This is a genomic window from Paenibacillus sp. FSL L8-0435 (assembly GCF_037965655.1).
Taxonomy (GTDB): domain Bacteria; phylum Bacillota; class Bacilli; order Paenibacillales; family Paenibacillaceae; genus Paenibacillus.
On sequence record NZ_CP150185.1, the window covers coordinates 2,710,557 to 2,941,242 of the forward strand.

Consider the following 230,686-nt stretch of genomic DNA (forward strand, 5'->3'; position numbering starts at 1 on the left):
GCTTGCCGGACCTCTAAGTGATGTACGTGGTCGGCGAACACCGCTCATTGCAGGGCTTGTGCTCTATACGATCGCCTCCATACTTTGCCTGGTTAGCCTGACGATGGGCTCTTTTGTTGTGCTGCGGTTCATTCAAGGAGTAGCTGGAGCGGCAGGGATTGTCATCTCGCGCGCAATCGTCAGAGACGTATATTCGGGCCCAGAACTGACACGGTTCTTCTCTCTGTTAATGCTGATTAACGGCGTAGCCCCGATTGCTGCACCAATCATTGGTGGACAATTGTTGACGTATACGTCGTGGCGCGGCGTATTTATTTTGCTTAGCCTCATCGGTATACTGACGTTGTTGGCTGTCATTTTCGGTCTCGGGGAGACACTGCCTTCCAACCGCAGATCAAGCGGGGGACTGAAGCAGACATTAATTACGTTTCGCCAAATCGCAGGGGATCGTCAGTTTATGGGTTATGCGTTGACCCAGGGTTTCGTAGCGGCTGGCATGTTTGCCTACATATCCGGTTCACCGTTTGTGCTTCAGAAGATATACGGGGTATCCCCGCAAATGTTCAGTGTCTGCTTCGCCATTAACGGACTTGGCATTATTCTGGCCAGTCAGGTTGCTGGCAGACTTGCAGGTAAGGTATCTGAAACCCGGCTGTTAATCGCGGGGCTGCTAATCGCGGCGCTCGGAGGAACTTCACTGCTCATCGCCATTCTGGCCGGAGGTAATCTGATCTCTGTGCTGATTCCGTTATTTCTGGTGGTATCCAGTGTTGGGTTGGTCAATACTGCGTCCTTTGCCTTGGCGATGGCCAATCAGGAGAAATCGGCAGGCAGTGCGTCTGCACTTATTGGTGTGATGACGTTCCTGTTCGGAGGTATTGTCGCTCCCCTCGTAGGTCTTGGGGGAGAAGGAACAGCTGTGCCAATGGGAATCGTTATTGCGTGTGCTGATCTCGGTGCCTTGGTGATTTATTTCCTAATGGTCAGTAGAGGTAGGAAGCGCCAGAACAATTAAGTATTGAGTTAAATGCACTGATTCTGCACAACCTTGCGTTTATGGAGTCTTAATAGTGTAAAGTGACTTTGGGTTAAAAGAACGAAAAAGAGCCTTATTTGGAAGGAATCATGCTTCCAAATGAGGCTCTTGCTGTAGGTAAGGACAGGTTTAACAGAGCGCAAACAAAATCTGTGTATTGGACAGTATACCTGGCGTGAGGAATGGATAGAAGTACCCCACCACAAAACCAAACAGATTAATCGCAGGCCACATCAGGTAGACATCATTGTATGTGAAGACAAGGGACCACCGGTTATAACAAAAGTTGGGCAGCGCACGTTCTTCGTTATCTCGTGGTGCCGCTGCACCAGTCTGTGCAAATTGCACAGCTTGAGTGAGGTTTTGCGGCTGTTGCTGGAGGAAGAGCGGAAGCAGACCCGGGCTGCTTTTGATCAGGTTATACAGAAAAAGCATCTCTGCCGGAGGCTGACCTACCGGACGAGGATAGGCACTAAGCAGGGTGGGCAGGTTTCCTTGAGTCAGTTGCGTAGGTACACCCGGTGCTGTACCCGGGATTGTACCTGGAATGCCTCCGGGGATATACGGACCGGGTACTCCGCCTGGAATGTATGGAGGATAGGAGCCTTGACCGCCAGGTATACCCGGAAACGTCGTACCACCCGGGGTGCCGCCACCGCCACCTCCTGGGAACAGTGGAGGCAATTGAAAGGAACGGTCTTCTCCATAACTTAGATAAGGGTTATATTCGTAATACATGTACAGAACATCCTTCCTGTCGTCGTATTCTGCATTCAGCATATGGCGGCATCTGCCTATATGTGAGTGCCGTCAGAAGATTTTATATGATCAACTCGTCGCATAATCGGATTGACAATTGAACTGATAACAATTATCATTGTCAATGAAATCGGACAAATGTACATACGGATATTATATGTATCAATATTTTTGAACATTAAAATCTGTCACAATAACGCCGAATAAGGTTTTTATAATGAAATGAGAGGGGTTAACAAATTGCTTAAGAAAAATAGAAAGATGATCATGCTTCTGATTACGGTGATGGTTATGTCCATCTGGTTGGCCGCGTGTGGTACAAAAACGGCAGAGAATGGAGCAGCAGGAGAGAGCGATACAACAACGGAGACAGAGACACAAACAGAATCCGCTACAGAGCGCACATTAACAGATGCAATGGGACACGAGGTTACCATCCCGGCTAATCCGGAGCGCATCATCGCCTCTTATCTGGAAGACCATCTTGTTACACTCGGTGTTAAGCCAGCAGCACAATGGGCCATCAACAACGGCAGTGGTTTGCAGGATTATCTGCAAACCGATCTGAATGGCATACCTGGTATTGCAAGTGATCTACCTTTTGAAGCCATGGCCAGTTTCTCACCAGACCTGATTATTATGGGTTCTGAAAGTACAGTTGAAGGGGAGAAATACGAACAGTACAACAAAATTGCCCCTACTTATGTACTCGGAGATGAGGTCAACAAGGACTCGCGTCAGGCTCTGCTCAAGATCGGCGAGCTTCTGAACAAATCGGATGTAGCGCAGAAGGCGCTTGACGATTATGATGCCAAGGCAAAGGAAATCAAAGAAAAAGTAACTGCTGTTACTGGAGGAACAAAGTCGGCCGCAGCGTTGTGGTTGTTCAATAACAAGTTTTATGTTGTAAGCAACAATGTTTCCAGTGGTGAAGTGATGTACAACGAACTTGGACTTGCAGAGCCTAATGTTGTGAAGGAAGCATCTGCGAAGGCAACGGGTAACTGGTCTGAGATTTCATTGGAGAAGATCGCGGAAATGGACGCAGACTATCTATTCCTGGTGAACAGTGACAAGGGAGCAGGCTCAGAAGCGCTGAAAGATGCCGTATGGCAGAGCATTCCTGCTGTAAAGACAGGTAATGTCTTTGAATTCACCCGGTCCAGTAGCTGGTTGTACAGCGGAGTTCAAGCGAACCTTCAAATTATGGAAGACATTCAGAACAGCATTGTTAAATAAGAAATAGTCGGTATGAAAAAACATGTTCCTACTTCCTGGTGCAATCGCACCAGGGAGTTTTTTTGTTAATTCAGCATTTTACGTTATATAATAAATATGAGTGTGTTATCGTGTCCTGAAGTGAAATTGACACTTGTTACACGAGCATGGAAGGGGATATTTACATATGTATACATTGGATCCACGTGAAATAACGGGAAGAGACAATTATAAACTGATGAGTGGTTCGGTGGTACCACGTCCAATTGCTTTTGTGACGACTCGTTCAGATGAGAATGGTGTAATTAATGCGGCGCCGTTTAGTTTCTTTAATGTGGTTAGTTCGGACCCGCCGCTGTTATCCATATCCATTGCACGTAAAGACGGTATCATGAAAGATACTGCACGTAATGTGCTTGCTCATCAAGAACTGGTCGTGCATATCTGTGATGAAGCAATCATAACAGAAGTCAATGAAACAGCAGCCATACTGGAACCCCACGAAAGTGAGCTTGAGCGGACAAAACTTACTACAGTGCCAAGTACCAAGGTTGCTGTGCCAGGAATTCAGGAAGCACTCATTCGGATGGAGTGTGAGCTGTATCAACACATTCCCATCACGAATGATGAGGGCAAACCCGCGAGCGACTTGCTGCTGGTACGTATTGTACAGTATCATTTCAGCGAACAAGTCTATAATCCTGATAAGGGCTATATCCTGATGGATCATTTGAAACCAGTCAGCCGACTGGCGGGTAATGATTATGCCAAGCTTGGGGAGAGATTCACGATAATTCGACCTGAATAGTTCTTACAGACCGAATTTGTAATATATGAATGGGTTCAATCCGGAAGCAAAGGCGGACAGCACGTGCGAAACTCGCATATGTTGTCCGCCTTTGCTTGTTAATATGAACATAAACAGGACAGGGAGTGAATAGACTTGTACTATATCCTGCATGTCATATGAACCTATTTTATATATAGGTTGTTTAAAAAGCCTGCTTTTGAACACGTACTATAAGGGGGTTAAGCCGATGAACCAGCTTGAGGCAAATACTGGGGCAAGTATTATGGGAATAGGAACGGCATGGCCTGCCCACCGTATTGAGCAAAAGGATGTGTCTGCCCGTCTCGCGCAAGCGCTGGAACATGAGCCGGATGCGAGAAGGTGGGCCAAACGGATCTTTAATCAGTGCGGTGTGGAGACTCGTTATACGTGTGAACCGAATCTGCTTGAGCCTGTTGATTCTTGTCGATATTTACCCTTTACCAATGCGGGTGAGGTTCCGACTACATCCGAGCGTATGGGCAAATACAAAGCCGCTGCTGTTCCACTTGGTCTCGCGGCGGCCGGACAGGCCCTTCAGGATGCAGACGTAATCTCCTCGGAAATTACACATCTCATTACGGTGAGTTGCACGGGGCAATTCCTGCCCGGACTTGATGTTCGGCTGATCCAGCAGCTTGAACTGTCACCGCAGATCAACCGGATTCCACTGGTGTTTCAAGGATGTGCAGCCGGTCTGAAGGCGATCCAACTGGCGAATTCAATCGTAACGACAGATCAGAAAGCTACGGTTCTCATCGTGTGTGTGGAACTATGCACACTTCACTTTCAGCCATCTGCCAAACGGGACGACCTGTATGCCGCATCGTTTTTCGGAGACGGAGCCTCTGCCTGTGTTATTGGTGCATCCGGAACAGACCGCCATGAATGTTTTCGATTAGGTCGTGGGCACTCAACGCTGCTCCCGGATTGTGCAGAAGAAATGATCTGGGAAGTGGGCAATACAGGCTTTGATCTCTACCTGTCACCACAGATTCCGAAGCTGCTTGGTTTGCATCTCGGCCCAGAGGTAGAACGGTTGCTGGAGGGGAGCGGTTTCCCGCAAATATGGGCAATCCATCCGGGAGGCAGAGGTATCGTGGATGCCGTTCAGAAGCTGTATCAGTTGACAGATGAGCAGGTCTCCTACAGCCGAAACATCCTGCGGGATTATGGCAACCTGTCGTCCGTGACGATTCTTTTTGTTCTTCAAGCCATCCGCGAGGATTACAGACAGAAGGAAGAGCATTCCAGTGGGATAGCGCTGGCCTTTGGCCCGGGACTGACAGCAGAGTTACTTCCTTTTACATACATCCCTGCCCCCATAGCGAACAGAACACCTGTGAATCATGGCATCCAAAGTTCACGAACCCGAGTGAAGGAGATATACACAGCAAGTGTATGAATGTACTTATGATCTTACCCTTACCGATGAATGTAATCGAATGACTAATCTGATCGCAGAGGAGCTTAGGTATGGGTTATCGCAGACTTGCTGCCTTCATCAGCCGATATCCGCGGTTCATTATTCTCTGCTGGGTATTTATCATCGGGATGTCAGCGGTCTGGGCGTGGAAGTTACCTGACATTGTTCAGGATCACGGATTAAAACGGGTTCACGGGGATGCGCAAGCAGTTGAAGCTGTTCTGGAGGACGAATTCGGATCTCCTGCTGATCCGGTTATTCTGGTGTTTGAGAAAAAGGAAAATACCTCGCCGTTACAGTTCCGGCAGTGGATCAAGGATCGTTTGACACAGGTTCAAGTGTTGCCTGCGGTAACCTCTATCACATCCCCTCTGGATGTTAGTGAAAGAGTGACGCTTCAAGACCATAGGGCATATGCCCTTGTGAAAATGGATGTGCCCGCGCATCAGATGGGTCCCCCACTGGAGCAGCTACGCGCCGTGCTGGCAACAGACGGTCCAGGTACGGTGCAATTGACGGGGAAGGCAGTCGTGCAGCAGGATGTCAATCATCTGAGCTTTCGTGATCTGGAACGGGCAGAGATGGTGGGCCTACCGATTGCCCTGATCGTTTTGTGTTTTGCATTCAGGGGGCTATATGCCGCGTTGATTGCTGTCATGATGGGGATCAGTGCTGTGATTACTGCGATGGGAGTCACGTCACTCCTTGGTCATCATCTGGAATTGTCCAACTTTATCATTAATGTGATTCCCATGGTGGGCATGGCACTGAGTATAGACTTTGCCCTGATCATCCTGAGCAGGTACAGGGAAGAAGTTCAGCGGGCTTATGAAGATGAAGGCGAAGCTAATTTTACGGGCAGTAGCCTGGATATGCAGAGCGAGGTTTTGCGGAGCGAGATTCTTCAGCGAACATTGCGTACAGCAGGCAGAGCAGTGTTGTTCTCGGCAGCTTGCGTGCTCCTTGGGCTATTGGGTCTGCTCTGGATCAGACTGCCAATGTTTCTAAGTGTATCATTGGGGGCCATTATTGTTCTGCTCCTGTCGCTACTGTTAAATGTTACGCTGCTGCCAGCTCTCCTATCACTGTCTGCGGATCGGGTATTCAGGCGAAAGTTAGTCCATTGGTTACCCAGACGCTCGGTATGGCATAGATGGTCAGCAATGGTCATGAAACGACCCGTCAGTATGGCCATTGGAGGTACGGTTGTGCTTCTCCTGTGTGTTTATCCAGTAACCCAGCTGGAACTGTCCGTCCCGGATGCCTCTTCACTGCCAGAGAGAATGGACTCCCGCCAGGCAGCAGAGCAGTTGCAACATGATTTGGGGCAAAAGAATACCTCCACCATCGAGATCGTGATTGGCGGACAGCGGGAACTGTTGACTGCCTCTCACTGGCATTTGGCCCACCACAAAGCCCGTCAACTACTGCAGGACTCAGGCGTATTGAGCATTGTTTCACCATGGGGCCTATTACAGCCGAATCAAACTGGCTCGCAAAGCCTTTTTCAAATTCCACCGTCGGCATTAACTCCTTCCATAGAAGGCAAGGAGTCAGCAAGGACGGCATGGCTGCGTTCAACGGTCTCTGATCACTCCATACGGTTGATAGCCAACGTGTACGGGGAGCCCGGGTCGGAGCAGGTCGCAGACTGGCTGGAACAAATGAGGAATAGCGATCATGCACCAGGTTCCAACAACGTAAAACTACGTTATGGTGGGGAAGCTGCCAAGCAGTATGAAATAATGCAGGAAGTCACAAGTCAACTGCCCAAAGTGCTGGTATTTGTAGTGGTCACCAATTATCTTGTGTTACTGGCGGCATTCCGATCGATGCTCATTCCAATCAAGGCAATTGTGATGAATCTGCTCAGCTTAGCCGCTTCATTTGGCATATTGGTGTGGGTGTTCAATGAAGGACATCTAGGTATGGAGCCGTCAGCTATTGCCATTATGATTCCTGTATTCATTGCAGGACTGGTGTTTGGCATATCCATGGATTATGGTGTGTTTATGCTGAGCCGTATTCAGGAAGTGTATAGACGAACCGGAGACAGTGATGTGGCTGTCCAACAGGGATTGGCTTCCACTGGCCGTCTGGTTACCTCCGCAGCGGCAATTCTGCTTGCGGTGACCGTGCCGTTTGCTTTTGCCGAAGTTGCAGGTGTGAGGCAGTTAGGGATCGGAATCACGGCAGCGGTGTTGATTGACGTTACATTAATCCGTCTAATACTGGTACCAGCATTGATGAAATTAATGGGCAGGTGGAACTGGTGGCTGCCAGGTCAGACGAAATGAAGGGTATTTCCGTAACCTGTCTTCAGGTTGGAGATATCCTTTTTTTGGCTAGAAATCATGTGATTCCATTCAAAACAGGCAAACATGTTCAATTCATGGGTGACCTAGATGTTCTATAATGGATGGGATTAATTCCATACAACAGTCTTTTATCTACGTTATCTTATGAAAAACAGGAGGGACACAGGCCCATGTCTGATATTGAAGCCTATCTACAACAACAAACGAATCTTCGTGGTCGTTCCGCGTATCATGCAGATCAACCCCTGGAGTTATGGTGCAGTCAGTTACGTACTCGTGTGAAAGAGCGGCTGGGCGGTTTTCCAACGATGGCGGCCACACTGAATCCTGTCTTACTGGAGCGCATTACATGTGACGGATATATTCGGGAGCGGATTGAAATCACGACCTATGCAGGACTTCGCATGCCTGTATATTTATTAATTCCGGGTGATGGAAGCGTTACTGATACAAAGAGACCTGCTATTGTTGCTTGTCATGGGCATGGCTACGGTAGCCGAGAGATATCGGGCATGGAACCGGATGGATCGCCACGGACAGGAGAGCCCGGATTACACAAGGACTTTGCAGTAGCTCTTGTGAAGCGTGGATATGTGGTTGCGGCTCCAGAGCTGCTCGGATTTGGTGATCGAAGATTGGAAGAGGACCGCGATGCGCCACCAGGGGTAAGCTCCTGCACGAAGATTGCTGCGCATCTGCTCATGGTGGGGAAGACCCTCGCCGGTCATAGGGTGTATGAAACAACACGTGTATTGGATTATGTATTGACCCGGCCAGAAGTGGATTCGGAGCGAATTGGAAGCATGGGTATCTCGGGTGGTGGGTTGGTGACCGCATTTACAGCCGCGTTGGATGAACGGTTCAGGGCAACTGTAGTAAGTGGTTATGCAAGTACATTCCAGGGCAGCATACTGGATCGGAACCATTGTCTGGACAACTATGTGCCAGGTATCCTGCGTGAAGCGGAGTTGCCGGATCTCATCGGCCTGATTGTGCCTAGGCCACTTTTTGTTGAAGCCGGAAGTGATGATCAGGTGTTCCCAATCCATGCAGCGAGAGAGGCGTATGCCCGTTTGACACACATATATGAGCAGGCGGGAGCATCAGAATCACTGGATGCGGATTTCTTTACAGGTGGACATGAGATTAGCGGTGCGAAGGCTTATGACTGGCTTGATCAAGTGCTGTGAAGCTGAGGCTTATTACCATCTATATAAGTTGAACTAATCATTTACACGATAACGGAGAAGATAGAAAAAACCTGAAAAAGCGAAGCGTTCGCCTTTATCACCGGATTTTCCCTTGAGAAAAGGAAATCGAAAAATCTGGGATAACAGCGATTGGAAGGTTATTCTGTCTTCGTAGTATATTCGAGAGGAGAATTCAGTGATGAAATGGTCAATATCAGTAAAGCTTCTGCTCTGTTTTGTTCTGTTTGCGAGTACAATGGGCATCGGTTTGGGAAGCAGTGGAGGGCAAGTCGCCGAAGCGGCAACGGACAATTACAGATTTGATTTTGGTTCGGGTGCTGTTGAGAGCGGTTACACAGGCGTGTCCGCAGGAGATGCCTATACGCCTACGAAAGGTTATGGCTTCAACACACCTGCACAGATGAGGAATGTGTCTGCCTCAGGAAGCGGGGTTAAGAGTGACGCTGTGCAGTTTCTGACTTACGGCACCAAGAGCACCAATACCTTCAATGTGAATCTGTCCAATGGCCTATATGAAGTTAAAGTGATCCTGGGTAACACCTCCAGAGCGAGTGTAGCTGCAGAAGGTGTGTACCAGATTATTAATATGACGGGCAACGGGGCAACGGACCAATTTCAAGTTCCGGTGACTGACGGGCAATTAAACCTCCTGGTTACGGAAGGAAAGACAGGCACCGCCTTCACACTTAGTGCACTCGAAATCCGAAAGTTATCCAATCAGACCGTTACCAACCGCACAATCTACATTGGTGGTGACTCAACAGTCTGCAATTACTATCCGCTGGGTAGCAGTGTACAAGGAGGTTGGGGACAGCTGTTTCCGTCCTATGTGAACAATTCCACCTTCCAGGTTCGAAATATGGCGGCAAGTGGTCAATTTGCGAGAGGTTTCCGCGATGATGGTCAGATGGAAGCGATTCTGAAGTATATCAAGCCGGGAGATTATTTTATTTTGCAATTCGGAATTAACGATACCAATGCCAAGAATAATACAACGGAGGCACAGTTCAAGGAAATTATGCGGGATATGGTGCGTCAGGCGAAGAACAAAGGAGCAACGGTGATCCTCTCCACGCCTCAGGGCCGGGCAACAGACTTTAATACAGCCAATGTACATCAAGCGGAGAACCGCTGGTACAATCAATCCACACGTGCACTTGCTCAGGAAGAGGGAGTCACCCTTGTTGAACTGAACAAGCTGAGTTCTGCCTATTTCACGTCTATTGGTCCTGCTGCAACACTTGCTCTGTATATGACAGGGGATAGTCTGCATCCGAATCGTCAAGGGGCTGCGGAGCTTGCACGTATTGTGGCTGCGGATCTGAGAAGACAGGGACTGAATGGATTCTGACTTTACTACTTAAACAGTCTGCATAATCACGGCTGATAGGATCCGTGTATGCAAAATAAAAAAAATAACCCCGAGAACAACCCGCGAAACGGGCGGCTGATCCTCGGGGTTATTTGTTATGCCCAGGCTGGGGATTACTCCATCATATCCTTGGCTTCATGGTTCACTTTTTTCCCTTTTAACAAGGGTTCCAATTCATCTTGTACGCTCTGCTCCCACAGGGGTACATCAGTGCGATAGGCGGCCCGTCCGTTCAGATGTCCGGCGACCGGAGCCGTGATGAATACAAACAGGATACCTAACAACAAGCGGGCACTGATATAGTTATCGAAATACCAGAAGTAGAAAAATGTAGCGCTTAATACACAGAACACTCCGAGTGTCATACTTTTGGTTGCGGCATGGGCACGTAGATATACATCAGGCAGACGAATAAGTCCAAATGCGCTGAGTGCACTGAGTAGTGCACCGAGCAGTACGAGTAGACCTATAGCGGTTTCAGTGGCTACTTTAACGATCTCCATCATTTTTGAATACCGCCCCCCGTTCGATATAACGTGCAAATGCCACTGTACTTAGAAAAGCCAAAATGCCAATCAGCAAGATAATATCCAGATAGGCTTGGGTTTGCAGCATCATCGACAGAACGGCAACGATGGCAATCACATTGATACCGATGGTATCCAGTGCCGTGATCCGGTCAGCCATGGATGGTCCCCGAAGCACCCTGTACAAGCAACCCAGAATGGCTAAGGAGAGAATGAGCAATGAGATGAACAACAGCGAGGATAACATTAACGCGTCACCTCCATAATTGCTTTTTCGAATGTATTTTGGATATCATCTCTCATTTTCTGTTCATCCTTGATATCCAGTGCATGAATAAACAGTTTGCGTTGGTTACCCGAGATCTCAAGCGGCAGAGAACCTGGTGTCAATGAGATGAGTAAGCAGAGCAGAGTAACTTCCCAATCCGAGGACAATTGAGTTTTATACGTAAAAATACCGGGCCTTATATCTAACTTTGGCTTGATAATCTGGCGTATAACCTCAATGCTGGCTCGCACCAGTTCCTTGAACAGCAGTGTAATCAGTTTGAAGATGGCCCAGACTCGAACAACATAGAAGCGCTGGGGGAAGAATCTGCGCATCCCCCCGATGAGAAGCAGTCCGAGCAGGTAACCTATGAGAAAACCAACACCATTCCAGGCATTGTTCAGAAACATCCATACAAAAGCAATGATAAGATTCAGTACAATCTGAAAGGCCATAGACATCTACTCCTTCAATACGGCATCAATATAAATATTGGGATGCAGTAGAATATCGCCTGCGCGGGAGGTCAATTGGAACATGCCTTCAGCCCCCACACCCATTACGATGATGAATACAAACAGAATTCCGGCAGGAATCAGAAGGCCGTTCACCGCGTAAGGGCGTCTTGTAACCCCGGCAGGTGGTTCGCCCCAGAACGCTTGTATGAAGATGCGTAGTACCGAATATAACATCAATAAGCTCGAAAGCACCGCAATGCCGGTAAGACCATACAGGCCTGCCTGCAAGCCTCCTTCAAAGAGAAGCAACTTCCCTGGAAATCCACTAAATGGCGGCAAACCTGCCAAGGCAAGTGCGCTGATGAAGAACATCCAGCCGAGCAGCGGATAGCGATGGATCAGCCCGCCCATGTTATCGAGTTTGGATGTTCCGGCAACAGCGATCAAGGCACCGCCGAGCAGGAAGAGCAATGTTTTGATCAACATATCATGCAGCATATAGAAGAGCAGACCTTCCAGTGCAGGGCGACTGGCCGAGGCCATACCAAAAGCGACAAACCCTACACCTGCGACCACGTTGTAGATGAGAATCTTGTTTACATCGCGGTATGAGATCGCACCGATGACACCAAGGACCATCGTTGCACCAGCCATCCATCCGATCAGTGCATGGAAGAAATCCGGATCATGATAGAAGATCAGTGTGAATGTTCGCACAATCGCGTACAAGCCAACCTTGGTTAGCAATCCTGCGAACAATGCAGTGACGACAGCAGGTGGTGCCGCATAAGAGCCCGACAGCCAGAAGAACAGGAACAGTCCGGCCTTGATGCTAAATACGATCAGAAAAAGTACGGCAATCAGGGTAATGACCCCACTTTGTCCCACTTCAGCAATCTTTACAGACAAGTCTGCCATGTTCAGTGTGCCAGTAATGGAGTAGAGGAAGCCGATGGAAGCGACAAACAGTGCTGAAGAAACGATGTTAATCAGGACATATTTGATCGTTTCCCGAAGCTGTCTTTCCGTACCTCCCAATACGATCAGTGCATAAGAAGAGATGAGCATCAGTTCAAAGCTGACAAACAAATTGAACAAATCTCCGGTTAAGAATGAACCGTTAACTCCTGCGATCAGAAAATGAAAGAACGGATAAAAGTGATGCTCTTCCCGCTCCTTGTTCACACTGCGGAACGCATACAGCAGACACGCCAGTGCAATGATGGAAGCGGCAACGACAAGTAGCGCCGAGACCATGTCTGCAACAAGCACAATACCATAGGGAGGTGCCCATCCACCCATATTAAGCGTTAGAACTCCAGTCTGAGCTACCCGCGTAATGAGTATCGTTGAGACCGCTGCTGTAAACAAAAGTCCAATGACACTAATGATCCGCTGGATATTTATTTTTCGGAAAAATAGCAGGGCCAGAACACCTGTAATCAAAGGCAACAGAATGGGCAGAACGACGAGATTATTCATATGGGCGCCCCCTTACTTCTTCCATATCGTCTGTTTTCAGCTTCAGATAAGAACGATAGGAGAGAACAAAGAAGAACGCAGTGAGTCCAAAATTAATAACAATCGAAGTGAGTATCAAAGCCTGAGGAAGAGGATCGACATAACGTTCAGCCATCTCCCCAAGCAGTGGTGGTGCCCCGGTTTTGAGACGTGACATGGTGATCAAGAGCAGATGCACGCCATGGGTTAGTATGGACATGCCTAGTACGATACGGAGCAGGCTCCGCGACAAGATTAAAAAGACGGCAACCGCAAACAGAATGCCAACGGCTACACACATCAATATTTCCATATCAGCGATCCTCCCCGATCTGTAGAATGATGGTCATGGTGACACCCAGGACAGCGAGATACACGCCAAGATCAAATAGCATGGCCGTGGCGAGTTCTGTCTCTCCCAGCAAAGGAAGTTCGAAATAGCCGAAGGTTTGACTTAGGAACGGGACTCCGAATATAAATGAACCCGCACCTGTAAGTAAGGCTATACCCAATCCGATTCCTGTTAGAATACGGAAGTCAACCGGTAACGCTTTGCGTATCGTATCTGTACTGAATGCCAGAGCAATCAATACGAGTGCTGCCGCTGTTACCAAGCCGCCGATGAAACCTCCGCCCGGATTGTGGTGACCTGCAAAGAAGAGGTGCATGGCAAACGTCAGTATGATGAACACAACGACTTTGGTGGTCGTTTGCAGCAATACATCATTACTCTGCAAGGGGACGGTATCCCACGAGGATGAGCTGCGTTCCCGGTTACCATACTTTTTCGTATTGTCCGCTTCATCATCCAGAGCAGGTTCGGAATCCTGTATCTCGTCCTTCTTACGGAACTTCAAGCGGGCTCCGAGGTCTTTCGCTTCGAGGTTCAGATTAATCATGGAGTAGATGGATAATGAAGCAACGCCAAGCACCATAATCTCCAATAACGTATCGAAGCCACGGAAATCTACCAGCAACACGTTCACGACATTTTTACCACCAGCCGAGTCATAAGCTTCCTGAAGGAAAAAGGTAGAAATGCTGTCCAGTGATGCTGTTCCGCTTGCGGCCAGTGCAACAAAAGTCATCACGATTCCGACTGCAATCGCTACGATCATATTTACCGTGAGATAACTGCGGCTTGATTTGCCACGTTGAAGCTCAGGCAGATGGTAGAAGCATAGCAGGAACAATGCAACGGACACCGTCTCAACAATCATCTGTGTCAACGCCAGATCCGGCGCCCGGAAAAGTACAAACAGCAGCGTTACGAGGTAACCAACTGCTCCGGTCATAATGACTGCCGACAGTCTGTTCTTGGCAAAAGGAATCGAAACTGCAGCACCGATGAGCGTGACTAGCAGTACCACCTCATAGAATGAGTAAGGTGCATTGCCCTGCAGATTCCAGGTAATATTTTCACCTGAACGGAAGAAGGCATAGACCAGCAACGCGACCGTGAATGAGAAAATGTAAACGAGATAATTACGAACCGAGCCATTCATATAGGCTTCCGTCCATTTGCGTGCATAATGCTGGAGATTATCCAGTACGACATGGTACATATTGTTAATCGTTAATCCTTGTGGATAGTGCTCATAAATATTCCTCCATCGTGGCAACAGCTTGTAGAGAGTGATTCCGAGAATCACAACTCCGATCGTCATAATCAGTTCCGGAGTCCATCCATGCCACAGGGAGAAATGTACATCGAAGCGCTCATTCCCATTCAAGAGGGATGGGAGCACAGCGGCCATTGCCGGTTCAATCAGTGAACCGGCCAGCAGATTCGGGAAGAGTCCGAATACAATGACAAGAACACCTAGAACAACAGGCGGAATGAGCATGCCAGCGGGCGCTTCGTGCAGCTTCTCGGCAGGGATCTCGCTTTGGCTACGACCGAGGAATGTTTTGAACACGATAATAAGCGCATAGATCAGGGTAAACACACTTGCAAGCCAAGCGAATACCGGCAATAGAATACTCCATGACCCAAGTCCAAAGATTCGTAGATGCGTGACTTCGACCATTGCCTGGAAGAATAACTCCTTGCTCAGGAATCCGTTGAACGGCGGAATACCCGCCATGGCAAGTGAACCGATCAATGCCACGGTGAATGTAATTGGCATGAATGAAGCAAGTCCACCGAGCTTTCGAATGTCACGTGTACCCGTTTCATGATCGACAATGCCTACGACCATAAACAGAGCGGCCTTGAAGGTCGCATGGTTAAACAGGTGAAGCAGCGCAGCGGTTATTGCCACGGTATACATCGCAGAGGATTCGCCATATCCGAAGTAGAGAGCAGCAGATCCAACCCCTAAGAGGGACATGATCAGACCAAGTTGAGAGATGGTTGAATAGGCGAGAATCGCTTTGAGATCGTTTTTTTTCACCGCCAGGAATGATCCATAACACAAAGTCAGAAGACCAACGCCGGTAACGAGCCAGAACCAGAGTCCCTGTCCACCGAAGATTGGTGTAAACCGGGCTACAACGTACAGTCCGGCCTTAACCATGGTGGCTGAGTGAAGATAGGCACTAACAGGTGTCGGAGCTTCCATGGCATCCGGCAGCCAGATATGAAATGGGAACTGAGCTGACTTGGTGAAAGCTCCAATCAGGATCAAGACAAGTGCGGGTAGAAATAATGCGCTCTCCTGAAACTGACCCAATCCTGTAATGGTTGCACGAATACTGAATGTTCCGGTAATGAGATACATCATCATGAATCCGGTAAGCATGGCGAAACCACCAAATACCGTAATCAGGAATGATTTTTGTGCTCCTGAAGTCGAGGCTTTACGTTTGTAATGGAATGCAATCAACAGGAATGACGTAATACTGGTCAATTCCCAGAATCCGTAGAGCACGATCATATTATCAGACAGCACCACGCCCAACATGGCTCCCATGAACATCAACAGATACAGGTAGAAACGGTTCAGCGCTTCTTTCATATCCATGTAGAAGATGGAGTAGAGAACAACGAGGACACCGATTCCGGTGATTAGCAGTGTCAACATGAGGCTCAGACCGTCCAGATACAGATTAAATCCAATGTCCAGTGAAGGAATCCACGGGATATTTCCAGATACGGTATTGCGCTGTGACACAGCGGGTATGAGACTCGCAAAGTATACAAATAATAGTGCCGGGACAAGGAGAACCGGCCATCCCAAATGTTTTTTACGGAAGAAACGATGCAGCATGGCAAGAAAAATGCCAGCGGCAAAAGGCAAAATAACAGCAACATGAAGCAGGCTCAACATTACACCCCCAATGTTTAGTATTTCGATTACTCTCTCTGTGACATACAGGCGCATGATCCTTTGAAGGATATGCTTGCTCTCTATATTCATAACCCAAGTATGTATATACAGAATCGTGTCTATTCTTTGAATGGAAGAAACACGGTGAAGATTTCAGTATAATATTATATGGGCATGTATAATAAAAAAACATACAAGTTCCGATAAATATGAAAACGATTAGGTGACATTCCGTGTACTCTTTGCAGCATAGTTATGTTGAAAGGCAAGATGGTTTCACCGTGTAATGGAGGAAGTAATGTCATTCAAAATTAGAACTGTGCTTACAGTCATCTTTGCTGTGTTATCCTTGCTTGTTACCCTGACGATTGGGTCTATTTTTAGCCAAAAGTCATTTGTTGCTGTAGAGACTGAGATTGGTCACTCGCTTACAGGCACGGCCTCACAGGCTTCGGACAAGCTGGATCGATTCATGTCCGCTCGCGCGGGTGAACTGGACCTGCTGGGCCAAATGGCTTCGTTGGAAGATGGATTCCAACCTGATGAGATTCAGATGCTGCTGGATCAGTTACAAGATAGCTTTCCCTCATTCTCATGGGTTGGATTCATGGACCCGAAGGGAAAAGTGTTAGCTGCCACGGATGGTATCTTGCTTGGGGAAAATTTATCAGAGCGACCTGTGTATCAGGAGGGAATAAAGGGTAAATTCATTGGAGATGTGCATAATGCAGTACTTCTTGCCAAGCTGCTTCCGAATCCAACGGGAGAGCCGCTGCAATTTGTCGATATCAGTTTTCCGCTGAAGGATAGCAAAGGAATGATTCAAGGTGTGCTCGCTGCACATTTAAGCTGGGAATGGGCGAAGGAAGTCGAGGAATCCGTACTTGCCCCATTGAAAAGGGAAGAAAAAGACATTGAGTTTTTTATCGTGAGCAAAAAGGAACATACCGTGTTGCTGGGGCCGAAGGAATGGGTCGGTAAACCGTTGGTATTGCCTGGTATCGAAGAGGCCCGGCACAACAAAAGCAGTTGGTCCATTGAAAAGTGGCCTGACGGTAATGAATATGTGACAGGGTTTGCCTACAGCCAGGGCCATCTGGATTATCCCGGATTAGGCTGGACCGTAGTCATTCGTCAAGTCAAGTCGTCTGCTTTTGCTTCTGTGTTTGATCTGATGTGGTTTAATGTGTGGACTGGACTCGCCGTTACTGTGCTGTTTGCACTGATTGGCTGGTTTGTCTCACGTCTGATCTCTGCCCCCCTTGTGCGTCTTACCAGAGTAGCCAATCGACTGCGTGCAGGGGAAGAGCTTGAGATTCCTGCGATTAAGGGAATTAAGGAGATTGAAGTGTTGTCCCGTTCGCTTCGGGATATGCTGACCTCTCTTATGAATAAAGACTCAGAGCTGGTCGTGATGCAGAATCTGGCGCATTTTGATCAGCTGACTAGACTGCCGAATCGGACTGCCCTTGAAGTGTATCTGGAGGAGTCTCTGGAGACCGAAAGTGAAAATCACACGTTGACTTTTCTCTATCTGGATCTCGATGGATTCAAACGGGTCAACGATACACTTGGACATCAGACTGGAGATGTGCTGCTACAGAAAGTGGCCCAGCGACTGTCTGCTCTTGGTCAAGTGAAGGGGATAACCGTCCGATTGGGCGGAGATGAATTCCTGATTGTACTTCAGTCTGTTGGAAGTCATCCGAGGGAAGAAGCCATGGCTTATGCAGAAGCCATCATTCAAAGTCTGAACAAGCCGTTTATTATCGAATACGAGCGAATTCGAATTGGATGTAGCATTGGAGGTGCTGAATATCCAACCAACAGCGACAACCCAAGTGAGATTATTCGGATGGCGGACGAAGCTCTGTATGAGTCCAAACGTTCAGGCAAGAACAGAATGACATTTTATTCCGAGTTGAAGCAGGACCATTAGCGTATAATAACATTAGCTGGGTTATCCCAATCATCTTTGTGCGAATGTACGTATAAACAAGGAGGGGTGAAATGTCTGGAAAATATACAACTGTACCTTATGGTTATGAGCCACCTGCGGCCAGCCGCAAAGGCACACTGACTTTTTATGACTCGTTTGAACATGTAACTAATGAGCAACTCGAGCGTGCCGCTTCAACAGTGGATACCCGTTCATTCGTACAACTTGTGCTGTATCCTTTACACGAGAGTACGTTTAAGCGCATGAGCAAGGAACCGATACGGGCATATTACAAAAGAGAAGACCGCCTGCATGATTGGCGGCGGGAACATCCAACTTCTCGTATACGTGTGGAGGGGCTTGAGGGCAAGAGAAAGAAATATACACCTGTGGATAGCGCGCTGCGCCATATCACTGCGGAATATCCAGCCCCTCACTTTCTTTATTTGACGATAGAGATGGCAAATATGTTTGCTTCATTTGATTCCTTCAAGGATTGGATCAAAGAGCTGCGTCTCATCATTGACGGATCGTCCGAATACCTGCATCCTGGACTGGAGCAAAATCGTCATCGCTGGGAATGGGCGGAATGAAAACATAGACGTATGAAGAAGATTGGCCTGCTGATCGTATTCAGACCCAAAAAAAGTTGTGTTGTACAAACCGGAACTTCGGTGTACAGCACAACTTTTTTATTTATAGTTTCTCTGACAAGGATGAAGTCAGATCAAGTGATGTTACGGTTTTGTTTTTACCTGTTCGTTTGGCTGCATACAGACAGGCATCCACTTCCTCGAACAGTTTGTCTTTGGTTAGATTAGGACTGTAGCTTTTGAGACCGATACTCACCGTGACGGAAGCTCCTTCAAGTTCAAGATGGCCCATCAGGGCAATCTTCTGACGAATCTGTTCCACCAAGGCATAGGCCTGCTTGAAAGATTGCTCAAATATCAATAAGGCGAACTCTTCGCCCCCGTACCGTGCTGCAATATCACTTGAGGTAATGGTTTCCTGAATGATCAGGGACACTTTCTCCAAAATGATGTCTCCAACCCGATGACCAAAGGTATCATTAATGGATTTGAAGTCATCAATATCGATCAGGGCCAGGTGCAGACTCATGCCACTGTTGGCATACTCAAATGCTTTTTCATAATAATCCTTGAATGAGCTTTGATTATAAAGGTTGGTTAAACCGTCTGTTTTGGACTGTTTGGTCATAATGGCATTTCGCACAATAAGGTCCTGCTTGGCAAGCATGCTGGCCTCAAGATCATCGAGCACCTCAACGCCGCTGGTTACGATAACCTGTGCTACATATGTGCCTAAGATTAGAAAAGCAGGAATGGATACCATGTCAAATGAAGAAAGGTAGGATCGGTAGGCAGGGTCGAACAGAACGAGAAGGTAACCAATCATCTGCATCAGGAAAACAATCCAGACTCTCTTTTTGCTGAAGAACAGAACTGAAGCGAAGATGGGCAACAGACAGATTGCTAATATAATCCGAATGTCATAATTGACATAAATAATCGTCCAAGCGATAACCGTGCTGGCTATAGACATGGTGTAAAAGGAATATGAGCTGGAGCGCCGATCAACCCAACTTGCGAACAAAATGCATGAACTGCTGACGGCCGTAGGCCAGAACAGGACATTTATCAAGAAATCTGTAGGTGTGCGATCATACTCCAGATACAGGAAACAGCCAATCTGAATGGCGAAATGTGCAATAATAACAACCCAGTAGGCATGGAGCATTTTTTGAATCCATTTGGAATGTTTGAACTCGTATTCTGTTGGAATATGACTATTGTGAGTATCGAAACCTTTCATATATCACCGCTGACTGCATCATAATGGTACGACAGAATTACTCTCGTATAAGATGATTATAAATCACAATGAACAAAACGCAAATGTATTTAACTGTTCTATGAAAACAAGACTCACAGAAGTTTCGCGTTGTCACAAACTTTTTATGGAGGACAAACAAAACTCAATGATACACTCATAGACTATATAACATGGCTCCGATCCATATGTAGGAAATCATTGATGAAGGGGAGGTGATCTTCATTCCTCTTGTCGTTCGTTCAACCGTTAATGCTACGGGAGCAATTACATTTACAGGAAATACGCTTGGACTGAGTCGTTCGGAAACAGCAGGGGTACCCGGAACACAGGACAGTATTGGAGGTTTTACCACAACCAACACCAGCCTCCAGTACGGCATCTATCCATTGGGAACGACAAGTCTGTATCAGAGCAACAGTTCAGCAGCCATTCTTACACTGCCTGCTGGAAGTACCGTTCTATATGCAGAATTGATCTGGGGCGGCAGTTACATCAATGGTACAGTCAATCTGAGTGCTGCCATCAACAATCCAGTTACGTTTATTACTCCCGCAGGGACAGCCAGTATTACTCCTGACCCAGCTACTTATAATCAGTTTGATCTGGGGAACGGCGCTGCCGGCTATGTGCGTTCAGCCAATGTTACTTCACTTGTACAAAATGGGGGAGCCGGTACATACACCACTGGAGCAGTGGTAGGGACTATTGTCATCACTAATGATTCTACAGCCAATCATGCAGGCTGGACACTTGGAGTCATTTATCAGAATCCCAGTCTGCCCTTTCGCAACATGTCCTTGCGTGCAGGTGGGGTACTGGTTCAAGCCAACTCTGGACCAGTTGTTACCACACTGACTGGATTTGCTACGCCAATCTCTGGTGCATTGGGAGGAAGAATACTGTTTAGTGCGCAGGAGGGCGACGCGAACCGGACCGGTGACCAGGCATTATTCGGGCCAACCTCAGCTACATCGGTTGCTTTGTCCGGGCCCAATAATCTAGCTGCGAACTTTTTTGCTTCTCAGATTAACGGAGATACCGGAGCGCTTAATACAACAGGAACGTTTGGGACACGAAATCAGATTAACGGAGCTCCAGGTACCAATATTATCGGTGGACGTCAAGGCTGGGATATTACCAATGTGGATGTTTCAGCAAGACTGATCAATAACCAGTCATCTGCGGTGTTGACATTAACGACCTCGGGGGATGCCTACATTGTCAACGCCAATGCGATTCAAGTTGATATTAATGCGCCCAAGATCACATTGGCTAAGGCAACGGTCGCCGCCGGTGCAGTTGCCGGGGATAGTATTCTATATTCGGTTACCGTTACCAATGCAGGCACTGCGAGTGCGGCCAGTGTTGTTTTATCCGATTCACTTCCTGCAGGTCTTACCTTTATTCCAGGCAGTGTCACGGTTGCAGGTATATCCCGTCCAACACTTGATGTGACGGCAGGCATTCCACTGGGTTCGTTAACTTTATCCAGCAGTGTCGTTGTAACCTATCGAGCACGCATCGGTCAGGATGCAAGTATCCTGCAACTGGTGAATTCGGCCAATGCAGCCTTTACATTTCAAAGTGTAGCAGGGGGGCCGGTCATTACCGGAGTTATTCCGTCCAATAACTCCACCCTTACTGTTTATTCGCCAAACCTGTCCATTGTGAAATCGGCGAGTACCACCAATGCCACGGTGGGTGACCAGGTAACCTATACACTCCAGGTGAACAACGGAGGGAATGTTGCGGCCAACGTTACATTGAGGGATAACATTCCAAGTGGCAGCTCATATGTAGCAGGTAGCTTTCGTCTGAATGGAAATGTGATTGCTGGCGCCAATCCGGTTACCGGGGTTAATCTGGGTAGCCTGGCGGCAGGAAGTACCAATACGGTGACGTTTCAGGTACTTGTAACAAGCTTGCCGACACCGCCGACTCTTGTGGATCAGGCGACGGCTTCTTATTCCTTCAATTCACCTGATGGTCGGACGGTCACGGGAAACATCGCCTCGAATACCTTAACAATCCCGGTAACATTGCCCAATGTGACCACGGTAAAATCAGCATCCGTTACCGATGTTGCTGTCGGGGAGACCTTCACGTACACCGTAGTTACTACCAACAGCGGTATTCAGGTGATTAACAATGTGGTACTTACAGATGCGCTCCCTGCCGGAGCAACATTTGTTTCCGGCAGTGCAACCGTAAGGGGAACTGTCGTACCGTCTGCGAATCCGAGCAGTGGCATCTCTATTGGGACATTGGATGCAGGAAGTTCTGCAACGGTGACATTTCAGGTGAATGTGCAGTCTCTGCCTGCTTCAGGTTCATTAGTCAATCGAGCGGTAGTGTCCTATAGCTCTGGTTCGTTCACGGGCATTTCCAACTCCAATACCATTACAACCCCTGTCTACCAAGCCGTTGTCGGTATCAACAAGTCGGCAAGCCAAACCAATGCGACACTGGGGGATCAGATTGCATACACACTTGCGGTCACGAACAGTGGAAACATAACGACTCAAGTGAATGTGACCGATACCATTCCAGCGGGGTTGACGTTTGTCCCGGATTCGGTAACCGTGAATGGTACTGCACGTCCTGGAGCCAGCCCGTTAACCGGAATAACACTGGGTAGCCTCCTGCCGGGAGTTACAGCTACGGTGGTGTTTCGCGTTACACTCACCACACTTCCGACTCCCCCAACACTGGAGAATCAAGGGACTGCAAGTTATATGTACCAGCTTCCAAGTGGACGGAATCTCTCCGGCAGCAGCTTATCCAATATCGTTCGTATACCTGCATCGGCTCCCAATGTTTCTATTAGTAAAACAGTAAACACACCGGATGCGACAGTAGGAGATGTGCTTACGTATACCGTTGTTGCAACAAACGCAGGAATTAGTGCAGTACAAAATCTGGTGATTTCGGATGCACCATCCGGCTCTGAATTTGTCCCGGGTAGTGTCACGATTAATGGATCTGCTGTTACCACCGCAAGTCCCGTTGCGGGAATCGCAGTGGGTACATTAAATAGCTCAAGCAGTGTAACTGTGACCTATCAGACCCGAGTGAGTTCTGTTCCATCCACGGGTTTGGTTAGTAACCGGGCCAATGCAGCATTTACATCAGGCAGTTTTAATGGTGTTTCTTCTTCCATATCAGTAAATACCCCCATATTTCTGCCAGTGATCCAAGTGGTGAAGTCAGCAAGTACAACAAGTTTGACGGTCGGCGATACGTTTAATTACACCATCCAAATTAACAATACAGGTAATATAGCTGCAACGGTTACCTTGACAGATCCCATTCCAGCTGGAGCAGTATTCAGCACAAATAGTGTCATTATTAATGGCGTACCTACACCTGGGGTCGGCCCGGAGTCGGGAATCAGTCTAGGGGAGATTGCTGCGGGTTCAGGTGCAACGGTCACCTTTGTTGCGACGGTTACCAGTTTGCCAGATGCAAGGCAGTTAATTAATCAGGCGGTTGCTTCATTTGCCTACACGCTTCCAAGTGGGAGAACGGTTGCCGGTCTCTCGTCATCAAACACCATCACTATTCCAGTGTCTCTGCCCAATGTTACGATTGTTAACAGTGACAATGTAGAGTACGGCGTAGTCGGGGATGTTATTCGATACACATCTGTTATTCGTAATAACGGCACAGTAGCTGTTAATAATGTGGTATATGTCAATCCTCTTCCTTCGAATACCCCATTTGTACCCGGAAGTGTCATTGTGAACGGGACTTCGTTCCCGCTCTCCAATCCGACCGCCGGCATTCCAATCGGTACGTTGGCTCCAGGAGCCGAGGTTACCGTAACTTTTGAGGTGACGATTACCATGCCGATTCCTTCGCAGATTAACAATCAGTCGACGGTCAGCTTCACATCCGGTTCATTTTCAGGGTCATCATCGTCCAATACCACTCAGACTCCGGTCATACAACCGCAGATTTCACTTGTCAAAACAGCAAATACCGTAAATGCAACTGTAGGTGATACAGTTGTATACACGGTAACGGTCAGCAATGCTGGCAATCTGGAAGCAAATGTTACTCTCACAGACAACATTCCTTCTGCGACTACTTTTGTACCCAACAGTGTGGTTGTATCCGGTGTGCCAGAGCCGGGAGTAACACCAGGAACAGGTATTCCAGTAGGTATTGTAGCAGCGGGGGCGACGGCTGTTGTCACGTTTGCCGTTGTTGTGGATTCACTTCCATCTCCGCAGCAACTTAGCAATTTTGCTACATCATCCTTTACATTTACACCCCCAGATGGGCGGACGTTAACTGGCTCAGCCACATCGAATACACTCACGTTCCCGGTCTCGTCACCAAACGTCGCTGTTGTCAAAAGCACAGCTTCCACTGCGGCAACTGTAGGCGATACGGTGACCTATTCCATTCTGGTGACCAACAGCGGAATTGCACCGGTGAACAATATTCAGTTTTCGGACCCGATTCCAGCCGGAGCCTCCTTTGTTACAGGGAGTGTCACAGTGAATGGGGTTGCGCAACCTGGAGCCAATCCGGCAGGTGGAGTATCCCTTGGGACATTGGGGCCCGGAACGTCCGCGACGGTCACGTTCAGTATCCGTGTCGACGTGATCCCGCCAAGTGATCAGTTGAGCAATCGCTCTACGGTCAGTTTTACCTCAGGTACGTTCTCAAGCACAACATTCTCTAATACCGTGGTCACTCCGGTGTACCAGCCTATTCTTTTAGCACAAAAAACAGCCAGTACACAAAATGCTACCGTTGGGGATACGGTCAGCTACACGATAACCTTGAGCAATCAGGGAAACTATGGAGCCCAGATTAACCTGACAGATAACCTTCCAGCCGGAACCATCCTTGTTCCAAATAGCGTTATTGTGAACGGTCAACCACTGCCAGCAGGAAATCCGGCAACGGGCATCCCCGCAGGCAATGTGGCTCCCGGAGCTACGACCACCATTACCTTTTCAGTGGTTGTTGATACGCTGCCAAGTCCGCAACAACTGGTGAATCAGGCTACGGTAGCTCTATCATATACATTGCCGGATGGGCGGAACATCACGGAGTCTGTTCTATCCAATGTGCTGACTATTACTGTATCGGCACCAGATGTCGATGTCGTCAAATCAACAACTTCGACGGCGGTATCTGTTGGTGATGTCGTAACGTATAGCATCGCGGTAACCAATAACGGAATCGCAACGGTGAACAATGTGGTTTTCACGGATGCAGTGCCGACAAGTACCGTTCTTGCGCCAACCGGCGTGTTTGTCGATGGTGTTCTGCGCCCTGGAGCCAATCCTTCTACGGGAATAACACTGGGTTCCATCGCACCTGGCGTTACGGTAACCGTTGTATTTAGTGTGCAGGTTACGGCGCTCCCGGCGAGTGCAGTGTTAAACAATCAGTCCACGGTCAGCTTTACATCAGGGGCTTTCTCAGCGACCACATTTTCCAACACAGTTACAACTCCGGTCTATCAACCTATTCTGGCTGCAGTCAAAACGGGAGATCAGACAGTAGCCACAGTGGGGGATACCGTTGTGTACAGCATCGCCATTTCCAATACCGGGAACTATGGGGCATCTGTCACTTTAACGGATACCATTCCGGCAGGAACAGAGCTTGTTCCAAATAGCGTTATTATTAACGGGGCTTCTGCGCCAGGTGCAGATCCAGCTTCGGGTATTCCGCTTGGGGTCGTTTCCACAACAACTCTAGTTACCTTCTCCGTGGTGATTGTGACTTTACCTTTGAGCCAGTCCATTACCAATCAGGCTTCTGCGACATTTTCGTATACCTTACCTGATGGAAGAACACTTGGAGGCACGATTACGTCCAACGCACTCAACATTCAAGTATCTGCTCCGAATGTGAGTGTAGTCAAGACGGCTTCGGTAGTTGATGCCGTGGTAGGCGACACGATTGTATATGAAATGGTTGTGACCAATGAAGGAATTGACCCGGTAAACAACATTGTGATCACCGATCCGATTAACCCAGCCACCACATTTGTTACAGGCAGTGTTCTGGTGGACGGCGTCCCACGTGCCTTGGCCAACCCTGCGCTGGGCATAGCCCTTGGTAGTTTAGCCCCTGGAGCATCGATAGCGGTATCGTATGCAGTGCGGGTCAATACACTGCCAACACCACCGGAAGTAAGCAGTCAGTCTTCCGTAAGTTTCACATCGGGTGTTTTCTCGGGAGCAGCGTATTCCAATACGGTTGTAACACCAATCTATCAGCCGATTATTGACTTAACCAAAACAGGGAGCACTTCCAATGCAACGATTGGTGACACCATCACGTATTCTTTTGCCATTATTAATAGTGGGAATCTTGCTGCTAATTTGACATTAATCGACAGTATACCGAACGGAGCGGTGCTGCTTCCCAACAGTGTTCTGATTGATGGTGTTCCACAGCCAGGTGCCAATCCGGAGACGGGCATCGTTGTGGGTACTATACCGTCCGGAGGTACGGTTACTGTAACGGTTACCCTCGAAGTGACTGTAGATTCGTTACCGCAGGATCAGCAACTGGTTAACCAGGCGGTGGCCAACTATACATTTAGCCCACCAGATGGCCGTCTGTTGACGGGGACCGTATCTTCGAATGTTCTGGTTATCCCTGTATCTGCACCAAATGTTGTTGTTGCCAAAAGCACAAGTGCCATTGATGCAGTTGTTGGTGATGTAATCACCTATACGGTTGTAGTAACCAATAGCGGCATTGAAGTGGTGAATAATGTGGTCATGGTTGACCCGGTACCTGTCGGTACAGTATTTGTGCCAGGAAGTGTTACGGTGGATGGTGTGCCAAGACCAACAGGCAATCCGAATACAGGCATCACGCTTGGTTCGATTGCTGCGGGTGCTTCCGTTACGGTTACATTCAGAGTAGAGGTTGTGGTGATATGAGCCAATCTCCCGGTCCGTTGTCCCATTGGCTAAAGAATCAGTCCCTGGTTCGATTCAGCTCGGGTGCGACTGAACTGGAACAGGTATCCTATTCGAATACAGTTGTAACACCGTGGATCGGCCCCAGGCTTGAAGTCAGAAAAGTCTGCAATGTCACAGAGGCTGCCTTGGGGCAGTCTCTTATCTACCTTGTTGAAATTGTTAACACCGGAAATCTTACGGCCCTAGTGCACCTATTGGATCAGCTATCTGCAGAGACGGCACTGCTTCCCAACAGTGTATTGCGTGATGGTATTCCATTACCGGGAGCATCACCGGAGAGAGGATTGCCTCCAGCTGAAATCGCGCCGGGAGCCACGTTGCGATACCACTTCCAAGTTGTAATCTTGCGTTTACCTGAGGCACTGAAGCTGCTGAATCAGGCACAGGTTAACTATGAGTTTTTGACACCGGAAGGCAGAACGGTTACGGGTATGGAACAATCCAATATCGTGGAGGTCAATCTGGTCTCATCCCGGCTGGAGATATCCTTGCAGGCGGATCGCATTTATACCTTCTCAGGGGATATTGTCATGTACACCGTCATCGTGAGCAATCCGGGTTTTATTGCAGCTACGAATGCCCAAGTAACGATTTCTTTGCCACGAGGTATTGTTTTTATACCTGCCAGTGTCATCGTAGATGAAATGTTTGCGCCACAAGTAACGCCTGATACGGGCATACAACTTGGAGAGATTTTGCCTGGAAGCTCAATTAGGATCCAATATCGGGTTCAGGTTATGGCGGGAAGCGATGCGAACGGAATATCAAGTGTAGCTGCACTGACGTATATCTCGGCAGGGCAGCAGGAAACGGTCTACTCCAATCAGGTTACCCTGGAAGTGATACAGCCCCAGGTCTCTGTGCTGAAAAGTGTACTCCCGCTAACGGCCACATTGGGTGATGCCGTCCAATATAATATTACCGTCTCCAATGCAAGCAGTTATGCGGTGGATGGAACTCTCCTCGATGTACTGCCAACAGGTGTGACATTTATCGAAGGCAGTCTGGGCTGGAATGGGGTTAAACGTCCCGGATCCAATTTGGCTAAAGGGCTTAATCTGGGGACGTTGACAGCACGGTCGGTTCTGAATATTCAGTTCGAAGCGAAACTTCCAGATCGAGATGAATCGATGCCTGATGACTACAGGTATGTGAATCATGCTAGCCTGATGTATACATTTCGGTTGCCGGATTCACGGTCAGTGCAGCGGATGATTACATCCAATGAAGCTGTGGTTGAATTAAAAGCCCCGATAATTCAGGCTTATGTTCAAGTGACACCCACTTTGGTCGAGCAGGGAGGTACGGTCACTTTTCAGGTACGTGTGGGGAATACGGGCAATTTGCCGGCACGTGTACAACTTGGGAGTATTCTACCTGAGGGTGCCAGATGGCTTGGGCAAGCTACGGGTGAGATCCAATTGAGCTTACCAGAGTATTCCACACCACGGGTTCTGCATGTGGGTGTGATTGAGCCTGGAACGGAAAAGAACATCTCCTATGTAGCGAAGTTAGCTTCTGAGAAGACGGGTACGCTCCAAGGAGCCTTGATTGCCAGGTACACGTATGAATGGAATGGACAAAAACGGGCTGGCGAAACCCGTTCGAATGAGTACAGCATCATTGTGGAGTATGGAGAAGAATAGGAGGTATCACGGTTAACGGTAACTTGCCTGAGGAATTTGCTCATTCTGGATGCCATGAGATTACACGAACGTAAATGAATGGTATACTAATTGAATATGAACTCGGCAATCAACCCGTGGAATCGGGACGTCGGAGTAGAGGAGGCAGCCACATTGGCAAAAGCAAAAGTAGCAAAAAGACCTACACGGGATGAGTTTGAACTTGAAGAGTTGGGAAACCAGCTGGTTGAAGCCTTTCGGGAACGTTCGGAAGTACTGTTGACGGTATGGGGCAAAGAAGATCAGGTGCAAGGAGTCATCGTCAAAATGGACTCCCGTACACGACTCGTGCATGTAGAGTATACCGAAGAAGAGTTCACGGCGAAGGTGCCTTTTCTGGATATCATGCGTGTGCAATCTCCCCGGTACTGAACGAAAAAAACAGCAAATTGAATAATTAGGGCATCCGCCCTGTCAAAGTCGTTCTTCCTGCATAAGATATCCCATACCTGTTGCAGAGGAGGTACGGTCAATGAGCGAAGTATTAGGTGGAGAAACAAGAGGCTACGGATACGGAGGTTTCACTTCTGTAGGTGCCATTCTGGTTCTGTTCATCCTGTTGGTTATCATCTCCAAAGCGTTCTTGGTATAATTGCATATCTCTTAAGAATGAAAGAAGCTCTGCCATCGCGGCAGAGCTTTTTTGTTCGTTCAGTCATTGGCGAATTTTGTAGAAAATCGGTGTAAGTCCTGCTTACGTTATGTTAGAATATAACCATCCCTAGAGAAAGAAAGAGGTGTTTTGATTATGAGCCAAGCGTTAACAGAATCTTTAAATGAACAGATGAATTTTGAGTTTTATTCCGCTCATGTATATCTGGCTATGGCAGCCTATTGTTCCAGCAAAAGTCTGGATGGATTTGCGAACTTCTTCATCGTGCAAGCGGAAGAAGAGCGATTCCATGGCATGAAAATATACAAATTCCTGAATGATCGTGGACAACGTGCCACACTTGAGGCTTTGCCAGAACCGAAGAATGAATATGCTTCGATGCTGGATGTATTTGAGCATGGTTATGCTCATGAACAGCAAAACACGAAAAAATTCTACAATCTGGCTGACATCGCTCTGAATGAACGTGAACATGCAACGATGTATTTCCTGAAATGGTTCATTGATGAGCAGGTTGAAGAGGAAGCATTGTTTGACAACATTATTCAGAAGCTGCGCCGCATTGAAAAAGACAGCAATGCCTTCTACATGCTGGATGCCGAGTTTGGCAAACGTTCGTTCACTGCTCCTGCTGAATAAATGCACGTAGGGAGTCGATAAGATTCCAGCGTCAAAACACCATTTACATACAGCATGAGGTAATGATCCTGAAAGCAATGGGGGCAATCTCCTTGCAAGGGATGATGGTTTGATGCCATATGCTGATTGAATACAAAGAAGCCTGCACTTGTGCAGGCTTTTTTGCATGCAACGATATGTAATGATTATATTGATTTGCTTGAAATGGAGTAAAGGTCTATCAAAATTCTGAATGTGGGTAATAGAGGATATGTCACAATTGATCTATCCTGACGGGATCTTATTTTGCGCAAATCTATCAAATTCGTATTAAATTTTAGGTTTATCTGACAAAAGTGTAACTCTACCGTAGCCTTTGGAGCGAGAACAGGAGCCACTATCTTTGATAGTATTAGGATTAATCGCCAAGGGATGAAGGTAAGAAAACATGGACACCCGGGGAAATATAACACATAAGGGAGACTTTAAATTATGCTACATATTCGTAAATCTATCATGGTCACACTTGCAATTCTATTGATCATTCCACTATTATTGCCGCAGTCGGTATCTGCCAAATCAGCTGTATCCAAAGATGGAGCAAGCAAAGCAAATTCCAAAATCATATACCTGACGTTTGATGATGGGCCAACCGCTCATACGGGTCAGTTACTGGATATTCTGGATCAATATCATGCGAAGGCAACGTTTTTCATGCTGGGACCTCAGATGGAGCAATTTCAGAAGGCTACCAAACGAATCGTAGCTGACGGGCATGGATTGGGTCTGCATGGTGTGACCCACGTTCCAGGCAAATTCTATAAATCTGCATATAGCGGATTAAAAGAGATGCAACAGGCCAATGTAAGTCTGAACAAGGTTGCCGGAGCTAAAACAAGTCTCGTGCGGACACCATATGGCAGTAAACCGTATCTCAAACCGGCATTCCGGAATGTACTGCTGGGCCAGGGGGGATTCCACCTATGGGATTGGAATGTGGATTCGGAAGACTGGAAATACAAGAAAGATCACCAGAAAGTCTATAACAGTGTAATGAAGCAGATCCACAATGTGCAAAAGAGCGGAACAACACCTGTTGTGCTTATGCACGACCAGGAAGCGACGCTGAAAGTATTACCGCAAGTATTAAAAACATTGAAGGCAGAAGGGTATCGTTTTGAAGTATTAAGCAAAAAAGTGCAGCCGGTTAACTTCTGGAACGACAAGCGTTAATCTTTTTAATTTTTCGATTGGCTACAACGAAGGAGGTACACATCATGAAGAAACAACGATTATGGATCACAATTCCAGTAACGACAGCCGTTTTACTTGCTCTGGCAGGATGTGGCGGACCGGATTCAAATGCAGCATCATCAGAGAATAGTTCTTCACCAATGACAACTGTGGGTGAGCAGACCGAGACTGGCAGTGGTGGTGCTGATTTCTCTAATGAAAATGAAACGGGAATCAAAGAGAATACGAGCACAGCCGATAATGAAAACACATCAGGATCCAAGGCAAACGACAACCAGGTTGCCACTGGTCAATCAGGTGTGAATGATGTGATCAAGCAAGTTCGCAACCAGTTGAAGATGAAGGATGCAGCGTTACCCACTTCATTCACATTGGACAAGGGTACGTCTTTGGGTGCGGCAATACTGTCCAATACTGCTGATGCATTTAAGGTAAACTTCTACGCTACCACTCAGTCTGTTGCCATTAATGATCAATCCTTAACTGCATCCGACAGTAAGATACCTGTACTGGCTTCCTATGAAGTGAAGACCTATAAGGACCCGAATCAGCCAGAAATTTTCCCTGAGAAGGACCTGAAAGATATTCCAGCAGATATGGCTGTGGATCTGGGACATGGCATCAAAGGTATGAGTGAAGGTGCCGCAGGCAGTCAATATCTGACTTGGCAGGAAGGTAGATGGACGCTGGAAATTCGTTCGGTTACCGAAGATGAAATGAATAATCCGGGCATAGCGAAGAAAATGGTGGAGTATCTGGAGTCACATACCTTGCCTGTACCTAAAGATAAAGGGTATATCAAGGTTGAATATCCAAGTGGTGGAAAGTCTGTTCATGTAACGATCTCATGGCAGGACGGTAACCAAACTCATCAGCTTAAGACCGATCAAGTGCCACTAGAGGCTCTTGGCATGGTTGTATCTGTAAAATAAATCTTGAGTGTTTACGGATATTCTGCAATGTAGAAGAGATGAGTGTTGGATTGTTACGATACACATAAAAAAGCTTGGACCAGGAAGAAATTACTGGGCCAAGCTTTTTATTTTGAGCATGTTATCGCAGCTTATGCAGTCGGGGTACATGCTTATTTTTGTTTCAATGGGTTAAAGCGGTTCTTTCATTTGAACCACCCTTTTTCCTTGGAGCGAGTGATGGCCTCAATTCGGTTACTGGCATTTAACTTGTTGAGAATAATGGAGATGTAGTTACGTACCGTGCCCGTTGTGATGAACAGATGCCCGGCGATTTCCTTGGTGTTCTTCCCATCTGCCATGAGGCCTAGTACGGCATTCTCCCTTTCTGTAAGAGGGTTTTCTTCTACATAAGCTTCATCTACCAAGTCCGGAGCGAAGATGCGTCTGCCATTCATAACTTGGCGGATCGACTCGGCAAGTTCTTCAATTGGACTGTCTTTGAGCAGGTAACCACGGACACCACCCTTTAGGGCACGTTCGAAATATCCGGTCCGGGCAAAAGTGGTCAGGATAATGACCTTACAGCTCATTCCTTTGAGTTCTTCTGCGGCTTCAAGGCCGCTTTTCACGGGCATTTCTATATCCATCAGACAGATGTCTGGTGCAAGCTCCTGGACAAGGGCAAGGGCTTCCTGGCCGTTGCTGGCACGTCCGACGACTTCCATATCTTCCTCCAGATTGAGGAGAGAAGACAAGGCGCCGAGCATCATGCGCTGATCTTCCGCGATTACAATTCTAATCATGATTCTGCCTCCTTTATCGGTTTGCGAACGAGTTTCGGAACATGAATAATGATCGCTGTGCCCTGGATGTCTGTTGCAGAGCGAATATCCAGACAACCATTCACAAATTCAAGTCGTTCCTTCATGCCCAAAATTCCTGTTCCGCGCCGATCCTGTTTGCGAGTTCGTTCTATTCCAACACCGTTATCTTGAACGGTTAATACATTATCCGCTAGTGTTTCTTTAATGATGATAGTACAGGTTGTTGCCTGACTGTGTTTGACGACATTGGTAACAGCTTCTTTCAAGCACATACCGAGCACATTTTCATTCAATTGTGACGTATCCTGTAACTTCGGATTACCTTCCAGCACAAATTCAATCGAAGCGGCCTTCAGAATCTGCTCCGCCCGGAACAGTTCATCAACCAATTGTGTACCACGCATGGTGGTGACCATTTCCCGGACTTCCTTCAGAGCTGTACTTGCCGTTTGCCTGAGGTCGTTCAATTCAATCTCGGCCTGATCGGGATTACTGCGGAGCAACCGTCTCGCCAGATCTGTTTTCAGACCGATCAGAGAGAGCTTCTGTCCAAGTGTATCGTGCAGATCACGAGCGATACGCTGGCGTTCTTCCATTTTTACGAGATCATCAAGTCGCTTGTTCGCATTCTCCAATTGGCCTTCCAAATGTTCAGTTTTGTTTTTGTTATACGTACTGATTGGGAGCAGGATGGAGGCCATTAAGCTGATGAATACAAACGGGAGTTGGCTCACCAACAGAGAACTCTGATTAATGAAACCGTAATTAATGGTTACGAAACTGGCTCCCAGGTTCACCGAGTAGAGGGTGAAGAATCCGGCTTTATTTTTAATATTCCCAATAAAAAAAGCAAGAAACAATGAGAAATACGCATAATCATAGGCGATCGTCATCGTAATGGATATGGCAATAAGCATTCCAATCCACATGTACACCTGCCAGCCCTTGGTGATGAAGGCGAGCAGGTAACAAACGAAGAAAACGAGGATAATGATGATGCCGGTTACCATCGTCCATAATTTAGAATATTGCGATATAAAATAGAATGGCAGGATGAAAAAGGCGAGCCATACATAAAGGTTCAACCCTGTTTTTTTATAAAAATTTTGCATCCACTTTTGAATGTAATTCTCCTCCTTGCACTTGTACTCAACTTTAGCATGACTGTAGCATGACTATGGCTTGAACACAAGAAAACGAATCCGACAGAGTTAAGGCTTCTCTGTCAGACCCGCTGGATTGGTTACTCGGATAGGCGGTTGAACATACGGCTTGCGGGATAAGTTTTTGAGCTGTCTGAAGCTAATAAACTGTTTGGAATCTTCATCCCACAGACGGAAGCGCAGGGCAACCAGACTGGAACGTAGTGTAATAGTTGTTGCTTTTTGCAAAGGTGGTGTTGCGTTATGTGCTTCTTCCAAGAAATAGTTAGGTACACGCGGGCTCAAGTGATGCACATGGTGGAACCCGATATTACCACTGATCCATTGCAATAATTTTGGCAATTTGTAATAAGAACTGCCTTCAACAGCTGCTTTTACATAACTCCACTCATCTTCATGTTCAAAATACGTCTCTTCGAACTGATGTTGAACGTAGAACAGCCAGATCCCAAAGAAACCGGAGAAGAAGAAGATAGGTGCCTGCACCATTACAAAAGCCTGCCATCCGACTAACCAGGACATGAATGCATAGAGCACTACGATCAATACGGTAGTCAGGTGTGTATTGATACGTTCTTTACGTCTAGCACCTTTACGGTTAAAACGGTAAGCCAACAGAAACACGTAAATGGGTCCGATACAAAACAATACAAACGGGTTACGATAAATCCGATAGAAGAGACGACCCCAAGGAGAAGCTGCTTTATATTCGTCAACCGTCATAACCCAGATATCACCTACACCACGTTTGTCAAGATTACTGCTTGTTGCGTGATGGATAGAATGCTCGTTTTTCCACTGCTGATAGGGTGTAACTGTTAATACACCAGTAATGGTACCGAGAATATCATTGGCGCGTTTGCTCTTGAAGAATGAACCATGACAGCAGTCATGGAAAATAATAAAGGTCCGCAGTACAAATCCGGATGCCACCAAGGCAATCGGGAAGGTCAGCCAGTAGGAAACCGATAAGCTAAAGTAAGCTGCAGCCCATAACAAGAAGAGCGGGAGCAATGTATTGATTAACTGGCGGATACTTAGTCTGAGATCATTTTTTTCGTAAGGGGTAACTTCTTTTTTTAAGGCCATTTCTTTTGATCTGTTCATAAAATTGTGTCCTCCTTCAATCGTTATAACTGTAATCAGCTACAACTTGGCGTTTCCCGCTAGACTTTCCTGTGGGAAGCGTTTTTATCATTGTAAAACAATCCGAACATGACAGTAAGTCATAAACGTCAGCCTTCTGTAATGATGAATATCAACGATGGACCATGACATTTGTCATGGGTGTTATGATACTCAATAGCTCTGCAGAAGACAGAAGAGCAGGTTTTACTAATTCCTTTGCACAAATTACGCAACAATTTGTATTATGTATACAAATTTTGTTGGGAGCATGGTAAAATCTATCCTTGAGTGGTTATGACAACTTATGAGACGGGTCGATTAGGTTGATTTCTGATGGATTGGATGGAATGCATAATGAAGAAACGAATTACGGATATCCTATTTATTATGGCAGGTGCATTTCTGTTTGCACTGGCGGTGAACCTGTTTGTCATCCCGAACGATTTGGCTGAAGGCGGCGTCACGGGTATCACGATTATTTTGTATTACCTGTTTGAATGGTCCCCTGGACTGATGAACTTGATCCTGAACGGTATTTTGTTAATTGTGGGATATCGGTTTCTTGATAAAACGACTACGGTATATACAATTATTGCAGTGGTATTCAACTCGTTGTTCCTGCATCTGACGGAGAGTTGGACGATTGCATCGGATGAACTCTGGATCAATACCATTTTTGCTGGATTATTTGCCGGTCTTGGTATTGGCTTGATTGTTAGAGTGGGAGGCACAACGGCGGGAACAGTGATCCTGGCCCGACTTGCCAACAAATATCTGGATTGGAATATCAGTTACGGACTTCTGTTCTTCGATCTGATTGTGGCTTTCTCCTCATACTTCATCATTGGACCACAAGGATTAATGTGTACAATTGTCTTGCTGTTTGTTGGAACAAAAACGATGGAGTTCATTATTGAAGGGCTCAATCCGAAAAAAGCCGTTATGATTATCTCTTCCAAACAGGATGAAATCGCAAAGCAAGTCATTGAGAAGATGGATCGCGGAGTAACCGTCCTGTCCGGTCATGGCTATTACACAAAAAATAAGAAAGAAATTCTATACATTGTGATTAGCAAGCAGGAAGTTTCTATGCTGAAGAAGATTGTACGAGCAGAAGATGAGATTGCTTTTATCACCATTCATGACGTGCGTGATGTTTTCGGTGAAGGATTTATTGAGCTCTCCAAAACTTGATGAATATATGTATATAAGGAAGAAAAAGTTGCGGTGAATATCACCGCAACTTTTTGATAGGTTAATGGTATGCGGTATTAATCTAGTTCGATAAGAAAGAACCCTTCTCCGAAGAGAAGGGCAAAAGAGTATTAATAATGTTTTCTTTTTTTGACTGGACAATATTCAACAGTGACATGACAGTGTTTTTTACACTTTGTAGGGACATATTTAACTTTGGTAACACAAGTTTTCGTAATTTTTTTGTAAAAACACTTTGGTCTTGGATGATGACATTTATGATGCTTTCTGTACATATTAAAACCTCCCTGATCGTGATAAGGTATTCTATGAACAGGTCACTGTTTCGGAAATGTATAAACGTCTATTATTGTATAATAATTCCTTTATTAGGCTTTTGTGTTACAGGTGAAGGTGTGATTCTTTCTAGTAAAAGAGTGCAATGACAAAAAGCTGTACACCTACCAAGCACGATGATATATTGAATTTAATTATTTTGTTAATAAACTTAACTAACTATAGGAGGAGGCGATAATATGGCTGGCACACCGCAATATATTCGCAATCTGAATGAAAATCTCATCATGGATGTTCTTATAACTCAGGGAACCATGTCGAGAGCGGATATCAGCCGTCAGACCGGACTTAGTAAACCAACGGTATCTTTGGCGGTCGAACATCTGATTGACCGTAATCTGGTGAAGGAAATGGGGCGAGCTGACAACGCTCAGGGTCGAAAAGCAACCCTCATTCGTTTCAATGAAACGGCTTATTATGTCTGTGGTATAGATATCGGTGCAACACGTATTCGGATTGCGTTATCCGATCTGAATGGAGAGATCATTGCCTATCGAACATATCCCATGGTTGTTCAAGGAGCTTATGAGCGAGCAGAAGCGACAATGCTGGAGCTTCTTCGAAGCCATATGAACGAACTGCTTGATGAGAATCATCTGAACTGGGATCAGATTCAGTGCATCGGGTTCGGTATACCAGGCGTAGTGCTGCCTGATTCAGGGCGTATCAATCGTATTGTGGACCCGTTAGCGGGTCTGGAAGAAGCTTTCTCTCTAGAGTCGTTGTCAGGAGCTTTTCCCTGTGAAGTAATACTGGAAAATGATGTGAATCTTGCGGCGCTTGGGGAGTATCGGAGTGGTGCAGCAGCAGGGTATCCCTTGTTTGTTTTTTTCTCCATCGGTACAGGGACGGGCGCTGGCATCATGGTACATGGCCAACTGCTTCGAGGTTTAGGTGGCTTAACTGGAGAGATCGCGGAGATGTTGGTGGACGATGGCCGACGTCTGGAGGAAGTGCTGTCCGCTGATGGTCTGATGCAACTGGCAAAAGATGATCTAGATCAGCATGATGAACTATTATTGGAGGCTGCTCATTCGGGTGCGGATGTTCTTCACAGACACCTGACTCCTGAGAAGTTATTCGAAGCTGCACGCAGTGGAGAAGTAGAGGCTGTAGAGATTCTACAACAATACAGCCAGAAGATTGCTTCCGCTCTGCGTCAGATTAGCGTTGTGCTTGCTCCGGATCTCATTGTGCTTGGCGGAGGTGTAGGAGGAAACGGTGATGTGTTATTGCCTTTACTGAGGCAGATCATCTCTGAGCAATTCCCGGTGCAACCACAGTTAATCTGTTCCAAGCTTGGTGAGCAGGCTGTTGTCACTGGTGCGGTACAAGTAGCCATACAACAAACGATGCTGAACCTTCAGCAGGAAGCCATGGAATAAGAGATTGGATAGACAACATGTGAGGAGGGAAAGGCATGACAGAATCCGTAAAAAACGTAAGTAATGATTATCAGTCCAATCAGAATGGTACGGTTGGAGGGGATCCATCCGGCTGGATTGCAGGTATTGACATTGGAGGCACCAAAACATTAATGCTCTTGTCATCACAACAGGCTGGAAATGAAGTTCATGAACGAATCTTGCCTACTCTTGCCAGTGATCAGCCGGATGTGTTTTTCCGATGGTTATTCGCTGAACTGGAAACGTTCTGCCGTGAGGTGGGGTGCAGTCTGAATCAACTTTCAGGTGCAGGTTTGGGATTTCCTGGTGTGATTCTGCAGGAGGAAGGAATACTGCGAAATGCTCCAGCTTTTCAGTGGCCTGAGCAAGATATTCGTCCTATTATTGCGAAGTATTACACCGGGAACATCATGTTGGATAACGATGTGAATATGGCCGCAATGGGAGAATATGATCAAGGGGCAGCGCAGGGACATCGCCATTGCGTGATGGTCACGGTTGGAACCGGCATTGGAGCTGCACTAGTTCTGAATGGACAGCTATACAGTGGTCAGCATGGAGCAGCCGGCGAGATTGGGCATTTTATTGCAGGAGACGAAGGGCTTCATTCAGGCTACGTTGCGGATGCTGATTCATTTGGTGTATTCGAGCAAGCGACTTCAGGTACCGGAATTACGGAACAGGCAAGGCGGTATTTTGCTGATGGAAAGGGAAGTTCCTTATCCGTGATCATGAGTCTGGCAGGAGGGGAATCGGAACAGATTGAAGCCAGGCATGTGTTCAAAGCAGCGGAATCGGGTGATCTTGCTGCCCTGGAAATTCTGGAACTGCCCATGCGTTATATGGCTAGAGGTCTGGCGAATATTACGGCTTTACTCAATCCTTCCATTATAGTGATCGGTGGTGGCGTGGCTGCATCCAACCCATCCTATTATCTAAATGAAGTGCATACACGCCTCCAACGTTATACTGTTCTGCCTACACTTTTAGCTGTAGCTGAACTGGGGAACAAAGCAGGAGCAATCGGGGCATTGGCTGCAATCAAGTCGAGTCTGACACGCACATAAAAATAGAGAATAGGCGAAGCAACTACAGACATAAAGGATGGAGATCCGGATGAGAAGTAGACATATGAAGGCTTACACAGAGAAAACAAAAGCCGATTCCAATGATGCAAAACGTGTTTTACTCCAATTGCAGGGGCTATATCTGTTTATGGGGCTTGCCGGGGGGATGTTTAATCCGTACATTAATCCCATATTGGTAGCACAAGGGTTTTCCAGTAAAGAAACCGGATTTATTATGGCGTTTGGCACACTTGTATCCATTATTCTTCAACCTATATGGGGAATTCTGGTAGACAAGTTTAAAAAGACACGGTTCGTACTGGTGATAAGCCTGCTTGTTCCTGCATCGTTAGCGTATTTCTACAATATTCAAGTGTACTTTATATTAATATTGATTTATACTTTATGCACTATATTCCAAGTGACTCAAATACCCGTTGCTGACTCCTATGCGGTTACAGCTGCGAGAGCCGCGAACACCTCATATGGCATGATCCGACTCTTCGGCAGCATAGGAACGGGAGTTGGGGGATTTGCCGCAGGGATGTATCTCTCCCAGTTTTCCATTCACATGTTATGGCTGCCATTTCTCCTGTTTAACATTCTGAGCGCTATACTGGCAAGTACACTTCCCCGGCAGACGAGCATATCCTCGTCCTCGGTAACCTTCTCCGTAGGTTTGGCAAGATTGCTCCGAAACCGGACATTCCTTCTATTTCTAACAGGTTGTTTCCTGATTAACCAAACGCTCACTGCGTTTAACTCCTTTTTTGTTATTTCATTTCAGATGGCTGGCGGTTCTGTGACCATGACAGGTACAGCACTGTTGCTGGCGTCAATTACTAATGTTCCATCCATGTTGGCAGCGGCATTCATACTCCGAAAATGGGGACATGAACGGACGATGCTGCTTGCAGCGGGGGCGTATATGTTACGTTGGGGAATACAATGGCTATGGCCATCGCCTGAGGTCATGATTGGCGTTCAGGTGCTGCATGGGTTATCCTTCGGATTCTTTTATATTGCAGCTGTGGAATATGTGGCTTCCGTTACGGGACGGGAGATGCAGGCCACAGGTCAAAGTTTATTTAACATGGTATTTGCTGGCCTGGGCGGAATTGTTGGTAATATGCTTAACGGATATTTGCTCGATTCCGGCGGTCCATCACTGATGTATCTGGCTTGCACGATCAGTGCAGCACTAGGATCAGTGATTCTGTATATCGTCAGCAGGCAGGCCAAAGAACAGAGAAGAGTATACTCATTAGAATAGAGATGGAAGGAGTTGGAGCCTATGAAAGTAAATCTGAAGCGGAATTGGCACACCAAGTTAATGTATTCGTATTTTCCTATTTTTCTGCTTACGATTTCCATTCTGATCTTTCTCTCCTTCCTGATTGTCAACGAACTCTCACGTAACGAAACTCAAAAAGCCGACATGATCTCCACCCGCTATATCGTGGATACACTGGAGCGCTCGCTAAGTGACATTGAACTTCGGTTGCTTGAAGACATTGGTGCAAACAAGACATATAGTCGCTTTCTGGAAGCTGGACAGGGACAATTATCGAGTCAGTTCATCTATGATGCGGCAAGTGGACTGGGACGTATGCTGGATCAGCAGGATATGATTCAATCCATTTATCTCTATCGTATGTCCGATTCCCAGATTCTTACGCCCAGAGGCATGATGCGTTTGGAAGATTTCGAAGATCGTGACTATATTGAGCAAGCCTTGAAAGATCGCGAGAACCTCGGTTGGAACTTGCCACGTGATTATAAGGAACGTTCCTTCGACGTACCTTCACAGGTGATTAGCATGAATAAATGGCTTCCTTTACCGTGGGGCGGGGAAGGACTACTCGTCATTACCATCCGCATGTATGCAGTGGAACGGCAGATTGATAACATGACCAATGAAAAGTTATCTGTTCTTCAGGTTCGGGATAAAAGCGACAATCTGATCTATACCGCCCATCAAATGGACCCTTCAGCAGGTGAAATCCTTAATCGTGTGACTGCGGACAAGCTTGGTCTGATCTTTGAGAGTGGTATTCAATCCGGACAGCTGTATTCATGGGTATCCCTTGTCTCTTATGTGTGGATCGGTATTGGATTATTAACGATTGTTGGTGCGGTGGCTGGACTAATCTACATTACTCGCAGAAATACACGCCCCATTCAGCTGATCATGAATCGAATTCAGGCGTTACAGCCACGTGCCGAGGAGGATGAAGCAACTCCATCCGTCAAAGATGAACTGGCACTCATCGATCGTGCGCTGGAACATCTGATTGCTCAGACGGTTGACTATGAGAAACAACATCATGAAAACTTGCTGATTCATCGCAGACAGTTGCTTGTTGATCTGATGGAAGGAGAGCGAATGGATTCGTTCCGTCAGCGACTTCGCCATCTGCAACCGCTAGAGGAACGATTCATGGAACCGAAGAGTGTTGCAGTCCTCATTGCGGAGATGAATGGTGACGATCTCTCGACCAATCAGAATATTCTGAAGATTGCGCTTATGAACGTAGTGGAAGAACTTGTGCAGAATGAGACCCAGTTCGGCGGTTGGGCTGAATGGTTTGGGAACCGCAGGCTTATTGTAGTGATTGCATCGGATGAGCAGGAAGGACTGGATCGTGAATTACTTATGGATCTGGCTAAGCAGATGCATATGTGGATTGCGGAAAACTTCCGCTTACGGTTTACGTTCGGGATTGGACGAACCGTACCGGGCTGGGAGGAGATTACTCGTTCCTATGCGAGTGCAGATGCGGGTTTGCAGCATAGACTTACGCTTGGTAAAGATGCCATCGTTCTCAGTGAGCAACTGCCGGATCGTATTGAGCTGCAATCGTACAAGTATTTGCAGATGCTCGCAGACTTTGTCCGTGAATTTAGACTAACCGGTGATGGTTGGCGAACGCAGCTGGACCAGATGTTTGTTGCGTTCAGCGAAGATCAGATTACAGATCACGATATTCGCATGTTGCTGCAGGCGTTAATCCAGATGTTGTCCCGTGAATTCGGGGAGCTGTCTGAGCGGTTGCAAAGCCAATTTGCCGAGGAAATCCTGACTCGTCTTCGCAGTGATATCCAGCAGGTGGAGACACTGGAGGGGATTCAAGAGATTTTGCAGGAGTGGCTTAAAGAGGTTTATCGCAATTATGTGTCTGTAAATGAAACGAAAAGTCATCGCGCGATGATCAACGAGCTGCGGATCTATATTGAAGAGCATTTTGATGATCCGGATCTGTCGCTGAAACATTTGAGTGATCGGTTCCAGATCTCGGGCAAATATGCGAGTTATCTGTTCAAGGAAGAGTTTGAAATGAAGTTTGTTGATTTTCTGGTAAAACTGAGGGTCGAAAAGGCCTGCCGTCTGTTGTCTGCATCCGATATGGCTGTTCAGGATATTGCTCTGCAAGTGGGTTATGCCAATGCCATCTCCTTTGGCAGAGTATTTAAACGGATTATGGGCGTGACACCAGGGGACTACCGCAAGCAGAGTGGAAAACAAGGAGATCAATAACGGAATTGCACGTGTTAGAACATCCGGGTATCGGGGGAAATCGAATAATCCTAGAGATATCCATGAAATCTCCTGTATGAGGGAATAAGGTCCTTAACCTTGTCTTCCTTTGCAGGAGATTTTTTACATGCGGGAAATGCCATCGATATTTTGTTTGGTCAAATGAAGTTTAATCTTCCGCCAAGGAATTAATACGTCGAATCGTTCTACTCGTGTTGCTAAACAAGGAGATCACATAAGATGTGGTCTCTTTTTCATTTTTTGAACAGATATTTAATGGAAAAAAGATTATTGCAAGTTGGGGGATGCCAGATTGGGTATGAGAAATCAAATAGAATACAACATTTTATGTTATTATAGTTAACATTAAAGGTGTGAAAATTGTATATTGTCAGGAATTATGTTTATATATCGCGGTATTTAACTTAAAAACCGTGAGTTTTACATTTTGAAAATAGTTTATTGTCTAAATATCAGATCGTATGTAATGATTAGTAACATTCACAGGTGCAACAAAATGGGATGAACAAAGTGGAGTGGCAATCATGTGAATTCATTCAGAGAGTGTGCGAAAGGGGAAAGGTCAAATGAGATTATTTCAAAGACGTAAGGCAGGCAAGGCAAGTTCAATCCTCGCAGTGGTAACAGCATTCACTCTATTATTATCTGCATGTTCATCAGGAAGCGAATCGACATCTTCATCAGGAGAGTCGGGTTCGGGGGAAAAAACAACTTTGAAAGTAGAAATCTTCGACCGGGGAAACACCCCGGCGGGCTACACCATTTCGGACAGTTATCTGACTCGCTTCATTCAAGAGAAGTTTGGTGATCCAAACAACATCGACGTTCAGTTTGTTCCGGTACCACGCTCGGAGGAAGTACAGAAGCTTAATGTTCTGATGGCGAGTGGCTCTGAAGTACCTGATATCGTCTTTACCTACGATTCGGGAACATTCAACCGGTATGCAGAACAAGGAGGTCTGACCGAACTTACGGATCTGATCAATCAAAGTGGTCCTAACCTGAAGAAGTTCCTGGGAGATGAAACGCTGGCCTACGGTCAATACGATGGACAACAGTTCGCGGTTCCAGGTAAACGTCTTGTACTTGGCAAGTACGCATCCTATGTCCGTCAGGACTGGCTGGACGCGCTCGGATTGCCTTCCCCTGAGACAGCTGAGGAGCTGCATACAACACTGAAGGCCTTTAAGGAAAAAGATCCGGGTAAAGTCGGTACAGGACTTATTCCGATGGGGATGTCGATTGCCTCGGCTCAATATGAACCACTGATCTGGTCATTCATTGAACCGCTGACGGAAGAACAGAAATATACATTAACGCAGCAACTGGGTTCCAATGACTATCCAACGTTGTTGCCTGGTTTCAAGGACGCCCTGAAATATATGAACACACTTTATAATGAAGGATTAATGAGCAAGGACTTTGGACTCGACAAAGACAAGAAAAAGCTGTGGGAAGATGTATCTAACGGGAAAGTTGGATTCTACACTGAGGATGCAGGGGAGATTTATATCTCTGGTACGTACAAAAACCTGCAAACCAATCAATCGGGTGCAGTGATTACACCCATTGATGCATTCAAAAACTCGGAAGGCAAATTCGCCAAACCAGCATATGCACCCAATGCGATGTATGTCATGATCCCGAAATCGAGCAAAAATGCGGAAGCAGCGATGAAGTATCTGGATTGGATGGCTTCGGGCAACAACCTGTTCGACCTGCAATTCGGTGTTGAAAACGAGAACTATGAACTTGTGGATGGGGTACCACTGATCAAAGATGATGCTTCTCCTGAAATTGCAGGCCGTATCTATAATTCCGGTGACATTGCCATTATCGTGAACGGTAAATACGTTGGGGATGACAAGAAAAATGAAGAGGCCTATGTCGTACAGGTAGAGTCGAAGTATCGGGATGATATGCGCAAGTCGGTAGCGATCTCTAACACGGACACCATTCAACCAGTACGTTTCTCCAAACCGATTGATGCAGAAGCACGTTACGGTAACGGTTTAAAAGACAAGTTCATGGAGTTTTTCGTCAAAACTACCATTTCCAAACCCGCTGATTTTGAAGCCACGTATGACAGCATGATGAAGGACTACATGGCGAGCGGTGGTCAAGCAATCCTGGATGAACGTACAGAAGCTTACAAAGCGATGAAATAAGTAGAGTAGAGATCACATCTAAATGTGTATGACAACAAAGAACAGGGATTTCATTAGGGCGATGGCAACATCGCCTTGATGAAGAATCCTGAATGACATGGGGGGAAGGTTTATGAAAACAAGCATCTATTTCCGCAGAAACTGGCAGCTATATGCGTTGCTCCTACTGCCCATGATCTACTTCATTATTTTCAAGTATGGGCCAATGTATGGCGTGCAGATTGCGTTCAAGGATTTTAACTTCTTTCAAGGGATCTCTGGTAGTGAGTGGATTGGTTTGGATGCATTCAGAGAAGTTTTTCAAAATCAGGGGTTCTACACGGCATTACGCAACACGTTAGTGCTAAACATGCTGGATTTACTGGTTTCCTTCCCGGCGCCGCTTATACTGGCCATCTTATTATTCGAGCTGAAGAAGGCCTGGTTCAAAAAGTTGGCACAGACCTTACTGTACATTCCTCACTTTATTTCGTGGGTCATTATTGGAGGAATCGTACTTCAGGTATTTGGTACGCAATCCGGTTTCATTAACAATATCTTAATGAGCATGGGGTTTGATCCATTGCCTTTCCTTTCAGACAAAAACTATTGGCTCTTTACGTATCTTGCGGTAGGTGTGTGGCAGAGTGCAGGCTGGGGTACGATTCTGTATCTGGCATCCCTGACGGGCATTAACCGGGAACTCTACGAAGCGGCTGAAGTGGATGGAGCAAGTCGGTTACGCAGAATCTGGCATATCTCCTTGCCAGGCATCAAAACAACGATTGTTACCTTATTGATCATCAATGTCGGCAACATGATCTCCATCGGTTTCGACCGACCGTTTATTATCGGAAACGTGGCTGTACGTGAATACTCGGATGTACTCAGCACGTTTGTCTATCGTGTCGGTTTACAATCTGGTCAGGTCACGCTCGCAACAGCTGTAGGTTTGTTCCAGGCATTAGTTGGACTTGTCTTCATACTGGGAGCGAATTACACGTCCAAGAAATTAACTGATGAGAGCATTATGTAGTGGATTAGATTCACATATGATCTGTAAGGAGTGAGTGAGATGTCTGAAAACACGGCGAATCGAATATTCAACACGGTAAACGTCATTCTTATTATCATTACGATGGTGCTGTGCCTTGCACCATTCATTCATATTATTGCGATCTCGCTCAGTTCAAACCGGGCGATCGGTTCAGGAGAAGTTTCCTTTTTCCCCAAAGAGTTGTCCTTTGAGGCGTACACCAAAGTATTTGCAGATGGATCAATGATTCGTTCCCTGATCTATACCATTTGGCTGACCGTCCTGAGTACGGTGCTAAGCATGGTGATGACTATCGCAGCAGCTTATCCACTGGCGAAGAGTAATCTGAAAGGGCGCAAGTGGTTCATGCTTGTCATTGTGGTGACGATGTTCTTCAGTGGCGGCATTATCCCCGAGTACATTCTGATCAAAAATCTACATTTACTCGATAGCACATGGGGACTTATTCTGCCTGGATTGATTAGTCCGTTCTACATGATTATCCTCATTACCTTCTTCCGAGGTATTCCTGAAAGTCTGGAAGAAGCAGCAGGCATTGATGGAAGCAGCCACTTCGGAACACTTATGCGCATTATCTTGCCGCTGTCCCTACCGGTTATGGCGACACTGAGCTTATTCTACGCGGTAGGACGGTGGAATGGTTTCCAGGATGCACTCATGTATATTACGAAGCCTGAGCTATATCCTTTGCAATTGAAGTTGTATCAGATGATTCAGCAAAACCAGATTACAGAATTGATGCAGAACGAAGGCATTGGTGCTGTTCAAGTACTGCCTGAGAGTCTGAAAGCAGCCAGCGTTATATTCTCAACGTTACCGATCCTGCTTGTGTACCCGTGGTTGCAGCGGTACTTTATCAGTGGCGTAATGGTAGGTGCTGTAAAAGGTTAACAGTCTCGGGAGGTCCATGACATGACACAACGAATGGTAGAGAAGATGTCGAAAGAGCAGCAGTATCTTATAAATCAGTCCATGTTGATGATGGATAGCTTTTATGACGAGGAATTGGATCTGCTTCGGAGTTTTGAAGAGGAGGATTCATCGCAGCACAGCACACGAGCGAGTGCACATTATGCACTCGGGTTGTTGATTCGAAATGAGCCTGGTGATGTGGAACGCGCGATAGGAGTGTTCCACAAGGTGCTCGATGTTCAATATGACGCTCCGGATGAGATCTATCACGGGACCTTCGCGACCCGACCCAATGATGTGCATCCACCAGCGGGTCACTACGCTTGGAAATCTTTTGCGCCAGGCACGGCCTATTTCCTGGAACGCACCTTTGAGAAGGTGTCTGCGCAGTTTATCCATAAACTACAGGAAGAGGGTTCTCTGCTAACAGAGGCAGCAGACCCCAAACAACTGAAAAACCTTTTTTATTCGGCAGTGAATCAGGTTCTGCCACCAGTCTGGATCAGCTATGATCCCAACTGGCGTGAGTTTATCGCTTGTGTCTGTGTGGTTGTAACTGCTGAATTCCCCGATCTACTGCCGGAGACACTCGTGAAACGGATGGATTATGCGATGGAACTGGCTGTTCAAGGATCAATAGAACGCAGGTTATCCGACGTAATCCCGATGAACACCAATATTGAGTTAATGCATATTTTCATCACCCACTACTACGGCCATCGTTTGAACCGAACAGATTGGATTCAGCATTCGGATGAACAGGCGGAGGGGTTGATGAAGGAGTTTGAACAATACGATGGTACATTCGCGGAGTTCAATACGACAACGTATTATGGGGTGGATCTGTCCGTGCTTGGCATGTATCGAAAGTATGGACTCACCGAACGTTTGATCGAAATTGGACACCGGATTGAACATGGGCTGTGGAATAACATTGCGCTATATTACAATGCCAACCTCGAAAATCTCTCCGGCCCGTTCTCTCGGGCGTACGACATGGAGATGCGAGAGCATAGTTCAATCGGCGTGTTTATCTATCTCTTGCTTGGAGAAGGGTATGAATATCTGGCAGGAATCAACTGTGAGTCAGGCCATGATCCACTGATTGCGCTCCTTGGGGTGGATGTGCCCGCTGAAGCCGTGCCGTATTTCAAGGCTCATCAAGAAGATCGGCTTGTGCAGAAACGGTTCATGGAACTGTGTGAGCGCAATGATCCAACGTCCAATCGGAATTTGTGTACAGCCAAAGCTTGGATCGGTGAGGATCGGATGATCGGGGCCATGTCGGGAAGTGTGAATACGAATGGACAGATGCATCCAGCCACGATCCACTGGCAGACACAGACGGGGGAGCGTTATTATCTTCGCTTGATCCGCCGTGAGGTGGGCGAGGGGTGGAACAGTCATCTGCGCGGAGTAACGTTCGATGCGGATCTCACACCTGATTCGTTAACCATTGATGTGGAGCTGGATACGGCGGAAGAGATCGATGTTTATTTTGAAATCAGTGGGCCATCCCTTCGTCAGCAGGATATTACACCAGTGTTATGGCAGTTCCCTGGACTTACGTGTACCGTGAAGGCTGAAGCACCTGAACCATCCGTGTTAATGTACGTGAATCATGCGGAGATCATCTATCGTTATGTGCCTGGGAAGACGGCAAACAAGATGAGATTTGAATTGACTCTCCGTGAAGACAACGGTTAGAGGGATGAATAGGTATATAAGATGAACTGAACATTTACACGAGAACGAAGAGTGCAGAACCGATCTGAAGAAGCGGAGCGTTCGCCTGAAAGCTTTCTGCAAGAAAGCTGCATCGGAAGCATAAGCTATCACCCGATTTCTCCCTTTGGAGAAGGGGATCAAAAAATCTGGGGATAACAGCGATCGGAAGATGGTACTGCAATTGGAGTGATCTAGTGTAAAGTTTATTGGTTCAACTTATATAGATAGAGATAAATGGAATATGAATGGGCGATAGAATGAGAGACAGGAGGAACCAATGATGTATACGGACAAACAGGAATATTCGTTCTCAACATGTTGGAATATCAAACGTCATACGAACGGACAAGGCATGATCGAAGAGATCAAGTCTCTTGGATTCAAACAAGTTGAACTGAATTATAACGTTACGGAAGAGATGCTGCAGACGATAGAACCAATGATTGAACGGGGTGAGATCGGTGTATCCAGTGTGCATAATACATTTCCGCATGTGGCTGATCCGGATTACGGGACGGATTCCGTCTTGCTTGGGTTCAATGATGAACCGCGCCGCAAACGGGCGATTGAGCTGTTACTTCGCTCAGCCGAGTACGCACATCGTTATGGTGCCAAGGCTGTCGTTGTACATCCCGGTGAAGTTCCGTTCGAATACAACATAGATGAAGCGTTGAAAAAGATATACCACGATCAGGGGCCGGACTCACCGGCATATCAATCTTTATGGCAAGAGATGCTGGAGATACGGGAAGATGGTAGCGCACATTATCTGAGCCGGATTCAGGATAGTCTGGAAGAGGTATGCGACTTGTCGGAACAGCGGGGATACGGTGTGAATTTCGGTATTGAAACCCGTTCACGCTGTTATCAGATGCCGACTTTGCATGAAGCCGGAACGATTATTGGACAAATGAAGGGCGCGCCGCTTGGTCTCTGGTATGATATTGGTCACGGTATGATGATGGATCGAATGGGCCTGTACGATAATGTACGTGAGGCTAACGCGTTGATTGATCACGTGGTTGGCGTGCATATTCATGAAACCGTAGGGTTGGCAGATCATTGGTGTCCATACATCCATAGTAAAGACATGACCTTTTTTGATTCGTTTTTGGATATTATCGACCGTTCTCCGGTGAAAGTATATGAGCTGAAAGCCGCGTGCACACCGGAAGAGATTGATGAGAGTCATGGAATAATCACGGCTCGTATTGCTGAACGTCAGCGCGGATAGGGAGCACACGCATCAAGCATGAATGCACTTTATAGAAAAGTTAACCAACAGATAGAGCGGTTCAGAACAAACCTCAGGTTGTATTACAGGGGGTTCTGCCGCTCTTTTGTTGTTCTTTTTAAAGTGATATATGTTTTTACCGTTTCTCTGGGAGTGTTACGTCACCGAGAATCCCTGCCTGATAGCCTTTGACTACAGCACCAATTCGAGATTTCACACCAAATTTCTGTGTAATGGAGGTTATATGATACTCCACTGTACGTTGACTGATCGCCAGATCCTGCGCAATCTCCTTATTGGTCATCTCCAGTGCAATGCGGTTAAGCACTTCCCGTTCAGTTGCTGTGAGTGATTCCTCCAGATTAGGGGATAACATGGTCTCTGGAATAAGAACATGACCCAACATACTTTGGTGAATGGCGTTGATAATCTGTCCATACGTTGCTTGTTTAGACAAGTAGGCATGGACGCCCAGATCATAAGCTTTTAACTGGAATTCGTGATAGTTGTATCCGGATAACAATATAATTTTGACGGATAACCCGTATTGATCTTTCAATCTTCTCACAACCTCGAACCCGTCAAGCTGGGGCATGCGGATATCCATCACAACGACATCTGGTCGCAACGCCTCTACTTCGGATAAAAAAAGTAATGGATCGCTGAATGTCTTTACTACCTGTATGCCGGGTTCACGATTCAAACGGTTGTTGAGACCTTCCATGACCAGGGGGTGATCATCAAGCAGTACGACTGTAATGGGTTCGCTCATTGTTCAGTTGCTCCTTTGGTTAAAGGCAAACGGATGTTGATTGAGGTTCCTTTGCCAAGGCTGGAATGTATGGTGAATTCTCCACCGAGATGTTGAATACTGCTTTGTATGGATATCAAACCGAAGTGCCCTGTTGCAGTATCAAATGTGGTATGAACATTAAACCCCAAGCCGTCATCCTCTACTTGGAGAATCAAGTCATTATCCCTTGTATGTACCTGAATGGAGCAGAACGACGCCTGTGCGTGCTTCATCACATTCATGATAAGTTCGCGGATTGTCCGAAAGACGGTGGACTTCAGAGGTTCGTGCTTCAACTCTTCAGAGAGGGCGTTGTAGTTTAGTTCCATTCTAATGCCACTTTGCATTTGAAGTGTACGGATGAGCCATTGCAACGCTTCCTCAAGATCACTTCGATCCATAATATGAGGGTAGAGATCATCACACAATTGGCGTATATCTCTCTGGGAAGCATACAGGCACTCCAGCCAAACAGCCGTTTGATCCTTATGCGTCTCTCCGGTATCGTGTAATTCCTCCAAATCACGAGACAGGAAAATCAGGTTTTGTAGCAGTTGATCATGAAGGAAATAAGAGGTTTTCATACGCTCTGCCTGTTGGGCTTCCATCATAATATCATTGAACTGCCGATGACGGCGTATCTGGTGTTCATGAAGAGCTGTCTGGTCTACACGGTATTCATAGCGCTTCTGCAGATCAGATAAGAGTCTGCCATTGACGAGCATTCGAATCGCTTCCAGTCTGCCTTGATCAATGATATCCTGCTCTTCTGCTGAAAAAAGGGTGCGATTTTCTTTGTGACCGATGCCCAGAAATCCTATCGTCTCCGTAGTGGGTTCACCTGAGAGCTCCCAAACCTGTGCCAAATCATATTTTTGTCGTAAAACTTCAATATCCAACGCCTGGTTATCTATATTCTGAATGGAAGCAAAAATCCCTGTGCCTTCCTGAGAATATCTGTGTTTATCATCAATCCATATGACAATTACACCTTCAATATCCAGCATCTTGTGGAACATCTCGGCAAACACGTGAATCATGTCCCGCATGTTTTGCTGCTCAGCCATTCGCACAGTCAACCGCAGTTGCTGGTGTTCCAACCAGTCTTTGTTAAGTTTGTTTTTCTTGCGTGAGCGGGTGATTATGTACTGATACACCCAAGTGATCAGCAAAAACGAGACAAACAGTAAGCTGATATGAATTAACGAATGCAGGTGAGAAGCAGCCAAAAACAGTAAAAATACGATTAAAACATATAGTCCATGAATTATCAATCTTGGCATAACCAGTTTGAAGTCAAGCATACTCCGTTGTACAAGTACATAAGTGAACATCCATGATAAAGGCAGAAATCCAATTAATGTGTACTCTACAGGCAATAATGGTTCACCTTGAAGCAGGGTTGGAATAGCAAAACAGATGATGAAGGGAATCAGGCTAAAAAGTATTCCTGTTAACATGAGCAATAGCTGGTTCTGCTCCTTGCGATTGTAGCTTTTACGATTAACCCATGTCATCCAGATTAAGATCAGAAGGGTTGCGCAAAGAATAAAGTTTAGCAGATTGGTTGGACCAGACGGTGCAGCAGGTGTGCTAATTAAAGTAATGCCTTGATTGATCTGAACATCGGTCATCATCCACTGCTTGATGTACAGAAAGGCAAGGCCAGTAGAGTAGGCAACGGCAACACCTCTGCTGATGAATAGTAACCACCGGAAACGATGCAGGTGGGTACGGAACACAAAAGACACATAAAAAGCAGTTAGACAGTAAGGTAACCATGCCGCACAAAAGGCCAGAATATAATTGGATAAAGGCAACTGGGATGTGTATATCGTCAGTATACATATGGCCATGGACAGGTTAAGGAGGTAGAACAGGCGCATCACTCGTGAACTGGGTTGGCTAAACAAGGCATAGGTTCCGGTCAACAACAGCAATAATTCTACAATGGATGAGAAGCCGATGTTGAACCATTCACGTGGTCCAGGCTTCATTGTATGTTCGGATGCCTGACCGTGAGAATTCTCAACGCCGATGGTGTAGGCTTCAGTCACTAAGAATACACCTTTTTGATGGAGTAACCGGACTTCTCCTTTGGATGCCAACGAGTTAACGGTGTCACCCGATCTAATTCCGGATGTATAAGCTAAACCTTGCGGATCTACATCATGTACTGCCCAAGAATTAGAGGCATTTGGCGTTAACGAAAGTCCGATATAAGGATTTGAAAATGAAGAGATATGGATATACGTGGCTGTCAGCATAAAGCACAACATCGTTACAAACCACACGAAATTAAATTTAGTTTTCATGAATCTATGTAATGAGAGTTTTAGCCGCATGGTAAAATCATCCGTTCTTATAAAATGCATCATTGGTAAAATGAAGTGGTAAAACAAGCCATGTAGCAATGACATGGCTTGCCGAGCATCACTCTATGTTAATGTAGCAGAGTGCCTAACATTTTGTACATCAAAACTGATGATTCCTGCCTGAGCATAGGTTGCTTCGATCTATAATCCACAGCACCGCTGCTGGATACGGATACTTCCGGACCGTAGAGACCTAGAGCAACCACAAACTGAACACCTTCTTCAGCCCAACGATCCTGTGAACCGATGAGATTGGCAGTTACGGCAGGTGCGCCAAGGAGTTGTTGTGCCGTTCTCGATATGATCACCGCTGCCTCTTGCCTTGTTATGGCTTGCTCGGGATGGAACAATCCATGGCTATTACCTTGCACAATACCCAGTTCAAGCGCTGTTTGAATGTAGGCGGCATAGGGACTTGATTGGGTATCTTTAAATGTTGGTGATTGAGCTGAAATGGACATCCCGCTTATGCCCACAACCTGTGCTACAAACTCCCCCCGACTAACAGGCTTCTCTGGTTCAAATAGGGAATGATCCTGTGGATACAGGCCAATCTGTGTTAAGCGATAGATGTATGGAGCATAGGGATGGTCTTCTGGCACATCTTCATAAGGTCTGGCTTCTGGCAATTTCTCGGACCAGCTATCTGACTTGTTGTAATAGAAATACGTGATTTCACCTGACTGATTTTTTTTGAAACCAGCGAGCTTGCCGTCCTCATCCTTGAACAGCGTGTCCTTAACGGGTGTTAAAGTGTGAGTGCCATAAGCATCTATAACCTGAAGACCTTTCTCTGTTGCTGAAATATCATACAACCATGCGGGCAGACGGATATCTCGATATAGTCCCTCGTAGGTAAGAAGTAAAGACTTGGGTACGCTATAATCACTATAATGCGTCTCGTTGTTTGGATAAAAATGATCCATAAATACTTGGAAAAGCGCTTCTCGCACATCTGGTCCATCACTGTTGGAGACGATAAATAGTCCAGTCTTCTCGTTAGGCAACAGCCACAGATTGGAGTGGAATCCGTCAAGATCGCCTGCTTTACTCACGACTTTCCGTCCATGATTATACTGCGAATAGGTGGATTCGAATCCGTAACCTGTGCCAGGTATATCCGGGTGTATGGACACATCCAACGTTTGCATCGCTTGGACGGATGACGGTTCGAGTATACGTGCACCCTGGTACGAACCTTGATTGAGCTGCGCAAGCATAAAGTGAGCCATATCCCGTCCAGTTGTAATTAATCCGCCCTCAGGGGAGCTGTCCGGTATATTGGGGTATTGCGGAAGCTCCTGTCCTTCAGCGCCATAAGGAGTTGCGAGTTTTCCCAGCGTGTCTTTGCTTAGGGTAAAATGGCTATCCGACATATGAAGAGGGTTAAATATATGTTGTTGTACATAAGTCTCAAACGGAAGTTTGGACTGTTTCTGAACGATGTAGCCCAAGAGTGCATAGCCGTAATTGTCGTAACGGAAAACTTCTCCTGGATTGCGAACAACGGACGGTTTGTTGTCTTGGATGAATTGCTTAAGCGGATAAGAACTTTCAAGTTCTCTGTCTGTAGCTGCTGCATCTGTGAAATCAAACCCGCTGGTGTGGGTCATCAGATGTTCCAATGTTAACGCTGTTCCGGTATGGTTGGTCAGATGCAAAGCGTCTGTGTATGCGCTGATATCCTGATCAAGCTTTACGTTACCTTGCTCGGCCAATTGCATAATGGCGGTTGCTGTCAGCGTTTTGGAGATGGAGGCTACACGGAATAGAGTGGAGTCGGCGTCGACGGGGATTTGTTTTGCCACATTGGCATAACCATATCCTTTATTCAACACGATCTGTTGATCGTGAACAACGGTGACTACCGCACCTTTCAGAGCAGACTTCACTTCAGGCTGGGCGAAGAATTGATTGATGAACGATTCAGTTTCCTGAGGGCTTACCTGAGGAAGAGGGGGTCTGCTCTCTGCGGATACACTGGTTATTGTGGTAAAACTCAGAGATGCAACCAGGAGGATGTTGGCTATGGCACGTTTCCACCTGTGATTTGATTTGTAGTTCTGTTCTTGTTGTTGTCGAGTTGGACATGTTGCTACGTGAGATTTCATGAAATTCTCCTTTGAGTTGAGATATGTTCGTTCTCTTACATCTAAGTACATCTATAATCTATCAGTTCAAATGTGATGGCGATTCCGTAGTACGCGCTTATTACGGCAGGACTTCCGCAAACCTTTTTGCGTGATCCCGCAATTATGGAGTATGAAGAGTGAGTTTTGAATGATCTTGAATATATGAAAAGAGGTATTTGTCATGATGGACCCAACAGGGACCTCGACAAATACCTCTTTTTGTTTCGTCTTTTATTTTCTATGCAAAGCGACATAGTGCAAAGTAATTGGGAAGTAGATTTTATAAAACTATTCGTACATCCGTCGTTCAAGTTCAGAATAGGCAATCGCAGGATCATCACTGGAATTATCAATATAAGCGACGGATGCAGAAGGGAGGGGCCAGGCTATTTCTTTACGGACGAGAGAAGCTGTGAAGGTATCCCAATTGGCTAACTTCCATTCATCTAGTGGGGATTGTCTTGCTGTGATCCGCTTGTGATACAACACTTCATTCTCTAGATAAATATAGGCAACACGCACATCCGTATCATCCAGGGTATGTCCAATTCGTGCAAGTTCCTGCTCGATCCAATCCGGGGTACCGATTTCCTTGGTAAATGGCCCCACAACGATCGTATCGATACCCAACTGAACGTTATCCAGAGCAGCGTCCATCGTGATGCGGTACCCAAGATCACGGCATAACCTTTTGTATTCAGGCGAATCTCGGTCGGATGGATCAAGTCCCTGAAGGGTCATGATCGCCTCAGCCGCGGGACGAAGCAGAATATCCATATCGAAGAAAGCAGCTTTATGTTTACGGGAAAGGGCTTTGGCTAGTGTGGTCTTGCCACTTCCGGCCCCACCGAGAAAGAAAATTAGTTTGCTCATGAATGTAATGCCTCCTTAGTATGGTGCAAGTGCGTGTAAGATGTAAGTTAGTATCATTTATTTTAGCACAATCCATAACAATCTCACTTCATCACCTGCGAAGGAAACCAGATATGACGCAGATTCGCCCAGCCCTGGCTGTTGAAAGATAGACCACGTACCGAAGGCAGATAAGCGGTTTCTACCGGTTTTTCGGATAAATGGAATAGTAAATTTTGATCAACCAAAAATTGCTCAATGCGATCTAATTCGAAAGTTCGATCTGCTGCGATGGGAGAGGCGACGATGGTTTGCAAGATCTCATGGATCGTTATACGAGCAGAATCTTCCAGATGCTCAGACAACGTGGAGTAGAGATCATATCTTCGCAGTTCTTCGTCCCTGTCCCGAATAAGTGAGAAGAGAATCAGATCAGACTCCAGCCGGAGATTTCCTTTGAACTGCTCCATCGTAGCAGTATGGACGGTACAGGAAAAACCGCACTGCTCCAGTATGGACGCCAGATGTTGAGCATCCCTGCGATATTGTGGAATGGTTGCAATGTGCAAGGAGATGGGACTGGAGGATACGAAACTCATCGATATATCGCTAAATCCCTCCGAGTGGACTTGGACTTTCTTGGTATTCACGGCACTAAAATCAGTCTCCACGACCTCAGAGGTATCTCCACGTCCGTCATCTCTATACATTCCAGCAAGGCATGACTCAAGGTGTGCTCTTACTTCCGGATCGTTTAACGGTCCGGTTTTTTGCGTATTACACGTGAGTAATTTATGAACCATCACCCCTGCACTAATCTGTGTCCAGTCTGCACCCGCAGACGAAGACGGATTATGAACAAGATGAAAGAACGGAGTTTCGATATCTTGGCTATCATCCATTTTTGCCGAGGCACTCCACGGAATTTGCAGGATATCTACCCGGTCCATATGGGCTCTACCCTGAAAATACGATGAAAAGGCTTCAAGTCTGCACAAGTGATCATCCCAGGCGGTGACCTTGAACGGTCCCGTCCCAACAGGTTTTTGCATCCCATGCACATCACTCGAATGCTTCATCTTATGTTCGTTTGTTCCTGGTGAGGGTACAATCGCCGCACGACTTGTTGTCAGGAAGGACAAAAACAATTCATGAGGATTTTTAAGCTGGAAACACACGGTTAAGGAATCGACCGCTTCAATAGATAGAATCTGTTTACTTACATCACGGTACAGTGTCCGGCGATCTGTAGATTGCAGTCGTTCAAACGTATGCACTATATCATGGGCCGTCAACAACTGACCATCGTGAAATGTAATACCTTTTCGCAAATAAAAGATCCAGGTCTTTCGGTCTGCACTGACATCCCAGGTATGAGCGAGACAGGGAAGAATCTCTCCCTGTTCGCCCCGCTGGACCAACCCATCAAAGACATGGCTGGTAACAAAGGATTCAGCTAATAGATTAATGTACAGCGGATCAAGCGCATGAAGCTGTTGGCGGAGGGGCAACCGAAGCGCATCAATCTGCTCATTATTGGTGCCGGCTTCCGTATGATGTCCTGAATATCCAAGCAACCACTGGTTTAGATGATCCTGCATGATTGTTGAACTGGAGAATGCGCTCACCTGCTCGGCAGCTTCCTGTAACTCCCGGCGATTCATGGCCTGCATCATATATTCTGCGGCGATTTGATCAGCCGGAACAAGCAAAGTCAGTGAAGAACGCCGACCCCGGCCACGCTGGGAAACCCAACGAATCCAATCATGGGCAACCATCTTTTTGACAATCGTTAACGTATTGCGGTGTGTACAATTTAGCAACTCAGCGAGATCGGCGAGTGTAAGTTCATGTTCTGTATGGTGACCGTAATGACGATGCAACAGCAGATATTGCTGATGTAGTTTCAAGTGTTGATTCCCTCCTGGAGGTGAACTTTGACGTATTCCTCTAAAATAAGAAGTTTTGTCGATTTTAATTTCTATTTATATTCCTATTTTATCATCTAGAATATAGCATAGAAAGGTTAATGGAGGTTTTTCCCATGATTGATAAAATAATGGCTTCACCGCAACGCGCTCTAATCACGCTACTGTCTGCTTGGATGCTGGCAATCATTCACCAGTATTTATTCTATGGTAATGAGATTGGCGTATCGTATCCTATCTTTGTAATTCTCTTTTATGTGTTCATGTATCTGTTTGCACGGGATCGCATGAGGTCTTTCAAGTTCATTGATGCTTTTGTAGCGGCTGTAGTGCTATTGTTGTCAATAACGTTCCTGTTATACGACAATGAACTGCTGTATGTTCTTAATTTTCTGGTCATACCTGGCGTAGTTATCTTACATATGACGTATCTGATGGGCAGAAAACGGAAGCAGTGGTGGGAGATTGGCTTGATTGGTACGGCTATTGACCACTTGCTGCCTCAAGCCATACGTCATTGGGGGACTGTTGCTGCTATTGCTGTGAGAGCAGGCGGGCGTGGCATGGGCAAATCCCAGAAAACAGTTGTTTTCAAAGTACTCATTGGTCTTGTGGCGTCCTTGCCTATCCTCATTGTAGTCGTTGCATTACTGTCCTCTGCTGACGGGGTCTTTGATCAGTATTTAGCCGGTTTTCCGGAGTGGCTGAATCAATTGGCTTTTACTCCAGGGATACCGAGAATCATCTGGATTGTCATCGCAGGTGTATTGCTGTTCGGTTATGTATGGGGATTTGTACAGCCAATGCAATATGAGGCAGAGAAGAGAGCGAACGCACATTGGAAAAATGGAGCAGCATCCACGGTTGATAAGCGTGATCACACCTATATATTCTCTCCTGTGGACCCGGCCACTGAAGGTCAGGTTACCAATAAGATTACATCCGAGCCCGAACGCACTCCGGTTCATAGGGAACCATTCAGTTTGGACCCCATCATTGTGGGGACGATGCTGATTGTCATTAACTGTGTGTACGTTTTGTTTGTTCTTGTACAGTTTTCGTATCTGTTTGGTGCAGGAGAGGGGCATCTTCCGGTAGATCTGTCTTACGCAGATTATGCGAGAAGTGGATTCGCAGAGTTAATTCTCGTCACAGGTATTAACTTCTTTATTCTTATTGTTGCTTTGCAGTATACCCGTTCGAGTGGCAAAGCGGGTTCCATCGTGCATCAGGTACTTCTCCTGATTCTGGTCAGTTGTTCAGCAATTATGTTGTATTCCGCGTTTATGCGCCTGAATCTGTATGAGCAGGCATATGGATATACGTACATCCGCTTCCTGGTACACGCATTCATGATCTTCCTCGCACTCCTGTTGCTGATTGCCGGCCTTCGTATACGGTACACATCAATACCGCTGATTCGCTGGTATATTGTGCTGGCGCTCACAGCTTATGTTGCAGTCAACTATGTGGGCATGGATAAACGGATTGCCGAGCTGAATATTGAACGTTATCATCAGACTGGCAATATTGATGCAACCTATCTGGCGAGTCTGTCAGCAGATGCAGTTCCGTTACTTCGTGAGTTTGCTCTGGAGGAGTTTCCGGATCTCAAGAGGGAAATGCTGGAACGTCAAGCATATCTGGATATGGATACATCAGATTGTTCCTGGCCTTCTTATAACGTGGCAAGACACCGAGCTGAGCTAGAGTTGTCCAAATTGAGAACGGAATAGCTGAATAGTAGTTGTTTTCACGTACGGATTTATGCAAAAACAATATGTAAGTGTTATAATATAAAAACTAACCTATAAAGGGGGTGAATCCCTTGTTTGAACTTCAGGAACTATTACCGTATTTATTCTCGATTGGACTCATCTTCACCGTCAGTTATGCCTATATCGCCCATCTTCACTGTGGCATGACAGAGTATTGGATGGAAGGTAGCGCCGGTGGTGGACTTGAACCAGTACTTCCCGCTTTGAGTTTGGACAGACAACACAGACAGGAAGTCTGGAGCCGCATGATCAGACGAAGAGAAGCGCCCGATGAAGATGATTCAGATTGTCATTCCTCGTTGAACGATTGGTCTACAAATCAACGAGGAGGATATATATGGAACATAAGACCAACAAGGGATTCACTTTTACTTCGGGCAAGGGACGGATCTATGGCCTGATTGCCATTTTGTTTGCAGTCATGCTGCTTGCCGGATGCAGCAACAACGTGTCGGAGATTACTTCATCGACACCGGGATTTTTTAATCACTATATCGTATTTCCACTGTCGTACCTGATTCAGCACATTGCCACCATATTTAACGGAAGCTACGGGGTCGCGATTATCGTGATTACGCTGGTCATTCGTTTAGCGCTGTTACCCTTGATGATGCGTCAAGCCAAGTCCCAGCAGGGAACACGAGTCATTATGAACGCCATGAAACCCGAGATGGATGCGCTCAAGAAAAAATATGAAGGCAAAGATGACCCTGTTGATAAGCAAAAGCTGTCTCAGGAAACGATGGAGCTGTACAAGAAACATAAGTTCAATCCACTGAACATTGGTTGCTTGCCGATGCTCATTCAATTGCCTATACTTTCAGGTATTTACACAGCCATCCGACTTACACCGGAGTTATCCTCCCACTCGTTCCTGTGGTTCAAACTGGGAGCGCCGGACTACGTACTCGCAGTGGTGGTCGCGGTCATATATCTGATTCAAGCCAAGGTATCACAAGCCAATATGGCGCCTGAGCAGCGAAAACAGTTCGCTATTATGGGTTATCTCTCCCCAGTGATGATGGCATTCTTTTCTCTTACAGCTCCGGCAGCGATGCCGCTCTACTGGACAGTTGGGGGGGCATTCCTTGTACTACAGACATTATTGTTCCGCAAAATGTACCCGGTGGAACATCCGCAGGAGCCTGCTACGATTGAGGTGAAAAAGATCAAGTCTGTGCAACATAACAAGTCCAGAAAACACGCCAAGTCACAGTGACTTGAGGCGACATCACAACTACGCTATTTCACCCTATGGAGCAGACACGTCGTCTACTTTATAGGGTGTTTTCGTGAGAGTGGAAACGAGTGATCAAAGAACAATTCTCATCACTCAACAGGTTTTAGTATATAAGGTAAGGGGTTGACATATTTATTCTATAAGGGGTTTTCAGGTCAAGTCCAGTTTGAACATGATGAGGTAGATTTATGGAATAAAAACAAATAAAATTTATTCATTGGATTTATTGACAAAATTTGATGCATCCATTACCATTTTGTTTAAGAGTTTTGGGGAGGAGCGAATCTAGTGTAAATGTTTATCAAAATATAACGATTTTTGTGAATTCATACCACGATAAATTTAATTCATTGGATCTGGAGGAAAATTAGTGGATATTATTATCGGGCTTATACTAGGTATAGTGGAAGGACTTACGGAGTTCGCCCCAGTGTCATCTACAGGTCATTTGATTTTGGTGGGACATTTGCTAGGTTTCGAGGGTACTGTGCGTGCTTCGACATTTGAGATTGTAATCCAACTCGGTTCAATCCTGGCTGTGGCTTTTCTGTTCTGGAAACGAATTCTCAGCATCCTCGGTATCCATGTTGGAGAAGATCGGAAAGCGACAAAGTCTACGGAAAAATTAACACTTATTCATATCATTATTGGTGTTATCCCTTTTGGTGTTGGGGGCGTATTTTTTTACGATTACATAAAAGAGGTTTTGTTCAGTGCTCAAACGGTTGTTGTAACGTTAATCCTTGGCGGGATTCTGATGATTGCAGCCGAAATATTTAAACCAAAAAAGCCGGCTGCAGAAACATTGGATCAAGTCACGTACCGGCAGGCTTTAATCGTAGGTCTGTTCCAGTGCTTTGCACTTGTTCCCGGTTTTTCGAGAATGGGTGCTACGCTATCGGGAGGTTTGCTAGCAGGCATGAGTCACAAAACAGCCTCGGAATTTACGTTTATAATGGCACTTCCTATTATGTTCGGAGCTTCACTGAAGGATTTATACGAGAGCTGGGATTATCTGTCGGTTGATGATCTTCCCTTATTTATTACGGGGTTTGTGACTGCTTTTATTGTAGCCATGATTGCAGTTAAATTTTTCCTGAAGTTGATTAACCGGATTAAACTGATTCCTTTTGCAATCTATCGTTTTGTATTGGCAGCCGCTTTTTGGATCTTTTTGCTAAACTAGAGCATTCTTATTATCTATTACATGTGAATAAATTAACCGTCGCCGGGAGTCTTATCCATGATCAGTGTTTTTATCAACTCACATTGAAAAGGAAAGATTCCCTTTTGCTTTTTTTTTGGAAATAGGTAGTTATCAAGGGAGATTCATCTACTGGGGTGGGAGCGCAAAATATGACACCATTCATCATAAAGCAAAGCATCATGTTTGTCATACTGTATGGAATCCAATTTTTGATCGGTACGATTGTACTCAAATATCAGTTGCGTGTGAATTACGCTCGTAAAATTGTTCATTTCATGTCTTTTATTACACCAATGGCTATTGAATTGATCGTGAGTTCCAGTACAGGATATACCGGGCCCATTTTTATCGTCGGAATGCTGATGAACTGCGTTATTATGCTCATTTATATTAAGCCAATTCGCGAGAAAAGTGTATTGGTTCAACGCATGTTTGCTTCTTTTGATCGTCCGGAAGATCGTCCTCATACTTTGCTGTGGATGAATACGCAATTAATTGCCGGCTACGTCGTTCTGGCACCCTGCTTTCTGTATTTTCAAAGCATAGGTTATGGTACGCTGGCCTTTATTCCCGTTATCATCAATGGACTAGGAGACGGGCTAGCCGAACCGATCGGTATTCGCTTTGGAAAACATAAATATCGTGTTCATGCCTTATTTTCGAAGAAAAAGTTTACGAGAAGTATCGAAGGCAGTTTATGTGTGTTCTTATCCGCAGTATTGATCCTTTTGGTGTTTGCAAGCAGTTTTACAGTTCCACAATTAGTTGTTGCACTGCTGGTTCTTCCTATAGCTGTAACTCTAGCTGAGGCATTCTCACCCCATACTGTAGATACACCGTTTATACTTATCGTTGGTTTTGCGTGTTTGTACATGATCATTTCATTTGTTTAACAAGGAGAACTTCATATGACAACCAGTGAATACAAGGTGATTTCTATTAAATCCAGTTATGAAGCATTCATTAATTATAGCTATATTGTCGTTGATGAAACGACCCGGGAGGCAGCGGTTATTGATCCTTCCTGGGACCTCGAAGCCATTCTGGATTCCCTGGAAGCTGAGCAGGCCAAACTCACACACATCCTGTTGACACATTCCCATACGGATCATGTACATCTTGTGGGGGCATTGCTCGACCGTTTTAATCCTCAGGTTTATATGGGGGGTGCCGAAATTGATTTTTTTAGGTACCACTGTAAGAATTTGAAGCCTGTAAAGGATCGAGATGCCGTTTTAATGGGCAATACACTAATATCCTGTATAAACACCCCAGGACATACGCCGGGCTCTATATGCTATTCATTAACAAATCATATTTTTACAGGAGATACTCTGTTTGCAGAGGGATGTGGCATATGCTCCGAACGCGGAGGGGATCCAGGTGCGATGTATCAGAGTTTGCAAAAAATACGGCAGCAAATACACCCTTCCGTCAGGGTATACCCTGCACATTCATTTGGCATTGAACCGGGTCAGACACTTCAGATGCTGCTTGAGAGAAACATATATTTTAATATTTTCGATGAAGAACAGTTTATTGCTTTCCGGATGAGAAGGAATCAGCCGGATGCCAAAAGCTTTGTGTGAAGGAACAAGAGGAGTGGCATATGAAAGAAAACATTGTTTTTATGTTCTCCGGTCAGGGTTCACAATATCTTCAAGCGGGAAAAGAATTATACCGGAGTTATTCGGTATTTCGCCGATGGATGCAGCAGATGGATCGTTGGGTTCAAGACATCGGCGGCAGATCCATTATACAGGAATTATATGATTCAAATCGGCCTTATTCTGATAGTTTCGAAGAAACTCTAATTACACATCCCGCCATTTATATGCTGGAATATGCGCTTGCAAGGACATTAATGGAGAACGGGGTTATACCCACAACCGTTGTTGGTACCAGTTTGGGGGAGTTCGCTGCAGCGGCTGTATCCAACGTAATAACTCCCAAGGCGGGACTGGAAGCAGTGTATAGACAAGCTGAAATTATACACAGGACTTGTATTCCGGGAGGCATGCTGGCTGTATTGCATAGTCGTGACATCTATGACACTAATCCGGAGCTACATGCGGAGTGTGAGCTTGTTGCTGTGAACTCGTCAAATCATCTAGTCATCTCGGGGGAGTTGAAAGGGCTTACAATAGCGGAGAATTGGCTAAAAGGCGAAGGGATTTCTCATGTCAGACTGTCTGTTACTCATGGCTTCCATTCAGCATGTATCAATCCTGCGGCCAAAGAGTATTTAGCCTATCTGGACAAGCTGTCTTACGATGCACCCCAGATTCCGCTTGTCTCTAGCTTGACCGGACAAGCTGTCACCAAGGTATCAACCGATCATTTTTGGCGAGTTGTCAAGGAACCGATTCTTTTCTCTCAGGCGATATCTCATATACGAGAAGAGAAACCGGATAGTATATTTCTGGATTTGGGGCCTTCGGGTACACTTTCCAGCCTCATAAATCAGATTAGCCACAGGAAGGAACGAACATATATAACCATGACTCCCTTCCATCAGGATGCAAAACATGTGGAAGAGATCATTAGTCGTTACGCCAATTCGAATGAAACTGGAGGGGATGAACCTTTGTGGGCATATGTATTTCCAGGGCAGGGATCACAGAAGTTGGGCATGGGTGAAGGATTATTTGAGCAGTTTCCAGAGTTGACCCGGCAAGCGGATGATATTCTTGGATTTTCCATTCAGGAACTGTGCTTGTACGATCGGTCTCAGCAATTGAGCCTGACAGAATATACGCAGCCGGCTTTGTTTGTTGTTAATGCCATGATGTATCTACATAAAATCAAGGAAACGGGCAGAAAGCCAAGTTTGGTTTCGGGCCACAGTTTGGGAGAATACAATGCGCTTTTTGCCGCAGACGTATTTGATTTTGCTACAGGATTGAAGCTTGTACATAAAAGAGGAGAAATCATGAGCATGGCCCCTAAAGGGGGGATGGCCGCGGTTATCGGTTTAACCGAGAGTGCATTGAAGACAATTCTTCAACGATTTGGACTGTATCAACTGGATATCGCCAATCTGAACTCCCCGACCCAAATTGTTTTGGCAGGGCCTCAAGAAATCATTGATCAGGCCAAACCAATTTTTGAACAAAACGGTGCACAGATGTATATCCCTCTCAGGGTCAGCGGCGCATTTCATTCGCGTTATATGGAAAAATCAGCCAAACAATTCGATCAGCATCTCCAGCGTTATACATTTTCCGCTCCTACGATGACCGTCATCTCAAATTATACAGCCCGACCCTATCGTACAAATGAAATTCATGCCAATTTGGTCCGCCAAATTACACATCCGGTTCGCTGGTCTGAAACGGTACGGGTTCTGATGGGCATGGGCGTAAACACAATAGAAGAGATCGGTCCAGGCAATGTGCTGACTAAGCTGGTTACCAAGATTCAGACAGAGTGCGAACCCATCGTATATCGTCCTGAAGACATGTCTGTCAAACCATTATCGTCAGCAGTCCACCCCGATACTCCAATATCATCCGTTGTACAGCCTGGCAACCAAGAAACTCGACTGGCCGAGTCTCTTGGCTCGAAACCCTTCAAAAAGGACTATAATCTGAAAATGGCCTATTTGACAGGTGCAATGTACAGAGGCATTGCTTCGGCGGAGATGGTTGTTAAAGTGGGGCAATCGGGAATGATGGGCTTTTTGGGCACAGGGGGGTTAAGCCTGAAGCAGATCGAAGAAGGAATCGATTATATACAACACCATTTGCAGGATGGACAGGCATATGGGTTAAATCTTCTTCATCAAATGACACATCCTGAACGTGAAGAAGAACAGGTTAACTTATTACTACGTAAAGGTGTAAATACAGTAGAGGCTTCTGCCTTCATGGGTGTTACTCCGGCATTAATCAAGTACCGTGCCCATGGACTGAAGCGTTCATCAGACGGGCGGGTATCCGCAACCAATCGCATTATTGCAAAAGTATCCAGACCTGAAGTGGCTGAAGCATTTTTAAGCCCCGCTCCGGAATTCATGGTTGAGAAGATGTTGAAGGAAAACAAGATTACATCTGTTCAGGCAGAACTCCTGAAAAAAGTACCCATTGCAGAGGATCTGTGCCTTGAGGCTGATTCGGGTGGACATACAGATGCGGGTGTGGCGTATGTCCTGCTGCCTGCCATGGTTCGTCTTCGCAATACAATGATGGAAAAGTACGGTTATTCGAAAGAAGTCCGCATTGGTGCTGCCGGTGGTATTGGTACACCTGAAGCAGCAGCAGCTGCTTTTTTGCTCGGAGCGGATTTTATCGTAACAGGTTCAATCAATCAATGCACGGTTGAAGCAGCTACTAGTGACGCTGTCAAAGATTTACTACAGGATATGAACATTCACGACACGGAATATGCTCCTGCTGGAGACATGTTTGAGATTGGAGCCAAGGTACAGGTTCTCCGCAAAGGTGTATTTTTCCCCGCCAGAGCGAACAAGCTCTATGATTTGTACCGGCAGCATGATTCTTTAAATGACATTAGTGAAAAAAACAAACAGCAGCTGGAAAACAAATATTTCAAAAAAACCTTTGAAGAAGTATATCGCCAGGTCGTTCAGTATAGATCTCCGGAGGAAATACAAAAAGCCGAACAGAATCCCAAATACAAAATGGCATTGGTATTCAAGTGGTATTTTGCCCACAGTACGATGCTTGCAATGGAAGGAACAGCAGGTCATCAGGTCGATTATCAAATCCACTGTGGTCCTGCCTTGGGAGCTTTTAATCAATGGGTGAAAGGCACACCGCTGGAGGACTGGAGAAACCGCCGCGTAGCTGAAGTGGGCATAAAGTTAATGGAAGATACGGTTTTGGTTATGCAAGAGCGCCTGAAACAATTGGCTATGGCCGTTGAGATGAACTAACTTTTAGCATTGTGGGGACAGGGGGGTGTGATGATGCGACAAAAGAAGAACATGGAGCCAACATCCGATATTGATCCAGGATTTCGCCTTACAGATATTGCAATTGTTGGTATGGCATGCAGGTTTCCGCAGGCTGATCATTATACGACGTTTTGGGATAATCTTGCGAATGGAGTGGATTCTGTCAAGGAGATTCCTCCAGATCGATGGGATGTATCGAAGTTCTATTCTCAAGATATTGACGCCCCGAATAAGAGCATTGGTAAATGGTGCGGTCTGCTTGATGATGTGTATTCTTTTGATCACCGCTTTTTCAGTATCTCTCCCCGAGAGGCCAAAAATATGGACCCACAGCAACGAATGATGCTTGAAGTTTCCTGGCAATGCATTGAAGATTCCGGGATTTCACTTCAAAGGTTACAGAATCAGATCACTTCCGTTTATGCCGGAGTAATGACGGTAGATCACCGCCAAATGGCGTGCCTTCCCGAATTGGAGATAGATAGCTACGCTTGTCTTGGAAATTATGAAAGTATTCTTGCCAATCGAATTTCTTACATTATGGACTTCAAGGGCGCGAGTATATCAGTAAATGCAGCTTGTGCATCTTCATTAGTAGCCGTCCATGAAGCCAAACAAGCCCTGCAACGAAAAGAGTGCAATTACGCCTTAGCTGCATGTGTAAATCTAAATTTGCATCCCTGGAAGTTTATCTCATTTTCCAAGTCAAGAATGTTAAGTCCGGATGGACGTTGTAAAACCTTTGATAAGGAAGCCAATGGTTATGTACCAGGGGATGGAGCAGGCGTGTTGTTGCTTCAAAGGCTTGAAGATGCGTTAGCAGAAGGTAATCATATCTACGGGGTTATCAAAGGATCTGCCTGCAATCATGGTGGAAGAAGCGCATCCATAACTGCTCCGAGCATGAGGGCACAACAAGACGTCATCTTGGCTGCTTATCAGGATGCAGATATTTCCCCGGAAATGGTCACGTATATTGAGGCACATGGAACGGGAACGTCATTGGGAGATCCGATTGAAATTGAAGCGCTTAAAAATGCATTTGCTGCCTATACTTCCCGAACCCAATTCTGTCGGATTGGCTCGGTAAAAACCAATATTGGCCACTTGGAGAGTGCTGCTGGCATGGCTGGTATTGTGAAAGTGATCATGATGATGAAACATGGTAAAATACCTGCCAACCTTCATTTTAACGATCCTAATCCGATCATAGATTTTAAGAATACTCCTTTTGAAGTGGCGGGGGCTCTAACTGATTGGAACAGTGCTGGCGAAGGTTTACCTTTAAGAGCGGGCATAAGCTCTTTCGGTTTTGGTGGAGTCAACGCACATCTGGTGATTGAACAGTGGTGCACTGCACCCTCGAACAAACAGAAGGATGCCGTCGCCGCCCGTTCTCAACTGTTCACGCTATCAGGCAAATCGAAATGGCATTTGGAAAAACAGCTTGAATCGTGGAGAGCATTCTCGCTAACATCCGAGTTTGATGAGTGTACGCTGCGTGATATTAGTGGAACATTGTCCACGGGAAGAGTGGCTTTTCCTTATCGTTATGCTGTGATGGTAGACAATTTACAGCAGTTGAAGGAAGAGTTGCATTCGGAATCAAGTCGTCCTTTCATGCCCAAGCAGCAAAAGTGGGCAATAAGAATGGGGCACTTTTCCTATATAAACTATGAGCAATTTAGCAAGTTAACCCGTGGTTTACCGCATGTGGAGGACATCATCCAATCCTTACTGAATCAAATTGCCGATAGTGATCGTCCACTTGCCGATCACTATCGGCAGATGTTCTACAATGGACCATGGGAGCAAGAGACACTTCCGTGCTGTCAGTTCATTGCTGGATATGCCGTACTTCGATGTTTACTTGATGCGGGCTTAAAAGTGGAATGGATGACAGGGGAGCATACAGGGATGTGGGCTGTTCTTGCCGTAAACCAAATGATCGCTCCCGAAGAAATCCTTTTGAGGCTTTCAGGAAAAAATGAAGCTGATTTCATTAAACTACATCGTCCGTGTCTGCCTTACTATGACCCAACAGTGCAAGATATTTTGTATCCGATGTCCTTTGGCGAGTCTTATCTCCGGCGTTTGTTGGGTAGCTCGCAAATTGAAAGTGTGGACTCTGGGAATAGCGAGCATGATCGATTCGAATATCCAATGGTAAGTGATCACGAACGGGTTAAATATTATCTGACTAAGGGTCAATCACTCATCGCTCATCAGTTCACCTTCAGAAAGTATGTAGATGAATGGTCGAATCTTCTAGGTAAAGTAAGTGGGGACGATTGGAATTTGGAGGAGTTGCTTGGAAAGCCTGTTGATGTCTTGATGTGTACGGAGCTTTCCACTCAGCAGTTGTTCATTATAGTTACCGTTGTGGCTTATTCCCTAAGGAAGTTGAACCGCAAATGGAATTTGACGATAATGACTGAGCCCGATCCACGATTCGAAGAAATGTTGGATCTGATGAACGATCACATCTTACTTCCTGAAATGGTCGCCCGGCTTGTTTTGGATTCCAATGTGGACTATAAGGTTGTTGCCGAATCCATGAACCTGAAACAGCGAGAAAGGGATATGGAGCCCAATGAGAACCGATTATGTGCTCGAATTGATAACGTGCCCGAAATTGTAAATGTTGAGCAATGGCTGCATCAAACACAAGAAAGCCAAGTTGATCTGGAGAAGATTTCGTCAGACATCAAGATCATTGACATCGGAGTAGTTCAATCGGCCGCACCTGATAAGCTGAAACTTGCTTTAAAAGAGGATGAAGCGGGATATGACTTCTGGAATATCCTCGGTCAGTTATGGCTCCATGGCGTGAATGTGAGGTGGGACCTATGGTTCCCTTCAGGAACATTTAACAAGCTTGCCCTGCCTACTCAGCGTTTCGAGTCTGTAATACATCGATTACATGACCATAATGATACGGTAGCTCATGAAGCTAATCAATCGGTTAGCGATGTATATATGCTTACAAGTGTATATGAGAACAGCTTGGATAGGGCGTTGCACCCGATGATCGGCCGGAATACCTCAACCTTGGATGAATTCAAGTATCAAACGTTGTTTACAGGCAAAGAATTTTTTCTGAATGATCACCGCGTAGACGGTAAACGAACATTACCAGGTGTTGCTTATTTGGAGATGGCATTAGCCGCTGTGCAGAATGCAGGCATCCAGGAGGTCATCGGTTTTGGTGATGTGGTGTGGTCAAGACCCCTAATAGTCATGGAGCAACCTGTTGAAGTAAACATTTCGTTGTCTAAAACCCAGGAAAAAATTCAGTTCCACGTATGGACCGGCGACGATGTGAACCCTAGAAAAGTTTATGGGCAAGGGACGTTGTATGGAATAAAGACAGATGGCAACAAACAGGACACACGACAAGGCAATCCTTATAGGGTTAAACGGGATATCGATGCGATTAGAGGAAGATGTGTTGACCCTATTTCAGGAGTATATCGCAAACTTGAAAAGAGTCATCTGGTCTACGGTCCTTCCTTCCAATCCATTATGGACTGTTGTATGGGTGAGAACGAAGCTATTGCCAGGTTTGTCCTTCCAATCCCTTGTTATGAACAGTTACACGCTTATACGCTTCATCCTGTAGTGATGGACAGCGCACTGCAGACAGCGATGTTACTTGCCCAAAAGGTGAGCTCTGCTCCTTGTATGCCCTATTCCATAGGTGCGGTCAAATGGTGGAAGCGGCTTCCAGACAAGGGGAGTGTATATGTCAGGCAGCAGGGTACGCAAGGGGAAAAAGCATTCAAGTTTGATATTGTACTGCTTGATGAGCAGGAACTAATATGCATGGAAATGAGCGACTTTACAGTAAGACAGGTTCAGGACAAAAAGAGTCATGCGAAGGACCCATTGAAAACACTTTTGCGAAAATTGGAAGCCGGAGAGGTTGAACCTATTGATGTCTTAACTTATATGGAGGAACGATGAGAAAAGATCAGATGTTATCACTGGATCAGATTCTTGAAATGGTGAAGGGACGACGTCTCTCATCAGAGACAGCCTACCAGCTTATACAGGAAATAGAGCGGCATGATACTTCGGCTTCCAATAAGAAAAACCTGCATCAGAATACGTACCTGTATCCATCCTGGGAAATTCAAGACCTTCAACGTACCGTATTCAAAAGTGAAAGGCTTCTGTTATTTGTTTCTGGTGAAGAACACATGCAGCAATGGAACCAGAGCACTTCCGTAATTCGTGTGTTACAGGGAAATCAATTCATTGAGCAGGATGTTAATACATTTATAGTCCGCCCGGGACAGGAAGAGGATGTTGACCGTTTGTTCAACAGGCTGTCCGAATTACAGTGGATTCCTGATACTGTCGTTCATGGATGGAGTGGTACGGTACTTCCAGAAAATGAAGGGACCCTATTGAACAAGTGGCTCGCCCAGGGTGTGTACACCTTATTTTATACATGCCGATGGCTGGCGAAATGTGCTGACAAAAAGAAAGTACATCTTTTATATGCTTATTCCAGCGATCGTAAAGAAGATCCGGCAAATGAAGCTGTAAGCAGTTTCATGCGCAGTGTGAAATGGGAACACCCGCAATGGACATGTCGTACATTGGACATGGGAAATGAACCAGTCGATATGTTTCACCTCATCCAACAGGAGATGGAAGCTCGGGACCAGGCGGTAGAGGTACGTTATCGGGGCAATCGACGTTATGTGAAGAGATTGCTATCGCTGCCGAAAACAGAATATTCACAAGTAGAGTGGAATAAACAAGGCGTTTATTTGATTACAGGTGGGATGGGTGGTATCGGCCTCCAGTTTGCCTCCTTGCTTGCCCAATCCGCTCGAGTCATTGTTTTGTCTGGACGTTCCATTCTGAGTAGGGATCAGGAACAACAATTGTGTGATCTAGGGAAGTTTGGAGCTGAAATAGTGTATATTGCGGCGGATGTATCGCAACGTGAGTCCGCTTTTAATCTCATCCGTGAGTGCAAAACCAGATTTGGGGGCATTCATGGTCTGATTCATTGCGCTGGCGTATTGAGAGACTCAATGCTTCAATCCAAAAATAAAGTGGACATGGATGCTGTTATCGCTCCTAAAGTATACGGAACGGTTTGGCTGGACGAAGCTTCTTGTCATGAACAGTTGGACTTTTTCATCGTTTGCTCTTCCGTCATGTCCATTCTGGGCAACGCTGGACAATGTGATTATGCTTTTGCCAATGGCTTTATGGACAGTTTTTGCCGTCAGCGGAATCGGTTGAACAAAGAGGGGATGCGTTCGGGTCAAACGCTCTCTCTGAATTGGCCTCTGTGGTTGGAAGGAGGGATGGGAGTAGATTCAACCCATCGTCTTTTTTTGGAAAATACGCTCGGGGTTTCATCGATATCCAGCGAACATGCTATACAGGCTTTTGAGGATGCTTTTCATTGTAAGGAAAGTCAGCTAGTGATTGTTGGCGGGGATGCAACCAAATTTCAGAAGGTACACGAGAAAACGTCGTTTGCGGATGAGGACTCGGTTCCAAAAGAAATGTTGTTAGAGAACAGCATAAATGAGGAGGTTTTACTAGAAAGGGCTTCAGAAATTATGTTGACCATATCCTCACAGATTCTCAGTGTTGATGTACATGAAATGGATCTGGATGCGGATAAAAGCGACTATGGGTTTGATTCCATTTCGACGACTGACTTTGTCAATCGACTCAACGCAACGTACAACATTGATCTAACGCCCCCTATTGTGTTTGAATATGCGACTTTAGGGGCCTTTGCAACCTACCTAATCGGAGCTTATGGCGAAGACATCGCCCGATATCATGGAATGAGTGGCGGGCACGTTGAACTCGAATTGCAGACTCCGCATATGGTCGGTGATGATGAAACACATGAGATTGCAAGTGAGCCTATCGAACTCCATAGGAGGAATAAAGAACCCATTGCCATTATTGGAATAGGCGCTCACATGCCTCAATCCGAGAGTATGGATGAACTATGGGAGAACTTGGTTTCCGGGAAAACATTCATTTCCGAAATCCCTCCTGAACGCTGGGATTGGCATCAATATTATGGGGACCCAATAAAAGAAGTCAACAAAACCAACATCAAATGGGGCGGATTTATGAAAGCCATTGATCAATTTGATGCTTCGTTTTTTGGAATTTCGCCTCATGAAGCTGGGTTGATGGACCCGAGACAGCGCATTTATTTGCAAACTGTATGGGAAGCCATTGAAGATGCCGGTTACAGGCCATCGGAGTTGTCCGGGAGTAAAACAGGTATGTTTGTCGGGGTGGTTAGTTCAGATTATTATGACCTGATTCACCAATCAGGCGTTCCAACTGAAGCACATACAGCTTTGGGCATATTTCATTCCATTCTGGCTAACCGAATTTCATATCTTCTAAATCTGCATGGACCTAGTGAACCCGTGGATACAGCCTGTTCCGGTTCACTGGTCGCCATTCATCGGGCAGTGGAATCGATACACAACGGAGAATGTGAACTGGCAGTTGCTGGAGGCATCAGTGTTATCGCAAGTCCACAGCTGATGATTGCCTTTAATCAGGCAGGCATGCTCAGTGTGGATGGTCGCTGTAAAACCTTTGATCAAGGTGCTGATGGGTACGTTCGTGGCGAAGGTAGTGGGGCATTGCTGCTCAAACCGTTGTCCAAAGCGGAAGCGGATGGAGACCATATCTATGGAGTAATTCAGGCAACGGCTATAAATCATGGGGGACATGCCAACACTTTGACATCTCCAAATCCTAATGCACAGGCAGAACTTATTGTTGAAGCATGGTCCAGATCCGGAATTGATCCGAGGACAGTAGATTATATTGAAGCACATGGTACGGGGACCCCATTGGGTGATCCGATCGAGATAAATGCGCTTAAAAAAGCTTTCTCTCAGCTGGTTCAAGACTGGGATGAGTTGCATGGTAAGCCGAGCGGTTCTGCCTCTGAGTCCTCCGTTCCGCACTGTGCAGTCGGAACGATAAAAACCTATATTGGACACTTGGAGGCAGCAGCAGGAGTGGCGGGAGTCCTCAACGTGGTACTCAGTATGAAGCATAACCGATTGTTGCCGAATTTGGAGCTAAATGAAGTTAACCCTTACATCCAGTTGGAGAACAGTCCGTTTTATATCGTAAAGGAAGGGCAGACCTGGAATCGTAAACATGATGCTGCCCCAAGAAGTGCAGGCGTAAGTTCATTTGGCTTTGGAGGTGTCAATGCTCATATTGTCATCAGCGAATACGTGACTAAGCATGACAGTTCCCTGATTATATTCAATCGCCCCCAGTTACTCATCGTTTCTGCAAAGAACAGAGATCGATTGAAAGCATATGCGAGGCGAATCGTTGAATTTCTGAGTCAAACGGATGGGATTACCCTGGCTGATGTTGCATTTACAATGCAAACGGGCAGGGAAGAGATGGAGGAAAGACTTGCATTGGTGAGTTCAAGCATCGATGACACCGTGGAAATGCTTAATCGGTTTATTGCAGATGAGACAGAAAATCTATCTCCATGTTGGCAAGGGAGCGTAACCAAGCGCAAGCCCTCACAAGATGAACAGGCTATAGCTTACCATCAGCCTTCCACAGATCAGGATTTCATGGTTGAAGCAGAGCTCCATAAACTTGCTCAGCTCTGGGTAACTGGCAACCGGATTGATTGGTCTTCAATGGATAAAGGAGAACGGAAACGGAAAATTTCCATCCCGACTTATCCGTTTGCAGAGACACGGCACTGGCTTCCTAATCCAGTCAAACGGATAGAAAGCCAAGAGATTCATCGGTCGGGAGTGGACAACAGATTCATGATGAAGCTGGAAAATAGATCGGATTTTCGCGCATACAGCTACGAATTTGCATTTACTGGACAAGAATCCTTTTTTCGGGATCACGAAATAAACGGATATAACGTATTGCCTGCCTCAGCTCATATTGAATTGATCAGAGCCGCTGTCATGATGGCTGCTCAACCAGGAGAGGGCGAACAAATCAGCCTTAAAAAGCTCGTATGGCTCAAACCTGTTGTCGCCAAAAAAGGCATGGGAAGGCTTCAAATACTTCTTAAACCATCTTCGAATGGATTTATTGAGGTCACCGTTCATTCTCCAACTAGTTCTCAGGGGGATGAGACAAACACCGTGGTTTTTAGCCAAGGGACTGCTGTGATAACCAAGCGTGAAGTACGTAAAACATACGAAATGGAGACTATCCTGAGCAGCTGTAGTCTGGGAAATTTTACATCAGAGCAATGTTATTCCTTTTTTTCAGCCAGGGGTATGCAGTATGGTCCAGACTTCCAGGGTCTGAAATCTGTAGCAGTGGGTCATGATCAAGCTCTGGCCAGAATTGCCTTGCCTCCGGGTATTATGGATGGATATCAGGACGGCACCATTCATCCCGGACTTCTGGATAACGCTTTTCAGGCTGCAATCGGGATCTGGCTAAGTACTTCGGGAAGTATTCAGGACGAGCAGCAAGATACGCCTTTGTTGCCCTTCTCTATACAACAAATTCAAATCATTGGCTCCTGTGAAGCTGAGATGTGGGCTCATGTCCGAGTCCATCAGGAGAGTGGCAGCGCTGCTGTGCACGCGGATACCGAATATGACATAGATTTGTTTAGTGTGAAGGGTGATGTACGGGTATCCGTTAGGGCAATGCGTTTTAGAAGACCTGAGTCGAAAGTTCCAGATCTTGAAGAAACTAAAGGTGTGGAGACTTACGAGTTACAAATGTTGGCCCCTGTATGGAAAGAGCAGACAATCGGCTTGTATGAACATGAACGTGTACTCAACGATCTCCCGGGAGAAATATGCTTGGTAGGTACGAAGAGCTCGTACTTGACCCAGCTGCTCAAACACCTGCCACATGCCGAGATGATCGTTTTGAATCCACAGGATTCGATCATGCGCATCTCTGAACAACTAAACCTAATCATGAACCTTCGTCATATGGTGTGGATATCTCCGATCACGGCTGGAAGCTCGCCTGATGTCAAGGGAATGGTTGAGGCTCAGGAAGATGGCGTGTTTCTTCTATACAGACTGATTAAGGCACTTTTTCAGAATGGATATGGGAATCGGAGCATGGAATGGACTGTAATCACGATGCGGGCAAACGCCATTCATACACTTGATTCCGTTGATCCCACTCATGCCGGGATACATGGTCTTATAGGAGTCCTGTGCAAAGAACGACCCGGATGGAAGGTTAGACAGGTGGATTTGGATCAGTTGAATGATAAGAATATGTACGAATTGTTTTCGCTGTCTGCTGATTCCTATGGATTCCCATATGTAAACCGACAAGGCGAATGGTTTCGTCAACAACTTGTGCCCGTTACATATTCTCCTGTGAGTTCCGGGCAGTCTCATTCCTATCGCCATGGGGGTGTATACGTTGTTATTGGAGGAGCAGGCGGAATCGGAGAGGCATGGAGTGAATATATGATCCGGCATTACAAAGCCCAGATCATCTGGCTGGGAAGAAGGGAAATGGATGCTGATATTCAGGCGAAATTGCAAAGGCTGGGCGAGCTTGGCCCCGCGCCCTGTTACATGGCTGTTAATGCAACGGATTCAGAAGCAATGCGTCAGGCATGTATAAATATTAGGCGGAATCATCAAGCCATTAATGGTTTTATTCATTCTGCCATCGTGTTGGAGGATCGCAGTCTGGAATATATGGACGAAGCTTCTTTTCGGAAAGCTTATTCCACCAAGGTAGACATCAGCATCAATATAGCCAAAGCGTGTATCGGAGAGTCGCCTGACTTTGTACTCTTTTTTTCGTCCATGAATTCCTTTTTGAATTCGGCCGGACAGGCGAATTACGTAGCCGGCTGTACGTTCAAAGATGTATTTGCCCAATTTTTGAGACAGTGCTGTGATTTTCCTATCAAAGTGATGAACTGGGGATATTGGGGAAGTGTGGGTTCGGTACGTTCTGAATATTATAAGACACGCATGGCGAAAGCAGGACAAGGTTCAATCGAAGCTCCTGAAGCGATGGAGGCTCTAGATGTACTGATGAATGGTGTGCTGGATCAGATTGCATTGATAAAGAAACAGTCTTTGGTAGATATACAGATCTTAGATGAAGAAGAATCCATTATGGTCTATCAGGGGGCTGTACCGTCTCAGGTTATATAACAGGGGTCTGAAGAGCGGGGATTATCAGACGGTGGGGGGAACGTGTAATGACAGAACTGAAAGAGTTGTTGGGTCAATTATTATGGGGCAGACTGCATGCTGCAGGACTTTTGAGTAATTTCCGGGGTGAAGATGCAGCTGTAGCAGAAATACCTGATTCATTGATCGAGCGTTACGAAAGATGGTGGCGGGAGAGTTTCCTTTATTTGCGAAAATACGGTTATTGCACCTCTACTGACGCTGTAAATCCCTTGATTCAGACCAACGATACGGACCTGGCTCATGCATGGAAGGAATGGGATAGGAAAAAATTGCTGTGGCTATCCGATCCAAATGTGTCTTCCTACATTCCACTGCTGGATGCCACGCTCCGAGCACTGCCGGACATTTTGACTGGTCAGAAGTCCGCAACCGACATTATTTTTCCGAATAGTTCCATGCATCTGGTGGAGAACATTTACATGAACAATCCTGCTGCCGATTATTTCAATGCCGTTTTGGCAGATCGGGTTGCAGCTATTATAAAACAGCAACTTGTGCGGGAGCCGAGTGCACATATTCGCCTTGTGGAGATCGGAGCTGGAACAGGAGGCACGAGCCAGGCAGTTTTTAACCGTCTGAATGATTTTTATCCCCATATTCTGGAATACTGTTATACGGATCTTTCCCAGGCTTTTTTAAGTCATGCCCAAAAGGTATATGGCCCGCGTTATCCGTACCTTACATACGGAACGTTTGATTTGTCCAAACCGGTGTCCACCCAATCTTTGCAAGCGGGGACCTATGATATAGCGATAGCAACTAATGTCATGCATGCTGCTCCTAATATTCGCCTTGCCTTAAGGAATGTTAAGGCATTGCTCCGTTGTAAGGGTGTCTTTTTGATTAATGAAATTACCGAAAATACGCTTATGAATCACCTTACGTTTGGGTTATTGGATGGGTGGTGGAGCTATGTGGACCCTGCTCTGCGTATTTCCGGAGGACCTTTGCTTGAACAGGAAACTTGGAAAAACGTATTGTTATCCGAGGGGTTCGGGGAAGTTCAGTTACTGGCTCACACTGACGAATTCAAGGGCCAGCAAGTGATAATGGGGACAAGCAATGGCGTGGTACGTCAGCAAACCTTGAAACATGAGCAAACGGTAAAACATCAGGTCCAAAGTCAAACGAGCCGTAATTCGCAGAATATGCAGGAAAAACCGTCAGAAATCCGGTTACCTGAATTGGAGAGTTCACGTTCATCCGAAGAAAAACTGAAGTACATAAAGGAAGTGCTTGTTCGGGCACTATGCGAATCTTTGAAAGTGGAGGCACAGCTTATCGACCATGAGGAGGCTTTTTCCGATTATGGGGTTGACTCCATAACGGGTGTTCGATTAATTCATTCGATTAATGAACGATTGGGAACGGAGCTGTTCACCACTGATATTTTTGATTTTCCTTGTGTCAACCTGCTTGCACAGTATATTGCCCCTATGTATCAGGAGAAACCGCTGGAGCCAGAACAACAAATGGAGTTTCATGGAGGTTGCAGTGCCGAGAAGCCCGACGTTCAACGAACTGAACGGATTAGTGAAGAGCGAGAGTTCACGTTGGATGATGCCATGGAGAGTCATTCCGATGGCGATATAACATCCCCCGGTTCCAACAACAGACACAAGGATATTGCGATCATTGGCTACAGCGGCAGATTCCCGCAATCGGATAATGTGGATGAATTATGGGAGCATTTGGCCGCAGGTCATGACTTGATTCAGCGTGGGGCGCGGTGGACTTCGGAACAGACAGGATCATCCGTAGAGAAAACGGAAAATAATCATGGAGCTTTTTTGGAAGATAGCGACTGTTTTGACCCCTTGTTTTTCAAAATTTCCAATGTTGAAGCAATGCATATGGACCCACAGCAGCGATTGTTTCTGGAGGAATCGTGGAAAACCCTTGAACACGCTGGATATGCAGGGGAACTGATTCATGGCCGCAAATGCGGAGTCTACACCGGATATTGCGGAGGAGACTATGAGAAGTTGGTCGGTGAACAGGCACCTGCACAAGCTTTTTGGGGTAATGCTGCATCCATCGTACCTGCCCGGGTATCCTATTTTCTGAATTTACAGGGGCCAGCAATCGCAGTGGATACCGCATGTTCTAGTTCGTTGGTTGCCATTCATCTGGCTTGTCAAGCTCTATGGTCAGGGGAAGTGGAGCTTGCTCTGGCAGGTGGAGTGTTTGTGCAATCGACGCCTGATTTTTATAATTCTGCTAGTCGGGCGGGCATGTTGTCCCCTGCTGGAAGGTGTCATAGCTTTGATGAACGTGCAGACGGTTTTGTACCGGGTGAAGGTGTTGGAGCCGTGTTGCTCAAACGGCTGGAGGATGCCATCCGAGATGGCGATCATGTACACGGGATCATCAAAGGCAGCTGTATCAATCAGGATGGGAGTACCAATGGTATCACAGCCCCTAGTAGAGCTTCGCAGGAAAGACTGGAACGCCAGTTATACGACCAGTTCGGTGTTAATCCGGAGCAGATCCAATTGGTTGAAGCACATGGTACTGGAACGAAGTTGGGTGATCCCATTGAATTCGATGCGCTGAATCGAAGTTTCCGGAAGTATACAAGTCGTTCACAATATGCTGCACTAGGTTCGATCAAGTCCAATATGGGACATTCGATTGCAGCAGCGGGCATAGCTGGTGTGATCAAATTATTATTGGCCTTGAAACATCAACAGATTCCGCCATCCATTCATTATTCCAAAGCGAATCCAGATATTGATTTTTCGAAAAGTCCATTCTATGTCAACACTCAATTAATTCCATGGCATACACCCCCCGGACAAAAAAGGGCTGCACTTGTAAGCTCATTTGGCTTTAGTGGAACCAATGCTCACCTTGCCATTGAGGAGCCTCCCGGAGAGTTGTCTCCTTTAATACATAAACCGGGTTATCTATTGGTGTGGTCTGCACAATCGACAGGACAGTTAAGGGAACAAGTGAGACGAATGGTGCAACATTACGGGAAAGTGGCTGCCCGGCTTGATTTTGCTAGTGCAAGCTTCACTTTGATGACGGGGAGAAGGCATTTGGAGCATCGGGCAGCCTGTGTAGTCCAGCATTCGGACGATCTGGCCTCCATTTTGGAACAATGGCTGGACACCGGAGGCTCATCACAGATCTACACGACGGATTTATCAGGCCAGCCTTCCCAAGAGCAATCCGTTCTTCGACGTTTTGGCAATGAATGTATCCAACAAATAGCTACCGAATCATTAGATGATTCGCGATATGTTGAAAACCTGCATACTATTGCAGAACTGTATGTACAAGGGTATGAATTGGATTATAACCGGCTTTATTTGACAGAAAAGTATAAAAGAATACCTCTGCCAACGTATCCTTTTGCACGGGAAAAATATTGGGTGAGGTCTGGGATAGCGACGAGGTCCGTTGAAACAGATGTAAAAAGTGAGATTTCGAATGTTGCTTCTGACAACAAAGAGGAGAGAATAGCAAAGCTTCTTTTGAAGCAATGGAAGCATTCGGCAGTTACAAATCCTGATCCTGGGCATGGAAAAGTTGTGGTTGGATCTACACTGGAAACCGTTGGGCTTGCCAATAAACTTTCACAAATGATACAGGGCAGCCAGGTTGTGCTTGTGAGTGAGGAGGAGCAGGACTCTGGACGTTTGCTCGATGTTTTGATGAATTGTGATGCTTTTATAGATCTGTCAGGCTGTGGGCGAAAGATGGAAGCAGAAGAAATGATGCTGGACAAACTGATCTACTGGTTAGCAAGGCTTCAACAAATGATTGATACCCGTGGTCACAAAGAATTAAAGCTGCTTGGAGTCACTATGGGGCTGGAGTCTTTCCAAAATAAATCGATTTATCTAGGTGGAGCAGAACGGGCTGGGCTCTACAGGATACTACAAAGTGAGTACAGACATATTATTTCGCGGCATATCGATGTGGACCCGGCTGACAGTGAGCTTGATGTCGCAGCACAAATCGTTCAGGAGTTAACTCATACGGGTAAGGAACAGGAAGTCTGTTATCGTGAAGGACAGCGGTACAGTGCTTATCTTGATACACTCGAAAACATCAATATACAGCAGTTGAATCAAAACCGACTCGCTTTTCCCTCCAATCACGTTCTTTGGGTCACTGGAGGGACACGGGGTCTAGGCATGCATTGTGCGCAGCATGCCGTCCGACACTACGGGGTCCGTAAACTTGTTCTGATGGGTCAGACCCCATTTCCATCTCGACATGAATGGGGGGCACGACGCGAGGACAAAGATGAGATCGGCAGTAAAGTTAGAAGTATCCTGGAATTGGAGAAGCAGGGCGTTCAGATTGAAGTACTGTCTTTTGATATAGGTGATAAAGAGAAACTTCTGGAGGCTGCAAAACACATACGTTCAACGATGGGCGTAGCCGGAGGAGTAATTCACGCAGCTGGCATAGCCGACATGGAAAATCCCGCCTTTATTCGTAAACCACTGGAGTCGATTCGGAACGTATTGTCTCCCAAAATATTAGGCACTGTAGCACTCTATGAATGCTTCCGTCACGATCCTTTGAAATTTTTTGTCCTGTTCTCTTCTGTGGCTGGAGCCATTTCGAAACTTGGTGTCGGACAAAGCGATTACGCTATGGCTAACACCTACATGGATTATTATGCCGAAGCGAATGCCCATACCAGTCCACTCATCAGTATCCAATGGCCGAACTGGAAGGAATCCGGGATGGGTGAGTTTCCAAGTCAAGCTTATAACGAAACCGGTCTGCTTAGCATCACGGATGAAGAAGGATTGAAGCTGCTGGACTGGGCACTAATCACTCAACCAGGTGCAGTTATGCTTCCGGCAATCGTGAGTAGCGAATTCATTGACACTGAGGGGAAATTGGGAATTTCCAGAGTGGTGAAAGCAGAAACGATGTCCGAAATACCTATGACAAGTGGTGTTCCTTTTTCTGATACATCCGAGATATTACAGATGAAATTAAGTTCCATATTCGCCGAGGAATTGTGTATTGAACCCGAGAAAATGAACCCGGACCGATCCTTCGAACATTTCGGGATGGATTCAATCTTGATTGCTCAGCTGGCACGCCGGATGGAACGCGAACTTCAAATTCCTGTGGTGGAACCTGGTCTTTTTTTGGACTATCCAACGATTGCAGGACTGACAGGGGCTTTGCTGCAAAAATACGCAACAAGTCCACGTACATCTCCCGAACAGATCAACAGACATGAGGCTCGACAGATTCTCCAGCCGCCCAAAGATCGTTCTCGATCCCGAGTGGCCATCATTGGAATGGCCTGTCATTTCCCGGATGCGGTGAACCCGGAACAATTTTGGAACAATCTAAAAACAGGCAAAAACAGTATACGTGAAATTCCGTCATCCCGGTGGGATTGGAGAACGTACTACCATCCTGATGGCAAAGCCGGGAAAAGCATGAGCAAATGGGGGGCTTTTCTCGATGAGCTGGAATGGTTTGATCCCGATTTTTTCGGAATGGATCATTCCCTGGCAACTCATCTGGACCCTTTGCAAAGGCAGTGGCTTGAGGTTAGCGCTGAAGCACTTGCAGATGCAGGATATGGAAAGAGTCAGCTTGAGTCGCTTGAGGTTGGTGTATTTGCAGGGGCAAGAACAGGTCATTTCATGAGCAAAATACGTCGGGACAACAAACAAACCATTATTGGCACAGGTCAAAATTTTATTACGGCACATTTGGCTCATTTATATAACCTCAGAGGTCCCAACATGGTCGTGGACACCGCTTGTTCCAGTTCCCTAACAGCCATCCATCTGGGTGCCCGGAGTTTGCAGAATGGGGAAGCAGATCTGGTGATCGCCGGTGGGGTTGAAGTTTTATTGGACGAGACCCCTTATCTTTCCCTGACTGCATCAAAGGTGCTGTCACCAGATGGACAATGTAAAACCTTTGATGCCTCCGCTAATGGAATTGGGGTTGGGGAGGGCTGTGGAGTAATCGTCATGAAACGATTGGAACAGGCCATAACGGACGGTGACAAAATCTACGGAGTGATTGATGGCTCTGCGATTAACAATGATGGTCATACAATGGGCGTCACCACACCGAATCCCCAGGCTCAGCAGTCGTTAATCGAACGTGCCATCAAGGATGCAAATATTGATCCGGCTTCAATCAATTATGTAGAAACACATGGAACAGGCACGGTCATTGGAGATCCCATTGAGCTTAAAGCGTTAACCCAAGTGCTGGGAACCAGTATGACAAAGGGGGATCTTTGCGGTGTGGGAAGTGTCAAAAGCAATGTGGGACATCTGTTGAGTGCAGCAGGGGCAGTTAGCATGATCAAGGTTTTGCTGAGTATGGTACATGGTCAGATCCCGCCCAGTTTAAATTGTCCGCATCCGAATCCGAGATTTCGGTTTGAAGAAAGTCCGTTATTCCTTGTTCAAGAACTTACACCTTGGACCAATAAAGTGTTGCGTGCGGGTGTCAGCGCGTTTGGACTCGGAGGAAATAACGCTCATATCCTTGTCAGCAATGAAGGTGTACCAGACCCAAATAAAGCAACACTGGAACCTCGTTTCAATCGCATTATCTGGAATAGAGCCCGGTTTTGGCCGGATGAGGTTGAGGAGAAAAACTTGGTGTTCGGATCGTCTTCAGGACAAACCCATCGTAAGCCTGAGCATATGCTGTCTTTCTTCACACCGAAAAAATTGCAGTAAGGGGGAACTGTCGTTGATAGGTCGCAATCAAGAAACATACGTGCAACGTTTAAGCCACAGCAACGCCATCGTTCAGGATCATCGTGTACACGGAATTTGTACGTTACCCGGGGTCACCCTACTGGATATGATCTATCGTTTGTCGGCTTTATATTTGGAGACACACTCTGTCGAATTGCGGCAGATTTTGTTTACAACGCCCATTGTGACATCAGAGCAATTTGATCGCGAGATTGCTGTGACGTTCTCACCTGTACCTTCAGAGTTGCAATGGAGGGTAACCATTACAAGCAACAAAGTGATGAATGGTACCATCGATCAGGGCAGTGAAGAACAACATATGCAATGTACGATGTTTCTTGTTGATCCTGAGTTTAATCCACCCGTGATCCATATTCAGGATCTGAAAACTCAATCCCGAGATCAGTGGAGCATGGATGAGGTTTATCAATTGGCGAGGCAGGTCAACATCGAGCATGGGCCATTTATGCAAACTTCAGGGGTCGTCTACCAATATGAGAATCAGGAGCTTATGTGTCTGAATCTCAGTGAGCAGGCTTCCGTTTACTCCAATGAATTTTATGCACATGCAGCTTTTTTGGATGGGGCAACTTTTGCGGGCTCCTCATTTCGTTTAAAGGAAAAAGCACAGGGGATGTTTGATGATCAGACTCCCTATATTCCTTTTATGATTGAACGCTTCTGTATTTATGGTCCGTTACCTGACACCATTGGTGTGTACTCGCTCGCTCGACCATTGATAAACGATAATTCTGTCTCATCACCAGATCTGATTTCTACAGATATTAGAGTGGTTGATTCTGCTGGCAAGTCCTTGGTTGAATTTGAGCGTTTAACCGCTAAACGTATTCGTAATCCTCATTTGATACAGCAATGGGCCGAAGTACATCAGAATCCAAATGGGGTAGCAGGCTCAGGTTCAGAGGATTCATCTGTACCAGAGCTGGCCACAAAGGTCAATATACAAGATTCACCTGTCATCATAGATGATACATCCGAACTATCGAATCAGCGAAGAGGTGTTCCAGAAGGGAACACGAAGCAGGTTGCGGACTATTTAAAGGTAGAGATAGGCAAAGTGCTTGGAACATCTGAAGCGAATTTGGACACAGAACTGGGATTTTATCAGATGGGACTGGATTCCTTGCAGCTTATCAACCTTTCAAGGACGCTGGAGAACAAAGTGAAGGAGCAGCTTTACCCCACGCTGTTATTTGAATATTCCAATATTAAGTCTCTTGCTGCATACCTGCACCAACATTGGCCTGAGGCATTTACTGAAAATCAGTACACGGAGAGCAAAGCTTCGGCCAGCAAGGCAAGCATCAAAACTTCAGAACTCAATCATGATCGGGGAAAGAGTGATGATTACTCATCTGTCATGCTCGAACCCTTCTGGGAAGAGGTCACGCTGCATATGCGTAACACCTCAAACACAGTGCGGAGCCACGTTGTTATTCTTTGCGAGCAGGCAATTGGACATGATCAAATGATCAAGGAATGTTTTCCGCAATCAGAGGTTGTCACACTAACCAGTGAACGTACCATGCCACAGTCATTTGAACAAATGTGCGAGCAAAGTATAGTCTGGCTTCAGAATTACATGCAGCAGTTTCCCAAAGCGGAGACCCATATTCAAATAATTGGTCCGTCAGGAACGGGCACTGATTTTTCAGGCGCGATGGGAGCCCTTTTAAGAACAGCTCATGCAGAGAACCCTCATCTACATGGACAGATCATCACGGTGAATGATATTCATAACGTTACAAGAACCCAATGGGCGGACTGGTTGGAGAAAGAGCGAGTAACACATTCCTCGGGAGTCAGTGAAGTGTGTTACACCGGAAAATCTCGTGTGCGGATGGTGAAAAAATACCGTGAGAAGCCGATACCGATGCTGCAGAAAAGCCAGTATGTTGCAAAAGATGGTGTTTATCTGATTACTGGTGGATTGGGTGGATTAGGCTTGATGGTAGGTCGCCATTTGGCTGAGCAAGGGAGGGTTACATTGGCGCTGGTGGGGCGTTCTTCTCTTGGCAAAAAAGAGTCCGATAAGATATCGGAGTTGAAGAGTCTGGGAGCGGATGTTCATTATTTTCAGGCAGATCTAACGCATAGCGAGCAGACGAGTCATGTCATCCAGCAGATTCGGACCAGTCTGGGAGTTATTCGGGGAATCATACATTGTGCAGGAGTTACCCGGGACCAATTCATTTTACAGAAAACAAAAGAGAATATTTCGGAAGTGCTAGGCCCTAAAGTGAGCGGACTTTGGTACCTGGATGAATATACTCGTGATCAACCACTGGACTTTTTTATTTTATTCTCTTCACTATCGGCTGTGCTCGGGAATATGGGACAAGCAGATTATGCTTGTGGTAACGCTTTTATGGATCGGTTTGCAGAGCGGCGTCAGCAACAGGTTGTGGCAGGACAGCGATCAGGCAGAACCCTTTCAATTAATTGGCCTCTATGGGCGAATGGAGGCATGTCGATCGATCCAGTTTACCAGCAGCAGTTGGAAGTCAAAACGGGATTGGCCCCGCTGCCTCAAGACGAAGGAATGCAACTGTTCGATTCGCTTATGATGAATGCATCAACGCAGACTGTTGTGATGTATGGTAAACCTTCGTTTATCCGAAGTTTTGCACAAACTACTATCCATGTGGAGGGCCCTTCTGCAGCAAAAGTTTTAAATCATGAGGTTTCTCGAAAAGAAAAGAGACCATCGGAAATGCATACAGAAGATATAGCCATTATTGGTGTGGCTGGCCGCTATCCGATGGCTCGGAATGTGGATGAATTTGCTGCCAATCTGTTATCAGGTAAGGATTGCATTACAGGTTTTCCCAGAGATCGTTGGGAACAGGGGCGGTTTTCGTATACGCCGGAATCATATTATCAGTTTGGGGGATTCATCGATAAGATTGATGAGTTCGATCCACTATTTTTTAATTTATCTCCCCGTCAGGCGGAGATGATGGACCCCCAGGCAAGACTTTTTCTGGAGACGGCATGGGAAGCCTGTGAAGATGCGGGATTTCGCGTTGAACGCAGTCAGCACCAGGATGCTTCAACAGGTACCCGGAGTGTAGGTGTATTTGCCGGCGTATTCTGGAATCATTATGAGCTGTTTGCATCGGAATTGACAGATCGCGGTGTACCTACATCCTTGGGGATCAGTGCAGCGTCCGTTGCAAACATGGTATCGTATTGCATGAATTTCCATGGTCCTTCTCTTGCGGTAGATACCATGTGTTCCTCCGCACTAACGGCCATTCATCTGGCCTGCGAAAGCATTCGAAATGAGGAATGTGAGTATGCTCTTGCTGGCGGAGTCAACGTCATTACGCATCCACATCGATACATGTTTTTGAAAGAGGCACAGCTATTATCATCCGATGGACGATGCCGCAGTTTCGGAGAGGGCGGAGACGGATATGTGCCGGGTGAGGGAGCAGGAACGGTGTTGCTGACCAGTCTGAGTCATGCCGAAGAGCAAGGTTATTCCATCTATGGTGTTATTAAAGGGTCTGCAATCAATCATGGAGGAAAAACATCAGGCCCAACGGTACCAGACTCAACAGCACAGTCGGAAGTTATTAAACATGCATTCAAACGTTCAGGGGTTGATCCTCGAACGGTCAGTTATTTTGAGACACACGGCACAGGAACGTCCCTCGGAGATCCGATCGAGGTACAGGGACTGAATAAAGCATTGGCGGACTGGTCACTGCCGGAACAGAGTTGTGCAATTGGTTCACTGAAGTCCAATATCGGGCATTTGGAAGCGGCTGCGGGTGTGGCTGCGTTAACCAAGGTACTGTTACAGATGAAACACAATCGGATTTTTCCTTCCTTACATGCGGAACGTCTGAATCCGTACATTCCTTTTCAGAACACTCCTTTTTATGTGGAGAGGGAAGGAAAGGACTGGAGAACTATGAAGGCAGATCGTAACACTCCAGAAACCCATCCTTTGCGAGCGGGTATTAGCTCCTTCGGAGCAAACGGCAGTAACGCCCATTTGATTGTTGAAGAATATGCACCAACAGCAGTAAATTCCAGTTCAGATTTGGAGTCCGAGCTTCCAGTCATTGTTCCGTTATCTGCCAAAAGTCAAACAAGTCTGCTTGATCATGTGCGCGACATGATGAATTATCTCTCCACCAGTAAGGAACATCAAAATTCCGCCGCCACACGGGGAATCAAGCTATCCAATCTGGCATACACGCTGCAGGTGGGCAGAGAGCATATGCGATACAGGGTTGCCTTTGTTGTCAGTTCTCTTGAAGAGCTGAGAAGGAAATGTACAGAGTATGTGCAAAGCAAAGACCAAGGCCAGCGGATTGGATCTTTGAACAGTCGGGCTGGTTATGAGGGAGAAGTCAGGCTTCAAGAAGATGCGATCACAGAACTGTTTCAATCAGATGAAGACATTCGGACAGCAATCGAAATATGGATGAACAAAAGAAAGATGGCTTCAATCGCTGAAGTATGGGCCAAAGGAATAACCATTGATTGGAACAGCATGTACCAGAAGGACAGCAGGCCTACTCGAATCAGTCTCCCTACCTATTCATTTCAAAGAGAACGCTATTGGGTCCCCATGGTCCATGCAAAAAGGGAGAGCGGGACTGCAGGTTTCGGCAAAAAGGTTACAGTTCTGCACTCCATGCTGCACCACAACCGTTCGGATCTGCTGCGGGGCCAGTGGTACAGTAGTCAGTTCAATGGAAATGAGCCTTTCCTAAGCGATCATGTTGTACAGGGGCACAAGCTGCTTCCAGCTGTTGTTCAGCTGGAGATGGCCCGGGCAGCAGCGGCGCATGCAGCGAATTGGCCTCCGCTCACACACAGTCTGCTGCTGCGGCATGTAATGTGGAGCAGGCCGCTCGTTGTTGGAGAGGAGCCTCTGGAGGTTCATCTCGTGCTTGAGGCCGAGGCAGATGGAAGCCTGTCCTATGGAGTTTCGGCAGCGCCAGCAAATGAGTCTGCAATTGAATCTGGAGAAGCGGTGTATAGTCAAGGGCGTGTAAGTGTGGGAAGACCTCTCGTAGAAGCCGTGCAAACCTTGGATTTGCAGGCTGTGCGCAGCCGGTGTACAGAGGGACAGGCCAGTGGAGCAGTTTGTTATGAAGCATTCCGAAAACTGGGTCTGGAGTACGGTCCGTCCCATCAGACCATTGCCGAATTGCAATGGGGGGCAAACGAGGCCTTGGCGCAGTTGCGTCTGCCACAAGCGCTCTTCGAAGGGCAAGCGGATACTGTGCTGCATCCCGGTATGGTGGATGGGGCCTTGCAAGCATCCATCGCCCTGCTGGCCGGAGATCAGATCGCGGAAGTGCTGAGATCCACTACTCAGGAGGGGGCAGTAAGCTTGGAGAGCACGGCCCTTGCGAGCACAACAGAACGACATGGGAACCCGCCCGCCTCCGCTCCGTTGCCTTTTGCACTGGAGGAGGCGGAAGTGATATCCCCTTGCCAGGCGCACATGTGGGCGGTGGTGCGTGTTCGCCCCGAGTCTGCGGCATCTTCCGCTGAGGCTAGCGTCCGTAAACTGGATCTGGAGCTGTGCGATTCAGAGGGACAGGTTTGCATTCGACTGCGGGGCGTGACCTCGCGTGTACCCGAAAGCCGGGAAGGTGTGCTGCTGGTGCAGCCCGAGTGGCAGGAGCTGCCGAAGCGCTCCCTACCGGCTGAAGCTGTGGGGGTTGAACCCGCGGTGCTGCTGTGTGATTGGGCCCCGCAAGACTTCGCGGCTGCGGATGTGTCCTGGAAGCAGATGGTGTTAACGGGGTCGTTGGAGGCGCGATACGGACAGGCTGTTCAGGCCATTCTGCACCATGTGCAGCAGCAGCTTGCGATGCAGCGAAGCCACCGGATGGCTGTGCAGGTCGTCGTGGCGGGAGATGAACAAGGAAGACGGTTCGCCGGCCTGAGCGGGCTGCTGCGGACGGTGCGACTGGAGCATCCGGGCTGTCTGGCACAGCTTGTCGAAGTCCAGCCAGAGACATCGGCCGCCATATTGACCGAGCAGTTGCACCAGTGTGCGCTCCATGCGGAGGAGAGCCATCTGCGTTGGGAAGCGGGTGAGCTGAAGCGAGCGGGCTGGCAGGTGGTCGACGTGGACATGGATACAAATGTGGATATGGATGAGATGACGAATGGGAATGCAGAGACAGAGGTGAAGACAAAGCGGAAGAGCGGCTTCCCACTGTTGTCCCCTTGGAGAGACGGAGGCGTGTACGTCATTACAGGCGGAGCCGGTGGCCTGGGACGGATCTGGGCCCGGGAGATTTCAGCCCAAACGGAAGGCAGTACGCTTATATTGACTGGCCGATCCCCGGCGATGCCAGAGGCGGTACAGCGAGAGATGGCGCAGCTCCCTGCCCAGGTGCTTTATGAAGCAGTGGACGTCACCGATCGGGAGGCGGTCCACGGACTGTTCGGGCGTATCCGTCAGCAGTATGGCCAGGTGAACGGGGTGCTGCATTGTGCCGGAGAAATCCGGGACAGTCTGATGCGATACAAAACGGAATCCGACTGGCAGGCCGTGCTGGCTCCGAAAGTAGTCGGCATACGGAATCTGGAAGAAGCGATCGGGACCGAAGCGCTGGATGTGCTGTTGCTGTTCTCCTCGGGTGCAGCGGTGACGGGGAATGCAGGGCAGGGTGATTATGCCGCCGCCAATGGGTATATGGATGCGTATGCGGTGAGCCGAAATGCGCGGATGAAACGCGGGGAGTGTCAAGGGAGAACCTTATCCATCAACTGGCCGTTGTGGGAAGAAGGCGGAATGCAGCTGGAGGAAGAGGGGAAGCAGCGTCTGTGGAAACAGCATGGACTGAGACCGCTGGGAACCGCGTCGGGAGTAAAGGCGTTGTATCAGGCCTGGGCGAGTGGAGGCAGCCAGGTATTGGTGGCGGAAGGCAAGCTGTCGGTGCTGCGAAGAAGCCTGCTGGAGCCGGTAGATTCGGGGTTAACTGAATCGATCGAGCCAGCAAACGCAGACGCAGATAGGCAAGCGCCTTCGCCGGAATCGTTATCCATCAAGCTTGGAGCCCCTCTGGCGGGAGGCATGACCCAACAGGAAGCTGTATCTGTGCTCACGTTGGAAGTGGCCGCTTTGTTGAACGTAGGGGAGCAGGACGTGGACCCGGACATGGACTGGAGCGAATATGGTTTGGACCCGGTGCAATGGAGTGAACTTTCCCGCAGACTGCTAACTCGGCATGGATGGGATATTTCTGCAGAGACACTGTTGGAACAAATGAGCCTCCACGCAACCGCTGAGCAGTTCGTGGGTCAATTAAACCTTTCCAAGAGTTCAACAGCAGATATATCTGTGAGTATCGAGGATACGGAAGAGGTTGCTGGACTTGAAGGCAATCTTGAGGATCAAACCATCCTTTGGTTAATTAAAACATTGGCTCCCGTGATTGGCTTGCCAGAATCAAGGATTGAGCCAGATGTCCCGCTGGAGCAGTATGGTATCGATTCGCTGCTCATTATGAAGATGACGGACGTATTGGAGAATGAATTGGGGTCTCTGTCCAAAACGCTGTTCTTTGAATATCAGACCCTGAGGGAACTAAGTCATTACTTTATGAACATTCATCAGGTTCGTTTGGATAAGCTGCTTCAGCAACGAGGGATGAAACCAGCCGGAATGACACAGAAGAATGTGCTAGCGATTTTACAGAATGTGTCGGACTCCCAAACACACGCACCAACACACGCCGTGATGTCGAAACGAACGCTGCTGACAGGAACCCCATTCGAACCCGAAGCCGAACCTATTTTGAAAAAAACGGACCCGGACCTTGCCATTCATATGGACTCACCTTCTGGTGGTGAAAAGGGCAAGAATAATCAGCATCAGGATATTGCCATTATCGGAATGGCGGGCAGATATCCTGGTGCCCGTAATATCGGTGAATTCTGGCATAACCTGCGTAGTGGTATGGACAGTATTACCGAGATTCCATCTGAACGTTGGGATCACGGGCAGGTGTATAACCCAGAGCCAGGAATTCCAGGCAAAACTTATGGCCGTTGGGGTGGTTTTTTGGATGGTGTGGATGAGTTTGATCCGTTGTTTTTCAAGGTATCTCCTCGTGAAGCCGAAACAATGGACCCTCAAGAACGACTTTTTTTGCAGTGTGTATATGAAACACTGGAAGATTCGGGATACACAAGACAAAGCTTGAGCACGGAGAAAGTGGGCGTCTATGTAGGTGTGATGTATGAGGAGTATCAGCTCTATGGGTCCCAGAATTCCATGGCATTCAACGGTAATCCTTCTTCCATTGCCAATCGGGTTTCGTATTTCTGTAATTTTCGCGGACCAAGCATGGCCGTGGATACAATGTGTTCGTCGTCATTAACATCCATTCATTTGGCCTGTCAAAGCCTGAGACAGAACGAGTGCCAGGTAGCTGTAGCTGGCGGTGTGAATGTGTCGGTTCATCCCAACAAATATATTCTTTTGTCTCAAGGGAATTTTCTGTCCAGCAAAGGACGGTGTGAGAGCTTTGGCCAAGGTGGGGACGGCTATGTTCCGGGTGAAGGTGTCGGCGCGGTTCTGTTGAAACCGTTGGCGAGAGCCATAGCGGATGGGGACCGGATTTACGGTGTGATCAAAGGATCGGCGCTGAATCACGGGGGGAAAACCAATGGATACACCGTGCCAAATCCCAACGCACAGGCTGAGGTTATCCGTGACGCCCTGCTTGAAGCAGGTATCGATCCGCGAACGATCAGTTACGTGGAGGCGCATGGAACAGGAACCTCGCTCGGGGACCCTATTGAAGTGGCCGGTTTAACAAAAGCATTTCAGCGGACGGTCCAATCCAACTTCAAGTGTGCCATCGGTTCAGCCAAATCCAACATTGGTCACTGCGAGAGCGCAGCAGGCATTGCTGCGGTAACCAAAGTGTTGCTGCAGCTGCAGCATGGGGAACTCGCGCCATCCTTGCACGCGGAAGAGACCAATCCAAACATTGATTTTACCCAGAGTCCATTTGTGGTTCAGAAGTTGCTCGAACCATGGAAGCGTCCGGAAATAGATGGAGTGCAGATCCCAAGACGTGCAGGCGTATCTTCATTTGGAGCTGGGGGTGCCAATGCACATATCATCATTGAAGAGTATACCCAGACAGGTATGTACTCGGAACAGATAACAGTTGGCAAAGATCACCCTAAATCTCCTGTTATCGTTGTGTTGTCCGCAAGAAATCAGGAACGACTCTTGGCAAAGGCCAAAGACTTACTTGAAGCGTTATACACCGGAATATATGTGGATTCGGATATGAGGAACCTGTCCTATACTTTGCAAGTTGGACGTGAATCGATGGAAGAGCGTCTGGGCTTGCTGGCGGTGTCCATAGAGGAACTCATTGCGAAACTAAAAGAGTATGTTGAACAGGCAAACAATCTGGAAACACAAGCTTCGCAAATGGTTTTTTATACCGGTCATGTGAAAAAGGGTAAAGAGATGCTTTCCATCCTTAGTCGGGATGAGGATATGGAAGAAATGGTGAACCGGTGGATTCAGAAGGGCCAGCATGAGAAATTACTGGATTTATGGGTGCAGGGTCTGAACCTGGACTGGAATACATTATATGTTGCTGAGGGTAAACCCCAACGGATCGCCCTACCGACCTATCCATTTGCAAGAGAAAGATACTGGATCCCGCAGCAATCTCAGGGCAACACGATAAGTGAATCAAAAGTTAAGCAGGAGGAACCTCCTCTTGCAACCCCATCGGAGCCATCGGACCATAATCTTATGCTGACCCCAATATGGGAAGTAGTCGAAAAGACTGAAAAGTCCGAATTCAATCCTGGATATAAACGATGGCTGGTCATTGGAGGTACAACGGAGCAATGGGAGATGGTTCATCAGATCCATGCAAAATCAATCCGTATGGATGCGGAAACTGCTGTAGATCCCGTCAGTCTGATGAATGCCTTGAAAAAGGTCGATACGATTGATCATATCATTTGGTTATCCAATCATATGTCTCTCCCTCCAACGTCACTGAATCATATGATATTGGCACAGAATATGGGCGTGAAAAATGTGTTTCGAATCATTAAAGCCATGATTCAATTGGGATATGGTCATCGTCCGTTGGAATGGTCATTCTTAACCTGTCAGACACAATCCGTATGGTCTAGCGACCGGGTTAATCCTGCGGATGCCGGAGTTCATGGTCTTGCCAGCTCAATGGCGCAGGAGTTTCCACAATGGTCTGTGCGTCTTGTGGATTTGCAAGCTGGTAACATCAATGAACGTTCCATTCGTGGAGCGCTCTCACTGGAACCGAAAAGTAAAGGGGATCTCCAGGTCCATCGAAACAACCGCTGGTACAGTCAGGAACTTGTTCGCCTGGAGAGCAATGCCCCTCAGGACAACAACAATTATCGTTATGGTGGAATATATGTTGTCATTGGCGGGGCAGGCGGGATCGGAGAAGTATGGAGTGAATATATGATTCGGACCTATCAGGCGAGAGTGATATGGATCGGGAGAAGTGAATACAACGACGAGATACGGAATAAACAGAATCGTTTGTCAGCTCTGGGGGCTGCTCCCGAATATATTTCGGCCAATGCAGCCAGTGAAGAGGAATTAATGAGTGCGTATGAAACGATCAAAAGCCGGTTCAAGACCATAAATGGTATTGTGCATTCAGCAATTGTTTTGCAAGATGGCAGTCTGGAGCAGATGACAGAGGAACAGTTTCAACATGTATTTGTCGCCAAACTGGATGTAAGTGTTGTGATGGCAAACATATTTGCGAAAGAAAATCTGGACTTTGTCCTGTTTTTCTCATCTATGAACTCTTTTACCAGACAACCAGGCCAGAGCAATTACTCGGCGGGCTGTATGTTTAAAGATTCGTTTGCGCATTGGTTGCGACAATCCTGGACATGTCCGGTCAAAATTATGAACTGGGGTTTCTGGGGGAGTGTAGGCCGTGTGGCTTCATTGGAATACAGGGAACGCATGAACCGGATGGGTGTGAGTTCAATTGAGGCGCCAGAAGCGATGGAAGCCTTGGAGATGCTCATGAGCATAGATCTTACACAGGCTGCCTTGTTAAAAACAAAAACAAATTTGATTCCTGGAATCAATATGCAAAAATCTGTACAAGTCTATATGTCGGATCAGCCTCTAAAGGCAAGCAGGCCAGTGACTCGTGACCTCGTGCATACCTCTCACCCAGACAAGAATACAAGCCATTTGCTCCAAGAGATGGAGCCTTTGCTTGCAAAACTGATGTGGGTGCAGCTGCAAGCCTCCGGTTGGTTTGAATCCGATGTTAGCTCTGGTACTCTGGCTGAATTAACACAGAATTTGTCGGACACCTATGCGCATTGGATCAGAGGAAGTTTGACCGCGCTAGTCCGTTACGGCTATCTGATGAAAACCGATTTTGGTTACAGGGTATGCAATTACGACGAGCCGAAAGCCGAAACGGCTTGGCAGGAATGGGAGCATAACAAACCCGGATGGATCAAACACCACGGCGCGGAATCACAAATCAGATTGGTTGAAACGATGCTGAAGGCGCTGCCAGATATTATCGGCGGAAAATGCCTAGCAACCGAGATTATGTTTCCTGATTCCTCTATGGAATTGGTCGGGGGGATATACACGTGAAAATAAACCGTTATAACGAAGTGCTTGCTGAAACAGCACTACATTATGTGCAGCATAAAATCCAGTTGGACAGCTCTGCTCTCCGCATGATGGAGATTGGGGCGGGAACCGGAGGAACAAGCGCAGCCGTTTTGCACAGACTGAAACCGGTGGAACAACATATTCAAGAGTATGCATATACGGATGTATCCCAAGCATTCCTTTTGCATGGTGAACAGAAGTATGGAGCAGGCAGGTCATTCCTGAATTATCGTATGTTTGATGTTCGTTATGCTCCGTCTGCCCAACAGATAGACACCGGTGCCTATGATGTGGTCATCGCAGCCAATGTGCTGCACGCAACTCCCGATTTGCGGACAACACTGCGTAATGTGAAGGCTCTGCTAAAACAAGGCGGAATGCTGTTAATTAACGAGATTAGCAGCAATTCCCTTTTTACTCACCTTACCTTTGGTTTGTTGGATGGATGGTGGCTGTATGAGGACCCCGAGCTTCGTCTAACCGATTCTCCCGGAGTAGCACCTCATGTATGGGAACAGCTGTTACTGGAAGCGGGTTTTCATTCTATCGAATTTCCTGCACAAGATTGGCACGAGGAAGGGCAGCAGGTCATTGTGGCATACAGTGACGGCATAGTAAGGCAGATCGACGCGGAAGTTACTCCAGTTGGATCATCCAATCAGGCACGGTCTGAATTACAGTCCAATGATTCGTTCTCTCCAGGAAGCCGTCCTGAACTGCAAGAAAAGAAGCCGAGCAAGTCATCTCTTGGTTTGGAGAGCACTTCAGCAACCACATTGAAAGCACATGTAAGAGAGATCGTTACAGATATGCTGTCTGCTTCGCTTAAAGTGAACACCACCATGATTGATTCAGAGGAACCCTTCTCCGAATATGGTGTGGACTCCATTACAGGCGTACGGCTTATTCAGTCGATCAACGAGGCGTTATCCATATCTTTGCAGGTCTCCAGCCTGTTTGATTATAGCTCCATTGAGTTGTTATCCAACCATATCGTTGAAAAGTATAGGGACGGCCTTGTGCAAACCATCGAAAAGACTTCCAAATCTGTAGATCCGGTGGAGTTGAGCTCTGAAGCTGCTGCCCCGCATGCATACAAAACAGAAGGTTCATCCGAACACAATCATGACCAGCATTTTGTGTTCCCAGAGTCTTATAGTCCTTTAAAGGTGGAGCGGGGAGATATCGCTATTGTTGGGATGAGCGGGCGATTTCCGCAGTCAGATGATATTCATTCCTTATGGGGGAATTTAGTCATAGGAAAGGATCTGGTCGAGAGAGTTACGCGTTGGGATCTATCATCTTATTTTGAAAAGGATACTTCCTATTGCAGCCATGGTGGATTTTTGGAAAACATAGATGAATTTGATCCTCAATTTTTTAACATTTCAGGTACGGAAGCTGCTCATATGGACCCGCATCAGCGAATTTTTCTTGAGGAATGTTGGAAGGCGCTGGAGGATGCTGGATATGCAGGGCAGGCAGTTGCCGGGCTGAAGTGTGGTGTATACGCGGGATTTAATGAGCTTGATTACCGGACACTGCTTGGACCGAATCCTGTTCCGCAGGCATTCTGGGGCAACTCGGGTTCAGTCATTCCTGCTCGAATTGCATATTATCTGAATTTGCAGGGCCCTGCTATTGCAGTGGATACGGCATGTTCAAGCTCACTCGTATCAGTTCATCTGGCTTGTCAGGGATTATGGTCTGGAGAGACGGAAATGGCGCTTGCCGGAGGAGTCTTTATACAGTCCACCCCAGGTTTTTTCATTGCATCCAACCGGGCCGGCATGCTCTCAACGACAGGAAAATGTCATACTTTCGACCAGCGGGCAGACGGATTTGTGCCTGGAGAAGGTGCAGGAGTTGTAGTGCTGAAGCGTTTAAGTGACGCTTTGCGTGACAGGGACAACATCCATGGGGTTATTCGCGGTACAGCCATTAACCAGGATGGAGCCTCAAACGGGCTCACCGCGCCGAGTGCGAAGTCTCAGGAGCAACTCATGAGTGAGGTCTACAATCGTTTTGACATCCATCCTGGAAATATCCAACTGGTTGAAGCCCATGGAACGGGAACTAAATTGGGAGATCCCATTGAATACAGTGCGCTTGTGAAAGCGTTCCGGTCATACACCGAGGAGGAAAATTACTGTGCTCTTGGTTCAATCAAAACGAATATTGGACATGCTGCGGCCGCTGCCGGTGTGGCTGGACTGATCAAAATTTTACTTTCCTTAAAACATGCAAAAATTCCAGCTTCCCTTCATTTTCAGGAAGGCAACGAACACATTCCGTTTGCAAGCAGTCCTTTTTACATCAATACAGAGACAATCGATTGGATCACACCGCCAGGTGTTAAAAGGATGGCCGCAATCAGCGCTTTTGGCTTCAGTGGAACGAATGCGCATATGGTCATTGAACAAGCACCTGTTATGGGAAGTCAGAAGGTCAATCGTCCCGGGAACCTGATTGTTTTATCGGCTCAGTCACAGGAACAATTGGAAGTTCAAGTCAAGCAACTGGTTAGCTTCTGCAAAGAACAATCCGATGTGAGCTGCTGGGATATGAGTTATACATTGCTCATGGGACGAAAACATCTGAACTCCCGATTGAGCTGTGTTGTCCGTAATGAGCAAGAGTTGATCAGAATATTGGAGAAGTGGCTTGAAAAGGGAGCCGCAGCAGAAGTTCAGGTGGTGGAACTGTCACATACACTTCGCCCGCAGTCTTCATTAATGCGTTATGGAAATGAATGTTTGCAGCATTGTTCGGAATCACCGAATTCGGCTGAATTTACGGAAAAATTAGCAGCAGCAGCAAGCTTATATATGCAGGGATATCATCTTGATTTTGAATTGTTGTTTAAGCATGCGCCCGCAGGACGAATCTCACTGCCCGTGTATCCGTTTGCCAAGGATAAGTACTGGATTGATGCTGGTCACCCACCAACAAATGATCATACGATCCAACAACATGCTAACCAGAGCATAGAGGACTCAAACCAGTTGCTTCATCCTTTGCTGCATCGTAATACTTCGAATTGGGCTGCCCTCCAATTCAGTTCCACCTTTGATGGCGAAGAGCTTTTCCTGAAGGATCATATTGTGCAAGGGGAAAGTGTATTTCCGGGTGCAGCCTATCTGGAGATGGCTCGTGCTGCAGTGGAAATGGCTCATACGCATGATGATCTAGAACAGACATGGATAAGTCTGAGCCATATCGGCTGGTATGGACCACTACAGGTGAACAAAGAGCCTGTTCAGGTTGACGTCTTGCTTCATCCGCTTGAACGGGGAGCAATCGAGTTTCGGATACAGAGCCAAGGTGCGGAAGAGACTGTTGTTCACTGTCTTGGGCAAGCGGCAATGATGGAGCCGCAGGAAGTTGGACAGACAGATCTGACACAGATCAGAGCCCAATGCACCGAAGGGTTTTATACAAGAGAAGGTTGTTACAACCAGTTTAAACAAATGGATCTGCAATACGGGGATTATTATCAGGGAATTGAAGAGTTGTACATCGGGACCAATCAGGCGCTTGCCAAACTGAGCCTTGCAGGAGAGTTTTCCCATGAATATGGCGGAGGTCAGCTTCACCCTGGTCTTACAGATAGTGTCCTACAGGCATCCATTGGACTTCTGTTGGTGGCAGCAGGAGGTCCACCTGTTACAACACCGGTTCCGTTTGCCATGGAGCAAGTGGAGATACGGGGAAACAGTGCATCATTAATGTGGTCGCATGTTCGCGTCTGTACTCCGAATGACGCTCTAGTTGAAACGAAAAAGGTTGATATTGATGGATATGACGATAAGGAACAGCTTGTCCTTCGAATCAAGGGGCTGACGTTCCGCGAGCTTTCTAGACAGGTAGAGCAGCATGGGGATGAAGGGACTTTGCTGGCTGAACCCTATTGGAGAGTGGCACCTGTTGACACATTTGCCGGAGGTGTTTCCGGGAATGAGACCTTAACCGTGGACAATCATGTGGTGCTTTTATTCGAAGATAGCAATCACAGTTATCCAGGAATCGAGAAATATTTACAGCGATTTTCCATTCAAAGTGTACGTATTCCGTCAACGGATTTCAACCAGTCTTGGGACAAATTATTTACCAACGGCGCTTTGCAGGTGCTTGAAGAGATCCGGCTTCTTCTGATGCAGGCAGTGCCCCATGTTAACGATGAAAAATGGCTGCAAATTGTCATTCCTGGCGAGTTGTCGTTGTATCGCGGAATTGCCGCTATGTTAAGAACGGCCGAACTGGAGAATCCATTCTTTCATGGTCAGGTTATTGAGATTTTGAATGAAACGGAATCGGAGATGCTGGCAAACATGCTCGTAGATAATCGGGACTACCCAGAGCATGGTTTAATCCGTTATAAGAGTACACCAGGGCAATCAGGTGTTGGGCTTCGTCATGTTCAGGACTGGAAAATGATTGAACATGATCCATTTGAAAGTGCATTCGACATCCCATGGAAACCCGAAGGGGTCTACGTTATTACCGGGGGAGCAGGTGCTCTCGGGATTATCATGGCTGAAGAAATAGCGCTTCATGCACCCTCCTGCACCATTGTTGCTGTAGGGAGAGCATCCTTGTCTACCATTCGGAAGCCATTGGATGCTTTACGTGAGAAAGGAATAAACCTTCTTTACAGACAAGGGGATATTTCGGATCGACAGACCGTGCAAGAATTAGTGAGTTCATTCAAGATGGAGTTTGGTAAGTTGAACGGGATCATTCATTGTGCAGGAATTATACAGGATGACCCCATTTTTGCTAAAAGAGAGGACGATTTTCGCAACGTTTTTGCACCGAAGGTGTCCGGTATTGTTCATTTGGACGAAGCCACTCGGGAGGAGAAACTGGATCTGTTCATCGTTTGTTCGGCTGTTGCCGCGATGTTTGGCAACCCTGGACAAGCCGACTATGCGGCAGCCAACGCTTTTATGGATTCTTTTGCATCTGAACGGCACCAGCGAGTGCAGAAGGGTGAGCGGTACGGGCGGACCTTGTCCATAAACTGGCCGCTGTGGACTGAAGGGGGTATGACGATACCTGAAACCGTTCAGCAAAGGATGTTCCATCGTTACGGTTTGGCGGGAATGGAAACGTCAAGCGGCATACAGGCCTTCTATCGGGCTTTGGCAACAGAAGCTGGACAGATTGCTGTTTTGTCGGGTGATATGACCCGGATCAGGAGGCTTCTACATTCCAAAAACCAACAGGGATTCCTGGCTTACAATGGTGAGAGCGAAAGACTGGAAACGATGAAAGAAATAAATTCTCCTGTGGGGGAATCAAACCGATCACAGGCAGCTGACAAACCCAAACGAACGGTTCAATTTTTGATCCAAACTCTTGCCGAAGTTATTGGACTGCCCGAGTCTCGCGTTCGAGCGAATGCACCTCTGGAGCAGTATGGAATCGATTCAATCCTGATCATGCAGATGACAAACAAACTGGAAAGTTTATTTGGACCACTGCCCAAAACATTATTTTTTGAATACCAGACGATCGGGGATTTGAGCAGTTACTTTCTACAGGAGCAAGGCGAAAAACTGGACAGGTTGCTAAGGGAGGGAGATCCCGACACAACTTCAGATGCAGCATCCATACCTTTGGAAGCCAAGCATGTCAAAGTACAGCAGACCTTAGTGCAATCTGTCTTATCCATCCCTGGAGAGACCAGATCGCCCTATCTAACTTTTGGACAGACTCAAACGAATGCACCACGGATGAATGAATCACAGACTAATGTCTCCAGACAGGACACACCTGTCGATACGCAGCAGGATATCGCCATTATTGGTGTGGCGGGAAGGTACCCGGGAGCACGGAACATCCATGAGTTTTGGGAGAATCTGCGCAGTGGAACGGACAGCATTACCGAGATTCCATCTGAACGCTGGGATCAGGAGCAGGTATATGATTCAGAGCCGGGCACACCGGGCAAGACCTATGGACGCTGGGGCGGATTTCTGGACGGTGTGGACGAATTCGATCCGTTGTTCTTCCAGATTTCTCCTCGGGAAGCTGAGATGATGGATCCGCAGGAACGATTGTTCATGCAGTGTGTGTACGAGACGATTGAGGATGCGGGGTATACGCGGGAGCGTTTGGCTACCGACATCGTGGGTGTGTACGTGGGCGTGATGTACGAAGAATACCAACTGTACGGGGCCGAGTCCTCAATTGCGCTCTCCGGTAATCCGGCGTCCATCGCCAACCGAGTGTCGTATTTCTGTGATTTCCGCGGACCGAGTCTGGCGGTGGATACGATGTGTTCATCTTCGCTGACTTCCATTCATCTGGCGTGCCAGAGTTTAAGACAGAATGAGTGTCAGGTTGCGGTCGCAGGCGGGGTGAATGTGTCGGTCCACCCGAACAAATATATCATGTTGTCTCAAGGACGATTCCTGTCCAGCAAAGGTCGCTGTGAGAGCTTTGGTGAAGGGGGCGACGGGTATGTGCCGGGGGAAGGCGTGGGCGCGGTCCTGTTAAAACCGCTTGCACGAGCCGTTGCAGACGGGGACCGGATTTACGGCGTGATCAAAGGGTCGGCCTTGAATCACGGTGGAAAAACAAACGGATATACCGTGCCGAATCCCAACGCCCAGGCGGACGTCATCGGCCGGGCCTTGCGTGAGGCGGGCGTTGACCCGCGGACGATCAGTTATGTGGAAGCCCATGGCACGGGTACGTCGCTCGGTGATCCCATCGAGATTGCGGGGCTGAGTAAAGCTTTTCAGCAAGATCCGTCGGAAGAGGCCTACTGTGCGATTGGTTCAGCGAAATCCAATATAGGACATGCAGAGAGCGCAGCAGGCATCGCGGGAGTCACCAAGGTGCTGCTGCAATTACAGCATGGAGAGCTGGCGCCGTCCCTGCATGTGCAGCAGACCAACCCGCATATTGACTTTAGCCAAACCCCATTCACGGTCCAGCGGGAGTTAGACGTTTGGGAACGTCCGAGAGTGGGCGGTCAGATTGTGCCGCGACGGGCGGGGATTTCCTCGTTTGGTGCAGGTGGAGCGAATGCTCATCTCATTTTGGAGGAATACCGGGAACCCGACCTGACGCGTGAAAAGATGAATGAGCAAAACGAGCAAAATGAAGTGCCAGGGATGATCGTGCTGTCAGCGAAGAACGAGGAACGGCTGGTCGTGCAGGCCCGTCAGTTGCGAGATGCACTCCGTACCGGGCAGAGCAGCTGGAAAGTGAGGGAGATCGCCTATACACTGCAAACCGGACGTGAAGCAATGGAGGCACGGCTGGGTGTGCTGGCGCAAACGATGGAGGAGCTGCTTGCCAAGCTGGACAGCTATGTGGAACAGGTGGGTCAGAGGGAACCAGCAGGCAAAGGAAGCTTGTACTATCAGGGGCATGTGAAGCAAGGGCAGGAGCATCCGGGTTGGTTAACCGATGAAGAAGACATGAAAGAGAATGTGAAACGCTGGCTGTCCCAGGGTCGTTATGAGCATGTACTGGACGCGTGGACACGAGGGGCAGTGATTCAGTGGATGGAGCTATACGGGGACAACAGACAGCAGCACCCGCGCCCAGTCAGTCTGCCGGCGTATCCGTTTGCAGCTGAACGTTACTGGGTACCTGAACCCCTTGTCTCAAGAGAACAGAGGAGCAAAGTAATACAACATACAAGCGTACCTATTTTACATCCGCTCGTACATTGCAATACATCCAGCTTTGGTTTGCAACGATATGCCAGTACGTTTACGGGCGAGGAAACGATTTTGGCCCATCATCAGGTCCATGGAGAGAAATGGCTTCCGGGTACAGCCTATCTGGAAATGGCCAGAGCGGCGGTTCAGCAAGCTGTTGGACTTTTCGATGATTCGTTGCAGGTACGGTGTATTCAGAAAGTCACATGGATGACACCTCTACAGGTGGATCAGCCGGTTGATGTTCTCATCGAACTTAAACAGCAGAATGATGGAATCGTAGGTTTTGAGATCTATAGCTTCACTCATGGATCTGAGCAACTCAAACGAACACATTGCAAGGGTTCCGTTCTGCTGGGGGGAATACAGGCATCCGTTCAACCAAACGGAAACAAACCTTGGCTGGTTGAGAAGGCAGAACGTGTCCTAGCAGGTAAGGAGTGTTATTCCTTGTTTGACGGATTGGGTCTATCCTACGGGTCCGCCTTTCAGGGACTTACACAGCTGTTCATCCAGGATCATCAGGTTTGGGCACAGTTGCGGTTGTCTCCGGCAGTCGGACATACAGAGCAATATGTAATGAATCCATATTTGCTTGATGCGGCGTTCCAGGCCTCCATGGGTCTTTTGCTGAAGCAACATGTGGAGGGGGGCCGAAGTCCTGATTCAGTGCCACTGCCGTTTACACTAGATCAGTTGGAACTCCTGTATCCTTGCACAGAAGAGATGTGGGTGCGTGTCCAACAGATGGATCACTCTTCTGGGGCACAGGGGCTGATCAAGTTTCAGATTGAGATGTATAGTCCGGACGGAAAGTTATGCATTCGGATGACAGAATTGGCATGTAAAGCTCCCACAGCGGATAAGCTTCTTTTATTTCAAAATCCGTTGACGACCGGGGGGATACCTCCTGTTGGACATGTTCTGATGACACCCATATGGAGTGTATTTACGCCGGAGGAGATAGCGCTTCCGCTATCCGTTGGTAACAAGGTGCTCATCATTAGTGACAACGATACAAGTCATAAGCAAGCTCTGAAACTATATCCGGGCGCAATGCATATGTTGCCCCATAACAGCGTACTTGGTTGGAAGGACAGCCTGTCGGAGTTTGCCATTCTGGATCACATTATATGGCACGCTCCTTCCCCCGGTAATGTTTGCATGGCAGATGATTCGATTGTTGAGGGACAGGAGCAGGGGGTTCTTCAGCTGTTCAGAATGATCAAGAGTCTACTAGAGCTTGGATACGGTAATCGAAGCTTGAGATTGACCCTCATTACGACAAATGCGATCCCATCCTCTCCAATGGATGAAATTAATCCTACCCATGCAAGCATTCATGGTTTTGCGGGCTCTTTGGCCAAAGAATACTCCCGGTGGAGCATAAAACTGCTCGATCTGGAGCATGAGGTTGAATGGGCGGAGACCCAAATGCAAGAACTACCTTGGAATGGGCAAGGAAACGCCTATCTGTATAGGGATAACGAGTGGTTACGCCAGGAGTTGATCCCGGTAAATGTGCACAATGAACATGCAATTAAGGATGCTTATCGCCAAGAGGGAGTATATGTGGTCATTGGTGGGGCAGGTGGCATTGGACAGGTGTGGAGCGAATACATGATCCGGCAGTACAATGCACGTATTATCTGGATCGGGCGCAGGGAACCTGATTCAAGCATTCAACGTTGTATAGAACGTTTGGAGTCCCTGGGCAGTGCTCCCGAGTACATTGTGGCAGATGCGACAAATGCAGATTCCCTCCAGAAGGCCTATGAACAGATCAAGCGAAGACATCCCCTTATTCATGGTGTAATTCATTCTGCGATTGTATTGCAGGATCAGAGTATCGCCAATATGGAGGAGGATCGTTTTCAAGCTGTCTTATCTGCAAAAGTCGCTGTAAGTGCACGCATGGCTCAGGTATTTGGACAGGATGACCTCGATTTCATGCTGTTTTTCTCATCCTTTAATTCGTTTACCAGGTCTCCTGGGCAAAGCAATTATGCGGCTGGCTGCACCTTCAAGGATGCGTTTGCTCATCAGCTTGCAATGGAGCGTTCCTATGATGTCAAAGTCATCAATTGGGGTTATTGGGGAAGTGTGGGAAGTGTAGCCTCGGAAGAATACAACACCCTTATGAGCAATGCCGGTATCGGTTCTATTGAAGTAGCTGAAGCGATGAAAGCACTGGAAATCCTTTTGACAGGATCACTGGATCAACTGGGGCTTGTCAGAACGACCAGACCTCTTTTTATGCAAGAGCTGAACTTGAACAAAGTTGCATCCCTGAATGGTTAACAGAACGATGTGTTGACAGGGTGCATGAACCGTTTTGCACGGTACGGGAGAGCAGCAGAACATAAATGTTTCCAATGAATGGGCATCTGCCACCACAGGGAGGTTAAAACAATGGATGATCAGGTGTATATTCCGATTACAAAACATATTCCCGAGGGACTTCGCAGTGAGACAGATCAGTTACACGGGTGGCTTGTCGCATTATTGTCAGCGGAATTAAAGGCAATGGGGTTAGTTGAAAAAAGCTATTCCAACACCAGGGAATGGTTAGAGAAAAACGGGATACCCGTTTTGTTTCATCGCTGGATGGAAGAGACACTTGCTGTGTTAGCCAAAGAAGAGGGGAATGGCGCTGAGGGCGGGCAAACCGCTACTACCTTCGAGAATGTGTGGCAGAAATGGGATGAAGTTAAACAGCAATGGCTGCAAAAGGGCCACCTTCGATCCCAGGTCCTTTTGGCAGAAACGGCATTAAAACACCTGCCTGATATTCTTCGGGGATACAAGCAGGCAACGGATGTTCTTTTCCCCAATTCAAGCATGACACTTGTCGAAGGCATATACCAAAACAATCCCATCGCCGACTATTTCAATGAGGTTATGGGATCGCAACTTATAACAATTATTGAAGAAAAAATAAAAAAGAATGCAACCATTCGGTTGAGAATCATTGAATTTGGCGCGGGTACTGGCGGAACCAGTACCCCTGTGCTTGATAAGCTCAGACCGTATGAGCAGTACATTGAGGAATATTGTTATACGGATATCTCTTCCTCTTTTCTATTGCAGGCAGAGCAGCGCTATGGAAATGAACACCCATATTTAACTTATAGAAAAATAGATGTGACCAAACAACTGCAGAATCAATCCATTAATGAAGCTGTCTATGATATAGCAATCGCGGCCAATGTGCTGCATGCTACACCCAATATCCGTCAAACCCTCGGACATATCAAGGCAGCGATCAAAAAACAGGGGTATTTGCTCCTGAACGAGATAACCGATAATACACTTTTTGCCCATATTACGTTTGGTTTGTTGGAGGGCTGGTGGTTATACGAAGATGAGGCACTGCGTATTCCGGGCTGCCCAGGACTTACACCTAATACATGGAAAAAGGTGCTCGCCAAAGAGGGGTTCAGAAATGTTCGTTTTCCGGCATTAAATGCTGAAGAGTGGGGACAACAAATCGTTGTATCTCAAAGTGACGGCATCATTATACATGAAATAAAACAGAGTCCTGTATCTCATCCTGTACTGACACAAACCAGAGCGATTCCTGACGTGGAATGGAGACCCAATTCATCCCCGGTTATGGAGACTGGAAACATTCAACCTACAGCAGATATTCCTGACCACCTGATCCGGGATCATATTATTACGGTCATCCGGGACAGCATAGAAACTTCACTTAAGATGAGTCAGAACCGGATCGATAATCATCAAAGTTTCTCTGAATATGGCGTCGATTCGATTGTTGCCGTCAATCTGGTCAATCTTATTAACGAGCAATGTGGAATAGTGATGCAGACTACAGTGCTGTTCGATCATAACACGGTCCATGCCTTAAGCAAGCACATGCTGGAGCAATATCGACAAGAAATTGTGGCGTACATGCTGCCTGACCCGGCTACATCTCCACAGAGGAAAGACGAACAAGCCATCATTTTGGACATGAGCAACGATAATCGTAAGGCTGATAAGCCTGCTGTGCATAGGAATGAGGATTGGTTGCCAGTTCGGGATGAGAGGAGTAATCCTAATGCGACTTGGACAAGCACAATGGTTAATAACGAAAAGCTGGGATCCATTTCGGAAGGTTCATATTATCGATTGCTGTTGGAGAAACCTGGAGAATCCGATGAACTTAAACTGATTCAGGATCAATCGCGTTCACTCCAGTCAAACGAAGTGCAAATTGCTGTACATGCTTTTTCACTTAATTTTGGAGACCTGTTATGTGTAAGAGGACTGTATCCAACCATGCCCGCATATCCGTTTACCCCTGGCTTCGAAGTCAGCGGGGTCGTTGTTCAAACAGGTTCCGAGGTTACAGACCTTCGAAGTGGTGAAGAAGTGGTGGCCATGATGGGTGAGCAGATGGGTGGTCATGCCAATATGGTGATCTGTCCGGCAGCTCATGTAGTAACCAAACCGAAAAAGTTAACATTTGAAGAAGCCTGCTCACTGCCGGCCGTCACTATGACCATGCTTGATGTGTTCCACAAAGCCAAACCACAGCCAGGTGAAAAAATATTGATTCAGACGGCGGCCGGAGGGACAGGTCTTATTGCCGTACAGCTGGCGCAGCATTATGGTCTGGAAATCTATGCCACAGCGGGTTCAGATGTAAAACTGAACTATCTGCAACAACAGGGTGTGCACCATACCATTCAGTATGTGGAGCAAGATTTTGCCGAGGAGATCCACCGTCTTACGAACGGGCAAGGTGTAGATATTGTTATCAATACTTTATCGGGTGATGCGATTCAAAAGGGGATGGCTTGTCTTGCTCCCGGTGGCAGATATATTGAAATTGCTATGACTGCCCTCAAATCAGCCAAAAATATTGATTTATCCTTGTTATCAAACAATCAGGCATTTTATTCGGTAGATTTGCGACGCATGGCCTTCCGTGATCCTTCTATAATTCGAACCTATATGAAGGAAATGGCGATCCTAATTGACCAGAACATCGTTCGTCCAACGATATATGCCACTTATCCTTTTCAGCAAGTGAAAGAAGCATATAAGGCTATGGGAAACCGCAGTAATATCGGCAAAATTGTGGTACATATCCCTGAAGAACAACGTTTTAAGCCATATTCTGCTAAGCCATGGGAGCAAAACGTTGTGGTAGAAGAGGCCATAATGAATCAAGAAACACCGTCAGTCAGGGAGGAAATAGCGATTATTGGAATCAGTGGCCGATTTGCACAAAGTCGCAATCCTGAGGAGTTATGGCAACATTTGCAAGCCGGGAATGATCTGATTGGAGAGGTAAAACGTTGGGATCTGGACGCTTATTACGCGGATCAGCAGTCTTATTGTCGACATGGCAGCTTTATAGAGGATTTTGATCGTTTCGATCCTCTGTTTTTTAATATATCCGGCGTGGAAGCCACCTATATGGACCCGCAGCAGCGCATTTTTTTGGAGGAGTCCTGGAAGGCGCTTGAAGATAGCGGTTATGCTGGCAAAAAGGCCGAGGGCCTTCAATGTGGTGTCTATGTAGGCTGCAGCGGCATGGATTATCAAAGCATATTTGGACATGAGGGCCCTCCGCAGGCTTTCTGGGGGAACGCCAATTCTATTGTGCCTGCTCGCATAGCCTATTACCTGAATCTGCACGGTCCGGCCATTACAGTGGATACAGCCTGTTCCAGTTCATTGGTGGCCATTCATCTGGCATGTCAAGGATTATGGTCAGGCGAGACGAATATGGCTCTTGCCGGAGGCGTATTCATCCAGTCCACCCCTGGATTCTACATTGCCTCCAATCGAGCGGGAATGCTGTCTCCAACAGGACGGTGTCATACCTTTGATGAAGCAGCAGATGGTTTTGTTCCAGGAGAAGGCGCAGGGGTTGTTATCCTGAAAAGGCTTAGCGAGGCGCTGGATGACGGTGACCAGATTTACGGAGTCATTCGAGGGAGCGGAATAAACCAGGATGGGTCCACCAATGGAATTACGGCTCCCAGTGCGAAATCCCAGGAACGGCTTGAGCAGAACGTATATGAGACTTTTAATATTAATCCTGAACACATCCAGCTGGTCGAGGCTCATGGGACAGGGACCAGGCTGGGAGACCCGATTGAGTTCAATGCATTGGCGAAGGCGTTTAGAAAACATACGGACGAAAAGCAGTTCTGTGCGATCGGCTCGGTAAAAAGCAATATCGGTCATACGGCCACGGCAGCTGGAGTAGCGGGTTTGTTTAAAATTATGCTGGGGATGCGTCATCAAAAAATAGCCCCCTCCATTCATTTTCATCAAGCCAACAGCCAGATTGCCTTAAATGACAGCCCGTTCTATATCCCTACAGCCACGATGGAATGGAAAGCCGGGTCAAGTGGCAGAAGATGTGCTGCAATCAGTTCATTTGGTTTCAGTGGTACGAATGCACATATGGTCATTGAGGAGGGACCTCTGCAATCCAGAGCGTCAGAGCCGATGCCGGGATATTTGATTGCACTTTCAGCCCGTACCGCCGAACAATTGCGTCAGCAGGTTGAACAACTCACCGCCTACGGAAGACAATTGCCGGAACAGGATTGCGGTAACTTGAGCTACACGCTGTTATTGGGACGCAAACATATGGATTTCCGCCTCGCCTGTGTGACCCGAAGTCTGAATGAAGCGATGACTATACTTCAACGCTGGTTGGATAAGGGAAGTGCACCACAGGTTCGGGTTTCACAAGGAACACCGGACACTTCACATGAGCACTCCTCATTACAACGATATGGGAATGAATGTTTGCGGAGTTGTCAGAAGACGACACATGCAAGCGAATATTTAGAACATCTGGGTACTGCAGCGGATCTGTATATCCAGGGATATGAACTTGATTATGATCTGTTGTTTGAGCAGGGTCACTATTGGACCATATCCTTACCCACCTATCCATTTGCCAGAGAGCGGTATTGGGTGGAGCACGAAGAAATGAATTGCTCACCATTAATAGAAAAACCAACAATAGTTAAACCATCAAATGAGAGCATATTACTGCACTCCATGCTGCACCACAACCGTTCGGATCTGCTGCGGGGCCAGTGGTACAGTAGTCAGTTCAATGGCAATGAGCCTTTCCTAAGCGATCATGTTGTACAGGGGCACAAGCTGCTTCCAGCTGTTGTTCAGCTGGAGATGGCCCGGGCAGCAGCGGCGCATGCAGCAAATTGGCCTCCGCTCACACACAGTCTGCTGCTGCGGCATGTAATGTGGAGCAGGCCGCTCGTTGTTGGAGAGGAGCCTCTGGAGGTCCATCTCGTGCTTGAGGCCGAGGCAGATGAGAGCTTGTCCTATAAAATATCGGCCGCGTCATCAATTGAGTCCAGCGAAGGGGTGTATAGTCAAGGGCGTGTAAGTGTGGGAAGACCTCTCGCAGAAGCCGTGCAAACCTTGGATTTGCAGGCTGTGCGCAGCCGGTGTACAGAGGGACAGGCCGGTGGAGCAGTTTGTTATGAAGCATTCCGAAAACTGGGTCTGGAGTACGGTCCGTCCCATCAGACCATTGCCGAATTGCAATGGGGGGCAAACGAGGCCTTGGCGCAGTTGCGTCTGCCACAAGCGCTCTTCGAAGGGCAAGCGGACACTGTGCTGCATCCCGGTATGGTGGATGGGGCCTTGCAAGCATCCATCGCCCTGCTGGCCGGAGATCAGATCGCGGAAGTGCTGAGATCCACTACTCAGGAGGGGGCAGTAAGCTTGGAGAGCACGGCCCTTGCGAGCACAACAGAACGACATGGGAACCCGCCCGCTTCCGCTCCGCTGCCTTTTGCGCTGGAGGAGGCGGAAGTGATATCCCCTTGCCAGGCGCACATGTGGGCGGTGGTGCGTGTTCGCCCCGAGTCTGCGGCATCTTCCGCTGCGGAGGCTAGCGTCCGTAAACTGGATCTGGAGCTGTGCGATTCGGAGGGACAGGTTTGCATTCGACTGCGGGGCGTGACCTCGCGTGTACCCGAAAGCCGGGGAGGTGTGCTGCTGGTGCAGCCCAAGTGGCAGGAGCTGCCGAAGCGCTCCCTACCGGCTGAAGCTGTGGGGGTTGAACCCGCGGTGCTGCTGTGTGATTGGGCCCCGCAAGACTTCGCGGCTGCGGATGTGTCCTGGAAGCAGATGGTGTTAACGGGGGCGTTGGAGGCGCGGTACGGACAGGCTGTTCAGGCCATTCTGCACCATGTGCAGCAGCAGCTTGCGATGCAGCGAAGCCACCGGATGGCTGTGCAGGTCGTCGTGGCGGGAGATGAACAAGGAAGACGCTTCGCCGGCCTGAGCGGGCTGCTGCGGACGGTGCGACTGGAGCATCCGGGCTGTCTGGCACAGCTTGTCGAAGTCCGGCCAGAGACATCGGCCGCCATATTGACCGAGCAGTTGCACCAGTGTGCGCTCCATGCGGAGGAGAGCCACCTGCGTTGGGAAGCGGGTGAGCTGAAGCGAGCGGGCTGGCAGGCGGTTGACGTGGACAGAGATGAGAACGTGGACACGAATGAGATGACGAATGGGAATGCAGAGACAGAGATGAGGACAAAGCGGAAGACCAGTGTCCCACGGTTGTCCCCTTGGAGAGACGGAGGCGTGTACGTCATTACAGGCGGAGCCGGTGGCCTGGGACGGATCTGGGCCCGGGAGATTTCAGCCCAAACGGAAGGCAGTACGCTTATATTGACTGGTCGATCCCCGGCGATGCCAGAGGAGGTACAGCGAGAGATGGCGCAGCTTCCTGCCCGGGTGCTTTATGAAGCAGTGGACGTTACCGATCGGGAGGCGGTCCACGGACTGTTCGGGCGTATCCGTCAGCAGTATGGCCGGGTGAACGGGGTGCTGCATTGTGCCGGAGAAATCCGGGACAGTCTAATACGATACAAAACGGAATCCGAATGGCAGGCCGTGCTGGCCCCGAAAGTAAACGGTATACGGAATCTGGAAGAAGCGATCGGGACCGAAGCGCTGGATGTGCTGTTGCTGTTCTCCTCGGGTGCAGCGGTGACGGGGAATGCAGGGCAGGGTGATTATGCCGCCGCCAATGGGTATATGGATGCGTATGCGGTGAACCGAAATGCGCGGATGAAACGCGGGGAGTGTCAAGGGCGAACCTTATCCATCAACTGGCCGTTGTGGGAAGAAGGCGGGATGCAGCTGGAGGAAGAGGGGAAGCAGCGTCTGTGGAAACAGCATGGACTGAGACCGCTGGGAACCGCGTCGGGAGTAAAGGCGTTGTATCAGGCCTGGGCGAGTGGAGGCAGCCAGGTATTGGTGGCGGAAGGCAAGCTGTCGGTGCTGCGAAGAAGCCTGCTGGAGCCGGTAGATTCGGGGTTAACTGAATCGATCGAGCCAGCAAACGCAGACGCAGATAGGCAAGCGCCTTCGCCGGAATCGTTATCCATCAAGCTTGGAGTCCCACTGGCGGGAGGCATGACCCAACAGGAAGCTGTATCTGTGCTCACGTTGGAAGTGGCCGCTTTGTTGAACGTAGGGGAGCAGGACGTGGACCCGGACATGGACTGGAGTGAATATGGTTTGGACCCGGTGCAATGGAGTGAACTTTCCCGCAGACTGCTAACTCGGCATGGATGGGATATTTCTGCAGAGACACTCTTGGAACACTTGAACATGAGTCAAACTGTCCAGCAAGTTACCGGTCAGATCCACTTGATGGGGAAGGAGCGAATGGACCTGCATAAAAAAGAAGAGAACCTTGGCCTTGTTCATAAGAATGATGCTGATTTGCGAGTGAAAACAGTTCAATTTCTGCAAGAGCGTTTAGCCCGTGTCATCGGTCTTCCGAAATCAAGGATTGACGTAGATACTGCAATGGATCGATACGGGATAGATTCGTTACTTATTATGCAAATGACCACTAATTTGGAAGAACAGTTTGGCCTCTTGCCCAAAACACTTTTTTTCGAGTATCAGACCCTTCGTGCTCTGAGCGAATATTTTCTTGAGCACCATCATGAACCATTGCGACTCATTTTAGGGGAAGAACTTCCTGAGGAATCCGATGGTATATCTCGTGCTTCGGTTGCTGTACAGAATCCGGGGATAGAGGACGTTAAATCCAAGGGCATTTTACGCCAAAAGAGGACGTTAAAGAATCAACAAGCTACTAATCCAGAGTCGAAGAACGTTGATTCATTGAAATCTTTGAATCCAATTGAATCATCGAATCGGGTTCAAGAGGATGAGGAGAAGCAGGATATTGCCATTATTGGTGTGGCGGGAAGGTACCCGGGAGCGCGGAACATCCATGAGTTTTGGGAGAATCTGCGCAGTGGAACGGACAGTATTACCGAGATTCCATCTGAACGCTGGGACCAGGAGAAGGTATATGATTCAGCGCCGGGCACACCGGGCAAGACCTATGGACGCTGGGGCGGATTTCTGGACGGTGTGGACGAATTCGATCCGTTGTTCTTCCAGATTTCTCCTCGGGAAGCTGAGATGATGGATCCGCAGGAACGATTGTTCATGCAGTGTGTGTACGAGACGATTGAGGATGCGGGGTATACGCGGGAGCGTTTGGCTACCGACATCGTGGGTGTGTACGTGGGCGTGATGTACGAAGAATACCAACTGTACGGGGCCGAGTCCTCAATTGCGCTCTCCGGTAATCCGGCGTCCATCGCCAACCGGGTGTCGTATTTCTGTAATTTCCGCGGACCGAGTCTGGCGGTGGATACGATGTGTTCATCTTCGCTGACTTCCATTCATCTGGCGTGCCAGAGTTTAAGACAGAATGAGTGTCAGGTTGCGGTCGCAGGCGGGGTGAATGTGTCGGTCCACCCGAACAAATATATCATGTTGTCTCAAGGACGATTCCTGTCCAGCAAAGGTCGCTGTGAGAGCTTTGGTGAAGGGGGCGACGGGTATGTGCCGGGGGAAGGCGTGGGCGCGGTCCTGTTAAAATCGCTTGCACGAGCCGTTGCAGACGGGGACCGGATTTACGGCGTGATCAAAGGGTCGGCCTTGAATCACGGTGGAAAAACAAACGGATATACCGTGCCGAATCCCAACGCCCAGGCGGACGTCATCGGCCGGGCCTTGCGTGAGGCGGGCGTTGACCCGCGGACGATCAGTTATGTGGAAGCCCATGGCACGGGTACGTCGCTCGGTGATCCCATCGAGATTGCGGGGCTGAGTAAAGCTTTTCAGCAAGATCCGTCGGAAGAGGCCTACTGTGCGATTGGTTCAGCGAAATCCAATATCGGACATGCAGAGAGCGCAGCAGGCATCGCGGGAGTCACCAAGGTGCTGCTGCAATTACAGCATGGAGAGCTGGCGCCGTCCCTGCATGTGCAGCAGACCAACCCGCATATTGACTTTAGTCAAACCCCATTCACGGTCCAGCGGGAGTTAGACGTTTGGGAACGTCCGAGAGTGGACGGTCAGATCGTACCGCGACGGGCGGGGATTTCCTCGTTTGGTGCAGGTGGAGCGAATGCTCATCTCATTTTGGAGGAATACCGGGAACCCGACCTGACGCGTGAAAAGATGAATGAGCAAAACGAGCAAAATGAAGTGCTAGGGATGATCGTGCTGTCAGCGAAGAACGAGGAACGGCTGGTCGTGCAGGCCCGTCAGCTGCGAGATGCACTCCGTACCGGGCAGAGCAGCTGGAAAGTGAGGGAGATCGCCTATACACTGCAAACCGGACGTGAAGCAATGGAGGTACGGCTGGGTGTGCTGGCGCAAACGATGGAGGAGCTGCTTGCCAAGCTGGACAGCTATGTGGAACAGGTGGGACAGGCGGAACCAGCAGGCAAAGGAAACTTGTACTATCAGGGGCATGTGAAGCAAGGGCAGGAGCATGCGGGTTGGTTAACCGATGAGGAAGACATGAAAGAGAATGTGAAACGCTGGCTGTCCCAAGGTCGTTATGAGCATGTACTGGACGCGTGGACACGAGGGGCAGTGATTCAGTGGATGGAGCTATACGGGGACAACAGACAGCAGCACCCGCGCCCAGTCAGTCTGCCGGCGTATCCGTTTGCACGAAATCGCTACTGGGCTCCAAAGAAAACCGAGTTGGTATCGTCCAGCGCGGTTGGTACGAACGGATCAGCCATGCTCCATCCACTTTTGCATAGCAATACTTCGGATCTTCAAGAGCAACGGTACACTTCACTCTTTACAATGGACTCGCCTATGCTTATGGATATCAATAAAGAGCAAACAACAAAATTATTGCCCGACTTGCTTCATCTGGAAATCGCCTATGCAGCTCTGGATTTGGCCATACCTGATGATCATGATTCAGCAGAATCAGCATTATCGATCCAATTGCAGGATGTGATATGGGACAACCCTATTTATGTGTCTGATCAGCCACTTCCGTTACACATCTCATTGCAATCCGAATCACATTTAACAGTGGGATACGTCATATATGGTGAAAATGTAGGGGGATTTCAACCCGTATATAGTAGCGGAATGGCCAAAAAGGTGGCTTCAGAGTTCACAGGATCAGATGCTCTGGAAATTGATTCTATCGATATGCTCTACACCGCTGAGCTGGATTCGTCAATCACTGCTTTTGCGAACCATGCTTCAAAGTCAGCCTTGTCCTCATCTCCTTATGCGGTAGAACGTATATATGTGGGGGAAGACCATATTCTGATCAAGTTTGAAGATGCAACGGATGTGTTATCTATACCACCAGTGTACAAACTGCCAGTAGATGCAATTCACCTTGCCGTTTATGGGGGGCTAGGCTGGACAGAAATTGAAAATGAAGCAAAGCAGCAGTTGGATATGTCTGCTTCAAGTCCTGTTTACATTCAATCCCTTCAAAGACTTGATGCAGTAGGCGCATCAAATATTTCTTGGGCGAGAGTAGACAGAAGAGAGCGAATGAATGGGGCGTCAGGACTTGAAGTGTTGGACATTCGTTTGTATTCATCAGAAGGACGCGCAGTGTTGAAGATTCAGGGATTAGAAGCAGGCTTTACAGCCATGTCGCAGGGGACAGAAAACGACGGAATAGCGGTACATTCGAATGCTGCAACTACAAGTGCAGGTGCATTTGTACTTGAATCTTCATTCGGTGAATCCGAGAAAGAAACTGTGATCCTCTCCAAAGAAGCTTCATCTGCTTCCATGGCTTCTCGCCGGAGACCGGAGCTCTTGGGCCTAACAACGTCTGAGTGTGTAAGGTGGGAGTTAAAGGAACTGGCAGGCCAAACGTTGAAAATTCCAAGGGAACTGATTGATGGCAATGAAAATCTTGCCGAATATGGATTTGATTCCATTAGCCTGACTGAATATGCAACGGTTCTTAATCAGCATTTTGGAATGGACCTGGCACCATCCATATTTTTCGATCACACCACACTTCATGAATTGGCTCATTATCTGGAGCGAGAATTCGAGCAGACCATCACGGATCAATATGCAGATCACGACATTCAAACGGGAGAAAAACATACAGAGCAAGCCGCACCGTTAAAAAGCAAAGTGGCACAGCATCGTTCCAAAGCCCGAAAGCCTAACGCCCAGAGACAAGCATCTGGCAAGTACTGGCGTTTGGGAGATACACGGCGAATGCAAGCGGCCGATGAACCTGTTGCCATTATTGGTATCAGCGGACGATTTCCCGAAGCGCGCAATGTAGATGAGATGTGGTCGATTCTCGTAAATGGACAAACGGCTGTTAAGACCGTTCCCTCGGATCGATTCACCAGCAGTAAAAAGGATGCTACTTGGAAATGCGGTCTTGTGCCAGGGATACGAGAGTTTGATCCCCGCTTCTTCGAAATCTCTCCACGCGAGGCCGAGAGCATGGACCCACGTCAGCGATTGCTATTGCAAGAATCCTGGAGAGCGCTTGAGGATGCCGCTTATGGCAAAAAACAACTTTCCTCCGGTCGGGTCGGCATGTTTGTAGGAGTGGAGAATAATGAATATTTGCAGTTTGTTGGCCTGGATGGACCGCTTACGTCCAATCACAATGCCATTCTGGCCGCCCGGTTGGCGTATCTGTTGGACCTGAATGGCCCGAATATGGCGATCAATACGGCTTGTTCTTCGGGTCTGGCGGCTGTTCATCAAGCTTGTGCCAGCCTGCGGGCGGGAGAGTGCGACACAGCTCTTGCGGCAGGAGTAAGCCTGCTGCTCACTGAGCAGGGGTTCGAAGCGATGTCCCAAGCAGGCATGTTGTCTGAGGACGGTCGCTGTTATGCGTTCGACCAGCGTGCTAATGGCATGGTGCCGGGAGAAGCGATCGCGGTTGTTGTATTAAAGACCTTATCTCAGGCTGAGGCGGATGGAGACTCGATCTACGGGGTCATTCGGGGCAGTGGCATGAACTATGATGGCAAAACGAATGGAATCACCGCGCCGAGTGGTGTGGCACAGACGGCGTTAATGAATGAGGTATATGCCCGGTATGGCATTCCGGCGGAGAACATGCAGTACATTGTGACCCACGGGACGGGAACACGCCTCGGAGACCCGGTCGAAATCAAGGCTTTGCAGGAAGCCTATAAAGGACGGAATATGGCGCCAGGTTCCTGTGCGTTAACGTCGGTAAAAACGAATTTGGGTCATACCCTCGCTGCATCCGGTGTGGTGAGCCTGATTAGTCTGGTACAGGCGATGCGTTATGAGACGATCCCGGCAAGTCTGCACTGTGAGGAAGAGAGTGAATATATCCAGTGGTCGGAGGGGCCGTTTTATGTAAACAAAAGCAAACGGCCTTGGCCACGAACGGAGCAGGGCAGGTTGGGCGCGGTAAGTGCTTTTGGCATGAGTGGAACCAACGTGCATGTCGTGGTGGAAAGTTATGAAGGCAACGGGCAAAAACAAATGGCTGGAAATACAGCGCCTTATTATTTGCTGGCACTGTCCGCCAAAACGGAAGAGGCACTACATCGCAAGGTGGAGGACATGATCGCCGTGCTGGAACGGGAAGAGGAGCCGGATCTGGCGGCAATCAGTTACACGCTCCTGGAGGGACGACAGCATTTCCGTCACCGTTGTGCGGTGGTTGTACAGTCCCGGGCGGATGCTGTGCATGTCTGGAAACAGTTCGGTACGAAAGAAAATAACGGGAAGATGTTTCGCGGGACAGTGGGCCGGGAGTTCACTGAACAGCGCATTGTTCGGGAACACGGTCATGAGCTTTTGCATCAACTTCAGCATGGAACTCAAGCGATCGCAACCGGGGCATACCGTGACATTCTTCATGTGCTGGCGGATTTATACTGTCAGGGTTACGCATTGGATTGGATGAATATGTACGGTGAGTCTGTTCCTGAACGCATTCATTTGCCTTCATATCCGTTTGCCCAGGAAGAATACTGGGTGACCCAGTCATCACCTGAAGCAAGCCGGTTGAACGAGCAGCTTCTGACAGCAAAGCTCCACCCGCTTGTACACCGGAATACGTCAACGCTGCGCGATCAGCGTTATAGCTCTGTTTTTGCACGGGAAGATCCGTTGTTACATGACCCTATGGAATCGGGTTACCAATGTTTGCCAGATTCAGCCCACTTGGAGATGGCCCGGGCTGCTGCGCAATATGCGTTAAAGGGAGCGGGCGAGATGAACCAGGCCCCGGTCCGGATGAAGCTGACCGAGCATCAATGGGTCAATCCGGTTGTGGTGACAGAGCAGGCGCTGGAAGTTCATTTGGCCATTATTCCAGAATCAGATCAATCTTTAATCTATGAAATATTCAGTGAACGAGCTGACGGTGATGAAGAGTTGTGGAGCAGGGGCCGTATTGAATATGAATCACAGGAATTCGTGAGTCCGCCTATGGACATGCAGTCCATCACTGAAAGATGCACACATTTGGAGACTGCAAAACTTTCTTCAGAACTTAAAGGATCATCCATTGTTTGTTGTTATACCGGCGAAAATGAAGTGTTAATAAAGCTTTCAGCTGAAATTAATGCTCAGGATCGGACTTTGTTATATACTCCAAAGTTACTGACTGAAGCTGTATCACTGGCAGCAAACATCTTTGAGACAAGATCAGTAAAGGCAGCAGATTATCTTAACAAGGCCATGCCAGCAAAAGAGGCCGGCGAGTCGAGTGTACATGAAGTGCTGAGTGAAGAACAAAAACATACTTGGCTCTCTATGGAATCCATGGAGTTTACGGCAGATCACTTGCAGCATCCGCTGTGGATGTGGATCAGGGAGTTGGATTCCGGGCTGGATGTTACTTTCTGTGATGAGAAAGAACAGGTAGTTGCACACATGGCGGGATTACAGGTCCAAAAGAATTTGATGACAAAAGATATGCCGGAGGACATGGAAATAAAGGAGATAGAACGTGAGGTCGCTGATGGTAGCCTTCTAATGGCTTTTGAGGAAATCTGGGAAGAATCGGAGCCAGAACTTTATCATGAAGAGAACCCACAGACCATATTATGTGTACTTTCCCGTCAGGAGAATCAGGAGAGGTTCATTTCACTGATGAAACATCACAATCCTGAGATCCAGCTGGTCTTCATCGATCCGGGAATGTGGGAAAAAGAGACGGATCTTGATCATCATGCGAAGTACAGGGAAGCGCTTCAGGAGATCAGCCAGCAATATGGGAATGTGGATACGCTACTACATTTGTCGGCACTAGAGGAGCCACTACTGCTGCAAGACACGAAGCCAATTTTACTTTTGCTTCAGGCATTGGCAGCAGAGAAGATCAAGCCTGGCCGAATTCTGCTCGCCGGGGAATATAGAACAGGAATCGAACGTTGTTACCTAGATGCATGGATTGGTTTTGAGCGTTCACTTGGGCTTGTTATGCCCCATACGAAATTACAAGTGATCAGCAGCGATAAACCATCCAGTAACGAAGTGAACTGGAAAAGGTGGAGTGAACGGCTGTGGCAAGAATTAAGGTCGAACCAGCGGTGTAGCGTGCGGTATGAGAATGATCTGCGCAAAGTAAGCCGTATCAGACCAATCCCGCCTGCCGAGCATTATAAACAGGGGACAGAATACGTGTTGCCAGGAAAGACATATTTGATAACGGGCGGATTGGGAGGAATTGGCCTCGCTTTTGCCAGAGCATGGGCTCCGCTGGGAGTAAATCTGGTGTTGATGGGCCGATCTTCTCTGGATTCCGTGAAGCAGCATAGGCTCGATGAATTGATCGAGGCGGGAAGTCAGGCTATGTATGTTCAGGCTGATGTTGCCGTACTGGAACAAGTCGAAGAAGCGGTGCGGGCTGTCAAAAGCAAATTTGGCACTATTCACGGACTGATCCACGCCGCCGGGATTGAAAGTCGGGTAAGTGTGCTGGATAAATCAGCAGCTGATTTTGAACGTGTGCTTGCTCCCAAAATTCGTGGAACATTGGCATTGGACAAAGCACTGGGTAACGAATCGCTGGAGTTCCGCAGTTATTTCTCTTCTTCATCGGCTATTTTGGGTGACTTCGGCTCCTGTGATTATGCTGTGGCGAATCGATTCCAGATGGCCTATGCTCAAGAACAGCATCGCACGGGTCCTATACACACGGTATCTATCAACTGGCCGCTTTGGAGAGAGGGCGGAATGGGCACAGGCGAAAAGAATGCTTCGGCTATGTATCTCAAAACCAGCGGTCAACGTTTTCTGGAAAAAGACGAAGGGGTGGCATTATTTCCAAAAATTCTAAATGAACCTTACGCTCACCAACTCGTTATGGCGGGGAAACCGGAACGCATACATCGTTTTCTGGGTGTTGAATTCACACCTGAGGAGCCGGCCAGCACATCTCATACTTCGTATGAGGTCGGGAATCCAGTCTTGAATGAGGCGGCGCCTGCGTTAGGGCTGCGTGTAGAGTTGCGTGGCAAAACGGTGGCTGAATGCGCGCAGTGGGAGCTTGGAGAAATAGCAAGCGAGCTGTTAAAGATACCTCATGAAGAATTGGACCCTCAAGCCAATCTCGCAGAGTTTGGATTTGATTCCATCAGCTTGACTGAGTATGCAGGACGGTTGAGCCGTCATTACGGAGCAGAATTGACACCATCCATTTTCTTTGGACATTCCACATTGAAAGGATTGGCTGAATATCTGGAAAATGAACATCGGGATGTTCTAGTAGGCATGTACGAGGAAAGGAAGGCCGTGACCGACATGAAATCCAATGTCGCGGACCGAGGTTACCGATCCGGACGTTCCGGAAGATGGGCTGGCGGCAAATCCTTCCCTGCATCCGATCTTCGTCCAACTGCACGTAATCTGGATAAAATGGATCAATTCATGGAACCTGTTGCCATTATTGGTATTAGCGGACGGTTCCCCGAAGCACGAGATGTGGACGAGATGTGGTCCATGATCAGTCAGGGTCAGGAAGCGATAAGAATGGCACCGGAGGACCGGTTTTCCACCCACAATGGGCGTGAACCTTGGAAATGCGGTCTTGTACCAGGAGTACGGGAGTTTGATCCACGCTTCTTCGAAATTTCTCCGCGTGAAGCCGAGAGCATGGACCCGCGTCAGCGATTGCTATTGCAGGAATCCTGGAGAGCGCTTGAAGATGCCGCTTATGGGAAAAGACAGCTTTCCTCCGGCCGGGTAGGTATGTTTGTCGGGGTGGAGAATAACGAGTATTTGCAAGTTGTCGGTCTGGACGGGCCGCTTACATCCAACCACAATGCCATTCTGGCTGCCAGATTAGCCTATCTGCTGGACCTGAATGGTCCCAACATGGCGATTAATACGGCTTGTTCTTCGGGGTTGGCGGCTGTTCATCAAGCTTGTGCCAGCCTGCGAGCCGGAGAGTGCGACACGGCTCTTGCGGCAGGGGTGAGCCTGCTGCTTACCGAGCAGGGACTCGAAGCGATGTCCCAGGCGGGCATGCTGTCTGAGAATGGGCGCTGTTATGCGTTTGACCAGCGTGCCAATGGCATGGTTCCGGGAGAAGCGATAGCGGTTGTTGTATTAAAGACCTTATCTCAGGCTGAGGCGGATGGAGACTCGATCTACGGGGTCATTCGGGGCAGTGGCATGAACTATGATGGCAAAACGAATGGAATCACCGCGCCGAGTGGTGTGGCACAGACAGCACTAATGAATGAGGTGTATACACGGTACGGCATTCGGGCAGAGAACATGCAGTACATTGTGACCCACGGGACGGGAACACGTTTGGGAGACCCAGTTGAAATCAATGCTTTGCAGGAAGCCTACAAATCAAGAAATATGGAGCCAGGCTCCTGTGCGCTGACGTCGGTAAAAACGAATTTGGGTCATACCCTCGCCGCTTCGGGAGTGGTGAGCCTGATTAGCCTGGTACAGGCGATGCGTCATGAGACGATCCCGGCAAGTCTGCACTGTGAAGAGGAAAGTGAATATATCCGGTGGTCGGAGGGGCCGTTTTATGTGAACAAAAGCAATCGGCCTTGGCCACGAACAGAGCAGGCGAGACTGGGAGCGGTAAGTGCCTTTGGCATGAGCGGAACCAACGTGCATGTCGTGGTGGAAAGTTATGAAGGCAGCGGACAAAAACGAACGGCTGGTTATGCGTCACCTTATTATTTGCTGGCACTGTCGGCCAAAACGAAAGCAGCACTACAACGCAAGGTAGAGGACATGATCGCTGTACTGGAACGGGAAGAGATGCCGGATCTGACGGCAATGAGCTACACTCTGCTGGAGGGACGACAGCATTTCCGACACCGTTGTGCGGTGGTTGTGCAGTCCAAGGAAGATGCCGTATACATGTTGAAACAGCGGGGGCAATCCAAGTCAGGGGTTTTGTTTGAGGGCGTGGTGCCAAGAAGGTTTACTGGACAAAAGCTGTTACAGGAACATGGGGATGAATGGATTATCAAAAGCACCGAAAGAAGTTTGTCCTCGGAGAAACAGAGGGATATACTCCATGTGCTGGCTGATCTGTATGCCCAGGGCTATGATCTGAACTGGGGACAGATGTATGGCGATGTACCACCATCACGCATCAGCCTGCCAACGTATCCTTTTGCCCGAGAGGAATATTGGATGGCGTCAAAGGAAAGAGAGCAAGAGGAAGAGCAGCCATCGCGGGAGCGCTCATGGGCTTCTCTTCACCCCCTGGTGCAACAAAATACGTCTGATTTCACTGAACAAAGGTTCAGCTCGGTCTTCAATGGAAGAGAATTTTTCCTTAAGGATCATATTATTCATGGAATCTCCGTACTTCCCGGGGTGGCCCAATTGGAAATGGCTCGGGCTGCATTGCAGCTTACCGTTGCCGGCACAAGACCTGTTTTTCTGCAAAATGTGGTGTGGATCAGTCCCGTAGTCATGGATGGAGATGCAGCAATCCCTAACAGCATTCAGGTAGAAATCGGATTACATCCTGTCACAGAAAATCCTCAACGTATAAGTTATGAGATATACCGGCAAGACCAGCAGGTTGAGGGGAAACGTCATGTATACAGTCAAGGACAGCTGGGATGGAATGAAGAAGCTGAATCCCCTCCAATTCATGACCTGAACGAACTCATGGCTGCATGCAGCCGATCGACCTGGACGGGTGCAGATTGTTACAACGCATTTAGGCAAGCCGGTATCCAGTACGGACCTGCATTTGAGGGAATACAGCAATTGTTCATCGGTGAAAGGGAAGTTTTGGCCCAACTGAAGCTGCCTGAGCATTTGTTGCCGGAAATGAACTCATATGTCCTTCATCCCTGTATATTGGACTCCGCGTTGCAGGCCTCTATTGGCATGATGCTGGAGCATCCTGAAGTGGATGGGAAAAAGGCGGGACATGGTTCAGGTGGACCACAGCCTTCGGTTCCTTTTGCGTTAAAGAAAGTTCGGATCTATAAAGCTTGTGCTCAAGACATGTGGACATGGGTGCGCTACAGCTCCGATTCCAGTTCGGATGGGAAAGGAATGACGTTTGATATTGATTTGTTTGATCAAGAAGGAAGTGTCTGTGTTCGTTTAATTGGCTTTTCCTCTAGACAGCTTCCCGATCCAGAATCCACAGCGCCAGGTGCTGACACAACCGCTCGGTCTGAAATGCTGCTGTTAAAGCCGTATTGGCGGGAGATGGAGGTGGAAGGAGCCGGTCGGAGCTGGAAGACTCCAGACGCTGAGCATATCGTTATTTTATGTGGTGCACTCGCTTGCAGGTTGAGTGAGATGCAGCTTGAATTTCCGTCAGCATCGTTTATACCGATTGGGTTGGATCAGGGAATGGCCACAGCCGAAAAGTGGTTTGAGGATGGTGCCTTGCAGGTGTTTGGTAAACTTCAAACGATACTGTCCAGTGAATCGAATAAACCGCGAATTATACAGGCCGTTGTGCCTAATGATGGAGAGCAGCGTTTGTATGCTGCGCTGTCGGGTATGTTGCAAAGTATTAAACTCGAATATCCGGCTGTTGCGGGACAGTTGATTGAAATGGACGAACAGTTGGATAACGCAGATATTTTACAGCTATTGAAGTTGGACGTTTGCGAGCCTAAAGATAACTGGATTCGTTATACGGGTCGTCGACGGGAATTGGCAGACTGGCAAGAGATTGAACCGTCCACTGTTCTTGAAAAACGGTTTTGGCGTGATCATGGTGTTTACCTCATTACAGGTGGTATGGGAGGGCTTGGACTTGTATTTGCGCAAGAGATCGCCACACAAGCCAAGCATCCAACACTTGTTCTCGTGGGCAGATCACCGATGGACGGTCTGATGGAACAATCCCTTGAAGTATTGCGAGAGCAGGGAGCACGGGTGGACTATTTGCAGGTTGATGTAACGGATGGTGAAGCCGTGGAGAACCTTGTTGGTAGCATCAAACAAGTCTATGGCGCTATCCACGGCGTTATTCATGGAGCAGGATTAATCAGAGACAGTTTGTTTCTTGCCAAGACAGAGGAAGAATGGCGTCAGGTTATGAAACCCAAAGTGGCGGGCACTATACACCTGGATCGTTCTACACATAAGGAAGCATTGGATTTCTTCATTCTGTTCTCCTCTGGAACTGCCGTGCTCGGCAATATGGGGCAGAGTGATTACGCTACAGCCAATGCATTCATGGACCTATTCGCAACATACCGGGAAACGATGGTGAGTCAGGGCAAACGAAGCGGCAGGACACTGTCCTTAAACTGGCCACTATGGGAAAATGGCGGCATGAAGGTGGACTCATCTGTCAAACAAATGATGTGGCGGCAAATGGGAATGAGACCCCTGCATTCGAATCAGGGAATTGAGGCATTAACCCTTGCACTATCATCCACTTCTTCCAGAGTGATGGTCATGGCAGGGAACCCTGAACGAATTCGGGGCAAGATCAGAACTGTAAAATCACAAACACTAGGTATTTCCTCCCCAATGTATACAGCTTCTCCCAAAGGGGATAAGCCCAGGGACGACCGCTATTCGGAACTGGTTAATCGTGTTCTGGACGGGGAACTAACGGAGTCACAATTTGTTGAAGCGTTCATGAAGGAATAGGAGTGATCGGATGAAAGACGACTTGTATCAAATATACAATGATATCAGAACACGTAAACTAAATCCGCAAGATGCTGCCAATCAACTAACCTCTTTAATGGCGCAAAATCAACACACCCAGACTTCCGGCGAGTCTCAGGAGTCCGGGAACACGCTTCAGGCTGATACCGAGTTACATGAAAAGACACGCAGAATGTTGACTAAGGCTGTGGCTGATCAATTGAAGGTACGACCGGAGGAAATTGAAGCCGATGTGGAGCTCAGTGAGTATGGATTTGATTCCATTATGTTAACCGAACTGAGTAACTCCCTGAACAAGAACTACAGACTGAATCTGACCCCGGCCGTTTTTTTTGAACATTCAACGTTAGCGCAATTTACAGACTATGCTTTGGAAACTTATGTTGATCAATTTGCAGAACTGTGGACATCTCCTGCCTCGGCAGGAGATGTCCAGAAAACACATATTTCGTCTGAGTCCACAATGAAGAACAGATTTAAGTCATCCGAAAATTTTGAAATGGCTCACCAGTATGAGAACGCTGAGAATGCTGGAACTTCCGTAAATGATGAAAGCTTTCATCAAGCTCAGAAAAGAAACTCTCCAACCTTTCAGCGAGCAGACAAGGCGATAACAACGTTTGAACCTGTTGCGATCGTAGGCATGACAGGAAGGTTTCCGATGGCACAGGATACGGATGCGCTGTGGGAAAATTTAATCGAAGGAAGAGACTGTATCACCGAAATTCCATTGTCACGCTGGGATTGGAAGTCCATTTATGGTGATCCCCTAAAGGAATCGAATAAAACCAACATTAAATGGGGCGGATTTATAGATGGTGTAGATGAATTTGATCCTTCATTTTTTGGCATCTCCCCGCGGGAAGCGGAACTTATGGACCCACAGCAGCGTCTACTGATGCTCTATGTATGGAAGACCATTGAGGATGCGGGCTATGCTGCCCAAAGCTTGTCTGGAAGTAACCTGGGTATATTCGTGGGCACCTCCGGAACGGGATACAGCAGTCTGATTTCCCGTTCCGGAATGGCTATTGAGGGGTATAGCTCAACCGGAATTGTTCCATCCGTAGGACCCAATCGAATGAGCTATTTTCTGAATGTACATGGTCCAAGTGAACCGATAGAGACGGCTTGTTCAAGCTCGCTAGTTGCTATCCATCGGGCAGTAACAGCGATGAGAAATGGGGATTGTGATGCAGCCATCGTTGGCGGTATTAATACCATCCTGACCCCGGAAGGGCACATCAGCTTTAACCGTGCAGGGATGCTGAGTGAAGACGGGCGCTGCAAAACCTTTTCCGAACAGGCTAATGGGTATGTTCGCGGTGAAGGTGTCGGCATGCTGATGCTAAAGAGGGTGAAAGATGCAGAACAAGCGGGAGATCACATCTATGGGCTGATTCGGGGTACAAGCCAGAACCATGGTGGACGGGCCAACTCCTTAACGGCACCTAATCCGAAAGCACAGGCTGACCTATTGATCCAGGCCTATCGCAAAGCCGATATTGATCCAAGAACCGTTGGTTATATCGAAACCCATGGAACGGGGACACCTCTGGGTGACCCAATTGAAGTGAATGGGCTGAAGGCCGCTTTTAAAGAGCTGGCTCGTCAATCAGGAGATGAACCGCTTGGAACACCGCATTGCGGTTTGGGTTCTGTAAAGTCTCATATTGGACACCTTGAGATGGCTGCTGGTGTGGCGGGTGTCATGAAGGTACTGCTTCAGATGAAGCATCGTAAACTCGTGCCAGGCTTGCATCTGGATCATATTAACCCTTATGTCCAATTGGACAACAGCCCGTTTTATATTGTGCGGGAAACAAGAGAGTGGGCTGCCCCGAGAGATAGCGATGGCAGGGAAATGCCTAGACGTGCGGGAGTGAGCTCCTTTGGTTTTGGCGGCGTGAACGCACATATCATTTTGGAAGAGTATATTCCGAATCGGGAGAATCATGAAAAAAATACAACAGAAATCCCCGGACAACACCCTGCGATCGTAGTGTTGTCCGCCAGAAACGAAGCACGATTGCGTGAACAAGTGAATTTACTGCTTCAGGCCTTGCGTGAAGGAAAGTATGCAGAGAACGATTTGGCTAATATGGCCTATACGTTACAGATCGGACGCGAGCCTATGGAGGAGCGATTGGCACTGATTGTGAGGACTATGGCTGAATTGGCGACTGGCCTGACTCATTACATGCATGAAGGAGCAGTCACAGGTCATGACGGGATTGAAACGTACAGAGGGCAAGCCAAACGCAAGGACACACTCCTGTCACTAACAGAAGATGAGGAAATGCAGGATCTGGTCCATAAGTGGTACCTGCGTGGCAAGCTGGGCAAAGTCGCAGAGATCTGGACAAGAGGGTTCATTGTCCAATGGTCAGCTCTGTATGATGGGAAGAAACCAGCCAGAATCAGTCTGCCAACGTATCCGTTTGCCCAAGAAAAGTATTGGGTTCCGATCCCTGATTCCCGAATGCCGCGGCCATTCGAAGATGAATATTCGAACTCGGCAGGGGTTCTGCATCCCCTTCTACACAGTAACATTTCTAATTTATACTCACAGCGCTATAGCTCCATTTTTACTGGAACCGAGTCATTTTTGCAAACTTCTGCTACATCGGGCAAACGGACTTTTCCCGATGTAGCCTGTATGGAAATGGCTCGTGTGGCGGCGCAGCATGCCATGGAGTCGTCAGACGGGGATGGGCAATCGGTTATGAAGCTCAGATTATCCGATGTGAAGTGGGTGCAGCATGACACAAACATCCCGAACACGGCGTTTCCATTACAGATTCAAATTGAAATTTACCCTGAAGAAGATCATAAAGAACTTTTTTTCGAAATCAGCAGTGCTGGCGACAAAAAGGAACGGCAGTTATTAACGACGGGAAGAGTCTCCAGACCGGAAAGCTCTGCCTACGACCTAACAAGGTTTGACCTGAAAGTTATACGCAAGCGGTGTGAGTTGGATTTCAACTCAGCTACATTGAACGCAGACAATGTATGGTCTGGCGGACAGACGACGGGCCGTGTGAAACAAAGTTATAAGGGGAATGGAGAAGTACTGCTACACATCTCCAGTTCCGAAGAAACTACAAGATCTACCAACATGTTCATTGATCCAGAAATGCTGAAAGACGTCATTCAAGTTGGATTATGTGAACTCTGTGGGCAACAGGGTCAAGTGAACCTCGGGGGAGCCATTACCATAAAATCAGTCCATTCCTTGGAGGTTTTGCAGGATGGGCAACCTGTTTGGGTATGGATTCGCCTGGGCACGCCGCCACATCATGATTCGACTGGAGCGGTTAGATCCGATCTTAGACTGGACGTAGCCATAGCCAATGACGCTGGTCAGGTTCTGATCTGGATGGAACAAGTCACCGTGAGTATGCCCGAGGTAGAAGGCGTAATCCTTCTGGAGCCACACTGGGAAACGGCCCCAAACCGCATGTCTTCTTCCGTACCGGTTTCATACAGCGAACACCGGATTATCCTGTGTGGTGAGTTGACAAATTTCACGATGACCGAAATGTTGAAACAGGAAATGCCAGGGGTTTCCCTGATACAACTCGGTTCAGCAGGAACCCTTGTACAACGTTACGAAGCATATGTGCTTGCCCTGCTGGAGCAGTTCAAAGATGGTGAGAGCCTTCGTCATGAAGGAAGCAAATTCATTCAGGTTGTCATACCTGACGATGCAGAACAATCCAGACTGTGGACAGGGCTGTCTGGCCTGCTCCGTACCGTTCAGCTTGAACATCCGCAGGTACGCTGCCAGCTTATTGAAATGCAGCGTGATACGTCACTGGAACAATGGGTGGAGCGGCTTAAGTCCTGTGCAAATTTGCCGAATGAGGATCACTTGCGATATATGGAGAATCAACTGTACCGTGCATCATGGAAGGAACTGGTTCAGGATGTATCCACCGAGGCAGTGAGTTCCATCAGGGAGCGTTCTAATCGAGAAGGCCATGAGCATCTGCCCCCCCATCCGTGGCAAGATGGGGGCGTATACGTTATTACTGGAGGAGGCGGTGGTCTTGGACCCATTTTTGCACAGGAGATCGCATTCAAGGCGACCGGGACAACGATCATCTTGACGGGCAGGTCTCCAGCGTTGCCAACTGCCGTCAGGCAGAGGATACAGGAACTGCCTGCCCACATTCAATACTTGACCATGGATGTAGCGGATGAAGAAAAAGTTCAGACAGTGCTGGCGATGGTCCGTCATACGTATGGGAAAGTAAACGGCATTCTGCATGGCGCAGGCATTACCCGGGACCGTCTGCTTGAAAATAAAACAGGTGCAGAGTGCAGAGAGGTGCTGGCATCCAAAGTTGCAGGGACGGTTTATCTGGATGAAGCAACACGGAGGGATGACCTGGATGTCATGATTTTATTTTCTTCCGGTACAGGTGTGACAGGAAACATTGGACAGGCAGACTATGCGGCTGCCAATGCTTTCATGGATCGTTTTGCTGCTTATCGCAATACGCTTGTCCACCGAGGAGAGCGGACCGGACAAACGTTATCGGTGAACTGGCCTCTTTGGGAATCGGGAGGTATGCAGATCAATGAACAGCAATTACGCAATTTGAAAAAACAGACGGGCATGCATCCTCTGCGTGAAGAAGAAGGAACGGCAGCCCTGTATCAGGCGTTGGCAAGTGGAAGAAGTCAGGTACTGGTTGCGGCAGGTGAAGTGACTCGATTGAGACAGAAGTTTTTGTCTTCCCCCGATGCTCTTGACTCACGGAATGCGGGACAGCAAGCAATCCCAGAGGAACAGACGGATACAGCCTGGCTTGAAGATAAGGTCAGGGAAACGATGGCTTCCATGATTTCGTCACTTCTTAAGGTGCAGGTTACACACATTGATCCCGAGGTTGAACTTGGGGAGTATGGACTTGATTCCATCATGCTGACGGAACTGACCAACACACTTAACGAGAATTTCAACATGAGTCTTACCCCGGCACTGTTTTTTGAATATTCGACGCTGCAAGCCTTCTCGCAATATGTAACACGTACCTATCAACAACAATTTTTGACGAGATTCTCATCCAAGATGGTTCCCACACAAGCAAAGAGTGGGACTGAACGAGCTGAACCTCTTGTTTTCCGACAATTTACAAGTAAACATGCCTCGGGCGTGGGAAGGGTGAAGCCAACAAACGTCATGGAGGATCAAGGCATTGCAATCGTAGGCATGAGTGGTATTTTCCCGATGGCTGCTGACCCAGATGAGCTGTGGGACAATCTGGCAGCCCAGCGGGATTGCATTACGGAAATTCCTCGGTCTCGGCGGGAAAAGTATGCTTATCAAAAGGATTCTTTTAACGAGACTGGGGAGCTCGACATGATCTGGGGAGGGTTTATTGAGGGTGTGGATCAATTTGATCCCGGATTCTTTGGTATTTCTCCCCGTGAGGCGGAACTTATGGACCCGCAGCAGCGGCTGCTAATGCTGTATGTGTGGAAAGCAATTGAAGACGCCGGATATGCTCCGCAAAGCCTATCTGGCAGCAAGCTGGGCATATTTGTGGGAACGGCTGGTACGGGATACAGCAATCTCATCGCGTCTTCAGGCATGGCTATGGATAGCTATACGTCCACGGGAATTGTACCTTCGGTTGGACCGAACCGGATGAGTTATTTTCTTAACGTCCATGGCCCGAGCGAGCCGATTGAAACCGCATGCTCCAGTTCGCTGGTTGCGATCCATCGCGCAGTCACGGCGATGAGGAACGGGGATTGCAATGCAGCCGTTGTAGGCGGTATTAATACCATTTTGACACCCGAAGGATATATAAGCTTAACTAAGGCAGGTATGTTGAGCAGTGATGGTCGGTGTAAAACGTTCTCCGCTCAGGCTGATGGATATGTTCGAAGTGAAGGGGTCGGCATGTTGATGATCAAACCTCTCAAGGATGCCGAGGAAGCAGGAGATCATATCTATGCCGTTATCCGTGGAACAAACGAAAACCATGGAGGTCGCGCCAATTCATTAACGGCACCCAACCCCAAAGCTCAGACAGAATTGTTATTTGAAGCGTACAAAAAAGCGGGAATTGATCCGAGAACGGTAGGTTATATTGAAACACACGGCACAGGCACTCCTTTGGGCGATCCGATCGAGGTTAATGCGCTTAAAGCGACGTTTAGGAATCTGTATGAACACACAGGGGATAGACAAATGGGTGAGGCGCATTGCGGACTAGGCTCGGTAAAAAGCAATATAGGACATTTGGAGATGGCTGCTGGTATTGCAGGTGTAATCAAAGTGCTACTGCAATTAAAACATCAAAAACTGGCTCCAAATCTTCATCTGGATGAAGTGAATCCTTACGTGGAACTGGAGGATAGTCCGTTCTACCTTGTTCGTGATCTGCAAGAATGGAAGCCGATTACAAACGCGGACGGAAAGGCGATGCCAAGACGAGCGGGGGTCAGTTCGTTTGGTTTTGGCGGTTCCAATGCTCACGTCATTCTTGAAGAGTATACGGGAAAATTGGATAAAAAAGAGGCGAATCACTCAGCGGCACCTGAATATCCGACAATGATTGTTCTGTCTGCACGGAATAAAGGTGAGCTTCAGGAGCAGGTTCGTTTGTTGCTGAAGAGATTGCAGTACGATTCATATATGGATACTGATCTCCGCGATCTGGCCTATACGTTACAAGTAGGACGTAATGCGATGGAGGAGCGGTTGGGTGTGCTGACTTCCGGCATCGCCGATCTGAAGGAAAAGTTGAGCGCTGCACTGGATGGAGGCATGGAACAACTACCAGAAGGTTTAATGTACCAAGCGGGTCTGCAAGGTGGCAAAGAAGCATTATTATTTAACATGGACGAAGGCACAGAGGAAATCGTAAACCAATGGATGCAAAACGGTTCCTATGGAAAGGTGCTGGATCTGTGGACCAAGGGATATCCGGTTCGTTGGGAGCATTTATATAAAGATGATCAAGATAAACCTTCCAGGTTAAGCTTGCCCACGTATCCATTTGCTAAGGAAAAGTATTGGGTGCCGTATCAGTTCGCCCAAAAATTCGAATCGGGTTCCCCGGCCGAAAGACAACAATTTGTTTCTGAGAGTCAGCACGTACCATCGGAAGAAGCAACGGAACTTTTTTCTTTCCAGGAAATTTGGGAAGAATCCGCTCACCTTGACTCAGATTCGGCCAAGCTGGACAGAGAAAATGTCAGGGGACTGATATGTCTGTTATCCGATAAAAACAAACAGTCCATCATTCGCGAAATGTTGGCTCGCCGCAGTCCAGATACCGAGGTCTATTTTGTTGAAGAAACAGGCCTGGAGGCAGGGGAAATGGATCGGGAAGTATACTGTCAACAATTTCGCGTGATCGCCAAGCAAGGAGATCATATTGATGCGGTTCTGTATCTGTGGCCGTTTGATGATGCCCAATATTTACGTGATACAAGTCCGATTGTACACATGATCCAAGCGATGGTTATGGAGAATATACAACCCAAACGTATTTTACTGGCTGGAGAACATGCCACTGCGCTGGATCAGTGTTACCTCGACTCATGGATTGGCTTTGAACGTTCAATAAGTCTGAGTATGAAGAAGACGAAATTAACCGTATGCAGCTCGCAGGCACGACAGAACTCGGATATGTTGGCATTTGCGGACCTGTCGAACCTGCTGTGGGATGAACTTTTATCGGAATCGCCACAAAGTGTTCGTTTTGAGCATGGACGTCGTTTGGTAAGTCGAATGAAGCAAGTTGATTTAACGGAACATGCTGATGAGTATACCCTTTATCCGAAGCCTGGACAGACTGTATTGATTACTGGTGGACTTGGCGGATTGGGTGTTATTTTCGCAAAAGTCTGGGCTTCAAAGGGAATCAATCTTGTTTTGATGGGGCGATCTCCGCTGGATGAGATGAACAGGCAATTGCTCAAGGACCTTGGAAAAAATGGCAATAAGGTCATATATGTTCAGGCAGATGTGAGTGAAGCGGCGGAAGTAACAACGGCTCTGGAATCCGCAAAAATGCAATGTGGCGATATCCACGGATGGGTCCATGCCGCCGGAATGGAAAGTCAGGGAACCTTGCTGTCCAAAAGCATAAAAGAGTTCGATCAAGTGTTACGTCCCAAGGTTAAAGGATTACTTGTGATGGAGGAAGCATTGCAAAACGAACCTCTGGCTTTTCGTTGTTATTTTTCATCCTCGTCGGCGCTGCTGGGGGACTTTGGTTCCTGTGACTACGCTGTGGCCAATCGTTTTCAGATGGCGTACGCCCAGATGCAGGATCAGAATATTCGTACAATCGCCATTTTATGGCCACTTTGGAGAGAAGGTGGAATGGGCTCCAGAACGTCAGAAGGTACGGACATGTATCTGAGAACAAGTGGATTGCGTTTTCTGGAAAAGGATGAGGGGATCGCTTTTTTTGATCAGGTGATCAGACAATCCGGTACACATCAGCTTGCTCTGGCGGGAAGGGCAAGCCGGATACATCGTTTTTTGGGCTTGGACATGCCGGTTTCCAAGCAGTCTTCCCCTGGATTGCGCATAAAAGCGACAAAGCAGGATCAGGCCCAAATAAGGAATTCACATTCACCATTAAGGAAGACTTTACAGGAATGTGTAGTGCAAGAACTGAGAGACTGGGCTGCCCAACTGTTAAAAATGGAAGCAACCAAGTTGGACCCAGACCGGAATCTGGCGGATTATGGTTTTGATTCGATCAGTCTGGCAGAATTCGCTGAGCTTATGAGCCAGCAATTCCGGCTTGAATTGTCACCGACCGTCTTTTTTGCACATGGCACCCTGAACAGACTTTCGCAGCATCTGATCACATCCTTTTCCGAAGAAATGGAAGCAAGGTACAGCATGATGTCAACCGCATATCCAACACAAATACAGGATCACTCCCATACAGACAGAAACACCAATCCATCTGTAATGGAGCAGCTTGACGGATCAATGGATCATCCTGTCCCTGAACCTACTGAACTTCACAGGGAAGAACCTATAGCCATCATCGGCATGAGCGGAAGGTTTCCGCAGGCAGGCAACATCGAGGATTTGTGGACAAATGTTGAATCAGGTTCTTCATGTATATCGAGATTGCCCCGCAGTCGTTGGACCTCAGAAGGCGGGAAGGATGTAACCAATAAGGATGCTGATATTCCTGCATGGGGAGGTTATTTGGCGGATATCGATCGTTTTGATCCGATGTTTTTCCAGATTTCACCGAACGAAGCAGCGATGATGGACCCCAGACAACGTCTGTTTCTGGAAGAGGCGTGGCATGCTCTGGAGGATGCCGGTTATATGGGGGATCGTATTCGTGGCCAGAATTGTGGGGTATACGTTGGGGTTGAAGAAGGCGAGTATGGTTATTTGACAGCAGAGAAAGGATCGATTAACGGTAATCAAAATGCCACACTTGCGGCCCGTATTGCATATGTTCTGGATCTGAAAGGGCCCAATATGGCGATCACCGCCGCATGTTCTTCAGGGCTGGTAGCTCTTCATCAGGCGTGTCAGGCGTTAAGGAGCGGAGAGTGCGACACAGCCTTGGCCGGGGCTGTGAGTCTGATACTGTCTCCCATGCTGCACACAGCTCTCCATCGGGCAGGCATGTTATCCCCCGATGGCCAGTGCCGCGTATTTGACGAACATGCTAACGGAATGGTGCCTGGTGAGGCTGTGACCGCGTTGGTGCTCAAACCTTTGAAACAGGCCATTCGGGACGGAGACCATATTTATGGCACAATTAGAGGCAGTGGTGTTAATTACAGCGGACGAACCAATGGATTGACTTCGCCTGATCCTGAGTCACAGGCAGAGTTGATGAAAATGGTGCACAAACGGTATCGGATTGATCCACGTAGCGTGCAGTTCATCATGTCGCAAAGTGTGGGATCACCGATAGGAGATGCAATTGAGATGCAGGCATTATCCAACGTATATGGTTCTTACAACGATCAGGACATATCCGTGGCGATTGGTTCCGTAAAACCTTTAATCGGACATACCTTTGCGGCATCCGGTTTGGTTAGCCTCATAACGATGTTGATGGCCATGAGGCATAGAACAATTCCGGCTTTGCATTCCTATGAAGAGCCTAATCGGCATATCAACATGAGCATGGGCAGCAACCTCAATATCAATAAAGAAAACAGACCGTGGAGAACGTCGTTGAATGTATCAAGAATGGGAGCGATTAGCACCACAGGCATCAGCGGGACAAATGCACATGTGGTTATCGAAGAGTACGTAGCCGCTGAAACAGAGCAAAATGATGCAGTGAGCGAAGATTCGGTGGCCCAAGTTGTCATTCTATCGGCGTTGAACAAGGAACGCTTGCAGGCCGCTGCGCAGCAACTCCTGAATACAGTCATATTAAATAACGAGATGAGCCTGAGGGATGTGGCGTACACGCTACAAGTGGGCAGAGAAGCGATGCCGGATCGCTTGGCTCTAATTGTGAGTCATAAAAAAGAGCTCATTACAGGGCTGAAGAAGTTTTTGAAAGCGGAAAAGCCAAATAAAAACTGGGTTGATTCTTGTCCGATGTTTACTGGAAGGGCAGAAGAAGATTCGGCAGTGAAGGAGCTGTTGTCAGGAAGAGCTGGCGAAAAAATATTGAGAGCTTTCATGGCTGATGGCAGCCTTGATAAAATTGCACTGTATTGGTCCAAAGGAGGCAACGTTTCATGGGAAGGTCTGTATGAAGGAAAGCCTGCTCAAATCATTTCATTGCCTGGGTATCCATTTGAAAAGAGAAGATGCTGGGTTGACCTTACTCATACTCTTGCTCATGCTAAATCTGTAGTCGTTTCCAGCCTGGAGGAAGGAGCTCCTGATTCCAGTATAGATGTAGCCGGGAATACATCACTGGAACACAGGATCACAGCCATCATCCTGAATCTGCTTGGCTTGGAAAGCGGTGAGATTCAGGAATCAACACCTCTTGTGCAATATGGAATGGACTCCATCGTGTTTATTCAGTTGATTCAACGATTGCAAACCGAGCTGAATCCTGAAATCAATGCAGCAGATTTGCAACATTGTTTGACTTTGGCAGACATCATAGCAAGTCTGACAGACAGAATAAATCAGACCCCTACGCTTCAGGGCAAGCCAACAAGTTTTATCGTCACCGGACCGGAGGAGAAGACAAATGGTACTTTGAATTCGATTGTTAAGTCATGGTCACAATTCCCCGAACTTGTTCGGCTGAATCATGCTTCTGAAGGTCGACCCATCTTCTGGTTTCACGCCGCAATGGGTGGGGTGGAAGGTTATCAGGTTATTGCATCCCGGTGTACACGGCCCTTCTACGGGATCCAGGCAAGAGGCTGGACGACTGACCGCTCTCCGTTATATGGGATCGAAGGCATGGCAATGTATTATGTGCATGTCATAAAAACCGTTCAGCCGGAAGGGCCATATGATCTTGGCGGTTATTCTCTTGGCGGCCTGATTGCATATGAGGTGTGCAGGTTACTTCAGAATCAGGGTGACCAGGTAAACAGCGTGGTGATGCTCGATTCCATCCATCTCTCTGATGAAGACGAAATGACTTCGTCGGACAAAGGTTATATTTTACAATCCGTGAATATGTCGCTAATGTCTTCGATTCTTCATCAACCGGAGAAAATTGCAGACACGTTAATTCACCGCGATGAAATCAATATGGAACTAAGTAATGAGGATTTTCTTAAACACTTAACAGAAATTGCGGAATCCAGAGGGCTTTTCAAAAATGAGAAGCATCTACAGCAGCTCATTGAGCAATGTGTCAAGGTTCAGCAGGCATATCAGGCAGATCAGTACCAAGTTCAATCGCTTGCAGATCGAGATGCTGTGGCATGTTATTATTTCCGCAATCAAAGCGGACACTTCTTTGGTGAACTTGAGCCTTACTTTGTCACGGAGGAAGATTGCATCGAACTGAACAACTCAACCTATTGGAGTATATGGGCGGAGAACATTCCGAATTTTAATTTGTTTGACATCGATGTATCCAACCATATGTTACTGTTGTCCAATCCCGCAAGCTCTGATCGAATAGGTGCTTTCTGCAAGCAGTTGTATTCAAGTGAAGGGGTTACGGAAAAAGACATTCAATCCTTCAAAAAAAGTACCAAGGTAAGAGTCCCACGCAAGAGTTCCAAAAACCAGATTAAATAAGATCATCAAAAAAAGCGTTGCTCATGAATGAGCGACGCTTTTTTTTGATGATCTTACGATCTTACATAATGGTCATCTATTGTTCAAGCGGACAAGCAGTCGTTGAAGACCACGAAAGCCTACATTGGGAAGCCATTCGGGCTCATCCTGAATCCATTCCATATGAGGATACCTTGCGATTAGGCGGCTCATGGCAATCTCTGTTTCCATCATCGCCAACTGGGCACCGATGCAAGAATGAATTCCTACACCAAAGGCCAGATTTCGCGCTTCATTGCGTTCAATATCAAATAGATGAGGATCGGTAAATTTTCGCGGATCATGATTGGCTGAACCGAAGCAGAACATGATCAATTCTCCCTTTTTAATCTGCTGATCCAGAATTTCCATGTCTTCAAGGGCGGTTCTTACGGTAATCTGTGCAGGGCTTTCATAGCGAAGGACTTCCTGAATGGTGCTTTTAATCAGACCTGGAGAGTCTTTCAATTTCTGAAGTTGTTCCGGATGTTTCATCAGTGTAAACATGCCATTCCCAATCAGATTACGTGTGGTCTCATGTCCGGCGAAGAGCAGCATGGCACATTGCGCATGAATTTCTTCAATTGTCAGGTGCACACCATCATCATCAGTTGCTTCTATAAGATAAGTAATAAAATCTTCCTGAGGATGTATTTTTCGTTCTTCAATCACATCTGTCAAATAGGCAGTCAACAGAACCAAAAGATTTTGTGCACGCGTGACATCCTCATATGTAACCGTCATGGAACCGAACAAGTGAACGAGACTATCTGCACATTCGGCCACACGTTCATACTGTTCCTCAGGCAGACCCAGTAGTTTCATAATGACTTTGGTGGGAAGCGGGTAAGCATAATCCCGAATCAAATCCACCTCTTCTTTTCCTTCCATTTCATCAAGAGAGTCGTCGATCAGATCCATAATGTAGGGAGCCAGATTTTTGACCGACACGGAGAAGGCCTGGGTTAACATTTTGCGATATCTGATGTGAGAAGTGCCATCCTGAAGGGACATCCACATTGAAAACAGACGAATAAACTCCAGAATTCCATAGAGCTGTTGCTCCGAAAACTGGACTGCCCAATATTGTTGTGCCGTGTTATGGGAAATGCGTGGGTCTGCAATGTACTTGTTTACGGTTTCATATCCACCGATGTACCAAAGTCCTCCATACAGATTCACTTTGTGAATTTCGCCTTGCTGAATCAGCTGTCGATACACGTCATACGGATTACCGAAGAAGTTCTCATTATAGAATGTGGTTGGATCATTTACATCAATGACAGGTATTGACAAGTGGTTTCCTCCTTTTATCACGGCTTTTTTTGAAAAATAAAGGAAATTATACAAAAATAGAGTAGCATGTATACTAGAATCTGTCGAGTTATGCTCAGAATATTCGCCAAATTTTACTTTCATTTTACTTAATAAAGCAAATAAGTAAATAGATTGACATGGAAATTTTAGGATAATATAATAAAAGTATTCTGCTTGCAAAGGAAGGATATCGTTATGATTACTGGACATTCCAATATCAGAGAGAATCCGACAGTGAACGAGAATAGAACAGACTATCCCCGCAATCATACCATCCATCAGTTATTTCAAGAACAGGCCCGCTTGCATCCCGATGCCATTGCGGTAGCCTCAGACACCATTCAATATACGTACAAGGAAGTAGATCAGTATTCAAACCAGATTGCCGCACTTCTTCGTCAGAAGGGAGCAGACCGCGACAAAATAATCGGTATTATGTTAGAGAGATCCCCTGAAATGATAATTGCTTTAATAGCCGTTCTCAAATCAGGGGCTTCTTATTTACCGATTGATTCCGAAACACCTGGGGAACGAGTGAATTATATGCTCAAGGATAGTGGGGCATGTATGCTGCTGACATCTCATCCTGAAGAGAATTACATAGAATGTATCGGTTTGGAGGTTATTCATCCCACCATTGAGGATTATTGTGACTTTCCATCCGATGCATTGACGGATATTAATCAGGCAGAAGATCCGGCTTACATCATTTATACATCGGGATCAACGGGTCTCCCCAAAGGAGTGGTGATCTCTCATCGATCAGCCATTCGTGTTGTATGTAATACCAATTACATCACCATTACGGAGCAGGACCGCATGCTTCAGATGTCCAACTATTCATTTGATGCATCGGTGTTTGAAATATTTGGAGCCCTACTGAACGGAGCAAGATTGGTCATTATTCAGAAGGAAGAGGCACTTCACATGCCCAGCCTGGCCCGCTCCATTAAAAAAAATGGGATTACCGTTATGTTCATCACAACTGCTTTTTTTAATGCTATCGTGGAACGTGAAATATCCTGCTTCCAATCGGTTCGCAAAGTGCTCTTTGGCGGGGAAAGAGTTTCGTTAACACATGTAAAAAAAGCGCTTGATTATATGGGGAGCGATAAGCTTATTCATGTTTATGGACCTACGGAAAGCACGGTTTTTGCCACATATTATCCTGTAAATGAAATCGAAAAGGAAGCGCTTACAGTGCCGATTGGCATTCCAGTCGCTAATACCTCCGTTCTGGTATTGGATGAGCATGATCATCCCGTCCCTGTTGGAGCAACCGGTGAATTATGCATATCCGGTGATGGACTTGCGCTCGGTTATTTGAATAACGATGAACTCACAGAACAAAAATTCATTCCGCATCCCTTATTTACATCAGAACGGATGTACCGCACGGGTGATTTGGTTCGCTGGACGCCTGAGCATACCCTTGAATTTTTGGATCGAATGGATCAACAGGTGAAGCTTCGTGGTTTTCGGATCGAGCTGGGTGAAATTGAAACCCATTTGTCCCGGCATGATGCGGTAGCAGAGGCATTTGTCATGATGCGAACAAACGATGCAGGCCATGCCTATCTGTGTGCATATATGGTGTTGACCCAAGAAAGCTCGATTGAGGAGCTGCGTCTTTTCCTGGAACAGAGAATACCGGAGTATATGGTGCCAAGCTATTATGTCAAACTGGAGCTGCTTCCGTTGACTGCTAATGGCAAGATTAACAAAAGTGAATTACCTGAGCCGGATAGCAGCATCCATTCAGGCAGGGAATACGTTGCTCCGACAACAGAGTTGGAACAACACCTGTCCATGATTTGGAAGGATGTACTACAGATCGAGCAATTGAGTGTAAATGACAGTTTTGCACATCTGGGCGGTCATTCCCTTAATGCCATTGAAGTGATTGCACGGATTAATGAGGATTTAAGTGCAAGTCTGCCATTAAACCAGCTTTTCCGTCTTGGAACGATCCAAAATATAGCAACATTTTTGGAAGAAAATAATGATGAGGATAACACGGAGGCTTACTTTACGGATCAAGGTGATCCTGCCAATATGCTTGAGCCATTTGGTCTTACGGGTATTCAGCTGGCTTATTTGATTGGACGTGACCCTGCATTTGAGCTGGGTGGAGCTGCAACCAATTTTACGGTCGAATTCGAGGCCGAGGCGGATATGGATTTGGTTAATGCAACTTTGCAGAAATTGATCAATAGGCATCCTATATTACGAACAGTTGTGTACGAGAACGGGACACAGCAAATATTGAAAAGTCCACCGTTATACACGGTAGAAGTGATAGACGTGTCAGAATGGGATACGGCATATCGTAGCTCGCAAATGGAAGCAGAGAGACAACGAATGATGACAAAAGTGATTGTTCCAAGCGATTGGCCATTATTTGAAATGAAAGCTTACCGGATGTCAGAGAATCAATATTATTTTTTTCTGAATCTGGACCCGCTTATCTGTGATGACAGCAGCTTGAAACTGCTCATCAAGGAATTCAAATGGCTCTATGCGAACGGGGATCAGGAGCTGCCGGAGCTTCAATATAATTTCAGGGACTACGTTCAGGCAATGGCACGTTTCAAACAGTCTGCACGTTATTTCAAGGATCAGCGCTACTGGATGGACAAGCTGGAAGACTTTCCGGGTTCTCCGACTTTGCCGCTCAAATGTAATCCGGCAGACATAAACGTGCCCCAATTCAGCAAATTCTCGAACTTTATAACGGGTGAACATTGGAACAAGCTTAAACAGCAGGCAAGGCAGCATAACGTTACCCCAACTTCCATTTTATGCTCAGCCTATGCCTATGTACTTGCGCATTGGTCAAACCAGGAGAGATTTGGGGTCAACCTGACCGTATTTAACCGGATTCCGTTTCATGAAGATGTGAAGAGGATGGCGGGAGACTTTACAACGCTGATGCTGCTGGATATTGATGCCCAAAAATCTCTGAATTCGTTCTGGACATTTACAGAGTCAGTGCAACATTCATTGCTGGATGCATTGGATCACAGACATTATGATGGCGTTGATTTTATAAGACAATTGGGCAAAAAACATGATATGCACAAAAGAGCAGTCATGCCAATTGTATTTACAAGTGTCTTAAATGAAAATGTGGAAGATTCATTTGACGCTTTGTTTAACTTTGACCAGATCAAGTATTTCAGTACAAGAACCTCACAGGTTTATATTGATAATCAGGTCTATGAAATCAATGGCGGTTTGTATATCACATGGGACTTTGTGGATCAATTGTTTGAACAAGAAGTGATTGAATCTATGTTCCAGCAGTATCTGAACATTCTGAACCAAGTGATCTCTGCAACACAAGTTACCAAGCTTGAGTTAAGTCAAGCGAGCAGGCAACTCATCAAACAGTATAACGATACGAGCAAACCGTTTACTCTGAAGCCTTTGCATGACCTGTTAACTGCAACAGCGACCAGATTAGGAGATCGGGTGGCGATTCAGCATCATGAACGTTCCATTTGTTACATAGAGTTGGAACGCAGATCGAATCAGATAGCTAGGTATTTGATCGATCACGGAGTACAGCGGGGCGATTATATTGGTGTGTATGGCAAGAGATGCATTGACACCATTGTGAATATATTCGGTGTGCTCAAAGCGGGAGCAGCTTATATTCCGCTTGATCCGGACTATCCGGAGGAGCGTAAGCAATATATTCGCGAAAAGGCCAACTGTAAATTTTTCATCATGCCAGAGCTATATGAGACGGAATCGTTAGAAACCTACTCTGCGGAATCCATAAACAGCAGAGTGACGAATGATGATATGGCCTATGTTATTTTTACTTCTGGCAGCACGGGCAAGCCCAAAGGTGTGCAGATCAAGCACGGCGCAGCAGCCAATACGATCCTGGATATGAATGAAAGATTCAACGTAACATCCAGTGATCGAATGATGGGCATATCTTCATTATGTTTTGACTTATCCGTCTATGATATTTTCGGCGCAGTCAGCAGCGGGGCTTGCCTGGTTCTTATTGATGATCAGCGTGACATGTTTCAGCTCAAGAACGTGATGGAACAAGAAAAAATCACCATTTGGAATTCGGTTCCTGCTCTTATGGACATGTGTGTTGATCTGTATTCACCGGGAGAGAAGAACAACGACCTTCGTCTGGTATTGCTTAGTGGTGACTGGATATCTCTGCGGCTTCCTCAGAAAATAGTAGACGTATTTCCTGAATCTGAGGTGGTTAGTTTGGGAGGAGCCACTGAAGCATCGATATGGTCCATCTATTACCCAATCACGGCAGTGTCTGAGCAATGGAAGAGTATCCCTTATGGTAGACCACTAGCCAATCAACAAATTCATGTGCTGAACAGACAACTTCAACCATGCCCTGTAGATGTTGAGGGGGAATTGTACATTGGAGGAAGCGGTGTAGCAAGCGGTTATCTTCATGACGAGGAAAAAACAAGACAGTCATTCATTGTTCATCCACAGTTCGGGTACATCTACAAGACAGGCGATTTTGGTGTCCTTCGATCCGAAGGTTATGTGGAGTTCCTGGGCAGAAAAGATAGCCAGGTCAAAATCAAAGGTTATCGGGTAGAACTTGGTGAAATTGAGAACGTACTTTTGCAAGCTGAAGATGTGCAAAAGTCAGCCGTTATTGATGTTGCTGACGAGAACGGAGTCAAGAGCCTTGTTGCCTTTGTTGTTACAGATCAGGATGTGGACACACTGCCACTGAAAGCCCTTTTGCAAAGTAAATTACCAAATTACATGGTTCCGTCCATGTTCCTGAATGTAGATGAAGTTCCGCTTACTGCCAATGGCAAGGTCAACAAAGCGACACTTGAACAAGTGGCAAGGCAGCATCAACTCACTGTTCGTGAACATGCTGTAGTGGATACAGAGCCTGTCAATTCCATTCAGGAACAGCTGCTTCAGATCTGGAGTGATGTGTTTGGCTTGAAGCAGATTGGCCTGAACGTAAGCTGTTTTGATCTCGGCGGAGATTCGCTGAAAATTATGGCAATGGTGGCTGAAGTGAAGAAGCGTCTTCATGTTGAAGTTCCCATTGGTGAAATGTTCCGAAATGATACGATATACAGCTTGGAACAATACTTGGTTACCAAAGCACATGTCAAACCTGCTGTGATCATTGAGAAGTTAAGTCGCCGTGACCGGTATAAGGCTTCTGCAGCCCAGAGAAGCATGTACACCCTCTCGCTGCTTGAAAATAATAGGGGAGCTTATCACATTCCCATGGCGTTGCTTATGGAAGGAGAAGTACACTTCGTACGGCTTGAGAGAGCGCTTCAAACGTTTATTGAGAGGCATGAAATACTGAGAACTGGATTTGAAGTGATAGAGGATGAGCTTATTCAGACGGTTCATACAAACGTAGCCTTTGAACTTGAATATGATGATCTTGGAGAACTCGATACAAATGACCATGAACTCGTTCGTTTGACAAGCAACCTGTGCAAACAGTCCACTCAAGCTTTTGATCTCCGCCAGCCTCCTTTAATGAGGGCAAAACTGGTGAGAATTGGCCATGGACGTCATTTGTTTATTATAAATTTCCACCATATTGTGGCTGACGGTACATCTCAAGGCATATTGATGAACGAATTGCTGGAGCTCTACAGTGGCTCAATTCTGCCAGACGTTGATGTGCATTATCAGGATTATACGGCATGGCAGGAACAGTACAGTCATTCGGATGAGATGGCGAAACAGGAGGCGTACTGGCTGGATATATATAGTAGTACCCCGCCAACACCTGAGCTTCCGTACGACTTCAAACGACCTGAAGTTAACAGGTATGAAGGAAACAACATCTACAATCACTTGGGCGAGAGCCTGACCTGCGACATCAGGCAGCTTGCCAAGGATACCGGATCAACGTTGTATATGGTGATGCTTAGTGCCTATTTCCTATTACTGCACCGGTATACACATGAGAAAGACCTGGTTGTGGGTACGGCTGCCTCTGGCCGTCTGCATGAGCCGTTACAACATATGTTTGGAGTATTTGTGAACACCATTGCATTGCGAAACCAGATGAACGAATCGGATACGGTCAGACAGTTTATTGAGCAAATCAAACAATCAACCGTAGCAGCCTTTGAACATTCAGAGTATGCATTTGATGAACTGGTGCGAAAAACAGGTGCGCAGCGTGAGTTCAATCGTAATCCGTTGTTTGACACGATGTTTTCGCTAGAGAACGCTTCGCTGTTTACTCGTGAAAAAGAGGGTATGCAGGTGTCGCCTGTCATGTTTAATCTGGATAATGCAAAATTTGATCTGACATTCAACATCCTTGAGTTTGAAAATGAAATCGTGCTTAACGTGGAGTACTCCACCGATTTGTTTGGTCAGGAAACCATTCAGCGCATGAGTGAAAACTATATTGCCTTAGTAGGCAACATGATATCCGGTCTGGAACAGCCGCTTAGCGAGATTGAAAGTGTGTCTCCGAGAGAAAGAGATCAGTTGATTCATACCTTTAATTCACCATCTATGGAGTATCCGTTGCATCAAACTGTGGATGAGCTCTTTGAACAGCAAGTGAGACGTACACCGGATCATGTTGCTCTGGTGATGGGCGAAAATCATGTAACCTATCGCGAGTTGAACCAACGAAGTGAACAGCTTGCTGATCTACTACGGAAAAAAGGAGTGCGTGATAACAACATCGTCGGGGTCCTCGCAGAGCGTTCAATCGATGCGGTGATCGGAATGCTGGCGGTTCTAAAAGCAGGCGGAGCATATTTGCCCATTGACCCAGCCTATCCAAATGATCGTATCCATTACATGCTTGAAGACAGTCAGACCCAATGGGTATTAACACCGAAGGAACGGTTTGAACATGTCGTTCAGGGAAAAGAAAGCTCTGTCCATCTCATTGATTTGCAGACTGAACTTTTGCAAACGGACGAATTTCTGGTCTCCTCTTCCTTGCAACCAATACGGGGGCAAAGTCGGGATCTGGCTTATGTCATTTACACATCAGGTTCCACAGGTCAGCCCAAGGGAGTGATGGTTTCACACCAATCGCTTGTTCATTTGTGTACATGGCATCATAAACGGTATCAGATTACCGATGCTGATCGCAGTGCCAGCTATGCAAGCTTGAGCTTTGATGCTTTTGTGTGGGAATTGTTCCCATACCTGTTGTCAGGAGCTTCCGTACATCTGATTCAGGATGAAATCAGGCTGGATGTGGTGCGCATCAATGATTACTTCCATCAGCATCAGATTAGTATTGCGTTCCTGCCTACAGCGATTTGCGAGCAGTTTATCCGGCAGGAGAATCGTTCCCTTCGAACATTGCTGACGGGGGGAGACAAGCTGAATTATTTTGAATCCCGAAACTATGAGGTTGTAAATAATTATGGACCAACTGAAAATACAGTCGTCACCACAAGTTTTACCATAGATCAGATGTATTCCAATATTCCTATAGGTCGACCACTGCCGAATACCAACGTGTTTATTCTGAGTGGCAGTGACCAGCTTTCGCCTATAGGGGTTCCGGGTGAATTGTGCATAAGCGGAGCCGGACTTGCAAAAGGGTATTTGAACAGGCCGCAGTTAACGGCAGAGAAGTTTGTTCAACATCCGTTTAATCCAGAACAACGGATGTATCGGACCGGAGATTGGGTTCGTTGGCTTTCGAATGGCAATATTGAATATTTGGGTCGTATGGACGATCAGGTGAAAATACGGGGATTCCGTATTGAGCTTGGAGAGATTGAACATCTGCTTTTGCAGAACCCAGGGGTGTTAGAGGCGACAGTTGTCGCGCATACAGACCCGGCAGGTTCGACATTTCTTTGCGGCTATGTGGTTTGTCATGAGGGGTATCCTGTGGGATTCATCGATGAGATTAAAGAAGAATTGACTCGGTGTTTGCCTTCGTATATGGTGCCTGCCCATCTCGTCATAATGGATCGTTTGCCTTTAACAGCTAATGGTAAAGTGAACCGTAAGGCATTGCCGATTCCGACACTATCGGACAACCGAACAGCTATCGCGTATGAACCACCAAGGAATCCGGTTGAAATTGCACTGGTCACTCTTTGGCAGGACATTCTAAAGATTGGAAATGTGGGTGTCCATGACCGGTTCTTTGATATTGGCGGACATTCCCTGCTGGCGACCATACTAATCTCCAGATTACACAAGGAGATGCAGGTAGAAATGCCACTGGTACAGATTTTCCGTACGCCTACAATCCGTGGCATGGCCCAATTCATTCTGGATCATAAAAAAAGCAAATATACATCTATTCCCCATGCGCCATTGCAGTCCTTGTATGATTTATCAGCAGCGCAGCAAAGAATTTATATTTTGAGCAATCTGGATCCTACGGATACAGCCTATAATATGCCTCTTGCTATGAAATTAAAGGGAAGCATAAATAAAAAACAATTGAATGAGGCGTTCTCCCGCCTGATTGCAAGACATGAATCGCTTCGAACTTCATTTGTCATGAATCAGGGTAAGCCTGCTCAACGAATTATGCCAAGCGTCGACTTTGAAGTTCAGTATAGTTCCCTCCATACCGCAGGGGAACCACCTGTTCTATCCGAGTGGGTACAACCTTTTTCATTAGAAAAAGCTCCGCTGATGCGGGCTGAACTTGTGCAAACCAAAGCAGATGAACATGTCCTTTTGTTTGACATGCATCATATGATTTCAGATGGAATTTCGATCGGGATTCTATTGCATGAACTGGCCGAGTTCTACAATGGCAAAAAATTGCCACCTGTCGCTACACAGTACAAGGATTATTCACTCTGGGTACACGAGCGACAATCTAACAGTGACTCGATGCGGCATGAGAAATATTGGGCTGATGTATTGAAGGAAGAGGTTCCGGTTCTTGACCTGCCTTTGGATTTTCCACGGCCGAAGACTAAGACGTTTAATGGTGATCAGATTCGTTTGCATCTGGATGAAACACTGACGGTTTCCCTTGAGCAGCTGGCCAATGATCAGGGAGCCACCATGTATATGCTGTTTGTCTCGGCATTTACAACACTGCTCTCCAGATATACCGGACAGGAAGATATCCTGATTGGTACACCGGTATCAGGTCGGAATCATGATGATCTCAACCGTGTTGTCGGCATGTTTGTAAACACAATAGTTCTCAGAAATGCGCCGCTGGGCCATTATACCTTCCAGCAGTATCTGGAACAGGTGAAGGAAAATACACTTCAGGCCTATGAGCATCAGGAATATCCATTTGAACGTTTGGTGGAACAGGTTGATGTGAAGCGTGATCCTTCACGCAATCCACTGTTTGACGTCATGCTTGTTCAAAATACAGATCATCTTGATCTCCAGATGAACGATGTAGAGGCCGGTTTGCTTGAAGATGGCATTCAACGTTCCAAATTTGATATGACGGCCAGAATGAACAAAACCAACCTGAGCTGGAATCTCGAACTGGAATATAACACGGATGTGTTCCGGGCGGAGCGTATTCAGCGCTTTGCTGAACATTTTGTCGAGATATTGAGACAGGTCGCTGCTGCTCCAGAAGTACGACTGGATCAATTGGATATTCTGACGCAACCTGAGAAAACCGTTCTGACAGGGTTCAACCCGCCGAGACAGGCCTATGAACGGGACAAAACATTGGTCCAGATGTTTATGGAGCAGGTTGAACACAATCCGGACAACATCGCTTTAGTTTTCGAGAATGAACAGCTGACCTACCGCATGTTGAATGAGAGGGCGAATGTCCTGGCTTGCGAGTTACGTCAGGAAGGAGCAGGACCAAATCACATTGTAGCTGTGATGGTTGAGCGCTCCATAAATATGATCGTTGCGATTGTAGGTGTGCTCAAATCAGGTGCGGCTTACATGCCGATCGATCCTGAACTTCCTACTGAGCGTAAGCGTTATATGCTGACTGACAGTGGTGCGCGTTTATTATGTACAGCAGATCATTCCATGGTGGATGACCTTGTGTTTGAAGGTACAGTTATTTTATTGGATGCATTGGATCGTTCAGGGCTACGTGAACCAGTACGTGAACCGGACTTGATCAACCATTCCAGCGATGCGGCTTATGTCATTTATACTTCGGGTTCTACTGGCAAACCCAAAGGCGTCGTTGTTGAACATTACAATGTTCACAATCTGGTGGACGGATTGGTGGAAGCGATATATCAGCACTATGAGACCCCTTTGAATATTGCATTGATTGCGCCATATATCTTTGATGCCTCGGTGAAGCAGATTTTTGCTGCTTTGCTGCTGGGACATGCACTGCATATCGTGCCTAAGAGCACAGTCTGGGAAGCAGATCTTTTGCTGAATTATTATGCTCATCATCATATTCATGTGTCCGATGGTACGCCTGCTCATCTGAAATTGCTCACTCTGGCCTCGAACGGATGCAAACAGCAGTATGAACTGCAAGAGCTGATCATTGGTGGGGACGTGCTGACCTTCGATCTTCTCGATGAAGTATATACCACGCTCCCTGGAATGAGAGCAAACGTTACAAACGTATATGGACCGACGGAATGCACGGTGGACGCGGCTTGGAACAGAATCATGTATGGGATAGGCGAGCGATCAGGAACGATTCCGATTGGTAGACCGATCCGGAATACAAGTATTCTGATTATGGATCGTTACAATCGTCCTCAGCCGGTTGGTGTACCCGGTGAGCTGTGTATTTCTGGTGAAGGTGTAGCACGCGGTTACTTGAATCAACCGGATCTTACGGCAGAGAAGTTTGTGGACTCACCTGTAGACAACGATCGGAAAATGTATCGTACAGGCGATACCGCCAAATGGCTACCGGATGGAACCATTGAATTTGTTGGTAGACAGGATGATCAGGTTAAAATCCGTGGTTATCGAATTGAACTGGGGGAAGTGGAGTACCAGTTAACCCGCCTGGAGGTAATTCAAGAGGCATATGTTAATGCAGGTCAGGATGACAGTGGTAATGATTATCTGTGTGCTTATATTGTGATCACTGATCCGGGGATCTCCATTATGGACGTGCGTGAGAAACTTGAGTTACAGGTTCCTTCATATATGATACCAGCCCATTTTGTCAAAATGGACCACTTGCCGAGAACGGTAAGCGGAAAAGTGGATCGCTCCCGTCTCCCTGAACCGGGCAACAGCATACTGGATGACTCGAAGTATGAATCGCCGAGGAATGACAAAGAGCAAAAGCTTGTTCAGATATGGGAGAACATCTTGAATCTGGATTCCATTGGGATTCATCACAACTTTTTTGTTATGGGTGGGGATTCCATCAAGGCACTTCAGACGATTTCCGGATTGTCCAAGCTGGGTTTGAAAGTAGAGATGAAGGATCTCTTTGCCAACCCGACGATCCGGCAGCTTAGTCCATATGTTAAGCAGTCCCAGACCCCAACTACTGGGAATGCTGAGGTGACAGGTGAGGTTTTCCTAACGCCCATTCAGCAGCGCTTTTTTGCAAGAAACGATACGGATCACAACCATTACAATCAGGCTTTTATGTTATTCGGGCAGGATGGGTTCGATCAGAACGCCATTCGGCTTAGTTTCGATAAACTGATGGAGCATCATGACGTGTTAAGGATGGTTTATGAATATAACTCTTCTGGAGAAATGATCCAGACTATCCCGAGCTATAGAAGCGGTATGTTTGAGTTCGATATTGTGGATGTCAGAGGCGCAGCACAACCAGAGGCAGAGGCATTCATTGGAGAGCAGGCATCGTTATTGCATAAGAAAATGCGGATTCATGAGGGACAGCTCGTTAAACTCCGGCTCTTCCGGCTTGATGAAGGCGATCACCTGTTAATCACTATTCATCATTTGGTCATGGATGGTGTGTCCTGGAGAATTTTGCTCGAAGATTTGGAGTCGTTATACATGCAAGCGGTTGAACAAAAGCCGTTTGATGTGGGACCCAAAACCGTCTCTTACCAGCAATTTGCTGCTGCATTAAAGTCGTATTCCAAACATCACCTTTTGCAAAAGGAGCAGGCGTTCTGGAAAAACGTGTCCAGTGTGTATACGCCATTCCTGGATTCTCAGCGCCAAACAACGGACACAGTCCATGACCATGGTCATAGCGCTACCCTTGTATCTGAGCTTGATCGTGAACAAACCGGCTGGCTTCTTCAACAGACAAACAGAGCCTACCAAACGGAGATTAATGACATTCTGTTGACTGCACTTATGCTAAGTGTAACCGAAATGACCGGTCAATCCCGATTCAAAATCATGCTGGAGGGGCATGGCCGACAAGGACTTGAAACCGAGCTGGATGTCAGCAGAACGGTCGGATGGTTTACATCGGTATATCCGGTAGTATTTGACCTGTGTCAAGAGCTGGAATTGCCTAAAGCAATTAAAACAGTCAAGGAAACACTGAGAGCCGTTCCCAATAAAGGCATCGGATACGGAATTCTCAAGTATATGGCTGCTGATCAGCATGGTTTTGCAGATGAAAAGGAAGCATCTATTTTGTTCAATTATATGGGTGAACTGGACAGCAGTTTGGAACGGAACTTGTTCAGTTCGTCTCATATCCCGGTAGGACAAACGGTGGGTGGGCAGCTCATCAGAGCGCATGATTTTGAAATAAATGCAGTTGTAATGGATGGAAAGTTCACCGTTCATACGACTTACAGTGATGGAGCATATGAAGGTGACATTGCTGAACAGCTTAATCGGTTGTTCATTTACAACTTGCATCAAATCGTTCAACACTGCCGGAACAAGCAGGGCACAGAGAGAACCCCGTCCGATTATGGGAAGCATCCTGTATCCATAGCGGAGTTGGAAGCCATACAAAATAGGGTTGATCCACTTGTGATTAGCAAAATTTATCCGTTGACCTTAATGCAATCCGGCATGCTGTACCATTCGCTGGAGCAAGAAACATCACACGCCTATTTTGAGCAGGTATTTGTGGAATTAAAGGGTAACGTTGATATGGAGATATTGAAATACAGCTTTGGACGGGTGATACAGCGCCATGAAGGGCTTCGTTCCATATTTGAATATCAACTTGTACAGCAACCTCGCCAGCTTATTATTGACCAGCAGCAGGCTGAATGGTTGATGCTGGATTGGACCGGAAAGAGCCAGGATGAACAGCTTCAACGGATGGAGCAGTTCATGACTGCTGATCAGGAAAGAGGGTTTGACCTCAGCCGGGAGTTATTAATCAGATTCTGTCTGATCTCCAGAGGGGTGGATGCGTACACACTGGTCATCAGTCATCATCATATTTTGCTGGACGGCTGGTGTCTGGACATCCTGATTCATGAAATGTTTGAGATTTATGCCAGTCAGCAGGCTGGGCAGCCTGAAATGCTGGAAGAAACCAGGCCGCTGGGGGACTACCTCGACTGGCTTGATCAACAGAACAAGGAGGAAGCACTGGCTTATTGGAAACTGTATCTCCAGGGCTACTATGAACGAGTCTCTTTGCCCAAAACAGGGGCTAACCTGGATACAGCAGCGCCAACGTTGCGGGAGCAGGAAATTCAATTCCCGCGTGAACTCACAAGTCAGCTAAAACAGTTCGCTGTGAACCATCAGGTTACATTTAATGCGTTGATTCAGGCAATATGGGGCATGGTCTTGTGCAGATACAGTGGTACAGAAGATGTCGTATACGGCACAGTCATTTCCGGGCGAGACGCAGATGTTGAAGGAATAGGGAATATGGTCGGGTTGTTTATTAACACGATTCCTACGAGGGTGAAGCTTGAATCGGATGAGCTTTTTGCCAATGTTCTCCGCAGGGTTCAACAGGAAGGGATGGAAGGTCAAAAGTATGGCTATGTTCACCTGGCAGATATACAGGATCAAAGTGAATTAAAAGCTGATTTGCTTGACCATGTACTGGTATTCCAAAATTTTGGTAATGAACAGGCTGCGAGCCTTGCGGCGGAGCATGTGACAGGAGTCACGCTGGAGCGCGTTTATGGCAATGAGCATACACACTATGATTTGAGTGTGACTGCTGTTCTGGACGATACATTCAGACTTAAATGGTCTTATAACAGTAACGTACTGGATTCAGATCTGATGAATGGTCTGGGTAATCATGTTCTCTACGTGGCGGAGCAAATTAGTGCAAACCAGAATATTCGTGTAAGCGAAATTGCTCTTATTGGCGAGCAGGCCCGCCATAAGATGGAGTTGTTATCCCATGGCCCGATGACACCATATCCCAAAGAAAAGACATTATCTCAGCTATTCGACGAACAGGCAGAGCGAACTCCGGATGCAGTTGCATTGGTCATGCATGAAAAACAGTTCACCTACCTGGAGCTGCAGGAGAAATCAAATCAGATGTCGGAACGTTTGCGCATGCGAGGCATTCAAAATTCATCCATCGTAGGACTGATGGTACAACGCTCTTCCGAGATGATTATAAGTATTCTTGGAATTCTCAAATCCGGAGCAGCCTATTTACCGATCGATCCCGAATGGCCAAGAGCACGAATTGTGCACATGCTGCATGACAGCGCTGCAGCCTTGCTACTTACGGAGGAACAATGGATGGAGGATTTCACAGGCGTCACTGAAGTCATGAATGTACATGCGAATGTTGAAGACACCATCCGATTAGAGAGCATAGGCATGAAGGAATCAGCACCAACCTTGGCATCCGAGGATAAGGCCGGAGACGATCTGGCTTATATTATCTACACTTCGGGCTCTACGGGGAAACCAAAAGGTGTAATGATCTCCCATGCCAATGCCATTCGGGTAGTGAAAGATACAAATTATATTCAGATCTCTGCATCCGATTCGATATTGCAGCTTTCAAATTATGCCTTTGATGGCTCGATATTTGACATCTTTGGAGCGCTATTAAACGGCGCGAGGCTGGTCATGATTGAACAGGAGACACTGCTGGATATTAACCAATTGTCCAAAGTGCTGACAGAGGAGAGAATTACGGTCTGTTTCATGACGACTGCTTTGTTCAACCTGCTGGTTGATCGTGCGCCTCATTGTTTGCTTGGACTTCGAAAACTCCTGTTTGGAGGGGAGCGGGCTTCGGTCTCCCATGCCCGAAGAGCTCTTTCTCATATGGGAGCAGATAAACTGATTCACGTATATGGTCCTACGGAAAGTACAGTGTTTGCAACAAGTTACCCTGTACAAGCCATAGGTGACAATGATGGAAGTCTTCCGATTGGCAAGCCCATTGCGAACACATCTGCATGGATTCTGGACGACAATCAACAGTTTGTTCCAAATGGAGTACCTGGAGAGCTTTATCTCTCAGGTGATGGATTAAGTCTCGGTTATCTGAACAATGAAGAGCTGACTGAAGCCAAATTTGCCAACAATCCATATCAGCTTCATGGACGAATGTACCGTACTGGTGATCGGGTACGCCGACAGTCTGACGGAATGATTGAATTTTTGGAGCGAATGGATCATCAGGTGAAGCTGAGAGGTTATCGGATCGAGCTTGGGGAGATTGAACAGATACTGATTTCGCATGAGCATGTCCGTGAAGCCACGGTTGTAGCTGTCAAAGATTCGGGTGGGCAGGATACATTGTGTGCTTACCTTACCGTCCTGAAAGAAGTCAATCGGGTGGATATGCAATCCTATATGGAAGCCCGTTTGCCAGGCTATATGGTTCCTTCCTATTTCAAGGTATTGGAGCAGCTCCCACTTACGCCAAACGGGAAAATAGACCGCCATGCGTTGCCTCGCCCTGAGATCGCAGTCAAATCAGAGACAACGTATGAGGCACCTTCCAATTATGTGGAGGAACAGCTAGTAAACATATGGGAAGAAGTGCTGAATGTGAAGCCGATAGGCACCGCCCACCATTTCTTTGAATGCGGCGGGAACTCCCTGAAAGTGATGCATGCAGTTCAGTTGACTAACCGAAAGTTGCAAATGGAATTAAAAATCAGTCAATTTTTTGAGTATCCAACGATTAAACAACAGGCCTCTCATATATTGGGCGGTAGCACAGCTGGCCCTGATGTGAATGAATATGTGGAAGAAGAGATTTAGCAGTTCGTTCTTTATGTACAATAAATGAGTCAATGATCCGTGAGAGACTGCATCACAGATAGCCCCTTCATTAGATGCGGTGTAGAGGTGCAGTTTCTCCCGGAATTCCACGTCTTAGGCGTCATACTGAAAGGAATGGTGAATTCCTATGAACATAGCGGAGTTTATGAATCATTTACAGAAGAAGAACGTGAAATTGTACCATCAAGACGGAAAAATCAAAATGATTGGACCGCGTGAGGAAATCAATGCTGATCTTAAATCACAGATTAAAGAACACAAACAGGCACTTATTCAGTTTCTGATCCATCAGGAAGAAGTATGGAATGCGCCTATTCCAAAGGCCCAAGAGTCGACCAACGAGATGTACCCCTTGTCCAGGGCTCAGAAAAGAATGTATATTCTGCATCAAATGGACGATCAGGGAATTGCTTATAACATACCAATGGCGGTGAAGCTGACGGGTCATCTTGAACTGGATTCACTTGAAGCAGCGATTGGGCGTGTGATCGAGAGGCATGAAGCGCTTCGAACTTCATTTGTCGATGATCAGGGTGAGCCTGCTCAGAAGATTCATCCTCAAATTCGGTTTAAGCTTGATTTCAGCGAACGGAATGAATCAGATATCTTGGTCAAGATCAAACAATTTATTCGACCTTTTGATCTAACGCAGGCTCCGCTGCTGCGGGCGGAACTGGTTCGCTTGGATCAAGATCATCATGTACTGCTCATGGATATGCATCATATTGTATCCGATGGGATGTCATTTGCGCTGTTTTTGAATGAACTGGCTGAACTATACAGTGGAAAACCGTTGACACCTGTTTCCATCCAGTACAAGGACTATGTAGCATGGGAGAAAGCCAAAGAACGTTCAGGTGATCTGAAGAAGCAGGAGACATATTGGCTGGATACGCTGAGTGGGGAACTGCCACAACTTCAAATGCCTCTGGATTATGCCCGCCCGCCAGAGCAAAATTATGCCGGTCAGCGAATGGTTACCCAATTGGATCAGGAATTAACGAGAAAATTGCAGCGTCTTGCCGATGAGCATGACGTAACGATGTACATGCTGCTTTTATCAGCCTATGCAGTCCTTTTATCTAAATATACTGGACAGAAAGACATTATCGTGGGTACCCCGATCGCAGGCAGGTCGAATGAACATCTCAAATCAGTAATGGGTTTGTTCACCAATACAATAGCAACAAGACATAACATCGACCCGGAGCAGACATTCGTCGCGTTTTTGAATCAGGTGAGAAGGCATACCTTATCTGCATATGAGAATCAGGATTATCCTTTTGATGAACTGATTGAAAAACTGAACTTACCTATGGATCGGAGCAGACACACACTGTTTGATACAATGTTTGATTTGCAGCACGCCGAGGATTATGTGTTCCAACTTGGTCAGCTTCAAGCGGAAATGTGTGAATTCGATCTACCGGTCTCCAAATTTGATCTCAGTCTCACCGTAATTCATTACGGAAGTCACATGAAACTGGATCTGCAATATGCTTCCGGATTGTTTGCCAAAAATAGCATGGAACGTTTTTTAAGTCACTTGATGAATGTGTTGAATGAGATTGCGTTGAACGTCACGCAAAAGGTAAGTCAGCTTCGCATGTTGTCCAGTCATGAAGAGGATCAGGTGTTGTATGAGTTTAACAGCAAGCGAGTGGATTCGTACCAGGGTACCTTAAATGATTGGTTTGAAGAACGCGCTGCATCTACACCTGAACGGATCGCAGTAGTCCACGGGGAAAAATCCATGTCGTATAAGCAACTTAATGAACGAGTAAACAAGCTGGCACGCCTGCTTCGAATGAGAGGGGTGAAGCCCGATTCGATCGTTGGTGTTATGGTGGAGCGTTCCTTGGATATGATTGTTGGGATACTTGCAGTTCTTAAAGCGGGGGCTGCATATATGCCGATTGATCCTGAACTGCCTGATGACCGAGTATTATACATGCTCAGGGATAGCGAGGCCGTGTTGCTTTTGAACGGGTGTCCTTTGAGAGACAGACTCCACATCACATCCGAGCTGGAGATGGACGACCCGGAAATTGAACGTATGGAACCACACAATCTGGAAGGTGTTAATGAGCAAGAAGATTTGGCCTACGTGATTTACACTTCCGGTTCAACGGGTGCACCTAAAGGGGTCATGACCACTCATGGAAATGTATTGAACTATATTTCTACATTTTTGAACAGAGTACCGCTAACAGAGGAGGATGCGGTTCTTCAGGTAGTGTCCTTTTCTTTCGATGCGTTCACTGAGGAAGTATTTCCGTTGCTGGCTGTATCCGGGCGTATTGTCCTGAGTGACAAGTTAAACGAAACGCATGTAGATGACCTGGTTATGCAGATTGAAAAAGAGAACATCACTGTCTTAAGCTGTTCCCCGCTCCTTCTAAACGAGTTGGACAAAAACTGGCATCTGCGTCCACATGCCAACATGAAATTTATCAGTGGCGGGGATGTCCTGAAATACGAATATGTCCGGAATATGGTCGGTTCGGCTCAGGTGTACAATTCATATGGACCTACCGAAGCAACGGTATGTGCTACATATTATCGTGTGATGCCACAGGACGAAGGAAGAGTGTCAATTCCCATAGGCAGTCCTCTTGGTAACTATGAGGTGTTTATACTTGATGAACATCAACAACCCGTTCCGATTGGTGTAGCAGGGGAATTATATATCGGCGGAGCAGGGGTCGCTAAGGGATATCTCAACCTTGCCGAGCTCACACAATCCCGTTTTGTAGATCATCTGCTTGCATCGGGGAACAAAATGTACCGCACCGGGGATATGGGGAGATGGCTTCCGGATGGAAATATCGAGTTTCTTGGAAGAAATGATGAACAGATTAAAATCAGAGGATATCGCGTTGAAATTCGGGAAGTGGAGCATCATCTGGCAGATCATCCCGATGTAAGCGACGCTGTAGTTATAACTCAAAAAGACCAACAGGGTCAGCTCTGCCTATGCGCTTATATTGTCTGGAATTCGCCAGAACATGGACATGGCTTTGATGAACTGAAAACACATGCGAGAGAACGATTGCCAGCTTACATGATTCCTTCATGGTTTATGAGCTTGGAGCAAATTCCGCGTACCCTCAATGGTAAAGCGGACCTTAACGTTTTGCCCCATCCCGATGTGGACAGCATGGCCAATACGACGTATGTGGCCCCAAGCAATGAGCTGGAATGTATATTGGCATCCATTTGGGAAGAAATATTGGAACTTCGGCCGATTGGTGTAGATCATAGCTTTTTTGAACTGGGTGGTCAGTCTTTGAGAGCATTTGCCATGATGTCAGCCATTCAGAGAAAGTTAGAGCTTCGGATTACACTCAAGGATATCTTTAACATGCCTACAATCAGGCAGCTGGCTGCATGGCTTCTAACAGTGGAGACACAGCGCACTTGCCCAATCCAAAAGGCAAACGAAAAACCGTATTATCCATTGTCCGCAGCACAGCGAAGACTTTACATTCTGGATCGGGTGCAGCAAACGGGTTTGATGTATAACATGCCACTTATTATCCGTTTGTCCAAAGAAGCTGAACAGGTACGAATGGAGCAGACATTGCTTGAAATGATTCATAGACATGAAGGGCTGAGAACTTCTTTTACAGAAATCGATGGTGAGCCCGTGCAGCATATTCATGCCCAAGTGAACTTCTATCTTCTTGTAGGCAGCGGGTTGCAAAAGGATTTCGATCCGTTCATACATTCATTTATCCAACCCTTTGATCTGGAGAAGGCCCCTTTGTTCAGAGCTGCATTATGGCGAACAGAGACCAGCCAATATTTATGTCTTGATATGCATCATTTGATTTCAGACGCGGTGTCCATGGATATCCTTATTCAGGAAATAGGGCAAATCTATGAACATAAACAATTGGCACCATTAACCCTTCAATATAAAGATTATGCTGAATGGTCTCTGGCCCCGGAACAACAGGAACAAAGGCAAGAGCACCAGCAATACTGGACAGACAAGCTTAAAGGTGAATTGCCCGTGTTAAATTTGCCGCTTGATTTCTCCCGACCTGCGATTCAGAGTCATGAAGGAAACCGGCTTCAATTTGCAGTGGATTCCGAACTGACACAAAAACTGCGTTTGCTGGCTGCCGAAAACGGTGTAACGCTGTTTGTTTTGCTGTTAACCGCATATACGATACTTCTTGCCAGGTACACTTCCCAGGATGACATCATTATAGGGACTACGGTGGCAGGACGAGAGCATCCGGAATTGGAAGATATGGTGGGCATGTTTGTTAATACGCTGGCATTACGCTTCTATCCTGAACCCGATATGTCCTTGCAGCAGTTGCTTCATCATATTAAGGATACTACGCTTGAGGGCTTTGCCCATCAGGACTATCCGTTTGATGAACTGGTAAGCAAACTTGAAGTGAAAAGGGATGCAAGCCGGAGTGCGCTATTCGATACACTGTTTACTCTTCAGGCTGAACAGACAACGGGAATGGACGCTAATGATTTGCTGGCTGAATACTATCCGTTCAGTCACCCCACAGCCAAGTTTGATCTGAGCGTAACCGCGTTGGAAACAGCGGAGGGTATAGAGATGTTTTACGGGTATGCCTCTAGGCTGTTCAAAGAAGAGACCATTGAGAAACTGGCTGGGCATTATAACGAAATTTTGAAAGAAATTGTAAAAGATACTCAACGCACCATTGGTGAGATCAACATGGTGACGGAAAAGGAAAGGGAGCTGCTGCTGTACCAGTTCAACAACAATGTTCGGGACTACGCCCAACGAAAGTCCGTTCCGGAACAGATTGCAGACCATGCAATTCATTTTCCCGATAAAGTAGCTGTTGTATATGATGGGCAACAACTAACCTATAGCGAACTGAATGAACGGGCTACCGATGTTGCGGAAGCTCTGCTGGATCTTGGATTGCATAAAGAAATGCCTGTAGGCATTATGATGGATCGTTCATTGGAAATGATGGTTGGTTTACTCGGTATTCTCAAATCGGGTGGGGCATATATGCCTTTGGACCCTGCCTTTCCCGAGGAACGTATTCGCTACATGCTGGAGGATAGCGGTGCCAGCGTGGTTGTAACTCAAGAGCATTTGTTGTCCCAAGTGAAAAAATACAGTCATTCCATTAAAACTCTGGTGCTTGACAGTTCTTGCTCACCATTACAGAGCATTGAGGAGAAGGGCGGCCGCCAGGAACGGAATGGTGTGTCCCGAATAAAGCATGATGACCATGATTTGGCCTACATCATTTATACCTCAGGCTCAACCGGATTGCCAAAAGGTGTATTAATTGAGCATGGATCATTCGCCAATTTATGTTATGGCTTCAGTGAATCTCAGCAGATCACGGAGCGAGATCGTGCAGCTAATTATTTGCAAATTACTTTTGATGGGTCTATTATCGATATTTTTCCGACATTGGTGGTGGGGGCCGAGCTGCACATCATCCCATCTCAGCTGCGCCTGGATATGTCACGGCTAAATGCATATTTGAATGCACACTCCATTACATTGATCACGTTGCCGCCTAAGGTGTGTGAAGTTTTTATCCATCAACCTAATACCTCATTGCGTTTGCTAATTGCTGGAGGAGAACAGCTGAAACTTTCGTTTCTTCCTGACTACCCACTGATTAATGCATATGGGCCTACCGAGAACACAGTCGCTACCACCTACCAACGGGTAGATCAGGTTCACGGCAATATTCCGATTGGCAAGCCGCTCCCCAACATCTGGACGTACGTGATGAATAGTGATCATCAACTGTGTCCAGTTGGTGTAGCAGGAGAGTTATACATTGCCGGCAACAGTGTAGCCCGGGGCTACCTTAATAATCCGGACATGACTTCGGAGAAATTTGTGGACAACCCGCATGAACCCGGCGGCAAAATGTACCGGACAGGTGATCTGGTGCGCTGGCTGCCTGGTGGCCAACTGCAATTTATGGGGCGTACCGATCAACAGGTGAAAATCCGTGGATACCGGATTGAGCTTGGCGAGATCGAGCAACAACTGCTGAAACATCCGGCCATCCGGGAAACAGCGGTTCTGGCTCATCAGGACCCGCAGGGAAATGGGGCGCTGTGCGCCTATGTTGTAGCCAAAGGTGAAGCAGTGTGGACAGCTGCTACTGTTCGGGACTGGCTGGAAGCGGAACTGCCGGATTATATGATCCCGGCCTATGTGGTGCAGCTGGATCAGCTGCCGCTGACGTCCCATGGCAAGCTGGACCGCAAGGCGTTGCCAGAGCCGGACCACCATCTGCCTGCCGGGCCGGAGACGGAAGCACCGCGTAGCGAGGTGGAGCGCCTACTGGTGGAAGTTTGGCGTGATGTGCTGAACATGGAGGAGCTGGGCATCAATCACCAGTTCTTTGTCTCCGGGGGAGATTCCATCAAGGCACTCCAGATCGGATCACGTCTGGCCCGAGCGGGACTGCGGATGGAGGTTCGGGATTTGTTTGCCTATCCAAAGATTCGGGATCTCTCCCCGTATGTGAAATGGGATCAACGTGAGCGCCAGAGCCAGGAGCCTGTGGAAGGAGAAGTGCAGCTGACCCCGATTCAGCAGTGGTTTTTTGCGAACAACACGACGGAACGAAATCACTTCACGCAGTCCTTCATGCTGCATCGGGCGACCGGGTTCAAGCCGGACGTGCTGGAACCAGTGCTGGATCGGTTGCTGGAGCATCATGATGCGCTGCGCATGAGATATGAGATACAACCAGATGGGAGTATCCGCCAATTCAACCGTCCGGTTCAAACTGGAGAGCGGATGTATACCTTGCACCGATTTGATATACGGGACTGGAATGAACCGGAGCGTCAGGTCTATGAGGCGGCTACCCGGGTGCAGCAGGCATGTAACCTGGAAGAGGGCAAGCTGGTGCAGGTCGGGTGGTTTGAAGCCGAAGATGGAGACCATCTGCTGCTGGCGATTCATCACCTGGTCGTGGACGGGGTGTCCTGGCGAATTCTACTGGAAGACCTGGAAGTGCTGTATCAGCAAGCGGAGCGGGGAGAAGCGCTGGATGTGGGCGAGAAGACCGACTCTTACCAGCGTTTCGCAGAAGCCGTGCAGGATTACGCGAACAGCCCGCATGCCGCCAAGGAGCGAGCCTACTGGGGTAGACTTGCAGCGGAAGGGGCTGGACTGAACCTGGGAGAGCGAGAGGAAGCGGCGGAACCGGATCGATTTGCGGACAGCCATACCCTGCAAAGCACCCTGAGTGCGGAAGTCACCCAACAGTTGCTGCGGGAGAGCAATCGGGCCTATCAGACGGAGATCAATGATCTGTTACTCAGTGCGCTGTATCTTGCGGTGCGTAAGCTGACGGGTGAGCTGAAGCTGAAGGTGAACCTGGAAGGCCATGGCCGGGAGGATGTGCTGGAGGGTATCGATCTCAGCCGCACCGTGGGCTGGTTTACGACCCTGTACCCGGTTCTGTTGGAGGGTGAAGCGGAGGACGAACTTTCGACCACCATCAAACGGGTGAAAGAGGGATTAAGGAAGGTACCGCATAAAGGCTTTAGCTATGGAGCGCTGAAATATGTGGCCCAGATGCCGGAGTTACAGGCGGAGAAGAAGGCTCCAATTCTATTTAACTATTTGGGAGAGATCGGAGCATCCGCAAATTCCGGGTGGGTTCATGCTTCACATTTTAAACCGGGAGAAAGCATGGGCGAGCACATTGCACGCATGAACCCGATTGAGCTGAATGTAGCCATCTATAACGGAAGCCTGGCCCTTAGCACAACCTATACCAAGTCTGCGTTTTCAGAAGAAATGATTCTTAATTTAAACCATTATTATATCGAAGCAATTGAACAAGTGATTAATCACTGTATCAGCAAAGAACATACGGAGAAGACATCTACCGACTATGGATTTAGTGACTTGTCATTAGAGGATCTTGAAGATTTATTAAGCGAATATGAGCTGATTGAGGATTAATATTTGTCTATTTTCATCCCATGTTTAGGACAGCTTAGGTACGATCCAATAAGGAGATGATATCGGTCCATGAAGGCAAAAGTCGAGAAAATATACCCATTATCCCCGATGCAAAAAGGAATGCTGTTTCATGCGCTCGAAAATCCGTCTGAAGATGCCTATTTTGAACAAACGGTACTGGATATACGCGGGGAGATTGATCCCGAAATTCTGGAGCAAAGCTTCAATCAGCTGCTTGAACGACATGAAATATTGAGAGCCTCGGTTCATACCAAATTGGAGGAACCCGTTCATGTTGTTCTTGCGAGGCGGACGATCGGGTTTACCTTTCATGATCTGAGGGGCAGGTCAGACGATGAAGTCGCTGCCTTAATGCAAGATTTTATGGAGAAAGATCGTGCAAAAGGGTTTAATTTGTCCAAGGATAACCTGCTTCGAATCGCTCTTGTTTGTAATGGTGAACAGCATTTCCAGATGATCTGGACGTTTCACCATATGATACTGGATGGCTGGAGCATGGGCATTCTCTTCAATGAATTGCTGGATATATATGCTGATAGATCCAATGGCCTACCGTCTAAAATGGCAGATACCCGTCCTTATAGCAATTACATGAAGTGGCTCCAGCAGCAGGAACAGGAATCGGGCCTTGGGTACTGGGAGCATTATCTGTCAGGATACAGTGAGAAGACCGGCTTGCCTTCGATAAACCGATCAACAAGTGAGATTTCGTTCTCCAGAAGAGAGAAGAAAATAGAGTTTTCTCAAGCTCTCACCACAAAAATGAAAGAGATGGCGCAGAAACATGCCGTGACACTCCACACCGTCATTCAAGCGATATGGGGGTTTCTGCTCGCCAAATATAATGATAACGAAGATGCTGTCTTTGGGACCGTTGTATCCGGGAGGGATGCAGCCGTTGATGGCATTGAAAATATGGTTGGTTTGTTTATCAATACCATTCCTACACGTGTTACCTTTTGTGGAGAGCAGCCATTTGTGGAGCTTATGAAAAAGATTCAGTCGGACGCATTGAACAGTCAGGCGTATCAATATTTAAGTCTGGCCGAGGTGCAGGCCCGCACTGAACTCAAACATGATCTGCTTGATCATGTCGTTGTGTTTGAGAATTATGCTCTGGATACGAGGAAGATGGCGGAGAGATCCAATCTGGGTTTTGAAATCAACGAGATCACTGGAGAAGAACGAACCAACTATCCGTTTACGATGGCTGCTGGACTTGGGGAGAAATTGACGCTGCTGCTCATTTATGATGAGCATGTCTATGAGTCGGCTCTGATGGATCAGATTGAGAAGCATATGAAAGCGATTGTCCATCAAATTACATCAGATGAGAGTATCCAGATCCAGGACATTACGCTGGTTGGAGACGCTGAATTTCCGATGCTTGAAATGGTTTCAAATGGGGCTGTGACGGATTATCCCAAATGGAAAACCATTCCTCAGCTTTTTGATGAACAAGTCCAGAAGACACCTCATGCCACCGCCCTTATTATGGATGACGTGCATATCACCTACCGTGAATTGCAGGAAAAAGCGGATCAAATGGCATCCCGGTTATACGAATTTGGGCTATCCAAGCAGGCAGTGGTAGGACTGCTGGCAGACCGCTCGATAGAGATGATTGCAAGCATACTCGGGATTCTGAAAGCAGGGGCGGCTTATCTTCCCATGGACCCGGGTTGGCCGGAAGAAAGAATAAGTCATATGCTTCAGGACAGCAGGGCTACGGTGCTCTTGACACAGCCCGAATGGATCAGCCAGGCACCGCTGAATTTTCCAATATTACCGCTGTATGTGGACTACATGGATCATATGCCTGCGGTCATGGAGATGGCGGCTGCCACACAGGTAATGGAAGTGAAACCTGACAAGGAGAGCCGCATGGATGATCTGGCCTACATGATCTACACGTCTGGCTCTACCGGATTGCCCAAAGGAGTGATGATCTCTCATGCAAACGTAATTCGGGTTGTATGTGAGACGGATTACATCGATATTTGCCCGGAAGACCGGATTTTGCAGCTTTCGAATTATGCGTTTGACGGATCTGTCTTTGATATTTTTGGCGCACTATTGAACGGAGCCAGTCTGGTTCTGCTCAAGCAGGATACGGTTCTGGACACCCAAGCGCTCGCCGAAGTTATCGTTCGTGAGAAAGTCACGGTTTCTTTCATGACGACCGCACTGTTTAATCTGCTTGTTGATCGTGAGCCGGAATGTCTCCGTGACTTCCGCAAAATATTGTTTGGGGGCGAGCGGGCATCCGTGGTCCAGGCCAGGAAAGGACTGGATATTCTCGGAGCGGATCGCCTGATTCACGTATACGGACCCACAGAAAGCACGGTTTTTGCTACAGCTTATCCCATCAGGTCCATCGAAGCAGCGGTTACCAATCTTCCCATCGGAAAACCAATTGCCAATACTTCGGTCTGGGTTATGGACCGGTACCAGAATCCCGTTCCAGCTGGTATTCCAGGAGAGTTATGTATCTCCGGAGATGGTTTGAGCTTGGGGTATTTGAATAACAAGGAACTAACCGATTCCCGATTCGTTCCACATCCCTTACTTGAGGGAACGCGGATGTATCGAACAGGTGATCGGGTACGCCGGCTCCCAAACGGAGATATTGAGTTTCTCGAACGCTTGGACCACCAGGTTAAATTGCGCGGTTACCGCATTGAGCTGGGAGAGATTGAGCATGTTCTGCTGGAGCATGAAGGGATTCGTGAAGGGGTCGTAGTGACGAGAAAAGATGCAGCCGATCAGGACATATTGATTGCATATCTAAAGGCTGATCCAGCGCTGACAATCACTGGAATTCGTACGTATGTATCGGAGCGCCTGCCGGACTACATGGTTCCTTCCTACTTTATCCTGCTCAATGAGCTTCCCTTAACAGGAAATGGGAAGGTTGATCGCAGGGCGCTGCCTGAACCGGCAGAATGCATAGAACATTTGAAGCATGACCAATATGAAGCACCAAGTACGGTGCTGGAGAATCGCATTTGCACCATATGGAAAGAAATTTTGGGAGTGCAGATTGCGGGGGTTCATGATCACTTCTTTGAGTCCGGCGGTCATTCACTCAAAGCGACAGCACTGGCATCACGAATTCACAAAGAGATTCAGGTGATGGTGCCGATCCGACAGCTTTTCCTTGCTCCAACCATCCGAGGTATTGCCAATTACATTGAATCTGCTGCCAAAGAGGACTATCTTTCCATCCAACCGGCCGAATCAAAGCCCTATTATGCACTTTCGTCTGCTCAACGCAGACTTCATATGCTGCATCAGATTTCGGATACCGGAACTTCATACAATATGCCTGCAGTGATGAGAGTATCTGGAAAACTGGACGTGGCGCGATTTGAAGAGGCATTCCGGCAATTGGTACAGAGACATGAGTCATTCAGGACGTCCTTTGTCATTGTGGATGGCGAACCCGTCCAACGGATTCATTCACATGTTCCGTTTGCTGTTGAACATATTGAAGCAGGAAGCCGATCATTGGAAGAAACGCTTTCGGATCGAATTCGTCCATTTGAGCTGGACAAGGCCCCATTAATGCGGATCGAACTTGTGAAAATCAGTGAACAGGAACATGTAGTCGTGATGGACATGCATCACATTATCGCAGATGGTGTGTCAACGGGGGTGCTTGTTCAGGAGTTCCATGAATTGTATGAGGGGAAATCTCTGGCTGAGCTGAAGTTACAGTACAAGGATTATTCGGAGTGGCAAAAGGATTGGTTTAACAGTGAAGGACTCAAGACACAGGAAACCTACTGGCTTAATCGATTCGAGGGAGAAATTCCGGTCCTTCAATTGCCGACAGACTGGCCAAGGCCGCAAGTATATTCTTTTAAAGGAAATCGGGTGCAATTTTCATGTGACGAACAGCTTACACGCGAACTGCATCAATTGGCCAGAGATCATGAAGCGACATTATATATGGTACTGCTGGCGGCTTATACAACTTTACTTTCCAGATATTCAGGACAAGATGACATTGTCGTGGGATCTCCGATTGCGGGGCGCAAACACGTAGATCTCCAACAGGTGATCGGTATGTTTGTTAATACACTTGCCATGCGGAATTATCCTGTAGCGGAACGGTCCTTTAATGATTTCCTTGGAGAAGTGAAGGAGAATGCATTACAGGCTTACGAAAATCAGGATTATCCCCTTGATGAGCTCATCAACAAACTTCATGTTTCAAGAGACAGAAGCAGAAACGCATTGGTGGATACGATGTTTGTGTTGCAAAATCTGGAGCTTGAGCGTGCATACGGACAACAATGGGGTGATTTACACGTTGAGCCTTATGAGACGGAGCTACCCATTGCCAAATTTGATCTGACTCTTGCTGCTGTTGAACAGAATGGCCAACTTGAGTTTGAACTGGAATATTGCAGTGATCTATTTTCCCTTCAAACGGTTGAAAACATGGGCAATCACTTTATTCAATTATTAAAAGGGATATTAAGCAATCCCCAAGGCAAGCTGGGTGAGTTTGAAGTCGTATCTGAGGAAGAGAAGCAGACGCTGCAGTATGTCTATAATGATAACACCTGCTCTTATCCGCTGCACCAGCGGGTATACGAGTGGATTGAGCAAAATGCTCTGCGGACACCTGATCAGGTTGCTGTTGTGCATAAAGGCAGAAGCATGAGCTATCATGAACTGAATGAAGCGGCGGATTTACTCGCAGCTCGTCTGCGTCAGCGTGGTGTAACCAGAGAAATGGTCGTTGGTATTATGATGGATCGGTCTGTAGAAATGATTGCGGGCATTCTCGGTATTATGAAATCAGGAGGGGCTTATTTACCACTGGACCCATCAACTCCGGTTGAGCGAATCCGGTATATGCTTCGGGACAGCGGAGCAAGGTTGATAGTGACCCAGAACCATTGGTCAGATCGGCTCAGGGCTGCTGATTCCGAATGTGTGACACTCATACTGGATGAGGCAGCATTGAAGGATTGGAATGCTGCGGCATCACTCCAAATTCCGTCTGTGGCTGATTCGGCAACGATGACAACAAACCCTGATGATTTGGCCTATATCATCTACACGTCAGGCTCTACAGGTATGCCAAAGGGGGTACAGGTTGAGCAATGTGCCTTGACCAACTTCTGTTGTGGATATATAGATGCTCTACAGTTAACAGAGAGAGACCGGGTGGCAAACTATCTCCAAATGACCTTTGACGCTTCGATTAGTGAAATTTTCCCTGCACTAATGTCAGGGGCTACACTTCATATCATTCCGACCGAGCTGAGATTGGATATATCGAGGCTAAATGAATACTTATCGGAGTATGGAATAACGGCTGCAACGTTCTCTTCCAAAGTATGTGAATCATTCGTTGAACTGCCAAATTCCTCTTTGCGTTTGCTAGTTTCGGGGGGAGAGCAGCTTAAACTTCATGCCCTTCCGAATTACAGGCTGATCAATGCATACGGGCCAACGGAAAATACGGTGGTTACCACTCTGCATGAAGTTGATTCCATAGACGGTGTCATTCCTATAGGGAAACCTTTCACGAATACAAGAATTTTTATTCTGAATGATCATCTTCAATTCTGTCCGACAGGTGTGACCGGGGAGATGTACATTACCGGTCAAAGTCTGGCACGGGGTTATTTGAATAATCCAGAACTGACAGCCGAGAAATTTGTAGACAACCCGCATGAGCCCGGCGGCAAAATGTACCGGACAGGTGATCTGGTACGCTGGCTGCCTGGTGGCAACCTGCAATTTATGGGGCGTACCGATCAACAGGTGAAAATCCGTGGATACCGGATTGAGCTTGGCGAGATCGAGCAACAACTGCTGAAACATCCGGCCATCCGGGAAACAGCGGTTCTGGCTCATCAGGACCCGCAGGGAAATGGGGCGCTGTGCGCCTATGTTGTAGCCGAAGGTGAAACAGTGTGGACAGCTGCTACTGTTCGGGACTGGCTGGAAGCGGAACTGCCGGATTATATGATCCCGGCCTATGTGGTGCAACTGGATCGGCTGCCGCTGACGTCCCATGGCAAGCTGGACCGCAAGGCGTTGCCAGAGCCGGACCACCATCTGCCTGCCGGGCCGGAGACGGAAGCACCGCGTAGCGAGGTGGAGCGCATACTGGTGGACGTTTGGCGTGATGTGCTGAACATGGAGGAGCTAGGCGTCAATCACCAGTTCTTTGTCTCTGGGGGAGACTCCATCAAGGCACTCCAGATCGGATCACGTCTGGCCCGAGCGGGACTGCGGATGGAGGTCCGGGATTTGTTTGCCTATCCAAAGATTCGGGATCTCTCCCCGTATGTGAAATGGGATCAACGTGAGCGCCAGAGCCAGGAGCCTGTGGAAGGAGATGTGCAGCTGACCCCGATTCAGCAGTGGTTTTTTACGAACAACACGACGGAACGAAATCACTTCACGCAGTCCTTCATGCTGCATCGGGCGACCGGGTTCAAGCCGGACGTGCTGGAACAGGTGCTGGATCGGTTGCTGGAGCATCATGATGCGCTGCGCATGAGATATGAGATACAACCAGATGGGAGTATCCGCCAATTCAACCGTCCGGTTCACACTGGAGAGCGGATGTATACCCTGCACCGATTTGATATACGGGACTGGAATGAACCAGAGCGTCAGGTCTATGAGGCGGCTACCCGGGTGCAGCAGGCATGTAACCTGGAAGAGGGCAAGCTGGTGCAGGTCGGGTGGTTTGAAGCCGAGGACGGAGACCATCTGCTGCTGGCGATTCATCACCTGGTCGTGGACGGGGTGTCCTGGCGAATCCTGCTGGAAGACCTGGAAGTGCTGTATCAGCAAGCGGAGCGGGGAGAAGAGCTGGATGTGGGCGAGAAGACTGACTCTTACCAACGTTTCGCAGAAGCCGTGCAGGAGTACGCGAACAGCCCACAGGCTGCGAAGGAGCGAGCCTACTGGAGCAGGCTTGCCGCGGAGGGAGCTGGACTGAACCTGGGAGAACGGGAGGAAGCGGCAGGGCCGGATCGATTTGCGGACAGCCAAACCCTGCAAAGCACTCTGAGTGCGGAAGTCACCCAGCAGTTGCTGCGTGGGAGCAACCGGGCTTACCAGACGGAGATCAATGATCTGCTGCTCAGTGCGCTGTACCTTGCGGTGCGGAAGCTGACAGGCGAGCTGAAGCTGAAAGTGAACCTGGAAGGCCATGGCCGGGAAGATGTGCTGGAGGGGATCGATGTCAGTCGCACCGTGGGCTGGTTTACGACGCTGTACCCGGTTCTGTTGGAGGGAGAAGCGGAGGACGAACTTTCGACCACCATCAAACGGGTGAAAGAGGGATTAAGGAAGGTACCGCATAAAGGCTTTAGCTATGGAGCGCTGAAATATGTGGCCCGGATGCCAGAGCTGCAGACGGAGCGTCCAGCATCCATTTCGTTTAACTATCTCGGTGAAATGGACGGAGGCATGATTGGGGAAGCCATGTTCCGGGAGTCCCGTTTCTCCACGGGACAAACGATTGGTGGCCATATCGCCCGAAATAACCCGATTGAACTGAACACCTTCGTATCTGGTGGGAAGTTACATCTCAACGTAACAGCAAACCAAACTGCAGTGGACATGCCGCTTGTAAGTCGATTTGCAGAGACGTTTTTGGAGCAATTAACGGAAATTGTGGACCATTGCTTGTGTCAGCGTGAAACGACATATACGCCTTCCGACTATGGTGATCCAAGTCTGGCACTTGAGGAGCTGGATCTTATCAAATCTGCCTGTCCGGGCGTGATCATTGAAAGGATTTATCCGTTAACCAATATGCAGCAAGGCATGCTCTTTCACGCAATGGAAGATGAGACATCAACTGCGTATTTTCAGCAAACGGTCATGGAGATTCGCGGGGAAGTGAACCCGGATTACTTGCAATCCAGTTTCAATGAGCTCATGAACAGACATGAAGCATTGAGAGCTTCATTTATGCATCATGATTTGGAAGAACCGAGACAGGTCATTATGCAAAACCTCACCATTGAATTTGAATTTCAAGACTGGACAGCTTTGGAAGCACATCATTCAGCAGCTCAGTTGGAAACTTTTACTCAGCAGGATAAGGCTCGCAGTTTCCGTTTGGATACACAGCCACTTATGCGTGCAGCTCTTTTTCGCACCACAGATCAATCCTTCACCCTTGTATGGAGCCATCATCATATTTTGCTGGATGGATGGTGTCTGGGAATTATATTATCGGAGCTGTTCCAGATCTATAAGGCCAAACTTGAGAATAAGGCGCATAACCTGAAGGACCCGAAACGATATCATCATTACATTCAATGGCTCATTCGTCAGGACAAGGATGAGGCCCAAGCGTATTGGAGACATTATTTAGAAAATTATGACACACAGTCGAGTGTTCCAGGTTTGCTTCTTACAGAGCATGATGTTCCATATTTGCGAAAAGAACAGACGATATCTTTGGGTCAGGAGGTAACCCGCCAATTAAATGAAATAGGTGTTCGTTATGGTGTGACGTTGAATACCGTCATTCAATGTATCTGGGGTCTGGTGCTGGCCAGATACAATGATACGGAGGACGTCATATTTGGAACCGTAGTCTCTGGCAGAGAAGCGCCAGTTGAAGGCATAGAAGAGATGATAGGGTTGTTCATTAATACGATTCCTGTTCGGATTGGTTATCCGCATCAAAAGCATTTTGGCGATGTACTTCAGGCCGTTCAGAAACAAGCCGTTGAAAGTCAGCGATTCAATTATTTGAATCTGGCTGAGGTTCAGGCATTGAGTGATCTCAACAAGGAATTAATGGATCACGTCTTTGTATTTGAGAACTATGCCCTGGATCATGGAGCTGTTCAACAATCCAGCACGGGGGTTGGTTTTGAAATTACCGGACTCTATGCGGAGGAACAGAGCAACTACGGATTCCTGATTTCAGCAACACCTGGTGACAGCCTGACCCTTGTGATTACGTATGATGGGAATAAGTATGATTCATCCATTATCGAGCATATGGATCAACATTTTAGGAGTGTGGCGGAACAAGTTACTTCAGCTGATCATCAGCAGCTTGCTGACATTCAACTTGTAGGTGGTGCAGAGCGTGAGGTGCTCCTGAATTCTTTCAATAACTCTGATGCGGATTACCCGCGAAATATGACCATTCATGAGCTGTTCCAGCAGCAAGTTCGACGTACGCCTGATCGAATTGCTGTCCGGGATGAGCATCGTCATATGACGTATATGGAGCTGAATGAGCGTTCCAATCAACTGGCCCGTATGTTGTTATCTCTTACAGGAGGAACAGAGCAATTCATTGGAATTATGGCGGATCGGTCAGTCGATATGATCGTTGGCATCATGGCAGTGTTAAAAGCGGGAGCTGCATATATACCTGTTGATCCCACCTATCCGGATGACCGTATTAGCTATATGCTGGAGGATTCGGGCATCCACCTGCTGATGGTCTCTGAAAAAGGAATGGATCGCGGACTTCACCGGGGTTTATGCGTTGTCTTGGAGGAAGAGAACTCGTATCACCTGGATGCAGGAAATCTGGAGACATCCGTTCAATCCCATGACCTCGCCTATGTCATTTATACCTCAGGTACAACCGGGAATCCGAAGGGAACATTGATTGAACATAAAAATGTCGTGCGTTTGTTGATCAATGACCGTAATCGTTTTGATTTCAGCGAGAACGATGTATGGACGATGTTCCATTCCTTCTGTTTTGATTTCTCGGTGTGGGAGATGTATGGAGCGCTGTTGTACGGGGGCACATTACTTATCGTTCCACATCTGGTCGCCCAACAGCCTGGAGAATTCCTGCAATGGTTAATCCGTGAAAAGGTAACTATTCTGAATCAGACGCCATCTTACTTCTACCGATTGATGCATGAGGAGGCAAAACGTCCGAGGAAGGAATTGAGTTTGCGAAAAGTCATTTTTGGTGGAGAAGCGTTAAGTCCGTCATTATTGGCAAAATGGTACAAGCGTTATCCGTCTACAAAGTTAATTAATATGTACGGCATTACAGAGACTACGGTTCATGTTACCTACAAGGAGATTACGTTGTCTGATATAGAAATGGGCAGAAGTAATATAGGTCAGCCCATCCCTACACTCAGGGCATATGTTCTGAACCAGTATCGTCAATTGCAGCCTGTAGGATGTGCAGGTGAGCTATATGTTGCAGGAGAAGGGCTTGCCAGAGGATACCTCAATCGATCCAGTCTTACGGAAGAACGATTTGTCGAAGATCCGTTCTATCCTGGTGAGAAAATGTATCGTTCAGGCGATTTGGCCAGATGGCGTGCAGATGGCAACATGGAGTACTTAGGCCGGATGGATCATCAGGTCAAAATTCGGGGATATCGAATTGAATTGGGTGAAATCGAACATCAATTGCTTCAGCTTTATATCGTAAAGGATGCATTCGTTGTAGCCAGGGCGGATGAAGAGCATACACAATTTATATGTGCATATATCACCCTGAATGAGGCAGCAGATGATGCGGTTACGCAACAGATCAGACAACAGTTGTCTCTTCAATTGCCGGATTATATGATGCCAGCCTACATTGTAAAGATGGATCAATTGCCACTGACCTCCAACGGGAAAGTGGATCGTAGAGCGCTGCCAGCCCCGGAAGCGGGCATGTCTGCACTTGGGGGTTATGAAGCTCCGGGAAGCAGGGTGGAAGCGGAATTACTTGCACTCTGGCATCAGCTTCTAAATAATGACCGTATTGGCGTAAACCACAATTTCTTTGAAGTTGGAGGACACTCGCTGAAGGCTTCGGCTCTCGTATCTCGCGTCCACAAGGCATTCGGTGTGGCCATACCATTGAGACAAGTATTTGCAACGCCTACGGTCAGAGCCTTGTCCAAGTGGATTGATTCTGCTCGTTCCAGCAAATATGTGACCATAACCAAAGCGGAAACCAAGGAGTACTACCCGCTCTCGTCAGCACAAAAAAGACTTTTTATTATGCATCAACTGGAAGATTCGGGCCTGGCCTACAATATGCCTTATGCTATGAAAATAACTGGCAATCTGGATGTATGCCAATTGGAAGGAGCCTTTCAGGATCTGATCAAGCGTCATGAATCATTCAGGACTTCCTTCCATATGGTTGAGGGACAGCCTGTTCAACGAATTGATCAACAGGTGGAATTCAGGATCACATCCCTCGAGCTGGGTGAACAGACTTTAGAAGCGTGGCAGGCGAGATTTGTTCGTCCATTCAATCTGACTCAGGCTCCGTTGCTGCGGGTGGAACTTGTGCAGATGGGACCTGCGGAATACAGTCTGATTATGGATATGCATCATATTATTGCGGACGGTGTATCCATGGGCGTCTTGACCAGGGAGCTAAGCGCCCTGTATGAAGGACAAACGCTTGAACCACTCCAATTGCAATACAAAGATTATGCCGAGTGGCAGGCACTATCCAGGACAACGGAAGTGATTCAGGCACAGAAGGACTACTGGATAAGGGTCTATCAAGAAGAAGTCCCGCTACTGGATATGCCAATCGATTATGCAAGACCACAACACCGTAATTATGAAGGTGAACTGTTCCCATTCGAGTTATCTGAGGGTGTGTCGCAACGGTTGTCTCAATTGGCTCATCGAGAGAGCGTAACCTTATTTATGCTTCTCCTTGCTGGCTATACAGCACTGTTACATCGATACACCGGGCAAGAAGATATCATCGTGGGGACACCGGTAGCAGGTAATTCACAGCCGGAGCTGCAAGATGTAATCGGTTTGTTCATTAATACACTGGCACTTCGGAATCGTCCGGTAGGCACGTTTACGTTCAAGGAGTATCTGAACAAGATCAAGGAGAATACACTTCAAGCCTATGAAAACCAGGATTATGCATTTGATGAACTGGTTGAACAGCTTGCCTTGACAAGAGATATGAGCAGAAGTGCCTTGTTCGATACGATGCTGGTATTCCAGAATTATGACAGTGAGGAGCTTGCAATCGAGGGTGTGCAATTCAGTTCACTTCCTCCAAGTAACATCCGATCCAAATTTGATCTCACCTTAACCGCAATGGAAGCTGAGGGCCGGATCAAATGTGTGTTTACGTACTCTACGGAGTTGTTTAAGCCTGAAACAATAGAGCGTATGGCAGGCCACTTGACTGAATTGCTGGATAATATCAGTAATGATGCCACGTTACGGTTGCAGGATATTCAATTCATCCCATCAGAAGAGACAAAGTCCATTATGCAGCTATCCTGTGGTCAGCCTGTGCAATACAGAACAGATGCAGCCCTGATCGAACTATTCGAGGAGCAAGTAAGGAAGTCATCCGGGCAACGGGCAGTGGTGTCAGGGGAAAACGAATTATCTTACGAAGAGTTGAATCGCAGAGCTAATCAACTGGCTCGCTCGCTGAGATCAAGAGGGGCTGCACCGAATTCGGTTATCGCAGTAAGCATGAATCCATCTGTGGACTTGATTATAAGCATGCTGGCCGTTCTTAAAACGGGAGCCATCTATTTACCGATTGATCCTGAGCAGACTGTGAACAGGACCAATGTTATTTTGAATGATAGCCAGGCTATCCTTGTGTTGACGGATCATCCGTTGTCCAAGGAGTTATCTTTCAGTGGGGATGTGTGTCAGGTTAACGACAGCAGTATCGAAAGCTTTGACTACACGGATCTATCTCTGCCGATTTCGCCTGAACAGCAGGTCTATATGATCTATACTTCAGGCTCGACAGGTACTCCGAAAGGGGTAATGGTTCGCAACCGAAATATTGTTAATTACACACAATGGTTCATCCGCGAAGCGGGAGTTTCTGCGGCAGATCGAACGATGCTGATGTCTTCCAGTGCTTTTGATCTGGGATACACAGGTGTATTTTCATCCTTGTTGCAAGGCGGTGAGCTTCACGTTCCAAGAAAGGAAGACTACACCAATCCGGCTAGAATATTACAAATAATGGCTCAACAGCGTATCACATTCATCAAACTGACCCCTTCATTATTCAATCTGCTGCTCCATGATGCTGCATTTGCAGAATGGCAGCCTGTGCTGAGGCTGGTTGTGCTTGGTGGGGAGAAGACAAATACAACGGATGTGGAAAAGTACCTTCAAGAGTTTCCAAACAGCCGGATCATGAATCATTATGGTCCAACTGAAACGACGATTGGTGTAGTTTTTCATAACATATCGTCTGTGAATGTTCGTTCCTTTATAGATCATCCGGTTATTGGCAGACCGATTGATAACACTGTGGTATACGTGCTAGATAAGCATAACCATCTGGTGCCCCGGGGTGTATTCGGTGAAATTTGTGTTTCGGGTGAAGCAGTGTCTAGCGGGTATTTCAATCAGGTTGAAATGACCCGGGAGAAGTTTGTTGAAGATCCATTCCAGCCGGGGCAGATCATGTACAAAACAGGAGATCTTGCCCGTTGGACACATGATGATGAGCTGGAACTGGCAGGTCGGAAGGATAATCAGGTGAAAGTGCGTGGTTATCGGATTGAGCTGGATGAAATCAAAAAACAAATGCTGCTTCTGGAAGATGTACGGGAGGCCGTTATCGTACCTGGAGCAAACCAGGAACAGACTACAGTGCTCTGTGCCTATTTCACCGCAAACAGATCCATACCATTGGACGAAATTCGCGTTCATCTAGGTGTCGAATTGCCTGAATATATGATTCCTACGCATTTTATGCAATTGGATACCCTGCCGCTGACCGGCAATGGGAAATTGGATATACGTGCACTTCCCGAACCGGATGCAAGCATGGGTGGAGAGATGGTCTATGAGGCCCCAAGAAACGAGGCGGAGAGCCTGCTCGTTTCCATCTGGGAAGAGGTGCTTGGCTTCAAGCCAATCGGCATTAACCATCACTTCTTTGCTTCCGGTGGTGATTCCATCAAAGCATTGCAAATTATATCCAGACTGTCCAGAGCTGGCAAAAAGCTGACCATGAAAGAGCTATTTGCTAATCCACAGATCAAGTTGCTGGGGCGTTATGTTAGAGAAGATTCCCATGTAGACCGGATGAAGCAGCGTGTGACGGGTCCGGTTGATCTTACACCCATCCAGAAGTCTTATTTCTTGCAGCATCAACGTACAGGAATGAACCACTTTAATCAGTCCTTGATGTTGTACCGCGAGGAGGGATTCAATCCAGAGATAGTCCGGCAGATCATGGAAGAGTTAATGATGCATCACGATGTCTTGCGGATGTCCTATCGTGAGGAACAAGGTAAGGTGGTGCAGACCCATCTCGATTATGAAGCAGGTCTTTTCCAGTTGGACGTACAGGACATGAACGGTCTTGATGAGCAGGAACTGTACACCAGGGTGCAGCAGGCAGCCTCCAACATACAGGAATCCATCGAAATTTTCGAGGGACCTCTGGTGCGAGCCGTCATTTTCAGGACCGATCAGGGAGATCATCTGGTCATTGTAATCCATCATATGCTGATTGATGGGGTATCTTGGAAAATTCTATTGGAAGACTTGGCCATAGGATACCAGCAGCTTCTGGAAGGACAAGATCTTTCTTTTTATCCGGTTACAGATTCGTACCCCTACTATGCAGCTTTCCTGAGCGACTATGCGAAGGGAGGTCGTCTCGCCAAGGAGCGTGCGTATTGGATCAAGACGGATCAAGAAGAAGCCGGCTTTCTTCCTCGGAATGAAGTTCATCTGAGCGAATATCGATACGGAGACAATCGAATGAGCAGCGTATCGCTGGACCGAGAGATGACAACTCAACTTTTGAGAGAGACAAACCAGGCCTACTATACTGAAATTAATGACATTCTGCTGGCTGCTCTAGCTCTCTCCATCAAGGAATGTGCAGGAGCGAGCAAAGTTAAGGTAACGATGGAAGGTCACGGTCGTGAGCTTATGGGAGACGAATTGGATATCAGTCGTACGGTTGGCTGGTTTACAAGCAAATATCCAGTATGTATCGATCTCGGGAATGAGGAAGGGATTGGTACAACGATCAAGGAGGTAAAAGAGCAGCTAAGAAGGGTTCCAGCGAAAGGAATTGGTTACGGAATATTGAAATATATGACTACTGAATTGCCAAAGTTGAAAGAGCAGACACCACTCCTGTTGTTTAATTATTTGGGACAAATGGATCAGGATATCAACAGTGGTCTGTTTCGTTCGTCCTGGTTGCCAGCGGGCAATTCGGTTGGTGATGATGTCATTCGTGCCAATCCAATGGAAGTTATTGCCTATGTGGCTGAAGGTCAATTGATGATTAACATCACCTATAACCACAAGTTGTTTGATAACTCCATCGTAGAGAACTTTGCGACATCCTACCAAAAAATGCTCCAGTTGATCATTGAACATTGTGTGCAGCAACAGCAGGCCGAAAAAACGCCATCCGATTATGGAGATCCATATGTAACACTGCAAAATTTGAAAGTGATTACGCAAAAGTTCGGCCCAGATCGAATTGAAAAAATATATCCTTTGGCCAACATGCAGCGAGGTATGCTGTACCATGCACTTGAGAATCGCGGAGACAGGGTTTATTTTGAGCAGTTGATCATGAACATCAGAGGAAATCTTGACATTGACCGGCTTCAGGAGAGTCTGAACCTGTTGATGCAACGTCACGAAATGCTTCGTGCGTCCATTGAGTACCAAGTTACAGAAGAGCCGCGGAATATTATTTGTCAAAACCGAGAAGTTGCTTTTGTATACCGGGATCTTCGAGGTTTGCCAGAACAGGACAGAGGCGCTCGTGTATTGTCAATTGCTAGGGAGGACAAAAGAAAAGGCTTTGATCTTGGAAAAGATACACTGGTTCGATTTGAATTGTTGCAGACCAATGAGGAGCAATACTCGTTAATCTGGAGTAACCATCATATCTTGCTTGATGGCTGGGCAAGAGGCATCATTCTTGCAGAGCTGGTCCATCTCTATGAATGCAAACGTACTGGGAAAAACATTCAGCTCCACGAGCCTGTACCTTACAGTGAATATGTGGAATGGTTGCAGGCGTTGAACAAGGATGAAGCCATCTCGTACTGGAAGAATGTTCTGGGCGGATATGAGAACAAGGTTCAGTTGCCAGCAGGAATTTCTCGTTCATTGAACGATGGGGTCACTCCACAGGAGCATCAATTCCGCATTTCCAGACAGCTCACGAAGCAAATGAATGACCTTGCCAACCGGAACCATGTCACATTTTATACGGTTATGCAGTGTGTCTGGGGAATCATGCTTGCCAAGTACAACGATACTTCGGATGTCGTATTTGGAACGGTGGTATCCGGGAGAGAAGCGCAGGTAAGAGGGATCGAAAACATGGTTGGTTTATTTATCAACACCATTCCTGCACGGATTCAATGGGATGAGGGACATACCTTCAAACAACTGGTTGGAGATATGCAGGCCTTATCGATTGAAGGGAGTCAGCATCACCATCTGGGTCTGGCTGAAATTGCGTCTTTGAGCAGTCTAAAAAGAGATTTGATCGATCATATTATGGTTTTTGAAAATTACTCGGTGGATTCAAGTCTCGTTGAACAAGGCTCGAATGATATTGGGTTTGTCATTGAGGACGTCCATAGTCAGGAACAGACGAATTATGGATTCAATCTCATTGCAATACCTGGTGAAGAGCTTGTAATCAAGTTTGCTTATGATTCGGGCAAATATGATGAAGCCCTGATGAAAGTCATGGAAGACCATATGCTTACGCTGTTGAATCAAATCGTGACAGATGAAAACTTGCGGGTTGATGAGATTCAAATCATGACCAAACAAGAGCAAATCATCCTGTTGGATCAGTACAACGATACCGCATCAGCCTATCCAAAGGGCAAAATGATGCATCAGTTGGTCAGTGAACAAGTCCTCAAAACCCCTGAACATGTCGCCGTAGCGTTGGGCTCAGATGTGCTGACCTACAGACAGCTTGAAATAAAATCGAATCAGTTGGCAAGACATTTAAAGGCTATCCATGTTGGTCCAGGTTCCATGGTTGGTATTATGGTTGAACGCTCACCCGAGATGATTGTTGGCATTCTGGCTATTATGAAGGCGGGCGGAGCGTATGTGCCCATTGACCCGGAATATCCCGCAGAACGAATTACATTTATTCTGGAGGATAGCGGTTCACCGATCATATTGGAAATGGGAGAAGGCCATACCGGGTCGGGCAGAACATCCGTAGCGATTGATGCGGATTATAGCCATTATTCAGCAGAACCATTGGAGCAGCATGCTGGACCAGAGGATGTAGCGTATATGATCTATACCTCAGGATCGACCGGGAAACCAAAAGGCACAATGATTCCGCACAGCGGTCTGATCAACTATATTTTCTGGGCGAAGGACGTTTATTTGCAGAATCGGGAGCTTGATTTTGCCCTGTACTCCTCGTTTGCGTTTGATTTGACGATCACTTCGATCTTTACACCGTTGGTTACTGGAAATAAAATAGTGGTATATCCAACCAGCGGAGATGAACCGGTGATCCTGAATGTATTCAGGGATCGGCAAGCAGGCGTGGTTAAATTGACACCATCACATCTGAATCTGATTAAGGATATGGACAACACTCGATCTAGTATCAAGTGCCTGATTGTAGGCGGTGAGGACCTGAAATCGGAATTGGCTCGGGAAGTATATGAGAGTTTTGGAGGCAAGGTTCAGATCTTTAATGAATACGGGCCAACGGAAACGGTTGTAGGCTGCATGATCCATCCGTACAATCCCGAGACGGACACGAGAATCTCAGTACCTATTGGGAAACCTGCTGCAAATGTGCAGTTATATGTGCTGAATAAACATCAGCAACTGCTTCCGGCTGGTTCGCCAGGGGAACTATACATTGGAGGTGACGGAGTATCCCGAGGATACTTCGGACGTCCGGAACTAACGATGCAGAAGTTTGTACCCAATCCGTTCAAAGAAGGGACTACCCTATACCGGACAGGTGATCTGGTGCAATGGTTGCCAAATGGAGACATGGAGTTCCTCGGTCGAATTGATCATCAGGTGAAAATTAGAGGCTACCGTATTGAGCCGGGAGAAATTGAGTATCGTTTGCTGCAACAACCGGAAGTTAAGGATGCAATTGTGACCTCGCGGCAAGATGATGCTCAGCAAAGCTATCTCTGTGCGTACATCGTACCTGTGGACCTGAGTAAAAAGATGGACATCGTTCAACTGAAACAGGGATTGCTTGACGAGCTTCCTGCATATATGATACCTGCATTCTTTGTTGTGATGGATCAGCTTCCATTGACGGTGAACGGAAAAGTGGACTTGAAGGCATTGCCTGAGCCCGAGGGCAGTGTGACAGCTCTGCAATCCTACACACCACCGGAAACGGAACTGGAACGACACATGACAGATATTTGGGAGGACGTTCTTCCAGTGAAGCCGATTAGCATACATGCAAATCTGTTTGAGCTGGGTGCGAATTCGTTAAATGTGATGTCTTTTGTATCCCGATTGTACAGTCTGTTGAATTTTAGAATCCCGTTTAAGGATATTTTTGAAAAACCGACCATTGCTGATCTGGCGGCCTTTGTTGAGAAAGCCAAAGATCTGCTGGAGGACTACACCGAAGATTGCATGCAGCTAACCCGGACAAGTGAGGAAAATCGGATCGTTTTCTGTTTTCCTCCCGCTGCTTCCATGGGGATTGCCTACATGACACTTGCTCAGCATCTGGACTCGTTCGGAGTTTACAGCTTTAATTTCATCACTTCAGAAGATCGGATTGCTCGTTACGCTCAAATGATGATTGATATTCAAAAGGAGGGCCCATTCACGCTGATGGGTTACTCCTCGGGTGGAGTGCTGGCCTTCGATGTAGCCAAAGAGCTTAACCGCAGAGGATATGAAGTGCGTGACCTGATTATACTGGACTCAAAATACCGAACAGAAGTGGAAGAGCATCGTCTGACTGAAGAAGAGATTAGGCAGGAGATTCAGCAAAAGTTCAACATGAGTCAATATCAGGACCTTGAGAAATTGGCGAATGACTATTTGCTGGAGCTGATTACGAAGTCTTACCTGTATGTTCATGAAGCCATAACCTTTGGTACGATTGATGGTAACATCAGTTATGTGACTTCAGGACTTTTGGATGCCAATGCTTCGATTGCATTGTGGGCCCAATCCACCACAGGACAATTCAGACAAGTGAAAGGTTACGGCAAACATATGGAGATGATTGACAAAAATTATCCGGAGATTGTGAAACAGAATGCAACGCTCATCAACGAACTCTTGCTGACAAGCACTAAATAATATTTCAAGGTTGGCGTTTCGTGAGTCAGAAACGCCAACCTTTTTTTTAGAAAGAAGGTTGAAATCATGCAAAATATTCGTGTACTCATTGCTGATGACGATAAGGAGATTCGAGACCTGATCCGAAAATACCTGGAGCGGGAGATGTATACCGTAGATACTGCCGCAGATGGTGAACAAGCGCTGCAGCTGTTTCAACAGCACAAATATAATATGGTCATTCTTGACCTGATGATGCCTCAGATGGACGGTACGGAGGCTTGTCGAAGAATTCGCAGTATCAGTAATGTACCCATCATGATGGTGACAGCCAAAGACCACGAAACAGATAAAATTATAGGTCTTGGCATCGGTGCAGATGATTACATTACCAAACCATTTAGCATTCATGAACTGGTTGCTAGAATTAAGGCACTCATGCGTAGATTTATGGTTCTTGGGACGGAGGTTCCTGACCATAGTGAGGTCATTCGCTTCAAAGGATTGATGATGAATTTGAAAACATACACAGTTGATGTCCAGGGAAAAGAGACCGATCTGACTGGCAAAGAAACGGAATTGCTCAAATTTATGATGTCCAATCCTGGCCAGGTGTTCACCAAAGCCCAATTATTCAGGAATGTATGGGATAATGGGTATTTGGATGATGACAATACCGTCATGGTACATATCCGAAAGCTACGAATGAAGATTGAATCCGATCCTTCGAATCCACAGTTTATAAAAACCGTTTGGGGTATCGGTTATAAATTTGTAGGTGAACGGGATGAATAGAGATGCCATCTTGATTTTATCCGGTCTACAGTTGATCATCGGAGCTGGGGCTCTTGCTCTGGAATACTACACGAGCTTGACGCATGGTTCACGAATGTGGTTGTTTGCAGCGTTTGTTTTCACCAGCATCTGGGTACTCGTTAATCAATATCAGATTCGAAGCAAGCAGCAATCGATTGCTTCTGAACTGCATCGGGCGGTCAATGGAGAAGGAAAAAGAAGAATATTAAGCAAAGGGAATGTACTGCTGGATGAGATCGTTTTTGCAGCAAATGACCTGATGGAGCAGCTTGAAGGCGTAAAGATCGAGGCCCAGCGCTCTCAGGCAGTAAGAAAGAGTCTGCTTTCCAGCATTTCTCATGATATTCGCACACCTCTGACTTCGATGATTGGTTATGTGGATGCGCTCAAGGATGACATTGCTTCTACAGAAGAAGAGAGAAGAGACTATATGGATATTTTGTCGCGAAAATCGAAGGACTTGAAAAAAATGATAGATGAGATGTTCACCATGGCCAAACTGGATGCAGACGAGATGCCCATGCAGGCTGAGCCGTTGGATCTGGCCGAATTGACCAGGGAGATTTTGATTGAATTTATACCCAGTCTCAAAAAAGCAGAAATGGATCTAAAGATTCAGATCCCGGATTATCCTTGTTTCGTTATGGCAGACAGGTTGAGTATCAATCGCCTCATCAGTAATCTGATTCAAAATTCTATCCAGTATGGACATGAAGGGGGCGTTCTGGGAATTGAGATAACATGTTATCATCTTAATTTCCAATTAACCGTATGGGATCAGGGACCAGGGATATCAGAGAAAGAGCTAAATCTAGTGTTTGAACGTATGTATCGCAGTGACCACTCACGTAGCCCTGTCTTTGGGGCAAGCGGGCTTGGGCTTTCCATTGCCCGGACATTGGCTGAGAAAAATGAGGGGTATTTGAAGGCAGAGAGCAAACCTGGCGTGAAAACATCCTTTATATTCACAATCCCCAAGTATAAGCGGCTGTCAAAGTCACAGCACAATTAAGAGATAGTTAAGATTTGGATAAGCGCTATTTAAAATCTGAAACCTAGAATGAAATTATCAGTTCTTGGAAGGAAGGTGCGCTAGACGTGAGTGTAATTATCAAAACAACAAATCTTACCAAACAATACGGGACTCAAAAATCAGTTAATTCACTGAACATGACCGTTCAACAAGGTGGGATATACGGCTTTCTTGGACGCAACGGGGCAGGGAAAACGACGACAATCCGTATGCTGCTCGGTCTAATCAAACCAACGCATGGTGAGATTGAGATATTTGGAGAGAACCTATTTACCAATCAAAAAGAAATATTAAGAAGGACCGGTTCGATTGTAGAGGTACCCGGGTTTTATGAGAATCTGACTGCCCGCGAAAATTTATCCATCAACGCTCGAATTATGGGGATATACAAAAAGAATGCCATTGAGGACTCGCTCGAAATCGTAGGTCTGCAAAATGAAACCAAAAAATTGGTTGGCAAATATTCTTTGGGAATGAAACAAAGGTTAGGCATTGCCCGAGCCCTGTTGCACTATCCAGAATTGCTGATTCTTGATGAACCTACCAATGGACTTGATCCGATTGGGATCAAAGAAATTCGCAGGCTGATTAAAAATTTGGCCACCGAGAGAAATATTACCATCTTGATCTCAAGCCATATTTTATCGGAAATTGAACAACTGGTTGATTACATGGGCATTATTCATGAAGGGAACCTGCTGGAGGAAATTTCATTTGAGCAGCTTCGGAAAAGGAACCGTAAATACACCGAATTTCAAGTTTCAGATGATAATAAGGCTGCGGTCATTCTCGACGGTTTGGATCAGGCTGAATATGAAATTCATGATGAACGCAATATCAGGGTGTATTCCCATTTGGGACAACAAGGTAAGTTAAACAGAATCTTTATGGAGAATGACATCAATGTAACCAAAATTATGGTGAGTGAGGATCGTTTGGAAGATTATTTCACCAAGCTGGTTGGAGGTGGAACCATTGGTTAATTTGCTTTACACTGAACTTCTCAAGCTGAAACGCTCCAAAATGTTTCTGCTTAGTATCATCGGAGCGGCCGTTGCCCCTTTGATGGTAGCTGCTGCCATGTTTGTGCAAATGAAAACAAAGGAGCCTTATCTTGTCGCACAATTCAGTGTGCTTATGTCCAACACAAGCATATATGCTGTACTGGTCATTGGAGTTCCGTTGTATGGTGTCATTACCGCTTATCTGTATAACAGGGAATATGCGGAGGATACAATGAAGAATCTGCTGACCATTCCAGTTTCCAGAGTCGCTCTGCTAATGTCCAAATGGATTATGTTGCTGGGATGGATTATGTTGCTTACATTATCAGCGTGGGCGCTGGCGATCATTTTTGGTTCACTGGGTCAATTTGCAGGTCTTACTCCACAGTTTGTGCTTAACTCGCTCAGCAATTATGTAGTGGCAGGACTGCTGTTGTTTCTGTTGTCGACCCCGATCATTCTGATTACGCTCGTATTAAAAAGTTTTGTGCCAGCGATTATCGTAACCATTATTATTACACTGGTGAATGTGATGCTGGCTACAAGTGAACATCGCGGACTATTTCCATGGACCGCAGCACTGGATATTGCGAATGGAACACTGGAGGCCAAATATCCTCCAGAGTATTCATATATTTCGATCGCTGCGACGTTCATCATCTGTCTTGGACTGGCCATTGGTTATTTTAAGAAAATAGATATTCATTAGATCTTGTCTTCAAACTCATCCAAACCTTCTCCGAAACATGCAAAATCCTAATCAATTCGGTCGCATATGACTGCGAAAAACATAATGGAGAAGCCCTGATCAGTATGGATCAGGGCTTTTTTTTCAATGATCAGGTTAACCCGTAGTTACGGGTTGGCCTTTTTTGTTCTCGTTTTACGATAGGGGAAGCTGGGTTGAAAAGCATAACGTCCACTGCCTGTTCCCCACTATCACTTAATGATGATATACTTACCTGATGGAATATGATATTGATTATCAATATCAATTATCAATCTCAATTAATGAGTGATGTATACATTGGAAAAAGTGAAACGAGGGGCGCGTATAGATGCAAGAGAAAGAAGCGACACAAGGATTTACACCGGAGATGATTGATACAATGGCCAGTATCTGGACACGTTCGATCATTACAATAATAGATGTACGTTTTCAGAATATAGCGTCACAATACCCGTTGGAGCAATACAAAATGCCTAGTAGCATGTTTATCTATGCATATGGGGGAGAAGCGCAAATCCAACTGAATGAAACCACATTTGCAATGGAACGCTTCGGTTTAGTTCACGGCGGGAAGGGGAGCCTGCTCAGTATTACGCCTAAAGAGGAGATGGTGAAGACCTTTATGGTGTTTTATAGAGCAGAATCACCTCTCTTTTTCAAGAAACATCTGCAGCAATTACTGGAGCAAGTCAATCCATTTGTTCAACATTTTGGATATACGCCAAGTAATCCCATCTTGCTACGCGATTGGTTCCAACGGATGATGAATGGCTGGAAACGTGGCAAAGCAATGGATCAGCTACAGGCCAAAAGTTTTTTATATCAATTGATTCATGAGGTGTACAGGGATTTGGAGGGTGGTGAGATTCGGTATCTCCAGCCTGATCCAGCCTCTTCTGCCAAGATATATCTCGATAAACATTACAGGGAGCCGATTATGTTTCAACAAATTGCCGATATGTTTGGGATCAGTGGTGGACAATTGACGCGGTTGTTCAAAAAAAGGGAAGGGATGAACTTACAGGAGTATCTCATTCAGAAAAGGATTGAAGCTGCCTGTCATGATTTGAAACATACAGAAGCAACGGTTAAAGAAATCGCAACAGGAGCTGGGTTCGCAGATGAGAAAAACCTGTTCCGCATGTTTAAGAAGCATTACAAGATGACGCCAAGTGATTATCGGAAAATAAACGCACTATCCATGCAGGTTGATGGTATTGATAATGATTCTCATCTCACTTACGATGAGAGGAAACTAGTGAGTCTAGTCAAGTCTTATAGAGATGGGGAATCAACGATGTTTGGATCATTAAGAAGTAAAGAAATGATTTTGGCGGCAGCGATAAGCATGATGCTCTTATTGACAGCATGTACGTCAGGGACGCCAGCGAATAATGGGGGAACGGCGAATACACCACCTGCGCAGACACAACAGGAAGGGTCGGAGACAAAAGCTTCAGAAGCAGTCACGCAGACCAGAACGATATCCACAATAAAGGGTGATGTTGAGGTGCCTAACAACCCTCAGCGAGTTGTAGTTGATTATTTGGTTGGTGATGTGGTAGCCCTAGGTGTAACTCCTTTAGGTGTGGCTAGAGCTGCACGGGGAGAGACAGAGCCAGTTTATGCTAACCAGATTACAGACTCCATAAAAGTAGCCATGGAGCCGGAAGATATCATGACGCTTGAGCCTGATCTTATCATTTTGGCATGGAGCGATGAGTCGTATGATGATTTATCCAAAATTGCCCCGACCATTTATGTTCCCTATGGTGATATGACTACAGAAGAGCGGATACAATTTATTAGCGATGTTTTGAACAAACAGGAAGAGGCTAAGGATGTTTTGAATGCTTATACCGGAAAAATCGAAGAAGCAAAGCTAGCCTTTCAGAATGCGGGCCTATCCGATGTAACGATTACGGTTGGAGAATTCAGTGATAAAAGTAACTACATAGCTGGAGCCAAGCATGCCGTTGGCGAGCTTGTTTACGATGAACTTCAATTGCAGGCACCTTCAAAAGTCCAAACGGATATTATCGATGCAGATAAATATTGGGGCGATGTCTCCATGGAAGTATTACCCGCTTACTCGGGGGATTATATGATCTTCTTAGGAGATGGAACAGTTGCTGGTGATAATGCAGTGTGGAATGCCATACCTGCTGTTCAACATGATCGGATCGTAAAGGTAGATTCTTCGCTATCTTGGTCCACCGACGTAATGACTTCCAGTGCATTGATTGATTATATTGTTAGTCAATTGCTGGCATTAGCTAAATAAGAGTTAGAACGAAATTTTAATTGAGCACTCCAAATTTTCAAACATGACCAGTCGAATTTATGGACGTTAATATCCATATTCGTTTGGATTGTCAATAGGTGATGAAAGGGAAATGAGATGAAAAGCAAGCCTGAACAAAAACGCCGTGGGGCGATGAACTTCACCATGTACATGGTAGTAGGGCTTGGATTAACGGTTCTCATGTCGGCGGCATCAATTATGTTTGGTGCTGCTGATATGAGGTTAGCAACGGTATGGGATGCTATTTTCCGATTTGATCCAATGCTCACTGAACATCAAATTATTCAAACCATGCGTCTCCCGCGTACCGTAGCTGATCTGATCGTTGGGTGCAGCCTTGCGGTATGTGGCGCTATCATGCAGGGGACGACGCGCAATCCGCTGGCCGACTCCGGGCTCATGGGGATTAGCTCTGGCGCAGCATTTGCAATTGCACTTTGCCTGGCCTTTCTGCCGGGTTATTCGTATTGGCAGATGATGTTGTTCGCTTGTCTGGGAGCAGCGATCGCCACTGGTATGACTTACTTTACCGCGTCACTGGGAAATCGCGGAATGACGCCTCAGCGGCTTGTGCTGGCAGGTCTGTCCATTTCAATGTTGTTTGGCGCACTCAGTCAGTACTTGGCGATCAATTATAACCTGGGCCGAGCATTAACATTCTGGACAGCGGGTAGTACAGCGGGGGTCAAATGGGGTGAACTGCTGATTATCTCACCGCTCTTTGTTGGTGGTATAATGCTGGCACTGGCGCTGTCCCCTTCCGTTACATTGCTCAGTTTGGGAGATGATGTGGCAAGTGGACTCGGCATTCGTAGCGGATTGGTCAAGATTTTATCGACAATTATTGTACTCGTGCTGACTGGATTGGCTGTTGTTGTGGTTGGCCCGGTTGGTTTTGTGGGTCTGATTACCCCGCATATTGTGCGATATATGGTAGGTGTCGACTATCGATACATTATTCCGGCAGCGGCGTTATATGGTGCGTTGCTGACCGTATCGGCCGATTTGGCTGGACGTTTGATCAATAAACCGTTCGAAACGCCGATTGCCATTATATTTTCTATCATTGGTGTGCCGTATTTTCTCTTCTTGGCTCGAAGAAGACAAAGGAGGGAATATGAATGACCAAGCGGCGTTATACGGTGAAACGAGGTATTATCATCAATGTAGTGCTTATGGTGCTCATTCTTGTGTTTGCTATCATTAGTATGAATTCTGGCAAGATGAATCTTTCACCGCTAGAAGTGCTGAACGTTCTCGTGGGAAACGGTACCGATAAGCAAAATCTGATTGTGTTTGATTTTCGTCTGCCACGAATTGTACTTTCGATCTTGGTAGGTCTGGGAATGGGAGCGGCCGGGGTCGTGATGCAGAGTTTGCTGCGTAATGACATGGCTAGTCCGGGGACACTGGGAATTAGTTCGGGATCGGGTTTGTTTGTCCTGTTCTTCGTTGTATTCATTGCATCCACAGGAAAGAGTTCCTTTATTGCTCTGCCTCTGTTGGCTTTTGTTGGCGGACTATTGGCGGCGGGTTTGATCTTCTTATTATCGTATCGCCGCGGACGAGACATCTCACCAATCGGTTTGATCTTGACTGGGGTCGCGCTAGGAAGCGGGTATGGGGCGCTGACGACTTTCTTGACACTCAAGCTGGATGATTCGCAGATGAACTTCATGCTGTATTGGCTGGCGGGGATCCTATGGGGCGATGATTGGGGCTATATTTCCATACTGACACCATGGGTCTTGATCTTACTCGGCTATATTTTTTACAAGGCTCGCATACTGAATGCCCTCCATCTGGGCAATCAGACAGCACAGGGGCTTGGTGTTTCCGTGAAACGGCAGTTCTTGGGGTTATCAATCGCTGCTGTTGCTTTATCCTCTGGCAGTGTAGCCGTGGGGGGAAGCTTCTTTTTTGTTGGCTTGATCGCTCCGCATATGGCCAGAAAACTGGTCGGTCCCGATCACAAATTGCTCATTCCGGCTGCCAGCTTGGCCGGTGGACTAGTCGTGGTGTTGGCTGACACGATTACGCGCACGGTTAGCCTCATAGGAGATGTGCCGACAGGAATCGTTATTACAGTCATTAGTGTTCCATATTTTCTTTATTTACTAGCAAAAGCCAAATAACACAATCAATGATATGGTCTGAATATTTTGTAGAAAACGGTTGGTAGAACTGTGCGCTGCGTTTTAAAGCAGAATGCAAGATATGAAGTTCAACGATCGAAGCTAGCCTGCATTACCGCTATGCATCTTAATCAAATGCATATAAAAAAAGATGCCATTACGAAGATTCGTATTGGCATCTTTTGATTTTTACTCATTATTTTGATAGTCAAGTTGATTACTGGGAAATTATATCAGGATTTATATGGCAGGCTCATCCGACAGCTGGAACCGGGAAACGAAATACCAGATGAGCTCGCGACGTGAGGATACTTTGGTTTTGGCGAAAATGGATTTCAGATGATCCTGAACCGTGTACACAGAAATATGCATCGCGGCAGCAATCTCTTTGGAAGAATAGCTGCGCAGTACATAACCGAGCAGTTCCCGTTCTCGACTGGATAATCCATGGCTCTCGGCGAGCAAGGGCAGCAAATCCTGCGGCATTGCCTGCTCCAGGCGGATGGCTATCTGGTCCGGTCCCGCGAGCTGTTGCATGAGACTGGCATGAAGTATGAGGTAACGCCCATCCGGTAGTTGGATGCAAACTTTGGATGGTGAGTCGTGAGCGATCTGAGTGTCGTGAGCACGTTCTGCCTGATACTTGCGCTGCAAGTGGGAACTCACTGCACGTACCGGACGGGGCAGAACATCCGGCCCTACATGTTCCAGCATGCGCAATTGGGACAGCCAATACTCGGCCGAGACGTTCAGGGATAAGAGCTGGAACGTGTCTGAGGTGATCAAAATTCCGGGTTCCTCGGGACTTTCACTCGTAATCTCATCGATCAGTGTCAGGCTCGTAGACCGCAACACGGATGCAATAGAAGCGGTCCAGGACTGAATCATCAACCGCTCTTCCTCTGTAAAGACAGCACTTTCTGTCTTACGATACAGGGTCAGATATCCCCAGCAAGCGTCTCCATTGACCAATACAGCGCGCAATTCATCACCGAACCCCGCTGGCTGAAGAATGTTGATATAACGTGGGCTTTGTTCAGGCTGTGCGTTTACGGATGTGTGGAGTGTAGCTGTATGTTCACCGCTGCGAACTAATTCAGCGTATTTATGTATATCTTCTTCCATGTATTCGTTGATGAATAACCGATCATGAATGACTTCAATGCCATCTTCTGTCACAGCTCCTGTGGAGAGAAGAGTCAGAGGATCAACGGTAGTGAAACAGTATGCGTCGTAAGGTATAACCGTATGGATCTGCTTGAGAACAGCTTCCCGATAGGTACGCGAGGTCCAGGTTCCTTTTTCAAGAGAAGTGATAAGTCTGTGGTTCCGATCAATACGTGATGTCAACAAGAGTACTCCCCTCTCTGTGCGCATATCCCAATGTTCTGGGATTGTAGGCTCGCTGTATCCTTCTATAATGAAATTAGACGAACAACGAGTCAAGTCTAACTTCAATTCAAGAGGAGTGCGGTGTCCATGAATCACAATCCATCACCGATGAGCTGGGAAACAGCAGATGTTCATCGTTACGAACAATCGATAGCCCTGAAAATTCCGGGTTATTCTCATATGCATGATCTAATGGAACGGCTGCTTTCAGCATCTTTTGCCGATAACAACGATATTCATATCCTTATTGCCGGAGCGGGAGGGGGAAAAGAGATTGCTCTGCTCGGATCACGTCATGCCGGTTGGACACTGACTGGAGTAGATCCTTCAGAGCCCATGCTGCAACTTGCTGGGAAACGCGTCGCGGAAGCAGGCATCGGTTCCAGAGTGAAGCTGCAACCTGTCACGGTTGAAGAATTGCCGGAGGATATTGTATATGATGGGGCGACAAGCATGCTCATGTTACATTTCCTTCAGGGGATGGAGGCCAAGAGAACGTTTCTGACGAGTCTCGCAGCGAGACTTAAACCGGGTGCACCACTGATCATTGCGGCTGTAAATGCTGATCTTCGTTCACCTGCACATCCAATCATGATGCAAGCTTGGAAGGATCACATGTTGAGTGTGGGCGTCCTTCCTGAAGAGTGGGAGCGCTTTGCTGCTTCCCTGGGCCATGAATCCGATCCCATATGCTCTGAAGAGATGACTCAGCTACTGACCGAATGCGGTTTCTCACATATTACACGTTACTTCGGGGCGTTCTGGGTGGAGGGGTATTATGCAATTCGAAACTAACGTGAAACCTATGAAAGATCAGATCTGGGTGGTTGGCGGTTATGGTCAAGTGGGGCAGATGATATGTACTCAACTGGGGAAATTGTTCCCGGGTAAAGTATGGGCTGCGGGTACACGCATGAATCGTGCGGAAGAATTCAGCAGGTCTACAGGTGGTGTTGTGCGACCACTTCAACTGGATATAACAAAACCTGTGGAGCCTTCAATGTTACGGCCTGTGAAGTTGGTCATTATGTGTGTGGATCAGAGTGATACCCGGTTTGTTGAAGCCTGTGCACAAGCCGGAACCGATTATATTGATATTTCTGCAAAATATGATTTTCTCGCTCAGGTTGAACAGCTGCATACCAAAATGCAACGTTCCCAATCGACCGCGATCCTCAGCGTTGGATTATCACCTGGAGTGACTAATTTGCTTGTACGCGAAGCGACCATGCATATGGATCAGGTGGAGGAAGCAGACATTACCGTAATGCTGGGACTTGGAGAGAAGCACGGAAAAGCTGCCGTGGAGTGGACCGTTGATCAGATGAATGCCACCTACCAAGTGATGCAAAAGGGCAAACCTGCTGAGGTACAAAGTTTTGGAGATGGCAAAAGGATTGATTTTGGAGCAGAACTGGGGAACCGGAAGGCATACCGATTTAACTTTTCGGATCAGCATGTGGTTACTCGGACGTTACGTATTCCAACCGTATCTACCAGACTCTGTCTGGACTCCCGCTGGATCACAGGATCCATGGCGCTTTCCAAAAGTATAGGATTGTTTTCCTTGCTCCGTATCCCGTCTATTCGGAATGGAACAGTCAAGGCATTTGGCCTTATTCCCGGAGGAGAGCCAATGTATGCGGTCAAGGTCGATGCTGTAGGATGGGAAAATGGTGAGCAAATCCGCGTCGAACAACTACTGGTTGGCGCAAAGGAAGCAGATGCAACAGCGGCCGTGGCAGCAGCCGTGGCGGAACGCGTATATAGAACTGAGTCAGAGTTACCTCATGGTGTATTTCATATTGAACAGTGTCTCTCTTTGCAGGACATTCAGGATGCACTTCCTACGCCGCTAAGCGTGATGACCACGATTACCTGAGTTCATGTTCTTTTGTTAGGACCCTCCGATCTGCTATGATGGAACAATAATCATGGCATGAATGGAGGGAGATCATGAACTGCGTTGCTGTATTACCTTATTACAAAGTGCAGAGGAAAGTGACGGGTCTCGCCCAAGAGATTGAGATGAATGCCCGCTCCATGATGCTGTATTCCGATAAAATCGTGACCAAATACCGCGAGTTCAACATCACGGAAGTGTTTGACATGTCATTTCGCCGTATGGGTGATGAAGGTGGATTTTTCTATCTGCATACAAGCACAGGAGTATATCCCTATATGGTCGAAATCGATCCTAAACCCTTTATACAAAGTTTCAGAAAGATGACGATCCAAAAATTAAAATGACTTGACCTTGCCGTTACGTAAAGGCTTACCCTCGGATAGGGAATGAACGACAACCAATCCAGAGGAGCCGTGAACGTCATGAGTATATTGATTCAGCAAGCTACGATTCTAACCATGAAAGATGCCGATGCCCCCTTTATGGGGGATATTCGTGTTGAGGGAGATCGCATTGTACAGATTGCGAACCACATTCCTCCTCAACCTGAAGATGAGATTATCGATGGCCTAAATAAGGTTGCCATGCCGGGCCTCATCAATGCACACCAACATACACCAATGAGCCTGCTCCGGGGATTCTCGGATGATCTGAAGCTGATGGACTGGCTCGAACGTAAAATGTTGCCTGCCGAAGCACGGATGAACCCGGAAGACATCTATTGGGGTGCCAAGTTATCCATCGCCGAGATGATCCGTTCGGGTACCACTGCTTTTGCGGATATGTATATCCATATGAATGAGATTGCAGAAGCGGTTAAGCAAACGGGTATGCGGGCATCGCTTACACGTGGAATGGTATTCATGGAGGATGATGGGGGACGCAGGTTGCAGGAGGCGATCGATGTTGTGCAACGCTGGTCTGGAGCGGCCGATGGGCGGATTACAACCATGTATGGACCCCACTCACCCTATACATGTCCTGTAGAGCCGCTACGTGAAGTCATTGCTCTGGCTGTCACTGAGGATATTCCTCTCCATATTCATCTGGCTGAGACAAAGGAAGAAGTTGTGAAGATTCGTGAGCGCTATGGCATGACACCGACAGAGTATCTGGAAGAGGCGGGGATGTTCGAACAGGCACAGGTGTTGCTTGCGCATGGTGTACACCTCAATCGCAGGGACATCGGCAGATTGAAGGGCATGCGCGGCGGTGTAGCACACAATCCGGTCAGTAATCTGAAGCTGGGGTGTGGAATTGCTCCAATTACCGAGATGTTGGCTCAGGGAATTAATGTGGGAATCGGAACGGATGGAGCGGGAAGTGCCACAACCGTCGATATGTTCGAGGAGATCAAAGCCGCGACCTGGCTGCAAAAGCTGGATTATGGCGATCCCACTCGCTTGCCAGCCAAGGACGTACTAAGCATGGCTACACGCGGAAGTGCCAGTCTGCTTGGTCTACAGGATGAAGTAGGGATGCTTGAGGTGGGGCGCAAAGCTGATCTGATCCTGATCGATCTGGCGAAACCACATCTTCAACCGGTACATGAAGTGGAATCCTTATTGGCTTACAGCGTAAATGGGGCGGACGTGGACACCACGATCGTGAATGGTCAGATCCTCATGAGAGGCAGAAAGCTGCTCACGATCAATGAGGATGAACTTTACCGTGAGGTGAAGGTTAGAGCCAAACGAATTGTAGAAGGAATTTAATTTTAGCTGAATTTGATCCAAACTGGAAAATGATTTGTGTTCAAAACGCTATGGAGGCATACTCCATAGCGTTTTTTGTCGAATTACAATTGGAAATAGTTCCATGGTCCTGTTCAGAATCGGTTCAGAATGGCTCGTTATACTGAGCTTGTAGTTGTTCAAATTTGAAATGTACACGAGGAGGAACATGAATTGAAGGGGAAACAAAACAAAAAACGGCTTAAGCCGATATTGAAAAAAAGCATGTTGACTGCACTCGGGTTGGGCATTGCGTTGCCTATAGGTGGAGCGCTTCCTCAAGCTAACGCAGGAGAAATTGGCCCAGAGATTAACATTTCACGGCCTGTGCTCAACGACGGCATCCATTGGTTAAATTATTCATCGGAACAAAACGATCCTTCTTTTGTGTCCGGTGTACCCATCGAGGTAACGAACAATAGAGTTAGAATTGATTTGAGTACCCATTTACGATCTGATGAGTTTAGTATGCTCACAGCCAACTCAAGTGATAACAGTATAGCTAGGGTGTATGTAGAAACGATAGAAAATGAAAATATATTGGTTGTTATTCCTTACAAGAGCGGCAAAATCAACATCGAATTGAAAGCTCAATATACTGTATCTGATGTACCGGAAACGGTTACGGATAACTTTGAACTTAACATTAGTAAAAAAGGGGATGTAAATTCAGACGGAAAAGTGAATTCTGCGGATGCAGCAGAACTTTTGACTTATCTTCGTAATATGGTCAGTCGCCGCGGTTATTCTTATGTAGAGATGAACCGAATGGACGTGGATCGTAATGCGGAACCCACTTTGGGGGATATGAATGCGTTGTTAAACGGATATGCCAATAAAACACTTGGCGCAAAAAACAATGACTATGTGTTGACCTTTCAACAAGTGGACGATGCGCCGTATGTGCTGAATGGTCAATTGAAGAATTACATGGAGAACGCAATTGCCACAGATTATGATTTAATGGATGTTGATGGTGATGTTATTGCTACTCCTTCTTATCAGTGGTATCGCGCAACAGACCCTTCAGGAGAAGATATGGTTCCAATAGAAGGGGAGACACTAGAACAGCATACCGTTACATCTGAGGACGAGGATCATTATCTTGTGCTCGAAGTGACTGCTCATTCCACTTCGGACGCGAATACGGAGCCAAGACGAGTATACATTGTTGGAAAAGAAAAAATACAACGCCCTGATTAATTCATATTTCTTAATTTAGATAACGAATAACAATATTTTTTCTATCGTTACCAAACGATCTATCAATTGATACAGACATGGAGGCTAATACATGTTTCAACCGAAAAAGAAACGTCCAAGAATCAGAAGAACAATGTCAGGTCTCATCGCACTGACGCTACTCTCGTCTCTCGTATTCCCGAGTATTGCTGGGGCAGAGCCGGCAGAACCATCACAGGTTCAATTTGCAAATGTAAGTGTACAGCCGGGGCAGACGGTTCATGTCCCTGTTACATTAAAGCAGTCCTATTCTCAGGTTAGCGCTTATAATATGCAGATTGATTATGATACATCTGCCCTGGAGTTTGTCCGGATCACGCCTAAATCTGTAAGCACCATTAGCACATCCCCAGAAGAAACCGGTACAGGAGACTTCCAGTACGTAATTAATAACGAAGAAGGCTGGGTACGGATCATCTGGGTTAATTTCAATGCAGGTGAACGTTTGATTTCAGACGAACAGCAATTATTTGATATTGAGGTCAAAGCCAAAAGTAATGCGACTCCTGGAACAAAACAGCTCACAGTGGTGCAAAGCGATTCAGAACATTGGCTTTTTACAAATGTAGAACACAATAGTGGTGCTCAGTTGTCCGGTGGAACAATCACAATAACAGCAGCAAACTCAGGTGGCGACAATTCTGGCTCGACACCTACACCGAATCCTGGTAACTCTTCGGGTGGAGGGGGAAATGTATCTCCAACTACACCTGTGGTTACCCCAGTTCTATCGACTCCAGCGGTAACCAAAGGTGTAGACATCTATGTGAACGGTCAGAAACAGGAACAATCAGCGACAGCTACCACTTCAACGGTAAATAATCAGGTTACCACCACGGTTCACGTGGATAATGACAAAGTCATCAATCAGATTGGAAGTGGACTAAAAACGCTTCTGCTGCCTATTACAGGTACTGGCAAGGGTGCAGTCGTTGGTGAACTGAACGGCAAGCTGGTCAAAACAATGGAAGGAAGTAATGCCGAAGTTGTCATTCAGACTGACAGTGGTACGTACACCCTCCCAGCTAATCAGATTCAGGTAGATCAGATTCTGAACCAATTCGGAAGCACCGTTCCATTGGAAGATATTACAATCCAAATCGCTATTGCGCCTAGTGCCACATCTAAACAAACAGCAATTCAGGCCGCAGCGGATAAGCTGGAGAACACAACGGTGATCGCAGCTCCGATTGATTTTGAAGTAAAAGCGATCTGGAATGGACAGCAAGTTAATGTAGATCGTTTCAACTCTTATGTAGAGCGCTCGATTACTTTGCCAGAGGGTGTCGATGGTTCAAAGATCACGACAGGGGTTGTGCTTCAGTCAGATGGCAGCCTTCTGCATGTACCGACCAAGGTTATCAAAGGTAACGTGCAAGATTCTGCTATTATTAACAGCTTGACGAACAGTACTTATGCGCTGATCTATCATCCGGCAACATTCAGCGATGTATCAAGTCACTGGAGTCGTGATGACGTACAGGATCTGGCATCCCGTCTGATCGTACAAGGTACTGGTGAGAACGTGTTTGCGCCAGACCGGAGTATTACGCGGGCAGAGTTTACGGCTGTTTTGTTAAGAGGTTTGGGTCTGCACGCACCGCGCAGTGCAGAAACGGCATCGTTCACGGATGTGAAGACGGGCAGCTGGTATGAGGATGAGGTTGAGACGGCAGTGTCCTACGGACTGATCTCAGGTTATACTGACGAGAGCTTCCGTCCGAACAGTGAAATTTCTCGTGCTGAAGCGTTGACCATTGTGTCACGTGCGATGAAACTGGTCGGTCTGGCTCAGGCCGACGCATCAGAGACAACAAGTCTGCTGAGCACATACAGCGATAGCACTAAAGTACAGGCATGGGCAGCAGAGCCGGTTGCATCGGCGATTAAACAAGAGCTGGTACAAGGTGCTGATGGCAAACTGATGTCAGATGCAGACATTAGTCGTGCGCAGTCGGCGGCGATTGTGAAAAGGTTACTTGCAAAAGCTGGACTAATCTAATCAAATTTCTGGACACCTACACTTACTTGAAATGATTTATTTCAAGCAAGCTGTAGGTGTTTTTTTACATATAACTTGTGTTCGAACTTCCTCTTATAGGTACAATGGTCCAGTTCATTATCAGTTCATACTGATTTGTTACAATATGAACATCAAATAGATAGATATTGTGCATGATCAGGAGAGGAAGAGATCCATATGAAAATACTTGAAGTTAAAAATGTGAAGAAATCATACACGTTATATGGAAAAGAAAAAGTTCCGGTACTCCACGGTTTGAACCTGAGTTTTGAGACGGGAGAGTTCGTCTCGATCCTTGGCGAATCTGGGTGCGGTAAGTCGACCCTGATGAATATCATTGGTGGCATGGACTCCGACTATGAAGGGGACGTTGTTGTTCGTGGCAAGAACTTAAGTGCCATGACAGAGAAGGAAATGGATGATTATCGGAAGAATAATATCGGCTTTGTCTTTCAAAATTTCAATCTGATCCCGCATCTGTCTGTCCTCGAAAATGTAACGATTGCAATGCAAATGACGGATACCAATGAGAAGGATCGCAACCAACGTGCTGTTGATATATTGACAGAGGTGGGACTGAAGGATCATCTGAACAAACGTCCCAACCAGTTATCTGGCGGTCAGAAGCAACGGGTTTCCATAGCACGGGCATTATCCAACAATCCGGACATTATTCTTGCAGATGAACCGACGGGTGCTCTGGATAGGGAAAACGGAGATCAAATTCTCGCTCTGCTGGACAGTATAGCCAAAAAGGGAATGCTGGTGATTGCCGTAACTCACTCGCAGAAAGTTGCTGACTCCGGTACACGTATTGTGAAGGTTGAAGAGGGGCGCATTAGTGACGATATTCACCTGAAAGATCCTTCTACGACTGTTTACGAGAGTGGTAAGGATTCTTCCCGGAGCCTGAGCTTGCTTGCTTCATTCAAGATGGCACTTAAAAATATGAAACTCAACGGCAAGCGTAATGTATTAGTAGCATTGGGAGGATCTATAGGTATATTAAGTGTACTCCTGATGCTCTCCTTGGGGAACGGGATAACAACGTATATGAATGACGAAATCAATTCAAGTATGGACCCTTTGCTCGTGGATATAACAAAGCCGAGTGAAGAAGCCAAGGATATGCAAGGTCCCGAGGCCTTGATGGCACCAGGTGAACCGTTCACCGAAGATGATGTTGAGACGATTCGCAATTTTCCTAATGTGGATTATGTAGAGACGATCACGACCATTACAGGCAAATCCACGATGGTGAATGAAAAACAAAGTGTAGGACTCACACAGTTAACAACGTTAACGGATGCTTTTGATCCAGCACTGATGACAACTGGTGTTCTGCCGTTAGAAAATCAGATGCTGTTACCTCTCAATACGGCGAAACAATTAAGCGGAAATGACCAGGCTGAATCCATGATCGGCAAGTCCGTGTTTCTATATATCAACGAGATGGATAGCAATAATAAACCAGTGACCTTGGAGAAAGAAGTAACCATCTCAGGGATCTACGAAGCGGCAGATCCGCAATCTCCAATGCAACAATCCCCGGGATACATTTCATCAGAGACGTTGGAGCAAATGTATACAGACAAAGGAATAACAATCGGGCCGATTCAGGTTAACGCCTATGCTACCGATATGAAATATGTAAATGAAATCAATGAAGCTGCTGTTGACGCTGGTTTCGCAGGCTCCCAAATGGCCAAGGTCATGGAGAATATCACGACATATGTAAGTATGGCTTCCATTGTACTCGCGGGTATTGCAGGCATTTCGTTGATCGTATCCGGTATTATGATATTGGTTGTACTCTATATTAGTGTCGTGGAACGGACGAAGGAGATCGGCATTCTTCGGGCGATTGGAGCAAGAAAGAAAGATATCAAGCGAATATTCTTCTCCGAATCTGCCTTATTAGGCGTATTTAGTGGTATTATTGCGGTAATCTTTGCAGTGATCATCAGTTATGTATTAAACATTCTTTTGGACAATGCGTTTGGAGCCAAACTCATTAATCTCTCGGGATATTATATTTTGTTTGGTATCGTGGTAAGTACAGCGATTAGTATTGTTGCCGGTTTGATGCCATCATCAAAAGCGGCGAAGCTGGACCCGATGGAATCCCTACGATACGAATAAAACCAATTGCGGAAAGGATAATGGCTACATGAACACAATTCTGGTGGTGGACGATGATTCCCATATCCGCAAATTAATCCGAATCTATCTTGAAAAGAATCAATTCTCCGTGCTGGAAGCACCAGACGGTCAAGAGGCGTTAGATATCCTCTCGCATACGAAAGTGGATCTGGCGATTGTGGATGTAATGATGCCACGAATAGACGGTATTGAACTGACGGAAGATATTCGGTCTTATCTGGATATTCCCATCCTGATGGTGACAGCCAAGGGAGAATCCAAGGACAAAGTCAGAGGATTTAATGCTGGGTCAGACGATTACCTGGTTAAACCGTTTGATCCTGTGGAATTAATCTTGCGTGTAAAATCGTTACTGAAACGATATAACAAAAGTTCATCAAACATGATTCAGATCAGCGGCGTAACGATTGATTTGGGCAATCTGATGGTTGTTGCGGATGGACAAACTATCGAATTGAAAAAGAAGGAATGTGAATTGTTATTTTCTCTGGCGAGTTCGCCAGGGAAAATATTCACACGTACACAGCTTATAGATGATATATGGGGCATCGATTACGAAGGAGATGAACGTACGGTTGATGTACATATCAAACGGTTAAGGGAACGTCTTGAGCATGTTCCAGAGTTAGTGATCTCAACGATAAGAGGACTTGGTTATCGCCTGGAGCGGGCATGAAAATGTTTAGGAAGAGCCTGCGACTTCGCATCGTAGCTACGTTTATCGGGATTGTTCTGGTTAGTTTAATTCTTTCCTTTATGATAAATAACGGGTCCCAGGAAAAGACACCGAATCGTTTTATGGTTACTTTTGCTGAAGACCTCGCTACACTGATTAACCTGATCGATGATCCGGAAAAAGTGAAATCAAGCTTGGATATTTTTGCTCGCTACGGCTTAAATATCACTCCCGTGAATGAACAAAGTGAAGTGTTATCTTCCTTGCCAGAGGACAAAGTTCATTCGTTATTTGATTCGGGTACAACGGATGCCATTTTTCTGTCCAGTAAAGATGGAGTCGCGACCATAGGTGTTCCTGGAACAAAAGAGGGGATTGGCACATTTCTGATTCAAAGTGATTTCTCCTCTCTTTTTCATACACTGAGAAACACGCTCTTAACCTCACTGTTAACGGTTCTGGTCATTGGCAGCTTATTAATCCTGTTCATGTCCGGGTATATTGTGAAACCGATTAAGAGATTAACGGTTGCGGCGAAGGAGATGTCATCAGGTGACCTGTCGGTCCGCCTGAAACACAATAATAAGGATGAGTTTGGGGAACTGATGGAGAGTTTTAATCATATGGCCAGTGAGTTGCAAAAAATCGATTCGGTTCGTGATGACTTTGTCAGCAACGTCTCTCATGAAATGCAGTCTCCGCTCACATCAATTAGAGGATTCACCAGAGCACTACAAGATGGTGTTATTCCATTAGAAGAGCAGAAAGAGCATCTGGATATTATCTATGAGGAAACGCTGCGCTTATCGAGGCTCAGTGATAATCTGCTTCGGCTAGCCTCGCTGGATTCGGAGCATCATCCGGTTCATTTCACCACGTTCCAGGTAGATGAACAATTAAGAAGGGCGATCTTACTGGCAGAGCCGCAGTGGGCTCAGAAGGACATACAGATCGAACTGGACTTGTTGCCCTGCGAGATCACAGTGGACAAAGATTTGTTTGATCAGGTCTGGCAGAATTTAATAAACAATGCGATCAAATACACAGGTCCTAAAGGTACCATTCATGTCGAAATTGAGACGTCATCTTCACATGTGAAGATATTGATTAGAGATTCAGGACAAGGTATACCTGAGGACGCCCTTCCGTATATCTTTGATCGATTCTACATGGTGGACAAAGCACGGAGCAGCTCGCTTCGAGGGAATGGATTAGGGTTGTCCATTGTGATTAAAATATTGAAATTACATCAATGTACAATTGATGTAGAGAGCGAAGTAGGAAAAGGAACGCAGTTTATTGTCACGATTCCCAGATCGACCATTACACCTACACCTACACCTTAAGGCAAGCCAGAACAGAGAGAGCAATATTGGAAACAATCGGTCCCTGTGCGTTCAGGATTCAGATTGCTGCCATATTGCTTTTTTTGATATCTGTATTCGCGACAAAATTTCACATATAGTTTTGTTTAGCAGAGGATCATTTGTTAAAATAGAAGAGACGTTATGTGAATCTATGAACTTAATCAATTTATCATACACAGAATGGAGCCATCCAATGAAATATCGCAACATGGAAGATTGTATTAACGATCTGGAGCAGCACGGTCATTTGATTCGGGTCAAAGAAGAGGTTGATCCTCATCTGGAGATGGCAGCGATCCATATGAAAGTGCACGAGGCTAAAGGCCCGGCATTGTTATTCGAAAATGTAAAAGGCTCAAAGTTCCAGGCCGTATCGAATCTGTTCGGCACGGTGGAACGAAGCAAGTTCATGTTCCGGGGTACGCTGGAAGGCGTACAACGGGTCATGGCTGTTCGTGACGATCCCATGAAGGCGCTTAAGACGCCATTTCAGCATGTCCAAACAGGTCTAGCTGCGTGGCAAGCGCTGCCAAAACAGAAATCTATCAGCCTACCCGTGTCGGCGCAAGAGATTCAAATCTCGGACTTGCCGCTCATCAAACACTGGCCTATGGACGGTGGGGCATTTGTGACGCTACCACAGGTTTATTCGGAAGATCCGGACAAACCAGGCATCATGAATTCAAACTTGGGGATGTACCGGGTTCAACTGGATGGCAATGATTTTGAAATGAACAAGGAAATTGGATTACACTATCAGATTCATCGCGGAATCGGTATACATCAAGCCAAAGCGGTCAAAAAGGGAGAACCACTGAAAGTTAGTATTTTCATTGGGGGTCCACCTGCACATACACTTTCAGCAGTTATGCCTTTGCCTGAAGGACTTAGTGAGATGACATTTGCCGGTCTGCTCGCTGGACGTCGCTTCCGGTACAGTTACAAGGACGGATATTGTATCAGTAATGATGCTGATTTTGTCATCACGGGTGATATCTATCCAGGCGAGACAAAACCCGAAGGTCCGTTCGGGGATCATCTGGGTTATTACAGTCTGACACATGAATTCCCGTTAATGCGTGTGCATAAAGTCTATGCCAAACCGAATGCCATCTGGCCGTTTACGGTTGTTGGTCGTCCGCCGCAAGAGGATACGGCGTTTGGTGATTTGATTCATGAGATTACGGGAGACGCGATTAAACAGGAGATTCCTGGTGTCAAAGAAGTGCATGCGGTCGATGCGGCAGGGGTCCATCCATTACTGTTTGCAATCGGCAGTGAACGTTACACGCCGTATCAGGCGGTGAAGCAGCCGACAGAGTTGCTTACGATTGCCAATCGTATTTTGGGTACGGGTCAGCTCAGTCTGGCGAAGTACCTGTTTATTACCGCTGAGGATCAGCAACCTTTGGATACCCACAAGGAAGTTGAATTCCTGACCTATATCTTGGAACGTATGGATATGCAGCGGGATATTCATTTCCATACCCATACAACGATTGATACACTCGATTATTCGGGTACAGGACTGAACAGCGGCAGCAAGGTCGTTTTTGCAGCATATGGCGACAAGGTTCGAGAGTTGTGCACGGAGGTTCCGGAGTCTTTGAAAAACATTCGTGGTTATGAGAATCCACAGCTCATCATGCCGGGTATCGTTTCGATCCAGACATCGGCCTTTACGAGTTATGCGGATACAGCACAGGAGATGCAAGCATTCACGTCTCTATTGAAAGAACAGGGAGGTCTGAACTCGTGTCCAATGATCATTCTATGTGACGACAGTTCGTTCCTGAGTGCTAACCTCAGCAACTTCTTATGGGCAACCTTTACTCGCAGCAACCCTTCACATGACATGTACGGGGTTAATAGCGGATATGACCACAAGCATTGGGGCTGTGATCAGGTGATTATTGATGCACGCACCAAACCTCACCAGGCACCGCCGCTGATTCCTGATCCTTCGGTGGAGAAGAGCATTGAACGTTTATTTGTAAAAGGTGCTAGTCTGGGTTCGATCAAAATCTAATTTGAGATGTCTTGAAGAAGTTCAAACGGAGCGTTTGAACTTCTTTGGCTTACTCTGATACGGCGATGAAGCACAAAAGTGTGTAAAAGTTTAAAACCGGGACTAATTTGGATGTTGGAGTGAGGATAAAGTCTTAGGTGTTCGTATTTACCATTGTGATTAAGGTCGTTTGAACTATGTATGAAATGAAGAATTATAACGATATAAAGAAGTATAGGTATTTTTGTGGCCCCGTTCCGTTGGGTGCTGTTACTATAATGAATTGTTCAGGGGGAATACCGATTTGAGAATCCATATTATGAACCTGCAAGACGGAGACCGTCTAACTGCAGATACATTCAGCGATGCAGGATTACACGTTCTCGGGAAGGGAACTGTGATCAAAGGTGAGGATATCACCTTGCTTATGCAGCACCGTGTAGATTATGTAGATATTGAATCACGCGAAGAAGAAATCACTGAAGCAGAATTTTTTGCTGCAGCGGCAAAACATGCTTCCGGGATAACTACGAAGGAAGAACCGCCTGAAGAAGAGCTGAAGTCCCAATTTATTCAGACTGTACATAATTATCAAAATGCTTTTCTCGAAGCTCTGACCGTTGGCAAGTTCAACGCCACCATGGTGGATGATGCACTGCAACCGATGGTTGAGGGACTGGATGAGCAGAAAGATGTCGTTCATCTCCTGATGATGCTGGAGCGGGATGACGTCAATAACTATACACATTCAATCCAGGTAGGATTGTTGTCCTTCTACCTTGCGAACTGGCTTGGATATTCTCAGAAGGAGAGTTATCAGATTAGTCGCGGTGGTTATCTGCATGACATTGGAAAGTGCAAAGTATCCCACCGGATTCGGAACAAAACAGAACCGTTGACGGCGGATGAGCAGCTTGAAATGCAACGTCACACCATATATGGTCATGAAATTATCAAAAATTCGATGACGGATGAAGTGACAGCGCTGGTTGCTCTGCAACATCACGAGCGGGAAGATGGTTCGGGTTATCCGATGCAACTGGAGAAAAGTGAAATTCATCCCTATACCCAGATTGTATCTGTAGCGGATATCTATATAGGTATGAGATCCGGGAATCACGGAGGAAGCAATCCAAATCTGATCAACAACCTTAGAGATATCTATGGAATGGGATTTGGTAAATTGAATGAAAAACCGGTTCAGGCATTGATGCAACATTTGCTTCCTAATTTCATCGGGAAACAGGTTCTGCTCAGCAATGGAGAAAAAGGTGTGATTGTCATGAACAATACATCTGATATTTTCAAACCACTCATCAAAGTGGAGTCTGAAGAATATCGCGATCTCTCCAAAGAGCGTACGCTTGCCATTGATGAATTGCTTATTTAATCTAAATATGATCTGTATTCCTTATTTATATTGAGAACGGGCCTCCTGCACTAAGACAGGGGACCCGTTTTTTGTTATATCATCTAGATGTGTTGTTCGACCAAGGAAGCAAGCGTATACTTTGCAAAGACCTTATTTTTCCTGCCAAGGAGCGATCGCCATGATTGAAGTGACAACCGAGATTACGATACATGCCTCGATTGAACGGTGCTTCGACTATGCCCGGGATATTGATATACATACTCAGACCGTCTGGAAACATACGAGAGAGCGAGCAGTCGCAGGAGTAACAACAGGAAGAATTGGAGCAGGGGATACCGTTACATTTCAGGCTACTCATTTTGGTGTCAGACAGAAGCTGAAGTCCCGGATCGTGCAGTTTGAACAACCTTTCCTCTTTGTGGATCAGATGGAGAAAGGGGCTTTCAAGAGCATGCGACATGAACATCATTTCAGCGTAATTGGGGATCAGATAACTTGCATGAGAGACACACTTCGATTCGAAGCTCCACTTGGATTGCTGGGATGGGCAACGGAGCGACTTGTGCTGAAGAGATACATGCAGGCATTTCTAGAGGATCGTAATCGTAAGCTCAAAGATATGCTTGAGCAGTAGCCAGAATTGAATGGATAGAGGAGAGAAGACATTTGATGGATAATGAATATTTTGTAGGTTGGGGCACACTTGCCTTGATTAATGCCGGACTGGCTCAGGGAAAAAACAGAAGTGGTCGGAACTGGTTTCTGATTTCCCTGTTATTTGGTCCGTTGGCAACTCTTTTTATTGTGGTGTGGAATAAACTGGACTAATTCAACGATCGAGATTCCGATGCATATAACGATCGATTATCCAGAACACAAGGGCTACTGCACTAACGCCAGCACCTAACCAGCATACGGCTGTCCAGCCCGCCCAGGCATACACTTGGGTTGAAATGATGGAGCCGGTTGCACTGCCGATGGAATAAAAGATCATATAGGCTGCCGTCAGGCGGCTCTGTGCTTCGGGGCGAACTTCGTAGATCAGGCTCTGGTTGGTAACATGTACGGCCTGCACGGCGAGATCGAGCAGGATAACACCCAGGATCAGGAACCAGAGAGAATGATGGACATACCCGATGGGCAGCCAGGATAAGAGCAGAATGACAAGGGCGACACCGGTTGTTTTCTGCCCAAGGCCCCGGTCGGCAAGTTTACCTGCACGGGCAGCAGCCAATGCTCCCGCCGCTCCTGCGAGACCGAATGCACCTATGACTGTATGAGACAGGGACAGTGGAGGGCTACTTAGTGGCAGTACCATAGAAGTCCATAAGATGCTGAAGGCTGTAAAAATCAGCATGGCCAGCACACCTCGTACTCGTAACACACGCAACTCACGGTACAGTTGCAAGACGGAACCGAGTAATTGGGTATAGCTTTGTTTTACCTGTGGGGACTGCTGCTTTGGGAGAACAAGATATAAGGCGACAATTCCGAGTAATGTAAGGCTTGCGGAGAAGAGATACACCGATCTCCACCCGAGCCAATCGTTCAGCGTACCTGCAACCGTTCGTGCAAGTAAAATGCCAATGACGATTCCGCTGGTTACCAACCCGACAATGCGACCACGTTCGGAAGGGGCTGCCAAGTGTGCAGCAAAGGCAACGAGCGTTTGCGTAATGACCGAGAGTAGACCTACGACAGCCATGCCCATGAACAAGAGGGAACTGGATTGTGCGGTTCCTACGAGAACCAATGCAAGTACGGATAAGAGCATTTGAATGATGATCAGCTTGCGGCGATTTAAGAGGTCACCAAGCGGAACAAGAAGGAACAGCCCCAAGGCATAACAGATTTGAGTCACTGTGATGACAATCCCTATGGATGATGGAGAGAGGCCAAACTCATGAGCAATGGAGTCCAGCAAAGGCTGAGCATAATAGATATTGGCGACCGCAAGTCCGCTGCACACGGCAAAAAGAAGAGCAACTAACCGTGACATGGCAGGACGATCCTTATTGGATAATTGTGCATCTGGAGAAGAAGTTTGCATGAGTAGTTGTCACCTTTCTATTATGTACTGATCGGTATGTTATGTTTCGGGATAACCATACTTTATTTGCGTGAATTCTGTCAACAGAGAATTGGGTGAGGGTTAAACTGAAGGTTATTTACCCAGAGAATACGACGATAAAATAACCATATGATCGCTTCTATTCCAGAATTTTCGATTCATTTATAGCTAAAAACTCCTTTCCGGTTATTAGGTTTTGACTTTGTAATAAGAGTGAGGTTAAAATATATAAACATACTGATCGATACATAAAGAGGTGAATTGTATGGTTAGACAACGGGAATTTGATACGGATAAAGCACTCGATGCAGCGATGCATACGTTTTGGGACAAAGGGTTCGAAGCGGCATCTTTAAATGATTTGACGACCGCAATGGGCATACAACGTCCCAGTCTGTATGCGGCTTTTGGAGATAAAAAGGAATTATTTGAAACAGCACTTCGCAGGTATACCACTCAGCACGCGGCTCAAGTCAGAGCCAGACTTCAACAGGGTTCCTCCGTACGGGAAGCCTTTCGTGGATTGTTTGAACATATTGGAGCAGAGGGGAGTGTGACCGAGCCTAGTCACGGCTGTTTTTGCATTAATACGATGGTTGAGCTGGCTCCACATGATCCCAAATTCGCTGTCCTTACACGGGAGCATCAGATGTACCTGGGTGTTCTTTTTAAAGAAACGATAGAACGAGGGCAACAGAGCGGGGAGCTGTCCACTGACATGAACGCGAGTGCGGTTGCACAGTCTTTGGTTGTATCCATGATTGGACTGACTGTACTGATGAAATCAGGACCGGACCGCTTGTTTGTGGAGCAGAGCATCCAGGTTACGCTGTCTTTGTTACAGTAATAGGGAATTATTCTGTTTAAAGTGATGCGGAGTTGCTACAATATATTTAAGAATGGAGCAAATATAGGAGGAGATCAGAAATGAATACGAAGTTGCGCTGTGCCGTTTTGGATGACTATCAGAACGTTGCGCTGACGTCGGCGGACTGGGGTCCGTTGATGGATCAGGTGGAGATTCAGACATTCAACAACTATATGGGCTCGGAAGATAAAGTCATACAGGAATTGCAGGATTTCGATATTGTGGTGCTGATGCGGGAGCGTACACCGTTTCCGGAGAAGGTCATTTCACAGCTTCCTAAGCTAAAACTTCTGATTACAAGTGGTATGCGCAATGCGTCGATAGATCTCAAGGCTGCAGAGAAAAACGGGATTATTGTGTGTGGAACCGAGGGAAGCTCTAATCCGCCCACGGAGCTTACATGGGCACTGATTCTGGGGCTGTCCAGACAACTGGTTACAGAAAATAATGCACTTCGCTCCAATCGAAACTGGCAGAGCACGGTCGGGTTGGATCTGCATGGGAGAACACTTGGATTGCTCGGTTTGGGCAAGATAGGCACTCGCATGGCTGAGATCGCACAAGCATTTGGCATGAATGTGATGGCCTGGAGCGAGAATCTAACACAAGAAAAAGCTGAAAAACATGGTGTGATCTGGTCCGAGACCAAGGAGCAATTGCTTGCACAGAGCGACATCGTATCCATTCATCTAGTATTGAGTGATCGTACGCGAAATCTGATCGGACAAGCCGAATTTCAACTAATGAAATCGAGTGCGCTATTAATAAATACGTCGCGAGCGGGCATTGTCGATCAGGAAGCTATGGTAGAGGCACTGCAGCGTGGTGTGATTGCTGGTGCAGGTCTGGATGTATATGAGCAGGAACCGCTACCAGTTAACCATGTGATGCGAACATTGCCCAACGTTCTGGCTACACCGCATCTAGGTTATGTGACTCGTGGCAATTATGAGATCTATTATAATCATACCGTAGAGAATATAGCGATGTTCCTGAAGGGAACGTCGATCAGGCAACTGCTTTCTTAGAATGAACGTATGCGGACGGAGTATGAATCTGCTATAGTTGTACAGAATCAACGACAAATAAGGTGCTGCCAGGAAAGAGTTAGACCTGAGCAACACCTTTTTAGTATATCTGTGTAGAAAACAAATGAAGGGACGGATGTAAAACACATCCTATCCTGCTGAGCCATCCACTCACCAAATTTAACTGTGTGGTCCTCGCTGGGAAGAATGAATCATAGCAACGCTTGATTCACGAACGATTAAGCGTGGTTCAAATTGGATGTGTTCGTAATCGGTCGTATTCATCTCCCGAATTCGTTTTAACAACAGCTCGGTAGCAAGTCTGGCGACTTCTTCGCCCATTATGGAGACGGAACTAATCTGAGGAGACGTGACGGTCGTCCATTGATTGTTATCCACACCCACAACAGCCACATCTTCAGGTACACGAACCCCTAACTCCTTGAACCGATTAACCAATCCGATGGCAACCATATCATTAATGGCATAGACCGCATCTGGCATATGCGTAAGTCCGTAGAAATAATCTGCAGCATTGGCACCTGTATTTAATGAAAAGTCCTCACCAAAGTAGACGAGAGAAATGTCCACGTGACCTACGGCTTGCTCATACGCACGAAAGCGTTCTTCAATAATGTCCTTCGGTGCTCCTGCATAAGCGATTCGAGTCCGGCCGATTTTGAACAGATGTTCCATCACCAATTTGCCTTCGGGTTGAGAAAGAGAGACGATATCTGCCTTCATGCCAGGTTCCAGTTTTTTGCCGTAATTAATCATCGAGATAGGGAGCGGCGCCTTATCAATCAGTCCGGGTAACGTTTTGGGGTACGCCAGAGGCATGAAAATCAGTCCGTCCACATGCAATTTTTTGACATTACGAATGGTTTCAAGCTCCGTTCTGGCATTGCCTGCCGTATTGATCTGCACGACATGGTACCCATGCTGCTTCGCCGTTTGTTCTACAGACCAGGAGATTTCCGGAATGATGGCGTTTCGTATGTCGGGTACAACAAGAGCGATCTGGTGCGTTTGCCGGATTTTCAGACTCTGTGCCGAGGTGTTGGGTACAAACCCCAGTTCTTCAATGGCCTGCATCACCTTATCCCGTGTTTTACTGCTGATGCCTTCTGAATTGTTGATGGCCCGGGATACGGTAGCGATGCCCACGCCGGCACGCTCTGCAACATCCTTGATCGTAAGTTTCTGTTCTTTCCTCAATGTACAGTTACCTCACTTTATCGGAAACGATTCCGAATTATTAGGAATATGTATGAACTTCACGATAGTTATATAACTTGATTATAACATTTGAACAATGAAGTATCCCATGAAAGGACCAGATTTATGGCGAGGCCTGATTAAATTTCAATGGGACTACAATAGTATTTGCCATAATATATGTTAATAACAAGGATTACATCGTTTGTAATACTGCTAAGATCACTTGAATTATAGTATAAGCATTCTTAAAGTGAACTCGATACGATCACGAAATAGACATATTAGTGGAGAAATATGTTTGACAGCGTATCTAAAATGTGACATATTTAATTTACGGAAACGTTTCCGATTATATCAAAAATTATGATCTGGGAGATGAAATGAATGAAAGCATTACGTTGGCATGGAGTCAAAGATTTACGTCTCGAAAATATTAATGAACCTCACCCTGAAGAAGGGAAGGTCAAAATAAAAGTGGAATGGTGCGGTATCTGCGGCAGTGATTTGCACGAGTACACAGCAGGTCCAATCTTCATTCCCGCTCAAGCACCGCATCCGCTAACAGGGGAACAAGCGCCTATAGTTATGGGGCATGAATTCTCAGGACAGGTGGTTGAAGTAGGGGAAGGTGTTACACGTTTCAAGGCAGGCGATCGTGTTGTGGTAGAACCCATCTATGCATGTGGACACTGCGAAGCTTGTAAACAGGGCAGATACAATCTGTGCGATCAGATGGGTTTCCTTGGACTCGCTGGAGGCGGAGGAGGATTCTCCGAGTATGTAACTGCTGCAGAAAACATGGTACATGCCATTCCAGATTCAATTTCGTATGAGCAAGGGGCGTTGGTTGAACCTTCAGCTGTAGCACTTCACGCTGTGCGTCAAAGCAAGCTGAAAGTGGGAGATACGGCAGCCGTGTTTGGTGCAGGCCCAATCGGACTACTGGTCATTGAAGCGCTTAAAGCTTCAGGAGCGTCAGATATTTATGTGGTGGAGTTATCGGATGAACGGAAAGCAAAAGCCGAAGAGCTCGGTGCTATTGTGATTGATCCAATGCAGTTTAATGTCGTGGAAGAGATCCATCAACGTACACAAGGCGGCGTTAACGTAGCCTATGAAGTAACCGGTGTTCCACGTGTTCTGCAACAAGCTATTGATTCGACATGTATTGGTGGAGAGTTGATGATCGTCAGCATTTTTGAACAGGAAGCACCGATTCACCCGAACTCTATTGTTATGAAAGAACGTACAGTTAATGGCATTATTGGTTATCGCGATGTGTTCCCGGCGGTGATCAGTCTGATGGATAAAGGTTTCTTCCCGGCTGACAAGCTGGTGACCAAACGAATTTCGTTGGATGAAGTAGTAGAGCATGGATTTGAAGCACTGTTGAAAGAGAAAAATCAGGTTAAGATTTTGGTGAAAGCTGAATAGAAATCACAGATAGTATGAACAAGTAGACAGCACATCAACAGATGTGATTGTCTACTTTTTTTGTATAAATAGGGCGGAATTTGTTGCATGTACGGGTCGAATTACATAGTATAAAAAGATACAATTTGTATCATCTTGGTGTGAAGGTAATAATGATGAAAAAATGAAGGAGGAAGCGGACATGCAGAGACATACAAAATGGACAGCCGTAATTTTGACCATTGTCGCAGGAATGAGCTGGATGCTTATGGGGAACTCCAAGCCGAAAAATACCACGTCAACGAGTCAACCCCCTGCGACGGAACGTGGGCTTGCCAAGGTGTCGAATGCACCGATCAGTTCAGCGGATGTAACATCGAAGATCGAACTGCTAGGCAGACCTTTTACCAAAACACCATATGCTAATAACGTTTGGGACATGCAACTGTACAACGGCAAGATATATTTGGGCCACGGAAATAGCAGCAATCTGGGCGTAGCTCCTAATTCAGGCCCTATTCCAGTTATTTATTATGATACAGCGAATGCAAAATTCAAGACCCAGTCGGTGACGAACAGCAACCCGGGCATCTTGCCATCAACGAAGATGTATGTGGATGAGGAACAGATTGATATCTACAGAGTACTAAACGACAAGTTATATATTCCTGGCAATGATTCTGATAGTGAAAAGTGGGAACTGGGTAACTTCTATCGTCTGGATGGAGAGGTGTGGACCAAATATCGCAATCTGCCGCTGGGTGTACACGTATACGATCTGGCATCGTATCAGGGCAAGATGTTTGCCGCGTTGGGGACAGATTCCAAACCAACGATATTAATCTCTCATAATGAAGGTGAAACTTGGCAGAAATATGCGACCATTAATACGTTTGGTTTCCGGGCTTATACCATGTTCCATCTTAATGGCAAGTTATATGCATCTGGCATGATGTATCCTGCCAATAAAATATGGAATGACAGAACCAATATTCTGGAGATTAACGAAAAGCTTGAGAAACGGGATGTTGTCATCTATGGTAGCAAAATGCTGCCTGGACTAAGCTATCAAACGGGCACAATTCCTTATAATAAAATAGGCAAAAATGTTAACTTTAACAACAAGTTGCTCTATATAGCGGGAGGCGTGTTCAATGATGGGCAGCTGCTGCCCAAATCTTTGAATGTCATGACCGACATCAATCAGGCAAGGCGAGTTAATTTCCCGGATGCCAAGGCGCTCCCAACCGATGTGCTGTTGCGTGATGGCAAGGTGTATGTGCTTACGTACACTCGCCAAAGTGCCAATCTGTATATCAATCGGGTCTACCAATCCACGGATCTGACCACATGGAATGAGATTTTACGTTTTAACCAGGACACCTATGCCAAGTCTTTCGAAGAGAACGAGGGTGACTTCTACTTTGGTCTGGGTACTGATCCGGATGTGTTATCGACTTCATCAGGGAAATTGCTTCGAGTGAACCGGAGTGATATCCCCGTGAATGCTAATTAAATTGGAAGGAAGATTATGGATTATATACTATGCTACATCCACATTATTGGTGACGGGGAAATACTTTAAGATGTAGTAGAGTATATGTCAGACTGCTTCCGTAGTGTGATCAAACAGAGGCTGCCGTAAGGTAGCTTTCTTTTTTTCTATAAGATTACTTTGAACGCCCAACTTCGAAAATTTGTAAATAAAATTAAGAAACTATAAAATGGATAGAGAAATAATCCTAAACCAGTCAACTGGATTACACGTGTTAAAATATACAAAAGCATGTCGCATTTCATGTGGATGCGGAGTTCCATACTTCCAATTGCAAAGGAGCAATGTACTTATGAACGTACCTTCAGCTTTATTCAAACCTTTCACCTCGGACAAGCTAACATTGTCTAATCGAATCGTTATGGCACCCATGACTCGCGGATTCTCACCAGAGGGCGTACCTGGACCAGAAGTTGCTGAATACTATCGTCGCAGAGCAGCAGGTGGAGTGGGACTCATCATAACAGAAGGTACAGGCATTAATCATCCATCTTCGGTTAGTGGAGCGAGTATTCCATTATTCCATGGAGAAGATTCGTTGCAAGGATGGGCTAATGTTGTGAAAGCAGTACATGAAGCGGGTGGCAAAATCATGCCACAATTGTGGCATGTGGGTACAGCACGTCGTTCCGGTGACTTGCCTAACGCAGAAGCTGAGCCTGTAAGTCCGTCAGGGGTTAGCATGGCAGGTGAACCATCACGTGAACCATTAACGGAAGAGGAGATTCAAGGTCTTGTACAGGCATTTGCCCAAGCGGCAGCGGATGCACAGCGAATCGGGTTTGACGGCATTGAACTGCACGGAGCCCATGGATACCTGATTGACCAATTCTTCTGGGAGCAGACGAATCGACGGACCGACAATTATGGTGGTGATTTGGTACGTCGAACCCAATTTGCGGTTGAAGTGATTGAAGCTTGTCGTGCGGCGGTTGGTCCTGATTTCCCAATTGTGCTCCGGTTCTCCCAATGGAAGATGGGGAATTATGAGGCACGTCTGGTGGAGACGCCAGAACAATTGGAGCAATTCCTGGCCCCACTCAGTGCTGCTGGCGTAGATATATTCCATTGCTCTACACGCCGGTTCTGGTTGTCTGAATTCGAAGGATCTGAGCTGAACCTTGCGGGTTGGACGCAGAAAATCACTGGCAAACCAGCCATTTCGGTTGGATCGGTAGGACTTGAAGCTGAATTTGTAGACAGAGCAACCGAGAACCAGGGAACAGGGGATGCCCACTTGGATCTATTAAATGAGAAGCTGGAGAACAATGAATTTGACCTGATCGCCTTGGGTCGTGTTCTGCTTAGTGATTCCGAATGGCCTGCCAAAGTTCGTGAAGGTCGCATATCCGAAATCATTCCATTTACAACGGAAGTGTTGCAAACACTCCATTAATAGAAGCCTAAGAACGTTTGGTGCAAGGTGAATCAACGTTAAACAGCAACAATTTACAACGAAATTAAAACAAGAACGAACAAATAGGCCGCCTTTGGGCGGCTTTTTGATCTGCCTATACTAATAATTTCAACATATGAAAAATTCACAATAGAAAATCATTTCCTGCACCGTTAATCCTTTTTATTCTCCACATACATCCCACACGCGCCTAGTCACAACACCATTAAGTTCCACATCTCAGGTTCTATAGCAACCATTTTTTTTGCTGCATATATGTCAGCACAACGATTCAATCCTCAGAAGCGCTCATTTTGAAAATCATTCACCTTGTGATAAGGTTAGGCCTGAACCTTTAGATTACCAAGACGACATTACATAAGGAGGATGAATATCCTTGCACAACTATAGGTACAACTCGAACAATAAACGAAGAATACCACTGCAGGTGCTGTGTCTGCTGCTGGGAATCGTTCTGCTTTTATCGGCATGTGGCCAGGCACAGAAACCTTCCTCCGCAACGGACTCAAATACTGGCTCCAACGCTGGCTCCAACTCAGGGCAATCTTCCTCATCGCCGGAGCAGAATACCGTTCCACCGCAGGAAGAAGTGCAAGAGGAACCGCAAGAAGAAGTCGATCCGGTGCAGGAGCAACTCAGTTCATTAACGTTAGAAGAGAAGATTGGACAGATGATACTGGCCGGTGTTCAAGGGACAACGTTGGATAATCAAACCAAACAGATGATTACGGATCAAAAGGTAGGGGGCATTATTTTCTATGCCAACAATGTATCGACACTTGAGGGAACAGCCAAGTTTGTACAATCCATCAAGGAAGTAAATCAGTCCAACCCGGTACCGATCTTCATGAGCGTAGATCAGGAGGGCGGCAAAGTCAGTCGAATGCCGGACACGATGGAATCCATTCCTTCCAGTAGAAAAGTAGGCGAGACGAAAGATAATGCGCTTGCTGAAACGATGGGCGAATTGCTGGCCAGACAAGTTCAGCTTGCGGGGTTTAATGTGGACTTTGCTCCTGTGCTGGATGTGAATAGTAACCCGAAGAACCCGGTGATTGGAGATCGTTCATTCGGCAGCTCGGCAGAACTGGTGTCACGTATGGGGATTGCAGAGATGAAGGGACTACGTAGTGAAGGCATTATTCCGGTAGTGAAACATTTTCCGGGTCATGGTGATACGTCTGTGGATTCCCATCTTGATCTTCCTGTCGTGAATAAAACGGAAAAACAACTGGCCAAGCTTGAATGGATTCCATTCCAGGCCGCAGTGAAGGAGCAGGTAGAGGCGGTCATGGTTGCACACATTTTGTTCCCGAAGCTGGACCCGGATCATCCAGCCTCCTTATCGGATGTCATTATTGGTGAACATCTGCGTGGAAAGTTCAATTATGACGGTGTAGTCATCACAGATGACCTGAGTATGGGTGCAATCGCGAAGAACTACAAGCTGGATGAAGCTGCCTTGGCAACTGTTAAAGCAGGAAGTGACATTCTGTTGGTCGCTCACAGTTATGAGAGTGCCAAGACGATTTTTGATACGCTAATAAGTGCAGTGAAGTCAGGCAAAATCACCGAGTCCCGAATTGATGAAAGTGTATATCGTATCCTGGCATTGAAGCAACAATACAAGTTATCTGATGATCAGAAAGCTTCCGGAGACCTGAAGCAATTGAATGCAGATATTGTGGATTGGCGTAAGCAAATCGATGCTAGATAATAAATCCTGTGTTATGATTTTGCCAGAGGTGAGATCCAATAATGTATACCATTATGATAATAGAAGACGATCCCAAGATTGCGGGATTATTGAAATCTCATATTGAGCGTTATGGAGACCGGGCCGTTCTGGTCGAGGATTTTGAGATGATTGTGCAACAGTTTGAGCAGGTACAGCCACATGTGGTACTTCTGGATATCAACTTGCCCAGTTACGATGGTTTCTATTGGTGCCGCCAGATTCGTACGCTTTCCACATGCCCCATTTTGTTTATCTCCGCGCGGAGTGGGAAGATGGATCAGGTCATGGCACTGGAGAACGGGGCGGATGATTATATCACGAAGCCATTTGAGCATGAGATTGTGATAGCGAAAATTCGCAGTCAGCTGCGCCGGGTATATGGGGACTATGCTGCACGTGATGAAGAACGCAAGGTGGAACTGGACGGCTTGGTCGTGTACTTGGAAAGACTGGAGATTCAGCTTGGTGATCGCAAAGTACAGCTGACAAAGAAGGAAACGATTCTGCTGGAAACGTTGCTGCGCCGCAGTCCCAAGCTGGTGAGCAGAGAGACTATCTTGGAGAAGCTGTGGGATGACTCGTTTGTGGATGACAACACACTCAGCGTTAACGTTACTCGGGTGCGTAAACGATTAGCCGAACTTGGTATTACGGATGCACTTGAAACGGTCAGAGGTTCGGGTTACCGATTGAACAATACCTGGAAGGCCTCTTCATCATCATGAGATTGTTTTTACGAGAACATCTCGCTTTAACGTGCTGGGTTGTTGCCATCTTGTTCACCGTTGTTGCAGTGTTCTGGTATGACGGTTACAACGATTGGGTCACGGCTGCTTATGCCGTAGCGTTGGGATTATTTTTATACATCGGATATTTGGTGTATCGTTATTATTCACATCGCTCCTTTTATACCCGGATGTCACGATCGATGGATTCGCTGAAGGAATTTGTACCATTGAACGAAACAAGTCCTTTATCACTGGCGCTGGAAAAGCTGCTGGATTCTCAATACGGACAGTACCATGCTCATCTTCATCGGCTGGAACAACGGCAGCAAGAATATCTGACATTCATGAACCAGTGGGTCCATCAGATGAAGACACCGTTATCCGTCATTGAGTTGACCGTGGAAGGCCAGGAAGATGACGATCCTCGGTTCATAAGCATTCGGGAGGAAGCGGACCAGATGAGGCGAGGTTTGGAGACTGTGCTGTATGTGGCCCGGTTGGATACCTTCGAGCAAGATTTCAGTGTGGAACCTGTGATACTGAAGACCGCTGGGGGAGAAGCGATCCATGAACTCAAGCGATTCTTTATTCGCAATCACGTCTATCCAGAGATGCATATAGAACCTTCGTTGGTTGTACAATCCGATGCCAAGTGGATTCGGTTTGTCCTGGTACAGTTACTGTCGAACGCAATCAAGTACTCCGCGGGCAACGGGCAGAAGATCTATGTGCGTGCATATGAAGCGGAACGCTCTATCATGTTGGAAGTGCAGGATCAGGGCATCGGGATTCCGAAGTCTGATCTAAACCGGGTATTCCAACCTTTCTTCACCGGGGAGAACGGGCGGCATTTCAAAGAGTCCACAGGCATGGGGCTGTATATTGCCAAAGAAGTGTTAACACGGATGAATCATCGGATTGATCTTGAATCTGTGTACCGCGAAGGAACGACTGTCCGAATTACATTCAACTCTTGAAGTGACAGGTTGAAGATAAGATGGGGACGTAAGGTGTGTGTATTATTAAAGAAGTATGAGTGGAGTATGAATTACAGTGTAAGTGTAAGGTGTAAGTATAGACGTCTATTGCCTGATCGAGGCGAAGGCGTCTTTTTGATTTTCATGATGCAACCTTACAACATTGTCATGTTGATGAAAGGTTAAACCATAGGAGAATGGCCGAAACTTCGATAGACTATAGTCATAAGAGTACAGGAAAGGCCACGCACAATACGCATGCACACAGCATGAAAGTAACTTGATTTTGAATTCATATATCACTAAGGAGTTGTAACCATGGAGATTTGTTCTGTGAAACAGATCAGTAAAATCTACAAAGGCATCGTATCTTATGAAGCGTTATCAGGTATTGACCTCAGTATTCAGGAAGGTGAGTTTGTTGGCATCATGGGACCATCGGGTAGTGGCAAAACAACACTGCTGAACATGATCTCAACCATTGATCACCCAACATCAGGCGAACTGCGGATTGCAGGGAAGAATCCGTTTGAATTGGATCAGGACGAACTCGCGCTGTTCCGGCGCAAAGAACTTGGATTTGTTTTTCAATCATTCAATCTGTTAAATACACTGACAGTCAAGGAAAACATTGTGCTGCCACTGACTCTTGACGGTGTTTCGCTAGCAGAGATGAACACTCGTGTTGAACAGCTGGCAAGCAAGCTGGGGATCGAGGGTATTCTGAACAAACGGACATATGAGATATCAGGAGGACAGGCACAACGTACGGCCGTTGCCAGAGCGCTTATCCATTCCCCGAAGCTGATTCTGGCCGATGAGCCAACAGGCAACCTGGATTCGAAGGCGGCAAGAGATGTCATGGAGATTCTCGAAACTCGCAATCAGGAGGATCAGGCTACGATGCTGCTGGTCACTCATGATGCTGTAGCAGCAAGTTATTGCAGTCGGGTTGTCTTTATCAAGGATGGCAAACTGTATAATGAAATTCACTACGGCGATAATCGCGCAGCCTTTTACCAGAAGATTATTAATGTATTATCCCTAATGGGAGGTTCAGGACATGAATTTTCGCCAGTTCGCCATTAATAACGTTGTTCGCAACAAACGAATTTATCTGGCTCATTTTCTGAGCAGTACATTTTCTGTTATGATCTTTTTTACTTACGCATTGCTCCTGTTCCATCCTGATTTGAAAGCAGGGTTAAAGGGATCAAGTGGGACGGTTACGTTGCTTGCGAATCAGGGGTTTATGATTGCAGAGATCATTATATTCATCTTTTCATTCCTGTTCCTGCTCTATTCCGTTGGTTCATTCCTGAAGACACGCAAGAAGGAATTTGGTATTTTCCTGATCATTGGCATGACACGTAAACAGATGAACCGGCTTCTGTTTATGGAGAACATGTGTATCGGATTAGCTTCCATCATTACCGGGATCGGACTCGGAATTATTTTCGGCAAATTGATTCTGCTGATCTGTGGCTCCATGCTGGCTGTTGAGAACAGCCTTCGATTCTATTTCCCGCTAAAAAGCATTGCCCTGACGGCAGGTGCATTTCTGCTGCTGTTTGTTGTAATCGCGATGTCATCATCCTTGCTCATCCGCAAAGGAACTCTCATTGACCTTGTGAAATCAGAGGAAAAACCGAAACCGGAACCCAAAGCATCACGTCTGCTCGCCTTGTTATCGGTATTGTTAATTGGCGGGGGTTATGCAGGAGTATTCACTTTTGTATGGATAAGCTTCTCCTTTCCGTTATTACTTGCAAGTGTCGTGGTTGTTATTGCAGGTACGTACTTTCTGTTCACACAGCTCAGTGTATACATCATTCGGGCACTGAAAAGAAATCCAAGGTTGTTTTTCCGTAAAACCAATCTGCTCTTCCTATCTGAACTTACCTATCGAATGAAAGATAACGCCATCATGTTTTTCATGGTAAGTATCATTTCAGCTTCTTCATTTACGGGAATTGGCACCATGCTTGCTATTGCTGACCCGGGGTTGTCGTCCATGTCGAATCCATACGCATTCAGTTATATGAATAACTGGGATACTCCCAACTCCGAGCGACATATTCGGCAGATTGAAGAAACGTTGATTGATCATCAAGTTCCCTACGTGAAGGGCAGTTATGCTCCTATAGGTGAAAATAATAATGGGAAGATTATCAAACTGAGTGATTATAACCGTCTTGCGAAGGCACTCGGGTATGAAGAACGTACGTTGAAACAGATCGATGAGTCATTTATGACACCAAGTAATTTGGCGATGCGCAAGGAGTACCGTGAACAGGTTGAACAAGGAGTCTCGGGAGGAAAGGTCAATCTGGAGGTTGATAATCAGCGCGTGCCTGTCCAGCTATCGACACCTGGTACCGAGATTGTGATTCCTTTTCAATATGAAATTTATCTTTACGTCGTAACCGACGAACTGTTTAATAAGATGAGACCTGCGTACAACGAAGAAGTTGGCATGCCTGAAGGGTTCTATTCGATGCGAACGATACAATTTATCGTGAAAGATTGGATGGGTACACGCAGCTTTGCTCCTGAATTGATCAAATCCATTCAAGATGATCATTCCGAAAAAGGTTATTACGAGGTCAGCGCGCTTGTGGTGGATTGGCTTAATTCCAAGCAGACCAATGGCATCATTCTAATTTTGAGCGGTCTGATCGGCATTGTTTTCTTCACCTTTGCAGCAAGTTTCACGTATTTCAGACTTTACGCAGATCTAGAACGGGATGAAGCGCAGTATCGCATGATTGGCAAAATGGGACTGAGTCGTCCCGAACTCCGTAAGATCGTAACAAGGCAGCTATTGCTTATGTTCTTCCTGCCGATTCTGGTGGCGGTCATCCACAGTTCGGTTGCTTTTGTGGCGTTGCAGCAACTAGTTGATTTCTCGGTCTTTGGATACAGCCTGCGCATCTTCTTGGTGTTTGCTTCCATGCAGATTTTGTATTTTGCACTCGTGCGCTGGCGGTATCTGCGTCACATGTATTCCAAATTAGTCTAAAATAGCATGGCCCAACAGACACCGGACTCATCGCTCGGTGTCTGTTGACTTTTCTAGCTAAGGCACAGTACTATTTCATTAGATACAGAATGTATCATTACATAGTTTCTCAAGCAGTTAGAAGGATGGAGTTACAGAAATGTCAGGCCGGTGCCTGAGAGGGAGGACATATCATGAGTATCACGATGTCTCGTGGACAAGCTTACATTCAACGTTTGAATGATGAGCGGAATGTATGGCTGGACGGAGAGCGTATCCAGGTAACTGGGCATCAGGCCTTTCAGGGAACACTTCAAACCATAGAAGGTTTGTTCAATCTGGTGGATGACCCGGAGACAAGGGAAACCGTGGCCTATTGGGACGAACAGACGGGAAGTTACGTGCATCGCTCTTTTCTTGTGCCTCGTTCAGTTCCTGACGTGAAGAGCAGGGCGGATGCTTTTCGGCTGTGGGCCGATCGGACGTATGGGGTGATGAGCCGATTGTCTGATTATGCCCGATCCAGGCTGACGGGTTGGTATGCAACACGACATGAGATGACAGCGCATGACCCGGCATTTGCAGACAAAATATCGGATTATTTTGCCCAAGCCAAACGAAACGATGCATTCCTGACAATTGTCCAGCGGGACCCACAGATTAATCGTTCCTTGCCTGTTGGAGAAGATGAGGATGCCATGCTGCGAATTGTCAAAAGGAATACGGAGGGCGTTGTGATACGCGGGGCCAAAATGGTGGCAACAGCAGCGCCTTATACGGATGATATCATTGCTTATCCCGTTCAACGAATTCCAGGCCACCTGCCAGAGCTGGCCCATATGGTAATCGTAGCCGCGGACAGTCCGGGCTTGCACATGATGTGTCGTGAATCTTTTGCCACAAAAGATACAGATAAATCACATCCACTCAGTGCGCAGTATGATGAGATGGATGCTGTATTATTTTTTGACGATGTATTTGTGCCCTGGGAACGTGTATTACTGCACAATAACCCAGAAGCCGTATGGCAGATTCGCTGCAATACAGCTTCTGCCAGTCTGGCCTATCATCAGAGTGTCATTCGATTACACTCGAAACTGGAGTTCATTACAGCCGTGACCTCATCCATTGCCAAGGAGATCGGGGTGGACTCTTTCCTGAATGTGCAGGAACAACTTGGAGAGCTGATCAGTCAGATGCAAACCATCGAGGGACTGATTATTGCTGCTGAAGCACAGTCCAAGCCGGACGCATTGGGCAACTGGCTGCCGGAATTCAAATATATTGAAACCGCACGTAATCTGGGCAATCGCTATTATCCCCGCGCGGTGGAGATTTTGAAGACCATTGCTGCGGGTGGTCTGATTCAGATTCCTTCGGGTACGTTTGAAATGAATGAAATGATGGGTTCCATGATTGGCAAATATCTTGGTGGAGTAACGATGCAAGCCCCGGAGAAGATTCGACTCTTTCAACTCGCATGGGAGCTGACCGGAAGTCCACTCGGAGCAAGGCATGATCTGTATGAACGTTTCTACGCGGGTGATCCTGTGCGCAATCGGGCGAACCAATATGTGCAGTATGACAAGGAACGTTTATTCGGAAAAGTGGAGCCGTGGCTACGTTCGCTTAAGGACTGATCTGATGATCTAATACAAATGCTCCGAATGAAGATTGAAAAGCCTGAATGAAGAACGAAAAGCTTGAATGTAGGCTGAAAACAGCCCTATTTTAGTTAATGCCTTGGCCTGAGCCAGGGCTCTATTTCTATTTATTTAGATTATCTTTAGAAATGATTTAGGTTGAATTAAGAGACGTAGTATATAGTAATAATGTAGAGATAGGCATAGAGTATAGGAAATGAGAGGAATAACATGAGATACACCGTATTGATTGCAGATGACGAACCAGAGATTGTTGAACTGCTTCAACTATATCTGGAGAAGGACTATACCATTAAGACTGCGGTGAATGGAGCCGAGGCATTACAATGCATACGTTCAACACAGATCGATCTGGTCATACTGGACATCATGATGCCTGTAATGGATGGATTGCAGTTGATCAAACAGATCAGAGCCACATATCACATGCCTGTACTGTTCCTATCTGCTAAAAGTCAGGATCACGATAAAATCCTTGGATTGGGACTTGGGGCAGATGATTATATCGCGAAGCCATTCAACCCGCTTGAGATTGTCGCCAGAGTAGAGGCGTTGCTCAGAAGAGTCAATCATTTTGATGCAACGGAGATCCCCGCAGCGAAAGAACAGAATCTGGTTTTAGGTGATCTGATGCTGGATCGATCCCAATGTATCCTTTTTCGTTCAGGAAGTCCTGTAACATTAACCTCTACAGAGTATAAAATTATGGAATTGTTGCTTGATCAACCTGGCCGAGTGTTCACCCGTAAAAAAATATACGAAGCGGTCTGGGGCGATTATTATGCGCACGAGGACAGCACGATTATGGTACATATCAGCAACATTCGGGAGAAGATCGAGCGTGACTCCAGACAACCGGAATATCTCAAAACGATAAGGGGACTGGGATACAAAATTGAAGCGCCCATGGAAAGCTAGAGAAAAGCGACTGCTGCAGACATCCCTGACACTGGATTTCTTGCTGTTCAACTTCTTTTTGCTGTTACTGGTATTGATTGTGTACCTTATGGTTTCACTGGATGTCGTGGATTTTCGCATTTCGGATCAGGTAGTTGATCCCGATCTGAATGTTGAAGCCCACGTGTATGTGGAAGAGCTGGAGAACGAATTTTACTCCGGTGGAGGTTCGGTGTCGAAAGGCAAAGACACAGAGATTCAACGTCTCAAGGACAGCGGTGGCTGGATTGAGATTCTGGATGCGAATCGCAATGTCATTCGTCATGTGGGAGACAAGCAAGATGCGTTCACCCAATACAGTGAAGCCGATCTGTATGATGGACTGGAAAATCGGAGTGACCAGGAATACTATTATTCGATCACTCCTCTCTCGACAGAAGGAGCGGCAGCGTATGTACTGCTCAAAATCCCGCGTGATCTGGTCAGCGTGCGAATAAATGATAATCAGTTGATTACCAATCTGAAACATCCATTATCCTTTTACATTATGATTGGCATCGGTTTGGTTTTATTGTTGATCTTTGTCTACAGCTACTGGGTCGCACGGAGAATCAAAAAACCACTCAGCATCCTCTCCTCGGGTCTTACGCAGATGATACAGGGGAATTATAGTACGCGGATGTCGATCTCAGCCGAGAGGGAATTTGTTCAGATAGGTGAGACCTTCAACTACATGGCGGATGTCATTGAGAACACCTCTGCGGAGAAGCGTTACGCCGAAGAGAGCAAGCAGCGACTGATTGTAGATTTATCACATGATCTGAAGACACCGATAACATCCATACAGGGGTACGCTCAGGCTCTGGTGGAAGGACGTGGAGAGGACAAGGACAGGCAGCAAAGATATCTGGGATACATCTATAACAAATCTGTTCAAGTTGCACGCATGATACAGAATATGCTGGAGTTGCTTAAGGTGGATTCGCCCGATTTTCGCATGCATATTCAGAGAAGAGAGATTGGAGAATTCCTGCGCGAGATTATGGCAGATACCTATGGGGAGATTGAACAGAAACAGTTTGTCCTTCATGTCCTTGTTCCTGATGAGGTGATCTACGCGAGGTACGATCCGGAGCTGTTATCCAGAGTCATCCAGAATCTGATTACCAATGCTCTGTCTTATAATCCAATCGGGACCGAACTGCGCGTCGAACTCATTCCGCTTCATACCCATGTGGTGATAGAGGTGGCAGATAACGGAGTCGGCATACCTCAAGAACTATGGTCAACGATCTTTGACCCGTTTGTACGAGGGGATGAGGCGCGGACAGCGACCGGAGGCACCGGACTTGGTTTGTCCATCGCACGACGTAATACGGAGAAAATGGGCGGACGGCTGATCCTTTCCCGGCGTGGGCGAGAGACCACCGTGTTTACCATTGAGATTCCAAATTAAACAAGAGAAGAAATGTCCATGTGGAGGGAAATATTTTGTTCAAAGTAAATACGTTTGTCCGGTTCAGTATTGCACTGGCGCTGATATTGGTTAATATCTATTTATTATCACGTGTGAGCTTCATCTTTCAGCCGCTCGTCACCATGATCACGGTCATTACCGTGCCGATGATGTTGTCGGTGTTCTTTTATTATCTGCTTCGACCGCTTGTGAATTATATGGAGAAAAAGAAAATAAATCGCACGCTAAGTATTTTGCTAATCTATCTGGTTATTGCTATTCTGGGAGTGTTCTTCATCATTGGGTTATGGCCATCGTTACGTGAGCAACTGATCAATCTGGTTGATAACGCGCCGAATCTGATCAATTCATTAAGTGAACAGCTGAGAGAGCTGGAGCAGAATGGTGCCATTCAGGCCTTGTTCCCTGAGGGCTCGACACCTTTCTCCCAGATCACGGAGTATATCAACAAAGGATTTAACTTTGTAACTAACTATGTAAGTGGATTTTTCTCACTTGTTTCCAGTTTTGCGATCATCTTGTTTACACTACCAATCCTTTTGTTCTATATGCTGTTACAAGGCGAGAAATTTGGACGTAAATTGGCACATATCGCTCCAAAACGTTTCCAAAATGACAGCCGTGAAGTCGTAATTGAGATTGATCAGGCGCTGAGTGGTTTTATTGTGGGAAGAGTTTTGGTCAATCTGGCACTGGGTGTACTGATGTATATCGGTTTCCTCATCATTGGACTGCCGTACGCATTACTGCTCACGGTGATCGCGGTTATTATGAACTTTGTTCCGTTTATCGGAGCGATTGTGTCGTCCGTGCCTATTGTGATCATGGGTCTAGTGGTCTCACCATCGGTTGCCATCTGGTCCCTGATTATTATTCTTGTCGCTCAGCAGATTCAGGACAACCTGGTTGCACCGTACGTATTCGGCAAAAAGCTCGATATTCACCCGCTCACGACCATCATTTTGGTATTAGGTGCAGGGGACTTGGGTGGAATTATTGCCATCCTGATTATTATCCCGGTTTATATGATCGTTAAAATTCTTTTGGTTCGAATCTATAACATGTTCTTCAAGGACAAATGGCAGAATGCATAGAATTTAATTATTCGAAGGAGTGGAGCACATGTCTGAAATTATCGAAAAACAATACAACGAACCTGAATATATCGCACCTCAATCTGTTCAAATGGGTACCATTCACATCTCGAACGATGTGTTATCCAAGATCGTGGGGATGGCCGCTCAATCAACGGCTGGCGTATCCTCCATGTCCGTTGGACTGACTGAAGGGATTGCCAAGAGTATCAGCGGCAAGAGTCTGCAAAAAGGGATTGACGTACACGTCAAAGACGATCAGGCAACCATCCAGCTGCGAATTAATATTCAATATGGCAACAAGATGCACGAGGTTTGCCGTGAACTTCAACATAATGTTCAACAGGCTGTAGAACAATTAGCCGGCGTCATGGTCAATGAAATCAAAGTGCAAGTTGTTGGCATATCCATGCCGGAGATGGTATAAACAAATGAAAAGAATGTAAGGAATCACGACTGTAAGGATAAACGATTGGCACAAACAGCACCTTCCCAATTAACAACTTAACTGGGAGGGTGTTGTTTTATGTTTGCGATAATAGGTGGGCGCTTCGCCCATCACTTTTTTGAACATTTTGGAGAAAAGCAATTGATCCGTATAGCCCACAGAACGGGCAATATCACCAATGGTCAGACCGGGATCAAGCGTTAGTTCGGCTGCCCTGCGCATCCGATAATGGACCAGATAAGACTGAATACTGCTTCCCATCTGGTCCTTGAACAGAGAGCACAGATAACTGCGCTGCAAACCGACATGGGCCGCGATGGACTGAACGGTAATGGCATTGGCATAGTTCATTTCAATGAAGTCCATTACCTGCGTTACATACGTTTCCTTCGAATAATCCTGCATGGGTTGAAGATGCTCTGAATTAGCCTGATCAATCAAAATAGAGAAGAATTGATACAGCAAACCAGTCATGCTAATCTCCCAGCCTTTGTGGGTATTGCGGGAATTGATCATTCGGTGCAGGCAGGATCGCATCTCGTCATCCTCATTACCCAACTCAAAAATCGGGTGATGCTCGGACAGACATGCTTGCTGTAAAAAGGAAGAACTATTGCTGCCTTGAAAAGCAACCCAGCTGTATTCCCATGGATCATCCTGATCTGCTTCGTAATGCACGACGGAATGCGGAACGATCAGAAATCCTTGTCCTTTGTGCAGGGTATACGTTTTGCCACCAACTTCGAAGGTGCCTTTGCCATTCAAAATATAATGAATTTTATAATAGTCTCGCATGGCAGGGCCAAAGTGGTGACCTGGTGTACAGGCTTCCGTGCCATAATGAAGGAGCTGAAGCTCCTGAAAATGATTGTTTTTGAACATATACGTAATCAAGGGTATTCACTCCTGTACGATTTCGTCTCATCTTGCATTTTAACATACTACATATCTGAAAATATTAAGAATATAACAATAGTATATATAGATAACAATCATTTTTCCATATGATTATAGCGAAATGCCATATCGTTTATCCAGGAAAATGTCTAAGATGAAAAGGAATTCAACAAACCTTACAGGAAAGTGAGAATAACGATGCCCTATACTGCGAGCGAACAACGATATGATGAGATGAAATATGTGCGTTCAGGCAAATCCGGAATCAGACTGCCGCAAATTGCGCTGGGTTTATGGCAGAACTTTGGTGGCAACCGTACATTGGATATTCAGGAAGAGATGATTTTGCGTGCCTTCGATCTCGGAATTAACCATTTCGATCTGGCGAATAACTATGGTCCACCTCCAGGATCAGCCGAAGAGAACTTTGGTGTGATTTACAAAAAACATCTGCGTCCTTATCGGGATGAACTGCTTATCTCGTCGAAGGCAGGCTATCACATGTGGAGTGGACCTTACGGCGAGTGGGGCTCCCGCAAAAACCTGATTGCCAGTCTGGATCAAAGTCTTGGTCGGATGGGACTGGATTATGTGGACATTTTCTATCATCACCGTCCAGATCCGGACACGCCATTGGAAGAAACGATGACGGCGCTGGATCACATCGTGCGGCAGGGTAAAGCACTGTATGTGGGCTTGTCCAATTATAATGCAGAACAGACGCAAGAAGCGGTAACCATTCTCCGTCGTCTGGGTACGCCATGTCTGGTTCATCAGCCAAACTACTCGATGCTCAATCGTTGGATTGAAGACAGTTTGCAGGACGTACTGGATGAGCAGGGCGTAGGTTCAATTGCATTCTGTCCGCTCGGCCGCGGTCAGCTGACGAATAAATATGTTGACAAGATCAAGGCAGAACGAGCCAATCCAACAGGCAATTTGAAAAAAGAAGCATACACAGACGAACGGATTGCCAAGTTCGATGCGCTTCAGGCAGTTGCCGAGCGAAGAGGGCAGACGATCTCCCAACTGGCTCTGAACTGGATTTTGCGTGGTAACCGTGTAACTTCTGCATTGATTGGTGCAAGCCGTGTGTCCCAGATTGAAGAAAATGTAGCTGCGCTCAGCGCACCTGACCTGACAACGGAAGAGTTGAATGAGATCGAAAGCATTTTGGACGGAATGGGTAATTATCCGTGGTAACATACACAGTATAGCTGTTGTGAAAATTGTAGTTAGGTAAAATTAATGTAATATAAATGAAGAAATGAAATGGCGCCTACCTGATCAATCAGGAAGGCGCCATTTTGTATATGTCATTTTCTTTATAGGATAAGATCTATTATAATAGTTCATTAATTGACCTATGTTTATTTTTTCAGAATGAACCTAGTTCATAGCACCTGGTCCTAGGATTTAGGGTATAATATATAGAAGCTATACAATTGAACTACGAAGGAGAGGCTCCATTTGAACTTTGAACAGTGGATTTCGCCTGAAAGCTATAACCTGACATCCGAGATGGAGAATCATCCATCAGACCGGATTGCACTTAGATGGCTCAGCGATCAACGAGAATTGGAAGAGATCACGTATGGTGATTTATTCAAGCAGGCGAATCGTCTTGCTGGAGGATTGCGTGAACTTGGACTAGAGAAGGGTGATCGGGTG

The 230,686-nt window shown here is 46.8% G+C and carries 101 protein-coding genes (2 of these 101 only partly in view); 80 read left to right on the top strand and 21 right to left on the bottom strand.

Annotated features, from left to right (window positions below; genetic code table 11):
• Positions 1-1,015, top strand: the 3' portion of a protein-coding gene (locus NST33_RS12475; protein ID WP_339308037.1) for a multidrug effflux MFS transporter. 209 nt of this gene lie to the left of the window's left edge; only the last 1,015 of its 1,224 coding nucleotides appear in the window; its start codon lies off the left edge, out of view; its stop codon occupies positions 1,013-1,015.
• Positions 1,016-1,165: 150 nt separating this feature from the next.
• Here NST33_RS12475 and NST33_RS12480 read toward each other — a convergent pair whose 3' ends face one another.
• On the bottom strand, positions 1,166-1,774 hold the full coding sequence (locus NST33_RS12480; protein ID WP_221824908.1) for a hypothetical protein: 609 nt from the start codon (positions 1,772-1,774) through the stop codon (positions 1,166-1,168).
• Between the two features lie 261 nt (positions 1,775-2,035).
• Between NST33_RS12480 and NST33_RS12485 the strand changes: the two genes are divergently transcribed.
• The 6 genes from NST33_RS12485 (at position 2,036) to NST33_RS12510 (ending at position 10,148) form a co-directional block, all read left to right on the top strand.
• Positions 2,036-3,034, top strand: coding sequence for an ABC transporter substrate-binding protein (locus NST33_RS12485; RefSeq protein WP_221824906.1), 999 nt, complete (start codon positions 2,036-2,038; stop codon positions 3,032-3,034).
• Positions 3,035-3,200: 166 nt separating this feature from the next.
• Positions 3,201-3,821, top strand: a complete 621-nt coding sequence (locus tag NST33_RS12490) for a flavin reductase family protein (RefSeq protein ID WP_221824905.1) — start codon at positions 3,201-3,203, stop codon at positions 3,819-3,821.
• Positions 3,822-4,050: 229 nt separating this feature from the next.
• The gene (locus tag NST33_RS12495; protein ID WP_339308041.1) at positions 4,051-5,247 is read left to right on the top strand and encodes a type III polyketide synthase; all 1,197 of its coding nucleotides are present in this window, start codon (positions 4,051-4,053) and stop codon (positions 5,245-5,247) included.
• Between the two features lie 71 nt (positions 5,248-5,318).
• Positions 5,319-7,565, top strand: a complete 2,247-nt coding sequence (locus tag NST33_RS12500; protein WP_339308043.1) for an MMPL family transporter — start codon at positions 5,319-5,321, stop codon at positions 7,563-7,565.
• Between the two features lie 191 nt (positions 7,566-7,756).
• A complete protein-coding gene (locus NST33_RS12505; protein ID WP_339184483.1) occupies positions 7,757-8,776 on the top strand; it encodes an alpha/beta hydrolase family protein in 1,020 nt (339 codons plus the stop codon).
• 256 nt (positions 8,777-9,032) lie between these two features.
• Positions 9,033-10,148, top strand: coding sequence for a GDSL-type esterase/lipase family protein (locus NST33_RS12510; protein ID WP_339185387.1), 1,116 nt, complete (start codon positions 9,033-9,035; stop codon positions 10,146-10,148).
• A gap of 134 nt (positions 10,149-10,282) precedes the next feature.
• Here the strand turns inward: NST33_RS12510 and mnhG are convergent, their stop codons facing one another.
• Genes mnhG through NST33_RS12540 form a run of 6 tightly spaced genes read right to left on the bottom strand, consistent with a single transcriptional unit; the run spans position 10,283 to position 16,191 of the window.
• Positions 10,283-10,675, bottom strand: coding sequence for a monovalent cation/H(+) antiporter subunit G (gene mnhG, locus NST33_RS12515; RefSeq protein ID WP_221824897.1), 393 nt, complete (start codon positions 10,673-10,675; stop codon positions 10,283-10,285).
• Entirely contained in the window at positions 10,659-10,943 is a 285-nt protein-coding gene (locus NST33_RS12520) for a Na(+)/H(+) antiporter subunit F1 (RefSeq protein ID WP_017688855.1), read from the bottom strand. The genes mnhG and NST33_RS12520 overlap by 17 nt, the downstream gene beginning before the upstream one ends.
• A complete protein-coding gene (locus tag NST33_RS12525) occupies positions 10,943-11,419 on the bottom strand; it encodes a Na+/H+ antiporter subunit E (RefSeq protein WP_047842677.1) in 477 nt (158 codons plus the stop codon). Before NST33_RS12525 ends, NST33_RS12520 begins: the two co-directional genes overlap by 1 nt.
• Before the next feature lie 6 nt (positions 11,420-11,425).
• A complete protein-coding gene (locus NST33_RS12530; protein WP_221824895.1) occupies positions 11,426-12,904 on the bottom strand; it encodes a Na+/H+ antiporter subunit D in 1,479 nt (492 codons plus the stop codon).
• Positions 12,897-13,235 (bottom strand): Na(+)/H(+) antiporter subunit C, encoded by a 339-nt coding sequence (locus NST33_RS12535; protein WP_036670645.1) that lies wholly within the window; start codon positions 13,233-13,235, stop codon positions 12,897-12,899. Before NST33_RS12535 ends, NST33_RS12530 begins: the two co-directional genes overlap by 8 nt.
• A 1-nt stretch (position 13,236) precedes the next feature.
• Positions 13,237-16,191: a Na+/H+ antiporter subunit A gene (locus NST33_RS12540; RefSeq protein ID WP_221825196.1), complete on the bottom strand. Its 2,955-nt coding sequence runs from the start codon at positions 16,189-16,191 to the stop codon at positions 13,237-13,239.
• Between the two features lie 301 nt (positions 16,192-16,492).
• On the opposite strand from NST33_RS12540, the gene NST33_RS12545 reads away from it, so the two are divergent.
• Together NST33_RS12545 and NST33_RS12550 are read left to right on the top strand one after the other, a co-directional pair.
• The gene (locus NST33_RS12545; RefSeq protein ID WP_221824893.1) at positions 16,493-18,133 is read left to right on the top strand and encodes a GGDEF domain-containing protein; all 1,641 of its coding nucleotides are present in this window, start codon (positions 16,493-16,495) and stop codon (positions 18,131-18,133) included.
• A gap of 71 nt (positions 18,134-18,204) precedes the next feature.
• The gene (locus NST33_RS12550; protein ID WP_221824890.1) at positions 18,205-18,726 is read left to right on the top strand and encodes a hypothetical protein; all 522 of its coding nucleotides are present in this window, start codon (positions 18,205-18,207) and stop codon (positions 18,724-18,726) included.
• Positions 18,727-18,829: 103 nt separating this feature from the next.
• On the opposite strand, the gene NST33_RS12555 is transcribed toward NST33_RS12550, so the two are convergent.
• Complete coding sequence (locus tag NST33_RS12555; RefSeq protein ID WP_221824887.1) at positions 18,830-19,969, bottom strand: GGDEF domain-containing protein; 1,140 nt, start codon at positions 19,967-19,969, stop codon at positions 18,830-18,832.
• 233 nt (positions 19,970-20,202) lie between these two features.
• Here NST33_RS12555 and NST33_RS12560 point away from each other — a divergent pair, with 233 nt between their 5' ends.
• The 7 genes from NST33_RS12560 to NST33_RS12590 all read left to right on the top strand — a co-directional run bounded on the left by NST33_RS12560 (position 20,203) and on the right by NST33_RS12590 (position 32,057).
• Positions 20,203-26,913: a DUF11 domain-containing protein gene (locus NST33_RS12560; protein WP_221824885.1), complete on the top strand. Its 6,711-nt coding sequence runs from the start codon at positions 20,203-20,205 to the stop codon at positions 26,911-26,913.
• The gene (locus NST33_RS12565; RefSeq protein WP_221824883.1) at positions 26,910-28,601 is read left to right on the top strand and encodes a DUF11 domain-containing protein; all 1,692 of its coding nucleotides are present in this window, start codon (positions 26,910-26,912) and stop codon (positions 28,599-28,601) included. Before NST33_RS12560 ends, NST33_RS12565 begins: the two co-directional genes overlap by 4 nt.
• 153 nt (positions 28,602-28,754) lie before the next feature.
• Positions 28,755-29,012: a YolD-like family protein gene (locus tag NST33_RS12570; protein WP_036608707.1), complete on the top strand. Its 258-nt coding sequence runs from the start codon at positions 28,755-28,757 to the stop codon at positions 29,010-29,012.
• Between the two features lie 100 nt (positions 29,013-29,112).
• Complete coding sequence (locus tag NST33_RS12575) at positions 29,113-29,232, top strand: hypothetical protein (RefSeq protein ID WP_017688846.1); 120 nt, start codon at positions 29,113-29,115, stop codon at positions 29,230-29,232.
• 156 nt (positions 29,233-29,388) lie between these two features.
• Positions 29,389-29,892, top strand: a complete 504-nt coding sequence (locus NST33_RS12580; RefSeq protein ID WP_221824880.1) for a ferritin — start codon at positions 29,389-29,391, stop codon at positions 29,890-29,892.
• 471 nt (positions 29,893-30,363) lie between these two features.
• Positions 30,364-31,104, top strand: a complete 741-nt coding sequence (locus NST33_RS12585) for a polysaccharide deacetylase family protein (RefSeq protein WP_339308047.1) — start codon at positions 30,364-30,366, stop codon at positions 31,102-31,104.
• A 44-nt stretch (positions 31,105-31,148) separates the two neighbouring features.
• Complete coding sequence (locus tag NST33_RS12590) at positions 31,149-32,057, top strand: hypothetical protein (RefSeq protein WP_339308049.1); 909 nt, start codon at positions 31,149-31,151, stop codon at positions 32,055-32,057.
• A gap of 185 nt (positions 32,058-32,242) precedes the next feature.
• On the opposite strand, the gene NST33_RS12595 is transcribed toward NST33_RS12590, so the two are convergent.
• The 3 genes from NST33_RS12595 to NST33_RS12605 all read right to left on the bottom strand — a co-directional run bounded on the left by NST33_RS12595 (position 32,243) and on the right by NST33_RS12605 (position 35,133).
• A complete protein-coding gene (locus tag NST33_RS12595; protein WP_036608692.1) occupies positions 32,243-32,842 on the bottom strand; it encodes a response regulator transcription factor in 600 nt (199 codons plus the stop codon).
• Positions 32,839-33,987, bottom strand: a complete 1,149-nt coding sequence (locus tag NST33_RS12600) for a sensor histidine kinase (RefSeq protein ID WP_339308679.1) — start codon at positions 33,985-33,987, stop codon at positions 32,839-32,841. The genes NST33_RS12595 and NST33_RS12600 overlap by 4 nt, the downstream gene beginning before the upstream one ends.
• Positions 33,988-34,074: 87 nt before the next feature.
• Positions 34,075-35,133: a fatty acid desaturase gene (locus NST33_RS12605; RefSeq protein ID WP_091016855.1), complete on the bottom strand. Its 1,059-nt coding sequence runs from the start codon at positions 35,131-35,133 to the stop codon at positions 34,075-34,077.
• A gap of 375 nt (positions 35,134-35,508) precedes the next feature.
• On the opposite strand from NST33_RS12605, the gene NST33_RS12610 reads away from it, so the two are divergent.
• The 10 genes from NST33_RS12610 (at position 35,509) to NST33_RS12655 (ending at position 49,815) form a co-directional block, all read left to right on the top strand.
• On the top strand, positions 35,509-36,348 hold the full coding sequence (locus tag NST33_RS12610; protein ID WP_017688839.1) for a YitT family protein: 840 nt from the start codon (positions 35,509-35,511) through the stop codon (positions 36,346-36,348).
• 536 nt (positions 36,349-36,884) lie between these two features.
• Positions 36,885-38,090, top strand: a complete 1,206-nt coding sequence (locus NST33_RS12615) for an ROK family protein (RefSeq protein ID WP_221824870.1) — start codon at positions 36,885-36,887, stop codon at positions 38,088-38,090.
• A 35-nt stretch (positions 38,091-38,125) separates the two neighbouring features.
• A complete protein-coding gene (locus NST33_RS12620) occupies positions 38,126-39,178 on the top strand; it encodes an ROK family protein (protein ID WP_221824869.1) in 1,053 nt (350 codons plus the stop codon).
• A 49-nt stretch (positions 39,179-39,227) separates the two neighbouring features.
• Positions 39,228-40,451: an MFS transporter gene (locus NST33_RS12625; protein ID WP_260633020.1), complete on the top strand. Its 1,224-nt coding sequence runs from the start codon at positions 39,228-39,230 to the stop codon at positions 40,449-40,451.
• A gap of 21 nt (positions 40,452-40,472) precedes the next feature.
• Positions 40,473-42,716: a helix-turn-helix domain-containing protein gene (locus NST33_RS12630; RefSeq protein WP_339184510.1), complete on the top strand. Its 2,244-nt coding sequence runs from the start codon at positions 40,473-40,475 to the stop codon at positions 42,714-42,716.
• Between the two features lie 587 nt (positions 42,717-43,303).
• On the top strand, positions 43,304-44,905 hold the full coding sequence (locus NST33_RS12635; RefSeq protein WP_339308052.1) for an extracellular solute-binding protein: 1,602 nt from the start codon (positions 43,304-43,306) through the stop codon (positions 44,903-44,905).
• A 112-nt stretch (positions 44,906-45,017) separates the two neighbouring features.
• Positions 45,018-45,920, top strand: a complete 903-nt coding sequence (locus NST33_RS12640) for an ABC transporter permease subunit (protein ID WP_062834078.1) — start codon at positions 45,018-45,020, stop codon at positions 45,918-45,920.
• A 39-nt stretch (positions 45,921-45,959) separates the two neighbouring features.
• Positions 45,960-46,832 (top strand): carbohydrate ABC transporter permease, encoded by an 873-nt coding sequence (locus NST33_RS12645; protein WP_076249554.1) that lies wholly within the window; start codon positions 45,960-45,962, stop codon positions 46,830-46,832.
• Positions 46,833-46,853: 21 nt separating this feature from the next.
• The gene (locus NST33_RS12650) at positions 46,854-48,560 is read left to right on the top strand and encodes a hypothetical protein (protein WP_339308054.1); all 1,707 of its coding nucleotides are present in this window, start codon (positions 46,854-46,856) and stop codon (positions 48,558-48,560) included.
• A 301-nt stretch (positions 48,561-48,861) separates the two neighbouring features.
• Complete coding sequence (locus NST33_RS12655) at positions 48,862-49,815, top strand: TIM barrel protein (protein ID WP_339308681.1); 954 nt, start codon at positions 48,862-48,864, stop codon at positions 49,813-49,815.
• A gap of 136 nt (positions 49,816-49,951) precedes the next feature.
• Here the strand turns inward: NST33_RS12655 and NST33_RS12660 are convergent, their stop codons facing one another.
• From NST33_RS12660 to NST33_RS12680, 5 genes are all read right to left on the bottom strand, one after another.
• A complete protein-coding gene (locus NST33_RS12660) occupies positions 49,952-50,587 on the bottom strand; it encodes a response regulator transcription factor (RefSeq protein ID WP_339308056.1) in 636 nt (211 codons plus the stop codon).
• A complete protein-coding gene (locus NST33_RS12665; protein WP_339308059.1) occupies positions 50,584-52,923 on the bottom strand; it encodes an ATP-binding protein in 2,340 nt (779 codons plus the stop codon). The genes NST33_RS12660 and NST33_RS12665 overlap by 4 nt, the downstream gene beginning before the upstream one ends.
• A 128-nt stretch (positions 52,924-53,051) precedes the next feature.
• On the bottom strand, positions 53,052-55,094 hold the full coding sequence (locus NST33_RS12670; RefSeq protein ID WP_339308061.1) for a serine hydrolase: 2,043 nt from the start codon (positions 55,092-55,094) through the stop codon (positions 53,052-53,054).
• 309 nt (positions 55,095-55,403) lie between these two features.
• A complete protein-coding gene (locus tag NST33_RS12675) occupies positions 55,404-55,988 on the bottom strand; it encodes an AAA family ATPase (RefSeq protein WP_339308063.1) in 585 nt (194 codons plus the stop codon).
• Between the two features lie 83 nt (positions 55,989-56,071).
• Entirely contained in the window at positions 56,072-57,877 is a 1,806-nt protein-coding gene (locus NST33_RS12680) for an ABC transporter substrate-binding protein (RefSeq protein ID WP_339308065.1), read from the bottom strand.
• 134 nt (positions 57,878-58,011) lie between these two features.
• Between NST33_RS12680 and NST33_RS12685 the strand changes: the two genes are divergently transcribed.
• From NST33_RS12685 to NST33_RS12750, 14 genes are all read left to right on the top strand, one after another.
• Positions 58,012-59,631, top strand: a complete 1,620-nt coding sequence (locus NST33_RS12685) for a DUF4173 domain-containing protein (RefSeq protein WP_339308067.1) — start codon at positions 58,012-58,014, stop codon at positions 59,629-59,631.
• A gap of 92 nt (positions 59,632-59,723) precedes the next feature.
• Complete coding sequence (locus tag NST33_RS12690) at positions 59,724-60,074, top strand: hypothetical protein (protein ID WP_339184529.1); 351 nt, start codon at positions 59,724-59,726, stop codon at positions 60,072-60,074.
• On the top strand, positions 60,011-60,892 hold the full coding sequence (gene yidC / locus NST33_RS12695) for a membrane protein insertase YidC (RefSeq protein ID WP_339308069.1): 882 nt from the start codon (positions 60,011-60,013) through the stop codon (positions 60,890-60,892). Before NST33_RS12690 ends, yidC begins: the two co-directional genes overlap by 64 nt.
• A 370-nt stretch (positions 60,893-61,262) precedes the next feature.
• On the top strand, positions 61,263-62,099 hold the full coding sequence (bacA, locus tag NST33_RS12700; RefSeq protein ID WP_256704411.1) for an undecaprenyl-diphosphate phosphatase: 837 nt from the start codon (positions 61,263-61,265) through the stop codon (positions 62,097-62,099).
• 170 nt (positions 62,100-62,269) lie between these two features.
• Entirely contained in the window at positions 62,270-63,013 is a 744-nt protein-coding gene (locus tag NST33_RS12705; protein ID WP_221824842.1) for a hypothetical protein, read from the top strand.
• Between the two features lie 15 nt (positions 63,014-63,028).
• Positions 63,029-63,709 (top strand): MBL fold metallo-hydrolase, encoded by a 681-nt coding sequence (locus NST33_RS12710; protein WP_076217160.1) that lies wholly within the window; start codon positions 63,029-63,031, stop codon positions 63,707-63,709.
• Between the two features lie 20 nt (positions 63,710-63,729).
• Complete coding sequence (fabD, locus tag NST33_RS12715; protein WP_221824840.1) at positions 63,730-67,017, top strand: ACP S-malonyltransferase; 3,288 nt, start codon at positions 63,730-63,732, stop codon at positions 67,015-67,017.
• A gap of 30 nt (positions 67,018-67,047) precedes the next feature.
• A complete protein-coding gene (locus tag NST33_RS12720; protein ID WP_339308071.1) occupies positions 67,048-71,004 on the top strand; it encodes a beta-ketoacyl synthase N-terminal-like domain-containing protein in 3,957 nt (1,318 codons plus the stop codon).
• On the top strand, positions 71,001-77,210 hold the full coding sequence (locus NST33_RS12725; RefSeq protein WP_339308073.1) for an SDR family NAD(P)-dependent oxidoreductase: 6,210 nt from the start codon (positions 71,001-71,003) through the stop codon (positions 77,208-77,210). The genes NST33_RS12720 and NST33_RS12725 overlap by 4 nt, the downstream gene beginning before the upstream one ends.
• Positions 77,211-77,257: 47 nt before the next feature.
• Positions 77,258-83,950 (top strand): beta-ketoacyl synthase N-terminal-like domain-containing protein, encoded by a 6,693-nt coding sequence (locus NST33_RS12730; RefSeq protein WP_339308075.1) that lies wholly within the window; start codon positions 77,258-77,260, stop codon positions 83,948-83,950.
• Between the two features lie 13 nt (positions 83,951-83,963).
• Entirely contained in the window at positions 83,964-95,645 is an 11,682-nt protein-coding gene (locus NST33_RS12735; RefSeq protein ID WP_339308077.1) for an SDR family NAD(P)-dependent oxidoreductase, read from the top strand.
• Positions 95,642-105,649: an SDR family NAD(P)-dependent oxidoreductase gene (locus NST33_RS12740; protein ID WP_339308079.1), complete on the top strand. Its 10,008-nt coding sequence runs from the start codon at positions 95,642-95,644 to the stop codon at positions 105,647-105,649. The genes NST33_RS12735 and NST33_RS12740 overlap by 4 nt, the downstream gene beginning before the upstream one ends.
• Before the next feature lie 111 nt (positions 105,650-105,760).
• The gene (locus NST33_RS12745; protein ID WP_339308081.1) at positions 105,761-125,761 is read left to right on the top strand and encodes an SDR family NAD(P)-dependent oxidoreductase; all 20,001 of its coding nucleotides are present in this window, start codon (positions 105,761-105,763) and stop codon (positions 125,759-125,761) included.
• A 10-nt stretch (positions 125,762-125,771) separates the two neighbouring features.
• Positions 125,772-137,978 carry an SDR family NAD(P)-dependent oxidoreductase gene (locus NST33_RS12750; RefSeq protein WP_339308083.1) on the top strand — a complete coding sequence of 4,069 codons (12,207 nt, stop codon included), beginning with the start codon at positions 125,772-125,774 and terminating at the stop codon, positions 137,976-137,978.
• A gap of 72 nt (positions 137,979-138,050) precedes the next feature.
• On the opposite strand, the gene NST33_RS12755 is transcribed toward NST33_RS12750, so the two are convergent.
• Positions 138,051-139,292 carry a cytochrome P450 gene (locus NST33_RS12755; RefSeq protein ID WP_221819614.1) on the bottom strand — a complete coding sequence of 414 codons (1,242 nt, stop codon included), beginning with the start codon at positions 139,290-139,292 and terminating at the stop codon, positions 138,051-138,053.
• Between the two features lie 216 nt (positions 139,293-139,508).
• Between NST33_RS12755 and NST33_RS12760 the strand changes: the two genes are divergently transcribed.
• The 10 genes from NST33_RS12760 (at position 139,509) to NST33_RS12805 (ending at position 190,639) form a co-directional block, all read left to right on the top strand.
• The gene (locus NST33_RS12760; RefSeq protein WP_339308085.1) at positions 139,509-155,348 is read left to right on the top strand and encodes an amino acid adenylation domain-containing protein; all 15,840 of its coding nucleotides are present in this window, start codon (positions 139,509-139,511) and stop codon (positions 155,346-155,348) included.
• A gap of 166 nt (positions 155,349-155,514) precedes the next feature.
• The gene (locus NST33_RS12765) at positions 155,515-163,335 is read left to right on the top strand and encodes an amino acid adenylation domain-containing protein (protein ID WP_339308088.1); all 7,821 of its coding nucleotides are present in this window, start codon (positions 155,515-155,517) and stop codon (positions 163,333-163,335) included.
• A 69-nt stretch (positions 163,336-163,404) separates the two neighbouring features.
• Positions 163,405-182,637: a non-ribosomal peptide synthase/polyketide synthase gene (locus tag NST33_RS12770; RefSeq protein WP_339308090.1), complete on the top strand. Its 19,233-nt coding sequence runs from the start codon at positions 163,405-163,407 to the stop codon at positions 182,635-182,637.
• Between the two features lie 66 nt (positions 182,638-182,703).
• Positions 182,704-183,411: a response regulator transcription factor gene (locus NST33_RS12775; RefSeq protein ID WP_221819610.1), complete on the top strand. Its 708-nt coding sequence runs from the start codon at positions 182,704-182,706 to the stop codon at positions 183,409-183,411.
• Positions 183,404-184,444 carry a HAMP domain-containing sensor histidine kinase gene (locus NST33_RS12780; RefSeq protein ID WP_260632643.1) on the top strand — a complete coding sequence of 347 codons (1,041 nt, stop codon included), beginning with the start codon at positions 183,404-183,406 and terminating at the stop codon, positions 184,442-184,444. The genes NST33_RS12775 and NST33_RS12780 overlap by 8 nt, the downstream gene beginning before the upstream one ends.
• 86 nt (positions 184,445-184,530) lie before the next feature.
• A complete protein-coding gene (locus tag NST33_RS12785) occupies positions 184,531-185,448 on the top strand; it encodes an ABC transporter ATP-binding protein (protein ID WP_076214666.1) in 918 nt (305 codons plus the stop codon).
• A complete protein-coding gene (locus tag NST33_RS12790) occupies positions 185,441-186,178 on the top strand; it encodes an ABC transporter permease (protein WP_076214667.1) in 738 nt (245 codons plus the stop codon). The genes NST33_RS12785 and NST33_RS12790 overlap by 8 nt, the downstream gene beginning before the upstream one ends.
• A 349-nt stretch (positions 186,179-186,527) precedes the next feature.
• The gene (locus NST33_RS12795) at positions 186,528-188,483 is read left to right on the top strand and encodes an AraC family transcriptional regulator (protein ID WP_221819609.1); all 1,956 of its coding nucleotides are present in this window, start codon (positions 186,528-186,530) and stop codon (positions 188,481-188,483) included.
• 117 nt (positions 188,484-188,600) lie between these two features.
• Positions 188,601-189,629 carry an iron ABC transporter permease gene (locus NST33_RS12800; RefSeq protein ID WP_221819608.1) on the top strand — a complete coding sequence of 343 codons (1,029 nt, stop codon included), beginning with the start codon at positions 188,601-188,603 and terminating at the stop codon, positions 189,627-189,629.
• Positions 189,626-190,639, top strand: coding sequence for an iron ABC transporter permease (locus NST33_RS12805; protein ID WP_221819607.1), 1,014 nt, complete (start codon positions 189,626-189,628; stop codon positions 190,637-190,639). Before NST33_RS12800 ends, NST33_RS12805 begins: the two co-directional genes overlap by 4 nt.
• A 240-nt stretch (positions 190,640-190,879) precedes the next feature.
• On the opposite strand, the gene NST33_RS12810 is transcribed toward NST33_RS12805, so the two are convergent.
• Positions 190,880-191,989 (bottom strand): LuxR C-terminal-related transcriptional regulator, encoded by a 1,110-nt coding sequence (locus NST33_RS12810; RefSeq protein ID WP_339308094.1) that lies wholly within the window; start codon positions 191,987-191,989, stop codon positions 190,880-190,882.
• Positions 191,990-192,118: 129 nt separating this feature from the next.
• Between NST33_RS12810 and NST33_RS12815 the strand changes: the two genes are divergently transcribed.
• The 13 genes from NST33_RS12815 (at position 192,119) to NST33_RS12875 (ending at position 207,349) form a co-directional block, all read left to right on the top strand.
• The gene (locus NST33_RS12815; RefSeq protein WP_339308096.1) at positions 192,119-192,826 is read left to right on the top strand and encodes a class I SAM-dependent methyltransferase; all 708 of its coding nucleotides are present in this window, start codon (positions 192,119-192,121) and stop codon (positions 192,824-192,826) included.
• Positions 192,810-193,913: a saccharopine dehydrogenase NADP-binding domain-containing protein gene (locus NST33_RS12820; protein WP_339308098.1), complete on the top strand. Its 1,104-nt coding sequence runs from the start codon at positions 192,810-192,812 to the stop codon at positions 193,911-193,913. The genes NST33_RS12815 and NST33_RS12820 overlap by 17 nt, the downstream gene beginning before the upstream one ends.
• 74 nt (positions 193,914-193,987) lie before the next feature.
• Positions 193,988-194,281 carry a hypothetical protein gene (locus NST33_RS12825; protein ID WP_221819603.1) on the top strand — a complete coding sequence of 98 codons (294 nt, stop codon included), beginning with the start codon at positions 193,988-193,990 and terminating at the stop codon, positions 194,279-194,281.
• A gap of 78 nt (positions 194,282-194,359) precedes the next feature.
• On the top strand, positions 194,360-195,652 hold the full coding sequence (locus tag NST33_RS12830; protein WP_339308100.1) for an amidohydrolase: 1,293 nt from the start codon (positions 194,360-194,362) through the stop codon (positions 195,650-195,652).
• Positions 195,653-195,844: 192 nt separating this feature from the next.
• Positions 195,845-196,873 (top strand): dockerin type I domain-containing protein, encoded by a 1,029-nt coding sequence (locus NST33_RS12835; RefSeq protein ID WP_339308102.1) that lies wholly within the window; start codon positions 195,845-195,847, stop codon positions 196,871-196,873.
• A 91-nt stretch (positions 196,874-196,964) separates the two neighbouring features.
• Entirely contained in the window at positions 196,965-198,914 is a 1,950-nt protein-coding gene (locus NST33_RS12840) for an S-layer homology domain-containing protein (RefSeq protein ID WP_339308104.1), read from the top strand.
• A gap of 198 nt (positions 198,915-199,112) precedes the next feature.
• Complete coding sequence (locus NST33_RS12845) at positions 199,113-201,077, top strand: ATP-binding cassette domain-containing protein (protein ID WP_339308106.1); 1,965 nt, start codon at positions 199,113-199,115, stop codon at positions 201,075-201,077.
• 28 nt (positions 201,078-201,105) lie between these two features.
• A complete protein-coding gene (locus NST33_RS12850; RefSeq protein WP_221819598.1) occupies positions 201,106-201,774 on the top strand; it encodes a response regulator transcription factor in 669 nt (222 codons plus the stop codon).
• 2 nt (positions 201,775-201,776) lie between these two features.
• Positions 201,777-203,120: a HAMP domain-containing sensor histidine kinase gene (locus tag NST33_RS12855; protein ID WP_339308108.1), complete on the top strand. Its 1,344-nt coding sequence runs from the start codon at positions 201,777-201,779 to the stop codon at positions 203,118-203,120.
• Positions 203,121-203,334: 214 nt separating this feature from the next.
• Positions 203,335-205,170: a UbiD family decarboxylase gene (locus NST33_RS12860; protein ID WP_221819596.1), complete on the top strand. Its 1,836-nt coding sequence runs from the start codon at positions 203,335-203,337 to the stop codon at positions 205,168-205,170.
• A 283-nt stretch (positions 205,171-205,453) separates the two neighbouring features.
• Positions 205,454-206,539 (top strand): HD domain-containing protein, encoded by a 1,086-nt coding sequence (locus NST33_RS12865; protein ID WP_221819595.1) that lies wholly within the window; start codon positions 205,454-205,456, stop codon positions 206,537-206,539.
• A 160-nt stretch (positions 206,540-206,699) separates the two neighbouring features.
• A complete protein-coding gene (locus NST33_RS12870; RefSeq protein ID WP_221819594.1) occupies positions 206,700-207,155 on the top strand; it encodes an SRPBCC family protein in 456 nt (151 codons plus the stop codon).
• A gap of 32 nt (positions 207,156-207,187) precedes the next feature.
• The gene (locus tag NST33_RS12875) at positions 207,188-207,349 is read left to right on the top strand and encodes a hypothetical protein (RefSeq protein ID WP_155985038.1); all 162 of its coding nucleotides are present in this window, start codon (positions 207,188-207,190) and stop codon (positions 207,347-207,349) included.
• A 1-nt stretch (position 207,350) separates the two neighbouring features.
• On the opposite strand, the gene NST33_RS12880 is transcribed toward NST33_RS12875, so the two are convergent.
• Positions 207,351-208,571 carry an MFS transporter gene (locus NST33_RS12880; protein WP_221819593.1) on the bottom strand — a complete coding sequence of 407 codons (1,221 nt, stop codon included), beginning with the start codon at positions 208,569-208,571 and terminating at the stop codon, positions 207,351-207,353.
• Between the two features lie 286 nt (positions 208,572-208,857).
• On the opposite strand from NST33_RS12880, the gene NST33_RS12885 reads away from it, so the two are divergent.
• Both NST33_RS12885 and NST33_RS12890 read left to right on the top strand, forming a co-directional pair.
• A complete protein-coding gene (locus NST33_RS12885; RefSeq protein WP_017688803.1) occupies positions 208,858-209,439 on the top strand; it encodes a TetR/AcrR family transcriptional regulator in 582 nt (193 codons plus the stop codon).
• Positions 209,440-209,519: 80 nt separating this feature from the next.
• Positions 209,520-210,488: a D-2-hydroxyacid dehydrogenase family protein gene (locus NST33_RS12890; RefSeq protein WP_221819592.1), complete on the top strand. Its 969-nt coding sequence runs from the start codon at positions 209,520-209,522 to the stop codon at positions 210,486-210,488.
• Between the two features lie 180 nt (positions 210,489-210,668).
• Here NST33_RS12890 and NST33_RS12895 read toward each other — a convergent pair whose 3' ends face one another.
• Complete coding sequence (locus NST33_RS12895; RefSeq protein WP_017688801.1) at positions 210,669-211,706, bottom strand: LacI family DNA-binding transcriptional regulator; 1,038 nt, start codon at positions 211,704-211,706, stop codon at positions 210,669-210,671.
• A 387-nt stretch (positions 211,707-212,093) separates the two neighbouring features.
• Between NST33_RS12895 and NST33_RS12900 the strand changes: the two genes are divergently transcribed.
• The 13 genes from NST33_RS12900 to NST33_RS12960 all read left to right on the top strand — a co-directional run bounded on the left by NST33_RS12900 (position 212,094) and on the right by NST33_RS12960 (position 228,097).
• Positions 212,094-213,143: a 2,3-butanediol dehydrogenase gene (locus tag NST33_RS12900; protein ID WP_221819591.1), complete on the top strand. Its 1,050-nt coding sequence runs from the start codon at positions 212,094-212,096 to the stop codon at positions 213,141-213,143.
• Positions 213,144-213,324: 181 nt separating this feature from the next.
• Positions 213,325-214,638, top strand: a complete 1,314-nt coding sequence (locus NST33_RS12905) for a hypothetical protein (RefSeq protein WP_221819590.1) — start codon at positions 213,325-213,327, stop codon at positions 214,636-214,638.
• Positions 214,639-214,969: 331 nt separating this feature from the next.
• Entirely contained in the window at positions 214,970-216,073 is a 1,104-nt protein-coding gene (locus NST33_RS12910) for an NADH:flavin oxidoreductase (RefSeq protein WP_221819589.1), read from the top strand.
• A gap of 397 nt (positions 216,074-216,470) precedes the next feature.
• Positions 216,471-217,811: a beta-N-acetylhexosaminidase gene (gene nagZ / locus NST33_RS12915; protein WP_339308113.1), complete on the top strand. Its 1,341-nt coding sequence runs from the start codon at positions 216,471-216,473 to the stop codon at positions 217,809-217,811.
• A 41-nt stretch (positions 217,812-217,852) separates the two neighbouring features.
• Positions 217,853-218,557: a response regulator transcription factor gene (locus NST33_RS12920; RefSeq protein WP_221819588.1), complete on the top strand. Its 705-nt coding sequence runs from the start codon at positions 217,853-217,855 to the stop codon at positions 218,555-218,557.
• On the top strand, positions 218,554-219,537 hold the full coding sequence (locus tag NST33_RS12925) for a sensor histidine kinase (protein ID WP_221819587.1): 984 nt from the start codon (positions 218,554-218,556) through the stop codon (positions 219,535-219,537). The genes NST33_RS12920 and NST33_RS12925 overlap by 4 nt, the downstream gene beginning before the upstream one ends.
• A gap of 318 nt (positions 219,538-219,855) precedes the next feature.
• A complete protein-coding gene (locus tag NST33_RS12930) occupies positions 219,856-220,626 on the top strand; it encodes an ABC transporter ATP-binding protein (RefSeq protein WP_221819586.1) in 771 nt (256 codons plus the stop codon).
• The gene (locus NST33_RS12935; RefSeq protein ID WP_221819585.1) at positions 220,601-222,559 is read left to right on the top strand and encodes an ABC transporter permease; all 1,959 of its coding nucleotides are present in this window, start codon (positions 220,601-220,603) and stop codon (positions 222,557-222,559) included. The genes NST33_RS12930 and NST33_RS12935 overlap by 26 nt, the downstream gene beginning before the upstream one ends.
• 173 nt (positions 222,560-222,732) lie before the next feature.
• Positions 222,733-224,178, top strand: a complete 1,446-nt coding sequence (locus NST33_RS12940) for a 4-hydroxyphenylacetate 3-hydroxylase N-terminal domain-containing protein (protein ID WP_221819584.1) — start codon at positions 222,733-222,735, stop codon at positions 224,176-224,178.
• Between the two features lie 234 nt (positions 224,179-224,412).
• Positions 224,413-225,120, top strand: a complete 708-nt coding sequence (locus NST33_RS12945; RefSeq protein WP_221819583.1) for a response regulator transcription factor — start codon at positions 224,413-224,415, stop codon at positions 225,118-225,120.
• Positions 225,098-226,555, top strand: coding sequence for a HAMP domain-containing sensor histidine kinase (locus NST33_RS12950; RefSeq protein WP_221819582.1), 1,458 nt, complete (start codon positions 225,098-225,100; stop codon positions 226,553-226,555). Before NST33_RS12945 ends, NST33_RS12950 begins: the two co-directional genes overlap by 23 nt.
• Positions 226,556-226,590: 35 nt before the next feature.
• Positions 226,591-227,670, top strand: a complete 1,080-nt coding sequence (locus tag NST33_RS12955) for an AI-2E family transporter (RefSeq protein WP_221819581.1) — start codon at positions 226,591-226,593, stop codon at positions 227,668-227,670.
• 28 nt (positions 227,671-227,698) lie between these two features.
• On the top strand, positions 227,699-228,097 hold the full coding sequence (locus NST33_RS12960) for an Asp23/Gls24 family envelope stress response protein (protein WP_221819580.1): 399 nt from the start codon (positions 227,699-227,701) through the stop codon (positions 228,095-228,097).
• A gap of 69 nt (positions 228,098-228,166) precedes the next feature.
• Here NST33_RS12960 and NST33_RS12965 read toward each other — a convergent pair whose 3' ends face one another.
• Positions 228,167-229,012, bottom strand: coding sequence for an AraC family transcriptional regulator (locus NST33_RS12965; protein ID WP_221819579.1), 846 nt, complete (start codon positions 229,010-229,012; stop codon positions 228,167-228,169).
• A gap of 201 nt (positions 229,013-229,213) precedes the next feature.
• On the opposite strand from NST33_RS12965, the gene NST33_RS12970 reads away from it, so the two are divergent.
• The gene (locus NST33_RS12970; protein WP_221819578.1) at positions 229,214-230,218 is read left to right on the top strand and encodes an aldo/keto reductase; all 1,005 of its coding nucleotides are present in this window, start codon (positions 229,214-229,216) and stop codon (positions 230,216-230,218) included.
• A 267-nt stretch (positions 230,219-230,485) separates the two neighbouring features.
• Positions 230,486-230,686 carry the 5' portion of an acyl--CoA ligase gene (locus NST33_RS12975; RefSeq protein ID WP_221819577.1) on the top strand. 1,392 nt of this gene lie beyond the right edge of the window, so the window shows 201 of its 1,593 coding nt (coding positions 1-201); it begins with the start codon at positions 230,486-230,488; the stop codon falls past the right edge of the window.

Coding starts and splice junctions, on each gene's coding strand:
- NST33_RS12480 (WP_221824908.1), bottom strand. CDS start 1,774: ATGTATTACGAATATAACCCTTATCTAAGTTATGGAGAAGACCGTTCC.
- NST33_RS12490 (WP_221824905.1), top strand. CDS start 3,201: ATGTATACATTGGATCCACGTGAAATAACGGGAAGAGACAATTATAAA.
- NST33_RS12495 (WP_339308041.1), top strand. CDS start 4,051: ATGAACCAGCTTGAGGCAAATACTGGGGCAAGTATTATGGGAATAGGA.
- NST33_RS12500 (WP_339308043.1), top strand. CDS start 5,319: ATGGGTTATCGCAGACTTGCTGCCTTCATCAGCCGATATCCGCGGTTC.
- NST33_RS12505 (WP_339184483.1), top strand. CDS start 7,757: ATGTCTGATATTGAAGCCTATCTACAACAACAAACGAATCTTCGTGGT.
- NST33_RS12510 (WP_339185387.1), top strand. CDS start 9,033: ATGGGCATCGGTTTGGGAAGCAGTGGAGGGCAAGTCGCCGAAGCGGCA.
- mnhG (WP_221824897.1), bottom strand. CDS start 10,675: ATGATGGAGATCGTTAAAGTAGCCACTGAAACCGCTATAGGTCTACTC.
- NST33_RS12520 (WP_017688855.1), bottom strand. CDS start 10,943: ATGTTATCCTCGCTGTTGTTCATCTCATTGCTCATTCTCTCCTTAGCC.
- NST33_RS12525 (WP_047842677.1), bottom strand. CDS start 11,419: ATGGCCTTTCAGATTGTACTGAATCTTATCATTGCTTTTGTATGGATG.
- NST33_RS12530 (WP_221824895.1), bottom strand. CDS start 12,904: ATGAATAATCTCGTCGTTCTGCCCATTCTGTTGCCTTTGATTACAGGT.
- NST33_RS12535 (WP_036670645.1), bottom strand. CDS start 13,235: ATGGAAATATTGATGTGTGTAGCCGTTGGCATTCTGTTTGCGGTTGCC.
- NST33_RS12545 (WP_221824893.1), top strand. CDS start 16,493: ATGTCATTCAAAATTAGAACTGTGCTTACAGTCATCTTTGCTGTGTTA.
- NST33_RS12550 (WP_221824890.1), top strand. CDS start 18,205: ATGTCTGGAAAATATACAACTGTACCTTATGGTTATGAGCCACCTGCG.
- NST33_RS12555 (WP_221824887.1), bottom strand. CDS start 19,969: ATGAAAGGTTTCGATACTCACAATAGTCATATTCCAACAGAATACGAG.
- NST33_RS12565 (WP_221824883.1), top strand. CDS start 26,910: ATGAGCCAATCTCCCGGTCCGTTGTCCCATTGGCTAAAGAATCAGTCC.
- NST33_RS12575 (WP_017688846.1), top strand. CDS start 29,113: ATGAGCGAAGTATTAGGTGGAGAAACAAGAGGCTACGGATACGGAGGT.
- NST33_RS12580 (WP_221824880.1), top strand. CDS start 29,389: ATGAGCCAAGCGTTAACAGAATCTTTAAATGAACAGATGAATTTTGAG.
- NST33_RS12585 (WP_339308047.1), top strand. CDS start 30,364: ATGCTACATATTCGTAAATCTATCATGGTCACACTTGCAATTCTATTG.
- NST33_RS12590 (WP_339308049.1), top strand. CDS start 31,149: ATGAAGAAACAACGATTATGGATCACAATTCCAGTAACGACAGCCGTT.
- NST33_RS12595 (WP_036608692.1), bottom strand. CDS start 32,842: ATGATTAGAATTGTAATCGCGGAAGATCAGCGCATGATGCTCGGCGCC.
- NST33_RS12605 (WP_091016855.1), bottom strand. CDS start 35,133: ATGAACAGATCAAAAGAAATGGCCTTAAAAAAAGAAGTTACCCCTTAC.
- NST33_RS12610 (WP_017688839.1), top strand. CDS start 35,509: ATGAAGAAACGAATTACGGATATCCTATTTATTATGGCAGGTGCATTT.
- NST33_RS12615 (WP_221824870.1), top strand. CDS start 36,885: ATGGCTGGCACACCGCAATATATTCGCAATCTGAATGAAAATCTCATC.
- NST33_RS12620 (WP_221824869.1), top strand. CDS start 38,126: ATGACAGAATCCGTAAAAAACGTAAGTAATGATTATCAGTCCAATCAG.
- NST33_RS12625 (WP_260633020.1), top strand. CDS start 39,228: ATGAGAAGTAGACATATGAAGGCTTACACAGAGAAAACAAAAGCCGAT.
- NST33_RS12630 (WP_339184510.1), top strand. CDS start 40,473: ATGAAAGTAAATCTGAAGCGGAATTGGCACACCAAGTTAATGTATTCG.
- NST33_RS12635 (WP_339308052.1), top strand. CDS start 43,304: ATGAGATTATTTCAAAGACGTAAGGCAGGCAAGGCAAGTTCAATCCTC.
- NST33_RS12640 (WP_062834078.1), top strand. CDS start 45,018: ATGAAAACAAGCATCTATTTCCGCAGAAACTGGCAGCTATATGCGTTG.
- NST33_RS12645 (WP_076249554.1), top strand. CDS start 45,960: ATGTCTGAAAACACGGCGAATCGAATATTCAACACGGTAAACGTCATT.
- NST33_RS12650 (WP_339308054.1), top strand. CDS start 46,854: ATGACACAACGAATGGTAGAGAAGATGTCGAAAGAGCAGCAGTATCTT.
- NST33_RS12655 (WP_339308681.1), top strand. CDS start 48,862: ATGTATACGGACAAACAGGAATATTCGTTCTCAACATGTTGGAATATC.
- NST33_RS12660 (WP_339308056.1), bottom strand. CDS start 50,587: ATGAGCGAACCCATTACAGTCGTACTGCTTGATGATCACCCCCTGGTC.
- NST33_RS12665 (WP_339308059.1), bottom strand. CDS start 52,923: ATGAAAACTAAATTTAATTTCGTGTGGTTTGTAACGATGTTGTGCTTT.
- NST33_RS12670 (WP_339308061.1), bottom strand. CDS start 55,094: ATGAAATCTCACGTAGCAACATGTCCAACTCGACAACAACAAGAACAG.
- NST33_RS12675 (WP_339308063.1), bottom strand. CDS start 55,988: ATGAGCAAACTAATTTTCTTTCTCGGTGGGGCCGGAAGTGGCAAGACC.
- NST33_RS12685 (WP_339308067.1), top strand. CDS start 58,012: ATGATTGATAAAATAATGGCTTCACCGCAACGCGCTCTAATCACGCTA.
- yidC (WP_339308069.1), top strand. CDS start 60,011: ATGGAACATAAGACCAACAAGGGATTCACTTTTACTTCGGGCAAGGGA.
- NST33_RS12705 (WP_221824842.1), top strand. CDS start 62,270: ATGACACCATTCATCATAAAGCAAAGCATCATGTTTGTCATACTGTAT.
- NST33_RS12710 (WP_076217160.1), top strand. CDS start 63,029: ATGACAACCAGTGAATACAAGGTGATTTCTATTAAATCCAGTTATGAA.
- fabD (WP_221824840.1), top strand. CDS start 63,730: ATGAAAGAAAACATTGTTTTTATGTTCTCCGGTCAGGGTTCACAATAT.
- NST33_RS12720 (WP_339308071.1), top strand. CDS start 67,048: ATGATGCGACAAAAGAAGAACATGGAGCCAACATCCGATATTGATCCA.
- NST33_RS12725 (WP_339308073.1), top strand. CDS start 71,001: ATGAGAAAAGATCAGATGTTATCACTGGATCAGATTCTTGAAATGGTG.
- NST33_RS12730 (WP_339308075.1), top strand. CDS start 77,258: ATGACAGAACTGAAAGAGTTGTTGGGTCAATTATTATGGGGCAGACTG.
- NST33_RS12745 (WP_339308081.1), top strand. CDS start 105,761: ATGGATGATCAGGTGTATATTCCGATTACAAAACATATTCCCGAGGGA.
- NST33_RS12750 (WP_339308083.1), top strand. CDS start 125,772: ATGAAAGACGACTTGTATCAAATATACAATGATATCAGAACACGTAAA.
- NST33_RS12760 (WP_339308085.1), top strand. CDS start 139,509: ATGATTACTGGACATTCCAATATCAGAGAGAATCCGACAGTGAACGAG.
- NST33_RS12765 (WP_339308088.1), top strand. CDS start 155,515: ATGAATCATTTACAGAAGAAGAACGTGAAATTGTACCATCAAGACGGA.
- NST33_RS12770 (WP_339308090.1), top strand. CDS start 163,405: ATGAAGGCAAAAGTCGAGAAAATATACCCATTATCCCCGATGCAAAAA.
- NST33_RS12775 (WP_221819610.1), top strand. CDS start 182,704: ATGCAAAATATTCGTGTACTCATTGCTGATGACGATAAGGAGATTCGA.
- NST33_RS12780 (WP_260632643.1), top strand. CDS start 183,404: ATGAATAGAGATGCCATCTTGATTTTATCCGGTCTACAGTTGATCATC.
- NST33_RS12795 (WP_221819609.1), top strand. CDS start 186,528: ATGCAAGAGAAAGAAGCGACACAAGGATTTACACCGGAGATGATTGAT.
- NST33_RS12800 (WP_221819608.1), top strand. CDS start 188,601: ATGAAAAGCAAGCCTGAACAAAAACGCCGTGGGGCGATGAACTTCACC.
- NST33_RS12805 (WP_221819607.1), top strand. CDS start 189,626: ATGACCAAGCGGCGTTATACGGTGAAACGAGGTATTATCATCAATGTA.
- NST33_RS12815 (WP_339308096.1), top strand. CDS start 192,119: ATGAATCACAATCCATCACCGATGAGCTGGGAAACAGCAGATGTTCAT.
- NST33_RS12820 (WP_339308098.1), top strand. CDS start 192,810: ATGCAATTCGAAACTAACGTGAAACCTATGAAAGATCAGATCTGGGTG.
- NST33_RS12825 (WP_221819603.1), top strand. CDS start 193,988: ATGAACTGCGTTGCTGTATTACCTTATTACAAAGTGCAGAGGAAAGTG.
- NST33_RS12830 (WP_339308100.1), top strand. CDS start 194,360: ATGAGTATATTGATTCAGCAAGCTACGATTCTAACCATGAAAGATGCC.
- NST33_RS12840 (WP_339308104.1), top strand. CDS start 196,965: ATGTTTCAACCGAAAAAGAAACGTCCAAGAATCAGAAGAACAATGTCA.
- NST33_RS12845 (WP_339308106.1), top strand. CDS start 199,113: ATGAAAATACTTGAAGTTAAAAATGTGAAGAAATCATACACGTTATAT.
- NST33_RS12850 (WP_221819598.1), top strand. CDS start 201,106: ATGAACACAATTCTGGTGGTGGACGATGATTCCCATATCCGCAAATTA.
- NST33_RS12855 (WP_339308108.1), top strand. CDS start 201,777: ATGTTTAGGAAGAGCCTGCGACTTCGCATCGTAGCTACGTTTATCGGG.
- NST33_RS12860 (WP_221819596.1), top strand. CDS start 203,335: ATGAAATATCGCAACATGGAAGATTGTATTAACGATCTGGAGCAGCAC.
- NST33_RS12870 (WP_221819594.1), top strand. CDS start 206,700: ATGATTGAAGTGACAACCGAGATTACGATACATGCCTCGATTGAACGG.
- NST33_RS12880 (WP_221819593.1), bottom strand. CDS start 208,571: ATGCAAACTTCTTCTCCAGATGCACAATTATCCAATAAGGATCGTCCT.
- NST33_RS12885 (WP_017688803.1), top strand. CDS start 208,858: ATGGTTAGACAACGGGAATTTGATACGGATAAAGCACTCGATGCAGCG.
- NST33_RS12890 (WP_221819592.1), top strand. CDS start 209,520: ATGAATACGAAGTTGCGCTGTGCCGTTTTGGATGACTATCAGAACGTT.
- NST33_RS12900 (WP_221819591.1), top strand. CDS start 212,094: ATGAAAGCATTACGTTGGCATGGAGTCAAAGATTTACGTCTCGAAAAT.
- NST33_RS12905 (WP_221819590.1), top strand. CDS start 213,325: ATGCAGAGACATACAAAATGGACAGCCGTAATTTTGACCATTGTCGCA.
- NST33_RS12910 (WP_221819589.1), top strand. CDS start 214,970: ATGAACGTACCTTCAGCTTTATTCAAACCTTTCACCTCGGACAAGCTA.
- NST33_RS12920 (WP_221819588.1), top strand. CDS start 217,853: ATGTATACCATTATGATAATAGAAGACGATCCCAAGATTGCGGGATTA.
- NST33_RS12925 (WP_221819587.1), top strand. CDS start 218,554: ATGAGATTGTTTTTACGAGAACATCTCGCTTTAACGTGCTGGGTTGTT.
- NST33_RS12930 (WP_221819586.1), top strand. CDS start 219,856: ATGGAGATTTGTTCTGTGAAACAGATCAGTAAAATCTACAAAGGCATC.
- NST33_RS12935 (WP_221819585.1), top strand. CDS start 220,601: ATGAATTTTCGCCAGTTCGCCATTAATAACGTTGTTCGCAACAAACGA.
- NST33_RS12940 (WP_221819584.1), top strand. CDS start 222,733: ATGAGTATCACGATGTCTCGTGGACAAGCTTACATTCAACGTTTGAAT.
- NST33_RS12945 (WP_221819583.1), top strand. CDS start 224,413: ATGAGATACACCGTATTGATTGCAGATGACGAACCAGAGATTGTTGAA.
- NST33_RS12960 (WP_221819580.1), top strand. CDS start 227,699: ATGTCTGAAATTATCGAAAAACAATACAACGAACCTGAATATATCGCA.
- NST33_RS12970 (WP_221819578.1), top strand. CDS start 229,214: ATGCCCTATACTGCGAGCGAACAACGATATGATGAGATGAAATATGTG.